Source organism: Trueperaceae bacterium (assembly GCA_036381595.1).
In the GTDB taxonomy this organism is placed as follows: Bacteria; Deinococcota; Deinococci; order Deinococcales; family Trueperaceae; genus DASVCN01.
Window position 1 is genome coordinate 1 of sequence record DASVCN010000023.1, and the last position, 230,686, is coordinate 230,686.

The window sequence follows — 230,686 nt, forward strand, 5'->3', positions numbered from 1 at the left end:
AGCAGAAGCTCTACGCTACCACTGGCAGGCTCCGGAGACTACCATTAGCAGGCTGCGCGGACGGCTGGCACAGGAAACGACGGAGATTGGGAGCATGTGGTGCCCGATCGACCGATAGGACCCTCATAGCCGCACGAAGACTAGGTCGAACCGGCGTATGGTCTCAATCTGTCGCTAGATCCAAGTGAGTACGCTGTTCGTGCGGCGGTCGGGACCGCTGCCGGGCAGATGGAGAGGAGCGATGGAGTGGAAGCGGGTGCGAGGAAGGTAGCGCTGGTAACCGGCGCCAGTCAGGGCCTGGGACGGGCTATCGCGGTCGAGCTGGCCCGAAGCGGCGTCGACGTCGCGGTGACCTCGAGGCGGCTCGAGGCGTGCGAGGAGGTCGCGGCCGAGATCAATGCGGGCGAGGAGAGCGCGGCCGAGACCGATGCGGGCGAGGTGGACGCTGCCGAGATCGATGCGGGCGAGGAGAGCGCGGGGGAGATCGATGCGGGCGAGATCGATGCGGCCAGGGGCAAGGCCAAGGCGTTCGCTTGCGACGTGGCCGATGGCGACGAGGTCCGAGGGCTGGTGAACGACGTCGTGGCTCACTTCGGCCGGCTCGACATCCTGGTGAACAACGCCGGGATGATCGAACCGATCGCGCGCCTGGGAGAGTGCGACCCGCTGGCGTGGGAGCGGAACGTGCGGGTCAACCTGTTGGGCCCGTTCCACGCGGTCCAGGCGGTGCTGCCTCACTTCGGGTCCGCAGGCGGTGGAGTGATCGTCAACATCAGCTCGGGCGCCGCGCACGGGCCCAAGGAGGGCTGGAGCGCCTACTGCTCCTCGAAAGCGGCTCTGGCGATGCTCACGGCCGCGATCGCCGAGGAGAACCCAGACAACGGCGTACTAGCCTTCGGCTTCCAACCGGGGGTGGTGGATACCGAGATGCAGGTGAAGATCCGCGCCTCGGGGGTGAACGAGGTCAGCCGGATCCCGCGAGAGCGGCTCGCCGCGCCCGAGAGGCCCGCCAGGCTGGTGGCGCTCCTCTGCACGCATCCGCTACCCGAACTGAACGGCCAGGACCTCTCGATCCGCGACGCCGAGGTCGTGGCGGCTATCGAGGCGGCCGGGCGGCGGAACGGCTAGCAGGCCCCTCAGCCTACCTATGGCCATGTGGTACAATTGACTTACCCAAATGGGAGGAGCGATGACAAAGGCGAGCCAGAGAGGTACGGGGTACAAGATCGCTCTCGACGCAGGGCCTAAACGACGTGCGCGCCTCGTCATGGACCGGATATTGGGAGTCGGAACCAGCGACTCACTGGCGGTCATAAGGGCGGTCGAAGGCGGAATCGACAGTGCGGCGGTCGGCCGAATGTCAGAACATCTCGAGGTGTCTGAGGGTCAGATTCTCGATGCGATCGACATCCCTCGCAGTACCTTCAGTCGACGGAAGAGAGAGGGTCGACTGACCAGCAGCGAAAGTGACCGTCTCTATCGAGCAACGAGGCTACTCGCGCGAGCGGTAGAGGTGTTCGGAGACGAGGCGGAGGCGCGGATCTGGATGCGCGCCTCCAAGCGCGCGCTGGGAGAGGTGAGCCCGTTGATAATGGCCAGGACTGACGCAGGCGCGCGAGAGGTGGAGGATCTGCTGGGTCGAATCGAGCGCGGCATACCCTCCTGATGTGGATCTGGCGGATTACTGGCGCTGACTACGTGGACTCCGCGTTCAGCGGCGCCGGTGCCGCCGACCACCCCGGCCGCTGGAATCACCGGGGGCGACTGGTGGGCTATGCCAGCGACAGTCCTGCTCTCGCCATGCTCGAGGTCTTGGCAAACGCCGAGACATTCGCTGCCCTGAAAGATCGCTTCATCGTTCGAACGATGATCTCTGACGAGCTGGTGTACGAGCTACCGGACCAAGATCTTCCGGCCGACTGGCGAGTGTACCCGATACCCAGTTCGACCCGTGATCTGGGTGAATCTTGGCTACTCGACGGAGTCTACCCGGCCCTCAGTGTTCCAAGTGCGGTGATGCCCCTCCAGCGCAACATCCTGCTCAACAGCGAACACGAGGAGTTGGGGGACATCGAGGTATCGGACGTCGTTCCACTCGATTTCGATATCCGGCTGACTGAGTTCGGTCGAGGGTGACCTGTTACCCTTCCTCCAGTAGCAGTTGTTCTCACCGGCTTCTTCAACGGCCCGCCCAACGACCTGCGGGGAGGGAGCGAAGATGAAAGCGATCGTCGTCGGCAGCCAGGCGGAGGGCGCTCCCCTCCGCTGGAGCGAGGCGCCATCCCCGAGTCTGGGTCCCGGCGAAGTCCTGGTGGACGTCCATGCCACCGCCCTCAACCGGGCCGACCTCCTCCAGCGCGCCGGCAAGTACCCGCCACCGCCCGGCGCCAGCGAGATCCTGGGTCTCGAGTGTTCCGGGACGGTCGTTCGGCTGGGCGAGGGCGTTAGCGGCTGGTCGATAGGTGATCGGGTGTGCGCGCTGCTGCCAGGCGGAGGCTACGCCGAGCAGGTGAGCGTCCCGGCCCGGATGCTCATCCCGGTACCCGCGGCGATGTCGCTGGTGGAGGCGGCCGCGCTCCCCGAGGTCTTCCTGACAGCGTTCTCTGCCCTCTTCGGCGAGGGGCGGCTGAAGGACGGCGAGACCGTGCTCATCCACGCGGGCGCGAGCGGCGTGGGCACGGCCGCCATCCAGCTGGCCCGCCGCGCCGGCTGCCGTGTGTTCGTCACAGCTGGCAGCGCCGAGAAGATCGCAGCGTGCGAGTCGCTGGGCGCCGAGTTGGGCGTCAACTACCGCGAGGAGGAGTTCGAGGAGCGCATCAGCGACCACCTCGGGGGCGGCGGCGTCGACGTCGTCATCGACATGGTGGGCAAGGAGTACTTCGAGAAGAACCTCCGGCTGATGAACACGCGAGGCAGGCTCGTCTTCGTGTCGGCGCAGAGCGGCAGCAGGGTAGAGCTGAACATCGGTCGACTGATGGCGAAGCGGCTCGAGCTCGTCGGCGCCACCCTTCGGGCACGGCCACTCGAGGAGAAGGTCGAGCTGAAGGACCGCTTCCTCGAGCGCTTTTGCCCCGACCTGGAAACCGGCAGGGTGAAACCGGTGATCGACCGGATCTTCCCGATCACGGAAGCCGAAGAAGCCCACCGTTACATGAGCGAGAACAGGAACATCGGCAAGATCGTGCTCGTCGTTCGGGAGGACTGGACGCTCTAGCTGGCCCCGCCGAGCAGCGAGACGCCGGGATTCTCTGCCCACTTGTGCGCGTTGAGGAGTGTGAGCCTCGACACAGGATTTATATTTGCCCAGATGCTCTGAAACCTGGTGGCTCCCAACGCGTGGCCGGGCCGTCACCTCCGCTTCCTCATCTGCGCGCACCCACGAGGTCCTATGCGTCCACTCGGCAAGATTCTCGATCTACTGACACCGCGCGAGCGCAGGCAGCTGTACCTCCTTCTGCCGGTCGTGATACTGGCGGGCCTCATGGAGGTCGCCGGGGTCGCCTCGATCGCCCCCTTCCTGAGCGTGCTCACGGCCCCCGAGTCGATCGAGTCGAATCCTCTGCTGGCCCGCCTGCACCAGGCAACCGGGGTGCAGAGCGAGCAAGCGTTCATCTTCGTCCTCGGCCTGCTGGTGCTGGTCCTGTTGCTGCTCAGCAACGCCGCGGCCGCCCTGAGCCAGTACGGCCTCTACCGCTTCGGCTTCCTCCGCAACCACACGATCTCCAGGCGCCTGCTCGTTCGCTACCTCCAGCAGCCCTTCTCCTACTTCCTGAGGCACAACAGCGCCGAGCTGGTGAACAACGTCCTCCTGGAAGTCCAGCAGGTCATCACCGGCATCGTCGTTCCCGGGCTGCAGCTGCTGGCGAAGGGGGTGGCGGCGAGCCTCATCGTGGCGCTGCTCATCCTGGTCGACCCGCTGCTCGCCCTGGTGATGACGGTTCTGCTGGGCGGAGCGTACGCGGGGATCTACTGGACGATCAGGAAGCGGCTCAACGGCTTCGGAGCCCAGCGTGCCGAAGCCAACCGGCTGCGGATGAAGGCCGCCAACGAGTCGATCGGCGGGATCAGGGAACTGAAGGTGCTGGGCCGGGAGGCGGAGCTGATCGCCCAGTACCACGAGCCTTCCCGGAGCTTCGCGCTAGCCAACGCAGGCGCCAACATCCTCGGCGCCCTGCCCAGGTACGCGCTCGAGGCGGTAGCGTTCGGCGGGATCATCGTGATCCTGCTCCTGCTCATCGCCCGCGGAGGTACCACCTCGTCGATCATCCCGGTCGTGGGACTCTACGCCTTCGGCGGGTACCGGCTCTTGCCGGCGCTCCAGACGGTCTTCCGGGCGATGACCCAGATCCGCTTCAGCGCGGCCGCCCTCGACTCGGTTCACGGCGTGCTCGCTCGGATCGAGGCCGCTCCTGCAGGCTCCCGCCGGTCACTCAGGTACCGGGAGGCGCTCGAGCCGCTGCCGTTCGAGAAGGAGCTGAGGCTGCAGGAGGTGACCTTCGCCTACCCCGGCACCGACACTCCGGTGCTCAGCGACATCGAGCTCTCGATCAGACCGAACAGCTGGGTGGCGTTCGTGGGCGAGACCGGCTCCGGGAAGTCCACCCTGGTGGATCTGATCCTGGGCCTGTTGGAACCCGAGTGGGGCCTCATCACCGTCGATGGGAAGCCGTTGAGTGCAGAGAACCTGGCGCGCTGGAGGCGCAGCATCGGCTACGTGCCGCAGAGCATCTACCTGACCGACGACACCGTCGCTCGCAACATCGCCTTCGGGGTGCCCGCCGGGGAGGTGGACATGGAGGCCGTGGTCGAAGCAGCCAGGGTCGCCCAGATCCATGAGTTCATCGAGGGCCTGCCGCAGGGCTACGACACCCTGGTGGGCGAGCGCGGAGTGCGGCTCTCGGGCGGACAGCGCCAGAGGCTGGGCATAGCCCGAGCTCTCTACCGCGACCCGAGCATCCTCATCCTCGACGAGGCCACCAGCGCTCTCGACAACGTCACCGAATCGAACCTGTTCGCGACGCTCGAGCGGATCGCAGAGGCGAAGACGGTGATCATGATCGCCCACCGGCTCAGCACCGTGCAGGAGTGCGACGTCATCCACCTGCTCTCCCGCGGGCGCATCGTCGCCAGTGGCCGCTACCTCGAGCTGATGACCCGGAGCAGCGAGTTCCGCGCTTTCGCCGAGATGAAGAGCGGGAAACCGGTGATGGCGGTGAAGTCGGCTTAGCTGTCGGTTGCGCGGGGCGTGGTCGGCGCGGATCGATAGCTTCGATCGGCCGTGTGGTCGAGCCTGCTCCTGGTCTTCGCTGGTGAGGGGTCACCCCGCCGGTGCTGCTGGCTGGCAGACTCGGCTTGTCTTTGTGCTTTCGCGTGAGATGGACGAGGCTAGATTTGTGGGTCGCAGGGAATTCTGAACTTACTGGCGCGAATGTGGAGGTTGGATTCTAAGCGCCGCGGCTTCTTGGCCATTCCGCGAAGGTGAGTATCAGTAGCGGGACGAGGCCGAACGGGGGAATGAGGGTGAGAAGTGACAGGGTGGTGGGCAGCCCTGCCTTTCTGAATGTCTGCCAGAAGAGGGCTGTCGGTATTACAGCGCTGCTCAGGAGGATGAGCAGTTCGTAGATGCCGAGAGGGCCGATTCGCATTCGCTTGCCATTGTAGTATGGTGCGTTGCCTCGTTGGTTACAGGTTCTTGTGTTCGTTCTTGCATTTGCGCTTGGTGGTACGGCGCTAGAGACCTGGTTGGAGCCGTCACCTCGGGTCGGGTTCCCCTTAGAGTTAGGGCTGCTGGCGGTGCTGTTATGGGTGCCAGAACGGCGGGGCCTCTTTCGACAATCTGAGCGGTAGCAGTGTCTGGTCCCCCGGGCCCTTCGAGTAGCCTGCGGGAGACGACCTTGCGGTACGCGACCTTGTCGGGCACTGCGCGACGGCGGGCGTACCAGCGTTACTTCGTCCAGTAGGCTAAGCCGCTCGGATGTCAGTGAAGTTGGTGCCCTGCTAGCATTGAACGTCCTTTAGTTGAGGAGGTTGAGTGCCTCGGGGAGCTGCTATCGTTGGCCTTGTGCAGGTGGATGAAGCTTTGGTTCGCGCTGCAGTCGAGACTGCAACTGCGCGGTATGTGGGTGATCCGGACGGTGACGGCTGGGCGGGAGCTGCCGCCATGTATGCCAGTAACGGTGAGATTCTAACCAGCGTTTACGTCGATGCGCCTAGCGAGTCTGCTGCACTCTGTTGCGAGACAGGGGCGATTGCCGAGGCCCATAAGAGGCGACTGCAGATCGCGGCGACTGTCTGCGTTTCACGGGAGCGACCCGACGGCTCGTTCGTGATTCTCACCCCGTGCGGCATCTGCCAGGAGCGCCTGGCTTACTGGGGTGGTGACGTAGAGGTGGGAGTTCCTCTCGCCGATGACCCTTGCGAGTGGCGGTCCGTCTCACTCCGCGAAGTTCAGCCCCATCACTGGTCGCGAGTGTTCGCCGACTTCTAGGTTAGGGGCTAAGTGTCACTTGTCAAATTTGGCGCGACGATCTAGGTTGTCTCGGATCGTTTGTTTTCCTGCAGGGGTTTCATCTCTCTTAGGAATAGGACTCCGTCGAAGACGCGAGCCCAGTTGAGGTGAAGCCACTTCGCAGGCTCGAGACCGCTTATCGAGAACGTCTGGGTCGGCTGTTCGCGGAGGTTGACGAAGGCTGCTTCGGCTTGTGAGTGCAGGAGTAGCGCCTCGAGGGTGTCCTGCGGGGCTGGTGGTAGGGGACGCGATGTCTGATAGTCCCCGCGGTAGGCGTTCGGCAACTCGCTTCCGTTACCGGCGATCAAGGTGAGGCTGTAGAGTTCATCTCCTATGGCGCCGGCTGCGACCTCTCCGAGGGGTATGTCAGGGTGCTTTTCGAGCGTTTCCTGGTACTCGGCGTCCGCATCCTTGATGGTGGAGCTGCACTTTGCTGCGTGCCAGTCGTGGGTCCAGACGATGATCTTGCTGTTCGGGTAGCGAACTCGGGTGAGCCAGAGTAGGTTGCTGGCCATGCCTTGGTCGCGGCCTTCGAAGCTCCAGGCGTTCCTCGCGAAGTAGGCGAGGTTGATCAGCTCCTGCTGCCAGAAGGACACACCATCTACCTGGGACAGTTTTCGTCTTAGCCGCCAGATGGTGTTCAGGAAGTATGCCCGGTCGAGTGCGTTGGCCATGTGCCGGTACTCGTGCTCTAGCACGCCTTCGAGTAGGTCGCGGAACCTTGCGAACGCTTCGGTGTCCAGCTCGTCCGGCAGGTGTTCCGAGAGAAGGGATTCGAGATCCGCGACCAGGTGCTCTCTGACATGAATGCCCGAGTGCCGGGGGTCGATGCCGGCTACGACGAGTGGCTGGCGGGCCTTGGCCCGTTCGTCGAGGAGTTCCCAGAGCGGTATCAACTCCTTGGCGTGCCTCCAGTGCCCGTAGAGCTGTCGGGCTACCTGGCAGGAGACCGGGTCGCGACCGGAGTGGTCCTCCACCACGTTATTGAGGGAGTAGAAGCAGGATTCGAAGGCGAGGACGTCGAACCCATGCTTGACATGCAGATGGCGGACGAGTTCGACCTTGGCCGAGAACGCCGTTCCGTCGCCATGGCTTTGCTCGCCGAGCAGAACAACGCGAACTCCGGTGAGGGCCTCGTCGAACTCCCCGCATTCGAAGGGTGATAGAGACACCGGGTGGGCGACGATCCCGGTTTCCAGCGAAGTACGCATGAGTTGATGGTATCGCGGCCGGTGGCGCCTACCTTAACGGGAGGCGTTTCAAGGTTCGCTGAGGACGGGAGACTAGTTCCGCCGGGATTTCCTCAATTAACGGGCGGTACATTGCTGGTTCGACGCAGCCTCGAGTTGCCTGCGCTGTCGCTTCTGCCCACACTGGTTAGGACATTGCCAACAGAGTTCTAGCCGCGCAGCGGCAGATCAATAAACTGAACCGATGGACGAGATTCTCGACAACCTGCGCCAGCTGGAGCGGAAGCTCGGTGGGACGCTAGGTCTCTACGCCACGCCTCTGCTCACAGTGCCGGGACGACCGGACGGGGACGTCCTTCGGTACAACGAGTCCGAGCGGTTCCCCGCCGCCAGCACCATCAAGGTCTTCGTCCTGCTCACCCTGCTCGAGCAGGTGGACAAGGACGAGGCATCGCTCGACGAGGAGGTGACCCTCACCGAGGCGGATCAGGTGACCGGGTCGGGGGTGCTCAAGTCGCTTTCGGCCGGCCGCGCTTACACTCTCCTCGACCTCGCCACGCTCATGATCATCGTGAGCGACAACACCGCCACGAACCTCGTGATCGATCGGGTTGGCGTGGGCGAGGTGAACGACACCTGCCGGCGACACGGTTGGAACGGGACCGAGCTAGCGGGCAAGCTGCAGACGGGGGCCGGCCACACGAGGAGTTCAATGACCTGCCCGCGCGACCTGGCCGACTACTTCGTTCGCCTCTGGCGTGGCGACCTGTTGCCCCCTCGGCTCACGGCGGTCGCCCAGGCGATCTTCCGCAAGCAGCAGCTCACCGACCAGTTGGGCCGGGAGCTCGACTTCGACTCGTACAGCACCGAGACCGGTGAGTCCCGGCTGACCATCGCCTCGAAGAGCGGGTCGCTGCGGGGCGTGCGCAACGACGCCGGAGTGATCGAGGCAGCCGATTCCGCCTACGTCGTGGCGATCATGACGAAGGGTTGCCCGGACGAGAGGTTCCACCCCGACAACCTGGGCAGCCGGATCGTCAGCTCGGTCTCGAGGCTCGTCTTCGACCGTTACGCTCGCAGCCTCTCGGCTGGGTAGTCGTTCGCCGCGATCTCTGCTCAGCCGCCATCCTCGCCCGCCGGCGACGCCCGCAGGTCGAGCGCCATCCGGTAGCGATCGCCTCGGTAGGCGCTGCGGACGTACTCGAACGCGACCCCGTCGCCGTCAAAGGTGGTCCGCTCCAGTGCCAGGACCGGAGTTCCGGGCTCCAACTCCAGGAGTCGCTGCTCGGTGGGCGTCGACAGCCGCGACGCGACCGTCTGCCTGGCCCGGTGCGGGCGGATGCCGAACTGCTCGTCGATCGTCCGGTAGAGGGAGCCGAGCGCCTCGAGGCGCTCGGTCGAGAGATCGGCGAGCCGAGGCGGGAGGTGGGCGACCTGCAGCGCCAGCGGCATCTCGTGGGCGGTGCGAACCCGGGTGATGCGCAGGACCGGTTCGCCGGCTTCGATCCCCAGGGAAATCGCCGCGGGCCCGTCGGCGGGAGTGGTCGTCACCTCGAGCGTCCGTCCGCCCGGCCGGAACCCCAGCTGGCTCGCCTCGTCGCTGAACCCGGCGAGCCGGTCGATCGTCTGCTCCACCGGTTGCGCGCGCACGTAGGTGCCGGAACCCTGCCGCTGCTCGAGCAGACCCGCCGCCACGAGCTCCTCGAACGCCCGGCGGACGGTCATGCGCGAAAGTTCAAGCTGCTCGGCGAGCTCCCGCTCCGAGGGCAAGGCCGTGCCCGGCGCCAGTTTGCCGCTCGCTATCGCCCGGCTCAGCTGGATCTGCAACTGGATGTAAGCGGGGCTGGGGAGGCGTTTGTCGACGGTGATGAATGAAGGCATGTTCCACCGCCTCCTCTCTGTCTGGCTATGATCGTGCTTACCGCATGTACCATTACCGTACCAGAGGGCCAGTTGCGTGTTGGTTGCGGAACGGTCGCGAGTCGGGCCGGGTGGACCACTTCACGTGGACTGAACGCCGAACGGAGACGGTATTAGCGTGATCGGACTGGGCATCGACGCAGGGGGAACCGGCATCAGATGGCTCCTCAGCGACGGAGGGGCTGAGGTCGCCCGCGGAGAGCTGCCGGCGGCCGGCGGGCACGTCATGGACGCCGCCGCTCTCGGGTCGGTGCGCGAGACGCTGGGCGCGCTGTCCGGAGAGGTCCTCGCGGTATCGAAGCCGGACGCTGTCGTGGCCGGCTTCACCGGCTTCCACCCCGGCGCCCCGGTGGCTGACGACCTGCGCCGCTGCATTGCCGCGGCGCTCGGCGTGGCGGAGGAGAAGGTGGGCCTCTGCAACGACATGCGCATCGCCTACGCCGCTGCCTTCCGGCCGGCAGAGGGCGTCCTCGTCTACGGTGGGACGGGGAGTATCGCCTATCACCTCACGGCTTCTGGCGAGGTGCTGCGAAGTGGCGGCCACGGCTATCTCATAGATGACGCCGGCGGAGGCTTCTGGATCGGCCGGCAGGGGCTCAAGAGAGTGCTCAGATGGCGCGACGAGGAGCCGCTGGGTCGCGTGGCCGATCGGCCACTGGCGGAGGAGATCTACCTGGACCTGCGCGGCGAAAGCTGGGAGGAGGTCGTCAGGGAGGTATACGGAGGCGGTCGCAGCCGAGTCGCAGCCCTAGCCCCCGCGGTCGCTCGGGCCGCCCAGCGGGGCGACGCCGCGGCCCGGGAGATCCTCGAGCTGGCGGGGGTCGAACTCGCTCGGCTGGCGGTGCTCGTGGCGCGGAGGCTCGACCGGCAGGTACCGGTCGCCTTCATGGGCGGCGTCGCCAGACTCAGCCCGATCGTCGCTGAGAGCTTGCGCCGGGAGTTGCCCGAGGGGATGGAGCTTAAGCGGGTGACGCGGGAGCCGGTCGAAGGCGCGGCTGTGCTGGCGCTCGAGTTGGCCAGCGGCGAACTCGAGAAGCTGGGGTAGCGGGCGTCGGCTAGCTCGCGACCGCGCGCGCGACGGCCTCGTGGAACCGGCGGCGCAGCCGGTGGATCCGCGCCCCGTCGTCCCTCTGCGGGTGGACCCGGTTGGTCAGGAGCACCGCGAACCAGCCCTGCACCGGGTCGCACCAGAGGCTGGTGCCGGTGAAGCCGGTGTGGCCGAAGGCGCCGCTGCTGGCGAGGGGACCCACGCTCGAGTTCTCTCCCGCGAGCTGCCAGCCCAAACCCCGCCGCACGCCGTTCTGCTCCAGCTGTTCGCTCACGGCTTCGTTCAGGAGGCGCTCGGGCCCGAGGCGCTCGTCCAACCGCAGCCAGGCGAGGGCGTACTTCGCCAGGTCCTCGGCCGTCCCGAAGAGACCGGCGTGCCCGCACACGCCGCCCAGCGCGAAGGCGTTCTCGTCGTGCACCTCGCCCTGCATCACCCGGCCGCGCCACGGACAGTTCTCGGTCGCGGCCACCTGCCGGCCCACAACCGGCCCGAAGCCGGTATCGACCATGCCGAGGGGCCGGAACACCCGCTCGGAGGCGAACTCTTCCAGGCCCTGCCCGCTCACCTCCTCGACCACCGCGCCCAGGGTGATGAAGCCGAGGTCGCTGTAGACGTACTTGCCGGGTTCGAGCTCGAGCGTGTCGCCGAGTATAAGGCTCAGGGCATTGGCAACCGTGCCGACCTCCCGGTAGAGGGGCAGCGACGCCGGCAGACCGGACGAGTGGCTCAGCAGGCTCCGCAGGCTAAGCCGGGCCGCAGCCCCCTGAGCGAACGGGAAGAAGTCGCCGGTCCGGTCCTCGAGCGAGATCCGCCCGTCACTCAGCAGCGCGAGGATCGAGGGGAGGGTAGCGACGACCTTGGTGAGCGAGGCCAGGTCGAAGAGGGTCTGGGCGTGCATCTCCTCTGGGACCTCGGCGCCAGGCGTGGGAGCCGGCTGCTGGGCGTGGAGCTCGGGGCGATGCATCTGTGCAGGCGACCGCACGCGGCGCACCTCCGCCTGCGCCCCAGCTCGCTGCACCTCCGCCTGCGCCACTTCTCGCTGCACCTCCGCCTGCGCCCCCGCTCGCTGCACCTCCGCCCGCCGCTTCTCTGACTTCGCGGAGGCCTCTCTGCCGGCACCGGCCAAACGCGCGAAGCCGTGGGCGCCGATGCTCGAGGTCCCCTCCCTGGTCCCGTAGACGGCAACCGCGCCCGGGACCTCCCTCGCTTCGACGGCGGCCGCCACGACGGCCTGAGGATCCTCCGCGACTCGCATGCCGCGAGGCTAGCAGGTGGGGAGCGCGGTTGCCAGGGTGGCCTACTAGTGGTACATTGCACTCCACGACACTTTCCCACAGGGAGGCAAGGATGAGGAACAGGTTCGTCGTATACCTGCTCGTGGCGGCAGCGGCCCTAACCGGGCTGCCGGCGGTCGCGCAACAGAACGCCGAGGAGATGACCCTCACATGGTGGATCAACCCTTGGCGGATCCGCCCACCGGGCTTCCCGGCAGGGGAGACGCCCACGGGCGAGGAGTTCGCCCGCTACATCAGCGAGGAGTTCGAGAAGCTCCACCCCAACGTCAACGTCGAGTACGAGATCGTCCCCAACCAGGGGTTCGGCGAGAAGGTCGCCACCGCGATCTTCGCCGGCAACGCTCCCGACGTCCTCAAGGACCTGCAGTGGGACCCCGACTGGGTGCGTCAGGGGCTGCTCGCGCCGATCGATGAGTACCTCACCGAAGAGGACCGCGAGGACTTCATCGACTACACCCTCGAAGAGGGGCTGATCGACGGCAAGCACTACATCTGGCCTTGGAACAACTCCAACAACGGCATGGGCTCCACCCTGCTCCTCAACCCCGAGATCTTCGAGGAGCGCGGCGTCGAGATGCCCGAGCTCCCCTACCGCGAGTGGACGATCGAGGAGTTCCTCGACAAGGCTCAGCAACTGACCTTCGACCGTGACGGCGACGGCACCACCGACGTCTACGCGATCACCCTCGCCGCCCAGGACACCGAGAACATGCTCGCCTGGCTGCACCGCTTCGGCGCGCGCCTCATCAACGAGGAGGGCACCGAGTTCGTGCTCAACTCGCCCGAGGGCGTAGAGGGCCTGCAGCTCATGGTCGACATGATCTACGAGTACGAGATCGCTCCTCGCGGGGCGGAGGGCTTGGGCGTCTACGACACCATCAACAACCTCCACCAGGGCCGGGCCGCGATGGGTTACGGCGGCATCTACGAGATCGGCCGGATCGCCCGCTACATCAACAGCGGCGAACTGGAGGAACCGATCAAGGTGGTCATCGCTCCCTACCCGCACGATCCCGAGGTGGGCCCGGTCGCCTACCGCACCTCCGGCGGCTTCCTGGTCTTCCAGCAGGACGATCCCGAGCGGCAGCGGATGGCGATGGAGCTGGCACGCTTCATCACCAACAAGGAGAACATCGCCCTCCTCGAGGACCTGCTCTACATCACCGCCCGCAAGTCGGTGAACGACCAGCTCAGCTTCGAGCGCACTCAGGCGTACACCGAGAACATCCAGCAGCAGGTCGAAGTGTACGAGAACGCCATCTCCTACGGGATCCCCTACTACGGCCCGTCCTCGATCGACGTCTCGCCGGCCCTCGACTTCCTGACGGCGGCCCTGCAGGCGGCCTTCACCCGCCAGCTCACTCCGCAGGAAGCGCTCGATCAGTTCGTCGAGCAAGCCAACCGCGTAGTCTTCGGAAACTAATCGTTGCAGAGCACGATCTCAACGACTAACCGGAGCCCCATCCAACGGAGGGTGGGGCTCTGGTTGCGGCAGAGCATGTGGGGCTACCTGTTCGTTCTGCCCCACACCGCCCTGTTCGCGATCTTCTTCCTGCTCCCGGTGGCGGGGGCTCTGCTGCTGGCGTTCCTCGAGTACCGGCCCAACGAAGTGACCTTCGTTGGCCTGGAGAACTTCCGCCGCGCCCTGACCGACCCGCTGATGGGTATCGCGCTGCGCAACACCGCGATGTTCACGGCCGCCGTCGTCGTGCTGTGGCTGGGCAAGGCTCTGCTGATCGCCTATCTGATCGACCCGCTCTCGCCTGGGATGCAGGTCTTCTACAAGTCGGCCTTCTATCTTCCTTCGGTCACCTCGAGCGTGATCATCTCGCTCATCTGGCTCTGGATATTCAATCCAACGTTCGGTCTGCTCAACGCCCTCGTGGTGGGCCTGGGCTTCGACCCGGTCTCCTGGCTGGGCAATACCCGCACGGCGTTGCCGGCGCTCATCGGCATGCAGGTGATCATGGGCGGAGGATCCAGCATCGTGCTGCTCTCTGCCGCGCTGGCCCGGATCCCCCGCGACTACTACGAGGTCGCGCTCATCGACGGCGCCTCCAGGGGTACGGTCTTCCGCCAGGTGGTCATCCCGCTGATCAGGCCGACTCTGCTCTATCTGGTCGTGACCGGCACCATCAACACCTTCCAGGTCTTCGACAGCATCTACATCATGACCCAGGGCGGACCGCGCTTCTCCACCATGACCGTCGTCTACCTGATCTACCAGACGGCGTTCCGTGAGTTCCAACTTGGCTTGGCATCTGCCCAGGCGATCGTCCTGTTCCTGATCACCTTCGTCCTCGCCGCACTGCAGTTCAAGTGGCTGGGGCAGAACGTGGAGTACTGATGCTTTCGTGGATGCGCTCCTCGATAGTCAATCCCGAGCACCCGTTGCGGCCCGGGCCCTGGGGAACCGTCCTGGTGCTGCTCATCCTGGGGGTCCTCGGCTTCCTGGCCCTGATCCCGCTCTACTGGATGTTCGTCACCTCACTGACTCCGTCGGTGCTCACGATGGAGTTCCCGCCCGACCTGTTCCCCAAGCAGCCGAGCCTCGACAACTTCAGGTCGATCCTCGAGCGCCCGAACTTCCGCTGGTGGGTCCTCAACTCGACCATCATGGCGGTGACCATCACGGCGATGACGCTGGTGCTCGCCTCCACCGCCGGCTACGCCTTCGGCAAACTCCGCTTCGCCGGTTCTCGTCCCCTCTTCTGGACCCACATCCTCGCCATGATGCTGCCGTTCGAGGCGATCCTCGTCCCGCTCTTCATCATCGTCGTGCGGATGGGCATGGTCGACACCTACTGGGGACTCATCGTCCCTCTGCTGGCCAACCCGTTCAGCGTGTTCCTGATGAAGCAGTTCATCCAGACCCTGCCCACCGAGCTGCTCGATTCGGCCCGCATCGACGGCGCCAGCGAGGTCCAGGTGTTCTGGCACGTGGTGCTCCCGCTGGTCCGGCCCGGCCTGGCGTTCCTGGGGATCATCACCTTCGTCGCCCAGTGGAACAGCTTCGTGTGGCCACTGGTGGTGACCAACTCGAGCGAGATGCGAACGCTCCAGGTGGGCCTGGTGCTGCTGCGCGAGGAGGTTCCGCTCTTCTACGGCATGCACATGGCCGGCGCCGTGCTCGCTGCGATTCCGGTGGTGCTGGTGTTCTTCGCCTTCCAGCGCTACTTCCTGAGGGGAGTGACGGTGGGGGCGTTGAAGGGTTGAGGCTTGTCGTGGCGCGCTTCGGAGGGGCGACCGTCAGTGGGCACTAGGTCCGCGGAACAGTCGCCTAGCTCGGCCCGTTCTGGAGAGGGCCAGAGGCAGACGATCAGCCTCGACCTCGACGGGGTCATAATCCAGAACCCGTTCTACAAGGGGGTGCTGCCGCGGATCCGGGCTCACTTGCGGGAGGCGCCCGGGCTGTCCGGGCTGGAGCCTGAGGAGGCTTTGCGGCGGATCAACGACGCGATCTCCGAGGAGTGGAAGGCGCGGATGGCCCGCGGCGAGTTCGTCTCGGCCTATGACTGGGATTCCATCTACGGTGCGGTCGCTCTTTCTCTGGGCGCCGCTCCGGTTCCCGACGTCGCCGGCATCGTAGAGGAGTGCTGCGGCCAGGAGGGGATGATCGCCCTCCTGCCCGGCGCGCGCGAAGGGCTGGAGGCGCTGCGGGACGCGGGCTTCCGGTTAGCCGCAGCCACCAACGGCTACCACCCCTATCAGTGGCCGGTACTGGAGGCCCTAGGCATCGCCGAGCTGTTCGATACGGTCCTTTCGCCGGACCGGGTCGGCTTCGCCAAACCAGACGCCCGGTTCTTCGCGGGCGTTCCCGGGCTGGTGGCGCATGTGGGTGACACGTTGGAGCACGACGTGCTTGGCGCGAGGCGGGCGGGAGTGGTTTCCGTGTGGCTGGCTGCCGAGCTGCCCGAGTCGTTGAGGGCGGTGCCGTTGGACGAGCGTGTGGGTCGGCCGGAGTTCGAGCCGTTCCTCGAGGAGTCGCTGGAGAAAGCGCTCTACCGGCATTTCCATGGCGACGCTCGAGCCGAGGAGTATCGGCCGGATTATGTGGTTTGGGGGGCGGGGGAGTTCGTACGCTTGGCGGAGGTGCTGTTAGCGAGGTGCGGCTGAGTAGTAAAGCAGTCCGACGGGCCATTCGGCACGTCGAAGACATCGCGAAAAGGTGTCAGCCGTTCGGAAACCGATATGTATCGTGCCGGCGACGGAGGATGACTCCCGTCGCCGGCACGCTGTCTTCTCAAGTCGACGTCGCCTATGAGAGTCCTACAATGCCGATCAGGGAGAAATGTACCTCCATTCGACATCGGCGGGAGGCCTATCGCTACTGAAGGTAAGGGCCTGGGTCGTCGAGCCGAGTCCGGTTTGACTGGATGTCGCGGCCTGCCACCCCGCGACGATCTAAAGCTCGTAGCTGAAGGCAAGGGCGTTCCCCGAGCCGTCGACACAATCTGCCGAACCGGACACCGTCCGTCTGCATAGGCGTACACGGCGACAACGTAAACGGAAGGATCGCTCAGAACGACATCGTCTCTACTGCAGGTGTATGCGCCGGGCTGATGTGTCAAGACCGTATTCGCCGGAGCCGGGTCAGTTGACGCCACATCGTCTACCTTGAGTCTGAACTCGCCGTCCGCCTCGATTTTGCCGAACGCGATCGACTTCATGGCAGAGGCTGGGTTCGAAATCGGGAACTCGGTAGATGTGGTGTCGTTGGTCCAGCTGCCCGTTGAACCGAAAATGCATGCCCGGAGCTAGAATACGAAAGTAACGTACGGGCTGCCTTAATGCCCGATTTCTTCACGGCCGAAGCCGTAAGCGGCCATCGCGCTGGTTCGAACCATGGGTCAGTAGGCCCCCTTGCGGCGCAGAACTACACCGATTGTGCGTATCAGGATGATTATGTCGAGCCAGACAGACCAGTTGCGTACGTAGAAACTGTCCAGCTCGACCCGCTGTCCGTACCCCGTATCACTGCGACCACTGACTTGCCAGTGCCCTGTCATGCCCGGCCTAACCATCTGATACAGGTCGAATGTCCGTTCGTACTTGATTGCCTCTGAGTCGACGATGGGTCGAGGGCCAACCAGGCTCATCTGTCCTAGGACGACGTTGATGAGCTGCGGTAGTTCATCGAGGCTGGTGCTCCGCAAGAAGACTCCGACTCGCGTTATCCGAGGGTCCCGGAGCAGTTTCTGGTTGGATTGCCACTCGCTTCGAAGCTCGGGGTGCTTGTCGAGCCAATCCGATAGCGCCGCGTCGGCGTTTGCGACCATGCTCCTGAACTTCCAGATCCGGAACGGTCTGCCGTTCCTACCGATTCGTCGCTGGTTGTAAAGAACTGGGCCAGGCGAATCGAGACGTATTGCCAGAGAAAGAGCCAGTAGAAGCGGGCTCAGCGCTGCAAGGAGAGCGATGGAGGCGACGATGTCTATCGAGCGCTTAACCACGCGATTGAGGGGAACGGCCAGTTCGTTCCGCACCTCCAGGGCTAACAGGTTGTCAAGGGAACCAGCCTGGACACCCAAGACAGGGAGGCCCTGCAGGTCGGGGATGAACTGGACTTTCTTGAACGATCGCCTGCCGTCTGCTGCTCCGATCTCTTTAATGTCGGGAGGAGTTCTGCCTAGCGCGGAGATCGCTCTGCTTACGCCATTGGCCGCACCCCAGGCAGCCGCCTTCGATATAGCCCCAAGCACAGGCACCCCGTCGATGGACGTGCCGACCTTGTCCGGATCGTCGTCGAAAACGGAAACAGGTTTGAGACCGTCCAGAGGGTATGCGTTGAGCGCCTTTACTACTCGACTACCGGTGGCGCCGCCTCCCAAGACGACTACCGGCTCACCCCACATGTCGCCCAGATGGAGGAGTCTCTTGCATGCGGCTCGACCTACGGGTAGAGCAACAATAACCAGCGCCCCCATGAGGTAGAGCTGAGGCCGTGGAAAAGCCAGTGCGTCGGGGAAGGTGTAGGCGCCAACCGCGAGTAGTATCCATGCCCAGAAGGCCACGCTGACTTGCTTCCGCAGTTCTTCTGGCGCTGTCGTTCCGTAACCGGGATAAAGACCCTCTCGCCAGGAAAGGATCGGCCAGAGAAGCAAGGCATAGAGTGAGATCGAAGGTAACCCGGTCCAGCTGGTGTTCAGATCGTGGGAGCCGAAGCCCGAGTTCATCCAGAAGGCAAGAAGTAGAGCAGCAAACGCCATGAGCAGATCGGTCGTGGCTAGACTGAGCCTTACGATTGCCTGTCTTGCGACTGCTTCTCGCTGGGCCGGAACTCCTCGCCTGGTTCCAGCTCGCCATCCCGCAACAGATGCAAGGGGGTAGAGGACACCGCCATAGAGAAGCGTGTAATCGAACATGTTTGCTACCAGCACGGCCGCAATTACTACTAGCAAGCCGAAATCGAGTCGTTTGACGGCGGCGGACAGCAGGGCCAGTACGTAGATCATCAGCCCTACAAGGCCAACGACTCCTCTTTCGAAGAGCGTCTGCAGCAGAAGGTTGTGCGTATGGACCGGCACGACCAGCAACTGGCTCTGGTCACGCCACACGTGCCTGAAATAGTCCTCGAAGCTGTATGTCCCCCATCCCAGGAGCGGCTTGTCGGCGATGCCCTCGGCGGCCGCCTGCCAGTAGGGGATTCGGGCTGTGCTCAGCCCCAGCCCTTGAGTCGCCGGACCCGGCATGTACGCGGTGGGCTCTACGCCCTCTTCCAGCTGAAATCCGGCGAACTGTGCGGGTTCTCCTAAGGCTTGCCTCTGATCGGGAGCCAAACCAGCCCACCAATAGAGAGTCTCGTCACCGGAGTACTCGAAGGAAATCCAGACCCGCCGCCATTCACCCCAGCTATCAGCGATACCTGACCCCAAGATGGCACCTGGCCCGGTAACACTTGTGACCCAGGAGCCGCCCGATAGTGCGCCCTCTACAATCAGAACGCCTGCTCCGCCGATGTCCTCGCCCCAACCGTGGAAACCGGGTCGGGCACCGCCTTTCGGTGCGCGAATCCAGCCGCTCAATGTGTATGGCGTGCGCGGTTCGATGGGAACTACCTGCTGCAGCCTGCGCCACCCTTCTGGCTCTGTCTTCCACACTTCGAAGACGCTGTACTCGATGCCGTCAATGGTTGCACTGCCTTCGCTTCTCTCTGCGCCCTGTTCGAACCACCAGGCTCCGCCCGGAATCTCTGTTCCTTGAAGCATGTTTCGATTCTCGCTGGCGGGGGTGATGTCGAGGAGGAAGCCGAAGTGACCCCAACCGAGTAGTGACCCCAACCCTGCTGTTACGACCAACATGAGCGCGAACACGATCCACTCGGCAACACGGCGCCTGATGTCGAAGGCTGGGGTAAGCAGAAGGAAGCCGAGCGTCATCACCACCCAGGCGATCGCCGCTTCGCGGCTGCCCGAGATAAGGATCGCGGTTGCGGAAAGCCCAAGGCTCACTAGCCTGAGGCGCCGCTCCGGCGTCAGGAGAGCAATTGCCCCTCCCAGCACCAGCACGGTATGGGCGTAAAGGGCAGGGGAACCGTCCCAAATCACTGTTTGCCAAAGGCGGCCGAGCCGGTTCAGGTCCACTATCTGAAGCGAACCGAGCAGAACGATAAGTGCGAGTCCTGCCAGCAGCCCCCTGGCCAGCAGATGACCATTAAGGCCGCGGTATTGGAGTTCGCCCAGTCGAGCGAACGCTCGATAGAGCAACCAGGCGGCAACTAGTTGGAGTAGGCTCAGCAGAGCGGCAGGCGCGCCACTGTGTAGCAACAGCGGCAGTGAGAAGAGGACCGCCCCCGACAGACCGATAATGTCCCTCCGCTCCGGCCTCCAACGGACTGAGAGGAAGAAGATTACCGCGATGAAGGGTGCTATCGCGGGGAGGAGTGAAAACCCCACACCAACGAGGAACGAAGCACCCCTTTGGATCGAAAGCGTCATACTGCCTACTGGCTTACCACCACAGCAACAGATTGTATAGCGGAAAATGCTCTAGTGGCCCATGCTCGCTGGCAGCGGAGATGTGTAATCGTCTCCCACGAATCAGTTGCCAGGAGTGATAGTATCCGAGCGTTAATGGCGCGCCTCCCCCCAAGGTCGCGGATCCTGAGGCGGCTAGACTTTTCCCTTACCCGTGAAGTTGTTTCTCCGCTCGTAGGCGCCGTTCTCCTACTGAGCATGCTGAGCCTCATAAACGGCGTCCTTCCGTCGATGAAGTGGCTCGACGATCCGCCCCTCCTGCGATTCGCTAGTTGGTTGGCCCTACAGCTGCCGCTGTATATCGTACAGGTGCTTCCGGTAAGTGTCTTTCTGGCTACCCTGTTCGTCTTGGGCCGGCTTGTCAGTTCGGGCGAACTGCGGGCGTGGCTCGCCGGCGGCGTCTCACCCGCCAGGCTCGCCGCTCCTTTCGTAGCGGTATCAGCCGTGGCGGCTCTCATTGCCTTGGGCATCAACCAATTTGTACTGCCTGTGAGCAGTCCACGCCAGGCGGCCCTCTGGTGGCAGATGACGGAGGGAAACAGCGGACTGTGGCGCTTGGAGGGGATGGAGCTTCCGGTAGGGAAGTATCGGCTTTCGTTCAGCGATTCGGATACCAGGACAGACCTGCTCTACGGCGTGCGCCTCACTTCCTGGCGAGATGGCGGTCTCGAGGTCTTCATCGCAGAGCGTGCCGTGTACGAGGGGCACGAGATGTCCCTCTTCCAGGTCGACCACGTGTCTTTAAGTCTTGAAAGCTTGGAGTCTGGTGAAGTGGAAGAATCGTCGGTCCTTCTGGACGAGCTCATTAGAGTAAGCGAGGCTTCCGATGTCGCGATGGTAAGACTGCCGCGAACGAAGTCGCAGCTGATTACTCAGTACAGCGGCGGTAGTTACGACAGCGGTAGATCGATTTTGAGGTTGGCTGAGTATGCCGGCAATCCCAATATTCCCCTTCTCGCACGATATGAGGCTAAAGTCCTGATGCACCGAAAGCTCGTCGAGGTAGTAGCGAATGTCGCGCTCTTGCTGCTGGCGCTGCCACTCACGATGACGTTCGTCAGTTCCCGGACGGTCGCCTTGGGCCTTGCACTGATTGCCACCCTTGCTTGGTACCTGCTCTTGAGCATCGGCATCTCTTTGGCGCTGAGCGGGGTTATCCCAGCTTGGCTAGGGGCTTGGGGCGGAATAATCGTGGTAATAGTGCTCGGCCTAGCGTTGAATATGAGGCTGAGGTTCCGCTGACCCCCGCATCAGGTTGAGGCCAAGGATGACCAGGAACAGTATCCACCAGGAGAAGAAGCTGTAGTCGAGGGTGTTCAGGATGAACACGGGAAGCAAGAAGGCGATTCCGTGCCAGCGGCCCCAGTTCCAACCCAGGATAAGCAGACCCCCGGTGAGCCAGAGCGAGGCCAGGAGTCCTGCTACGCCGAGTTCAGAAGCGTGGGTCAACCAAAGATTGTGCGCGTTCGGTATGGCATCCGGTAGGTTCCTTGGGTAGGCGCTGGCGAAGTAATCGCTGAACTCTTCTCCTCCGAAACCGACTCCGGTTAGCGGGTGCGCCAGAAAACCTTTCCATGCCGTCCGCCAGATTTGAACACGGGTCAGCCCGGGGCTTTCGAGAACGGACTCGACGAGTTGTGGCGCGAAAACGACTGCTCCAGCGAAGCCAAGTAGATAGAGCACGGGAATAGCGATAAGAAGGATGCGCTTCGGTGATGCGCCCTTCACTTTCAGAACGAGCAGCAGCGGCAAACCCACCAAGCCGGCGACCAGAGCTGTCGCACTTTGGGTCGACGCCACCCCGCCCATTGCGATGACTGCAATCAGTAGACCAAGCCGGATCGACGGTGTCAGTGAGACTAGAGTAAGCGCAACAAGAAGAAGGACATGCCCGGCTAGGTTCGGGTAGGAGAACCAGAGACTACGACGAGTAATCGACTGGACCGGTTCGATCGACGATCCGTCACCGGGAACCAGCTCGACGTTGCGCATCTGGAGCTCAACACCTTCCTGAAGCCCAAGACTCGCTCGGAGTCTGAGGGGACCATCGGCGGAATCCGGCAACTCAGGAACGTCGATCACATAGGCCCTCCAGTCCGTGGTCAAGGAGAGCGGTTGGCGGGCGCTCGTTGGCTCCCCTGCCCAACTGAGGGTAAGCGCAGCTCCGCTGCCTATCGGGGGGCCCAAGTCGAGCCACTCGCCTGACTCGGCAAGCACTTCCAGGTGGGCTTCAGAGATCTCGATCGTGCTCCCGTCGAAATTGTTGAGGATGAGCCTGATGAGAGTATCGGTAGCAGCAGCAGGCGCCGTCCAGGAATGTTGATAGGTTCTCCACTTGTTGCCTACCTCTACCCGAAGAGGCCCAGCAGATCCTCCCGGTCCCCATGCCTGTATCCATATTCCCCCACGTACAGGCTCATCTAGTGAACTCCTCATGGTCACTGTGGCCCGAAACGTTCTGCCTCCTACTCGATCGTCCAGAGGGTATGTTCTCATCAAGTAGGGATCGCCGCGAGACGGGAACGAGGCTCTGGTCACCTCGCCTGGGTGGGACAGATCGATTGCAGCGGTCGATCTGTCCCAATAGTTACTGGAGGGGGACGTAAGCCTGCGAGCATCGAACGAGAGGGATTCGGTGCCCGTAGCATTCTCGACTCGCCATGCGCGCTGGCCGCCCGGTGACTGCAATTTCCCCGTAGTCAACTGCTCTATCGTCTTGCTCAAACTGGAAAAGGTTGAAGGTTGCCATGTGTAGGCGCCCAGGTAGTGCTCCAATGCCAGCAAGGAGAGTAGCAGCACGAGCGCGACCAGAAGAGCGTTGAACGTGACTTTCCGGTTCGGCTGATATGCCCAGGTCGCCAAAATTGTGACCGGTAGTAGACCGGCTACGAAGGGGTAGACGGCCGAATGCGTACCGATCAGCGCGGCTAGGAGCAAAAGGCTGAAGTAGCCTCCCCAAGTTACGCCCCAGGACCTCGATGGTGCTTCGTTGCGGGAGATGATCGCACTTAGCGACGTCAGGACCAATCCCACGGATGCGAGCAGCGCGGTCGTCAATACTCCGGCAAACTGCCAGGTATCAGCTTCGCGGGGGCGTTTGTTCATGATGTCGCTCTTCGCTCAGCTCGCGGACGAAGCTTGCGGTTTGGAGTACGTGCCCGTCTGCCGCTGGACCCTCCAGCACTCATCCACAAATGCCTCGAACTCTTCGCGGAAGCGCTTCTCGCTGAATCGGAGCGCACTCTGCCGAATTCGAGACGGGCTGAAACTTGCTTCGTTCATCTCGAATTGCTCTACTGCCCGCTGCAAGGACGCGCTCGTTTGCTCTTCGAAGAAGACCCCGGTTGGGAGGGGCGAGTCCAGTCCTTGGACGGTTTCGAGCGCGCCTCCACGTGCAAATGCGATGACTGGAGTACCGCACGCTTGGGCCTCGACGGGAACGATCCCGAAGTCCTCTTCCGCCGCGAAGACGAAGGCTCGCGCCTTGCCCATTAGCTCGCGCAGCTGATCGAACTGCAGGTGGCCCAGAAGTTCCACGTTATCGTTGGCCATCTGAGCTAGCTTTTGATGCTCGGGGCCCTCCCCAACAATGATGAGCTTGCGGTCGGGCATTCCGGCGAAGGCTTCGATGATTAGGTCGATCCGCTTATACGTAACAAGCCTCGACGCCGTCAGGTAGAAGTCATCCTTATCGAGTTCCAGCGGGAATGAGTCCACGTTTACGGGCGGGTAAATGACCGCGGCGTCTCGCCGATACGTCTTTCGGATCCGTCGTCGAATGAACTCGGAGTTCGCGACGAAGTAGTCCACGCCGTTCGAACTCCGCACATCCCACATGCGCAGCCGGTGCAGCATGTAGCGTGTAAGCCAGCTCATAGGACCACTTTCAAGCCGTGCCTGGTTGAGGTACTGATGTTGAAGGTCCCAGACGTACCTCATAGGCGAGTGGACGTACGAGATGTGAAGTTGATCGGGGCCAGTGATAACTCCCTTAGCCACGGCATGCGAGCTGGAGATGACCAGGTCGTAGCCTGAAAGGTCGAGTTGCTCAATGGCCAAGGGCATCAGTGGAAGGTATCGACGGAACTGTTTGCGTGCCCGGGGAAGCCGCTGAATGAACGATGTAGTAACGGGCTTGTTAGCGATGAACTGCCTCTCGTCGGGCTCGAGAAAGTCGACAACGGCAAAAACGTCTGCCTCAGGATAGAGCGTGACGAGCTGCTCGAGAACCCGTTCCGATCCGGCGTAGTTGACGAGCCACTCGTGAATCAGTGCAACGCGCATTTCAGCGATTCCTCATAGTACTTGTATCTGCATACAGAGCGAGCGTATACCGGTCGACCTGTACCCCTAGGCGACGAGTCGGTCGAGTACTTCCATTGTCGCCGCAGCCGTATTCGTCCAGCTGAAGTCATTTGCCCGTTGCCTTCCTCTCTTGACCATCTCCGCCTTTAGCTGCGGGTCTTTCAAGAGGGTGAGAATGGCTCGCGCGATGTCGTCAGGGCTTCGAGGATCGAAGTAGGTAGCAGCGTCGCCGCAGACCTCAGGGAGCGAGGCCACGTTCGACACGATGGCCGGGGTGCAGCAAGCCATCGCTTCGAGTGGAGACAGGCCGAATCCCTCGTAAAGGGAGGGGTGAACCAGGGCATCGGCGTGCGTGAAGTACGCCTTGAGTTGCTCATCTGTCACGAAATCGGTGAAAAGGATTCGGTCGCCGAGCGCCCTCGCCGCTCCAGCCACAAACGAATCGGCGGTCAAGAAGCCCTCTCGCTTGCCAACCAGAACGAGGTCATGGGGGATCGAGCCTACGAGCGAGCGGAAGGCCGTAAGGAGGCTGATCAGGTTCTTGTGAGGTTTGACGTTACCTACATAGAGAAGGTACGGGCGCGCATGGGGTTTCAAGTTCGCGCCTTCAGCTCGAAGCCAGAGAGGATCCGCACCCAGGTAGATGACCTGGATCTTTTCCGGATGGACAGGCGTGAGCCTGAGCAGTTCTCGACGAGTGAAGTGGGAAACTGTGAGTATCGCTTGCGAACGGGACGCTAATGAACGGAACATCGCAGCCGCGTATGCACGGCGGTGGTAGCCTGGTACGAATTGGGGCATGGCCAAATGGAAGGCGTCGTGAACGGTTGTTAACAGCTTCGTTCCGACGCCCAATGGAACGTTGAAATGCGGTGCCCAGTAGAGGCGTGATCCTCGTGGTACTACAAGTGGAGCCAAAACCTGCTCTGAAATCGAGTAAACAGGGGCAGTGAATTCTCTGATCTCGACGTTGTCACTCCCTGCCCAGTTGAACGCTGACAGCTCACCAGGATCCCCAAGGAGGATGAAGCGGCGTTGCGGCCGCGCGGCGACTATCCTTGGCAGAAGCTGTTTGAGGTAGACGCCGATACCGGAGGCGTTCACCATTCGGGCGTCGATGACGATCATGTTGCTGCCACCCTGCGGTTCAGGTTAGCGCGGGCGACTGAATATGCCGCGGACAGTATCGCTATATGAATCCAGAAATACGGTCGGAGGACGTTTTGATTAAGTTGAAGTAGGACGAGTTGGAAGATGAAGGCAACAGTTAGACCGATGAGAATTAGCCGCTGCTCGCGATCAAATACAGAAGCAGCCAGTCGTAGCGGTGCGATAGCTAGCAGCAACATATATGCCAGGAAAGGCAGGAATCCGATAATCCCACTGGCAGCCAGAACCTCGGCGAATATCGACATTCCCTCGTGCCGCTGCACCTCTGAAAGGGTATCCGCCGAGTTCCCACGGTAACTTGCGATAGCCGGTGCTACTCCACCAAGGCTATAACCGAGGAGTGGGCTTTGAGCGAAGACGGAGAGCGTGTCCTCTAAGTCGTTCAGCCTGATTTCAGTCGAATGGCTCGTCGTTCCGGCAAAGCCCGTCCCTTCGAGGAACAGTTTCTCAGTACCGGTCGCAAAGATGAGTATCAGAAGAGCAGCCACTCCCGCGATGCCAACAGCAGAATATGCAATAGGTCTACTGTAAGCCCTACCGCGAACCGCACCCCAGAAAACTTTGACCGGGAAGTAGACGAAATAGACGCCCATCATTGCCAGTCCCATCCTGGAAGAGGACACGACCATGGCAATCGTGACGATAGTAAATAGCAAATATAGCTGCCATCGCCGTTGTATCAGGCGACTCTGGGTCTGAAGAAGGAAGGCCATGAGCACCCACCCAGGCAGGAGGTAGGTCGCGAAGTAGGACGGTTCGAAAGAGAAGCCGTTCGACCTGGGGAGTGAGTCGTTGATCCACCACTGCTGAACCAGAATTCCAGGCAGCCCTACGAGAGGTAGTAGGAACTGGACAATACCGAACAGTCCGACTAGCGCGAACGATAACAGATAGAATCTAACGAGCCTGGAAAGCTGATTAACTGATCGAATGACCTGAACAATTGCCGATAGTGCTGCTACGAAATATACCAGTAGGGCAGCGTACGCAATCCCGCGCAGGTGAAGGCCGGAGCGTGGGACGAACAGAATTACGAAAGCCGTCCAGGCTAGAAGCAGTCCGAGCCCCAATGGGATGACGACACGCCTGCGAGTGATCACGAGCGACAAGGCAATCAACACAGTTGGGACCAGGAGGATGTAAGTTGCTCTGATCGTCATCCCGACTTCGATAACAAGGAATATGTCGAACGAGGAACAAAGTATGGCCAGGTAGAGGAAAAGCTGCGCCAAGAGGTTCCGACTTGCGTGCGAATTCATTGCCCTTTGGATTCGAGTGTTCAGCGGGGAGTCGAAAGAAGGCCCGGGCGGCCCGAGCGCTGCCTGTTTCTGTTCCTCTCTTGCTGGGGGGCTCAAATTCTCAGCTCGTAGTTCGAGGAATTCTTTCCACGTGCTCAAGAAAGGAGCGGACCATTGAACCGATTGTACATCTCTGCAGCACGAACTCTCGGGCTCGCCCGGTTACTTCACTGGAGTCCGTTCGAAGGACGCGCAAGATCGAAAGCGCGAGCGCCCTGTAATCTGCAGGTGGAACGAGATGTCCTGTACGACCATTGGTGACTACGTCAGGGATACCATCCACGTTGGAGGCTATGACCGGTACGCGAAGGAACATCGCCTCGAGTAGTGCTCTGGGAAGAGGATCGACGAGCGATGGCTGTATGTAGACATCGCATGCAGCGATGACGTCCTTCGCATCCGCGCGAAATCCCAGCAGTCTGACGGAGTCTTCGATCCCAAGGTCTTTTGCGAGTTGAGTGAGTTCACGTTCTTGAGGCCCTTCACCAAGGAGGAGCAGGACAGGGTGCTGTTCACTGATTTCGCTACACACCTTCGCTATGGCGCGAAGGAGGTGTGTTTGCCCTTTGCGCGGCTCGAGAGTTGCGGCGCAGGCTATTAGTGGTCGATCCCGAGGCAGTTCCAATTCTGCTCGCGTTTTCTCGGCGGGCCTGATATTACTCAGTTCGGCAGGGTCGATAGAGTTGAGGATAATCTTCAAGCGTTCATCGTCTATTCCAAAGAACTGACGAACGTATGCCGCTCCGTAAGAGGAAGTTGCGATGACAAGATTCATCCTGGAGAGTGCGAATCTGCTGAATGGATAATAGAGAGCACGCCTGAAGGGGGCACGCGTCCAAGGAAGGTCCTTGCCGAGGAAGTTGTGGATAGTAGTCGCAAGCACCTGCCCGGAAGCGGCTAGCGCAGTAACTAGATCTGCCCTGTACTGATGAGAGTGTATGACCTCGATGTCCTCGTGAGCGAGGAGCGAACGGAGCAATCGAACCGCAACGATCAAATTGGAGCGCAGTGCGGGCAGTTCAATCACGTTGACGCCATGACGGGAGCTCGCCGCAAAATCAGGTGTGTAAGGACCCCCTGGATGCACCAGCCACACCTTGTGCCCTTGACGGGCTAATTCCTCGCTGAACAGCCGCGTATGCTTCTCCGCGCCTCCCCGGCTTGCGCGATCGATTAGTTCGAGGACTCTCATTGGCAGTTCACCGGACGCGGTCCCACAATCGCGCCCCCAGTAATCAAGTTAATGCTCTGGGCGCTCACCTGCCCGTCTTTCCCAGGCGGCTTTCGAGCCCATCCCTTACCGCCTGGGCGAGGATAGCGGTGTTCCTTAAAGGCGTTAGGTCGAGACGAAGGCCGCATGCGAGTAGTGCAAGTGAATACACGACAAGAAGCTTGACTGACGCGTTGAAGAGATAGCAAAAGCGGTTGGCGACCCTAAAATGCGACTCGAAGTGAACTCGGTTGCGGACTGAATAGTAGAGTCTCCGGCGCAAGTTTGGATCCGAAGACAGGAGAACCAGGGGAGAGATGAAGAACTCCTTCTCGCGCACCTCTTTTTTCTTTCCCATATTCCAGGAACTCTCCAGATCTTGCACCCTGCTGCTGGGCACGAGGAGCAGGGGGATCTGAAGCCGGCTAAGTCGATAAGTAAACTCGTGGTCGTCTCCGTACAGGTGATAGTCAGTGCGCGGGAGTCCGATGACGGGTATCAGTTCAGTTGGCAGGAATAGGCCGCCGTAAGGTCCGTACGGAATGGGAACAGTACACGTCGATCGGGCTGTGAATTGTTGCGGACTCCGCGGCACTTTGGTGAAGGTGCGTTGCCATGCGAAGCCAAGGAAGCTGTCGGGCCATTCGAAGGCGTCCACGGGGGATCTAGTGCTTGCGAAACGGCTGTACTCTTCGCGGTCGATTCGCAGTGAAAGGTAGGCGGCTGGCGAAGAAGACTTCTCTACCTGAGTCAGGATTGCCATGAGAGCATCCGGTTCCGGCAAATTGTCGTCATCCAGTAACCACGCGTGATTGCAGTTCGACTTCACGGCCGCTTCGAGCCCAGCTGTAAAGCCAGCAGCCGAACCGGCATTATAGCCAATGCTGATCACACTTACTCTGCCTGCGATTGCAAGCTCCCGTAGATAGTTACGCGTGGCATCAGCAGAGCCGTTGTCGACCACGATTATCTCATTCAATGGCGAGCCTGCAGACCGCATTGATTCAAGCCGTGCGATTACCGGCTGAACTTTTGCCAGCCGGTCCCCGTAGGTTACTGTTACGGCGCAGACACTAACATTCCTCTGTGCGCTCGATCTCTGTTGCGCTTGACCAAGATTTTTCCCTACCAACTCCGACTCCGTCTCGTCCATCAGGTGCAAGCCCTGTTGGACTTCCCAGCCCGGTGTTTTGGTCCGGCTTTTCCAAGTATCCCGTCAATCAGACCCTGGAAAGTAGCAAGTAGTTTGCACAAAACCAAATCCTCAAAGAGTACTATTTTGACCATTTGTTTCAGTGTTCCCAGCAAATCGTTCCATACCCATAGGGGATCGAAGGACACGTATCGCCGGTAGACGGTTATTCGGTTGCGTGTCATGTAATACCTTCGCAAGCAACTGTGATGGGTTACTGTGACTGTCCTGTCTAGGAACCACAAGCGGTGGGACGCGGTCTGGCCAAGATTGTGCACGAGTCTGACGTGAGGCGCTTCCAGGGCGTAGAATCCGGCCGCCCGACAACGTAGAAAATACTCGACGTCTATACAGTCGATGAAGAAATCATCCCGGAAAAAGCCAACCTTTCCGAATATGCTCGCTCGATAAAGCGTTCCCGATGTTCGACTCGCCTTAACGAAACAGTAGGTGTCGGCGTGGCATCTCGTCGCAAACGAGGTAACGGTTCCGCTGACTTCGTCCATGTAACGTGGAGAGATTGAGGCGACAAGTTCCGTGTTTGGGCAGGATTCGAATGCCCTCAGCAGCCCCTTGAAGTAATTTGGAGTGACAGCGCTATCCTGATCGAAGGTGGCTATCCACTCGAAACCTTGCTGTATTGCTGCCTTTATCCCCATATTCAACGCCGTGGCCAGGCCCTGATTCTCCGGAAGGCGTATAAGCTCAAGCTGGGGAATTGTTTGAGCCAGTTCAATGACGTCCATCGATTGTCCCGTTGAACCGTTGTCGATCAGTATGATTCGATTGGTCTCGGCACTCAATAGCCGCATGTTTAGAAACAGGGACTCTCGTGGATTGAAGGTGACCACCACCGAGCAACTCCTGCTCATGGCGTCCCCACTACTTTCGGCCAACTACAGGCCATAATCCTCCTAGGGCTCCTTTCGACCGCGTGAGCATTTCCCTAGCACACCAGCGGTCCCTCTGGCGGAGCGCGAGCTCACTGTCAGCCTCGTTCTTGCAGCTCTTTCGGCAGAAGGCCGCGAGTCGATCGTAGAAGAGTGCGTTGGGCGTTGTACGAATGCCGCTCGTCCATTGGGTTCTAGTGATGCCTTGCTGGTGGGACCGGTAGATGTGCATGTCCTCTTCGATCTTGGCTCCCGGCCGGCCGCAGGCTAGGAGGTGCAGGAGCAGGGCTCGATCGGCGGCGAACGGAGCAATAAAGGCGTCGGAGAGTCGCAACGCGGACTTGCGGACTACGATGGAACCGAGGTGCGCGGGAATTGGGCGGTCGAAGTCGACAGCGTCCTCGAATCGGATCACAGGATTGCCCCGCCGGTGATGCGACTGACGTTCTGCGTTCAGACTCGCACCATCTTCGTTAACCGCGACAGTCTCGGTCGCAGCGAACGACAGGTGAGGGTTTTCTATCAACAGTTGAAGTTGCCGCTCGATCTTGTGAACCGAGGTCCAGAGGTCATCCCCCTCAAGGATGGCCAGGAACTCACCGCGCGCCAAAGAGAAGACGCGAAGCAGGTTCAGGTGACCATGACCGATGAAGCCTCCTAGCCGGTTGTGGGAGGCCAAGATCCGAACATGCTTCGGATGCCGCTCCTGACACGCCAGTGCGATGGTTAGAGTTTCGTCGGTTGAGCCGTCATCGGAGACGAGAACTTCGGTTGGCACTGAGATTTGCTGCGTAAGAACGCTTTCCAGAGAGCTCTTCAAAAAGCGCCCATGATTGTGCGTTATCACACACAGGGAAACAAGAGGTTCTTCATTTAGTGCAGTTTGCCCGCCTAGTTCTCTCGTTTGCCTGGAAACCACCATCCGTGCCTGCTCAAGGTTGAAATGCCGATAACGACGTCGCATGAAGGGAACAATTGCTGTAGCCCCTATCCTACTGGCAGTTCGGGCCACGCCTAAGGAACTCGGCAAGGCAACCAAGTTTGGAGGTGGAGCGGCTCCTGGGTCAATTCGATGGTCCATCACTTCCTTACCGATTTTCGGAACTATATCGAAGTCTCAGAGCTGCGGCAGCTCGTTGCATCGTGAGGCGATAGCCCTCAGCACCGACTGCGGCGCAGCCGACGAGGTAAACCAACAGTCCGAGACTACCAGCGGAGAGCAGTTGGACTAGTGGACTCAAATCTGATGCAAGAAGGCGAGTAGAGTATGACGCTCCGCCAGCTAGCAGCGCTGCCGCCAGTGGTTTCGACGCTTCGGTAATCTGGACCGCGGGCCGATATTCAATCAACCGGTAAGTGTAGAGCATGTTGGGAACAAGCGAAAGAATCGACCCCAGAGCTTGCCCGGCAACTATCGCGGTTAGCCCGAACGGCATTGTTGCGAACAGTATCGCGAAACCCATGCCCTTCTTCAATAGACCGCTTTGAACGACCAGATCTGAACGTCCTTTTAGGTTTAGTACATTGACGTTCAAGGCGTGGAGCGGATGGAGCGCTCCGACTATTGCCAGCAACTGAACATATAGAACGGCTCCACCCCATCGGTCTCCGAATAGGAGGGAGAAAAGCGGGTCGGCGAGTACTGCCATCAGCGACATTACGGGGGCCATCGTAAATAGAGTCAGGTGGACGATTTGCCTGTATTTCTCTCGTAATGTCGAGTTGTCATCCTGGAGCGGCGCAAGCGCCGGGTATATAGCCTGCTCCACTGCTCGACTCAGTTGATGCGAGACCAGCTGGATAATCTTTCGGGCAAAGAAGTAGAGGCCGGTCAACTCGGCGCTGAAGAGCCGCCCGACTACAAAGATGTACGAATTCTGGTACACAACCTCGATGACACCCTCGAGGGCAAGTTGAGATCCGAATCCGAAAAGCCGATTGAACGACGCCGGATTGAAAATGAGGGACGGGCGCCAGTCACTGACTGTCCACAGTACCGCTGACGATGCGGCCGCGGCTAAAAGGAGTTGCGCTACTAAACTCCAGACCCCCGCCCCGAAGTACGCCAGGCATAGAGCACCGACGCCGGAAATGAGCGCGCCTGTGGACGTTGCAATCAGCTCCGGCTTGAAATTAAGCTCCCTGCGAAAGATCGCTGTCTGGACGACCTTGAACGCGTTCAAAAGTACTATTAGGCCAGCCACGCGTACGAGGGGCGTAAGTTCCGGCTCGCCATAAAAGGCAGCGATCTGCGGTGCGAGAAAGTATTGGGCACCATACGCGATGATGCTTAAACCGATGTTTGTTAGGAATACTGTGCTGAGGTCGGCGTGCGACACATTCCTACTTCGGATCAATGCGTGCCCGAGGCCGGACTGGATCAGTACGTCGGCAACTTCGAAGATTACGGCTGTCATGGCGATCAGTCCGAATGCTTCCGGCGCCAGGAGCCGAGCGAGGAAGAGGGTGAAGATGATAGAGGCACCTCTTCCCAGCATCAGAGTCGCCAGGTTCCAGAGAACCCCGAACGCGATCTTCCGATTCACGTGTTGTTGCTCCGGTACGCACCTTCCGCTGCAACGTCGGCTGAGCGATTTCCCATTGTGTGTTTTATGGCTTTCGGAAAGCGCATGAGGGCCGCCATGCGGTGGATTCGAAGGAGCCTGCCCATTCGGCCAGCAAAGGAGATGCTACCATCTCACATGAAGGTTTACGTGTTCGGCGCCGGGGGCCACGCAAAGCTCATAATTCAGACGCTCAACCTTTTGGGTTACGAGCTTGCCGGGGCGCTAGATGACGATCCCGAATCTGAAGGCAAAGTACTACTCAATACCAGAGTCATCGGACCGTTCGCACAGGCCGAAGGAATCGACGGAGGAGCGGCAATCCTCGCTTTCGGGGACAACAGCGCGAGGAAATCAGTTTCGGAACGATATCCGCATCTCGAATGGATAAGCCTCGTGCATCCGAGGGCTTTCGTCGACGACACCGCCAAGCTCGGGCAAGGAACTTTCGTTTCAGCCGGAGCAGTGATTGAGCCAGACACAGTAGTTGGTGCTCATTGCATCGTCAATTCCGGGGCAACGGTTGCACACGACGCGGAGATCGGCGACTTCTGCCATGTCGGTCCAGGGTGCAATCTTGCGGGCTGGGTTAGAGTGGGGGACGGTTGCTCGTTGGGAGTAGGTTCAGCCGTTCGGGATCGAATCGGAATAGGGCGATGGTCGGAGGTTGGGGCAGGCGCGGTCGTTGTCAGAGACGTTCCTGATTGTTCCACTGTCGTCGGAGTTCCGGCACGCGTCATAAGAAAGAGCAGCTTCTGTGAATGATACTGGCCAGCCACGCGCCGTCAGGTTGCGGACACCCGGTCAAGCACATCAACGACCACTGATACAACGTCAATCGGCATGCCAAAGTAAATGGGCAGGCAAAGGACACGACGAGAGACATCGGCGGAGTGAGTTGCGGCGAGGGACAGTGGGAGATATTCGACAGTGTCAAGGGATGGGTAAAAGTACCGCCTTGTCTCGATCCCTCTTGCCCTGAGTATCTCCTGAGCGGTTATCACATCAGACTCGTTCGGAAGGAGAAGGGGCACATAGGCGTAATTGCTGTTGCTGCTGGTGTCTCTTTGCTGCAACTGGTATCTGTCGCCGAGGGCCCGTACATACTCCTCCCAAATGATCCTTCGGCCATTGAGGTTGGTGTCGATTTCCTCGAGTACGCACAGGCCCATCGCCGCCTGGAATTCGTTCATCTTAGCGTTGATGCCCAGGCCCTCGATGCTCTCGGGGCCGGTAATGCCGAAATTGATAAGCTTCTTGGCCAAGACGAAGTCTTCCTTACGCCGAAAGACAATCGCTCCACCCTCGATTGTGTGGAATAGCTTGGTGGCATGAAAGCTAAGAATCGATGCATCACCGTAATCGAGTAGGCTTCGACCGTTGTGGTTGACGCCGAAAGCGTGAGCCGCGTCATAAACTACTTTCAGGCCAAGCCTACGTCCAATATCGTCGATTTTTTCGACGTCGCATGCGTTGCCGAAAACATGAACGGGGACAATAGCTCTCGTCCTTGATGTGACGGCGGCTTCAACGAGATTCGGGGCAAGGCACCAGGTGTAGGGGTCGATGTCAGTAAATACTGGTTCGATTCCCTCCCACTTCAGTGAGCTTGCGGTGGCGACAAACGTGAACGGGGTGGTAATTGCTTCTGGCGGCCCGGACCCTACGCTTTGGCTGAGGCCCAAAGCGCGGTAAGCGATCTGCAGGGCTAGAGTGCCATTACTTACGAGGAGGAGGTTCTCTACACCCAGGTACCCTTCCAAGCGCTTCGTGAGTTCCTGTACTAGCTCACCGTTATTGGTCAGCCACTGTCGCTCAAATATGCCGTCGATGCGGCGGTCCAGCCTTTCCCTTTCCGGCAGGTACGGTCTGGTCACAGGGATCACTCTGCGACCTCCGAAGGGCCGACTCCGTCATCTGTCGCTGGTGTACTATGCCGGTTCTTCGAAGCCACGGAAACCTGGAGCTTGTAGAGATGACCGATTCTCTGCCCGGCGCTAAGTATCGGGGAGATTAGGTGGGCAAGTTCTACTGTCTCAATTTCAGCATTCAATCAGATGTAATAGTAACCCGAGAGCGGACTGATGCTTCTAGTATCGGCGGGTAGCCGTCGGAAAGGCCCAAAGCATCTGCCGGCTCGTGGATTAGTATCTGGTCGGCAAAACCCCCCGCTCCTCCAACCCATTCACGATCCTATCCACACTCTGCTCCACGCTCTCCCGCGCAGGGTAGAGGTGCACTTCGGGCTTCACCGGCGGCTCGTACGGGCTGTCGATCCCCGTGAAGTCCCGGATCTCCCCACGCCGTGCCTTGGCGTAGAGGCCCTTCGGATCCCGGTCCTCGCACACGTCGAGCGGGGTGTCGACGAAGATCTCGAGGAACTCGTTCTCCTCGACGATGTCGCGCACCATCTGCCGGTCGCTGCGGAAGGGGCTGATGAACGCCGTCAGCACGATGATGCCGGCGTCGACGAAGAGCTTGGCGGCCTCGCCGATGCGGCGTATGTTCTCGGTGCGGTCCTCGGCACTGAATCCCAGGTCCTTGTTGAGGCCGTGGCGGATGTTGTCACCGTCGAGCAGATAGGTGTGGTAGCCCATCTCGGCCAGCTTGACCTCGACCGCGTTGGCGATGGTGCTCTTGCCGCTGCCGGAGAAGCCGGTGAACCAGAGGATGCACGGCTTCTGCCCCTTGCGGTGGGCACGCTCGGCCTTAGTGACGCCGTGCTCGTGCCAGGTGATGTTGGTGGCCTTCTCCTCGACCGTCTTCTCGATCGTGGTGGCCGAGGACTGTGCTTCGATCTCGTCGGCGATCTTGACGCTCACTTGCTCGCTCCTACCTTCTCTTCACGCTCCGCGGCCTGGCGGTACGCCTCGATGAGGATCTGGGCGACTTCCGGCCGGCTGAACTCCTCGGGCGGCATCTCACCGCGCGAAAGCATCTCACGCACCTTGGTCCCGGAGAGGAAGATCCGATCCTCGGGGCCGCTGACCGTGGTCTTGGTCGTGGCCATCTGCTTGCTCTTCTTGCAGTAGAAGGCGTGTTCGAACTTGAGGATCTGGATGTCCAGCTCGTCACGACTGAACTGGCTGATCAGTTGCTGGGCTTCGTAGGTGCCGTAGTAGTTGCCCACCCCGGCGTGGTCTCGTCCGATGATGAAGTGAGTGCAGCCGTAGTTGATGCGGCTGACGGCGTGCAGCACCGCTTCGCGAGGACCGGCATAGCGCATAGCCGCTGGGTAAGTGCCCAGCATGACGCGATCGGCGGGGTAGTAATGCTCCATCATGGCGAGGTAGCAGCGCACGCGCACCTCGGCCGGGACGTCGTCCCCCTTGGTCTGGCCCACGAGGGGGTTGATGAAGAGGCCGTCGACCATCTCGAGCGCCGTCTTGGTGAGGTACTCGTGCGCCCGGTGGATCGGGTTCCTGGTCTGGAATGCGACCACCGTTTGCCAGCCCCGCTCCGCGAACAGCTCGCGGGTCTGCGCCGGTGTGAGGCTCAGTTCGGGGAAGCGCTCCTCGGGCAGGTCGTCGATCACGGTGATCGGTCCGGCCAGGTAGACGTTGCCGGCCTCGCGCATCGCCTTCACGCCGGGGTGGGCCAACTCGGTCGTGCCGTAGACCCGTTCGGCTTCTCTCTGCTGGTCGGGCCGGTACACGTCGGTCACCTCGAGCAGGGCGATCACTCGGCCAGTCGAGTCTGCCAGGGCCACCTCGCTGCCGCGCGAAACATGCGCCGCCTGCTCCTCGTTCACCTGCAGAGTGATCGGTATCGACCATGCGAGGCCGTTCGGCAGGCGCATCGTTTCGACGACCGAATCGTACGTCTTCTCGTCCACGAAGCCTTCGAGAGGGCTGTAGATACCCGTGGCTAGGCAGCGGACGTCGGCGAGCGAGCGCGCCGAGAGGCGCAGTACGGGTAGGCGAGAGGCACGTTCGCGGAAGGAGTGGGTCTTGTCCTCGGGTGCGAATCGATCGATGAGAACGCCACCGTGGGGCGCGGTTGAAGGTGACTGCATCAAGAAAAACTCCTCGAGAAAGTTGCTCGGTAGTCGCTTACCTGGCGCCGGAGCCGGCTGCGGAAGCCTCGGAGGCCCAACGCGATGCGAGTATACCGCCGGGCACGGAAAATTCCGTTGCAGCCTTCACTCGCGGCCGCTTCCATTAAGGAGTGTGCGAAGTGGCACTACCGGGAGTTAGACCGGAGCAGCCCCAACCACCTCTCCGAATCCCCGTAACAGGCCAGGAACGGTTCGTTGACGAGGTTCGGCCGGTTGAAGCGCATCGGCCGGCCGTCGAAGGTGACGAGTTCTCCGCCCGCCTCCTCGACGACGCACTGAGCAGCGGCTACGTCCCACTCCATCGTCGGGCCCAAGCGGGGATAGATGTGGGCTTCGCCGGCAGCGACCAGGCACATCTTGAGTGCTGAGCCCTTGGAGACCGCTTCCACGTCGAACTGCCGCTCGAGCTCGCGGACGAACCTCTGCGTTGCCTCGTTCGCGTGGGAACGGCTCATCACCAGTCGCAATTCGCCCCCGGAGGGCCGAGAGACCGCCACGCGAGCCTCGCCGGAGCCGTCGGCACGCCGGGCGCCGTTCCCGCGCGACGCCCAGTACGAAACCTCGACCACGGGAGCGTGGACAACGCCCAGGACCGGCCGTCCGCCTTCAACCAGGGCGATGTTGACGGTGAACTCACCGTTCCGTTTGACGAACTCCCGTGTCCCGTCGAGCGGGTCGACGAGCCAGGAGCGCTGCCACGAGCGCCGTTCCTCGTACGGCAGTTCACCGGACTCCTCTGCGAGGATGGGGATGTCGGGGGTCAGCTCGCGGAGACCCGCGACGATGATCTTCTGCGACGCCAGGTCGGCCTCGGTCAACGGTGAGCGGTCCTCCTTCTCCTGAACATCGAACTCGGTCTCGTAGACCTCGAGGATCGCCTCGCCGGCCCGCCGGGCCAGCGCCACTACGTCGTTTGCGAGCTTGTCCAACTGTTCAGCGTCCAACGGGAACTCCTAACGGGTCAGAAACCCCAGACCATCGGGATGACGAGTAACGCGACGAGCCCGGTGACGATGTTGAGCGGGACGCCGATCTTGAAGTAGTCGCGGTAGTTGTAGCCGCCGGGACCGTAGACCATCAGGTTCGTCTGGTAGCCGATCGGCGTTGCGAAGGAGGCCGATGCGGCCATGGCGATAGCGATCGCGAACGGCATGAAGTCGACGCCCAGGGCGCGGGCGACGCCTAACGCGATCGGGAACATGAGCACGGCGGCGGCGTTGTTGGTGATCAGGTTGGTGAAGAACGCCGTAACGAAGTAGACGACGGCCAGAGCCGCCAGCGGATCGGTTCCGAACAGGTCCAGCAGACCGGTCGCGACCGATGCCGCCACCCCGGTCTTCTCCATCGCCACCCCCAGTCCGAAGGCAGAGGCGATCACCAGGAGCACCTGCCAGTCGATCGAACGCCGAGCCGAGGTCGTGGACGTGCAGCGGAAGGCGATCATCAGCACCGCGGCCAGCAGAGCCGCCTCGACCATCGGCAGGATCCCGAGAGTCACTACCGTCACCATGCCGGCGAGGATGACGAGCGCCGGTACGGCCCGCTCGAAGTTCAGCGGGGCAGAGTCCTCGATCGGGCTGACCAGGTAGAAGTCGCGTGAGTTGCGGTGCCGTTCGACGAAGTCGGGCCGAGCGGCAAGCAGGAGGGTGTCCCCCGGCCTCGGGATGATATCGCCGATCTTCGCCCGCAACCTCTCGCCGTTGCGCGCGACCGCGATGACGACCGCGCCGTAGAGGGCCCGGAAGCGGGTCTCGCGGATGCGCCGGCCCAGCATCGGGAAGGAGTTGGAGACGACCGCCTCGATGAGGATCCTCTGCGAGGGCCGGGCATCGAGCTTGAAGATCTGCTCTGTAGCCGGACTCAGGCCCTGGATCCGCTGGAGTTCGACCACCGAGTCGACGACGCCCACGAACACCAGCCGATCCCCCGCCTGCAGCGTCTCCTGCGGCGAGACGGCGGTGATCAACCGCCCCTCGCGTTCGATCTCGACGAGGAACACGTGGGGAAGGTGGCGCAGGCCCGCCTCCTCGATCGACTTGCCCACCAGCGGACCGTCCCCCAGCACGGTCATCTCGACGCTGTACTCGCGCGGGTCGCCGATGCGCGTCATCGCGCTTCTTCGGTCGGGCAGCAGGCTCCGCGCGACCAGGATGAAGAGGATGCCGACTATCGCCGTGGGCACCCCCACCCAGGCCAGGGTGAACATCCCCAGCCGCCCCTCGCCCGCGGCGAGGAGGAGACCGTTCACTACGAGGTTCGTCGAGGTGCCTATCAGAGTGATCGTGCCGCCCAGGATGGCCGCGTAGGAGAGCGGGATCATCAGCCGTGATGGGGCGAGGTCGTTCTGCCGCGCCCAGTCACGCACGGCCGGGATGAGCATGGCAACGATAGGAGTGTTGTTGAGGAAGGCGCTCAGACCGGCCACTGGCGTCATCAGCCTGAGCATGGCCGAGGTCTGCGACTTGGGCCGGCCCAGTACCTTCCGCGAGATCCAGTGGACTCCGCCGGTGTCGCGGAGGCCGGCCACCACGGCGTAGAGCGCGCCCACGGTGAGCACGCCCTCGTTCGCGAAGCCGGCGAACGCTTCGGCTGGCTCGAGGACGCCTGTCACCAGCAGTAGGACGAGGCCCCCGCCGAAGGCGAGGTCGGGGGCCATCCTGGTGAAGACCAGAGAGCCGATGATCGCCACGGCGGTCCCGATTGTGATGATCGCCGCGAGGCTCACAGGTACAAAGCTAACTCATCGGCTGGCGACCGGAGCAACCGCCCCGGCGCTCCGGTCACCCACCGACGCTGCTCCCTCGGTTACCTGGCTCAGCGGCCCATGCCCACGTACTCGAAGCCTTGCCTACGCACCTCTTCGGGGTTGAGGAGGTTACGCGCGTCGAGCACGAGGTTGCCGCGCATCCGCTTCTTCATCTCTTCGAGCGGCAGGTTGCGGTACTGGGGCCAGTCGGTCACCACCACGACCGCGTCACAGCCGATCGCCAGGCACGGTTCGTCCTCGCAGTACTCGACCTCCAGCTCTGGGTGGAGTTCGCGGCAGCGATCCATCGAGATCGGGTCGTGCACCCGCACCACCGCGCCACGCTCGTGCAGGCACTCGATCAGGGTCAGCGCCGGCGAGTCGCGCAGGTCGTCCGTGTTCCCCTTGAAAGAGAGGCCAAGCAGGCCGATGGTGGTGCCGCGGAGTACCTTCAGCTGGTCCTGCAGCCGCTCGATCACCCGGATGCGCTGACGCTGGTTCACGTCGATGGCGCTGCGGACGATGGTCATGTCGTAGTCGTAAGACTCGCCGGTGGCGATGATCGCCCGGGTGTCCTTACCGAAGCAGCTTCCGCCCCAGCCGATACCGGCGTGGAGGAAGCGCGGGCCTATGCGGTCGTCGAGGCCGATGGCTCGGGCGACCTGGGTGATGTCGGCGCCGACCTTTTCGGCGAGGCCCGCGAACTCGTTGATGAAGCTGATCTTGGTCGCCAGGAAGCTGTTGGCGGCGTACTTGGTGAGCTCGGCAGAGGTCGGCGTGGTGGTGATGAGCGAGGGCAGAGGATAACGCTCGGGCCGAGGTGTCTCCAGCGGCGCCTCGAACGTCTGCTCGAGCAGTGGGGCGTACAGCTCGCGGAGCATGCCCACCGCCTTCGGATTGTCGGCCCCGATGACGATCCGGTCTGGGTAGAGGGTGTCGTGCACGGCCTTGCCCTCGGCGAGGAACTCGGGGTTGGAGGCCGTCCACACCTCGGCCTTCACGCCGCGCGCCTCCAGGGCGCGGTGGATGATGCCGTCGACGTGCCGGGCGCTGCCGATGGGCACGGTCGACTTGTTGACGACCACGAGCTCTGCGCCGGGCTGGATCCGGTCGGCGACTTCGCGGGCGGCCGCGTCAACGTACTGCAGGTCGGCGTCCCCGTTCTGTTTGGTGGGGGTGCCGACGGCGATGATCACGATGCCGCCGTCGAGCTCAGGTAAGGAGGTGGTGAAGGTGGCGTGGGAGGAGCGCAGCAACTCCTCGAGCCCCGGTTCGTGGATGGTCGCCTGTCCGTTGCTGAGCTTCTCGACGATCGCCGGGTTCTTGTCGACGCAGGTGACGTCGTGTCCCAGGTAGCCGAGCGCGACCCCTGTCGTGAGCCCCACGTAGCCGGTGCCGATGATGGTGACGTTCATGTTCTCCTTCTCCTCGCTGCTTAGGTAGATGCTGTTCGTTCCCGTGTTTCGTCCGCGGCACGACTCCCCCGAGCCTGCCCGGCGGCATTCACGATGAGCGTGGGAATGCTAGCACGGTGCCGGCGAAGCAGGCAGTGACTTCTACGGCGTGGCGGCGCAGGGGCGCCGAGCGGCCTGGCGCTGCCAGGTGACTAGGTCTTCGGTTCGATGCGGCGTTCGCCGCCGGCCGCGGGCACCATCCCCTCCCGCGTCCGTACGGCAACCCCCCCTAGTGCGCCCGTACGGCAACCCCCTCGTGCGCCCGTGCGGCAATTCCGTCTCGCGTCCGTATGGCAACCCCCTCCCGCGCCCGTACGGCAACGTTTGCATACGGGCTTGCAAGGTGATATGCAATTTGGGCCGGCCGGCCGGACCCATCGAGAGGTACGGCGGTCGAGCTCGTCGGCAGAGAAGAAACCTAGTTTCGCCGTCCTGCACAGCTTCCGGCGCGCCGGCGCTCCGGGCCGAAGGGAGCCCGAGCAGAAAGCGCGGATCTTCTGAGATCGCTGCCTCGACCTCGAACGAGTCGGAGTAGAGGTGCCCGCCGTGGCCCGCCCACCGTCCGATTTCGAACAGGCGCGACTTTCGTGACGCCATCAACTGCGTATTGGACGGCATTTACGCGTTCTCGCCCGCTCGCGGACTCTCTGCAAACGTTACCGTAGGGAGTCGGGGGGCCCATAGGCCTCCCGGGGCGGGCTGGCGCCTAGGAGGGCACGGCAAAAGTCCGCCACCCGGGGCCGGTAAGCCAACCGCGAACCGCGGGAATGACGAAGCGCATACGATCGAGGGGTCGCGGTGAGTGCCGAACTCAGTCCACAACCGCTTCGTCGGCCAGGTCGAGCAGGTACTTGCCGTACGAGTTCTTCTGCATCGATTCGGCCAGGTTCCGCAGATGCCGCGGGCCGATCCACCCCTTGCGGTAGGCGATCTCCTCGGGCACGGCGATCTTGAGGCCCTGCCGCGCCTCGACCGTCTCCACGAAATTGCTGGCCTGCAGCAGGCTCTCATGTGTTCCGGTATCGAGCCACGCCATCCCTCTGCCCATCTTCTCGACGTTCAGGATGCCGCGCTCGAGGTAGCGCCGGTTCAGGTCCGTGATCTCGAGTTCTCCGCGTGGCGACGGTTTGAGTGCCCTGGCGAATTCGACGGCGCGGTTGTCGTAGAAGTAGAGGCCGGTTACCGCGTAGTGACTCTTCGCCTTCTTCGGCTTCTCCTCGATGCTGACTGCGCGGCCGCGCGGGTCGAACTCCACGACGCCGTATCGCTCGGGGTCCTTGACGTAGTAGCCGAAGACGGTGGCGCCCTTCTCGCGGGCGGCTGCCCGCTCGAGCATGCCGGTCATCCCGTAACCGAAGAAGATGTTGTCGCCCAGGATCAACGCCAACCGGTCACCTTGGAGGAACTCCTCGCCGATGATCAGGGCCTGCGCCAGTCCCTCGGGCCTCGGCTGCTCGGCGTACGAGAGCCTCAGCCCCCACTGGTCGCCGTCGCCGAGCAACTTCTCGAACATGGGGAGGTCGTGAGGCGTGCTGATGACGAGGATCTCGCGGATGCCGGCGAGCATCAGCACCGAGAGCGGGTAGTAGATCATCGGCTTGTCGTAGACGGGAAGCAGCTGCTTGCTCACTGCCACAGTGGCCGGGTAGAGGCGGGTGCCGCTCCCGCCGGCCAGGATGATGCCTTTCATGACGGATCCTCCGAAGCGAAAGCCTCCCCGACCGTTTCATTGACCAGATACCCCTTCTCTTGCAGATACTCCTCGAGCGCGTCCAGCCAGTGCGGCATCTCGCGCCCGATCAGACCCTTCAGCCGGGCCGATTCGAGGGTACTGTTGCTCGGCCGCCTGGCCGCCCGCGCGAACTCGCTGGACCCGACCGCGGTGATGTCGGCGTCGATGCCGGCGAGCTCGAGCGCGCGGCTGGCGAACTCGAACCAGCTGCAGCTGCCGCGGTTGCTCAGATGTACCAGGCCGGTCGCTCCGGTTGCGAGCAGGTCGGCGAGCGCCCGGGCGACGTGCATCGTGTACGAGGGCGACATGACCGTGTCGTCGACCACTCGCAGAGGCTGGTTGGCTCGCGCCCGCTCGAGGATCGTCTCGACGAAGTTCCCGCCCTTGCCCCGGGAGCCCGCCTTGCCGAAGACGCTCGAGATGCGAACTATGAGGCTGTCGGGCGCCGCGATCTGGGCGACTCGCTCGCCCACCAGTTTGCTGGCGCCGTAGATGTTGATGGGCCTGGGCTCGTCCGCCTCGTCGTACGGGCCCTCCTTTTCGCCGTCGAAAACGAAATCGGTGCTCACGAACACGTTCCTGCTCCCCGCCTCCCGGCAGGCGCGTGCGACCAGGTAGGCCCCGGTGGCGTTCACCTCCATCGCCTCGGCACCGTTCTCCTCGCACCAGTCGACGTTGGTGATCGCCGCTGTATCGATCACGGCTTCGAATCGGCCGGCAACTATCTCGCGCCCGACCGCCTGGGCGTCGGTGACGTCCAGCTGACCGCGGGAGAAGGCCACGACGTCGAACCGGACGTCTTGGCGCAGGACCTCGACCAGGTCTGTTCCGAGCTGACCGGAGCCGCCGAGGACGGCGATGATGGGGCGGGTCATACGGATAGGTACCTCGGGGCCAATCTAGCAGCACCGAGGTTGCGTTCAGGATCGAGGGCGAGCAATTTCATCGTGCGTCCAGTTCAGCGAAGTCCAGGCGGACCTGGGCGAGTCCCGGTAACGACTCGTCCTTGGCCGACAGGATGGCGGGCGAGAGGGGCCACTCGACGCCGATCTCCGGGTCGTTCCAGCGCACGCCCGCGTCGGCCTCCCGGGCGTATTCGCTGGTCGTCTTGTAGCAGACGTGGGCCGTCTCGCTCAGCGCCTGGAAGCCGTGTGCGAACCCCTCGGGTATCCAGAGGATCCGCCTGTTCTCCGCCGAGAGCCTTTCGCCCAGCCAACTGCCGAAGGTCTCGCTGCCCGGTCGCAGGTCGACCGCCACGTCGAAGATCTCGCCCTCGACTACCGACACCAGCTTGCCCTGAGCGTGTGGAGGGCGCTGGTAGTGGAGTCCTCGCACGACTCCACGCTTAGAGAGCGAGCGGTTGTCCTGCACGAAGCGGACGCCTAAGCCGCCCTCGCGGAAGGCGCTCTCCTTGTAGCTCTCCATGAAGTAGCCGCGCTCGTCGGGGAAGGCCCGCGGTTCGATGAGGACCACGTCGGGGATGGCCAGGGGCGTGAAGCGGAAGTTCATCGATCCGCGCGGGCCTCGCGGCGAAGCGTAGCGGGGGTCGCGCCGAACGTAGGGTTGGCGCTCCCCAGACTCTCCCCGAAGGGACTCTCCTCCACGTCGTTCCGCAGCATCATCGCTGCCACCCTCCGGTAGGCCTCGCGTTCGGGAGCCGTGCGTGCCACGCGGGCCAGTACGGAGGTCGAAGCGAAGACTCCCCAGCGATGCAGTGTGCGCAGGAGCGGGCCGTGGTAGCGACGGGTGACCAGGTAGCCGCCCCGCATCCCTTCGACGATCGGTTCGGCGGAAGAGGGCGTCGAACTGCCGCCGAGGTGAGTGATCCAGGTGTTCACCAGCGCGCACTTCTCACCCGCCGCGCGGAGCCGCAGGCACCACTCGAGGTCTTCGTTGTAGAAGCGCAGACTGGTGTCCATGCCGCCCACCCTCTCGACAGACTCCATGCGAACGTAGTGCAGGCAGCCGGAGAGCCAGGGTGCGTAATGCCAGCTCCCCGACCTGCGTGCTCGCCATTGGTGCCAACGGTAGGGGAGTCCGTTGCGCTGGATGCGGCCTTCGCCGTCCCGGGCGAGCGGCCCGGCTATCGCCGCGCCGCTCGCCTGCATCGCCCGTTCCAGCTCGTCGAAAGTCCATCGCTCGACGATGACGTCGGCGTTCAGCTGACAGAATCTGCTCGTGCGGCACCGGCGAAGCGCAGCGTTGACGGCCGCCGAGTAGGAGTGATTCCGCTCCCGCACGAGTTCGACCGCCGGGTGGGTGGCGGCCCACTCGTCGGGGAGAGGATGGCGATCGCTCGTGTCGATGACGAGGAGCCTGGCGGCCGGGGCGGCCGACGTGAGCGAGTCGAGGCAGCGGTCGAGCAGCTGCGGCGTCTCGTAGTGGATGACGGCGACGGTGAGGTCGGCGTGGTCGCGATCGGGAGCGGTGCCGGCAGATGCGGCCATCGCTCAGGGCCCGGTCGGACTCGGTCGGGCTGGTTCGGGCTCGTGAGCGCGCGGTTCGACCGGAGGCTCGGCGACCGCGGCGCGCAGGAACACGAAGAGGAGGGCGAGCATCCCGCCCACCAGCGCCGCGAGGACCGCCACCAGGGCGCGGCGGGGGCCCACCGGGTCGGTGGGGACCGAGGCGTGGCTCAGGATGCGGGCGTTGCTCGGGGCGAGCTGGTAGATGTACTCGATGATCGGCTCGAGCTCAGCCAGTTCGCTGTGGGCGGCCTGGGCGATCTCCAACTGCCGTTCGAGACGGTCGCGCTCGAGCACGAGTCCGGCCTGCCGCTCGCGCAACTCCTGCGCCTGCTCGCGCAGATTGTCGAGCTGGCGGTCCAGTTCGTCGCGCTTGGCGATGAGCCCCGCCTCCTCAGACGCCAGCCTCTGCAGCTCGACCTGCCGAACCAGCGTGACCAGGTCGGCGTCGGCGACGCCATTCGACCGCAACGCCGCGGTTATCTCGGCGACCGTCTCCGGCGCGAGCTCCTCCTCGAGCAAGGCCAGCGCCGCCTGAGCGTCGGCGCCCGCATCCGGAGCGTCGGCGCCATCCGAACCGGCGCCCGCATCCGAACCGGCGCCCGCACCGGAACCGGCGCCATCCGACCCGCCTTCACCCGCACCGGCGTCTGACAGCGACGCGAGGGCCTGGCGCTGGGCGCGGACGGTGGCTATCTGCCTTTCGGTCTCCTCGAGGATCGCTTCGTTGAGCGGGATGCGGCCGGCCAGCCCCAGGAGCCGCGATTCGATGAGGGCGCTCTCGTCCCGCGACTGGAAATCCTGCCACTGCTGCTCGATGCGGGTCAGCTCCTCTTCGAGGCTCTCCAGCTGGGCGGCAGTAGCGTCCCGGAGCGATTCGAGCCTCGCCAGAGTGCTGGCGCCGGCGGTGTCCACCGTCGCGGCCGCCCATGCGTCCGCAACGGCCGCTGCGACCTCGGGGTCGTGGTGGGTGAAGGCGTGGGAGATGGTGAGGGAGGCCGCCTGGCTGGCGTTCTGGGGTCCGGCCAGGAGGGTGAGCTCGCCGTTGCCGCGCAGGGTGTCGACGTCCACCCCTTCGAGGCCCAGCCTGCTGGTCGCATCCTCGAGCACAGCCCGGCTGAAGGCGATCGTCTGGTAGGTCTCCCAATTGATGTTGTTCCCCTCCGAGAGCGACAGTTTGCTCGTCTCGGTCCCCTGGACGCTCACCGGCGTGGGGCTTATCAGGACGGTCGTCTCGGCCTGGTAATCGTCCGTCTGCAGGGCCAGGTAGAGGAGCGCTCCGGCCGCGGAGAGTACCGCGACGAGCACGATCAGCGGGAGGCCGCGCTTGAGGATCAGGTAGAGGTCGCGCAGCGAGATTTCGTCGTAGTTCTCGCTCACGGTCGCTCCCGGGGGCTGGGGTCGAGGGTCCGGAACATACGAACTAGCAGGGTACCACGCAGGCGCTCTCCGGCCGTTCCCCTCAGCGCCGGGGGCGGATGAGCCCGTCGGCCTCGAGGCGCTCGAGCCACGGTTTGAGGGCCTGCAGGTCGAGGTCGAGGCGAGCGGCGGCGTCCTCGATGGTCAGACCTCGGCGGACCGCTTCCAGGACCCGGCGGCCGCTCTGCCCGTAATCGTCAGTGAAGCTCATCGACAGCTCGGTCATAGGGTTGAGGGCGTCCCGGCCCCTCAGCGTGAGGTCGTAGCGGCGGCTCTCCCAGCCGGGCGGGTCGTCGGGTAACTCCAGGTCGGGTACCGACTCGAGCGGCGTGAAACGGCCCGTGACGCCCTTCAGCGGAGCGCTCTGATGCAGGTAGGCGCGGCCGTCGCAGTAGTAGGTGAAGCCGCCCTCGCCGGCGGTGATGCCGGTGAACGAGTTCGGATCCCCGGCTGCGGCGCGCCGCTCGAGGGCGAGGCCCAGGAGGCTCCGCATCATCGCGTCGTCGGTGTGGTGGAGTTGCATCGCCGGTCTGCCGGCCTCGAGGCTGTAGCGGTAGATCGCCCGCAGAGCGTCGCTGTGCTCCCAGACGTGCCCGCCCTTCTCGAAGTAGGCGGCGCCGATGCGGCCGCGGTGGAAGAGCGCGATGCCGTGCTCCTTCTCGACTTCCACGGCGAGCGCTGCCGTGAGGCTGTCTTCGCGGGCCCTGTTCACGAGCGCCCTCAGGTCGACCAGTCCGGGCGGTAGCGGTTGGGCGGGTCCGAACATCGGGAGCGCCTTCATCACCGCCAGCACCGTGCCGGGGTAGGGGGTCGACAGCTGCGGCAGATCGGCGGCGCTGGGGGCCGGTTCGAAGTGGTACTCGACGCCCATCTCGCTCGGGTCGCCGGGAGCGCCAACCTCGAAGCTGTTCTTCAGCTTCCCTCCGTCGATGAGGAGCAGGCGGGTTCCGGCGGAGAAGCGGACGGCCAGTGTCCCGCTGCAGCCCAGCCCGCGCGCCAGCTCCAGCAACCCCTCCTGGCTGTAGCTCCCGCTGCCGACGAGACCGTTCATACCGGCGTTCCCGCGAAACGGTTGATCACGAGCCCACCCCCAGCACCTCGCGCAGGAGCCTGCGGTCCTCGGAGAAGGAGAGCCTCTCCAGCGCCTCGCTCGGTTCGACGAACTCCCCCTCGGGGAAGAGCGGCTCGCTCATCTGCGGCTCCCTGGCGTCGGTGCTGAGCTGGTACCAGGTGATCCGCCGGGACTCGCCGCGCGCGTTGACGTAGTTCGTGGTGTAGGTGGTGTGCGGATCGGGGCAGAGGCATTCGACTCCGGCCTCCTCGACGACCTCGCGCAGAGCCGCTTCCAGAGGGGTTTCGCCCGGGTCGACGTGACCCTTCGGGAACACCCAGGTGCCGTTGAAGTGGCGGATCAGCAGGACCTTCCCCTCGTCATTGACGACCACTCCTCCGGCGCCTTCCGTGACGTCCGCCGTGCCCGTGTTCCACTCTCGGGGAGCGGCTGCCATGCTGCGGTCATGCTAACACTACCGCGCGCCGTCACAGAGCGGAGATACCGTTGCAGGCGCGTGCATCAGCGGACGGCCATGGTGCCGCCGGTCTGGAGGAAGGCCAGGATGCCGTCGACCAGAGCGCGGGCGAGTTCCCGCTGATACGACTCGCTGGCCAGTTTGCGCCCCTCGATCGGGTTGCTGATGAAGCCGAGTTCGACGAGGATCGCGGGGGTGCGGGCGTTGCGGATGACGAAGAACGGACCCTGCTTGACGCCGCGGTCGGCGGCTCCGGTGGACTCCACGAGGCTCGACTGCACCGCGTGCGCCAGCCGGCGGCTGTAGTTGAGCTGCGTTTCGCTCAAGATCCAACCGGCCTGTTCGTTAGCCACCTCGATGGCTTCGTTCGTCAACGTCCTGCCCAGCGACCTGTCGCCGCCGCCGTTCTCGGCGATCGCCTGCTCGATGAGGCGATGGTCGAGGGGCTGGCCGAAGACGTAGGTCTCGATCCCGTGCGGTGAGCTCTGCTCGACCGAGTTGGTGTGGATCGAGACGAACAGGTTCCGCTCGGGCGTGGCGAACGCGGCTCGGGCAGAGAGATCCTCCCGGTAGTCGGTGGAGAGATGGGTGTCGGTGCTGCGGGTGAGTACCACCTCGACCCCGGCCTCCTCGAGGAGCTGCTTGGCGAAGAGGGTGACGTTGAGGACGATGTCCTCCTCGTGCCAGCTGCCGTTGTAAGACCCGGCGAACTTGCCGCCGTGGCCCGCGTCCAGCACGACGACCGGCCTGGCGGGGACCGGCGCGGGAGCCACCGCAACGGTCTGACCGGCCTGGGCGAGCGTCGTCGGCTTCACGGCTACGTCGGTGACCAGCTGGGCTACTGCCGAACCATCGAGGCCGGGACCGAAGTCGACGTATAGGGTGTTGGGGTCGGTGGTGCCCACCCGGAAGCCGCTGCCGTCGGCGGTCAACGGGTGGCGCGCGTGGATGACGAGAGCGGGCCGGCCCGCGACTTCGGTGAAGTAGGCCGAGCGGATGTTGTCGTCGCGCTGCTCCCAGGCTTCCCCGGAGGTGCCGTTCGCAGCGAAGGTGATGAGCATGACGTCGTCTCGGACGGCGATCTCGTACTGCTGGACGCTGCCCAGGTCGAGCGCTACCCGGGTGAAGCCGTCGTGGACTCCCACGCGGAAGCCCTCGAGTATCGCCCCGCTGGCCGCGGTTCCGCCGGCAGCGGTTCCGCCAGCCGCGGTTCCGCCAGCCGCGGTTCCGCCGGCGGCAGCGACGTTCGTGGCCGCCGGCTCGGGTGCGGCCGTGTCTTCGGCCTCGGCCGGCATGTCGACCGTGATGAGCCGGTACTGGCTGTGCCAGGCGTAGTCGCACCGGTACGCCTTGGCGATCGGCACGATCGGCACGTAGGAGACGCCGTCGACGATGATCGCCATGGGCGAGGGGATATCCTTGCCGTTGGCGCTCAGCACGCCCGAGCGCTTGACCAGTCCGGCGTCGACGTCCGAGGTGGCCTGCATCCTCGCCGTGATGCCGTTGCCGTTGAAGGTCAGCGTCTTGGTTTCGTTGCTGTAGCCGATCTCCAGGCCCATCGCGTCGGCCAGCAGGGTCGCTTTCGCGTAGGCGTCGGTCGAGTTGCCGTAGGCGATGAAGTAGTAGGGCCCGGCATCGTCCACCAGTTCCTGATCGACCGCCAGAGAGTTGTGCCGTTCCTGCGCCAGCGCTCCCGAGAGAATGTTGAAGGCGAGCAGGCACAGAACCGTGTAAACGAGGGCTGGAAGGCGACTTTTCACTCTGTACCCGAGTGTATCACGGGGTACTTTTCGGTATCCCTGAATATTCACTTCTTCTCAGGCCGGAGTGCTAATCTGGTCCCGGATGCAGCGGACGCCCCCACGCTAGCTATCTCTCACGTAGCTGACGACAGGGGCTCGAGTAGGAGCCCTCAACCTACCGTCATCCTTTCCGATACGAGACGGACGCCGACCGGGGGAATCGGTGTCGACGCAGGAGGGCGCGCACTCCCAGCGCGTGAGGAGGCAGCGGTGACGAAGAAGGTTCCGGCAGAGGCAGGCAAGTCGAGTCGGCGCAACGTTCCCGAGGGCGAAACCCGGAAGCAGCAGATCGCACGGCGGCTCAAGCTGAACGAACGCGTGCTCGAGCAGTACTTCCAGTCGAAACAGGCGGAGTTGGAAGAGGGGGCCGGGATCGGCTTCGTGCCCGCCAGCCACGAGAGGGTGCCCCGCGAGAAGCGGATCTAGCCTCGGCAGACACTAGTCGCTACGGCCGTCCATCCGGGCGGCCTTTTCGTCGGTTCTTCCGCCGGCCTGATCGCCGGCCTGATCCTCGGCCTGGTCATAGGCCCGGTCGCCGTCCCGGTCCTCGGCCGGGCCGTGGCCCCAGTCCTCGGCCGGCCCGTAGTCCTGGTCGTCGTCCTTGTCGCCGACCTGGTCGTCGGCCCGGTCGTCCCGGCCTTCATCGGAGCCGGATCCGGCGGACGTATCGGCCCTGCCCCACTCCGCCGGGTCGGCCTCCGTCGAACTGGTTACCCAACCCGCCGCTTGCTCCGGGTCTTCCCGCGGGGCCGTGGGACCGTTGCTCGGGCCGAGTACCGCTGCCCGGTTCCGCCTGCCGATGAACTCGAGTCTGACCGTCTCCGCTTCGACGTCACCGAGTTGCTTCCTGAGCGTTTCTTCGTCCACGAGACGGTAGGCACCCTGCTCGAGATGGTCGTAGACGGCCTTGTAGGAACGGGTGAGGTCGTTGACCAGCCCCGCCGTCTGGACGAAGTGATCGCTCACCTCCTGCCTGTAGCCGTCGAGTTCCCGCTGCAGCTCCTCTGCCCGGGCCGCATCGGCCCAGCGCCGCCGGGCGTACAGGTAGACGCCGGCTCCGCCCACGGCGATGCCCACGAGAAGCGCGATGACGACCCAGATCCACGTTTCCATCTCTGCCTACCTCCAAGCGGCTCAGCTAGATCGAACCACAACTTCTGCCCAGGGGTCGCCGGCTTCCAGCCCACCCACGGCTACCGGCTGGCCGCCTCGCCCAGCAGAGACTCGCGCCACCCCAGCACCTGCTCCAGTGTCACGTTCGCCCCGCACATCACCGGCGCGATGACGGCGCCGGCGACGTCCGGAACTTTTCCGTCGACGAGCGCCGCGAGGGTGCAGGAGGCGGCCGGTTCGACGAGCAGCTTCTCCTCGTCGAGCAACACCAGCAACTCCTCCAGGGCCCGTACGTCGGACACCACCTCGACCCGTTCCACCGCCTCCCGAACGATGCCGAAGGGCCGCTCCTGCGTGCGCTTGGTGCCCAGGCTGGTGGCGATCGAGCTGAACCGCTCCAGCTCGACGATCGTTCCGGCGGCCAGGCTCCGCGCCATGCAGTCGGCGCCCTCGGTCTCGACGCCGATGACCCTCACGTCCGGCCGCAGCGCCGCGAACGCCGACGCGACGCCCGAGATCAAGCCACCACCGCCAACGGCGCAGACTACGATCTCTACGTCCGGCGCCTGCTCGAGCAGCTCCAGCGCGATCGTTCCCTGCCCGGCCATGATCGCCGGGTCGTCGAACGGACTCACGTAGGTGAGACCCTCGGCCTCGGCGAGCTGGAGCGCCCTGGCGTTGGCGCCGTTCCAATCCTCGCCGTGCGCGATCACCGTTGCCCCGAGACGTTCGATCAGCTTCGCCCGTCGCGTGGGGGCGCTGGCGGGCAGCACCACGGTGGCCGGCAGGCCCAGCGTGGAGGCGGCGTAGGCGAGGCCCAGTCCGTGGTTGCCGGCGGAGGAGGCAATGACTCCCCGGCCCTTGGCGGCCTCGTCGAGGGAGAGGAGGGCGTTGAGCGCGCCGCGCACCTTGAAGGCGCCGGTGGGTTGGAAGAGCTCGAGCTTGAGCAGGACCGTAGCGTCCAGCCGGCCGCCGTAGCTGTCGGCCCGCTTGAGGGGAGTAGGCGCGAGGTAGGGCGCCAACCGCTCCCTGGCTGCGAGGATCTCGTCTAGGGGAATCAGCATAAGGTCCGCCCGACTCGGGCCGGAACGAGTCTACCGCGCGCGCATCGCCTCGTGAAAACCGGTGGTCACGAACGCGGTGGATGCAACACTTGACACCTTAATAACTAAGGCATACAATATAGCACATGAACGGATACGCCCCCAGCAGTGACCGTGCAGGAAGTTCGGAGAGGATCGAGCATGCTTAGCCCGCTGTTACTGGCCGCCGTGTCGTTCTTCACCGTCATAGTGGTGGGCAGCCTCCTCGTCGCGATCAACGACTGGCTCGAGCGCCGCGATGGCGATCCGCAACCGTCTGTCGGCGTAGTACCGCGCAGAGTGGCAGTTCCACTCTTCGTCCCCAGCAGGCGGAGCAGCCGCAGGCCGGCGCTGAGAGTGAACCGCCAGGAGCAGAGGACCCGCCCAGACCTCGTCGTCGACTGGTTCTGATCCGAACGCCGTCCGGCTTCCGCTGGAACGAGCACCAAGTCGTTGAGCTGAACGTCCCGTAACCTTGGCTCATGACGGTTCACGGGATCCACCACATCACCGCCATATCGGGCCCTGCTCAGGAGAACCTCGACTTCTACAGCGGGATCCTGGGCATGCGCCTCGTCAAGCGGAGCGTGAACCAGGACGACCCGGGTACGTACCACCTCTTCTACGCGGACGCGGAGGGTAGGCCCGGGACCGACCTGACCTTCTTCCCGTGGGCGCACCTTGCGCCACCCCGGAAGGGGGTGGGACTCACGGTCGAGGTTTCCCTCGCGATCCCGGCCGGCAGCCTCGGATACTGGCGGGAACGGCTCGAGTCGGCGGGCGTAGCGGTGGGCGACAGCGAGGTGCGCTTCGGCGAGCGGTCGCTGAGGCTGAGCGACCCGCATGGCCAGGAGCTCGCACTCGTCGAGCTGAACGAGGACAGGCCCTTCGCCCCCTGGCACGAAAGCCCGGTTCCGGCCGACAAGCAGATCCGGGGGCTGCACAGCGCCCGACTCTGGGAGCGGGAGCTTAGCCCCACCGCCCGTTTCCTCGAGGAGGTGCTCGGCTTCGAAGCTCTCGGGGAGGAGGCCGGTTGGCACCGCTTCGGCGTGTCCGGCGGCGGCTCGGGGGCTCTGCTCGACATCCGCGTTCTGCCCGACGCCCCGCGCGGTTCCTGGGGAGTCGGGTGCGTCCACCACATCGCATGGCGGACTACCGACGTAGAGGCGGAACTGGCCTTGCGCGAGAAGGTGGCCGCCGCCGGCCGGCGCCCGACCGAGCTGATCGACAGGTTCTGGTTCCGCTCCGTCTACTTCATGGAGCCGGGCGGCGTCCTCTTCGAACTGGCCACCGACGGGCCCGGTTTCGCGGTCGACGAGGATCCGCGGAGGCTCGGCGAGTCGCTGATCCTGCCACCCTGGCTCGAGCCTCAGCGGGCCCGGATAGAGTCCGTGCTACCGCCGCTCTCGCTTCCGCACGCCAAGACCTGACCCCGCAACATCCTCACCTTGGAGCGGAGCCGGCTACTGGGCGGCTTCCTTGCTCCTCGCAGCGTCGAGATCGGCGCGCAGTTGCAGTTGCGCCGCATGCAACTCCTCCGTGGCTTCGCCATCCGCCAGGAGTTCCCCGTCGAGCAACGAGGCAGCGCGCTCCACGTCGCCGAGCGAGAGGGCCGCTTGAGCGTAGGCGAGCTTCCCCTGCGCGATGAGCGCCGGCGGCAGCTCGAGGTCGAGCAACTCCTCGAACAGCTCGCGGTAACGCTGGTCTCCCTGCGAGGCCGCTAGGTCGGCGGCTGCCAGGTAGTGGGGGTAGGCCGCCTCGGGGGAGCCGCCCTCGCTGAAGTGGTAACCGACGAGTTCGGAGAGGGCCAGCGGAGCGTGTTGTTCGAGCCAGGTGGCGATCCGCAGGTGGAGCACCGGCCGGTCGCCGAAGGGGATCATCCGCAGCACCGCATGACGGAGCAGTTCGCTCTGGAAGCGGTACGCCACCTCGCCGGGGATGCCGGGCGAGGCGTCCGGCACCAGCAGATTCTCGGCGAGCAAGCGCCGTAACGGGTCGCTGCCCCCGCCCTCCGACAGCTCGAGCAGCATCCGCTCCCAGGTGCGCTCCCCGGAGAGCGCGGCCAGCGCGAGCACCTGTCGCTCGGGGCCCGACAGCAGGTCGAGTCGCGCCTGCAGGAGCGAGGCCAACGATCCGGAGAAGGTGCCGGAACGGGTGGTCGAGAGCGCCCGGCCCAGCTCGATGATGTAGGCAGGAACCCCGCCCACCTGGAGGATCAACGACTCCGTGGCCACACGCAGTTTCGGGCTCGCCAGCTGATCGAGCAACAGCTTGCTGGCTTCCGAGCTCAGTGGACCGAGCTGCAAGGCGTCGGTTCCCGCAGGGGGTTCCAGGCCACGGCTGGTCCTGATGAGCAGCAGCGGCGCCTCGGCAGAGGCGATCAGCTCGAGCAGCTGAGAGAGTTCCGGGTCGAGCGAACCGGTATCGAGCGCGAGCAGGAGGCCAGCTTCGGCCTCACGCGCTGCCCTGCCCAGCAGTTCGGCCCAGGCCGAGGCGGCAGACCTCCCGCGCCCGTTGGCGCCCCGACCGTTGCCGTTGGCCCATTCGAGCGAGGCGAGGATCCGCTCGTGCATGCGCGGTTCCCCCGGCAGGAGCGCCGACAGCTGCTGTTGCGCCTTCTGCTGACGGACCCGGGCTTCCTCGCCATCCTGCAGGCCGAGGAGCTGCCGGCCGAGCTGCTGCCAGGCGCTGCTCCCCTCGGAACTGCCCGAGATCCAGATGGCGCGCGCTCCCTGGGCGGTCGCGCCGCGGAAGAACTCCCGGAGGAGCCTCGTCTTGCCGCTCCCGGCTTCGCCCAGCAGCCACAGCTGATGCGCTCTGCCGCTGACCCGTACCTGCGAGAGTCGCTCCCGCAGCCGCTCGAGCTCGGCCTCCCGGCCGACGAACTGCAGGTGAGCGTACGGGTCGACGTCGTAATGCTCGAGGGTCGAGACCAGGCGGTAGGCGTGCCTGACGTTGGGGAAGCCGGCGAGCCGTACCGGCGGGCTCTCCTGGTAGACCAGCCGGTGGCGGGTGGACTCGAACGTCTCGGGTCCGACCCAGACCTCGCCCGGTATCGCGGCCGCTTCGAGGCGGGCGGCGAGGTTCACCGTCGAACCCATCACGGTGTAGTCGCGGACCCTGCCCGAGCCGACGGCGCCGGCGATCACGATCCCGGTGTTGACGCCGGCCCTGCCCTTGAGCGGGTACCCCTTGGCCGCTCCGATCGATTCGATGGCGCTGAGACCCGCTGCGGCGGCGAGCACCGCACGCTGAGGATCGTCGGGGTGGGAGCGCGGCGCGCCGAAGAGGGCGATGAGCCCGTCCCCCCGGAACGCATCGACGTAGCCGTCGTAATCCTCGATGACGCCGGCGACGACGGTGAGCACCTCGTCGGCGAGGTCGCGAAGCTCCTCCGGATCGAAGCCGAGGGTCAGGGTGGTGAAGGCCGTCAGGTCGATGAACACGACCGTCACCCGGCGCCGCTCGCGGCTGCCGGCGGGCCGCAGCTGCTCTCCGCACATGATGCAGAAACGCGCGTTCGGTGGGTTGGTCGTGCTGCAGGAGGCGCAGTTCATGGCGTCCCCCCGAGCTCGCTGCCTGCGGTCACTCCTTCATTGTAAGTGGCCCCAGGTTGCATGCGGATTAACCGCGAGGCGAAGCCGGCGACCTGGCAGCTCTGCGGTGGCGCCGGGTCCACGCTAACGTGCCGCGCCACCGCCGGCCCGACGCTAGCAGTGCCGCGCCACCGCCGGGTCCACGCTAGCAGTGCCGCGCCACCGCCGGGCCGAGGCTAGAAGCCCAGCGCTACCGCCGGGTCGACGCTAGCAGTGCCGCGCCACCGCCGGCCCGACGCTAGAAGCCCAGCGCTACCGCCGGGTCGACGAACGCGGAGCGGCCGTTCTCCGTCACCTGCACCCACAACTTGAGCACGTCGGGAGCCACCAGCGTGCTGCCCCCCAGGTTGCCAATCACCTCGCCCTTGGTGACGCGGTCGCCCACCTGTACGATCGGCGGCCGCAGGTTGGTGTAAACCGTCGAGAGCCTGTCGCTATGGGCGACCGAAACCATGTAGCCGTCGTTGGCGCTGAGGAACGCGACACCGCGCACGACTCCGTCTGCCACGGCCACCACGGCAGCGTTCGGAACCGGAGCTCGCAGCGCCATGTAAGAGTTGTTGTCCTCGCCGTACTCACTCAGTATCGAGTGGCCGGCCAGCGGGTAGACGTAGCCGGATGGCGCCGCGGTCAGCGGCATCTCCAGGTTCTCACGCCGCTGCCTGAGCTCATCGGCCTGCTCGAGCAGGCGAGACCGCTCGTCGAGGAACGCCTCGGCCGCTTCGCGCCGCAGCCTGGCTTCCTCGGCCCGCAACCGTTCGATCTCGTCGTCGAGTTGCTGGTCGAGGTTCGCCAGCGTCTCCTCGATCTCCTCCTGCGCTTCGATCAGCGACTGGCGCTGCGCCATCTGTCCCGCCCGAGTCGACTCCAGCTCGGCGATGATCGATGCCAGACGCGCCTCGGCCTCCTCCAGCCGCTCCTCGTTGGCCACGAGCTCGGCCTCGGCGGCCTCCTTCGTTGCTAGCTGATCGCGTAGCTGCTGCTGCGCCAGGGAGAGTTGGTCGAGGGTGGCGCCGAGATTCTCGACGACCTGGTTGTCGCGCTGACTGAGCAGGGAGAGGTAGACGTTCTTCACCTGCAGGTCGTGGAACGACTCGGCTTGCGAGAGTATCCCCGCGAAACGGCCCGCCCGCTGCTGGTAAAGGTTGACGAGCAGGGCCGAGATGCGCGCCTTGAGGATCTCCAGATCCTCCAGCAGGCCGTTGATCCGCTCCTGGGTGTTGGCCAGCTGCTCGTTCAGCAGGCGGATCTCCTCCCGCAGCGCCTCGTGCCTGCTGCGCAGACCGGCGAGCTGGCTGCTCACCTCGTCCCGCTCGGCGATCCGCGCCTGGAGGTTGCTGCTGGTCTGGGAGAGAGCCTCCTCGATAGCGGAGGCTTCGGCCTCACGAGCTTCGAGCAGCTCCTGGTAGTCGGCGATCTCGGCCTCGAGCGCTTCCCGACGGCTGGTGTCGAGCTCGAACTGGGCGGGCGCCGGGTTGAGCAGCAGCAGGCAGAGGAGGGCGATGACGATCGCGCGCGCTCTGCTTGCTCCTCGTCTCACGCTCAACTCCCTTCACGCAGGTGCTGGGAAACGCTGATGGCCGACCCCACCAGGCCCACGAGCAGCGCCAGCGCCGTGAGGAGCAGAGCGACCTGGGAGAGCAGCGCCGGGTCGCGGACAAGCGGTATGAACGGCAACTCCTGGGAGAGCCGGTCGACGATCAGCTCGTAGCCCGGTATCACCAGCGCGAGGGTGATGACCGCGCTGAAGAGGCCCAGCAGGAAGCCTTCGATGAGGAACGGCAAGCGGATGAAACCGCGGGTGGCGCCCACCAGCCGCATGACCTCGATCTCCTCGCTGCGGGCGGCGATGGCGGCCCGGATCGAGTTGACGATCGCGAAGAGCGCGCTGGAGAGCAGGATCACTATGAGGATCGAGCCGCCGATGCGCAGCGAGTCGTTGATGGCGAGGAAGATGTCGACCGCCTCGGAGCCGTCGATCACTCCCACGACGCCGGGCAGACGCTGGAGTCGCTGCGACACCTCCGGCGTCTGCGCCGGGTCGAGCAGACGCAGTTCGATTGTGTTCGGCAGAGGGTTCTCCACCAGCGCCGCGCCCTCCCGTAGCGACGGCAGATCGCTCACCAGGTCGAAAAGCGCCTGCTCCTTCGAGATGAAGAAGACCCGCTGCGCGTCGACCTCGGGCCACTGTTTGATCGCCTCCAGCAGCGCGGCATGGTTCGCGTCGTCACTGAGGAACGCCGAGATCTGCAGTTCGCTCTGCAGGTCGGAGAGGACCAGGTTGAGGTTGAGGCTGGTGAGGCTGAACGCCGCCAGGATGGTCAGAGACAGCGTCATGGTCGTGATGGTGGCCACGCTCGCCACCCAGTTGGAACGGATGGCGCGCATCGCCTGCTGGAGGGCGTACATTCAGGAACCTTCTCGGCAGGGTTCGGCGGTGGCGGGGGGCATGGCCAATTTCACGCTTCTGAAACGTTATACCAGGAAGCTGACAGCTCCCTTAGAGCCACCGTCAGTCCCGTAGGGCAGAGATGACGGCGTCGGCGACCTCTTCCGTCGTAGCCTTGCCGCCCAGATCGGGGGTGAGCGGACCGTCTTCCAGCACCGCGTCCACCGCCTGCTCGATCCGTTCGGCGGCCTGGACCTCTTCGAGGTGGAAGAGCATCATCGACGCGGTAAGGATGCAGGCGATGGGGTTGGCTATCCCCTTGCCCGCGATATCGGGCGCCGAGCCGTGAACGGGTTCGAAGACCGCGTAGTCGGTGCCGACGTTCGCGCTCGGAGCGATGCCCAGGCCGCCGACCAGCCCCGCCATGAGGTCGGAGAGGATGTCACCGAACAGATTCGTGGAGACCAGCACGTCGAACGAGGCCGGGTCGCGGACGAGCTTCATCGCCGCTGCATCGACGATCACGTCGTACGATTCGACTTCCGGATAGCCCTGAGCCACCTCTCGAGCGGCTTCGAGGAAGAGGCCGGAGGTGAGCGGGAGGACGTTCGCCTTGTGGATGATCGCCAGCTTCTTGCGGCGCTTCATCGCCTGCTCGAGGGCGACCTTCGCGATCCGCTCGCTGGCCTGCCGGGTGACGACCGCGTCGGCGATGGCCGTATCGCCGTAACGCCGCTCCTGCTCGACGTAGAGCCCTTGCGTGTTCTCCCGCACCATCAACATGTCGACGTTGGGGAAGCATCCGGGAATCGGGCGAGAGCGGGCCGGTCGCAGGTTGGCGAACAGCTCGAGCCTGCGCCGCATGTAGCGGATCGCCCCCTTGTGCCCTTCGACCTTCCGGCTGGGGCTGGTGAAGGCGCCGGCAAGAGTTGCGTGGCACTCCTGGATCCGCTCGATGGTCTCCTCGGGAACGCTGGTACCGCGCTTCTGGAAAACGTCCCAGCCGGCTTCCGCTTCGGTGAATTCGAACTCCAGTCCGGTCGCCTCGAGCACCCGCCGGGTGGCCGGCACCACCTCGTTGCCGATGCCGTCGCCCGGTATCAGACAGATCTTGTACATGGCCATTCCTCCGCTTGCATCGCTCGACCCGTCATATCGTGAGGGCCCACCATCGGCGCTGCTGCCGCTGTTCTCGTACTTCGCTGAGAGGCAGAACTCGCGCCCCGGCTCCTGGCTGCCGGAAGCCAAACGATTCAGGCTACCACGAGCCTTCGCGCTTCACCGCCCGGAATCATATGGTCCTCGCGCGTGACTTTGGGCGCCTGCCACGCGGGTCTCCCCGGTTCGCTCCTCGCGCCCCGGCAGGGGTGCGACGATACGACACCCGACGAACCCCGGCAGCGGCGCCGCGGCAGGGGTGCCCTCCATCCGACACCCTGCGAACCCGGCAGGGGTGCCGCCCATCCGAGACCCTACGAACCCCGGCAGGGGTACCCATCCGGGCACCCCTACGAACCCCGGGCAGGGGTACCGCCCATCCGACGCCCCTGCGAACCCCGGCAGGGGTACTCCGGCGCCCCTACGAACCCCGACAGGGGTACCCCCCATCCGACGCCCCTACGAACGCGCGTGCATAAGGTAGGCACCGGGCCTAGCAGTTCTGCACTCTTACCTACCGTCGAAGGGCCTTTGCCGGCCACCAGGGTTGGCCTCGCTGCTTCCGCCAGATCCCTGTGGGCTGGCGCCGGTTCCAACTCGGTCGTAGCCGAGGTAGCTTCAATTGCTGCCTACTCTGCCCTGGTCTTGGCCCAACTCTCACGCATCCACCGCCCTCCGATCCGAGCACTCATGCACGCGCGTTCGTACGGGTCCTGTAGGGGGGGTGTTCCCTGGACCGGGGACTCAGTTGATCAAGCTTCGGCGTGGCGCGTTCGTGCGGATCCGAGAGGGGGTGTTCCCTGGACCGGGGACTCAGTTGATCGAGCTTCGGCGTGGCGCATTCGTGCGGATCCAGGACCGGGTGCGCTCCTGGATCGGGGACCTAGGCGAGTTGGGTTCACGACACCGCGGGCGTTCGGACCCTCCTCTGAGGGCGTGCCTCAGCCTCGAGGTCGAGTCGAAGGGAGCCGCGTCCTTGTCTTCATGCGCCAGGCATCGGGTGCCGGCGCGCGAGTTCTATGACCTGCCGCCTCAACTCCTCCGGGTCCTCGCCCCTGATCCCCCTGTCGATCAGGTCGGCGACCCGATCCATGTCGCGAGGTGCGAAACCGCGGGTGGTGATCGCCGGCGTACCTATCCTTATCCCGGAGGTGACCCACGGCTTCTCGGGATCGTTCGGGATCATGCTCTTGCTCACCGAGATGTTGACCCTGTCGAGCCGCTTGCTGGCCTCGTTGCCGGTAAGCTCCTGCCGTCGCAGGTCGATAACGAACATGTGGTTGTCTGTGCCGCCGGAAACGATCCGATAGCCGCGCTCCTGAAGTGCCGATGCCAACGCCTGAGCGTTGTCGATGATCTGCTGGGCGTAATCTTTGAAGTCCGGCTGAAGCGCTTCGAAGAAGGCAACTGCCTTACCGGCTATCACATGCTCGAGCGGACCGCCCTGAGTGCCGGGGAAGATCATCCGGTCAACCTTCTTGCCCACTTCCAGGTCGTTGCCGAAGATGATGCCGCTGCGCGGGCCGCGGAGGGTCTTGTGGGTGGTGCTCGTCACGACGTGCGCGTGAGGAACCGGGCTGGGGTGGAGTCCGGCGGCGACGAGCCCGGCGATGTGGGCGATATCGGCCATGAGCAGGGCGCCCGCCTCGTCGGCGATCTCCCTGAACCGCTCGAAGTCGATGAACCTACTGTAGGCCGAGGCGCCCGAGATTATCAGCTTGGGCTTGTGTTCCAGGGCGAGGCTGCGCAGGGTGTCGTAGTCGATGACCTCGCTCTCCTCGTCGACGGGGTAGCCGACGACGCGGTAGTTGAGGCCCGAGAAGTTGACGGGCGAGCCGTGGGTGAGATGGCCGCCGTGGGCGAGGTCCATACCCAGCACCGTGTCCCCGGGCTCGAGCAGGGCATAGTAGACGGCCAGGTTCGCCGAGGATCCGGAGTGCGGCTGCACGTTGGCCCACTCGGCCCTGAAGAGCGTCTTGAGGCGCTCGATCGCCAACCTCTCGACCTGGTCGACCACCTCGCAGCCGCCGTAGTAGCGCTTGCCCGGGTAACCCTCGGCGTACTTGTTGGTGAGGACGCTGCCCACTGCCTCCATCACCGCCGGCGAGGTGAAGTTCTCGGAAGCTATCAGCTCGAGGCCGTCTCGCTGACGCTCGTACTCCTGGTCGATCAGCGAGAAGAGCTGCTCGTCGCGCGGCAGCGTGGCGGTGTCACTCCTGGTGCTCATGCCGGAGTATAGCAAGCGCTTGGGGCCGCTCCCGGAGCGGCCCCAAGCGACCCGAAGCGACGCAGGCGGTCGAGCACGAGCGACCCGAAGCGACGCAGGCGGTCGAGCACGAGCGATCCTGTACGAGCGGTCGAGTACGAGCGATCCTGAACGAGCGGTCGAGTACGAGCTATCCGTCGGCCTCGGGCTTCGGGGAGGACTTCTCAGTGGTGCCCGTGCCCCGCCCCACTCGCCACGATATTGACGATGATGGTCCGGTTCTCGTGCTCCGGCGCCCCGTCCAGGCTCGTCGCGACCCGCTCGAACAGCCTGTTGATCCGGTGGCTCCAGCCGCCCTCTGAATCGTCTGCGATGTCGCTGCGCCTCACCAGAAGTTCGATGTCGCCGGTCGCGACCATCGTAGAGATCTCCTCCTCGGTAAGTGAGGACAGCTCGCCGAGCCGCACCTTGTGAACCGACCGCTGGCGGCGCTGCGATTCGTTGCCGCGCAGTGAGCTGTCCGTCTTCTTCGGGTCGGGATGCACCGGCTACTCCCCGTGGGGCAGCGGAGTGCTCTGCCTGGCCGTGCCCCACTCGTCGCGGTGCTCTATGTCGATCCGGTAGCTGTCCCAGGCTTTGGCTCGGAACTTCGCTTCGGCCTGGGCGTCCATACCCGGAGGCGGTTCGAGCCCCGTGATGTCGGTGAGTTGCTCGATGCTCAGCGCGTCGAACTCCTCCTTGGTGTACTGATCCGGCACATCGGTCATGTCCGGTTCCCCCACCAGTTCGAAGCTGACCAGCGTCCTCGCGTGGCCGCCGTAGTCCTGGTACTGCCTCACCGAGGTGACCTGCACCAGTCGACGAACCTTCTCTCCGCCCTGATCGTCGTGGCCTGCCGTCTCGGCGTCCACGCAGCGACCTTCGAAGATCAGAGATCGCTCGTTCCGGGCTGCCTCCTCGAGCACCGTCAGGTCGATCCCGGGATCCTCGGGGAACCAGCTGCCCTGGGTGCTCACCGGTTCGTCTCCGCCCCCGAAGAGGATGGTGAGGACGCCGCGGCCCGGGATGCCGCCTAGCTTCGCGGGTGACGTCTCTGCTGGGGTCACGATGTTGTCATCCTTCTGCACCGAGATTCCCTCCCTCGCCGCTCGCGGTATGTGGGCGCCCGGATCGCCTCGCTCCGAGCCGTCCCGCTCCGCGACGGTGCGTGGCGCCTGGTCCCGCTCCGCGCCACGGCGATACGACGCGTCCGACCGCCCGTCCGTCGCCATCCGGGCGGTCGAGCCCCCGGCCACGTAGCCGCTGGTAGTCGTCTCGTCAACCTGCGCCGGCGGCACTCGCTCCGTCCGACGGTCCTCCTCGCCCTCCTCGACCCGCAGCAACAGGGCAGGGATCGAGAGGTGATCGAGGGCTCGTCTCGCGACACTGCCATGCAGCAGCCGGTCGAAGCCCTTGCGATGATGCGTAGCCATCGCCACCAGGTCGACCCCCTGTTCCTCTGCGAAACCGACTATCGCGTTGGCCGGCTCGCCGAAGTGAACCGCCGCGCTCACCTCGTAGCCGTGCGCCTCGAACAGTCTGACCTCGTCCTGAAGGTCGCTCTCCAGCATCTGCCGGAACTCCTCGAGGCGCTCCTCGTCGTAGAGCGGGTGGAGCGTCGCCCCGGGCATCTCGTAGCCGTACATATAGAGACGGTAGTCGGGCCCCACCGTCGCCGGATCGTAGGCAGCGGTCCCGGGATCGACCGGCACCCTCGCAACGTGGAGCAGCCTGATGGTCCAGGCGTCGGGAGAGAAGAGCTTGGTGATCTGAGGCTCTATCGTTCGGCTGAATTCTGTTCCGTCCATCGGGACCAGCAGCTGTAGCTTGGCCATGACGACACCCCCTGGTTCGTACTTCGGTCGTGGCGCATCTTAGGCAAGGAGGGCCGGTGCGACTAGGGGCCCGTCCACACAAACTGCCTTCCTGCGGCAATATCCTTTGCCCGGGAGGTGCTGGATGACTCACGAGCAGTTCATAGGACTGGTTCAGAACCGCGGCCATCTGGATTCTCGCGACGACGTGGAACGGGCTACCCGTGCGACCCTGGAAACGCTCGCCGAACGACTCGCGGGAGGGGAGGCGGACGATCTTGCAGCCCAATTGCCCCGCGAGATCGGCGAATACCTCCGTCATGAAGGGCAGAAGTTCGAACGGCTCGAGCTCGCTCAGTTCTACGAGCGGGTGAGCGAACGCGAGGGGAGCGAGCTGTCCGACGCGGTGCATCATGCCAAGTCGGTGGTGAGCGTGCTGCGAGAGGCGGTCAGTCCGGGGGAGTTCGCCGACATCGAACAGCAGTTGCCCGAGGAGTACAGGCCGTTGCTGGAGGCCTAGAGTCGTCCGGTCGAGTTCGCGGCGGACCCGCCGGTCGCGCTTCGCGCCGCGACGCTTCTGGCTAACGGTGCTCGAAGGCGAAGCGCGCCCTGCAATACGGTGCGGGATCACTCGTCCCAGCCGCCGAACATCAGCAGTTGGCGGACGCGCTCCAGCTTCGTCGTCGAGTTGGCGGTGAGCGGAACGACCCCGTCGACGGCGCCGGCGATCCGTTCGAGGGTGTCGATGCCGGTCGGCCCGTGGGCTTCGATCTCGACCTCGGTGAAGCCGACGGTGCGCTCCGCGTGCGGAGTGCGTGCGGTGACGCTGTCGAAGGCGAGCACAGCAGCCGGTCTGCCCGCTTCGAGCACCGCGTAGCGGACCCTTTCGGTCTCGATGATCGTGTGGGTCTGGACCATGCCCGGTGCGGTGATGGTCTCTATCCTGTCGAGGATCGGCCTGGGCCACTCGCGGCCCTCCATCGGCAGTTCGATCTCCTCGCGCTCGTGCAGCGCACCCTCTACCCGCCCGCGAGTCTTGAGCGTGGCCACGACCTCCCCATCGGTCATCCGGCGCCTCAGGGCGAGTCCGGCCCGCGAGAGGCTCAGCCTGGCGTCGTCGAAGTAGCGGTCCTTGTTGTACACACGGGCCGCCGGACCGAGGTCGAAGCCGGCGGCAGCGAGCGACCGCTCCAGCTCGGCCGCGTTGGGCTCACCTTCGAGCTGCGTCGAGAACTTCAGTTCCCGTTCGTTGACCACCGGTCGAGCATAGCAGCGGAGTGTCCGGTTCGGCGGCTTGCGCCGGGTGGGAGGACGCTCGTTCGGGGATGTCGGCCAACGAGCAGAAGGCCGGCCTCAACCCCTCTCGGGCCGCAGGTGGCCGGTTGGCCGCAGTCGACCGGTTTCGGGTCCGCTCAGAGAGCGGTCGGCCGGTAAGAGCGAGCGCTCGGCCGGTAAGAGGAAGCGGTCGGCGGGTGAAACGGAGCGATCGGCGGGTGAGACGGAGCGGCCAGCCGGTGAGACTGAGCGGTCCGCGGCTGAGACGGAGCGATCGGCGGGTGAGACTGAGCGGTCAGCCGGTGAGACTGAGCGAATGAGCCGCATGTAGCGCCGGACCGCGTGGCGCCTGTCGAACCTCCGCTGCTGCACTTCCCGTGCCCTCTGTCCCATGAGGGCGCATAGTCGAGGCGATTCGCTAAGCCGTTCGATCGCCGCCACCAGTCCCTCGACGTCCTGCTGCTCCACCACGACCCCGACGCCCTCGTTCTCCACCACCCGGGCAACCTCGGCAGCCTGGTTCATCACGGCTATCACCGGCTTACCCGCCGCCAGCAGCGGGTAGAACTTGCTCGGCACGCTCAAGCCCTCGGTGCCACGTTCGAGTGTCACCAGGGACACGCTCTGTGCGTTCAGCGAGAAGTTCAGTTCGCTGCGAGGCATGTAGGGGAGCAGCGTGACGTTGTTCAGACCTCGGCCGGCGATCTGTTCCTCGATCCAACGCTTCCTCGCCCCCTTGCCGATGATCAGGAAGTGGATCTCTTCCCGGTCTTTCAACGCCTCGGCCGCGTCGATGATCGTCTCGAAGTCGTGGAACAGGCCGAAGTTGCCGCTGTACTGGACCAGGAAGCGGCCCTCCAGCCCAGGGTGAGAGGCGAAGAAGCGGTTCTCATCGTCGGCGATGGGGAAGATCTCCTCGCCGTCCGCCCAGTTGGGGACCACCTCGATCGCGACCTCCTCGCCGGCAGTCTTGGCGCGGATGACGTTCCGCATGCACTCGCCAAGTACGACCACTCGGGTCGAGCGTTTCAACGCGAATCGGCAGACCGCGTCCCACGTCCTGTAGAGGAGGGAGCCGCGTTCGAGATGCCCGGTCACGGCCGCGATGTCGGGGTATACGTCCATGACGAGATAGATCAGCGGTACGCGGCGGATCGCAGCAACCAGGGCAGCGGCCGGAGCGAGGAACGGTGGACTGGAAGTGACCATGATGCGCTCGAGTCCGGGTCGGAGAAGCGCATTCAGGAAGATCGTCAGGGTGAGGCTCATCTCGTTGAGCAGCCTGCAGAGTACCCGTGAGCGCGGGAGGCGCAGGGAACGGACCCGGCAGATATCCACCCCCCGGTACGTTTCGCGGCGCGATTTGGACCTGCTGGCGCTGTGGACCGAGAACGAGGTCAATACCGAGACCTCCAGGCCCTGGGCGACGAGGTCCTCGGACAGTGCGGTCAGCAGCCGTCCACAGGTAGCTTCGGTCGGATAGAAGTGTTCCGAGAGCAGAAGCAGGCGGTTGCCCTCCCGCCCCCGGGCCGCCGATCCGGGAAGGGCAGCATCGAAGGGTTCCTGCACGTCGACCGCGCTCTTCATGTCGCCTCCGATCGAAGCGGCGCACGGGCACCCCATGGGTACTGCCCCACTCGGTCGTGCTCGTGATGGACGACGAGTCCGCCGACGCCAGCCGCAGGCTGGTACGACGGGTAGCGTTTTCGGCTCCTACCGTCCGAATGTAAGCGAAGTCACAACACCGCTCTTCTCATCCGTCACAAGAGTGCGCGACCAACACCCACCCCTCGAGCAGGAGCAGCAGCCCCGACGCTATCCAGGTGGCGTCGTAGAGCCACAGGTTCTCGGCCCCCATCCGGACCTGATGCAACTTCAGGAGTTTGTGGTCGACCGTTCCGTCGAAGAGCTGGAACCCTCCGGCGCCGGTGAGGATCCCGCCCCAGAAAGCTCGGCTGCCGGGTAGACCGGCGAGTTCGTCTCTATGTCGCCAGAGCATGAGAGCGGCCGCCAGCCAGAGCGAAGCGGTGAAGGCGTGGAACAGTCCGTCCGAGAAGATCCGCCAGTAGGCCGTGGTGGCCGCGAAGAAGTGGTGCCATTGCAGCAGTTGATGGAAGACGATCTCGTCCACCGCTCCCATCAGCGCCACGCCCAGCACTATCCCGATCCGGACCGCTCGCCCGTTCATGCCCCAATCTGAGCCGAACCGGGCCGAAGAGCAGCACCTCCCGCCCCGGCAGCGCCGCGGGCAGCCTGCTATACTTCCTGAACATTTCGAAGTAGCGCGAGCGTTGCCCCCAGGTTCCTCAGGAAACCGGCTCGATGTGTAGTCGGCCGTGGAAAGGACCAGGAGATGTCAGATACCCGGAACGTCGCGATCCTGTCCCACAGCGGGGCGGGGAAGACATCGCTGGTTGAGGCGATGCTCTACAGGGCGGGTGAAATCGAAACGCTCGGCTCGGTGGAGGAGGGCACGGCCAGCTCGGACTACACGCCCGAGGAGAAGCGCCGCAAGATCTCCATCTACAGCTCGGTCTTTCCGCTCAACTGGAAGGGACACCCCTTCAACCTGCTCGACACCCCGGGGTACGCCGACTTCGTCGGGGAGATTCGCGGAGCCCAGCTGGCCGCCGACGCCGCGATGATAGTGGTGTCGGCGGTTTCAGGTGTGGCGGTAGGGACCGAGCGGGTGTGGAACAGCTCCTTCGAGAGGGAACTCTCGACCCTCTTCGTCATCAACAAGATGGACCGGGAGAACGCCGACTTCTTCCGGACGATGGCCGATATCGAGTCGAGCCTCTCGGGCAACATCGCGGCGATCCAGATCCCGATAGGGCAGGCCGAGGAGTTCCAGGGCATCGTCGATCTCCTGAAGATGAAGGCCTACCTGTGGCCCGACGGCGAGCCGCTCGAATCGCCGATTCCCGACGAGGTCCTGGGTGTGGCTCAGGAGTACCGCGAGCGCCTGGTCGAGTCGGTCGTCGAGACCGACGACGAACTGATGATGCGCTACCTGGAGGACGCCGAGATAGGCAACGAGGCGCTCCTCGAGGCGTTCTACAGGGCGGTGAGGCGCAACGAGCTCACGCCGGTGCTGTTGACGTCGGCCACCAAGGTGATGGGCGTCTCGCTGCTGCTCGACTTCATGACCCAGGGCGTGCGGCCGGTGGAGGACCACAAGCCGCTGCCGACCCTCGAGGGCGAGCCGCCGAAGCTGGGCGTCGACGCGCCCTTCTGCGCACGGGTGTTCAAGACCACCATCGACCCGTATCTGGGCAAGGTCTCGCTCATCAGGGTATTGGGCGGCAAGCTGCGCGCCGGCGACGCGATCTACGACAACGAGCGGGCCGAGGAGGTCAAGGTCAGCCACCTCTACGTGCCCAAGGGGAAGGACCTGATCGAGGTGAGCGAGCTCGCGGCGGGCAGCATCGGAGCCCTCACCAAGATCGATGCCCTGCATACCGGCGACACCTTGACGATTCCTGGGTCGAGGGTTCGGCTCCAGCCGTTGCGCCTGCCTTCACCGGTGATGGCCCTCACCCTGCTGCCTCGCACCCGCGCCGATGAAGATCGGATGGGCGAAGCGCTGGGCAAGCTGCTGGAGGCCGACCAGACGCTCAAGCTCGAGCGCAACTCCGAGACCAACGAGACGGTCCTCTGGGGGATGGGCCACGTCCACCTCGAGGTCGCCATCAGGATGCTCGATGAGCGCTTCAACGCCGGGATGGATACCGCCCGGCCGCGTATCGCCTACCGGGAGACCGTGACCGGGCGGGCCGAGTCGCGCTACCGCCACAAGAAGCAGACGGGCGGCGCGGGCCAGTTCGCCGAGGTGGCGATGAGGGTCGAGCCGCTGCCCCGCGGCGCCGGCTTCGAGTTCGCGAACGAGGTGGTGGGCGGAACGATACCGTCGCAGTTCATCCCCTCCTGCGAGAAGGGGATCAGAGCCGCCCTGGAGGAGGGGCCGATGGGCGGCTACGGTGTCGTGGACGTCAAGGCGACCGTCTTCGACGGCAAGGACCACCCGGTGGACAGCAAGGACATCGCCTTCCAGATAGCCGCCTCGCACGCCTTCAAGGAGGCGATGATGAAGGCCAAGCCGGTGCTTCTCGAGCCGGTGGCGCTCTTGAAGGTGCGGGTGCCCGACCGTTACACCGGCGACGTGATCAGCGACCTTAACACCCGCCGCGGCCGCATCCAGGGGATGGACAGCGAGGGGTCGGTGAGCGTCGTGAGCGCCCACGTGCCGATGGCCGAGGTGCAGAGCTACTCACCCGACCTGCGATCGATGACCGGTGGCCGGGGCGCGTTCTCGCTCAAGCTCGACCACTACGATGTCGTGCCACAGGCGTTGGCCGAGAAGATCCTGGCGGAGAACCGGGCAGAAGCGAAGGCGAAAGCCGGCTGAGTCAGTCACCCGCGGCCAATGCCGCTGGCGCCCGATGGAAGTAGCGGAGAGCAAAGTACTCGGCCAGCTCGCTGGCGATCTCCGCCGGGCTCCGCTCCTCGTCGTTCGTGACCACGAGGACCTCCTGGTGACCGGCGGCCTCGAGTTCGGCGAGAAGAGTTCTGGTGTGGGTCAGCGCCGCGCGCTCCCAGGGAGCGACCTCGGGGCGCAGCAGGTCGCGCGCGTTCCCGCGCATCCGCCTCCGAGCCGCGATGGTCTCATCGCTCGCCTCCACGACGATCACCAGGTCGGGAGAGGGGAGGAGCGTGGAGAGGCGCCGGGCTATCCGCCTGATGTCCTTCTGCGCGGTCTTGGCCTGCAGCTCCATGATGAGCTGGAAGACGCCCTCGTCGAAGAGATGGACGCCCCGCCCCTGGTAGGGCGTGACGGAGCGAAGCCTCAGGCGCCGGTAGCGCTTGCGGAACGTCTTCAGGTCCCTTGCCGACAGCGGCCTCCAGGCGAGGGAGGAGTAGATGAACCGCGAGCGGTCTCCCAGGGTAGTCAGGTGACGGGACAGTTTGGCCCGCACTCCGGGCGCGAAGGTGGGCACGGCCAGTAGTTCCATAGCGCGCAACTCGGCGGCCAGGAGCCTGGCGAGGGTGGATTTGCCCACGCCGCGGGCGCCGAGCAGTTCGACGGTGAAGCCATCGGCCCCGCGCGCTGGACTCCTGCTCGACGTTTGCCTATGCGGCGAGCGGATCAGGCGTGACGAAGCCGTCACTATGAGGTCGTCCTTCGAGGGTCACGCGCAAGACTCGGCACAGCGCCGGTCAACGTACTTGCTTCGTGACGGCAACCACTTGGGGTAGCCTTACTGACAGGCTTCAGGCCCTCACGCGCTTGAGCTGCTCGAGCACATCCTGGGCGAGCTCGCGCCCCAACTCCTCGGCCTCCGACGCTTCCCCGCTGACCGTGCCCTGGAGGACCGGCCCCTCCTTCTGCGCCACCGCCCCGAGCAGGGTCAGCTCGCCGTCGGGAGCCACCGAGGCGAGCGCGCCAACGGACAACCCCTCCTCGCGCAGCGCCTGCTGGAAGGAGCGCTCTGCCGCGAAGCGATCGAAGCTGGGGCGGTGCTGGAGGGTGTAGGCGATCTCGAACGACATGTCATCGTCCTCCCGCACCAGTAGGCCCAGAGAGCCCTGGCCGACCGCCGGAACGAACGACTCCGGTTCGAGCAGAGCCGTGACACGGTCGCGACGCTCGAGCGCCATCATCGTCGAGCAGGGGAGGATGAGCGCGTCGAGGTCACCCGAAGCGAGCAGGCCCAGGTCGCGGTCGATCATGCCGGAGAGCAGTTCCACGTTGAAGTCGTGACCGGAGGCCCACAGGAAGGTCCTGTCTCGTTCGCTCAGGACGCCTACACGGGTGCCGGCCGGCAGGTCGACGAGGCCGGCCCTCCCCTTGGCCACCAGAGCGCTCCTCGGCTCGAGCCGTTTCGTCACCGCAGCCAGGGCGATGCCTTCGGGAAGAGCCTCGGGAAGTCGCTCGAGGCTCACGAGAGCGATATGAACGTTGCCCTTCTCGAGCGCGCCGAAGAGTGCCGGGAAGTCTCCGTCGGGTTGTGACGCGGGGATGGTCCGCTGGACCAGGTGCACGTCGGGCCACTCGGCGGCGAGTTCGCTCACGGCACTCCTTGCCTGAGCGAGGGCGAGGGCGCCATCGCGATTCCCCAGCACGATTCTTGCCATGGCAATGTTGTAACACACCGGCTGCGCAGCGATGCTCGTGCTGCTGCGGCCTTTCGGGTCCGTGGGTTTTCTCCTCAGGCCCTCGCCAGCGCCTCTTTCGCCAGCTCTTCGGCCCGGTCCGTTCTCTCCCAGGGGAAGCCTTCCCGGCCGAAGTGACCGTATGAGCTGGTGTCCTTGTAGATAGGTCGCTGCAGATCGAGCTGCTCGATGATCGAAGCCGGCCTCGCGTCGAACGACCTGGCGGCCAGCGCCGCGAGCCTCTCGTCGTCGAGCTTCCCGGTGCCGAAGGTGTCTATGTAGAGGCCCACCGGGTGAGCGACCCCGATCGCGTAGGCTAGCTGCACCTGGCAGCGGCGCGCGAGTTCAGCGGCGACGATGTTCTTGGCCATGTAGCGGGCGTAATAGGAGGCGCTGCGGTCGACCTTGGTAGGGTCCTTGCCGCTGAAGGCGCCGCCGCCGTGGGGCGCCGCTCCGCCGTAGGTGTCGACGATGATCTTCCTGCCAGTGAGGCCGGCATCGGCCTGCGGACCGCCGACGACGAACCGGCCCGTAGGGTTCATGAGCAGGCGGCTCTGGGCCAGCAACTCCTCGGGTATGACGGCGCGCACCACCTTCTCGGCGAGGTCGCTGCGCAACTGCTCGAGTTCCACGTCGGGATCGTGCTGCGCCGACAGGACTACGGTCGCCACTCCGACCGGGTGGTCGCCCTCGTAGCGGACCGTCACCTGCGCCTTGCCGTCGGGCCGCAGGTACTTCAGGGTGCCGTCCTGGCGCACCTGGGCCAGGCGTCTGGCGAGCTTGTGCGCGAGGGTTATCGGGAGCGGCATCAGTTCGTCGGTCTCGTCGCTGGCGTAGCCGAACATGAGCCCCTGGTCGCCCGCTCCGAGCAGGTCGTAGCGGTCGCCCGAATCGGCCTCCACGGCATGGTCGACCCCACGAGCGATATCCGGCGATTGTTCGTTGATCGCGATCAGGACGGCGGAGTGGTCGGCGTCGATGCCGTACGCACCGTCGGTATAGCCGACCTCCCGCACCGTGTCGCGGACGATCCGTTGCAGGTCGACGTAGCCGTCGGTGGTGATCTCGCCGGCGATCAGGGCGAGGCCGGTGGTGAGGATCGTCTCGGCCGCGACCCGGGCGTCGGGGTCGATCGCCAGTATCGAGTCGAGCACGCTGTCGCTGATGCGGTCGGCGAGCTTGTCAGGGTGCCCTTCGGTGACCGACTCGGCGGTGATCAGCTTCTGCAAGGGAGGCCTCCTTCAACGGACACAACCTTAGCAGCCGGGGCGCGCGGTCAGGGTCGCCGCGTATCCGAGGTCCGCTGCGAACTAGGCAGGCCCGTGGAATACTTGCCGGGTGTCGCCGGAACGGCTCAAGTTCTCGACCCGCAGGGCTACCCCCTCTGACGCCAGGGCGCTGCACGAGCTGCAGCGCCTCATCTACGACGAGGAGCGTTGGTTCGTGGGCGACGGACCGCCCAGCGAGAGCGTGCTGGCCGCCCGTATCCGCGCGCTCGACGCCAACATGTCGCTCTGGTTGGTGGCGTCGCAACGTCAGGCGCGCGACGAGTTGTGTGCCTGGCTCGAACTGCACCGCCTGCCTTCGACCCGTCTCCGTCACGTCGCCAACCTCACCCTGGCGGTATCGCCCCGCTGGCGGCGCCACGGCTTGGGCCGTGGCCTGCTGGCTTCCGGCTTCGACTGGGCGGCGACGGTGGGCGTCAGGAAGGTCAGCCTCAACGTCCGCGCCAACAACGAGGCGGCGATCGAGCTCTACCGCTCGGAAGGTTTCGTCCTCGAGGGCCGCGAGCGCCGGCAGATACGGACCGAGGAGGGGTTCGAGGACAATCTGATCATGGCCAGGTTCCTGGAAAGCGAGCTGAACTGAGCGGCCGGGCCGTGCGCCGGTTAGACTCGCTCATGACGTCGGAAAGCGCCGGCAGAGTCGTTGGTGAGTGGCCGGAGCAGCGGATCGGCCTGTTCGTGGACACGCAGAACCTCTACTACGGAGCGCGCGACAACTTCGACCGGCACGTCGACTACGAGGCGCTCCTGCAACTTGCCCTGCGCGGCCGCAGGCTCGCCCACGCCACTTCGTACGTGGTGGAACGCGACGGCGACGCCTCTGCCTACGGCTTCTTCACCAAGCTCTCGCTGCTGGGCTACCGGGTGCGGCGACGGAAGGTGCGGATCCACCGTCAGGACGAGAGCGGCAGGACGGTGATGGAGGGCGACTGGGACATGGGCATCGCGGCCGACATCGTTCGCGCCTGGGATCACCTCGATGTGGTCGCCCTGGCTTCAGGGGACGCCGACTTCGTTCCCATCCTCGAACTGGCGCAGGCCCGGGGCAAGCGCGTCGAGGTGCTGGCATTCAAGGAGAGCGTCGGCCAGAGTCTCGTGGACCTGGCCGACGCATTTGTCAATCTGAGTAGCGCCGAAGGGGTCTTCGTCGAGCAGTAGCGCCCGGCCCGTCAGTGCGCCAGTTCAGGTTGCCTCTGCTCCTGTCTCTCCCAGATCTTCCAGGGGGCCTCGCCGGAGGCCCACATCTCCTCCAGCATGTTCTTCTCCTTGAGGGTGTCCATGCACGACCAGAAGCCGCGGTGGCGGTACGCCATCATCTGCCCATCGCGCACGAGACGCTCCACCGGGTCCTTCTCCCAGACCGTGTCGTCACCGTCGATGTAGTCGATCGCTCTCTGCTCGAGCAGGAAGTAGCCGCCGTTGATCCAGGTCTCGCCGTCGCTCGGCTTCTCGTAGAAGTTCGTGACCTTGTCCCCTTCGAAAGCCAGGTTACCGAAGCGCGCCGGGGGCTTGACCGTGGTCACCGTCGCCAGCTTGCCATGCCCGTCGTGGAACGCCTTGAGCTTCCGCAGGTCCAGATCTGCGACGCCGTCACCGTAGGTGAAGAGGAAAGTGTCCTCCCCCTCGAGCCACGGCTTGAGCCGCCTGAGGCGGCCGCCGGTCATGGTGCTAAGGCCGGTGTCGACGAGATCGATCTTCCAGTCCGGCTGATTGCCGTCGTGGATGGTCGTGAGACCGTTGCCCAGGTCTATCGAGATGTCGTTGTTGATGGCGTAGAAGTTGAGAAAGTATTCCTTGATGAAATCGCCCTTGTAGCCCAGAGCGATGATGAACTCCTTGATGCCGTTCGCATCGAGCAACTTCATGATGTGCCAGAGGATCGGCTTGTTGCCGATCTCCACCATCGGTTTCGGTCGCAGTACCGTTTCCTCCTGCAGCCTGGTACCGAAGCCTCCCGCCAGGATTACTGCCTTCACATTTCCCCCCTTCGATTACGTCCGAATGATACGGACAGCTGCTTCGAACTGCCTGTGACGGCTAAACCTTTTGCCCGCCGATCTCGCTGGGCGTCTCGTCGAGCCACATCTCGTACGGGGTTGCGCGCAGCGCCGCCGCCAGTTCGTCGTAGTTCTCGATCAGATCGACCAGCCGCCTGTCGTTTATCCGCCTCAGGTCGGTGTGGACCGGAGCGCTCTCGACGCCCAAGAACGAGAAGACGCCGTCGAGCGTCCTCTGGTGGCTTCGCCCGTCCTGGAGGTCCCGTTCGTACGACAGGTAGTGGTAGGGCTTGCCGCTCAACGCCTCCTCTGCCAGGCACCAGAACTCCTCCCGGTCCCTCATGTGCCGGAGCAGCAAGTCGACGTCGATCGCATAGCGTCTGCTCACCACCCCATCGCTGGTCGCATGCGTGACGCCGGTGGCTCGCCTCAGGTACTGGGATAGCGAGTGACGCAGCAGGTTCTCCCGCTTCAGATAGATGATCCGGTAGCCGCGGTCGTGCATCCGATCGAGGAACTCCTTCGGGCGGCCCATCCGCTGATCCCTGACCAGATGGTGGACGAACACCTTGAAGCCGAAGTACTCGGCTCTCACTCTGCGGCGCTGGCTCTCCACGTAGAGTTCCGGCCACGGCACCCATCTGGCGAGCAGCTCCATCTCGCAGTCGACCCTCGGGTGCGAGTCGAGAAGGCGCGTGAGCAGGGTCGTTCCGCAGCGGCTCTGACTCCAGATGAGGAATCTCTCGTCCGTTGGCGGACTCTTCAGCAGATGCCGGTAGGCGGCGATACGCCGCAGGGTCTTGGACTTGTCCCGCTTGCCGTTGCCCATCCCGGCACAGTAGCAGCAGGGTGACGTCGGCCACTTTCGACCGTCACACTCGCCCGCCGCGGCGCGCCGCCAGCGCCGGTAGCGGAAGTTGTATTTCAGGAGCGGTTCGAGCGATCTAACTGCGGAGTAGCTTGAGTTCGGGTTTGAATAGGGCCACACGGAGGCCTATAGGATGTTCCCGTCAAACCGGTTCCAGGCCGGCACCACAGCCTCATCGACTTTCCTCGTCGAAGCCGTGGGACCGCGGGGCGTAGGGAAGTCGACGTTCGTCCGCTTCCTCCGCGACCGGTTGCAGGCGCTAGGGGTCGAGCACGACAGGCTCACCCCGGTCCGTGCGACCCAGCGCGCCGGCTTCCGGCTCTTCCGATCGGTGGGCTCGCTATACACGCGGCCGCTGTGGACCAGCTGGGCACCGCTCACGCGCGAGGACCTGCTCATCCACGAGAAGAGGTTCTGGCACTACCGCTACCAGACCTGGCGCATCGACCGCTCTCCCGGCCTGCACCTTCTCGATGAGGGCATCTTCCAACTCATCCTCACCCTCACCGTTCGGATGCCGTTGCAGGATCCCGCTCGGGTGGAGAAGCGGCTCCGGCGCCTGGTCCGCTTCCCCGACCTGGTGCTCTTCGTCCACGCGCCGGAGGAGGAGATACGGGCCCGGCGGAAGCTCAGGGGGAACTCCAGGGACCAGCTGCGTCTCAAGGTCTCGCCGGCCGGAACGGCCGCCACCCGAGCGGTGCGCGAGGCGCTCGAGCGGCTGCAGCCCGGCCGCGGCGAGGTGCTCTTCGTGGAGAGCAGCGATCTGGAGAGCCTGCGAAGGAGGGCCGAGGAGGTAGCGGACCTGATCGTCGAACGGGTGGGAGCGGTAGCGGCTGCGGCGCCCACGGCCGCAGGAACGGGTGGAAGCACGCGACCCTGACCGATCGGAAGTGACAGCTGGCGAACGACCTTCCCGACAGTCGGTGCATAGTCGAACCGGAATCATCAGTCGTCGACAGACCGGCCTGGTGGAAGGGGGACTTCCGATGTTCGTGCTCGCCAACGGTGCCTACAAGTCCGGATCGACCTGGCTGCTGACCATCCTCACCGAGCTCAAGAAGTTCGAAGAGATCCCGGCGCCCTACCGTAAGCAGGTCTTCCGTCAGGCCTGGGTCGACCCGGCTCGGCTCGAGGAGTTCCTCGAGAGCCGTTGCCACCACGACCACGACTACGTTTCGAAAGGGCATTACGGGGGCAAGAGGGTCAGGGAACTGCTCCTCTCGCACGAGGACGTGGTCGTGTTCGACATAACCAGGAACCTGCCAGACACGGTCGTGTCGCACTACTACCACTTCACGCGGATGTACCGGGTGGACTGGAGTTTCCGTAAGTACTACTGGCTGGTGGGCCGCTACAAGGCGTTCGAGGTCCGGCGCTACCACGAGACCTGGAAGGAACCGCACCCTAACGTCTACGTCTCCTCGTTCGAATCGCTCAAGCGCGACTTCGCAGGTGAGGTGCGGAGGATAGCGGCCGTGCTGAGCCTCGAGCCCGACGACGAGGAGATAGCTCGCATCAAGGAGGCCACTTCGCTCTCCTCGATGCGGGCGCGCCGCGGCAAGGCCGGCGCCGAACGATTCTTCCGGAAAGGGGAGATCGGTGACTGGCAGGCGCACTTCGACGAGCGGATGCTCGCCGACGTCCAACGCATCGAGAGGTACGGTTTGCCTCCCCTCGACCGCGCCGTCTACGCCCTGCTCTTCGACCTGCGCACCTCGGTCAGAGCGTGGGCGCGGAAGACGATGGCCGTCCGGAGCAAGTCCCGAACGGCGGCTGCCAAGGCAACGGAGATAGGCTGAAGCAGCAGCTCTGGAGGAAATGAACCGCGCCGCTCCTCGCGACGCGGTCATTCCGGGTGTGCGGTCATTCCCGGCGGCCGGTTCTTCCCGGTGTGCGGTTCTCCACGGGGCGCGGTTCTTCCCGACACGCGCTTCTTCCTGGGGCACTGGTTCTCGACGGTGCGTGGATCTGCCCGACGACCGTTTCTGCCGACGCGAGGTTCGTCCCTGAGCGCCCTACTCCACGGGTCGATCCGCCCCGTCCTGCCGTGCCGTAGCGAGACCACCGACCCGAAGCGGGTCCCGAGTCGGATAACCAACTGAACAGGCCGTACTCCTACGGCAACTTCTTCACAACCTGGTCGAACTCGAAACGTTACTTTTTCAGTCGGTACCCGAGAGGTACCGGAGAGGGAACGATCGTCCCCTCGGAGGCAGCGAAGTCCGTTTCCTATCTGGGCGCCTGAAACGGACGGAGCCAATGGCGCAACCGGCCGCGGAGGAACGTTCTCGTTTCCGTCTCCCCCTTCCTCCAGACAGACAGTCACGCCCTCGCTCGACCCGGTCGAGGTGGGCCAGAAGAGGAAGGTACAGATTTGATGGGTCGTGTTCCACGTTCTCCCGGCGCTAACTACGCAACGTCATGGTCACCCACCCACAGGAGCCTCATCCGGGGGCTGCTATGGTCAGCACAGATGGCACTGCTGATCGCACTGCTCGCCGCCTGCGCCACCGTCGCGGGCGACACGGCGAACCTGATGCCGGTCACCAAGCTCACCGTCGACGTCGGATCCGACGTCGTAACCGGCCTCGACCGTATCGCCGCTCTCGAGGGCACTATCGAAGGTCCGTCGTCCTCAGAGGTGACCCGGGTCGAATGGGTGGTCGTAGCCGGACCCGGCGAGGTCTCCTTCGAGCAGGTGGGGTCGGTCTCGACCTCAGCGACGTTCTCGGCGCCTGGCGTGTACGAGCTGCGGCTCACCGCCTGGGTGGACGACGAGTTCACCTACGACGCGCTCACCGTCACCGTTCCCGGCGGCGACAACACCGTCGTCCAGGGGACCATCTGGTACGTCTCGACCGAAGGGTCGGACAGCAACAGCGGGACTTCCCCCGACGACGCTTTCCGCACCCTCAACAAGGCGGGCACGATGGTCGAGCCTGGCGACGTCATCCAGCTGCGTGGCGGCGTCTACTACGAGTACAACGACGCCGATGACAGGTACGGGCTGCCCCAGACCTCATTCACGACGGACGGCACTGCAGAGAAGCCGATCGTCATCGAGAGCTTCCCCGGCGAGCTGGCGATCATAGACGGCAGCCGCCGGCCCGACGGCTCCCGGTTCGAGTTCGAAGACGGACCCGATCGGATGCAGCGCCCCTACCTGCTCCACCTGCCCGTCAACCACTACATCGTCCGCAACCTGGAGTTCAGGAACAGTGTGGGCAGCGGCCTCGCCGTGACCGCCAGCACCGACGAGGACACCGGCAACCACAACCTGCTGAGCCACCTGCACCTGCACCACAACCATGGCAACGGCCTGACCGCCTCGGGACTGATGCGCGACGACGGGGACATCTACGTCACCGGCAACGTAGCCGAGTACATCGTCTCGCACAACAACGGCAGCACCCGCAACGGCGGCAACAGCGCCGACGGCATCAAGATGTCGTACGCCAGAGATGGCGTTATCTCCCACTCCCTGCTCTACAAGAACTCCGACGACGGCATGGACTTCTACGGCAGCACCGACATGCTGGTCGACCGTTCCCTGGCCTGGCTCAACGGCTACTTCTTCCGAGACGGCGACAGCGATCCGTTCAGCGACGAGTTCGCCTACGAAGCACCCACCGGCAACGGCATGGGCTTCAAGATGGGCAGCAGTCCGTCGGGTCGCAACAGCGGCAACCGGATCAGCAACTCCATCGCCTGGGAGAACAAGCGCTTCGGGTTCACCTTCAACAGCGCCGGTGGTGTCACCTTCGTGAACAACACCTCCTGGAAGAACGGCTCCGGTGGGTTCGCCGCCAGGTGCTTCGGGACCACGGTCCTGCGTAACAACCTGAGCTTCGACGAATCGAACACCATCACCGCCGACGCCAGCGGTTGCTCGGACGGCTCCATGCCCGACCATCGCTTCAACAGCTGGAACCTGAACATCGGTGACCCCGAGTTCGTCTCCACCAACCCCGAGTCGAGCGGCTTCCTCAGCCTCGCGAACGGCAGCCCGGCTGTGGATGAAGGGGTCGACGTAGGCCTCGCCTTCGAGGGTTCGGCTCCCGACCTGGGTGCGCTCGAGGTAGGACAGCGGATCGCGGCCATGCTCACCTCCGCGTTCGCCGAGGTCCAGCAGTCCGGCGGGTTCAGCCTGGCAGGCGGCGTCCGCTAGCCGAACCGGAAAACGCAGCAGCGGTGCGTGCGGCCGACATCCGTCGGCTGCACGCACTTTTCTCGTTGTGGACACCCCGCTCGACTCCGTGACTGGCGTACGCGAAGCACGGGGTCGCCTACCTAGAATGGTGCCGGAGTGACAATGTCCGGCCGCACTACAACTCATCCGGCCTCTTCACGGCCCGGTTCCCGGCGGCGGCGCCGCGACGGACCGGTACCGGTCGTACGGCTGCCCCTGCGGCGCGCCGGCTAGGGACCGGAGCGATGAGCGAAGCAGAGCGCCGCTCGAGAGGCGTACCCGGCGCAGTGGAGCATCCTCTCGTCAGCATCGTCCTCCCAACTTTCGGACGACCCGATCTGCTGGGCAGGGCCATCGAGAGCGTGCTCCGACAGACCTTGGGGAGCTGGGAGCTTCTAGTCGTCGACGACAACGACGGCGGCACTCGCGAGGCGGCAGAGACCCGCCTCGTCGTAGAGGCGTACCGTGACGAGGAGCGGCTTCGCTACATTCCGCTCGGTGCGAACCGCGGCGGAAGTCGCGCCCGCAACGTGGGCATAGTGGCCGCCCAGGGGGAGCTGATCGCCTTCATCGACGACGACGACGAGTGGCTTCCCGAGAAGCTGGCCCGTCAGTGCAGCGAGCTAACGCGGCTCCCGCCGGAGTACGGCGCCATCTACTGCGGTTACTTCGTCGAGTCGAACGCCACCGTCACTCCCTCCGTCGTCGCAGGCAAACTACCCCGAGATCCTTTCCCCGCGATCCTGGTCGACAACTTCGTCGGCACCACCTCGACGCTCCTCTGCAGGAGGTCGATATTCCGCGAGATCGGGATGTTCGACGAGCGGATGCCTGCGGCTCAGGACCGCGAGCTGCTGATCCGGCTGTGCCGCCGCTACCGCATCGCCGCCATCGAGGGGCCGCTGGTGCGGTTCCACTGGCACGAAGGCTCGAGGGTGACGAAACGGCGGGAGAGCAAGCTCGAAGCCCAGGTCGAGATCAACTCCCGTTACGCCGACGAGCTGCAGCGGCACCGCTCGATCCGCTCGAGGTTCCTGCTCGACATGGGCAAGCTGCAGCTGGCCTGCGGGAGGGCGGAGGAGGCGGCGGTCACCTTCCTCAGGTCCTGGCTCTGCCAGCCGTTACGGTTCGCCGCCCTCGCCTACGCCGTTCTCGCATCGGTCGACGGCTCCTTCTACGAATGGGTCAGGCGCTCGACCTGGAGGCTCAGACACGGAGTCGGCCGGGCCTGGAGGGCACGTTGACCGAGGCCGCCGTCACCCGCCCGGCGTTGTTCGTGGACCGCAGAGCTGCCTTCGCGGCTCTGCTCCTCTTCGTCTTCTCGATACCGTGGGAACGCTCGCTGCCCGTCCCGGTCTTCGGGGCGATCGGCTCCCTCTTCGGCATCGTGGCGATGGCGATGACCGCCGCCGCCGTCTTCCAGGAGGGGAGGCTGAGGCTGCGGGCGCCGTCGCTCCTGGTGGTCGTCGGCGTCATCTTCTTCCTCTGGTCGCTCGCCAGCGCGTTCTGGAGCGAGTACCCGATCGTCGCGCTGTCGCGGTCGGCCTCCTACGCCCAGCTGATAGCGATGATGGCGATGATCTGGGAACTCACCCGCAGCCGGCGCCAGCACCTGCAGCTGATGCAGGCCTACGTGTTGGGCGGGTTCGTGTCGGCAGCGGCCATCCTCCTGGAGTTCGCCACCTCCTCGACCGCCCGCTCGTTCCGCGCCTCGGGCCTCGACGCCAATCCCAACTGGGCAGCGATCGCCCTCGGCCTGGCCATACCGATGGCCTGGTACCTGTTCATCCACAACTCCGAACTACCGCGCAAGTTCGCCTGGCTCAATGCGGCACTGGTGCCGCTGGCGATCTTCTGCATCGCCCTCACCGCTTCGCGCGGCGGGTTCCTCGTTGCGCTCGCCGGCGCCCTGGCCGTGCCCCTCTCGCTCATCAGGATGAGGGCGCTGCTGCGCTTCGCGATACTCCTCTTCCTGGCGCTCTCCCTCACCGGGCTCTACCTGTGGCTGCCGGAGGGGAACGTGGCCAGGCTGCAATCCACCAGCGAGGAGTTGTCGCAAGGCGACCTCTCGCGCCGGCGCCTGATCTGGGCCGCAGGTTGGGAGGTCTTCTGGGAGAACCCCTGGGCGGGGGTGGGGAGCGGCGGCTACCGGTTCGCGGTAGCCAGCAACTACGGCAACTCGGCCGCTTCCCACAACGCCTTCCTCTCGATCCTCGTCGACCTCGGGATCGTGGGACTGCTGCTCTTCACCGGCATGCTGGTGGTGGCGATGATCCCGCCACTCTTCTGGACTCCCCCCACCGAATCGACACTCTACGGGGCGTTGGGCCTCGCTCTGCTGGTGGGCCTGATGCCGGCCAACTTCGAGGTACACAAGGCCACCTGGTTCCTCCTGGCGCTGCTCACCACCCGGCAGGGGATCTCGCTCGCGAAGGCGAACCTGAATACGCCCAGGCTGAGGGCCCATGGCTGATTCGCCTGTCGGCGGCATCGCCATCTTCCTGGGCGAACTGAGCGGTGGTGGCGCCGAGAAGGTGATGGTCACCCTGGCCAACGGGATCGCCCGGCGGGGCCACCGGGTCGACCTGGTGCTGGCCGTGCGGCGCGGCCCCTTCCTCGCCGATGTAGCTCCCGGCGTCGACTGCGTAGACCTCGAGGCGGGCGGCACTCTGCGCGCCCTGCCCCGACTAGTCACTTACCTGAGGCGGCGCCGGCCCGAAGCCGTTCTAACCACCTTGCACCACACCTCACTCATCGCCCTCTGGGCGAAGTGGCTGGCAGGCTCGCAGGCCCGACTCTACATGCGGGAGGCCAACACGCCCAGCGCCGAGCAACCCGCTACCCCCCGCGGCCGGCTGCTGTCGCGAGCCGCGCGCTACGCCTACCCGGCGGCCGACGGGGTCATCGCTGTCTCCGAAGGTGTGGCCGAGGACCTCCGGCGGCTGGTTCCGCGCTGCGCTACTCGTCTCAACACCATCTACAACCCTGTCGTGGGACCCGAACTGTTCAGCAAGAGCCGCTGCCGGGCAGAGCACCGCTGGTTCGAGGAAGCCGGCATGAGGGTCATCCTGGCCGCGGGCCGTCTCACCGTTCAGAAGGATTTCGCCACGCTGATCCGCGCTTTCGCCACCCTTCAGGATCCCGACCTGAGGCTCCTGATCCTGGGCGAGGGAGAGGAGCGGGAACGGCTGCAGGAGCTCGTGGCGGCCTTGCGGCTCACGGAGCGGGTGGAGTTGCCAGGCTTCGTCTCCAACCCCTACGCCTACATGGCCCGTGCCTCCCTCTTCGTCCTGTCGTCACGGTGGGAGGGGATGCCCGGGGTGCTCATCCAGGCGATGGCGTGCGGCTGTCCGGTGGTGAGCACCGACTGTCCCAGCGGGCCCTCCGAGGTGCTGAACCGGGAGGAACTGGTGCCGGTAGGGGATCATGCAGCGCTCGCCCGGGCGATGGAACGCAGGCTTGCCGCCCCGGCTCAGAGGGCCAGTGTGGCGGAACGGGTCGCGCGCTTCTCGGAGGAGGAGAGCATCGACGCCTACCTGGCTCTGCTCCTCGGCAAGCGGACCGACAGCGCCCTGCTTCCCGCCCCGGCGCCCGAGCTGTGACTGCTGACCGGAACCGGATGTGTGCAGCCAGCACAATCGGATTGAGGGCGGACATCCAATCGGACCAGGACGGGTGATGCCCTATACCGTTCCTCTTCCTCACGTCACTCTCCTGGCCTTCCACAGGGGGCTCGATGCGATCTGCTTTGACTACAACCAGGAGGCCGGCCAGGAGTAGGCCGACCGTCGTGCTCTGGGGTCCGTTCCCCCACGAAGGCGGCGTCTTCGGTGGCGGTATCGGAGGCTACGCCCGCTGCAACTCGCAGATGCTGCGTTCACGGCTTTCGCGGGCGGTCACCTTGAGGCGGCTGCCGATGACGGTGCCCCGCTTCCACGGCCGCATCCTCGCGGCGCTCCACCTGGTTCCCAGGTTGCTGGCCGACTGCCTCGCGCTGCTGGTCACCCTACTGAGGGACAGGCCCGACGTCCTCCACATCACCGCGCTCTACTGGCGCAGCATCTACCGGGAGGCGTACGCGGTGGCGCTGTGCAGGCTGCTCGGGGTGCAGGTGATCTACGATCTGCGCGCCGGCACCTTCATCGACTACGCCGAGTCGCGAGGTCCGTTCGGCACCGCTCTGCTGCGGCTCATCATGTCGCTGTCCACCGAGGTGACGGTCGAGGGGAAGAAGTACGTCGAGTACGTCGAGCGGAAGTTCGGTAGAACCCCGACCTGGATACCCAACTTCGTCCTGGACGCCGACCTTTCGAGCTTCCCGCCCGCCGAACTTCGGCAGCCCGGCCCCGACGAACCGTTCAGGATCGCCTTCACCGGCTATCTGATCCCCGACAAGGGGGTCGACGTCCTCCTGCGCGCCGCGCATCACCTGAGTCGCCGCTTCCCCGTCGAGCTGACGCTGATCGGCGAGCAGTCTGACCGGATAGGGGAGGAACTCGAACGGTTCAGAACTCTCCAGTCCAACTCGTTCAGGCTCGTTACCCCTGGCCGTCTCGAGCTTCCCGAGGTGCTGAGCACCCTACGTGAGCAGCATGTGTTCGTCTTCCTCTCGCGGTTCCACGGCGAAGGGCACTCCAACGCGGTCAGCGAGGCGATGGCGATGGGCCTGCCGGTCGTCGCGAGCCGCCACGGTTTCCTGGCCGACGTTGTGACCGACGAGTGCGGAGTGGTGCTGAGCGATCCACGCGATGCGGTGGCCGTCACGGAGGTGCTGTGGGAGTTGCGCTCCGATTGGGACAGGCTACGGAGGCTGGGGCGCAGCGCCCGCGAGCGGATCCGGACCGAGTTCGGCGAGGGACCGGTCCTGGGCAAGACCGAGGCGCTCTATCAACGGTGCGCCAGGAGGGCAGCATGAGTCGACGTGCACTGATCACCGGTATCACGGGCCAGGACGGTTCCTATCTCACGGAACTGCTCCTCGCCGAAGGCTACGAGGTCCACGGCATTATCCGCCGCAGCAGCAGTTTCAATACCGACAGGATCGATCACCTCTACGTCGATCCGCACCGGTCGGGAGCGAGGATGCTGCTTCACTACGGCGACCTCTCGGACGGGCCGGGCCTGCGCCGGATCCTGGAGGAGGTGCAACCTCACGAGGTGTACAACCTGGGCGCCCAGTCGCACGTGGGCGTTAGCTTCAACCAGCCCGAGTACACCTGCGACATCGATGGCCTGGGTACACTCCGCCTGCTGGAGGCCGTCCGCGACTACGCGTTGAGGACCGGCTCCGAGGTCCGCTTCTACCAGGCCGGGACCAGCGAGATGTTCGGCGCCACGCCCCCGCCGCAGAGCGAAACGACGCCGTTCTACCCCCGTTCGCCCTACGCGGCGGCCAAGGTGATGTCGTACCACCTGGTGCGTAATTATCGTGAGGCGTATGGCCTCTTCGCCTGCAACGGCATCCTCTTCAACCACGAGTCCGAGCGGCGCGGCGAGACGTTCGTGACCAGGAAGATCACCAGGGCCGCGACCAGGATCAAGCTGGGTCTTCAGGACAAGCTCTACCTGGGGAACCTCGACGCGAGGCGCGACTGGGGGCACGCCTCCGACTACGTGGCGGCCATGCATCTGATGCTGCAGGCCGAGGAGCCGGACGACTACGTGGTGGCCACCGGATCGTCGCACAGCGTGCGCGAGTTCGTCGAACTGGTGTTCGACTCGCTCGATCTCGACTGGCAGGAGTACGTCGCCATAGACCCCCGTTACTACCGGCCCACCGAGGTCGACGCCCTCTGCGGCGACGCCTCCAAGGCGCGCGAGAAGCTGGGCTGGTGTCCTACCGTTTCCATCGAAGAGCTCGTCCGCAGGATGGTCAAGCACGATCTCGAGCTGGCGAAGCAGGAGCGGACCCTGCACGATGCCGGCCACGAGGTTCCTCTGCGAGGGGTGGCTAGTGTCTGAACTAGTTCCCGGACCCCGCATCTACGTCGCCGGTCACCGTGGCCTGGTGGGCAGCGCGATCGTGCGGAAGCTCCGGGAGAAGGGCCACACACGGCTCATCACCAGGAGTTCCGCCGAGTTGGACCTGCGGGACCGCCGTGCCGTGGACTCGTTCTTCGAACGGGAACGGCCCGAACTGGTGTTCCTCGCGGCCGCCAGGGTCGGCGGCATCGTAGCCAACCAGCGCAACCCCGCCGACTTCATCTACGACAACCTCGCCATCGCGACCAACGTCATCGACGCCTCGTTCCGTTACGGCGTGAGGAAGCTGTTGAACCTGGGTTCCTCGTGCATCTACCCGAAGCACGCCTCGCAGCCGATCGACGAAGACCAGCTGCTGAGCGGCGCGCTCGAGGCCACCAATCGCGCCTACGCCATCGCCAAAATCGCCGCGATCGAGATGTGCGACTCCTACCGTCGCCAGCACGGCTGCGACTTCGTGAGCGCTATGCCCACGAACCTGTACGGTCCCAACGACAACTTCGATCTGGAGACCTCCCACGTCCTGCCGGCACTCCTGCGCAAGATGCACGAGGCCAGGGAGCGGGGCTCCAGCTCGGTCGAGGTGTGGGGCAGCGGCGAACCACGCCGCGAGTTCCTGCACGTGGACGACCTCGCGGACGCCTGCCTCTTCCTCATGGCGAACGTCTCACGGGAGGGCCCGATCAACGTAGGTGTGGGCAAGGACATCAGCATCCGCGAACTCGCCGAGCTGATCCGCGAGATCGTCGGATTCGACGGCGAACTGGTCTTCGACCGCAGCAAACCCGACGGGACGCCTCGCAAGCTGCTCGACGTGTCGCTGCTCTCGTCACTCGGCTGGCGCGCGCAGATCGGGCTGCGGGAAGGCATCCGGGGCACCTACGACTGGTTCCTGGAGCACCGGCTCGATGCGGTTGCCTGACCGGTTCGCCAGGCGGATGGGAACCGCCGTCGAAGGCAGCGACTCGCGCTCCGGGGTGGGCCGCGGAACCGGTGGATCGGGGCCCGGCGCTGCAGTCCGTGGCCGGCGGACCGGCAAGGACCGCGGGCCTATGCGTCTGACGATCGTCACCGAGAACTTCTACCCGACCGAGTCGAGCGGCGGCCGGCTGCTCACCGACCTGGCGGTCGACCTGGCCGCGAGGGGCGTGGAGGTGACGGCTGTCGCCTCCAGAGCGAGCTACCGTGGCCGGCGAAGCGTCGCTTGCCGCGACAGCTACCGGGGCGTGGAGATCCGCAGAGTGCCTGCGGGAAGCCTGCCCAGGGAGAATCCGGCGGGCAGGTTGTTCAACGAGCTCGTCCTCACCCTCGGGATGTTCGTCACCCTCCTGGTTGGGCGGCGGGCAGACAGGATCCTGGTCACCTCGAGTCCTCCCTTCCTCGCCCCGGCGGTAGCGCTGGCAGCAGCCATCCGGCGGGTAGAGGTGATCTTCGTCGTCATGGACGTATTCCCCGAGATGGCCGCGGCCACCGGGCTCCTCCAACGCGGGTCGCTCCCCTATCGGTGCTGGGACGCGCTCAGCCGCTTCGCCTGCCGCCGAGCCACTCGTACCGTGGTGTTGGGCCGCTGCATGAAGGAGGTCGTTCGCTCCAAGCTGGCTCCCGGGCGACCGGAACCGGTGGTGCTGCCCAACTGGGCGGACGGCCGGGAGATACGCCCGCTCGGCGACGACGAACCCAACCGGTTCCTCGCGAAGTACCCACACCTGAAGGGCAAGTTCATCGTCCAGTACAGCGGCAACCTGGGTCGTTTCCACGACTTCGAGACGGTGCTGCAGGCGGCCGACCGATTGCGGGAACGAGAGGACATCAGGTTCGTGCTCATCGGCCAGGGGGCGAAGGGGGCGTGGCTGGAGGCAGAGATCTCCCGGCGGGGACTGGCCAACGTGGAGCTGCTCCCGTTCCAGCCCCAAGTCGAGCTGGTCCACTCGCTCGCCGCCCAGAGCGTCTCCCTCGTCACGCTCGAACGGGGCGCCGAGGGCCTCTGCGTGCCCAGCAAGTTCTATCCGATTCTCGCTGCCGGCAAGCCCGTGATCGCGGTAATGGACGGGAAGGCCGAGGTGGCCCGTGTCGTCGCGGAGGAGGGGATCGGCGAGGTCGTGGCGCAGGGTGACGGGACGGCTCTGGCCGCGGTCATCGACCGCCTGAGCCGCACGCCCGATCTGGTCCGCGGCATGGGCCTCCGCGCGCGCGAGTTGCAGCAGCGAACGTTCGACCGGACGGCGGCCGTCGAGCGGTACCACGAGCTCCTGCTCTCACTCGATGCGCCCGGGCGGGGGCAACCGGCTGACGCTCGGGGGCCCCACCGCCATCGAACCGAGGCCGACCCGGTAGTGGTCTCCGAGGCGAACCTGGACGACCAACCCCGGCTGGTCGAGATGCACCTCCGCTACCTTGGACCGCGCCTGAACCTGGCCAGTCTCCTGGGCCCCCCCTTCGTGCGAGCGGTCTATCACTGGTTCCTCACCGCCCCACACGCCTACGTCCTCAAGGCCACCGTGGGCGATGAGATCGTCGGGTTCACCACCCTCTCCGACGTCCCCTATACCCGGCCGATGCTGTCGGCGTGCCGAGGAGCGGCGCTGAGCTGTCTCCTCCGGCGTCCCTGGTTGCTGCTCAACCCTCGGTTGATCGAGCGCCTCTGCCACCGGCCACGAGGGATCGGTGCCTGCCACCTCGGCGGCATCGCCCAGGTGGGGTTCACGGCGGTGGTGCCCGGTTACCGCGGCAGGGGCGTGGGCTCTAGGCTCAAGGAGGCCTCGATCAGGGCATGCCGCAAGCGGGGCTGCAGGGGACTGCTCACCGGCATAGGCAGCGAGAACACCGCCAGCATCGCGCTCAACGAGCGCTTCGGGTTCCGCGCGGTGGAGGGAGCGGAAGGCAGGGGCTACCGCTACTACCTGTTACGGTTCCCGGGGCCTGAGGTGCCGGCCCAAGCGGGCGCAGGAGAGGAACGAGCGAGGCTAAGCCCCGCCCCCACGCCGGCGAAGAGGACTCACCTGCAAGGGATGGGACGATGACGGCCAGGAGGAGATTCCCGGGGCCCGGTCCGCAGATGTTGAGCGGACTCGGACTCAGGCTGCTGATCGCGACCCTCATTCCGGCCCTCTTGCTCGCCGCCTGCGCGCCAGCTACCAGGCCCCGGGACAACGTCGCGATCGAGCCGCGGCCGGCGTTCCGGCCGGTTACTGAAGCCGAAGCCGCCCGCGCTCTCGAGTTTGCCGAGCTCGAGTTCATGCTGGCCAAGGGAGGGGAGCGGGAAGCCGCCCTCTCGCCGCTGTCCGGCCTGATCTCGCCCGCCTACCGGCACGTCATCCCCGGAGCGGAGTTCCGCGCGTCGACCTCGGCTGTGAGCGCCGACGCCAGCTTCGGTCAGCTGTACCGCTGGAACCTGCGTCCCCTGCGGTTCGAGGAGTTGCGGCCCGGAGACCTCGTCTTCTACACCGACGGCTCGGGGATCGTGAGCGGCGCCGGCCTTTTCGCCGGCTGGAAGCAGCCGGGCAGGGAGTTCCGGGTGCTGGTAGCGCCCCGGGGCGAAGGCGAAGCGACCTACCTGGTGTGGGATCTGCGCGAGGGGGCAGAGGGCCAGCGGTTGGTCGCGGTGGGTCGCCTCATGGTCGGCGAGAATCCAGCAAGCCTCTGAGCCGCCGCATGAAATGGGGCGGCTCAGACGCCGCCCCGCCGTCGTACCCGTTGTCGCTCAGGAAACGGCTTCGGCCACCGCCCCGAACTTCCGGCGCTGCTCTTCGCGCAGACGGTCCACCAGTCTCCCGGCCGGCAGTTCCACATCGGCGTAGGTCAGGACCGAGTCCTTCGCAACGTCCCTCGTGACGCGGCAGCCCTCGGCGATCCCTATCGGCAGCAAGCCGGCACGCTCGGTGGCCTCGGCGCGCTCGGCCTGCCCGTAGGTCATGTAACCGCCCAGTCCGTCTATCGTCTCGCCGGACTTCAGGTCGCGCTTGGCGGTGGCCACTACCTCCACCAACGGCCCGCCCAACGGTTGCAGAACCGCGTCACCCGCCAGGACGGCCCGCGCGGCAGAGAGCGGCACCTCGAAGTGGCAGAGGTGGTAGGGGACGTAGAACGAGTAGAGCGGGCCCTCGCCCAGCTTGTAGAGGTTCAGGTAGTGCCGCTGCTTCGGGTCGTCGTGGGTGGCGTAGACGAACACTCCCGGTCCCGGCCTGGCGCCCACCACGTAGTCGACGATCCCACCGAGTTCCCGTAGCTCGTCCACGTCGTAGAGCTTCGTGGCCTCGTCGACGTGCCCGTCGAAGTCGTAGCCGTACATGCCGCGGCGGGCGACCGTCATTCCGGTGCCGTTGGCGACGATGGCCTGCTCGAACGAGATCTTGGTCCCGTCTGCGAACGAGGTGACCATGTGCGGCTTCTGGCCCCACTTCTCGGCGAACGCCTTCTGAGTGGTGGGCGTGCGGTACGGGTCCTGCAACCCCTTGATGTTGCCGCAGAGCAGCGGGGTCAACCCTATCGAGCGGACGAACCGGTAGAGGTTCGCCTGGACCCCCGGCTGGTCGCCGTCGCAGGCCGTGAGGATCACGCCCTTCGAGTCGGCGTACGTCCTGAGGATCGGCCCTACCGTGCCGTCGAGCTCGGCGTTCATCAGGACCACGTGCTTGCCGTTCTCGATGGCGTCCAGCACCACGTGGGCTCCGAACTCCACGGCGCCCGTCACCTCGATGAGGACGTCTATGCCGGCGGCGCGACAGAGCAGGAACGGATCGTCGGTGACGGCTGGCCTGCGCTGCCTGATCGCTTCCTCCAGCTCTGCGACCGAGGTCGGCCGGGAGAACTCCGCGACCCCCGCCTCGCGATAGGCGCGTTCGGCGCCCTCGGGGTTGCGGTTGAAGATCGCCACCAGATCCATGCCGGGGACGCTGTTTACGATCTGATTGGCGACCCCTCGGCCCATGAACCCGGCGCCGATCATGCCGACCCTCACCGGGCGGTCCTCCCGGGCTCGCTGCTCGAGTAGCCGGTCGACGATGATCACGAGGTCACCGCTTCGCTCTCGAACGCCGGCCAGGAGGCGTCCTTGTCGGAGATGACGGTTACCTCCATGGGCCACTCGATGTCGAAGGCAGGGTCGTCGTAGCGCAGTCCACGCTCCTGCCCCGGGGTATAGAACTCGCTGACCTGGTAGCTCACCTCGGCGCCATCGGTCAGCGCCTGATAGCCGTGCGCGAAGAGCGGGGGAACGTAGAGCGCGCGCCGGTTCTCGTCGTCGAGTCTTACCCCGAAGTGCCGCAGGTAGGTCGGCGACTCCGGCCTGAGGTCGATGATCACGTCGTAGATCGCGCCCTTGACGCAGCGGACGAGTTTCGCCTCGGCGGCCGGCGGGAGCTGATAGTGCATCCCCCGCAAGGTCCCGGCCCGATGGTTGAAGGAGAGGTTGCACTGGGCCGTGAACTTCTCGAGGCCGTGCTCCTCGAACTCGTTCATGCAGAAGGTCCGGGCGAAGAATCCGCGGTCGTCCTGCTTCAGGTCGAGGTCGATGAGCCAGGCGTCCTGGAGTGGGGTCCGGGTGAAGATCACGCCGCCACCTCCAGCCGTTCCGGCTCGGTCCAGTAGAAGTTCTCGTCTATCTGCCCGGTGCGGATGAGGTGCTGGAGCGCCTTGAGGCGGGTGAAGCCACGCCACTCGAAGGTTTCGGCGCTCATCGCGATCCTCTCGAACACGGCGCGGAGCTGCCTCGCGCCGCGCTCGGCGTCCCATTCGCAGGCGAAGCCGGGCAGCTGCGAATTGATCTTCTCGAAGTTCACTCGATAGGAGCGGTTGTCGCCGCCGTTGTCGCCGAAGCTGAGCTCGCAGCCGGGGAAGACGCGGGCGACGATCTCGGCTATCTCCCGGACCCGGTAGTTGTGGCGGCTGTCGCCGACGTTGAAGATTTCGCCGTGCACGGTCTCGCGCGGCGCCTCGAGCGCGCAGCGGATCGCCTTGGCGATGTCGAGCGCGTGCACCAGCGGCCTCCAGGGGGATCCGTCGGAGGACATCTTGATCTCCCGGGTAGTCCATGCCCAGCCTGCCAGGTTGTTCAGGACGATGTCGAAGCGCATCCGCGGTGAGGCGCCGTAGGCGGTGGCGTTGCGCAGGAATGTGGGTGAGAAGTCGTCGCCCGCCATGGGCATCACGTCACGCTCGACCAGCGTCTTGCAGATGCCGTAGGCCGTCTGCGGGTTGACGTCCGAGAGCTCGTCGACCTCGCCGCCTTCGGCCACGCCGTAGACGCTGCACGAGGACATGTAGACGAATCTCTCGACCCCCGCCCGCTTCGCCAGCTGGGCGATGTGGATCGAGCCCTTGTGGTTGATCTCGTAGGTGATGTCGGGAGCGAGCGCCCCGGCCGGATCGTTCGAGAGTTCCGCCATGTGCACGACGGCGTCGACTCCCTCGAAGTCCGACAGCTCGAGCCGCCGGAGGTCCTTGACCAGTGTCAGCGGCGTGCGGTCGACGCCGTTGAACAACCAGCCCTCCTTGTAGAAGCCGGTGTCGACGCCGATGACGTCGTGCCCCCTGTCCATCAGGATCGGCGCCAGCAGTGAACCAAGATAGCCTTCGGTACCGGTGATCAGGATCTTCATCGCGCTTTAGTTCGCCCCCCTCGGCTTGGTGGATGGAGATGCGGATGCTCGGGGATCTTCTGCCTGCCACGGAACTGCCCGAGGCGGTTGGTTCCCCCTTGCGATCGCTGATCCCAACAGTAGCGCCGGCGGCACTTCCCCCTTGTGACAGGAGCACGACCACGCTCGCCCGGGGTGAGGCCGTCGCGGAATAGTCTGTTCGCCTCCACCGGATGGTGCTCGAGGTGATCGGGACGCGATCGATCTTGAGCCCGCAGCCGCTGTGACCCCTGAGTCTTGTCCCCGGATCGGCGTGCCTACTCTGGGCTCACCATGGCCTCGTCCACACAGTCGCTATCACTGAGATCTGCCGTCCTGGGTCTACTCGACAGAGGAAGGCTCGAGGAGAAGATCTTCTTCGTCCACATACCCAAGTGCGGCGGGGTGTCGATAAGCAACGCCATCGCCCGTCAGTACGGGCTGGGAGCGAGGTTGGGCAGGAACGCTTTCAACGTCGATCCTGCGGCGAGCAGCCGGGCGGCGAGAGAGTTCGGGAGCGACACTCAGGAGTTCCGGCGCTACATCACGCGCTACGCGGCCTCACTCCAGGAGGTCCGCTACCTCTCGGGCCACGTCCAGTTCGGGGTGGACGCCCTGCCCGAGGAGTGGCACCTCGTCACCGTGCTGCGCGATCCCGTCGAGAAGTGGTTCTCCCAATACTTCTACAACCGCTACAAGGCGTCGCAGCACTCTAGGGTCGAGCAGGACCTGGAGGAGTTCGTCACTACGCCCGCGGCGAGGGAGTACGGCGAGGACTACCTGCGCTACCTCGGCTCGTGGAGGTGCCGGGAGGCACTGAGCGTCGAGCATGCCGCTGCCAATCTGAAGCGCTTCAGCGTCGTTGGCGTACTGGAGGAGCTGGATTCGTTCGCGGCGGCCTTCCGCCGCCGCTTCGGCGTCTCCCTGCGGATCCCCCGGAGAAACAGCAACCCGGTTCCTCGAAGGGTGCGCGAGGAGATGGTGGCTGAAGGAGTGCGCCGGAAGGTCGAGGAGTTATGCCGGCCGAACCGGGCCGTGTACGAGGAGGCGCGGCGCCTCGTTCGCCTGTGACCCTTGCAGGCCGGGACCGGTTCGACCCGCGGATAATCGAGACAGTAACCACAATGCTTCCGGCGGGGAGTCGAACGGGAGCCCAGTGGCGCATTCACGAATGTGAGGGTGAGCAATGCGTGCCGAATTCCTTCCCTACTCGCCCCCTACGATCCACCGCGAGGAGATCGACGAAGTGGTCGATACCCTCCGCTCCAACTGGATAACTACCGGACCCAAGACGAGGGCGTTCGAGGTTCAGTTCGGCGAGTACGTGCAGGCTCCGGGAGCTGCCTCGCTGATGCTCAACTCGTGCACCGCGGGCCTCCATCTGGCGCTGGTGACCCTTGGCATCGGGCCAGGCGACGAGGTCATCGTTCCGACCCTTACCTTCGCCGCCACTGCCAACGTGGTCGAGCACGTAGGCGCCACCCCGGTACTGGTCGACGTCCTCCCCGACACACTCTGCATCGACCCGATGGCGGCCAGGCAGGCGGTGACTCCCCGAACCCGTGCGATCATGCCGGTCCACTACGCCGGCCATCCGGCCGAGATGGACGAGATCGCCGCCATCGCCCACGAGTTCGGGCTGGCAATCGTCGAGGACGCCGCCCATGCGCTGCCAGCGAGCTACAAGGGGAAGACCATCGGCAGCGGGCACAACTTCGCCGCCTTCAGCTTCTACGCCACGAAGAACATGACGACCGGGGAGGGCGGAGCGCTCACCGGTCCCCCCGAACTGCTCGAGCGAGCCCGGGTGGCTGCGCTCCACGGAATGTCTGCCGACGGCTGGCGACGCTACGAGAAGAACGGCTCCTGGTGCTACGACATCGTCGCTCCGGGTTTCAAGTACAACATGACCGACATCCAGGCGGCGCTCGGCATCCACCAACTCCGTCGTCTCGCGAGCTTCCACGAACGACGCCGGCAGATCTCGAACCGCTACTGCCGCTCGTTCTCGGCAGATCCCGCCCTCGAGGTACCGATCGAACTGGGGCACGTGCGCAGCGCCTGGCACCTCTACGTCCTCAGGCTCAGGCCCGAGCGGCTGACGATCGATCGCGACAGCTTCATCCGGATCCTGGGCGAACTGAACATCGGCACCAGCGTCCACTTCATCCCGCTCCACACCATGAGCTTCTACCGGGAGAAGTACGGCTACTGCGCGGAACAGTTCCCGGTAGCCACGGCTGCCTTCGAGCGGATGCTGTCGATACCGCTCCATCCCGGGCTTGGCGAACGGGACGTCGACGACGTCGTCAACGCCGTGCTGGAGACCGTCGAGCGGCACCGGAGCTGATGTCCAAGCGCATCCTCGATCTGGCCATCGCGCTTCCGGCGCTGCTCCTGCTGGCCCCGCTCCTGCTGCTTGTCGCGCTGCTCGTGCGGCTCGACTCGCCCGGGCCGGCGCTCTTCCGTCAGGAGCGCGTTGGCAAGGGCGGCCGCACCTTCTCGATCCTGAAGTTCCGGACGATGCGGCACGAAACCGACGGCCGCTCGACGAGGCAGATCACGCCGGCCAGCGACCCGCGGATAACTCGGCTCGGGGCTCTCCTGCGCAAGTGGAAGCTCGACGAGTTGCCGCAGCTGATCAACGTGTTGCGCGGCGAGATGTCGCTCGTAGGCCCACGCCCCGAGGTGCCCCGCTACGTCGCGCTCTACGACGAGGAGCAGCGGAGGGTCCTCGAGGTGCGACCGGGGCTGACCGACCCGGCTTCGCTCGAGTTCCGCGACGAGAACGAACTGCTCGCCGCCAGCAACGACCCCGAAGCTCTCTACCTGGAGCGGCTGATGCCTCGCAAGCTCGAGCTCAACCGGCGCTACATCGAAGAGCGGTCGCTCCTGCTCGACCTGAGGATAATCGCGGCGACCGCCGCCAAGGTCCTCTTCCCGCGCAGCGACGTCACGCTGCTCCTCGGCCCCCGAGACTCGACCGGGCGTTCGCGGGAGAGCCTCGGACCGAACTGAGGCGACGAGCCCAGAAGCCGGCCGTGCAGCCGAGCCGCTGCTGATCCAGGCCTTCGCTGCCGCTGCGAGCATTCGATTTTTCACAACTGGGGCCTCTCTCACGAACGCCGGCCCCCGATCGAGTGGCCGATTCTCGTCCAGGTGCCGGCAAATCGCTGTTTGTTGGCTTTCTCACGCCAGAAATCCCTAATCGTTCTAAAGATCGCCAGTTCTAGATTCCTATGCATCGGAGGGGAACTGAAGGCCCCTTCCGTCGGAGGGGAACGAAACGATCCCTTCGGAGGCTATGAAGTCCGGCTCTCATTTGGGCGCCTGAGTCGGACCGAGCCAGTGGCGCAACCGGCCGAGGGAGTCGCTTCCACCCCGTCTCCTTGATCTCTCCCTCGAAATCGAACCGAGTTCTGCCCCGGGCATCGCTATGCCCTGGAGCGGAGAGATGAAGGAGCCCCCGAGTGTCGACGTCTGTTTGGCAAGACCCGGCGAACCAACGAGAGTCCGTCTCGAAGAAGAATCACCTGCGGCGCCTGAGCGCCACGCTGCTGGCTGGAGTCGTAGCCCTGCTGCTGGCCGCCTGCGGCAGCACGCCGATGGGCATCCAGCCCACCGAGGCCGGCAACTTCGTACTGCGTTACACCCCGGCCGACGCGCGAGTGGTCGTCACCGAAGAAGGCTTCGAGTCGTCCAGCATCAGCACTCTGAGCGTGACCGCCCAAGCGAACGAGGGAGTCAAGCGGTACCAGCTGGCCCCGGGCAGCTACCGCGTGACGGTCAGCAGGTCCGGCTACCTGACCTTCGAGGACCAGTTCGAGATCGCCGAGGGGGAAGCCGAAGGCCAGGGCGCCGAGCTCAACCTGCAGGTCGAGCTTGAGGTGGACCCCAACCCACCCAGCGACCCCGGTTCCGTGATCGCTCCCTCCAGCCTCTCGCTGCGTGGTGACCCCAACTTCTCGCCCAGCTCGCTCACCCCCGAACAGCGCCTCTGGTACGAGCGCCTCCGTGCGGCGATGAACAACCCCGACCAGACCATGGATCCGGTCGAGATGGCGGAGTCGGACGACGCCTACAACTACGGCCGTGGCCTCTTCACCCACAACCTCTCGCTCCTCCTGGGCCTCCGGGCGACCGGCGACCTGCGTTTCCTCGACGAAGTCGACCGGCTCATGCAGGAAGTGCGCGACAACCTCTACGACGGCTGGTGCGGCGGTGTGGACGACAGCATCTCCAAGGGCCGTTACGGCACGATGCGAGGCGAAGACGGCTTCCTGAACTTCCGCCGTCGCCACGACGAGGGCTCCGAGATCTACTGCCGTGACGTCGCCGACCTCGAAGAGGGCATGGTTCACAGCCACATCGCACTGGTGATGTACGCCTACCACATGAACCGCGACCTGGAGAGCCCCAGCGGCGTCGACTACGCCGAGCGCGCGGACTTCTGGCTCGACTACCTCCTCGACCACTTCGAGGCGAAGTGGCGCAAGCGCAGCGGCACCGAGTTCCCGGGCATGGACTTCATCGACGTCAAGTTCTGCCACACCTACAACGCCTTCCAGATGTACTACTACTTCGTCGGCAGAGTGCTGCAGGATCAGGGCGACTCCAGGGCCTCCGCCTACCTCGCCTACGGTCGTGAGATGACCGACCGGATGTTCGAGACCCCCTACATCCCCGACGAGCAGGGCAGCGGCTTCATGAACACCAGCACCCCCCTCGGTGAGGCAGTGGTCTGGTCGTTCGGCGCCCCCGGCGAGGACCTCGACCCGGGCGACGCCAGCCTCGAAGCCTGCCCGACCACCTACACCCGCTACATGGTCCCGTCGCTGATCCAACTGCACCTCGAAGGCGTCTACCGCTGGGACGACTCGATCCTCCGCAAGATCGCCACCGGCCTCGCCTACTTCGTCTTCGACACCGATGACATCTCCGATCGAGACGAGCCGTTCGCGGCCGGCGTGACCGGCGACGAGAAGGTCGAGGGCATCCTCCCCACCGAGTACCGCACCCGTTTCGACGAGAACGGTTACGCGATCAGCGCGCTCGCCAACATCATGCCGTGGAACGACACGGGCCGGATCGAAGACATCTCGATGCAGGTCTACGAGGGCGAGGAGGGCGATCTCGACAACCCTCACAGCGTCCACCTGCCTGCCAGCTTCCTGCTGAACAGCGTCATCGACAACTGAGTCCTCCTCGAGCATCGGAGAGCGCCGGGTCCGCGAGGGCCCGGCGCTCTCCGACTTTTTGAGGTCAGACGGCCGGCGTGCGAGACACGGCCGGCCGCCGACCGCTGTGACGGGGCAGAGAAGGGGCGGAGCCGGCCGGGTATATAAGGTGTCAACGACTGCCGGTGGCTCGAGGGCCGCCGATCGGACGGGGGATCCTAGTGTTCCAGTCGAAGGGGTGGGCGGCACTGAACCGCCTGGCGTTGTTCTCTCTCTGCCTGCTCGCGCTCGCATCGTGCGCGACGCCGAAGGAAGCCCCGCTCGTCGCCGGGGGAACGAGCGAGCAAGCGTTCCGGACCGCGAAGCTGGTCCCGCCGCCGGGATCGGACTACGCCCGGTTCGGGCACTCGGTAGCGACCGATGGCGAGACCGTCGTCGTAGGCGCCTGGGGCCATGAGGCGGAATCCGGGGCAGCCTACGTGTTCGAGGCGTCCCCCGAAGGGTGGCAGCGTACAGCGCTGCTGCGGCCCGATGACGCGGCCCAGGGGGCCAGGTTCGGTTACTCGCTGGATGTCGAAGGGAACACCATCGCCGTAGGGGCGATCTACGAAGCGAGTCGGGGGCACGACGCCGGCGCCGTCTACGTTTTCGAGCGCGCAGGCGGCCAGTGGCAGCGGACCGCCAAGCTGTTGCCGCCGGGGGAAGCGGAAGACGACCACTTCGGCAGATCGGTTTCGCTCGCCGGGGCACGCCTCGCGGTCGGAGCTCCCGGCGCCGGCAAGGTGCACACCTTCGTTCGAGCAGCCGACGGATGGCGAACGGAGGAGGTCATCGAGGGCGACTCGGAGACCCTCCGCTTCGGCACCTCACTGGCACTCGACGACACGACCCTGGCGATCGGCGCCTGGACGGAGGCCCCTGAGGCGAAGGGGCTGGTGGTCGTTCTCGAACGCACGGCCGACGGCTGGTCGGAGGTGCAGCGCCTGCGGGCCAGTGAAGGGGGCGACAGGTTCGGCTACTCGGTGGGCCTCGACGGCAACCTGCTCGCGGTGGGCGCGCCGGACGCGGAGGACGGCCCGATGGTCCGTCTCTTCGAGCGGGTCGACGGCGTCTGGCGCGAGAAGCAGGCCGCTTTGCCGCTAGCCCACTCGCCAGAGCTCGGTTACACCGTGGCGCTCTTCGAGAGTTCGTTGCTGGTCGGGGATCCCGGCTTCGCTGCCGCCGCGGATCACGCCGGACAGGTGGTCCTCGCCGGTGCCGGCGCCCCCGCTGCCCTCCTGCCCGGCCAGTTGCCGGAGGGCAGTTCCTTCGGAGTGTCGCTGGCGGCTGCTGGCCCGTTGATCGTGGTGGGAGCGACCGGCGACGGCTCGAGTGGCCAGGCGGCCGGGGCAGCCTACATCTTCTACTGACGCCGCAGGAGCCTAGCCGTCTCCCGACCCCGGGTCGTCCGATCCGGGGTCGCTCTCGTCTTCGGGCGCGGCCGGCTCGTCGAGCGGCTCCTCTGCCCCCGCCTCGGTCGGCTCGGCCGTTCCGGCGGCGGGAACTCCTGCCTCGGAAGGCTCCGCAGGCTGCGCCATCGCCTCCAACGTTGCCGCCAGGAGGAAGCTGGCGGGAAGATGAACGTTGTTGGGGTCGTCGGGATCCGGCTCGATCCGCTCGTAGACCTCGTGGCTGATCTTGGCGATCCGTCCGCTATCGTTCCACGGTCCGAGGTTCGCCAGGGCGCTGATCGCGTAGCTGTCTACATCGAACCTGTTGCGGTAATCGGTGCTGGGGATGCGCTCCACCGTCTCGTCACCGGTAACCCCGGCGGCGAAGGGGGCTGCCCGCGCCGAGATCTCCTCGGTATCGAAGACGAAGTGCGCCAACCCCCGAGCCAGCTTGCTCATGATCACGTCGTCCCAGCGGTAGAACCCCTCGAGCCGCAGCTGCACCAGTGCAGGCACCATGTAGCGGGCGTAGGTGGTGGGGCACGCTTCGAGGCTTGGATCGCCGGGATCGAGTTCGAGACCGGGTGCGGCGAAGGAGTAGACGACGGCTTCACCCAGCGGAGTTGAGGTGGGCATGAAACCGCCGCCGCGCCGCCGCGGGACGTAAGGGACCTCGAACATCTGGTTCGTCATCAGCCGGGCTTGGTCCAGGTACTCGTTGGCTCGGTCGCTCCCCTCGTCCTGGAGCCGCATGCCCATGTAGTAGTAGTAGAGGAGGAAGGTATTGAAAGTGTGGCAGAACTTCAGGTCGATGAAGTCCATCCGGGGGAACTCGCGGCCGCTCCGCTCACGCCACTTCGGTTCGAAGTGATTCAGCAGGTAGTCGAACCAGAAGTCTGCCCGCTCGCCGTAGTCGATCCCTTCCGGACTCTCCAGGTCCCGGTTCAGGTGGTAGGCGTACATCACCATGGCGATGTGGCCGTGGACGAGCGCCTCCTCGAGGTCGGTGATGTCACGGCAGTAGCCCTCGGCGTCGTCGTCGTGCCTGCGCCTGAAGTTCAGATAGCCATCCTCGCCGCGGAGGTCCGTGTAGGGGCCCTTCTCCCTGACCCGGTCGCGAACGTCTCCGCACCAGCCGTCCTCGAGCTGCTCCCTGACGATCTGCATGATCTCGTCGACCTCGTCCAGGAATTCGAGGTCGCCCGTGGCCCTCAGACCCAGGAGCAGCGAGTGGTTATGGGTGAACAGGGCGCGCCCGTAATGGTAGGCGTCGTCGCTCTTCGCCAGCTCCTCGATATCCATGATGCCGTCGTCGCTGTCGGCCGCGTCGTCCAGGCGTTCGTGCCAGATCCTCTGCTCCTCGGTCAGAACCTCTACGTCGAAGTCGGGATCGCCGCGCATGGGCAGCGTCCTCGGGTAACGGTAGACGAGGTTCTGGGGATCGTTCACGCGGGTCGTCGGGGTGACGTTCATGAGGTTGCCGGCGCTGACGGCTGGCAGTGGATCGCAGGCGGCCAGGGCGAGGGCCGCCAGCATGAAGAGGCAGTAGCGGAACCAGGAAACGCCGCGCCGGCGTCGAGCGCGGCGGGCGCGGGCGACTTCGATCGACTTTTCGTCCAGGTGCTCAGGCATCGGTGGGGATCAACCTCGCGGGGAGCTGTATGAGTAGCGTGGGTGTCTCGGTCTGGCGGTCTCACGAGGATGATAGGGCGGGTCGCCCATAATCCTGTGACCGTTGTGCCGCAGCGGAAATGACGCGTGCTACTGTTTTCCAGAGCGAAGTCTTCGTCGATCCTCGACCAACACGGGAGCCTCTCGGAATGTCACGAATCCTCCTCACAGGTGCGGCTGGTTTCATCGGCTATCACGTCACGGAAGAGCTGCTCAGGCGCGGCTACGACGTCGTAGGGGTCGACAACCTCAACCCGTACTACGACGTACGCCTCAAGGAGGCCAGGCTCGGCCGCCTGAAGGGGAGAGAGGGGTTCGAGTTCCGGCTGCTCGATCTGAGCGACCGGCCGGAGATGGAGCGGCTCTTCGAGACGGTGAGGCCCGAACGGGTGGTGCACCTGGCCGCTCAGGCCGGAGTCCGCTACTCGCTGACCGCTCCCCATGCCTACATCGACAGCAACCTCGTGGGCTTCCAGAACATCCTCGAGGGGTGCCGCAACACCTCCGTCGATCACCTCGTCTACGCCTCCTCGAGTTCGGTGTACGGCGCCAACGCCTCGCTTCCCTACTCGGTCTCCGACCGCGCCGACCACCCGGTGAGCCTCTACGCCGCCACGAAGCGAGCCAACGAGTTGATGGCTCACACCTACAGCCACCTCTTCCGACTGCCCACCACCGGTCTCAGGTTCTTCACCGTCTACGGACCGTGGGGGAGGCCCGACATGGCCCTCTTCCTGTTCACCAGCGCGATACTCGAGGGCCGGCCGATAGAGGTGTTCAACGAGGGGCGCATGAAACGCGACTTCACCTACATCGACGACGCGGTCGCGGGCGTCGTGAGCGCCCTCGAGCGGGTTGCCGCGCCCGACCCGAACTGGTCGGCAGCCGACCCGACGCCAGAGGCGAGCAACGCCCCCTACCGCCTCTACAACCTGGGGAGCGACCGGCCGGTCGAGCTGAGCGAGATGATCAGCCTGCTCGAGAGCGCTCTGGGCCGCGAGGCGAACAAGCACTACCGGCCGTTGCAGCCCGGGGACGTCGTGGCCACCTGGGCCGACATCGAAGACTCGAAGCGGGATCTGGACTACCGCCCGTCCACGCCGATGGCGGAGGGGATCCGCCGCTTCGTCGACTGGTACCAGGAGCATTACGCCGCGATCGCTACTGCCCGATGAGGGTCGCTTACATAACCATGCAGTTCCCGGTGCCGTCCGAGACGTTCGCCCGTAACGACGTCCGCCGGCTCACCGGCCGAGGCGTCGAGATCGCCGTCCACACCCTGCTGCCCGGCCGGCGGGACGCCTTAGAGCTGCTGGCCCAGAGCGGCCTCTCCTCGCTACCGATCTACGCCAACGGCCCAGGGCCCTCGCTCCGGGGTCTCGGCGCAGCGCTGCTCAGGCCGCGGCTGCTCTGGCGCACTCTCCGCTGGGTGTGGCGGGACAACCGGCCGTCTCACGCCCTGCTGACTACCGCCATCATCCCGCGCGCCTTCGGGATCCTGGCCTCGCTGGAGGAAGACCGGCCCGACGTCGTCCACATCTTCTGGGGCCACTACCCGGCCGTCGTGGGCTTCCTCGTCCGTGAACGCCTTCCCGGCGTGCCCGTGTCGATGGCCCTCAACGCTTACGACCTGACCATGAGGTACGGCGGCTCACCCGAGGTGGCGCGGCGAGCGTCGTTCCTGAGGACCCACGCCCGTGTGAACGTCGCCGACGTGGCGAGCTTCACGGGCGTACCCGAAGAACGCGTGAACGTCATCTACAACGGCGTCGATCTCGAGTGGCTCGACGGTATCGCCGCCGGCGTGGAGAAGGTCCCGGGAAGGCTGGCGGTGGCCGGGCGACTCATCGAGTCGAAGGGGATCGACGAGGTGATCCGGGTATTCGCCCGGGTACGGGAGGAACACGCCGATGCCTCGCTCGTCGTCATGGGGGAGGGCCCCGCGCGGCGCGAGCTCGTTCGGCTGGCGGAATCGCTCGGCGTCGACCATGCCGTCAGCTTCCTGGGCCACGTTCCCCACGCCTGGGTGGTGGAGGAGTTGGCCCGGGCGCAGGTCGTCCTCCTCCTGTCACGGAAGGACTCGGAGCGCCTCCCCAACGCGATCAAGGAGGGGATGGCCTGCCGCTCCGTCTGCGTGGCGACGGACACCCCGGGCATGGACGAACTGATCGACCACGGCCGCAGCGGCTATATCGTCCGAGCGGGCGAAACCGAGAAGACCGCTGAGATGGTCTCGAGCGTGCTGGCGGGCCGGGTCGACGTGAGCGCCATGGTCGAGGAGGCGCGGCGCCAGATCGAGAGGAACTTCGATCTGCGGGTCACCACCGAAAGCTACCTGCGCGCCTGGGGCTCTCTCGTGGGCACGGTCGAGGGCGCCTCGGAGCCGGTTGCCGCCGCCGGCGACTGACGCCTTCAGGGCGAACGACGTTCGGGCCAGGCGGACCTGGCGGGTTTCAGGCGGCAGCGCCGCGACGATCAACCGGCATCGGCCCGTCTGGAGCGCTTGTAGACGTAGCGCCATATCAGGAGCAGGAGCCCGAAATCGAGCAACGCCACCGGCAACGCCAGCGCCGGCAGGGTATTCACCACCCAGGCGACGGCCGCGAGTACCGCGGTGATGCCGAGGACGGTGAGGGTGACGAAGCGGTGGCTGAAGCCCAGCTGCACCGCGCGTTGATAGGCGTGCGACCGGTGCGCTTCGTACCAGCGTTCTCCTGCCAGCCACCGCTGGATCAGGGTTGCCGTGCTGTCGACCACGAAGACGCCGAGCAGCAGCAGCCAGACGAGCAGCGGTGGGCCGCCGCTGGCCTCCGAGTAGAGTGCTACGACCGCGAAGACGTAACCGAGGAACCCGCTGCCGGCGTCGCCCATGAAGATGCGGGCGGGCGGCAGGTTCCACTGCAGGAAGCCGGCGCAGCTGGCGGCGACCAGCGCCGCGAACCAGGCGAGTCCGACGTTGCCGCCGGCGCTCGCCAGCAGGGCTCCTACCGCGCCCACCAGCACCGCCTGGCCCGCCGCCAGGCCGTCGATACCGTCCATGAAGTTGTAGAGGTTTATGAGCCACACCACAAGCAACCAGGCGAGTGGGTAGCCGAAGGCGCCCAGGTCGAGCTCGATGGTCCCCAGTCGCACGCCCTCCAGACCGCCCAGCATCCAGACCGCCCAGGCTGCGACGAGCGAGTGGACCAGGAAGCGACGTGAGGCCGGTAGCGAGAAGCGGTCGTCGAGCCAGCCGGTGACCGCGATGGGCAGCGAACCGAGGAGCGCCAGCCACAGCGGCGAGTCGGCCGGGAAGAAGAACCACATCAAGGGCAGGCTGATCAGTATCGTCGTGACGAAGCCCAGGCCACCGCCTCGGGGGACGGCCGCCTGGTGGAGCGAACGGCCGTTGGGAACGTCGAGGATGCGGCGGCTGCGGGCGTACTCCTTCACCCGCGCGGTGATGGCCGAACTCATCAGAGCCGCTGCCGACATGACCAGGACCGGGATCACGCCTGTACCTCCCGCCGGTACCAGGCGGCTATCCGGTCCGCGGCCTCCACCAGGTCGTATCGGGGGGTGTAACCGGTGGCCCGCCGGAGTTCGTCGATCGAGTAGGTGACCGACCTCGAGAGAGAGGCGATCCGTTCCTCACCCAGGAGCGGGAGGCGGTTCCGCCGGTCCGCGAGCCTGGACTCGAGCGATGCCGCCGCCCCGACCAGCCCAGCGGGCAGGGGGAGCAGCAGGGGCCGCTTGCCCAGTGCTCGCGCGAACGCTAGCACGATCTCCCGCAGCGTGTAGGAGCGCTCGTCCCCCACGACGAAGGTCCGCCCGAAGCAGCTCGGATTCCCGGCGCAGAGCAGGACGGCCGCGGCAACGTTCTTCACGTAGCAGAAGGGGATCAGCGACCTGCCGCCGGCCGGGAGTGGAACGACCGGCAGAGAGACGAGCCGGCAGAGCGAGCGCGCCAGGCCACGCCCCTCCCCGAATACGGAAGTGGGCCTGAGCACCGTGACGTGCAACCGATCGCGGTACGAGGCTAGGAGCTGCTCGGCCCTCAGTTTGCTCCAGGCGTAAGCGGTGGCGGGGGGAGCCGAATCGGCCTCCGTGACATGCTCGCCGGTGCAGGGTCCCATCGCCGCGACGCTGCTCAGGTGAACGAGCTGGCGGGCGCCCTTTAGCGCGCATGCCTCGGCCAGAGCGACGACTCCCTCCACGTTCACTCGCTCGAGGAGCCGCCTACCGTCCACGGTCGCGTCGTTGGCGTTGGCGTAGCCCGCGCAGTTCACGACCACGTCTCCCGGGCAGATCAGTGCCCGCAGGGTCTCCGGGGCCGTCAGGTCTGCCGCACGCTCTCCGCTGCCCGGCTTACGGGCCGCTGACACCAGCTCGAACTCGGGATGCTCCGCTGCCTCCGAAGCCACCGACTTGCCGATGAAGCCGCCGGCTCCGATGACCACAAGCCGGGTCATGCCGATACTGGTCGCGGCGCCGCTTCCTGCAGGTTCGACTCGAGGCGGGGAACGGCGGGCGCCTTCGCCCGGAACGGGAAGCGGCCGCCGCTGACGACGTTGAGCAGGAAACCGCAACCGTAGCCGATGTGCATCGCAACGAACGCTCCTGGCAAACGCAGGAGAGCCGGCCCAGACAGCCTCTCGCGCACTGCCGCCGTCGCTGCCCCGAGCGCGCCCAGGTACAGGACAACGACGAGGCCGAAGCCCAGCGCGGCCACCGCCCAGAAGGGCGAGAGCAGCAGCGATCCGGCCAGGGCGGCGACGAACGCCGCCGGCAGCAACTGACGCCAGCGTGCCGACCAGCGGTGCCTGCGGATCGTCTCGACCCGCCACCAGCCGTACTCGAAGTACTGCTTCCAGAGTCCGGCGAAGCTACCCCTGGGCGTGTAGCAAGACCTGATCCGCGGATCGAGGTAGATCTTGCCGCCCGCGGCTCGGATCCGCACGTTCATCTCGTAGTCCTGGTTCCGCACCATGCTCTCGTCGAAGAGGCCGGCGCGCTCGAAGATCTCGCGGCGGAACGCCCCCATGTAGACCGTGTCCACATAACCGCTCTCGCCCTCGAGGTGGAAGCGGGCGTCGCCGACCCCGATCGGATGCTGCAGGGCAACCGCTACCGCCCGCCCGAACTCGGTCTCGCCACGCGGTCTCATCGGTCCACCCACGTTGTCGGCAGCCGACTCGCGCAGGGCCCGCACGCACGAAGAGACGTAATCGCGCTCCGGCACCGTGTGCCCGTCCATCCTCACGATCACCTCGCCGCGCGCGGCGGAGATGCCGATATTTAGGGCGACCGGCACTATCCTCCCGGGATTGTTCAACAGTCGCAGCCTGTCGCTCCCGACCTCGCGTTGGATCTCCCGCACAAGCGCTGGCGTGGCGTCGTCGGACTCCCCGTCGACGACTACGACCTCGTAACGCTCAGCCGGATAGTCCTGCTCGAGAAGGCGTGTCAGGCAGGCCCTGATGTGCCGCTCCTCGTTCCTTATCGGCAAGACGATCGAAACGAACGGCAGCCGCTCGACTGCCACCTCGACTCTCGTCTCGGCGTGATTCTGCCCATCGAACCCAGTACTGTTCACTAGCCCCCCAAGATCGATTTCGTGTAGTCGATGCCCCCGCTAAGCAAGCACTCTAAGCAGCGCCGTACTGCGCAGCCGCGAAAGGATCACAGTGGCACACGCATTTTCCGGTGTCGCCCCGGTCCCCAACAGCAGTTCGGCCGACCATCTCACTGCTGCCCTCGTCGCCGGCTCGCAGCCAGCTGCCTCGAGAAGTAGTCGATGTAGCCGGGGACCACAACTTGTCCAGAGAAGTCGCGGCTCCGAGCCACGAGGCACTGCTCGTCGATCGGCGAGTCGAGAGCGCGGACCATAGCTGCCGCCAGGAGGTCGGGCTCGCCCACCGGCACCAGTTCACCGTACCGGCCGCCTTCCAGCACCTCCGCAGGGCCGGAACGGCAGTCCGTCGAGACTACCGGGCAGCCGCAAGCGAGCGCCTGGATGAGTGCGCCAGGCAACCCTTCCCACTGCGACGAGAGGACGAAGAGGTCCGCCCGGGCGAGGTAGGCGAACGGGTTCTCGACGAATCCCGGCAGCTCCACTTCGGCCGCCAGGCCCAGCGAGCCGGCCAACCGCTCGAGCCGCTCCCGCTCCTCGCCCTCGCCGAGGATCAGCAGCCTCGCCTCGCGGGACTCGCGGACCCGCGCGAACGCCCGGATGAGGGTGGCGAAATCCTTCTGGACGTGCAGCCGTCCCATGCCCAGGATCACCGGCGGTTGGCCTGGCTCGAGCCAGGGGTGATCCGCTGGCCGGTTGGCGAGGGTGAGGATGTCCTCGGTCACCACCGGGTTGTGGAGCACTTCGAGCTTCTCCCGCGGGAGACGGAAATGCCTGGCCAGGTCATCGGCAACTCCCTGCGATACGGCGACGATGCCGTCGGCGAAGCGGTAGCCCAGCCTGGCGAGCTCGTCGCTAAGCAGGTCCTTGGGCCGGGCGAGGCTACGGATCCGCTTCGAAGGCGTGTTGGCTTCGCGGATGATCACCGGGATCCTCCTCCCCGACAGCCGTCGTGCGGCGAGCGCCACCAGGCTGGCATGGTGGAGGGTGGAGATGAGCAGGTCCGGTCGTTCGTTCCGGAGGTAGCCGGCCAGGTAGGGGAGGGCGCGCGACACACCTCCGGTAGGGCTCACCTCCCTGATATCGATCTCCTTCGAGACGCTCTCCAGGTAGGGGCCGGCCGCCTTCGCGAGGAGCAGGTCGACTCGGATGCCCTGGGCCGAGAGGCCGTTGGCGAGGTGGACCATCATCCGCTCGGCGCCCCCGCCGCTCAGATCCGCCATGAAGATAGCGATCCTGGTAGGCCGAGGAGTCGGCGGGCCGCTACCCTCACTCTCCATCCGACTCCGCTCCCTCGGCGATTGGCCTCGAACCTCCGTGCTCCTCCCGGTGACAGACGAAACCCACCACCGCCAGGAACAGCCAGGTGAGCCGGTCGGTGTACGAAACCCGGGCGAGGTCGAGCATCAGGAGCATGAGGACGAAGGCGAGTATCAGCCAGGAGCGTCCCGAGCCGCGCCTCCGAACGAGGCTGGCGGCCCGCCAGAACAGGTTGGCGTGGATGGAGTAGTAGAGGATCAGCCCGATCAGGCCGAGGTTCGCCAGCACCTCGGTGAAGTTGTTGTGCGAGTAGACCTGGAGCGGGTTCATCCAGCGGTACTGATCGACGCCGTGCCCCCAGACCGGCGAGGTGCTCCACGCGTCGAGTGCGTCGGTGAGCAGGTTCTCGCGCTTCTCCGCGCTGCTGTCCTGGCCCGCCAGCGCCTCGTCTATCCGTTTGTAGACGGTGAGGTTCTCGATCGGCTCCAGTACCGCCTCACGGTTCTCGATGAGGAGGAGGATCGAGGCCGGCAGGAGGAGCAAGACCGCCCCGGCGACGATCGTGGAGCGTTTGATGCCCACGGTCAGCCAGCGGGAGAGCAGGAGCAGGTAGGTGAACCAGACGAACACCATCTTGCGACTGCCGCTGGTGACCGTCGCGATCACCAGCAGCGTCAGGGCGAACGCCCCGGCGAGCCAGTGCCTCCCCCAGACCATCAACATCAGGAAAGCGGTCAGAGAAAGCTGGATTGCCAGCTCGTTGGCGTTCCCCACCAGGCCCTCCACCCGAACTCCACTGCCCGTCCAGAACTGGAAGAGGGCTATCGCGGCCTGGACGGCGGCTCCGGCTGCGGCACAACCGGCCAGCCACACCAGGGAGAGCCCGTTGAACAGCGCGATCCAGATGAGGGTCGCGCCCAGGACGTCCACGAGGATGGAGACCGAGCGGACCGTCGCCGGCATCGGATGAGCCGACCAGAGCACGCTGGCGAAGGTGAACAGGAAGAAGATCCAGAAGAGCCAGGGGAGCGGGTCGGCGTTGAGGGTGATCGATCCCTGCTTCGCCTTCCACAGGAGGGTGAGGAGCATTACCCCTTCGGAGAGGTGCACCACACGAGACAGGCCCGGCTGCGACTGGGCGAGCAGGACCGCCAGGACGTAGAGGCCGGCCGATCCCACGAGGATGAGGTCGGGCAGGCCCAGCCTGGCGCCGGCGCGCTCGGCGGAGCTTCCGACTAGCGCGCTAATGTGCTACCACCTCTGGCGCTTCCACCTTGGAGATGGTGAAGCGGTGCTTGCCGCTCACCGTGGTCTCGATCTCGTCGGTGAACTCCACCTCTACCCGGCAGCCCTCTCCCATCACCAGTCGAACCTGTTGACGCAGAGATCCGACCTCCTCCTCCAGCTCCGCGCCAGCCGGCGCCCGGGGTCCGGGCTTGATCCGGATGACCACCAGATCCAACTCCTCCTGGACGACCTGGAACATCTCGACCCAGTCACGTTCGTAGAAGAGGTGGGTGAAGAACTCACCGAAGACCTGAGTGCCGTCTCGAGTGAAGAACGTGTCGCTCACGCGCCCGCTGATCCGGGCCAGCGTGGGCCAGGCGATAGCCCCGGGATCGTCCCTGCGGGACCAGGAGCCCATGTCTCCGATGCGGTAGCGCAGCAGCGGCATCGCGAAGTTGGTGAGTGGGGTGACCACTATCTCGCCGGTCTCTCCCGGTTCGGCCACGGTGCCGTCGGGCCGGACGATCTCGACGTAGTGCGATGGCGCCGAGACGACCGGGCCGCTGCTGCCGGGCGTTTCGCAGGCGACCACGCCTACCTCGCGCGAGCCGTAGCGGTCGTATACCCTGGTTCCGAACACCTCTTCGATGGCGGCTCTCATGGGGGCGTGAAGGGTGCTGGCAGAGGTGAAGATCGTCTTCGGAGTGAAAAGCTCGAGCCCCTCCTGGCGCGCGAAGCGGGCGATCCTGAAGATGCTCTCGGCGTAGGCGACGATGAGGCTGGGCCGGAAGGCGTTGATCTCCTCGACGTACGCCCTCATCGTCGCGGGGGTCATCCGGAAGGTGTTCAGGAAGCGCTTGTTCCGCACGCGCTGACCGGCGCGGGACCAGAGGCTGCGCCGCGCGCCCATGATGTCCCTCTCGGAGCCCCACAGTTCTATGACCCGTTCTCCCAGGCGGTAGCCCGCCCGCTCCTCGAAGAAGAGCTTCACGGCGTTGTTCCAGTCCTGATAGTCGGCGTCCTGGATGAGCTTCACCGGCTCCCCGGTCGAGCCGCCCGACTGGTTGATCCTGGTGCGGCGACGATCGCAGTCGTCCGAGCACAGCTCGTCCCAGTTCGAGCGGATCGTGGGCTTGTCCAGTAGCGGCAGGTCCGTGAACCTCTCGACGTTCACCTTGCCCCCGACCACCGCCCCGTAGCGCTCCAGCAGCCTACGGTAGTAGGGCACGTGAGCATGAGCGAACGCGAGGAGTCGCTCGAGGCGTTCGCGTTGCAGCGACGCGACCTCGGTGGCATCGAGAGCGGCCCACCTGCGCATGAGCGCCAGATGCTCCAAGGCCGAACCAGCGGCTGCCAACCTGAGGCGCCACAGGTTGCCCAGCACCAGTTCCTGGGCGCTCATCACCGAAGACTCCTGTAGAGCTCCACCAGCCGGTCGTTGAGCTTCGCGCTGTCGTACTCTGCCACGACCTTGGCGCGGCCTGCGCGGCCCATCGACGGCCACAGCTCCGGCCTATCCACCAGCTCGCGCAGGCGCCGGTGGAGCTGTTCCGGACTGCGCTCCTCTACCAGGAAGCCGGACACGCCGTCCTCCACCAGCTCGGGTATGCCGCTGTGACGAGTGGAGAGCACCGGCAGGCCGCTCGCCATCGCCTCCTTGACGACGTTGGGTATCCCCTCCTGGTCGCCGTCGCTGGCCGTGACGCTGGGCGCGACGAGGAGGTGGGCCCGTGCGAGCTGGGCAACCACGCCGGCAGAGTTCTGCGCTCCCAGCCAGGTGACCTGCGGGGCGATACCCGCTTCCTCTGCCTGCCGCCTGGCCGACTCCTCGAGCTCGCCTTCGCCAACCACCGTAAGCCTGATCCTGCGGCCGCTCGCGATCGTCCTGGCGACCGCCTCTATGGCGTCGGTCAGGCCTTTCTTCTCGGTGAGCCTGCCTATGAAGAGCACCCGCGTCTCCTCCTCCGGCGCTCGCGAGCGGACGGCGAACGGGAACCGCTCGGTCTCGATGCCCGAGTGGAGCACGCAGGTCCTTTCCGCGGGGGCCCCCGCGGCGATGAGCTTCTGCCTGAAGTACTCGCTCACCGGCAGGAGCAGCTCGGCCGCGCCGAACAGTTCATCGTAGATCCGCGGGTTCTTCTCCAGCGCGCTGGAGAGGTCCGCCCCCCGGAACGAGACGACCAGCGGCGCCCTAAGCGCTCCCGACCTCTTGAGCGGCAGCAGTGCCGGACCCAGCTTGCCGAACTGGGCGTGCACCACGTCGTAGTCGGAATGCCGCAGGAACGAAAGCGTCGTGTAGAGCTGCGACAGGTTGAGCGCCTTCGACCCGTGCCGACGGAAGTCGAGGGCGTCGAGCACCGCGGGTCGCCAGGCGTACGGTCTCAGCAGCTGGCCGGCGGCGAGCGAGACGCGCCTGGCCCAGCTACCGGGGATGACGAAGTGCTTCAGTCGAGCCTCGAGGTCGTACCTGTACAGCTCGCCGTGATTCCTCTCGAACGGCTTGAGCGACCGGGCGAAGATGTCGAGCTGGTGGCCCCGGTCGAGGAGGCCGTTGATCTGATTGAGGATGAACGTGTTGGAGATGCGCGGAAAGACGTCCACGAAGAACGCGATCCGCAGCGCTGCGGTCGGCGGGGCTCGCCGCCGATCCGCTTCGGTTGGGCCCACGCCCGCCAGTCCCATTGAAGAAGTCGACCCCCCGCTTCGTCGAGATAGCGCCGCCATCCGTAGCGGCAACATCAGTGAACCAACGCTATCGCGGAGGGGTTCAGGAGGTTGTGACCCCCGCACCCGCCGGCCTGGACCCGCTCCGAGTGTGAGGCCTGCGAGGGGCGTTCCTACCGCCACGTATAAGTTGTAGGCGTGCAGCCCTACTTCTCCGTCGTCATCCCCACCTATCGCCGACCGGAACTCCTCCGCGAGGCTGTAGGGAGTGTTCTGCGGCAGGAGTTCAGCGACTTCGAGCTGCTCGTGGTCGATGACGACCCGGAGGGCTCCGGCCGGAACGCTCTGAGCGGCATCGGAGATGCCAGGCTCCGCTATCTGCGGAACGATCGCGGTCGTGGCGGCAGCGGCACTCGCAACGCGGGGATCTTCCGCGCCAACGGCAAGTGGACCGCGTTCCTCGATGACGACGACGTCTGGCGGCCGCACAAGCTGGCCGCCCAGCACCGGCTCATCGAGGGCGGAGGCGAGGACCTCGTGCTCGTCTACGCCGGCAGCGCGATCTTCGACTTCGATCGGCAGGAGATAGTCTCCCGGCGCGGGTGCGACAAGCGGGGGAGGATCGCGGCTGACCTCCTCTACCGGAACTACGTGGGTGGACTATCCACGGTCGCGATCAGAACGGACGTCCTGAAGGCGGCCGGCGGCTTCGATGAACGGTTCCCTGCGCTCCAGGACGCCGAGCTCTATGTCCGGATCGCCGAGCAGGGCGTCGTCGATTACGTCGACGACGTACTCGTGTGGATCCGCAAGACGAACGGCGACAGGATCACCCGCAACCCGGCCTCGAAGCTGCGGGGCAGCGAACTGTTCGAGGAGAAGTACCGCGACCGCATCGCCAAGGTGCCGCGACTCAGGCACAGGGCGGCCGCCCGGATCTTCGCCTTCGCTGCAGCCTCCGGGAAGTGGGGACCGATGCTCCGGGCGGCGCCCTGGACGGCCGCCGGCCTCGTCATCGACAGGAAGAGCCTCAGGAACATCGGTTACCGCATCGCCAAGTTCGCCTCCGGACGCGCCCGCGGCAAACGCGACCGCAGCGGCCTCCAGCGCTGAGGCCGGTCCCGATGACCGTCCTGGCTGCTGGTTGCGGCGAGGCAGAGGAGCTCCTCTCGCGACTCGGCTACCGCCTGCTCGACTGCAGGCCCCTCGAGTGGAAGCGGGTTCAGACGACGCCCCTGATGATCGTCGATACCGATCGCGGCACGTTCGTGCTCAAGCTCCGCACTCCGCCGGCGAACCTCCGGTCGCGGGTCGTGGCCGCGGTCGCCGACCTCGAGCTCTCGACGCAGGCGGCGGTCTACTCCTCGCTGTGCCGCCAGCAGTTCGACTACCTCCGCTTCCCCGCCCTCATCGACACCGACGGCCGCAACTACCTGCTGCTCGAGCATGTGGATACGCGCCCCCACGGCGAGCACGACCTGCCCGGCGGTCAGCTGCTCGAGAGCCTGCTGGAGTTCCAGCTCTCAGACATGCGACTGGACCGAAGCGGTCCGCATACGCTCCTAGCTCGAACTCGCGAGCCGTTCGCGCTGCTGATGAGGAGGCTCCTCACCGGGATCAGGAAACAGTTGGGCTGGCCCATCGCCCGATCGGCACTCGAGGTCGCCTTCGCCTGCCGCTCCGCGCAACCGCCGCTAGAGCGCACGGTCGTGTGTCACAACGACTTCCACCACAACAACCTGCTGCTCGACGTCCAGGGGCGCGTCTACTTCAGCGATTTCGAAGCGGTTACGCTCGAGGACCGCTGGGTGCTCGCCGACATCGTCCACTACGCCGTGGGCACCCAGACGTTCCGCATCGACTGCGACGTCATCGGGGATTATGCCGAGCTGTTTGCGGGGCGCACCGGGCTCGCCCTCGACCTCACGGCTCAGCTGCGCGTGGGTCTCCTCGCCCGGCTGAGCAAACTGGTGCTCTCCTCGGTACCGCCGGCGGAGGCGGTCGCGAGGTACCGCCGCTTCCTGACCGAGGTGCTGCTCGACGACGCCTCATTCGGCGAGTGGATGGGAGGCAACTTCGGGGCGCGGTAGAGGATCGGGGCGCCCGTCGCGACTCGAAATGTCGGGTGTCCAGGGGGAACCGCCGGCTGGGCTGGCCAGTTCGGCCCGAGCCTTAGTTACTGACGGTTCCCTTGGGTGATTGGCGTAACGACCGCAACATCCTGCCCACGTAGCTGCGGGCTTCGTTGCGGTTCCTCCGCAGGCTGTGGCTCACCGGTGAGTACGACCGCTCGAATCGATCGTAGATCGTGAGGTAGGTGCGCCAGCGGAGCACCGGGGAGTCGATCCCGCGGGCGATCCGGTAGCACTTCTGGCACAGGTAGGGGAGGCCGTTGCGGCGCAGCTCCTCGGCCCTGTCGGGCATCAGTTCACACAGCAGGCCGAGGAGGAAGAGCGAATCCTCGGTCCAGTCGAGCGCCGAGGCGCTCGAGCCTTTGTTCTCGCCGTGACGGCGGAAGCTCGCGAGCGGGGCCTCCACGTCGACGGTGCCGTAGCGAGCCGCCAGGTTGGCGAAGGCGACGACGTCCTGATAGAGCCCTTTGGGGCTGTCGAATCCGCCGTGCTGGCGCAGTCTCTCGGTGTTGAAGAGGGTGCTGCAGAGGTAGAGGGCGGTTCCCTTCGCGAACCAGGTGAGGAAGACATCGGCGGCCGTCATCCCCTGGCAGTTGTTCGGCTTGACGCTCTTCACCCCGCCCTCGTCGTCGATCACCCTGGTTCCGGTCCGGATCGCGCCTACTTCCGTCCTGTTCGCGACAGCTCGCATGCACGTTTCGACGAAGTCGGCGTCGATCCGGTCGTCGTCGTGGAGGAGGAGGAAGTACCGTCCCCGCGCCTGCTCGAGGCAGAAGTTGAAGTTCTCGTTGGCGCCGATGTTGCGAGCGTGGCGGAAGTAGCGGAGCCGGTCGCTGGCCCGGGCCCGGACGAGCTCGGGCGTGCGGTCGGTGGAGCAGTTGTCCGACACCACTATCTCGCAGTTCGGGTAGGTCTGGGCCAGGGCGCTGTCGAGCGCCTGCCGCAGGTACCCGCCAGCCCGGTTGTAGGTCGGCATGCCGATCGTCACCAGGGGTTGGTCGTTCATCGAGCCACCCTACGCGCGACTCTCGGTGTGCACTTCACTCGGCGATAGCCGGTCATTCGCTTGCCCCCTCCGGTCCCGTGCCCGCATCGCGGGTCGCGCCTGACAGAGTAACTATGCCGAACTGTTCTTCTTGTGACAGTGGCACTCAGCTTACGGCCGCGCTGCCCGTCTTCGGGGCGTCGTTCGTCCTCGACCATGTCTCGGTCGTCTCGTTCCAGCTCCTCACTACCCGTGCCGGCGCTCCTACCGCCAGTGAGCGCGGTGGCACGTCTCCTGACACGACGCTGTTCGCGCCGACCACCGCGTACTCACCGATCGTGACGCCAGGCAGGATGACGACGTTCTGGCCGATCCAGCTGCCCCGCCCGATCCTCACCGGCGCCACGTTCTCGATGCCCTGGTACTTGTACGGCACGTCGCCGCGAGAGGTTCCGTGCTGCCCGTCGCTGATGTAGATGTTGCCGGCGAACATGACGTCGTCCTCGATCTCTATCCGTTCGAAAGCTACGACCTGGAGCGCCCAAGTGGCGGTCACGCGGTCGCCGAAGACGATGCTGGGCTCGAACTCCTGGCTCACGTGGTCACCCGCAGGGTGGCTGAGCCAGCTGCCCGGGAAGCTCGTGGTCGCCTTGATCACGCTGTTCGGGCCGATCTTCACGTCCCTGCCGAAGCGGATCAGCTGCGGGTTGCCGATCTCCCGGGGAGTGCGGATGGTGAGGCCGGGAGCCGGTGCCGCGAAGCGCGGGAGCGTGGCTGCTCCTACCCCCGACTCCGCCTTCTGCAGACGCGCCCCCATGGCTATCGCCAGCCGGTTCATAACTCTGTCGAAAGTTCTCATCTGCCTGATCTCCTGCTCGCCTGAAGGAGCCTGTTCCGGTTCGTCCCGTCCGGTACTTCCGATCCGTTGCTGCGAGGTTAGCCGAGCTACTCTGCCTCCCCAGCACACCAGTCACAGTGGCTGAGGGGCTGCCAGCCTATAGTTTGCTGGCGGGGAGGAACCGATGCATCTTCAGCTAAAGCTTCACTTCAGCGAACCCATCTGCGAGGGGTTCACGAGGTGACAGGGGACGAACGACTGAACGCAGCAGCAAGACCCGGGATGGCGCGCGCCACCCGCCGTGAGAGGGCCAACGACTCCATCTGGGCCGCGGTCCGGAAGATGTGGGCGTTGCTCTCCCGCTCCGAGCGGAAGCACGTCTATCTGCTGCTGCCGATGATCACCGTCATGGCCCTGATGCAGGTGGTGGGGGTCGTGAGCGTGGGTCCTTTCCTCGCGCTCGTCGCCAACCCCGAGGTCGTGGAGACGAACTCGCTGCTCTCCTCCGTCTACGACATGCTCGGGTTCCAGTCGTACCGGTCGTTCCTCCTCTTCGCCGGCTTCGGTGCGCTGGGACTGCTGCTGCTGAGCAACGCCATCTCCTCCTTCACGGAGTGGTCGCTGCTCAGATTCTCCTGGCGGTTGAATCACGACCTCTCCAAACGGATCCTCGAGCGTTATTTGCACAAGCCGTACGTCTTCTTCCTGAGCAACAACACCTCCAGGTTGGGCAAGAACCTGCTCTCCGAAGTGAAGCAGCTCGTCAAAGGGTTCGTCGTCTCGGGCATGAAGCTCGTGGCTAACGGGGTCGTGGCGCTCTTCATCCTGGGACTGTTGATCGCCGTGAACCCGCTGCTCGCTGTGATGGCTTTCGCCACGTTGGGCGGAGCTTACGCGCTCATCTACGCTTTCGTGCGAAAACGTCTCGACACGATCGGCAAGCAACGCTCGCACTACGATCGTGAACGGTTCAAGACGGCAAACGAAGCCCTCGGCGGCGCCAAGGAGATCAAGCTGCTGGGCAAGGAACGCTCCTTCCTCCGCCTCTACAGCATCCCCTCCAAGCGCTACTCGCGCTACATGGCGAACCATCAGGCGATCAGCACCCTGCCTCGCTACGGCCTCGAGTCGGTCGCCTTCGGCGGGATGATCCTGATCGTCATCTACCTCCTGGGCACCGGGCAAGGGCTCACCCGAGTCCTCACCCTGTTGGGTCTCTACGCCGTTGCCAGCTACAGGCTCATGCCGGCGCTCCAACAGACCTTCAGCTCACTCACCGATCTACGCTTCAGCGCTCCTGCCGTAGATCTGATCTACGAGGACATCCAGGACGCCGACTTCAGGTTGCCGCCCGATCGGGACACGGTGAAGCCCCTGCCCATCGAGAGGAGCATCGAGCTGCGCAACGTCACCTACGCCTACCCGGCAAGCGCACCGGTTCTCCGCAACTTCGACCTCAGGGCGGAGGCCAACACGTCGGTGGCGCTCGTAGGGTCTACTGGATCGGGGAAGACGACGACCGTGGACATCATCCTGGGCCTGCTCGAGCCCCAGTCGGGTTCTCTCGTCGTCGACGGGATCGAGGTGACCCGGGAGAACCTGCCGAACTGGCAGGCCAACCTGGGCTACGTTCCCCAGGACATCTATCTGGCTGACGACACCATCGCTCACAACATCGCCTTCGGAGTACTGCCCGAGAAGGTGGACATGGCGGCGGTGGAGCGGGCGGCCAAGCTGGCCAACATCCACGACTTCATCGTCAACGAGCTGCCCGACGCTTACGAGACGATCACCGGGGAGAGAGGGGCAAGGCTGAGCGGCGGCCAGCGTCAGCGGCTGGGCATCGCACGCGCCCTCTATCACGACCCCAGCGTGCTGGTACTGGATGAGGCGACGAGCGCTCTCGACGGCGCGACCGAGGAGAGCATCTTCAGGGCGGTGTCCGAGATCGGCAAGTCGAAGACGGTGATAATGATCGCTCACCGGTTGGCTACCGTACGCGACTGCGACGTCATCTACGTCCTCGACAACGGCAAGGTTCTGAGCAAGGGCAGCTACGACGAACTGCTCGAATCGAACCCGGAGTTCCGCCGCCTGGCGAAGCTCAACGAGACCGTCGACGAGCGCGTCGTAACCGCCGGGTGACCTGCTGGTCGGGTCGGCGTGAGAGCGTGGAGCGCTCATCGAGGCGTGCAGCCGCTGCCCGCAAGGGCCGTTCCGCTGCGGATGTCGACATCCGACCGGTACTTAGGGTCGAACGGGATGTGACTGGGTCCGAATCTCGAAGTCGGGTACTTTGTATGGTTGAGCAACGGTGTCTGGGGAGATAGCAGCAACGGTAGGTAACGCGAACGCGCCGGTACGGACCAAAGAGTTCGTGCGTGTAGGAAACTACTACGTCAACTCGGCACTGAGCGTCGTCGATCTGGGCCGCTACCTCTGGCAGCAGATGGACCAGTTCCTGGGTAGCGAGGGGAAATCTAGGCTTCACCGCAACTGGGAGGGCGTGCTGCCGCGAACGACCGTCCGCGCCGCCAGGGTCGCCCGCCAGCTGGCGAGCTACCTTCGGGCGCGCGCCGGTAGCCACTCCGACGACCGGGTGTTACGGCTGCCCGTCGCGGGCGACCTGGCGATAGTTCGCCGGTCGGGCGCGGTGAAGGTTCTCGACGTTCGCAACCGGCGAGTCTTCACGGTCGTGACGAACGATCAGGAGCGATCGAAACTTCGGGAGCGGATCGAGCTCGGTAAGGTCGTCGCGCACCTGCCGTTCGCGCCCGACCTCGTCGACGTCGACCTCGAAGCCGGCTACTTCTCCGAAGAGTTCTTCAGCGGGAGGCACCCGCTCAACTTCGCGGGCTGCAAGGACGACTTCAGCAGGGTGTACCTCCCGCTCCTCGTTCAGTTCCTCACTGCCTTCGAGCCACGATGGGAGGAGATCTCGAGCTACGCCGAGTCGCTCAGGCAAGACATCGTGGGACCCGAAGGGCTCCTGCAGAGGATGGGGCGAGAGGAACGCAGAACCGTCACCCGGTTCGTGGAGCGCGTCTGCGCCGAGTTGACGGCCGAAACGGGCAAGGTGCCGTTGGTCCTCTCGCACGGCGACTACTTCTCGGGGAACATCGTCATAGACGAGAACGGCTACCGGGCCATCGACTGGGCGAACATGGGATTCCGCACCCCGCTACACGACCTCTACTACCTCTATCTCAACCACTGCTGCCGGGTGTTGGACTGGCCCTCGGTGAGTCGCAGGACGACTCGCGCCAGTGAGAATCTGAAGCAGTCGCTGGGCGAGATCGACCGTGGGCGTTTACAGGAGCTCGACGAGTATCTGACCCCGTCGGACGTCCTGCGAAAGCTCTTCTATCTGGAGTGCATCCAAGTTCCGCTCGTCCGCTGCACCGATCCGAACGACCGCTACCTGGCCTCGATGCTCGTGCGCATCGGCTGGTTCGAGGAGTACGAGCAGGCGATGCAGGAAGAACGCTCGCGGGAGCGTGCTCGGCCGCTGGCCGCCGACGTACGTGCGGCCGTGAGGCTCGACCGCGGGGCTTGACCTGCTCTCCCACGCCTAAATCCAAAACCCACCCGGTGTATGGGGCAGCTGCGCTGATGGCCTTCGCCCGGCGCCACTCGTGGTGCTGACCTGAATCACGACCCTCGAGGGCGCTGGCACGGGGCTCGAGACTGGCAATAGAACGAGGTGGTTACAGAGGAGCTGCGTCCCAGCTTCGCGGCCCCTTGCCTAGTGAATTGCTGTGACCTTCGTTTGCTGCCATGCGCTGACGCTTCGCAGCGGCCCATCGCCGGATCCTCGTACTGGCGCGCCTGCCCACTCCGCCGTGAACCCGCATGCGTTGAATTCGCCGGTTGGTCGCAATCGGGATCGGACGTCGGAACTCGAACATGAATCTATGACCGCTCAATAGGACTGGCGCCCGTGGGGTCACGGGCGCCAGGTAGGCACTGGGGTTGGAGTCGGACTTACTCGGTGGCGCCTCCGCCGGTGCCGTCGCCAGCACCACCGTCGCCAGTGCCGCCATCAGCTGCATCGTCTGCGAGCGTGATGTGGAGTACGGGCGCCGCGCCGCCGTCGAACGACTGCGCCGTGCGGTAGTTGGTGCTGTCGGCGCCGGTGATTATGAAGGCCATCGCGTTGCCCGCTGCCCAGCCTTCCATGTCGACGATCTCCTGAACGATGGCGCTCACGTCGGCAGACTGCACCTCAGCGCCCGCGGCCCAGGCTTCGTTGATCTGCCAGTCGACCTGAGCCGAGGTGGTGGCGCGGCCGGAGATGTCGCCGGAAGGTGCCCCGTCCGGGTCGTTCGCGAACGAAGAGGCGTTCGCGTCAGCCTCACCATGGATGGTTACGGTGACCGGGCTGTCGTTGCCTGGATCGTCAGCATCAGCAGTGAACACGATGAACGCACTTTCGACCGTCGCTCCCGCAGGGATGCTCACACCAGTGAAGCGCAGCCCCACGTCCTGGGTGGTCCCGTGCGAGGGATCGAAGACAAGGTCGAGGTCGCTGCTGTCGGTGTAGGTGAAGCCAGCGGGGAAGTCGGTGGCGTTGCCGCTCGACGGGTTGTCGAGTTCCTCGGCGTCGTTGTTGCTGGCGGCGATCACGAAGGTGTTGCCGTCGCCACCCACCGGGGCGCCGCTGAAGTTGGCAACTACGGTCGTGTCGTCGTTGACGGTCACCGTGCAGGTGGCTTCGACGCCTTCGCAGGCGCCGCCCCAGCCTTCGAACGTTTCGCCTTCGTCCGGAGTAGCGGTAAGGGTGACGGTGGTGCCGTCATCCACGGATGCCGCACACGTCTCGCCGCCAGCCGCGGTGCAGGCGAGGCCGCCAGCGTCGCCCGTAACGCTGCCGTTTCCGTTAACGGTGATGGCGAGCGTACTGGTTCCTGCTGGATCCGGATCGACGGGGCCGGGCGTCTGACCGCAAGCGGCCAGTATCAACACGGCGAGTGCTCCGGTCAACCAGAGCGTCAATTTCTTCGTCATCTGCTTATTCATCCTGTTGAGGGCTCCTTTCGAGACTTCTTGGTCCTGCTCAAGTCGGCGGGCCATGGTGAACGTTCGATGTAGTCAGATTGCGGAATTGATGGGTGCCCCCCCTTTCCTGAGATTCAAGAGAACTGCGGACTACATCCAGGCTCCACAGAGAGGCCCGCCCGCTTCGGGTCGAGCCTGCCCCTCTTGTACTCGTTCATTTGCACAACCCTCAGTGATAGCTGCACCACAATTCGGCCGGCCCCGAGATCGCCGTTCACGGTCCGTCCGTGAGCCACTCGAATCCGCAGATCGGCCGCGTCGCGGTAGAACTGCTGTTCCGACCGCTATCGAGACTCCTGTGACTTTTGGGCAGAAGGACAAAAGGGTCGGTGGGATAATCCGCTCTGCAAGGCGAGCGTGGTCTTCACGCCGTTCCAGACGGGCGTGACTCGCGCTCCAACGTCTACGAACCGACTTCCGTGGGGGCAATCGGTGAACATTTCTCACGAACAATCCGCCCCGAGGCTGCTCCGGTGGTGCTCGGTCCTGCTGCTCCTCGCTTTCTCTGCCTGCAGCGGCGGCGTGAGTCCGCAGATCGTCGAATTCACGGCCGAACCGACGAGCGTGGTCGCGGGTGAAACGGTACGTCTGCATTGGAAGGTGGAGGGCCTGGATGAGGGCCGGCTCCGCCTCGAGGCGCTCCCGGAGGGTGCGGTGGAACCGACCTCCCTGGGCGACGTGACGGCCCAATCCAGTACGGTCCTCGAAGTAGAGGCCACCACGACCTTCCGTCTCGTGGCCGTGGGCCCGAGGGGTACGGCCAGCAAGGAGACGACAGTGGAGGTAGTCCTGAATCCGCCTCCACCACCCGAGATCGGCTACTTCAGGAGCGCGGACAGCGACGAAGGAGCGGTACTCGAGTGGAAGGTGACCGGGGCGGAGGACATCACCATCGAGCCGCTCGGGATCGATGTGGAGGCGGAAGGCAGGCTGGTCGTCCACCCGTGCGGCAAGACGGACTACACGCTCGTTGCGTCGAACGCCGGTGGCAGCGTGAGCGAAAGCCTGACGATCGAAGTGGGCGAGTCCGATTGCCTGCTCTTCCTCGTCGCCGGTCAGTCGAACGCCTCCGGCTATGGCAAGGAGGTGGGCGGGCGCTTCCCGGTAGACGGACTCACCGAAGAGCCGCAGGAGGGCGTGATGATGTTCGACCCCGAGCAGGGCTGGGTGTTGGCCAGCGAGCCGACCCACGAGGGGGCCAGGCACTCCTTCCTGGTGCGCTTCGGCAAGGAGGTGCGTGAACGCACCGGCGGCAAGCGAGTCTTCCTGGTGCCGACTGCCGTGGGTGGTAGTCCTTTGGACGACTGGCAGCCCGGGGCGGAACTGTTCGAAGAGGCGATGGAGCTCACCCAGCGGGCGACCGACTCGCTGGGCGTCCCCGTAGAGGCGGTCCTCTGGTTCCAGGGCGAGTCGGACACTAGCAACGAGTCGGAACGGAGCAGGTTCGTAGACCGCACCGACGACACCCTCTCGGCCTTCCACGAGAGGCTGCCGGGGCGGCCGCCGGTCATCTTCGTGCAGTTATCCAAACGGCTCTGGTCGGAACAGCTCGACGAGCCCGGAGACAACATCCAGGGTCACAACCTCGCCTACCAGTACGTCCGGGAGCAGCAGAGGCTGATGGAGTCAGGGGCCAACCAAGCCGTCATAGGCCCAGCCGCCGAGTCGGGCATCGACCGCTCCTACTACTACATGGCGGTCTCTCACGACCTCCCGATGAGCGACGCGAAGCACATCAGCGCTCACGGGCAGAGGGTCCTCGGCACCAGGCTCGCCCGGCTCTACATGGCGTGCGTCGCCCAGGAGTGCGGCTCTCCACCCGGCCCCAGGCTGGAGGAGATCCGGCTCCAGACGACCGCCGCAGGGAGCGCCATCGTCATCGATCTGAGCGAACCGGTGACCCCCCCGTCCGATCCCCCGTACGACAACTACTTCGCGGTGTTCATCGACGGGGTCGAGCAGACCGGGTTCACCATCGAGCGAGGGTCCGTCGACCAGTCGCTCATCAGGCTCCAGTTCTCTACCTCTTTCGCAGGCGAGGCGCAGGTCGAGGTGCGCTACATGCCGCCCGAGAACATGCCGCCGGAGCAAGACCTGTACGTTGCCAGCGAGAACGTGGTGATGGACCTGGACGACGGCCTACCGCTGCCGGCCTTCGGCCTGCCGGTCGAGGACCTGCCGTGTGACGACCCATCGGACGAGTGCGATTCGATTCCCGGACTGAGGATGCAGTGACAGTCAGTTGCCCGGTCGGGAGGTTCGGGAAGCCAACACTCAGCGGTCACAGAACACGCGGTATGCCGCATGCAGAATGTCAGCACACAGACGGGCGACTGGTTCGCCGGTCCGTCAGGGGATCGAATCGGGGGGCAACATGAATCGCATTGCGAGCGAACGGAGCCGGGCCAGCTGGTCCGGAAAGAAAGAGGAGTGCCGGCAGGAAGCGACGGCCCACCTGGGCCTACGGGCTTCTACATGACGGCGCTCTCCGAACGCATCTCGGCACTCGTGCCGGCGATCCCGATGTTGCCCCGCCACTGGAAGGTGTGGGCCGACCTGGGGATCATCATCCTCGCGACGCCCCTGGCGTTCGCGGTCCGCTACGACATGCGCGCGCCTGATCACGGCCTGCTGCCGGTACTGATCGCCACCATCTTCCTGCTGGCGCTCAAGGGCGCTCTCTATCTGCGCCTGGGGCTCCACTCGCGCTCATGGAGCAGGGTGACCTTCCGCGACCTGGGCGACCTGACGTTCATGCTCCTGGTCGTCGCCGTCGTGGGCACCCTGGTCCTGCTGGCGTTCGGCAACGCCCTGGGCATACCCCGCTCCATCGCGCTTCTCGACGCGCTGATTTCCCTCGCCCTCATGGCGGGGGCCCGCGCCGTCGCCCGCTATCTCTACGAGAGTCGCCGCAGCGAGGAGGTCGAGCCGGCGAACCGGAGACGCGTCCTGATCGTAGGCGCCGGTGAAGCGGGCTCGATGATCGCCCGCGAACTGCTGCGGCATCCGGAGACCGGTCTCAAGCCGGTCGCCTTCCTCGACGACGACCCGCAGAAGATCGGCCAGCGCTTCGCCTCGGTACCGGTCGTAGGCAGGATCTCCGATGCGGCCGAGGCGATCTCGGAGCACGGCGTGGACGAGGTGCTGATCTCCATGCCTTCCGAGAACGGCCACACGGTCCGGAGGGTTATCGAGACGCTCCAGGACGTCAAGCCGAACCTCACCTACAAGATCGTTCCGGGGATGTACGAACTGCTGAGCGGGCGTGTCGCCATCAAGCGGATGCGGGACGTCGAGATAGACGACCTGCTGGGCCGCCCGCCGGTCCGTCTCGACATCGGGGCGATCGAGAACTACCTGCGCGGCAAGCGGGTGCTCATCACCGGCGCCGGCGGCTCGATCGGCTCCGAGCTGGTGCGGCAGATCTGCCGTTTCGGTCCCGAGGAGCTGATCCTCTTCGGCCACGGCGAGAACAGCATCTATGCGCTCGAGCGGGAGCTCGAGCGGAATTGGCCGGACATCCGCTACCGGAGCGTCATAGGCGCCATCCAGAACGGCTCGCGCCTCGAGTACATCTTCTCGACCCACCAGCCGCACGTCGTCTTCCACGCCGCCGCTCACAAGCACGTGCCGCTGATGGAGCTCAATCCCGAGGAGGCGGTGTTCAACAACATCGTCGGCAGCCGCAACCTGGTCAACCTCGCGCTCAAGTACCACATCACCCACTTCGTCAACATCTCCACGGACAAGGCGGTGAACCCGACGTCGGTGATGGGCGCTTCCAAGCGGATGGTGGAGTTCCTGGTCCAGGACGCCGCATCGAAGGCGGCTCCCGACCAGACGTTCGTGTCGGTGCGCTTCGGCAACGTGCTGGGCAGCCGCGGCAGCGTGATCCCGGTCTTCAAGAGTCAGATAAATGCCGGCGGCCCGGTCACCGTTACCCACCCCGACATGGTCCGCTACTTCATGACCATCCCCGAGGCGGCGCAGCTGGTACTGCAGGCGGCGGGGCAGGGCGACAACGGGGAGATCTACATCCTCAACATGGGGCAGCCCGTGAAGATCCTCGACCTCGCACGCGACCTGATCAAGCTCTCGGGCTTCGAGCCGGAAGTCGACATCCCGATCGTCTTCACCGGCACCAGGCCGGGGGAGAAGCTGTACGAGGAACTCATGACCAGCGAGGAGAAGAGCCGGGCAACGCCACACGAGAAGATTTTCGTAGCGCGGGCCGAGCAGTTCTCTCCGATGGAGCTGCACCACACCGTCGACCAGCTGCAGGAGGCGGCGCTCAACTCGGATCACAGGCGCATCAGGGAGGGGTTGCAGAGCTTCATCCGCGGCTGCGCCTTCGCTCCGGCTCCCGAGGGGGCGGAAGGGGAGGCGCAGGCCGCCGCCAGCAGGCCTACGACTGCCTCGAACTGAGGTCGCTCTGGATCGGCTGTGACGGGTCGGGAGGCCGTGGCCGGGGCCGCTGGTAGAGTCTAGCCCAGGGAAGTAATCGACCGTCTGACCAAGGGGTTCCCGTCGTCGCCATCAGGCGGCGGGAACGATAGTGGGGGTCACTTGAGCATGCAACAAGAAATTACCGTCGATATCGGGGCCCTGTTCCGCTTCATCGCCCGGGGGCTGATCCTTGCCCTCCTGGTCGGTGGCGCTCTGGCGTTCGTGGCTCTGCAGTTGAGCCGCAGGCAGCCGCCCGTCTATGAGGCGGAGGCAACGGTCCTGGCGGCGCAGACGAACCCCGAGTTCAGACAGTTCGGACTCTCGTTGGTCACCGCTCCTCCTCTGGACGTAAGCGCCTACCGCGCCGCGGGCACCAGCGACCCGGTACTGGCCGAAGCGCTCCGCCGGATGGGCGCCGAGAACCCGACCGATACCGACATCAGGAGGCTCCGGGGACGGATCTCGGTTCAGGCCGAGGAGACGGTGAGTTCCAGCCTCATCTACGTGAGTGGTCAGGGCTCGACGCCCGGAGCGGCAGCCAACCGCGCCAACGCCGTGGCCAACGCGATGGTCAGCTGGGACCGGGCCCGGGCGAGCGAGGACATGGAGCAGCTCGTCCAGTCGCTCGAGCTGCAGATCGCCAACCTGAGCGAACAGATCCGCTCACTCCAGACCCTGAACGACCCGTCGGTCGCCGACCAGATCGCCGGGCGCATAAACCTGCGCGCCGAGCGGCAGGAGCAGCTCTCCTACGCCCGCGCCCTCAGCGCCTCGGCGACGCCGTTGCTGAGCGTGCTTCAGCCGGCCAACCCGCCTGGGGCGCCGATCTCCCCCCGGCCGATGCTCAACGCCGCGGTGGCGTTCATCCTGGGGGTTCTCGCGACCTATGGGTTGCTCCTCCTGAGGCGCGCCCTCGACACTCGGCTCACCGGTGTCGCCGACCTCGCGCACGCCGCCGGGCTCCCGGTCCTGGCGGAGTTCCCGCGGTTCCACCGTCTCGACAAGAACACGCTGCGGGAGGCCTCCAGCTACCTGCGCACCAACCTGCTCTTCTCGACGGCCGATACCCATCCGAAGATATTCCTGATAAGCAGCGCCCAGGGGGGTGAGGGGAAGACAGTGACGGCGACGAGCCTGGCTGAAGGATTCGTCCGGAATGGCTACCGCACCCTCCTCGTCGACGCCGACCTGCGGTCGCCATCGCTCGCCAAGATGTACCGGATAAGCGGCGGCAACCGCTCCTCGCTCGCCGACTGGCTGCAGGAGCCGTACGGTCAGCACCAGCCGGTCGAGGTATCGGTGAGCCCGAAGCAGCATCTCTCCGTGATCCCGGTGTTCCAGCCCGTCAACCAGCCTTCCGAGCTGCTGAGCATCGGCTTCCGCTCCTGCCTCGAGAAGTGGCGCCAGGAGTACGACGTCATCCTGATCGACTCGGCGCCCATACTGGCGGTGGCAGATTCGCTCACCATCGCACCCTTCTGCACCGGCACGATCCTCGTCACGCACCTGCAGAAGACCGACAGGAACCAGATACGCACCGCGGTAGACCTGGTGCGGCGCATCGGCGCCCGAGTGCTGGGGGTGGTGGCGACGCACGTGCAGAACGAATCGGGCCGGGGACCGGTCTACGGTTACGGCTACTCCCCGCCTCAGGAGCCGGGCGCGCCCAGCGACCGGAGCAGCGGCGGGGGCATGAGGAGCTCCCTCCCGAAGGCGCCCAAACCGACGCTGCGTCGCGACCGGCCTGCCTGACCCTACGGTCGTTTACATGCTCGCCGCCCGGTAACCCGTGCGGCGAGCTTTTTGGTGCGCTCATGGACAGTGCGGTGCGCTGTCGGATCTCTGCTGGTTGGAGGAGCTCGCCCGTCGTCGCCGCCGGTCGTTACGGCTCTGCTTACCGCGCGCTGAGGCGCCCCGGCGTCGGCCGCCGGCCGCCGGGCTACTGTGGCCAGCCGGGGAAGGGCACGCCGTCGGGCACCACCATCGCCGTGAAGTGGACTTCCATAGGGTAGTAGAGCTCGGGATCGGGAGGCTCCTCGTTGCCGTTGCCGAGCAGGTAGCGACTGTCGATCGGCAGCCCGGAAGGATCCTTGATCACCAGAATCACGCTCTCCAGCCCGTTCTGCCAGTCGATCCCCTCGAAGCCGCTCATGCTGGCGAGCGGCTGCTGCGCCTCGTAAACCCCCTCCTCCTCGAACACGAGGAGGTTGCTGGAGGTGCAGGCGGGCTGGACCGATATCGAATCGTTCGGCACCAGGCAGAGCTGGTAGTGAACAGGCTCGTCGCTCGGTTTGGCGAGCACCTCGAGGCGCTGATAGAGCGTGCCCGAAGTGAACTGAGCCAGGTTCCGCTCGAGGTTCTGCCCGGCCAGGAACGAGAAGGCGCCCGAGCCGCCCTCCTCGGCGCTCACGTGAGTGATCACCTCGTCGGCCACGACGAGCACCGAGCTGGAGGTGGCGGGCAGGGCGGCTCCGGCTACCTGCTCGTCCCGGTTCGGGGGCAGAGGTGCTGCCTCGGCGACCGGAGCATCCTGGGTCGGGGGCAAAGGTGCGGCGAGAGCGCCGCCGGCGGGGTTAGGCCGGCCTTCGTTGGTCGCCTCTGCAGCCCCGCCTTCGGGGAGCGCCGCTTGCTCGCCGGCGGCCTGGTCTCGAGCCGCCTGCTCTGCCCCTTCCTCCTCGGCAGCGGCTGCCTGAGCTGCCGCCTGCTCTTCCGCGGCTCGTTCTGCCTCGGCCTGGGCTCTGGCCTCGGCCTCCGCTCGCGCCTGTGCCTCTGCCTCCGCCTGTGCCTGTGCCTCCGCCTGTGCCTGTGCCTCTGCCTCCGCTCGGGCCTGTGCCTCGGCCTCGGCCTGCGCCCTGGCTTCCGCTTCCGCCTGCGCTCGAGCTTCGGCCTGAGCTCTCGCTCGCTGCTCTGCCAGCGCTCGGGCCTGGCGTTGCTCGCGTAGCTGCTCCTCGGCCGCCGAGATGTAGAAGCGATAGCTGGAGTCTTGGGGAGCCAGCTGCGCGGCCCGCTGGAAGCGCTCCAACGCCTGCTCGAAATCTCCGCGAGAGAACTGGATCCTGCCCAACAGGGCGTGAGCTTCGGCTATCTCGGGGTTCCGTGCCAGCGCCTCCAGGAGCAGCTCCTCTGCCCGCACCGAGTCGCCCCGTTCGTACGCCGCGGTGCCCTCAGAGAAGGCGGCATACGCTTCCTCGCCGTAGCGGGACCTGTTTCGCGCCAGCGCCAGTGCGGCCCGCGCCTCGTCGTGGTCGGGTTCCAGTTCGACGAGTCGTTGCAGGTAGGCGACGGCGTCGTTGGGGCGTCCGACCTCGAGCGCGACCCGGCCCGCCCGCTCGAGCGCCTCGGCATAACGGGGGTTCAGTTCGGCGGCCCTGGCGAACTGCCTCAGCGCCTCCTCGGACTGCCCCTGAGCGTAGAGCGACTCGCCCCGGTCGAACGCGTCGACCGCCTCGACCCCGTACTCGAGGTAGGCATCTACCCTCGCAAGGAGGTTCCCGGCCTCTTCGTCGAGCGAGGCAAGCCTCTGGGCGTACTCTCTCGCCGCCTCGATCTCTCCGACGGCCAGATACGACTGCGTCAGCCTTCTGAGCGTCAGGCGGTCTTCCGGATTCAGTTCGTGAGCCTGTTGCAGGTAGGGGATCGCCCGCCGGTAATCCTGATTCGAATAGCTGTTGAAACCCAACCAGGTGGCGGCGCCCAGGAGCTGGTTCCGCGCCTGGGCATCCATCTCACCGCCCAGTTCGAGGTACGACTGCCAGGCGTCCCAGGCCCTGCTGTACCAGCCGGTGACGCTGTAGACCTGACCGAGGAACCGGTACGGTTGAATACTCTCCGGCGCCAGGCGTTGCGCCCTCTGGCCCAGTGAGATCGCTTCGTTCCAGAGAGGCTGATCCGGGAAGTGGTCCGGGTAGCTGACCATGGCGAGGGCAGCCGTCTGCTGGCCCTGACGCAGTACCTCGCGCGCTTCGTCGCTCAGTCCCTGCGCCTGCGCGGGTTGCAGTGAAAAGAGGAGCAGCCATGCGCAGAGAAGGCCGAGCGACCACCGGCCAACCGACTGCCATCTCCTCAACGCTGCGTTCACTTCGGAAGTGCCCCCGTAGGCGCGAGCCCATCGGATGCGCCGACGCACCCCGGCACTCGCGAATGCCACTCCTCATTGTAGCTCCGACAGCAAGCGGCCTTGTGACGGTGGCGGGCCCACGACCACAGTCACGGAGGGAAAGGGCGGCCGGCGCTAGCATGGAGCGGAGCAAACCGCCACCTGAGCGAGGAAAGCTCGTTCGCTCGAGGAGTCTCGATGGAACGGAAGAAACCTCTGACTCTCGCCCTGTTCATCCTTGCCCTGATCGGATTGGGCTGGGTTCAACCGGCCGGGGACTGGCGCAGCCAGGCGATCAGCAACCTCAGCGAGGAGGGGATCGATCCTGCGTTCCCCGACGGGTCGTTCCTGGGCGAGGGGACGCTCACGGGGTATCAGGCGGCGGTACTGATAAACCGGTTGCTCACCGAGGTCGATCAGAGGACGGGCTGTCCCGATCCGCTGGCGGGACTCCCGACACCTGACGCGACGTTCGAGGACGTGCCGGCCGATCACTGGGCGAGCGAAGCCGTCGACCGCGTCGCCGCGCTCGACGTCGCGGCAGCCTTCCCCGACGGTCGGTTCAACGGGGCGGAGTTCCTGACGGGGTACCAGACGGCCTTCCTCGTCTCCCGCGCCCTGGAGGTGGTCGAAGCGAAGGCTGCTTGCGGCGCGACCGCCGCGGACGAGCAGCGGACCCAGCTGGTGCAGCGGCTCGACGAGATAGAGGCGCAGATCCAGTCCGGTGCGCTGCAGGGACCACCGGGACCGGCCGGTCCGCCCGGACCCGCTGGCCCGCCCGGTCCTCAGGGACCGCAAGGCGAGGTGGGGCCGCCAGGACCGCCAGGGGAACCGGGAGAGGATGGTCTGGACGGAGAACGTGGCCCTGAGGGCCCGCCCGGACCGCAAGGGCCGCAGGGACCACCTGGAGAGCCCGGACCAGCCGGAGTCAGCTGCTGGGATCTGAACGCGAACCGGAACCCAGACCTCTCAGAGGACGTGAACGCCGACGGAGTCGTGGACGTACTCGATTGCCAGGGTCCGCCGGGACCGCCCGGACCACCAGGGCCCGAAGGACCCAGGGGACCGCGAGGACCCGAAGGGCCGACTGGCCCGGCAGGTCCGCAGGGGCCGGAGGGTCCGCCTGGACCACAGGGACCGCAGGGCCCCCAGGGACCTCCTGGAGACTAGGCAAGTGTTCGAAGCGGAGAACATCGATCGCCCGGCGTCCGAACAGGAACGACTGGAGAAGCTTCTTCGGGAGCTTCGCAATATCGGTAAGCAGCTGCGGCTGGGAGTCGACGCGGTGCGCTCGGGCAAGATCCCGGGGGAGGTCCTGGTGCAGGGGATGCGCGCTCAGGACCCTCTCCCGGCCGGGCCTGCCGTCGAACTGCAACCCCTTCCGACAGGCGGGTCGTTCGCCTGGTTGGGCCCGGAGAGGGCCACCACGGCCGTCCTCTACTGCCATGGCGGGGGCGGTGTCTCGGGCTCGGTTGGCGGACATCGGGAGCGGATGGAGAAGCTGGGTCGACTTTGCGGTTCGCGCATCTTCGGCCTCGAGTACCGTCTGGCTCCGGAGCATCCGTTCCCCAGCGACATCGACGACGCCGTAGCCGGCTACCGAGCGCTGCTGGCCCAGGGCATCCCGCCCGAAAGGATCGCCTTCGCCGGCGACTCGCACGGGGGCGGGATCGCTCTTGCCGCCCTGATCAGGGCCCGGGATCTGGGCGAGCCGTTGCCGGCGGCGGCCTTCCTCGCCTGCGGAGTCTTCGACCGAACCGTCGTCGTGCAGGAGGGCTTCCTCGAACGCGAGGTCACCTGGGAGCTGAACGACCCGGTACTAAGTTACGGGCCGTTCCTCCGTTGGCTGTGTGAGACCTACCTGGGTGGGGAGGACCCCGCGAATCCGCTGGCTTCCCCGCTACTTGCAGACCTGTCGGGACTACCGCCTCTCTTCATCCAGGCGGGGGAGAAGGAGGTCCTGCGCGGGCAGAGCGAGAAGTTGGCGCAGGCGGTGTGGCGAGCCGGGGGCGAAGCAACACTCGACATCGTCACCGACATGTTCCACAACTTCCATGCCTACCCGCTGGTGGCAGCGCGCGCGGCGGTGGAACGGGCCGCGGAGTTCTTGCAGGAGAGACTGGATCCTTGAGTCGACTCCGCTTCTCAATCGGTGGGCTCGAGGGGCTGCCGTGATCGTCGACGCCGCCGGGCTGATGAAGTTGATGGAGGCGGTCACGTCGATCGAGTTCGGATGCTTCATCGGAACCCTGGGCCGTGTGGCCGCAACAACGTAAGGTCTTGGCAGGCGCCTCACCGGTCGGTTGTGCTCACCCCGGGGACGAGGACCCTGTCCCGACTTCCATGCCGCCCGCGCCCTCGTCGCGGGCGGCCGTGAAGGTGATGCTGACGCTCCTGTTGGCCGTCATGTCGACCTCGCAGGCGTTGCTGTCGCCTGCCCCGCTGCAATCGCCTCCCCAGGCGAAGGTCGTAGTTGTGTCATCGGGCTGGGCGGTCAACGTCACGCGGTCTCCGTCGTCGTAGCTCTCCGTGCAACTGTCGGTGCAACTGCTGCCCGCGGGTGGCTGGTAAGCGAGAGTTCCTGGGCCCGACACATCGAGCGTCAGGTTGAACCTGGCCATGAGAGGACTGAATGTGGCGGTGATTTCCGCTGGTTCGTTCATCCGGAACGAGCACGGATTCTCAGTACCGCTGCAGTTGTCGCCTGTCCAGCCTGTGAAGGTCGATCCTTGGTCCTCGTTCGCTGTGAGGGTGATTGTTTGGCCTTCGTCGATCGGTACGGTGCAGTCGCTATTGCACGTCTCGTCGACGGGGTCGATGTGGATGCTGCCGCTGCCTTGTCCGGCGATGGTGAGGTCGAGGTTGTGTTGTGTGACTGGTACCGGTTCGAAGGTGGCGGTTTCGTTCGCTGGGCCGTTCATGACGAACGTGCATGTGTTGTTTTGTCCGTTACAGTTGTCGCCTGTCCAGCCTGTGAAGGTCGATCCTTGGTCCTCGTGCGCTGTGAGGGTGATTGTTTGGCCTTCGTCGATCGGCTCGGTGCAGTCGCTATTGCACGTCTCGTCGACGGGGTCGATGTGGACGCTGCCGCTGCCTTTTCCGGCAATGGTGAGGCCGAGATTATGCTCTACCACTTGCTTTTCGAAGGTCGCGGTCACTGACCTATCTTCTGTCAACGTAATTTTGCAGTTCACTACGTCGGCACAGGGGCTGCTCCAGCCCACGAACTCCCAGCCACTTGCCTCGTTTGGAGTAAGGGTCACAGGGGTACCCGCCGAGAAGGTCGCTTCGCAGGTTTCGTCAGGGCCGCAGTCGATCCCGCCGGGCGAGCTGGTTACCGTTCCCTGTCCCACCACGGTGGTGGCCAGAAGAAACCTCTGGCGGAAGACCGCAGTTACCTCCTGATCCTCGTTCATCTGCACCGTGCAGGTGGAGTTCGTGCCGCAGCTGCCGCCGTCCCAGCGTTCGAAATCCCAACCGGACGCAGGGTCGGCGGTGAGGGTCACCGATTCCCCCATGGTCACGTCGACTGAGCAGTCGTTCGGACATTCGATCCCCGGGCCGCTAACGCTGCCGCTGCCCGTCCTGTCCACCGACAGCGTGAACCGACGGAGGTTGACGGTGGCCGAAACATCCACCTGACCCTGAACCGTGACGATGCAGAAGTCGTCACGCTCGCTATCGGCGCATGCACCTCCGAATCCTGCTGCCACCGAGTCGTCGGCCGGGTTCACCAGCAGGCTCACCTGAACCGGCGTGTCGTACGCCCGTACGCAGTCGCCCGCGCAGTCCTCGCCCGGTTCGAGGCGCACGCTTGCCTGCCCGTCACCCTGCATGTCGAGTACGAGAACGTTGTCGGCGAATACCGCGGTGACCGTCTTGTCGCCGTCCATCGTCAGGCTGCACGATCCGGTGCCGCTGCAGTCGCCGTGCCATCCGGCGAAGCCCTGGACACCACTCGCCTGCGCCTGCAACTCTATGGTCACACCCTCACCAATGCGGGCGGTGCAGTCGTTCACGCACTGGAAGTCGAGTTCTTCGATCGTGACGATTCCCGTGCCCTCCACGATCACGTCGAGCGCGAAGGTACCTTCCGTCGCGCCCGGCTGGAGGCCATCGGAACCGGTCTGGGTGCACGCCGCCAGCAGGGCCGACAGCAGCAGCGCCACCAGGCCCAAGGTCGCAATGCGCAGTTTGCTCATCCCGTGAAATCCCCCTATCGGTCCGCAACGGGTCGGTAAAGGTTGCGGTACCAATGATAGGGCGGGGCAGAGGGCTCGCGCGTGACGGTTGTTCGGCCCTCGAGCGCGCCGTCGACCGTAAGGGGGCGACAGGGACGACTAGCTCGTTACTTCGAGTTTCTCGTTCAGCAACTGGCGGACCAACTCGGGTTTGGCCTTCCCGCGGCTCTCCTTCATCACTAACCCCAGTAGCGCGTTGACCGCCTTCGGGTTCTCACGAGCGCTCCGCACGATCGTTTCGTTGGCGCCGAGTACCCGCTCCACCAGACGCGCCACCTCGTCTTCGTCGGCGATCTGACCCAAGCCTCGCTCGGCCACCAGCCTGCCGGGCTCGGCTCCCGCCATCACCTCGGGCAACAGATCCTTCGCGGTCTTGCCCGAGATCTCACCGCTTTCCACGAGCCGCACCAGGGCAACCAGCAGTTCGGGCGTGAGCGAACTCTGGGCCAATCGCTCACCACGCCCACGCAGATAGCCGGTGACGTCGCCGTTGAGCCAGTTTGCGACGGCCTGCGGTTCTCCGCCCGCCTCGAGCGCGGCGTCGTAGAAGCGGGCGAGTTCGACATCGAAGGCGATCAGGTTCGCGTCGAACGAGCGGACGCCCAGCGCCAGGTACCGTTCCCTCTTCGAGTCGGGCAGTTCAGGTGTGGCTCCACGTACGCGCTCCAGCCACTCGCTGGTGATGCTCACCGGCGGCAGGTCCGGGTCGGGGAGGTAGCGGTAGTCGGCACTCTCCTCCTTCTCGCGCATCACGTAGGTCTTCTGGCCCCCTTCGTTCCAACCGCGCGTCTGCTGGCTCACCTCGCGGCCATCCTCGAGCAGTTGCGACTGGCGCCTGATCTCGAACGTCAGGGCAGCCTGAACGCTCTTGAACGAGTTGAGGTTCTTCACCTCGACCTTCGTTCCCAGCGGGTCGCCGGGCCGCCTCAGTGAAACGTTGACGTCGGCCCGCATCTTCCCCTCTTCGGGCGACGCGTCCGACACCCCGAGCGACTGCGCGATCGCCCGCACCCGATTCAGGAACTCGCGGGCTTCTTCGGGCGTCCGGAGGTCGGGTTCGGTGACCATTTCGATCAGCGGCGCGCCGGCCCGGTTCAGGTCGACGAGGCTGTAGTCGGCGTAGGCGGGGTGGACCGAACGGCCCGCGTCCTCCTCCAGATGACAGCGGGTGATGCCGATGCGGCGGCCGTCATCGAGATCGATGAAGCCGTGCTCCCCGATCGGCCGGTCGAACTGACTGATCTGATAATTCTTGGGCGCGTCGGGGTAGAAGTAGTTCTTGCGGTGGAACTGGGTGCGCTCCGGTACCAGGCAGTTCAAGGCGAGGGCGAACATTATCGCCTTCTCGATCGCCTCCCCGTTGGCGACCGGGAGCGAGCCGGGGAGGCCGATGCACACCGGGCAGGTGTGCGTATTCGGCGGGTCGCCGAAGGTATCGGCGGAGCAGCCACAGAACATCTTGCTCCCCGTTTTCACCGCGAGGTGGACCTCGAGGCCGATCACCGCTTCGAACTCGACACTCACGAGGGACACGCGGAGAGTCTACCAACGTCAGCCGAGAAGTACGGGCGCCTGCGAACCCGGCGGCGACGGCCGATTCTGGTGCTGGACAACTGGTTGGCCAAATGTGCTGCGCTAAGATGAGTCCATGGTCGAAGCCGTCCTCGAGGATATCGCCGTGGCCGGCGAGGGGAACCAGTTCCTGGTGCTTCTCCGGACGAAAGACGACGACGTGTTGCCGATAGTCATCGACGCGCTGCAGGCGATGTCGATCGCGGCGGGACGCTCGGAGGAGTCCGTTATCGGAAGGCCCCTCACCCACGACCTGATGCTCTCGGCCCTCAAGATGTTCGACGCTACCGTCGCACGCGTCGAGATCACCGACCTGGTCGAAGGCACCTACTACTCGATGCTGATCCTCGAGCGGCAGGGCGTGCACTTCGAGGTGGATGCGCGTCCCAGCGACGCTCTCGCGCTCGCCGTCAGGTCCAAGGCGCCCATTCTCATAGCCGAGCACGTGATCGAGCAGAACGCCCTCACCGATGACTATTCGGGTGGCGGGGGCTTCGAGGCCTGAACCGATCGAACTGAGAGCGATACCACCACGTCGCCCGCGACATGAGCGGGCAGGCGACGGTGAGTAGACTGACTCAGGAGACCACGATGGCCGACACATTCGACGATCCATTCGCTGTGGACGGTGAGTCCACCGCCATCGCCACGCTGAACGAGGCCCAGCTCACGCCCCTCGTCCGTGATTTCATCGTCGCCCTAGGCGAAGACCCGGAACGGGAGGGCCTCCTGGCCACGCCCGAACGGGTCGATCGTTCCTGGCGCTTCCTCACCAGCGGCTACCATGTCGACGTCGCCGAAGTAGTCAACGGCGCCCTGTTCGAGGCCGAGGGTTCGGAGATGGTCGTGGTGAAGGGGATAGAGTTCTACTCGGTCTGCGAGCACCACATGCTGCCCTTCTTCGGCAAAGCCCACGTAGGCTACATCCCCAACGAGCGACTCCTGGGACTCAGTAAGTTCGCGCGAGTGGTCGACGTCTTCGCCCGGCGGATGCAGGTCCAGGAGCGGATGACGTCGCAGATCGCCGACGCCCTCGACGAACTCCTCCAGCCGCAAGGCCTGGCGGTGGTCACCGAGGCGAGCCACCTCTGCATGATGATGCGAGGTGTCGAGAAGCAGGGTTCGAGCACCCGCACCAGCGCCATGCGCGGAGTCTTCAAGAGCGACGCTCGCACCCGGCAGGAGTTCCTTGACTCTCTGAGCTGAGCGGCGTCCTGGCGCCGGTCTACTGCTTGACCGAGCCGGTGCTGGCCTCGAGCGGCACCGCCGGCCCGCGACTGCTCACCCGTACCGTCTCACCAGCCTGGACACGGCACTCCGGCCCCGTCTGCACCGTGATGAGCTCGTCGTGCCCCTCGACTTCCGTGGCCGTGCGGCAGAGGTAGGTGAGATCGTGCCCCTTGAACTCGCGGCTCAGGACGTCTACGAAGATGCCGCCGTCACCGCCGAAGGTGAGGTCCTCGGGACGCAACGAGAGCAGCAAGCGGCCCTCGGCCCTGCGGGTCAGGGGCAGGGGGCCGAAGATCGTTTCGGCCACCTCGCCGCAGCCGGTACCACGCAGCAGGTTGGTACGCCCCAAGAACTTGGCGACGAAAGCGGTGCGGGGTCGTTTGTAGACCTCTTCGGGAGTTCCCAGCTGCTCGAGCCAGCCGCTCCTCATCACCGCCAGCCGATCGCCGAAGGTGAGCGCTTCCTCCTGGTCGTGAGTGACCATGATGGTCGTCGTCCGGGTCGTCTTGAGGATGCTGCGGACCTCTTCCCGGGTCGCCTCCCGGAGTGCCGCATCTAGGTTGCTGAACGGCTCGTCCAGCAAGATGACCTCGGGCCCCGGCGCCAACGCCCTCGCGAGTGCCACGCGTTGCTGCTGGCCACCCGACAGCTGGTGGGGGTATCGCTTGCTGAAGACCGTCAGCCCGACGAGACCGAGGACCTCTTCGGCGCGCTCCAGGCGTTCTCGCCTCGAGCGCGCCCGTACCCCGAACGCCACGTTCTGGAGCACGGTCAGGTGGGGGAAGAGGGCGTAGTCCTGGAACACGAACCCTATGGCACGGCGCTCGGGCGGCACCCAACTGTTCGGTCCGACGACCTCGCGACCACCCACGTGAACGGTACCGGAGTCGGGTACTTCGAAGCCGGCGATGAGCCGCAGGAGCGTGGTCTTGCCGCAGCCCGAAGGTCCCAGCAGGCAGAGGATCTCGCCCTCGTCGACGCTCAGGTCGAAGTCGGAGACGGCCGGTTGCTGCGGATCGGCGTAGCTCTTCACGAGCCCGTCGACGCGAACTATCTCGAGCAGGCACGGGGCCGCGCTCGAGCCTCGTGCTGAAAGGTAGGCGCGCTTGTCGGTGGTGGTCGTGTTCATCGCATCGGATGCCTTGGCAGAGGGGAGTTTCGGCTCCCTTGCCGGCAGGGTAACAGAATCCTTATCGATTTACTAGGTATTCCGACCGGCATCGGCGTATGCTTGTGTGCCGGTGCAGAGATCAGCATCCAGCGACGATAGGAGTTTCGGCAGAAGGAGGATCCGGCTGGGCGGCTGGAGCATAGCCGTCGTCGCGATCGCCCTCCTCGTCGCAGCGCCCATACTGGTTGTGCTGAGCAGCGTCTTCGCTCCGGCCGGCGACATCTGGAGGCACCTGGCCTCGACCCTGCTTCCGGAGTACGTGCGCAACTCGTTCCTGCTCATGCTGGGCGTGGGGACGGGCACGATGCTCATCGGCGTGAGCGGCGCCTGGCTCGTAACCATGTGCCGCTTCCCGGGCCGCGGACTCTTCGAGTGGGCTCTCCTGCTTCCGCTGGCCATCCCGGCCTACATCATGGCCTACGCCTATACCGATTTCCTACAGTACGCCGGTCCCCTGCAGAGCGGACTCAGGGCAGTTACCGGCTGGGGGATAGGCGACTACTGGTTTCCCGACATCCGCTCATTAGGCGGCGCCATCCTCCTCCTCACGCTCGCCCTCTACCCCTACGTCTACCTGCTGGCACGGGCAGCCTTCCTCGAGCAGGCGGTCTCGATCCTCGAGGCCGGGCGTAGTCTCGGGCGCAGCCCCTGGCGGGCTTTCTTCGTGGTCTCGCTGCCGCTGGTGAGACCGGCCGTGGCGGCCGGCGTTGCCCTCGCACTGATGGAGACCTTAAGCGACTTCGGCACCGTCGAGTACTTCGGGATCGTCACCTTCACGACAGGGATCTACCGCACCTGGTTCGGGCTTGGCGCCCCGATCGCGGCGGCGCAGCTGGCGGCCTTCCTGCTGCTCTTCATCCTGGCGCTGCTCGTGCTCGAGCGCAGCCTGGGCAGGCGGAGGAGGTCACAGGGCGGCGCCAGCCGCTACCGAGCGCTGGGAACCTTCCCGCTCTCGGGGGCGAGGCGTCTCCTCGCCTTCGGAGCCTGCCTGCTGCCCATCCTCCTCGGCTTCCTGGGCCCCGCTGCGATCCTTCTCGAGATGACGCTCAGCGACACTTCGCGTTCTCTGGGTCCCGACCTCCTCGAGTATTCCCGCCACACCTTCGTCCTGGCGGCCATAAGTGCTGTCCTGGCTGTACTGGTCGCGCTCCTGCTCGCCTACGGGAAGCGGGTGCGGCCCAACATTCTCACCCGCGCCGCCACTCGGATAGCCTCCATCGGCTACGCGGTACCCGGTTCGGTGATAGCCGTGGGCGTCCTCATGCACCTGGGCTGGATCGACAACCGGATCGACACCTGGACGAGGAGCAGCTTCGGGTTCTCCACTGGACTGCTGCTCAGTGGAACGATCGCCGGTCTGCTCTTCGCCTACCTGGTGCGGTTCCTCGCGATGTCGCTGGGTGCTGTCGAGTCGAGCCTGGCGAAGATCACGCCGAGCATGGATGAAGCCGCCCACAGTCTGGGTCACCGGTCGCTGTCGACGTTGCTGCGGGTGCACGTCCCGCTGATGCGCGGCAGCCTGCTCAGCGCCGCGCTCCTCGTGTTCGTGGAGGTGACCAAGGAATTGCCCGCGACGCTGATAGTGCGGCCGTTCAACTTCGACACTCTGGCCGTGCGGGCTTACCGGCTGGCTTCGGACGAGCGGCTCACCGAGGCCGCCGGCGGGGCGTTGATGATCGTCCTGGTGGGGATCGTTCCGGTCTTCCTGCTCAGCCGGGCCATCGCCCGATCCCGTGAACTGGGCGACGGCTGAGCAGTGAGATGCCGCCCGGCATCGGTCCCCTGCAACGTGTTCGGGCGCGCCCTGCGTGGGCGCGCCCGAACACGCGTCGGTAGACGACCGGTCAGCGCCAGCCGGCCCGGTCCATCAGCATCACAGCTTCCGGGTTATTCTCCCCCAGCAGCGCGATGTTCACGTCATCGGCCACGAACTCGCCGAAGCTCTCCGCCACCTCCGATGCCGGGACGCCGTCGACGACCGGGAACTCGTTGTTGCCCTGAGCGAAGATCTCCTGTGCCTCGGGCGAGGTGAGGTACTCGATGAAGCGGACCGCGTTCTCGGGGTGTGGCGCGGTAGCGACGACCCCGGCGCCGCTGATGTTGACGTGAGCGCCGCGCCCCTCCTGGTTGGGGAAGAATAGCCCGACCTTCTCGGCGACCTCGCGATCGGCGGGGTCGTCCGATGCGATCAGCCTGGCGAGGTAGTAGTGGTTGACCACGGCCACGTCGCACTCGCCCGCCGCCACCGCCAGTATCTGGTCGGTGTCGCCACCCTGGGGCCGGCGCGCCATGTTGTCGACCAACCCTTCGGCCCACTCCTCGGTAGCTTCGGCTCCGTTGGCGGCGATGAGGGAGGCGACCAGCGACTGGTTGTAGACGTTGCTGGACGAGCGGATGCAGATGCGGTCGTCCCAGCGTTCATCGGCGAGGTCCTCGTAGGTGGAGAGCTCGCTCGGGTCGACGGCTTCTTCGTTATAGACGATCACGCGGACGCGCTGAGTGAGACCGAACCACTTGCCTTCGGGGTGACGCAGGTTCTCCGGGATGCGCTCCTCGAGAACCTCTGAGTCTACCGAAGCCAAGATCCCGGCCTGCTCGGCCCGCCAGAGGCGTCCGGCGTCGACGGTGATGAACACGTCGGCCGGGCTGTTCCGTCCCTCACTCTCGATCCTGGCGATAAGCTCGTCGGCATCCGCCTCGATGACGTTCACCTCGATACCGGTCTCGTCGGTGAACTCCTCGTAGAGCTCCTCGTCGGTCGGGTAGTGGCGGGAGGAGTAGACGTTGACGACGTCGGCCGAGGGATCGGCGACCGCGGTGTCGTGGGCCCGCTCCTCTTCGTGTTCGCCGGGTCCACTGGCGAGCGCGGCTGGTGTGAATAGCAGGCAGAGCAGGGCTAGAAGGCAGAGTCGTCGGATGTGCATCGTTAGGTCCCCTTCCGTTCCGGTTGCGTGTTTTCGGCGAGAGCGCCGACCTGGAGTAAACCTGAGTGGTGGTGTCAGGATTCCCACGGCATAATGGCAGAGGCTAATCCCGAGTGTCAAGGTCGGATTTTGGAGATGTTGGCCTAGCCGCCCTGCTCCGCGGGAGCCTGGTCGAGCGTCCCCTCGGCCCTCTCCGCAACCATCCCGGCGGTCAGGTGCTGCTCGATCCAACGGGCGACACCGCCTTCCTCCGGCGAGGCGACCCGCTCGTCGGCGGCGGCCACCACGTCGGGATGAGCGTAGGAGCCTACTGCCACGCCGGTCCCGGCCCACCCCACCATCGTCACGTCGTTCAGCCCGTCGCCGAAGGCCACCGTCGCTTCGCGAGGCACCTCGAGAAGGTCGGCGATCAGTTCGAGCGCGCCGCCCTTGTCGGCGTTGGCGCCGGTCACCTCCAGGTAGCCGTCGCCCCACAGGTAGGTGACCAGGCCCGGCAGGCGCCGCCGGATCTCCTGCTCGATCGTCTTCGTGCGTTCGTCGGCGGCGAAGATCACCTTGTCGGCATCGAGCCTGGCGCTCGCGTCGAACCGCTTCACCAGACGGTTGCGGCTATGCGCCCACGACCAGCGGTCGTCGTCCGGATCGCGGACGTAGAGCATGTCGTCCACCACGCAGGAGAAGTCGAGGTCGGTGACCTCCAGGTAGGGGGCGAGCACCTGGGCGACGACGGCCGCCTCGAGGCGGGTATGCCGGATCAGCTCGCCGCCGAAGCCGTAGACCACCGCGCCATGGTTCACGCTGTGCGGCCCGTCGATCTCGAGTTGTTCCAGGTAGGGCAGTGCCGCCGCTCGTGGCCGGCCGGTGAGGACGGTGACCAGGTGGCCGCAACGGCGGGCCTCGCGGATCGCCTCTTCGATCCTCGCAGGGAGCCGGTAATCGTCTGTCAGCAGGGTTCTGTCGAGGTCGAAGGCGAGGAGCCGGGGCGAGTCCATATCCTCCAAGCTTAGCCCGCTCTCCCCCTGCTCTCACGTCGCCTGCGGCCCCCGCCCGGGTGCGCTGAGCCGGCGAACCCGTGCGCGGAGCCGGCGAACGACGACGACCGAGCGGCTGCCTGGAAGCTACTCCAGGTCGATCGTCACCACCTCACCGAAATCCTCAAGCGATCCGCCGAAGAGCTCCGGGTCGCCCACCACCATGATCACCGCCTCCTGCGGGTGCAGCTCCTCTCGGGCCACCCGCTGGATCTCCTCGGCGGTGATCTGCTGCAGGTTGTCCAGATAGCGCTCGTAGTAGTCGGGCTCGAGTCCCAACAGCGATACCCGGGCGCTGCGCTGCGCTATCGCGGCGGCCGAGTCGTAACGGAACAGAGACTGGTTGAGGATCGTTTCCTGGGCGAGGCTCAGCTCCGCCGGATCGACGGGCTGCGACTGCAGTCGCTCGATCTCCTCGAGGATGAGCGAGATCACCTGGTGGGTCGCCTGGGCAGGCGAGATGCTGTAGGCGACGAAGGTTCCAGGGTACTCGAAGCCCTGAGTGACGACCGAAGCAGTGGCGTATGCGAGCCCGCGACGGGTCCTGATCTCCTCGAAGAGGCGGCTGGTGAAGCCACCGCCTCCCAGGATGTGATTCGCGACGTCGAGATCGTTGTAGGCGGGCGAATAAGCCAGCACCGCCGGGTGCCCGATGACTACCACGCTCTGGCTCATCTGCTTGGGCGCCAGGTAGACCGTGCCGTCGGGCTCTTCGTCGAGCGGCGGGATCGGGGGCGGAGGGTTCACCTCGACGCGCCAGTCGCCCAAGAGCTGCTCGAGTCGTGCGAGCATCTCATCGCTGTCGAAATCACCCGCCACGGCGATGGCCGTGTTCGCAGGGCCGTAGTAGCTGCGATGGAATTCGACTATGTCCTCGCGGGTGATGGCGTTTATCGACTCCAAGGTCGGGTAGGCCCCAGTGGGATGGCCCTCCGCTACGCGGTAGAAGAACTCCCGCAGGGCGAGTTGAACGGGGTCGTCCACGACCCTGCGGATCGCCTCCAGCTGACGCTGGCGGCGAACCTCGAGCCGGTCCGGATCGAAGCGTGGCTGCACCAGTACGTCACGCCAGAGCGGCATGACCTCGTCGAGCGTGGAACTGAGCGTGTCGAAACCTACCGACGCGAGGTAGGTATCGGCCGACGCCTCCACCGAGGCAGCCAACTGCTCCAGCCGGATGTCCAGTTCGGCGGGGGAGAGCTCGCCCGCGCCGCCCTCGCGAAGCATCGCTGCCGTCAAGGCGGCCAGCCCGACCTTCCCCTCCGGGTCGTAGAGGGCGGGCGCTTCGACGTAAGCGACCCCCTGGACCAGGGGCAGCGTCCTGTCCTCGAGCAGGAAGACCGTTATGCCGTTGCTCAGCCGCTCCTGCCTCGCTTCGGGCGGTTCGTAATCGATCGGCGGTGGCTGAAGCTCGAGCGGGTGGGGCCACTCGTCCGGGGCTGGCTGCGCCAGGGCCTGGCCAGCGACCAGCAGTAGTGCGAGCAGCAGGAGTGACGGCCGACCCAGCCGTCTACGGCGTATCGCCTCGTAGCGGCTTCGCTTCGTTCCAGGTACGCTTACCTCGGTGGCCCTCATCGGCGCACCTCCGCCGCTTGGCCTGGCGAGGGAAGGAGGACGCCCACCGTCCGGTTCTCCGGCCTGAACACCTTCCGTGCCACCGTTCGTATCTCCTCGGCAGTAACCGACTGGTAGATCTCGAGGTCCAGCATCAGGCGCTCCCACCCGCCGGCGAACAGTTCGTTGAAGGCGAGTGCCGCGGCCAGGCCGCTGTTCGACGAGAGGGCGCGGACCGTGGATGCGACGACCCGATTCTTGACCTTGTCCAGTTCCTCGTCACCTACGGGCTCGCTCCTCAAGCGCTCGAGCTCTTCGTAGAGAGCCGCCTCCAGCTGCGCGGGCCCGTTGGGCGATCGCGGCTGCCCGTAGAAGATGAACAGGTTCGGCTCGCGCACCCCGGGGAAGGCGGAGCTGGTGGTGACATTCAGTGCGAGACCGTCCTCTACGACCATCCGGCGGTAGAGGCGTGAGGTCCGGCCGTCGCTGAGAAGAGCGCTGATCAGGTCCAGGACGAACGCTTCGCGCTCCGGATAGGTGGGTTTGTGCCAGCCGATCACTATCTGGGGCTGCGCGTCGTAGTCGACCGTCACCCGTCGCTCCTCCTTCTGCGGAGGTTCCGAGGGGAGCCGCACCCGGGGCGGAGTTCCCGCCGGGATGGTGCCGAAGTACCGCTCCAGGAGCGGCAGGTCGGTCTCCGGCTGGACGTCCCCGACGAGCACCAGCACGGCCTGGCCGGGGTGGTAGAAAGCTTCGAAGAACGCCTTGGCCTCCGTCGCCCGATACGATTCGATCGTCTCCGCATCGCCGATGAGCGAGCGCCCGTACGGATGGCGAACGTATGCGGCGTCCTGGAACGCCTCGAAGAGGAAGCCCTGCGGATCGTCCTCGCTCCTCTGCCGCCGCTCCTGGCGAACGACGTCACGCTCCGCATAGAAGTAGCGGAAGACGGTGTCGCGAAGCACGTCGGCGTAGACGCGGGCGTAGAGCTCGAGCTGGTTGGCGGGAAGCTCCACTACGTAGGCGGTCCGGTCGTAACCGGTGGAAGCGTTGAGGCCCACGGCTCCGGCGCTGGAGAGAAGACTGTCGAGGGCCGACGGGAGCGCCAGCGACTGGGCTCGTTGTTGGGCCGCCGCGAACGCCTCCTCTGCCGCAGCTACCTCCTCGGGGGATCCGCCGTCGCGGACGTGCGCCAGGGCGAGAGCCCGCACCTCGACGGCAGCCAGCGCCTGCTGTTCGAGGAGCGGCTGGTCGGTCCCGATCGTGGTCGTCCCCTTGAACGCCATGTGTTCGACCATGTGGGCGATCCCGCCCAGGCCCGCCGGCTCGTCGAGGCCGCCTACGCCGAACATCAGATTGAAGGCGATCACCGGGGCGCTATGGTCCTCGACCAGCAGTACCCGCAAACCGTTGTCCAGCGTCGCTTCGGTTACCCGCTCGACCAGCGCTCGGGCTGGGTCGGCCGTCTGGCTCTTGGCCGGCTGGACCGCGCCGAACGCCAGGAGTCCGGCGACGAGAGCTAACACCCTCGATGTGATCCGCATGGCTCCCCTTCCCGCCGGTCCACGGGCCACCGTGGCCGGCACCACCTCGAAATCGCAAGTGAGTCATCCTAGCGCAGATCGGAAGCGGGTTCTGCTTTGTTCCCGTGATATCGTCGCCCTGATGAGAGTGCAGCCGTGCCGTCTGCAGCGCCGTGGGGAAGCGTTCGTCAGGCGGTCGGCACATGTCGGGAGCGGGGCCGAGCCGCCTGCTCTGAACGCCGCGCCCCGATACCCGCTGCGACCGGCAGGGAGAGCGAGCGGGTGAGGAGGTTCCTGGATGTACCGAGGTAGAGAGGGTCAATGGGCCTTCATCCTGCACCGGCTATCGGGCGTGGCGCTGGCGCTCTATCTGCTGCTCCACGTGGTCGACATAAGCCTGGTGATGTACGGTCCCGAAGGTCCGTTCAACGCCTTCCTGGCGTTCTATCACCAGTGGCCGTTCCGCGTCGGGCTGCTGCTGGTTATCGCCGGAGTCGTGTACCACGCTTTCAACGGGTTGCGCATAATCCTCATGGACTTCACCGAGTGGGGCGTCAAGTTGCAGCGACCGATGTGGTACGGCGTCCTCGCCATCTGCGTGGTGATCGGGGTGCCGGTGGCGCTGAAGATCCTACCCGAGATAGTGGCGGGTCTCTGAGGTGGCGGCGAGACCGAGGACGCTGGGCGAGGCTCGTGCCGCGTACAGCAGCAACGGCGAGCTGGCCTGGTGGGTCTTCATGCGCATCTCCGGCCTGGTGCTGGTGTTCCTTGTGCTCGGCCATGTCTACTTCAACAACATCGTCATCGACGTAGCCGAGGTCGACTACAACTACGTCGCGGAGCGACTAAGCAAGAGCTGGGTGCGGATCTACGACACCTTCCTGCTGGGCTTCGCGATGCTGCACGGGGTCAACGGTCTTCGTTACAGCGTCGAGGACTACGTGCAGCGTCCCGGACGCCGATTCGCCTGGAAGGTCGTCCTCTTCACGGTCTCGGGGATAATCTTCGTCCTCGGCGCGATGACGCTCTGGGCTTTCACCTTCGAGGAGATGGGCGACGCGATCCGCGCCCTGAATTCGCACTGATGGGGTGGCTGACAGGGATGGCAAGAACTTGAAACGACCGCACAGGTACGACGTCATCGTTGTGGGGGCGGGCGGCGCCGGGTTGATGGCGGCGCGCTACGCTTCGCAGAACCCGAACGTTTCGGTGGCGGTCATCAGCAAGCTGTACCCCACCCGCTCACACACCGGAGCCGCGCAGGGCGGAGTGGGCGCGGCCCTGGGCAACGTGAGCGAGGATCACCCCGAATGGCACGCCTTCGACACCATCAAGGGGGGCGATTACCTCACCGACCAGGATGTGGCGCAGGCGTTCGCCCAGGAGGTGATCGAGGCGGTCTACGAGCTCGAGCACATGGGGCTACCCTTCAGCCGCACACCGGACGGTCGCATCGCCCAGCGCAAGTTCGGCGGGCACACCCGCGAATTCGGCAAGGCTGCGGTCGAGCGGGCCTGCTACGCGGCCGACCGGACGGGTCACATGATCCTCCAGACGCTCTACCAGCAGTCGATCAAGAACAACGTCACTTTCTTCAACGAGTTCCACGTCCTCGACCTGATCCTCGAGGAGGGCGAGTGTCGCGGAGTGGTGGCCTACGAGCTGGCGACCGGTGAACTCCACGTGTTCCATGCCAAGGCGGTAGTGCTGGCGACCGGCGGCAATGGACGGATGTTCCAGGTCACCTCCAACGCGCACGCGCTCACCGGCGATCTGATGAGCATCGTCTGGCGCAGGGGCCTTCCGATCGAGGATCCCGAGTTCTACCAGTTCCACCCCACCGGGCTCTACAAGATAGGCGTGCTGCTCACCGAGGGAGCCCGCGGTGAGGGCGCGATCCTCCGCAACTCGGAGGGCGAGCGCTTCATGGAGCGCTATGCGCCCACCATCAAGGATCTGGCGCCACGAGACATGGTCAGTCGGGCGATGTACCTGGAGATCCGCGAAGGCCGCGGCGTGGGACCCGAGAAGGATTACATCCTCCTCGACCTGACTCACATCGACGCCCACATCATCGAGTCGCGGCTGCCGGACATCACCGAGTTCGCCCGCATCTACCTGGGAGTGGACCCGGTCTCGACACCGGTCCCGGTCCAGCCCACGGCTCATTACGCCATGGGCGGAGTGCCCACGACCATCGACACCAACGTCATAAGCGACGGGCAGAACACGATCGTTCCGGGCCTCTACGCGGCTGGTGAGGTGGCCTGCGCAAGCCTCCACGGAGCTAACCGGCTGGGCACCAACTCTCTGGGCGACCTGATCGTGTTCGGCCGCAGGGCCGGGGTGAACGCCGCGGCCTACGCAGCGGGCGCCGACTACGGCCCCCTGCCGGCCGAGCCGTGGGAACGTGCCAAGGAGCTCGTCTCGATCAGATCGCGCTCCTCGAGCGGTGGGGAGAAGGTGGCTCGGATCCGCAAGGACCTGCAGCGGACGATGATGGCCAACGCGTCGGTTTTCCGCACTTCCGAGACGCTGACCGAGCAGCTCGAAGTGCTCGCCCAGCTGAAGGCGCGTTACTGCAACGTGCGGGTGGAGGACAGCGGCAACCAGTTCAACACCGAACTCATCGAGGCGCTCGAACTGGGCTTCCTGCTCGACAACGCCGAGATGCTGGTGAACGCCGCCCTGAACCGGCAGGAGTCGCGTGGCGCCCACTCGCGCGAGGACTTCAAGGAGCGCGACGACGAGCAGTGGCTCAAGCACTCGATGGTCTACCGCGAAGGTGATGGCGTGCGGATCGACTACAAACCGGTGACGCTCGGCAAGTACGAACCCAAGCCGAGGGTCTATTGAGCGTCAGACGACGCCGAATGTAAGGAAGCGATATGCAGATCACCGTCAGGATCAAGCGTTACGACCCCGAGAAGGACAAGCGGCCGCACTGGGAGGAGTACCAGGTCGAGGCCAACCCCAGCGACCGGGTGCTCGACGTGCTCCACGAGATCAAGTGGGAGCAGGACGGCAGTCTGGCGTTCCGCCGCTCCTGCGCCCACGGCATCTGCGGCTCGGACGCGATGACCATCAACGGCAGCAACCGTCTCGCCTGCAAGGTGCTGGTCAAGGACCTGGGTGAGCGGATCACCATCGAACCGCTGCGCGCTTTCCCGGTACTGAAGGACATGATCGTCGATATGGAGCCGTTCTTCGACTCCTACAAAGAGGTCCTGCCCTACTTCATCAACGACGACCCGGAGCCGGCCCAGGAGAGGCTGCAGAGCCCCGAGGACCGGGAGATCTTCGACGCCACTACCAAGTGCATCCTCTGCGCCTGCTGCACCTCGTCGTGCCCGATCTTCTGGACCAACGGCCGCTACATCGGTCCGGCTGCGATCGTGAACGCCCACCGCTTCATCTTCGACTCCCGGGACCAGGGATACGCCCAGCGGCTCGAGGTGATGAACCGCATGAACGGGGTTTGGCGCTGCCGCACCGCCTACAACTGCACCGAGGCCTGTCCGCGCGACATCCCTATCACTCAGGCGATCGAGCAGGTGAAGAGGGAGATCGCTCGCAGCCGGGCGTGAACGAGAAGAGCTGCTCGCGATGTTGATCAATCGCCTCTTCCCTGGAAGCGACTGAGCAACGCCCACTCAAGGCCTAAGCACTCCGGTAGTTATCCCGTACTGGAAAGCGGGTTCGTCCTGCGCCACGTAGATGTTCACGGTCCGACTGAAGCTCGGGTTCATGGTGTCGCCGATGATCGCTTCGACCTCCTGGTGCCCGCCCTTCTCGTCGTCGAGACTAAGGGTCACTTCGGCACCGCAGCCGTAGGCAGAGAGGAGCTCGCGGCTGACCGCGATGTGCCTCCACGGTTCCAACACGATCCCGCAGGCGCCCGCACCGCCGGTCACGAAGGAGAAGCCGATCCGCTCGAGGCGCACCGGCCCCGGGGGAACCGGCTCGGGATCGGCCACCCGGGCCTGCTGCTCCTGCGGCTGAGGTTCCGGATCGGGCCGACTCTCGGCCTCTTCTGCGCTGGCACTCGGTCCTTCGATCTCTTCCGGGGAGATGGGGTCGATGGGGATCGGGGAGATGCCGGCGCGGCTCTGGGAGTCGTCGCTCTCCCGTGTCGGAGGGTCCCGGTCGACCGGCCGCGCCTCGTCCCGATTGAGGGTTAGGAGCGTCCAGGTGATCCCGAACGCCACGATGATGAGGGTGACGATGAGGGCGATGTCGATGATCTTCTCCCTCATCTAGCGGTCCTCCCTGCGCCTGGCGCCCCCCGAGTCATCAGGCACCGACCAGAGCCACTGCTTCTACTTCGATGGCCACGTCTCGCGGGAGGCGCGCCACCTGTACAGCGCTGCGGGCGGGCGGCTCGGTGCCGAAGAACTCGCCGTAGACCTCGTTGAAGGCCGAGAAGTCGTTCATGTCGGCGAGGAAGCAGGTACACTTCACCACCTGCTCGAGGCTCGAGCCTCCGGCTTCGAGGACGGCCCGAAGGTTCTCCATCACCTGGCGCGTCTGTTCGCGGACGTCTCCGGCGACGAGCGTGCCGTCCGGTCGCAGGGGTATCTGCCCCGAGGTGAACAGCAGTCCACCCGTCCTGATCGCCTGACTGTAAGGACCGATCGCCGAGGGCGCGTTGGGGGTGCTGATCATCGATCTGGCCATGGCCTACTCTACCGTGGCCCAGACTACCGCTCGGGCGCGGCAGCGGCCGAGGAGGCTAGCGGGCGAGCGAGAAGATCACTATCAGAAGCAGCAGGTAGAGAGAGCCGAGCAGCCAGACCCGGTACGGGTACCACTTCTGCTTGCGAAGCCTGCTGAAGATGTCCTGGGTGGCGTAGGTCTCCTCGATCTTGCGAACTCCGCTCATCGTCTCGCCCAGGTTGACCGTCTCGGGGGCAGACGCCTCGGGCGGCAAGGCGTAGCGCTTGGGCCGCGGTTCGAGTTCGAGCACCTCCAGGACTACAGCGGTCACGTTGTCGGGGCTGCCTCGCTCGTCGGCCTCGGCGAGGATCTTGGCCGTGACCTCGTCCGGCGTTCCGGTGCGGGCTACGGCGTGTAGTTGGTCGTCCGGGAGCAACATGCTGACACCGTCGCTGCACAGGAGGATGCGGTCGCCGCTCTCGACCCCGAAGTGCAGGACGTCGAGACGTATCTCCGGCCCTGCTCCCAGTGCGTTGGTGACGATGTTGCGGTAGCGGTGGCGGCGCGCCTCCCCTTCGGTGAGGAGCCCCTGACGGACCCGGTCCGCGACCCATGAGTGGTCGATGGTGAGCGGTCTTATCTCATCTCCGCGGATCAGGTAGGCGCGGGAGTCGCCCACGTGGGCGACGAGTCCCACCTGATCGTCGAGCAGCACGGCCGTGAGAGTGGTGCCCATCCCGAAGTTCTCGGTGTGCTCGGCGGCGTAATCGAGGATGCCGAGGTTCGCCGTTCTCACCGCCCGGGCGAGCGCGGCCGGCGCCTGTGCGCGACTCTTCTCGAACTCCTCGACGATGATCTCGATCGCCTTGCGGCTGGCGACCTCGCCGGCCTGGTGCCCGCCCATGCCGTCGGCGACCAGGGCCAGGTAACCACGGCCTTCGATCTCGCCGACGAAGAAGCTGTCCTGGTTGACCGCCCGCACTCGACCGGCTTCGCTAGCTCCAGCAAAGCGCACCCGCGTTTGGGAGCCGGCCTCTGCTGGACCCAGCACACCCATAATGGCCCGATTATATGTCGTCCGGCACTTTTCCGCTTCGATGAAAACTTACAGCACCCGGGCCGTGGACCACCCTCCCGCAGGCCGCGGGGGGCTGCCGGAGGACTCCCGACCCTCTGGTATGCTCCGCGGCGTGGGCGAAGAGGCCGGACACGCAGGCATGACCGCGCAGGAGATCGCTCAGGCGGTGCGTTCGGGCAGGTTGAGCGCTGGCGAAGTGGTCGAAGCGGCGTTGGCCAGGGCTCGAGCCGCGGAGGACCTCAACTTCCTGATAACCCTGGACGAGGCGGGAGCTCGGGCCGCCGCCGGGCGGCTCGACGCCCTGCTTCGGTCGGGAGGAGATCCCGGGCCGCTGGCGGGCGTACCCGTCGTCGTCAAGGACAACATCCTCACAGAGGGGCTCCTCACTACCGCGGCCTCGCGGTCCCTGGCGAGCTTCGTCCCTCCGCTGGACGCGACGGTGGTCGCGCGGCTCCGGCGGGCGGGAGCGGTGATCATCGGCAAGAGCAACATGGACGAGTTCGGGATGGGCTCATCGAACGAGAACTCCGCCTTCGGTGCGGCGCGCAACCCGTGGGACCGCTCCAGGGTTCCGGGAGGCTCCTCGGGCGGCTCGGCAGTGGCCGTAGCGGCGGGAGTCGTGCCGCTGGCACTCGGGACCGATACCGGGGGATCGGTGAGGCAGCCTGCCGCATTCTGCGGCGTGGTCGGCTTCAAACCCACCTACGGAGTGCTGTCGCGCTTCGGTGTGATCGCCTTCGCCTCCTCCCTCGATCAGGTCGGGGTTCTGGGCAGGAGCGGGAGCGACGTCGAGCTCGCGATGATGGCGCTGGCGGGACCCGATCCGCGCGACGCGACCTCGCTCCCCGACAACGCATTCGGGACTCGCCAGGCGAACGGGCTGGAGGGAGTGCGCATCGGCGTGGTCACTGAACTCTCGGGGGAGGGGAACGATCCGGAAGTGCTGGAGGCTCTCGGCGGAACCGTTGCAGCACTCGAGGGGCTCGGGGCAGAGGTCGAGGAGGCGGAGTTGCCCGCGTCGCGCTACGGCATACCCACCTACTACCTGGTTGCGACCGCCGAGGCTTCGTCCAACCTCTCCCGTTACGACGGCATCACCTACAGCCGGCGGATCGGCGAGAACGCCCGGGGCCAGGCGGCCGTGACGATGATGAGTCGCGGCCTCACCCTGGGCAGCGAAGTGCGCAGGCGCATCCTGATGGGCACCTACGCCCTCTCTGCCGGTTACTACGACGCCTACTACGGCAAGGCCCTGCGGGTCAGGAGGCTCATCTCGGACGATTTCGAGCGCGCCTTCGAGTCGTTCGACCTGCTGCTCACTCCCACCACCCCGGGGCCGGCCTTCCCGATCGGCGAACGGAGCGAAGACCCGTTATCGATGTACCTCACCGATATCGACACCTGCCTACCCAGCCTCGCAGGCCTGCCGGCGATCAGCGTGCCTGCCGGGTTCACCGACCAGGGATTGCCGTGCGGTGTACAGCTGATCGCCCCTCCTCTAGGCGATTCGCGGTTGCTGAGGGTGGCCAAGGCGCTCGAGGAGAAGGCGGGAGCCGGGTTCGCACCGCTGGCAGGCTGAGAGCCAGGGGCTGCCTCGGCGGCTCGCGACCGCTCGCCTGGATCGAGCTGCTGTGGTATTGTTCTAAGGCTCGACTGCCGGCACCCCGGCGGTCTTCGAGACCACCGACGCAGCGCCCCCGATGACACCGCTTCGAACGAGCGGCGCAGCGCGATTGAACCGACCCGCAATCGGAGGGAGAGGACCTTGAAACGCACTTACCAGCCAAACCGCCGCAAGCGCGCGAAAACGCACGGCTTCCGCGCCCGCATGAAGAGCCCGGGCGGCCGCAACGTGATCAAGCGGCGCCGCGCCAAGGGTCGCAAGCGGCTCAGCGTCTCCGACCCGGCCTGAGCCAGGGCCCGGGTTCCACCGGCACCCGGCTGAGCCGTTGCGGACCGATGGCCGTCATAGCTTCGCTGAAAGGCGACCGGGCGTTCCAACGGCTGCGCCGCGGGCGTCCCGGAGGCGCGCGGCTGCTGAGCGTCCGCTGGCGGCCGAACCGCAGCGGCACGGTTGGAGTGGGCATAGTGGTGAGCAAGAAGGTCGGCAAGGCGGTTGTTCGCAATCGGGTGAGGCGAAGGCTCAGGGAAGCCCTCCGAGCGCTCCTCGCTCGCGGCGTCAGCCCCGCGGCCCAGCACCGCGGTCAGCCCTCCTTCGACCTCGTGATCATCGCCAGACCCGAAGCAGCCGAAGCCAGCTACCAGCAGTTGGCTGCCGCCTTGCAGCGCGCCCTCGAGAGGGGCAAGGTAGTGTGATGGCCGCCCGCTCGACGGTGCCTCGGCGTCTCGTGGCCGCGCCGATACTCTTCTACCGGCGCTTCATCTCGCCGCTGAAGGCTTCCCCCAGCTGTCGCTTCCATCCGACATGCAGCGCCTACGCCCTGGAAGCGATCACGGTTCATGGAGTCCTCAGGGGGAGCTGGCTGGCCCTACGCAGGATCCTCAAGTGCCACCCGTTCCATCCAGGCGGACTCGATCCGGTCCCGCCGCCGGCATCTCAGGAGAGAACCACCGAGAGTTCCTCATCGGAGGCAAGTTGAAGACCCCCAGGTACCTGTTCTTCGCGCTGATCGCGCTGCTGCTCATCCAGTTCGGCTGGGCTCGAGTCGAGTTCGGCCTAGGCGACTTCCCGGCGAGCCAGTTCCGGAACGCTGCCGAGATCGAGGAGGCGTGCGGCGCACCGGCGTCCTCCTCGTTCTGGTGCGGCGATCTCGACCAGACTCTGACGCGGATACCCACCAAGGGCGCTGACTACTTCTTCAACGATGCCGGTGAACTGGTGGCCGTCTTCGCCAAGCAGCAGAAGGGGCAGGAGCTGGGCAGCTACAGCCTGGACAACGGCCAGAACCTGGTGCCCATGTCGGCCTCCTTCCCTGGGCTCGCCCTCCTCCTGGGCGGTGAATATCTCGAACCGGAGGGAGCACAGGCCAACTGGCAGCAGGTGAGCGACACCGAGATCGAAGGAACCTTCACCTTCGAACTCGACGGCGTGCAGGTCGAGAAGGTCGTCCAGATCAGCAATATCACTCACACCCTCGAGGTCGGTGTGACCGCCCGGCGAACCGGATCGGCCCAAGAGGCACAGCCGATCCAACTCGCTTTCCCCGGGATCGCCCGGGACGACGATCCGATCATCAAGATCGGCCAGGGAGAGGCCTTCAGCCTCAACCCGGTGTCTCAGCCTGTGGCGGACGCCAGTTACATCTCGCTGCAGTCGAGCAATTCCCGAGGCAACGCCGTCGTCATGCGGCCGGCCGGGAGTGCCGCGGAGAACGCTCTGAGCCTCGAAGAAGCTACCGAGGGCGCGCAGCTCGATGGCGCGGCAACGGAACTGACGGCGCTGGCTCTGCCTGGTAACGCGATCGCGATGCAACGGCCGTTGGCCGCCGAGGCCGGTAGCGTGACGATGCTCGCGGTCGACACCTACACCGGACCGAACGAACTGGTGCGCTACACCCAGGAGGGTTACGCCGACCTACCGGGGCTCTTCGACGCCAACATCCTCGGGCGGATGTCCCTCGGCATCATCTGGGTTCTACGCTATATCCACGATTACGTCGGCTCCTGGGGCCTCTCGATAATCGTCCTGACCCTGCTCTTCCGCGCTCTCATCTGGCCGCTCATCAGCACTCAGACCAAGTCGATGTTCGGCATGCAGCAGCTTCAGCCCAAGATCCAGGCGCTGCAGAAGAAGTACAAGGACGACCGGGAGAAGCTCACGCAGGAGACGATGAAACTCTACCGTGAGGCGGGCGTCAACCCGGCCGGCGGTTGCCTGCCCATCCTCTTGCAGATGCCACTCTTCATCATCCTCTGGCGGGTCTTCATCAACTTCGAGTTCAACGAGGGCTTCCTCTGGTTGCCCGACCTGGGGCAGGCCGACCCGTACTACATCCTGCCGGCGCTCTACGTGGGCGTGATGCTCGCGATGTCGTACTTCTCGACACGCGGCAACAAGCAGCAGTTCCGCCAGCAGATTTTCATCAACGTCGTCTTCGTCTTCATCATGTTTCGCTTTCCCGCCGGGGTACTCTTATACTTCGTGGTATCGATGCTGGTGCAGGTCGTCCAGTACTGGCTGCTCAGCCGCAACAGGCCGCAGCCGGCCACTGTGAAGCCGAGCAAGAGCTGAACACGTATCGGCGGGAACGCCGCATCGCTAGCGTCGGGTGGGCCAGGTAGAGGGTGAGGATGGCTGACAACGATCTGGACAAGTACCTCGAAGACATAGGCATAAGTGTCGACGAGGACGAGAACGAGACGCAGATCCCCGAGTCCGCTGCACCGGAGGAGTCGTACGCTCCACCGGTGAGCGGTCTGCCCGAGGGTGACCCGAGCGAACGGACCGAGACTTTCCTCGTCAACCTGCTCCTCAACTTCGACCCGTCGTATGCCGTCGAGATCACCTCCCAGAGCGACGAGGAGGTCAACGTCGAGATCTACGGCGGAGACCCCGGTAAGATCATCGGCCGCAACGGTCGCACCCTGGCCGCACTCGAGTACCTCACCAACGCCGTGATCAACCGGCAGGAGGGTGAGAACGTGAGGGTGAGCATCGACGTGGGCGGCTACAAACGGCGTCGAGACGAGCGACTGCGCGAGACAGCCTTCAGAGCCGCCGACAAGGTCCGCAAGACCGGCGAGGCGGTCGAACTCGAGCCGATGAGCGCGGCCGAGCGGCGGGTCATCCACGTCGCTCTGGCCGACGAGCCGGACATCCAGACCGAATCGAGCGGTGAAGGACGTGCTCGCCGGGTGGTAGTGCTGCCGGCGTAGTCCGGTGGGGTGCCCCGTTCCGCTCGGTTCCAGTATCGCTCGGCGGGGTCGGTCGGGGTGCCCCGTTCCGCTCCCAACTGCTCTCGGTTGGGCATCAGCATGGGTTACAGTCCCTCCCTGCGCTGCCATGCGACGTTGTGGCGGAGGGAGGCATAGATGATCACCAGAGAGGATCTGGTTTCACTCAGCGGGCCCAAAGAAGGGCTCGCGGTGTCGTTCTACTTACCCACCCAACGGGCCGGCAAGCCCACACGAGAGAACCACATCCGCATGAAGAACCGGATCAAGGAGGTCCGCGACCAGCTCGACGAGCGCGGTTGGGACGACCGGGACATCGACGGCCTGCTGGCGCCAGCGTTGGATCTCCTCGATGATTACGAGTTCTGGCAGCATCAGCTGGATGGCCTGGCCATGTTCATGGCCGAAGGGGGCGAGGAACACAGGCTCAAGGTCGAACGGGAACTCCCCGACCTGAGCGTCATCGGTCACCGGTACCACCTGAAGCCGTTGATCCCCCTCCTCAACCAGCAGGAGAGCTTCTACGTGCTCGCCGCCAGTCTGGGGAAGACCCGGTTGTTCGAGGTGAACCGCGAAGAGGCCCGCGAGGTGGACCTTCCCGAGGACACTCCGCGCAGCCTGGCCCAGTCGCTGCGCTTCACGGACGACGATCCCGATCCTACGGTGCGCCACCAGCTCAGGAGCCGCGGCACCAGCCGCGAGGACGAAGCCTCCTACCACGGCTCGGGGCCCGAACAGCCCGACCGCAAGGAGGAGATCCTCGAGTTCTTCCGGATGCTGGACAACGGGGTGAAGGAGGTCGTCGCCGGCACCGAGAAGCCTCTCCTCTTCATGGGCGTCGACTACCTCCGGCCGATCTACCAGGAGGCCAACCACTACCCTCACCTGTTGCAGGAGGAGTGGGTGAAGGGCAATCCCGACCAGTGGAGCCCCGACGAGGTGAAGGAGCACGCCTGGCAGGCGGTGGCGGAGCGCTTCGAGCGGCCCCGGAAGGAAGCCGAAGCGAAGTTCCACGAGCTAGCAGGCACAGGCAGCACAGGCGACGAACTCGAGGAGATCATCACCGCAGGTATCGACGGGCGAGTCGATACACTCTTCGTCGCCTTGGACCGCGCGCGCTGGGGAACCTTCGATGCCGAGGCCCGCAAACTGATGGAGAGCGATCCGAACTCCGACGACGTCGAGGAACTGCTCGACCGGGCGGCGGTCGAAGCGCTTCGTACCGGAGCGGCCGTGTTCCCACTGCCATACGAGGAGATGCCGAGCGAGAGTGAGGTGGCGGCGATCTACCGCTACTGAGGGGTCGGTGGGGCGCCCCGTCCAGTGCGTTGTGTCGCGCTGCGCGCCGGATTTCCAGGTCGGTCGGGGCGCCCCGTTCCGCTCGCTGCATCGCGCTTCGCGCCAGACTCGCTCCACGGGGCACCGCGGCCTCCGCTCGGACGCGAACCTCGACGCGGGTTCAAGCTCATCAGATCGGCGCGATTCGCCGTCCATGTTCAGCTGCGGAGCCGCCTGACGGGGTACGCAGTTCCACCCTAGGCAGGGTTGGAGGCCCGCTCCCCGATCACGGTGGTCCAGCGCCTCACCTGCCAGCTCCTGACCAGACCGTTGACGACATACGGGTCGGACTTGGCGAAGCGCTCGGCAGGCTCAGGGGAATCGGCCTCGAATAGCAGTACCGCCTGGTCTGCCGGATCGGCCAGAGCGCCGGCGAGGACGATCTCGCCCCGCTCGCTGGCCCGCTTAGCCAGCTCCAGATGCTCCGGCCGGAACGCCGACCTGCGCTCCAGGTAGTCGTCGGCCAACTCGTAGATCAACAGGTAGTGCACGCGTCGCCTCCATCCGTGGTCGGTCCTGTTACGAAGTTCCCGCTGGTGACACGGTCGTGAGCGCAGGACCGAGCGATGTCCTACATGATCCTCCCAGCTTAGCCAACAGGCGCAGGAGGTGAGGGGTGTGTCTCGGCCTCCAGCCTGGAACCGTCCCGGTCCACCGCCCTCCGGGTGGCGGCTGCGGGCGCAGTGGACTAGAATCGGCAGGCAGATGTCGGGAATCGAACCGGGGTTCCGCCCGACGGGTCCGTTGAGTGCGGGGAAGCGGCGGGCATCCGCAGAAGGCCGAACGGGGGCTCACGATGCAGCATTGCGAGACGTGCGGCAACAGTTACGACCATCCGCTCGAGATAAGGATCGATGGGGAGACCCACTACTTCGACTGCTTCGAGTGCGCGATCCACGCGCTCGCACCCGTCTGCCGTCATTGCGGGGTACGGGTGATCGGCCATGGGGTACAGGTAGGGGCCGCAGTGTACTGCTGCGCCAACTGTGCCGACATGGAAGAGGCAGCGCCCGGGGTGCGCGATAGGGTCTGAAGACCGGAACGAGATCACCCGGCTGCTCCAGCGCGTGCGGGAGGCGTGTGCCTGGGTCGCGGGCGAGGCCCGGCAGGTGAGCATCACCCAGGACCCCACCCGATACGCTGAGCGACTTCTCGGCGAAGCGGGGCCGGCGCCCCAGGAGGCATGGGACGAGCGAACCCATTTCCGCGGAGCCGACGACGAAACCATCGCCTACGTGATCACGCTGGATGCCATCAACTTCGGATCCGGATACTTCCCTCACCTCGAGAAGCGCCCGGGCCACTCGGGTTACTTCACCATCGCACTCTCACTGAAGGAACGCTTCGAAGAGAAGGGGCCGTTGGGCGCGCGCGAGCTGATGACAATCGACCGGGACGCGGCCGCCGAACTCTTCGGTCAGCCGCCTGGCGAGCCCGTCCGCGACGAGCTGATGGGGCAGTTCGCGGCCGCTCTCGCCCAACTCGGGTCGTTCGTGGAGCGCAACTTCTCGGGTTCTTTCACCAGGCTGGTCGAGGTGGCTGATGCTTCGGCCGAGGGCCTCGCGGCAATCCTCGCCGGCATGTCCTTCTTCCGGGACGTCTCCCACTACCGAGGCCGTTCGGTGCCGTTCTTGAAACGGGCTCAGATCACGGCTTCGGACCTGGCCCTGGCACTGGATGGCAGGCCTCCGGCAAACTTCACCGACCTCGACCGACTCACCATCTTCGCTGACAATCTCGTCCCCCACGTGCTGCGCCTCGACGGCATCCTCGAGTACGCGCCCGAGCTCGTCGAGCGCCTCGAACGGGGGGAGCCGCTCGAAGCCGGGTCCGAGGAGGAGGTGGAGATCCGCGCCTGCGCGGTTCACGCCGTCGAACAGATGGTGGCCGGCCTGCAGCGCTCGGGGAGGCAGGTGAGCGCCCGTGAACTCGACCTGATCATCTGGAACCGCGGCCAGGCGAGCCGATATCGCGGAGGCAGCAAGCACCGGACCCGAACCGTCTACTACTGAGCCAGGTCAGTTCTTGGCCAACGGTTGCGTCGCGAGCTGGGCGGCGAAGCTGGGCAGCACGACGGTGAAGCAAGTGCCCTCGGCGCCGGTCTCTACCCGCAGGTCGCCCCCGTGCTGCTCCACGATCCGGCTCACGACGGTGAGGCCGACACCGGCTCCTCTGCTGCCGCTGAAGTAGCGCTCGAAGATCCGTTCCAGGCGCTCCGGAGCGATACCGGGGCCTTCGTCCCTGACCCTCAGCTCGACCTGATCGGCTCGCTCCTCCAGCTCGATGCTCACCCCTTCGGGTCCGCCTGTGGCCTGGATGGCGTTGCGCACGAGGTTGCGTACCGCTTGCATGAGCATGTGGCTGTCGCCCACGACGCGCACGCCCTTCTGGGTCTCGATGCGGATCCCAGGGTAGGCCAGGTGGGTCCGTTCGAGCAGCTCGTCGAGCCGCACGACCTCGTTGTGCATCTGCCGCTCGAGTTCACCTCGCGCCAGGGTCAGGAGGTCCTGCGAGGTGAGGAGCAGCTCCTGGGCCGCGTCGTTTGCCGCGCGCAGGTGGGACTTCTCGTGCCCGTTGCTGCCAGCGTTCGATCCGACGTGCCGTTCGTAGGCGTCGAGGTGGCCCTTCACCAGGGTGAGCGGTGCGGCGAGTTCGTGCGCCACTTCGGCCATGAACGCACGCTCCTCCTCGCGGCGCTGACGGATGTTCCCCAGAGCGGCGTTGAGGGCCGACGCTACCTCCGCAACCTCGTCCTTGGGACCCCGGTACTCGACCTGCCCCGGGTCGCTGGGATCTATACCCCGGGCCTGCCTCGCCAGAGAGGCGAGTGGCGCGAGGGCTCCCTGGGCTACCAGGCCGCCGATGAGGGCTGCGATCAGTGAGATCAGGGCGCCCAGCCAGGTCAGCTGGCGGGCCAGATCGGTACGGGCGTTGACCTCGTCGGTAACGTCGAGTCCGATACGGAGCGTCGAACCGCCGTTCAGCGTCCGTCGAGCGGACAGGTAGGTGCGGCCGGCGAACTGCACCAGCGTTATCTCTTCCTCGGCCGGCAACGTCTCGCCGGCGTTCCGGGGCAGGACCACGCGCCCGTCGGGAGTCACCAGCTGCATGACGGTGCCCAGTCGTTCAGGCGCGTCGAGCGGAACGCCCACGACGGGGTTCGAGAGCACCCCCTCCATCCGGTTCAGCTCGCGCAACAGAAGGCCCTCCAGCTGCGACCACTGGTTACGTTGGTAGACGACGAAGGTCAGGGTTCCGTAGAGAAGGGCGGTGATCAGCGCGAGGATCCCGAACGCCAGGATCATGCGGAGACGAAGCGTCATCGCCGCATCGACCCTGCACCAGCCCGCGCTGCGAATATCGGTTCGCGTCCCTTCCCGGCGCTCGAATCAGGGCACGACATAGCCTGCACCCCGGACCGTCTGCACCAGCGAAGGTTCACCGGCATCCCGCAACTTGGTTCGCAATTTCGAAACGAACACCTCGATCGTGTTCGAACCCGGCGTTTCGCCCCGGTAGAGGCGGCGCTCGAGTTCGTCTCGCGAGAAGATACGGCCGCGATGCTCGAGCAGCAGAGTGAGGAGCTCGAACTCCCTGGCCGTGAGCGAGACCGGTACTCCGCATACGGTGCACGCCGCACCGGCTGGGTCCACGACTACCGAGCCCGCCTCGAGCAGCTGAGGCGTCTCCCGCTCCCTCATCCGCACGTGCACGCGCGCCAGCAACTCCTGGATACTGAACGGCTTCGCGAGGTAGTCGCTTGCCCCGGCATAGAGTCCCTTCACCCGGCTGTCGACGTCGGCCCGAGCGGTGAGCATCAGGATGCTCGCCTTCGACCTGCCGCCCACACGCCTCGAGACTTCGATACCGTCGAAATCGGGCAGGTTCAGGTCGAGGAGGATCAGGTCGAACTCCTGCTCCTCGACCTTGAGTAGCGCGTCGGAACCGGTCCCGACCACTTCCGCCTTGTAGCCCTCGTGGCTCAGTTCCTGCTCGAGCAACAGCGCCAGTTTCGGGTCGTCTTCGACGATGAGTATGCTGCCGCCCTTCAAGTACGTACCTCCATGCTCAAGCGGATTCTATGTCGCGGCCCGCAGGGCGTTCCAGCGGTTTTCCACAGCCGAGCCGGCCGCCTTAACCCGGCTTCAGCTCCGGTAAGGGGCCGTTCAGGCCGAAGGGTTAGCATTCTCGCGAGGTGAGCATGAGTCGGATCATGATGATGACATCGACCACGGCTGCGCTGCTGGTCTCGGCCTGCGCCCTGGCGTGGGGCTGGCAGGCAGGTACCCGGCTCACCCTCGTGACGAGTGACGGGGCGAGGATCATAGGGGTGGGGGGCGTGCACGAGGGTGAGGTCGAGATCACCATCGAGCGTAACTTCAAGGGTTACGCCGTGCTGATGATCGAGAGCCCGGATGGCGCGCTGGAAACATTCGACGTGGTAGTGGAGCCCGACGGGAACATCGTCGTAGGGGCAGGCGGGAACTACTCGAACCTGAGCGACTCCACCGAACGGGCCGGGCTGGGTTATCGACTCAGTCTCGACGACGGGGCCCAGGCGCAGTCGCCTGCCTCCTCGGTCGAGCCGAGCTCCCTGATCGCCAGCCAGAGCGCACTGGACGCGCTCGGCCTGAAGTACGAAGAGCCGCCCGGACTCGAAGTCGCGGAAAGGGCGCGTTCGCTCGGCAAGGGGGGAGCCGACGAGCAGTAGGCAGTAGATGGGCCGGGAGTCGCGGCGCAAGCAGCGACCAGCGGGCAGCGGGGTGCGGAGAGCGAGCGGAGGACGAAGGTCCTCCGCCCTGCTACTTTGGTGCGCATGCCCCAACCGCATTCGGTCCACGAGGCCTACACCGAGGCCGTCCGACGGCTGTCGCTAGCGGGGGTGGCCAGCCCGGAAGCGGAAGCGTGGCAACTGGTCGAGGCGGCAACCGGCCTCGAGCGGAGCCGGCTCATCACCGACAGCGGAGCGTTGGGACGCGACGAGCAGCGCCGCCTGGGAGAGTGGTTGGCCAGGCGTGAATTGCGCGAACCGCTCCAACTGATCCTCGGCAGGGCCCCCTTCTACGGCCTCGAGATCCCGATCGCGCCCGGAGTGCTCGTGCCTAGGCCCGAAACGGAGCGACTCGTAGAGATGACCCTGGAGCGGGTGCGCGGCTTCGCCGCACCCCGCATCCTGGACGTGGGCACCGGATCCGGTGCGGTGGCTCTGGCCATCAAGAGCGAGCGTCCCGACGCCATCGTGGAGGCGAGCGAGATCGACGAGTCGGTACTCCGCCGCGCCCGTGAGAATGCGGCGGCATTGGACCTGGAGGTCGTTTTCCGCCGGAGCGACCTTCTCGACTCGGCCGCGGTCAGGAGTTTCGCCGCCTCCTCTCACGTTGTCGTCTCCAACCCGCCCTATCTGCCTGCAGGCGACCGGGAGATGGCTTCGCCCGAGGTTCGCTGGGACCCGCCGGAGGCGCTCTACGCGGGGGAGGACGGCCTGGTGGTCTTCCGACGATTGATGGCACAGGCACACGAACTGATGAGCAGCGGCAGCCTGCTCATAGTCGAGCTCGACCCGCGCAACGTCGAACTGGCGAAGGAAGAGGCTTCCGCCTGGGCCGCTGCCGATATCCACGCCGACCTGGCGGGAAGGGCCAGATTCCTGGAGCTAAGGCGCTGACTCGCCGGCCCGGGTCGAGCCGGAGCCACCTGCCACCCTGAGGACGGCGGGACCGCGGGCGGCCATCAGGAGCGGTCGCGACCGTCCAGTCCGCGGAAGAACTCCGGTTCCGCAAGCGCACGGCGCTCCTCGGCTTCACGCCTGCTCTCGAGGAGGCTGCCCAGGAAGAGCAGGATCCCACCGATCACGACGAACGAATCGGCCAGATTGAAGACGGGGAAGTCGAAACTGCCGCTGCGGAAGTGGATGAAGTCGATCACGAAGCCTAGCAGCAGCCGGTCGATCATGTTCCCCAGCGCGCCGGCGAGGATGAGCGCGAGGGCGACGTGAGGCAACGGGGAGAGCGTCGCGCCGCGGCGCACCAGGTACCAGACGATGACCAGCGAAACGGCTGCCGAGAGCAGTCCCAGCAGAAGAGTCCCGTCCACGTTCACGCCGGCGACCTGCAGGTTGATGTCGCGCAACAGCCCGAACGCTGCACCGGTGTTCCGGATATAGGTGAGTCTGAAACCCCAACCGAGTTCGAGCGCTCCGCCCCCGGCAAAACTGCTGGTCGCCCACCATTTGCTCAGCTGGTCAGCTGCGATCAGCAGCGCCGCGAGAAGCAGATACATCGGGGCAGTATACGTTTCCGTGAGTCTGGAGGCGGTCTCCTGCTCACTTTCTGAGGGCGTCTCTCATCCTGCTGGCGAGAGCGGCGCGAACCTGTCAGGTCATACGGCGACTCTCCGGGGGATTCGTTATAGTGACGCGCATAACGCGAATAACGCGCCACACGGCCAGCTCCCCGGCTTGGCTGTGAATACGACGCGAAAGGCGATGATTGTATGCCTGCCACCCTGAAACAGGTGCGAAGCCGGATCGAGAAGGAAGGCGGCGATCCGCTCGTCGCGGCCTTCGCCGAGGTGCTCTTCGAGAAGTCCGACACTCGCTTCCTGGAGAGCTTCGATCCCGAGAGCCTCAGTGCGATGGCGACGGAGAGTTTCAGGTTCCTCGATGGACTGGGGAACGATGAGCTCCGAGTCGAGGTATTCAACCCGAGCGTCACTGCCGATGGTTGGGAGGCTCCCTTCACCATCCTGCGGCTCTGCCTTCAGGACCGTCCCTTCATCGTCGACTCGGTGAGGGCCGAGCTAAGACGCCGCCAATTCGGGCTCATGCACCTCCTTCACCCGATCTACAGCGTGCGGCGCGACGATTCCGGGTCGATAACGGAGATCGGAGCTCGCCGCGGGGTTGGCCGCCAGGAATCGTTCGAGATCTACTTCCTCGAACTGGAGGCGAGCGAAGAGCGGCGCAGCGAACTCGAAACCGCCGTGCGCGGCGTGCTCGAGGATGTGATCCTAGCCACCAACGACTACCAGTTGATGCGCGACCAGGCGGCCCGAGTTCGCGACTACATCCGCGAACTGCAGGATCATGGCGGTGAGATCGCCCTTTCGGAACGCGACGAGGAGCTCGAGGAGTACGCCCAGTTCATGGACTGGCTCGACGACGACAACTTCATCTTCCTCGGCTACCGGGAGTACGAGATATTCCGTAAGGGGCAGAAGAGCTTCCTGCAGGTCAAGTCAGATTCGGGTCTCGGCATCCTCTCCCGGGCGCAGGAGAGCGCCTACAGCGAGCCGGTGCCGCTCGAGCAGATCCCCGATGGGTTGCGGGAGCGGGTGATCGGCGGCCGGCTGTTCACAGTAACCAAGACGAACGCCGAGGCGACGGTGCACCGGGCAGCCCGGATGGATTACATCGGCGTCAAGAGGCTCGACGAGGAGGGAGCGGTCGAAGGGGAGCAGAGGTTCCTCGGCCTGTTCACGTCCAAGGCGCTCTCGGCTCCGGTCGAAGAGGTACCCATCCTGCGCCGACGACTTCGTCAGGTGCTCGAGCTGGACCACGCCGTACCCGACTCGCACGACTACAAGCAGATCGTCAGCATCTTCAACAATCTGCCGCGGGAGGAGCTGTTCTGGTCCGACGCTCAGCAGCTGCACCGCGACATTCGCACCATCATGGCGCTCGAGCAGGAGCGGGAGATAAGACTCACACTGCGCCCCGACCCTCTGGCTCGCGGTCTCGCGCTGATGGTGATCATGCCCCGCGAACGCTTCAACTCGGAGGTGCGGCGCCGGGTACAGCGCTTCCTGACCAGCGCTCTCGAGGCCACCCACGTCGACTACCAGCTGGCGATGGGCGAGGACGAGGACCAGGTCCGCTTCCACTTCTTCTTCACGACCCGCATGCCCGCCGAGCAGGTCGACGTTCGCGACCTCGAGCACGAGGTCGCCGAACTGGCCCGCACCTGGGGTGACGAACTGCGGGCGCGTCTGGTCGCCCGTCACGGCCAGGTGGAGGGCCGCAGGTTGGCGGAGCGTTACGAGCCGGCGTTCGACGAGCGCTACCGTGCCGACGTGTCACCGAGCGGCGCGCTGCTCGACATCGACAACATCGAGCTGCTGGGCGAGGCACCCTTCCGCGTCGACCTGGTCACCCCGCCCAGCGAGTCCCGACGGGAGCAGGCGAGCCTGCTGAGGATCTACCACCACAAGCGGACGCTGGTGCTCTCGGAGGTGCTGCCGATCCTCGAGAACACCGGCCTGCGGGTGCTGGAGCAGATCTCCTACTGGGCCGGACTCCCCGAAGGCGATCGCGGCATCGACGTGTTCAGGGTCCAGGACCTTTCCGGCCGGCCCCTCGATGTGCGCGCGCTGGGCAAGCGGCTCATCTTCGCCCTCGAGTCGCTGCTGGCCGGGGTCGCCGAGAACGACCGCCTCAACCGGCTGATCCTCGCTGCCGGACTCGACATCGACCAGGTGGCGCTGCTGCGCGCGTACCAGATGTATTACGGGCAGCTCTCGGCGGTGACTAGCCGGAGGTCGCTCTACGACACCCTGCTCAGCTACCCGGAGGCGGCATCGGCGCTCTTCGACTTCTTCCGCGCCCGTTTCGATCCGGGCATCGACTCCCAACGCCAGGAGAGGGTGGCGGCCGCCCGAGCGCGTTTCGAAGCGGCCCTCGAGGAGGTCTCATCGCTTCCCGAGGATCAGGCGCTGCGCGGTCTCTTCAACCTGATGGAGGCGACCGTGAGGAGCAACTTCTTCCTCGGCCGCGAGTACATCTCCTTCAAGATCGCTTCCCGCAGCGTCACGGTGATGCCCGAGCCGCGCCCGCTCTACGAGATCGCGGTCTCCTCGCCTCACGTGGAGGGGGTGCATCTGCGCGGAGGCAAGGTGGCCAGAGGCGGCATCCGCTGGTCCGACCGGCGGGACGACTTCCGCACGGAGGTACTGGGCCTGATGAAGACCCAGATGACGAAGAACGCGGTGATCGTGCCGGTGGGCTCCAAGGGGGGGTTCGTGCTGGTCGACCCGCCCGGCGACCGGGAGGCGCTGGGCAAGCACGTGCGCGAGCAGTACCAGACGTTCATGCGAGGCCTGCTCGACCTGACCGACAACATCGTGGATGGTGAGGTGGTGAGGCCCCAGGGCCTGGTCATCTACGACGACGACGACCCCTACCTCGTCGTGGCAGCCGACAAGGGCACCGCCACCTTCTCGGATCTGGCCAACGCTACCGCCGCCGAGTACGACTTCTGGCTGGGGGACGCCTTCGCCTCGGGCGGATCGCACGGTTACGACCACAAGGAGATCGGGATAACAGCCCGGGGGGCCTGGGAGACGGTCGCGCGCCACTTCCGCGAGATGGGCGTGAACATCCACCAGGACGAGTTCACGGCCGTCGGCATCGGCGACATGTCGGGTGACGTGTTCGGCAACGGGATGCTCTACACCGACAAGATCAAGCTCGTGGCCGCGTTCAACCACCTCCACATCTTCCTCGACCCCGACCCCGACCCGGCCAGGAGCTACCGGGAGCGCAAGCGACTCTTCGAGATGCCCCGCTCCAGCTGGCGCGACTACGACACGTCGAAGATCTCCAAGGGGGGCGGCGTGTTCGACCGCTCCGCCAAGTCGATCCGCCTGTCGCCCGAGATCCGCGAACTCCTGGACGTCGAGGAGGAGGTGCTGAGCGGTCAGGCGCTGGTGAGGGCCATCCTCCGCTGCGACGTGGACCTGCTCTGGAACGGCGGCATAGGCACCTACGTGAAGAGTTCGGCCGAGAGCGATCATGACGTTGGCGACGCGGCCAACGATCAGGTGCGGGTCGATGCCGCCGAGTTGCGCTGCAAGGTAGTGGGCGAAGGCGGGAACCTGGGCCTCACCCAACGTGCCCGCATCGAGTACGCACTGGCGGGCGGCCGGGTGAACACCGACGCCATCGACAACTCGGCCGGCGTGGACCTCTCGGACCACGAGGTCAACATCAAGGTGCTGCTGCGGCCGGCGCTCGCCTCCGGAGAGCTCACGATGGTGCAGCGGAACCGGCTGCTCGAGGAGATGACCGAAGAGGTGAGCGCTCTCGTGCTCGCCGACAACTACCGGCAGTCGCTGGCCCTCTCCCTGGCCGAGGGGCGTAGCCGCGAGGACCCGCTCCTGTTCGAATCGCTGCAGCTCTACCTGGCGGAACGCGGTGGGCTCGACGCCAAGGTCGAGGCGATGCCCACCGCCCGTCAGCTGACCGAGCGGCAGCGCGCCTCCGCCGGCTACACCCGGCCCGAACTGGCGGTGCTGCTCGCCTATACGAAGATGGGCCTCTACCGCCGTATCCTCGAAACCGACTTCCCCGAGGAGAAGCACTTCCGGCACTACCTCCACGACTACTTCCCTCAGGTGCTTCAGGAGCGGTTCGCCGACGAGGTCGAGAACCACGCCCTGCGCCGCGAGATAATCGCTACCCAGTTCACCAACACCGTCGTCGACATCCTTGGCATCACCTTCGTCCATCGCACCATCCGGGACACCGGCGCGACCCCGGTCGAGGTGATCCGCGCGGCCCTCGTCGCCCTCGAGATCCTCGACGTCCAGCACTACCTGAAGCAGGTCTTCGCGCTCGACAACCTGGTTCCGGCGGCCGCTCAGTACGCCGCCATCTCGGAGATGGTCGAGGCGGTGGAGGGGATCGTCAACTGGATCCTACTCGCCGACCTCACCCGCACCCCCATCTCCAGCTTCGTCGCCACCTACCGGGCGCCGCTCGCCGAACTACGCCGGCGGCTCAACGACTTCCTGCCACCCGCCGAGAAGCGCCTCTACGCCCGCCAGCAGAAGAGGATCGCCCAGGAGGGGTTCGACGAGGAGCTCGTCGCCGAGATAGCGGCGTTCGACTACCTGCCCACGAGTGTTGGCATCGTCGAAGTAGCCGAGCGGACCGGGGTGCCGCTCGACGAGGCGGCCATCCGCTTCTACGCTCTGGGGGAGAGGCTCTCGCTGGGTTGGTTGCGGGATGGGCTGAGCCGGCTCCAATCCTCCAGCAAGTGGGAGAAGATCGCCGTCGGCGGCCTCATCATGGAGTTGAGGCGGCTGCAGCGTGACCTGACCGAGGCCTACGTGAGGGCGCGGTTCGAGGAGCCCGAGCTCAAGGTCGATGCCTTCCTCGCCCGCTACCCCAACCTGCTTCGTCGTTACGACCAGGCCCTCGAGGAGATGAAGAAGGAGGAGGCACTGGGCTTAGCGAGCGGGGGCGTTCTCGGCAGATTGCTGTCGCAGGCCGAGCTTCCGACGCACGACTAGTCACGGCTGGCAGGGTGGCCGACCCGGTGTCACGCCGGGTCGGCCGTCCCCCGGGCGAAGAATTCGCGGAGGAGAGCGTCGAGCCTGATCAGCCCCGCGTCGGTCGCCTTCAGGCGATCGTCGGTCGTCTCCAGCAGTCCGAGCCGTATGAAGCGATCGAGCAGGCCGGCGAACCTCTGCCGCACATCGATCCCGCTTCGCTCGCGAACGTCGTTGATGTCCACGCCACGGAGGGTGCGCAGCCCTGTCATCAGCCTCTCGAGTACGTACTCCTCGGCCGAGAGCCGCTCGGTCACGGCCGTCTCTCCCGCCAGCCACCCCTTCATCGGTGGGTTGCTGACCCGAACGCCGGGGGAACCGGGGCAGGGCAGGAATCCGGCCGCAGCCGGGCCCAACCCCATGAAGTAGCGGCCGTGCCAGTAGACCTGGTTGTGTCGTGACTCGTGGCCGGGCCTCGCGTGAGAGGAAACCTCGTAGCGCTCCAGGCCGTACCGGGACAGCACCTGGGCGGCCCGCTCGTAATCGTCCGCCGCCCGCTCCTCGTCGACGCGGACGCCGCGAACGGCGAACGGGGTGAACGGCTCGATGGTGAGGGTGTAGACGCTCACGTGGGGCACGCCTGTGGCGGCGAGAGTGCGCAGGTCGCGCTCGGCGTCCTGCCCTTCGACGGCGGTGATGAGGTCGGCCGACACCTCGAAACCCGCCTCCAGCGCCCAGGTCACGGCCTCCAGGCCCTCGGCGCCGCCGTGACGCCTGCCCAGGCGCCGCAGGACCTGATCCTGGGTCGACTGAAGCCCGATCGAGAGGCGCGAGAAGCCGAGGTCGCGGAAGAAGCTCAGCCGCTCCGGATCGAACGTCAGCGGGTCGGCCTCGATCGTCGTCTCGAGCCGCGCGGGGAAGCCGAAGCTGTCGGCCAGCGCCCGGACCACCCGCTCGAGCTCGTCGTCCTCGAGGGCCGAGGGCGTACCTCCGCCCAGGTAGATCGTCTCCAGCGGGCCCGGGAAGCGTTCGCCGGCCTCGCGGACCTCCGCCTCCAGTCGGTCCAGGTAGCGAGCGACCAGTCCCTCGTGCCGCAGCATCTTGTGGAAGTCGCAGTAGGGGCATACCTGTGGGCAGAAGGGGACGTGGAGGTAGAGGGAGACGGGCCTGTCGTGCACGAGTTCAGCTTAACGGCGGCGCCGTTTCCCGGCGGACAGGCTGCCGACAGGCCTCGGCGTGAAGCTCCTGCGGTGGGGTAGCTTGAGCCATGGCAGGCGGTAGCAGAACACGGAAGGTCGGGAAGCGACCGCCTGGGCGGGCGAGTTCCTCTCGGGGCGGGACGGATCCGCCGGGGGCTGCGCGGCGAGGCGGCGCCGGAGGCGCTCCGCGATCGGGCGAGCGTTTCGAAGCCGAGGTCCTGCCCGGACTGGCCCCGTTGGCGGCGCAGGAGCTCAAGAGTTGCGCGGCGCGGGTCCTCGCTGCCGGCGACGACTCGGTCGTCTTCTCCTACGGAGGCGCCCCGGAGGACCTCCTCGAGCTGCGGATCGCCGTCGCCGTCTACCGGGTGATCCGCTTCGAGGTCCCCCGTCCCAAGGCGCTCCTCGGTCACGAGCACTTCGGGAGGCTGGTCGCCGCGGTGAAGGAGGCCGTCGGGGAGCGCGCTTTCGAGGGGTTCCGCTTCGGTGCGGCCGGCAGCGATTCGCCGGTTTTCGCCCGCCTCGCCGCGGCTCTCGAGGAGGCGACCGGTCTGGAGCGGAGCGAGGAGGGGGAACTGCTGCTCCGCTTCCGGCCCACGGGCGGGGGCTGGGAGGTCCTCGTGCGCCTCACTCCACGGCCACTCTCGGCGCGCTCGTGGCGGCGGTGCAACCTGCCCGGCGGACTGAACGCCACCGTCGCCGCCGCCGGCCTCCAACTGCTCGGCGCTTCGGGCGCCGAACGGCACCTCAACCTGATGTGCGGCTCCGGGACGCTGCTGGTGGAGCGAGGGCTAGGCGGCCGCTGGAAGCGGGGGGTGGGGCTGGACGTGGCTCCGGCTGCCCTCGAGTGCGCCCGGCGGAACCTGGAGGCGGCCGGCCTGGGCGAGCGGGCCGAGCTCATCGTCGGCGACGCCGCCACGCTCCCGTTCGCCGACGGCTCCTTCGACCGGCTGAGCGCGGATCTGCCGTGGGGCGACGCTATCGGCGGCCACGAGGAGAACTCTCGCCTCTACCCGGCGTTCCTCGCCGAGAGCGCCCGGGTAGCAGCGCGCCACGCCCGGATGCTGGCGATCACCCATGAACTCCGCCTCTTCGAGCGGGCCCTCTCGCAGCAGTCGGAGTGGCGCCTCGCCGGTGAACCTCTGCGCGTCTTCCACGGTGGGCACAGGCCCGGCCTCTACCTGCTCGAGCGCCTGCCGGCCCGGTAACAACTCCGCCGCTCTGGCGCCACGGTCCCGGTAACGTTTCGTTCGGCCGTTCTGGTCGCCGATGGTAGACTTCGAGCGAATGTCCCTGTTCGTCCCCGTCCTCCAGGAGAGCCTCTGATGCGGCGCTGGAACGGCCTCAAGCCGGGGTGGTACCTGCTCGCTGCAGTTGCCGTCTACGCCGCCGGGGTGACGGTGCTCTTCGTGGGCAGAGGTGAGCAGATCCGCGACATGCGGGCCCAGATCGCCGCTCCACGAACTCCCAACCAGGAACGGACCGAGCAGGAAGCGGTTGCTCAGGTGGGCCTCTGGTTCCCGATCCCCGGCGCGCGCCTCCCCCAGAACCCGGCGCATCTGCCGGGGTCCATCCGGGCGTATCGGCAGGGCGTCAACGAAGGGTTCGACTTCTACGACGGCGATTCGGGAGTACCGGTTCCGTACGGGGCGGCGGTCATCGCTTCGGCCTCCGGCGAGTTGGTGCGAGTCGACAACGTCTACCAGGAGCCGAGCGCCCAGGAGTGGCAGGCGCTCATGCAGTCGGTGGCCGACGGCGCCAGCGAGGACGAACTGGACAGGTTGCGCGGCCGTCAGGTGTGGCTCGAAACCGACGCCGGGCTGCTCCTGCGTTACGGCCACCTCTCCGGCATCGCCCCCGGCCTGATGGAAGGCCAGCGGGTCGAGCGCGGCGAGGTGCTGGGCTACGTCGGCAACTCCGGGACCGACGAGGGGGTCGCGGGTACCGAGTTGGGCGCGCGGCTACACTTCGAGGTGTGGGAGGGGGACACCTTCTTCGGGGAGAACCTGAACACCGAGGAGCTTCGCATCGCCGCCGTCTCGCTATTCACGGGACCGTGAGAGGAACAGCGTGAGTCTCGAACCCGCCCCACCCCGTCACGACGTAACCGCGATCGAGATCGTCTGGCGCAGCCCCTGGGTCAGAGCCCTCACCTACGTGGCCCTTACCGTCTTCGTTGTCTGGCTGCTCATCGTCCTGCGGCAAGGCTACGCCTTCGCGCTGCAGGTCGCGATCATCGGCTTCATCATCGCCTACATACTCAACCCGATCGTCAACGCCCTCAGCCGCGTTCGCATCGGGCGCGTCCGGGTAGCGCGCGGCCTCGCAGTCGTGCTTGTCTACCTCGTCCTCCTCCAGCTGTTCGTGCTCGGCTCGATTCTCGTGGGTCAGGTCGTCGCTCAGCTCGGCGAGTTCGTGCGGCGCATCCCGGTAGCGCTCGAGAACGTTGGTGACGCGCTAATCGGGTTCCAGCAGTGGCTCGCCAACCTCATCGCCAATCTCCCCGGGTTCCTCTCCGAACGGTTCGGTGTCCAGCCGAACGACGAGCTGGCCGTGCAGGTGGAGGAGCAGTTGGCAGGCGTACTCTCCAGCGCCGTCGAAGCCCTCACCAACCTGATGGAGACGATAGTCACCGGGGGTCCCTCGGTGCTGCTCACCGGCGCGACCAACATCATCTCCACTACGCTGCAGGTGTTCCTCATCCTGCTCGCCTCGGCCTACTTCCTCTACGACTTCCCGCGCTTCACCAACAACGTCTACCGGCTGGTGCCGCTGCGTTGGCGCCCCCTATACAGCGACCTCGTCGCCAAGGCCGACGGAGCCGTAGGGGGTTACATGCGCGGGCAGCTGACCATAACCATCGTGCTCGGCGTCCTCATCTGGGTGGGGTTGAGCCTGGTCGGAGTCCCGCTTGCCCTCGCGATAAGCTTCCTGGCGGCCATCTTCAACCTGGTCCCCTATCTGGGTCCGATAATCGGGGTGGTACCCGCGGTGCTGCTCGGCTTCACCGTCAGCCCGCTCACCGCGGCCCTGGCCGTGGTGGTATTCGTGGTGGCCAATCAGCTGGAGGGGAACGTCCTCTCCCCGCTGATCCTCTCACGGAGCACGAACTTGCACCCGCTCACGGTCCTGCTCGCGATCATCGCCGGCTTGGGCCTGCTTGGGCTGGTGGGAGCGCTGCTGGCGGTCCCGTTCGTCGCCCTACTGAAGATAGTCATCGAGGATTACCTGCTCACCAGACCCGCCTACCGCGAAGCGGCCCCCATCGAACTGAGCAGCATCGACGAGAGCGACGACCCGCACGCGCGGGCGGTCGAGAGCCGGTAAGGCAGGCGGGGCGGGCGCTCGTGCCATTGCGTTGCCCCTCGGGCTAGATCGCCTTGTGCTCGTACATCAGGTCGTCGGCCTTGCGCAACAGGGTCTCGGCGTCGGTGCCGTCTTCGGGGTAGGAGGCGATCCCGAACGACGCCGAGAGGCCGTAGTCGCCCATACGCACCCGCGAGATCGCGGCCACGTAGCGCTCGGCGACCATCCAGGCGTCTTCGCGGCTGATCTGCGGGAGGATCAGCGCGAACTCGTCGCCTCCCCAGCGGAACACGCTGTCCCCCTCGCGACGCTCCCGCTCTATCGCCTCGCCCACCTGAACCAGCACCCGGTCGCCCGCCTGATGCCCGACCTTGTCGTTGATCCGCTTGAAGCCGTCGAGGTCGATCATGACCAGGTTGAAGTTCTGCCCGTAGCGGCGCGCCCGGGCGAGCTCGACGTTCAGCTGACGGTTGAAGCCTTCCCGGTTCCCGAGTCCGGTGAGGGCGTCCGTCACCACCGCCTGCTCGAGCGCGTCCCGGTAGAGGGTCTGGCGGATGATCACGGCGATCTGCTGGGCGAACGACTCGGCCAGCAGCAGGGCGTGAGGCCCGAAAGGGTTGACCGGCGCGAAGCTGTCGATGTTGAGCATCGCCATCACCTTGCCGCCGTAACTTATCGGCACGGCGATGTTGGCCGTGAGTTCGGCCAGGCGGCCGGACTCGATGAGAGTCCGGCGCTGCTCCTCGGTATCGAGGCCAGCGAGACTCGCCCGCATCACCTCCTCGCCGGTGAGGAGGCGCGGCACCCCCTTCAGGAAGTCTTCGCGAGGGCCGGCGTACCAGCTGAGCTGGGTATCCTCGTCCACTCCGGTGATCTTCTTGAGCGCGTACGGGTCGTAGCCCACCGCGGCAGCGAACTTGAAGCCGTCGTTCTCGTAGAGCCCCAGGGTTCCCGCCTCGGCGCCCGGGATCAGATCGATCGCTGCTTTCACGGTGTCCTCGAAGAGCCGGGCCGGATCCTCCGACTGGGCGAGCTTGCGGATGATCTCGAGCATCTTCACGAGTTGCGAGTGGAGGCTCACCCGTTCGAGCGCCTCCTCGATCATGTTGCCGAAGGCGAGAAGGGTGCTGCGGAGTTCGGGACTGAAGGCGTCGAGCGAGGTGTGCTCGATGTTGAGGACGGCAGCCACCCGCTCCTCCATCAGCAGCGGGATCGCCAGTTCGGAGAGGGTGTTGGGAGTGTTTGGACCCTTGAAGTAGGACGCATGCCGGCGCACGTCGGGCGCGTAGACCACCTCGCGACTTCCCAGCGCTTCGCCGACGATGGAGCGGTGCGGAAGGGTGAACCCGGCCGGGACCTCGAGGCGATGGCTGGCCAGCATCACGATAGTGTCGTCGCGTGGAGCGAACACGTTGGCGTGACTGTAGTCGAGGACGTCGGCGAGCATCCGCAGGGCGGTGCGGAAGAGCGCCTCGCCGGTATCGACCTTCTGAAGCGCGGCAGCCGCCTCGGTGAGGAGGGCGGTGCGGCGGTTGCTCTCCCGAGCCCGCCTCTCCGCTGTCTTCGCTCGATCGTAGAGCAGCGTGCCGGCTATCAGCACGGCCGCCAGCCAGAGAAGCGGTATCTCGAGGAAGAGCGCCGCCAGCAACAGCACTAACCCGATTGCCGCCGTCGCCAGACTCAACCCCGGCACCGGGGGTTTTCGATCTCGATTCGAGGGCGCCACTTGCCGCCTTTCGTCCTCAACTCCGCTGGCTCTCCAGCATACCCCGAGCGGGCCACGAACGAGGCCGAGGAGGGCCGATCCGGGTGAGGCCAGGAGGCGGCTCAGGGATAAATCTTTTCGCCTCGAGAAGAGGGACCCCACGATAGACTTGAGGGCGTGGCTGGCAAGGGCAAGGGAAGGAAAGGCAGGACGAAAGGGCGACAGGCGGACCTCGAGGCGATCGGCCTGGTCCTCCTGGCGGTCGGGGTGTTCGTACTCGGGATCCTCGTACCGCAACTGCCCACGGGCGATTTCGGCGCCGATCTGCGCAACTGGCTCATCTCGCGAGTCGGTTGGGCGGTCTACGCGCTGCCCTGGCCGTTGCTCGGCCTGGGGGGTCTCTTCCTGCTGCGCCGCAATCCGCCTGCCTGGCCCAGGGTGCTGCTCGGTTACCTCACGCTCGTCGTGGGATCCTGGCTGGCTCTCGCCCTCCTGTCGCCACAACTGGCAGGGGTCTGGGGCGAACTCCTCCGCTCCCGCATCGCCGGCGTGGCCGGCACGGTAGCGGTGATCCCGGCTCTGCTGGTGGTCACACTCGGGTTGGAACTCATCCTCGATCTGCGCCCCACCACGATAGTCCGAGTCGCTGCGATCCGGACCGTCGAGGCGGTGCGAACGGCCTTCAAGAGCGCCATGGCGGCGCGCCGCCGGGCGAAAGCGCGGGCCGCGTTCTACGCCGATGTCGCTCTCGAGAGGGGCAAGCTGGCCGAACTCGACAAGGACCTGAAGGCCCTCTCCTCCCTCTATCCAGGATCGGCCGAACTCGAGAAGTGGCGCAAGGCGGTGCAGGCGTCGCGTTCGCGTCTCGCCGATGCCGACGCCGGCGTCCTCGAGGACGTGCGGCTCGACGTGAAGGCGTGGCAGGAGGCCGTCGCCGGCTTCGCCCGCGACCGGGCGGCGGAACTGGCAGCGACCCTGGAGGCCGAAGGGGTAGCCGGCTTCGAAGAGTGGGTGCGCGGCGTCAAGACGCAGTTCGATGACAGGCTGGTGGGCAGCAGCGCCAGTTCCGGCGCACTCGACGACATCCGCAAGGCGATGGCGCTCGACCTCACCGGGCTCAGTGAACGCCACCGGCGTCTGAGCAGGGAGCGCGACCTCACGGTGGGGGCGCTCCGGGAGGCGCGGCCGCGTGACCTCGAACGGATCGGCAACGAGCACGGCAAGCGACTCTCTGCCTTCGCGAGGGTCGAGGAGGACGCCCGTCGTCTCGCTCGGGAGGCCGAGATGCTCGAGGAGTGGCGCCCACTCGCCGAGGAGCTCGAGGGGTTGCTGGCGGAACTGGGTGACGCGGAGGAGCTCGTCGACTACGACAAGACCCTCGGGGGAGAGCTGCGCGAGAAGCGGCGCGAGCTGTTCCCCCAACTCGACGGCTGGAAGCGGGCCCTGGCCGCTGTCGAGGACCGGGCGCGTCGTGCGCTGGCGGAGGCGGCGGCAGGGGTGGCCGAGACCGAGGTGGAACCGGAACCGCAGCCGGTCGCGGTAGCTTCGGCAGCCGCCGGCGACACCGCGCGAACGGCCGTGGCCGAGTCCCCTCCCGACGTGCCGTGGGAGTTGAGCGAAGAGGAGCGAATCGCCCTCGTCTCGCAACACCCAGCCACTCCCGCCGCGCCGGAGCAGCCGGAAGTAGGTGGCATCCCCATCCAGGTACCCGGCTTCGACCTGCTCGACGCGGTCTCCAAAGGCGGGGCCGAGAAGGGGCACCGTGAAGACCCGGCAGCCCTCGCCAACGAGGTCAAGGAGCGGGTTCGCAAGATCGACGAGACGCTGGCCAACTTCAAGCTGGAGGGCAGGGTGGTCTCATCGGTACGAGGTCCCACCGTCACCCGTTTCGAGGTAGAACCGGCGCCGGGGGAGAAGATAAGCCGCTTCGCCAACCTCTCCGACGATCTGGCGCTGGCTATGGCGGTCGGCTCGGTCAGGATCGAGGCGCCCATCCCAGGCAAGAGCGTCATAGGTCTGGAAGTTCCGAACGCAAACCGAGACCTCATCCGGTTCCGCCAGGCGGCGGAGTCGCCTGCCTTCAGGCGCGCGAAGGCGAGACTCCCGCTGATCCTCGGTCAATCGATCGACGGCGAGATGGTGGTTGGCGACCTCGCCAAGATGCCACACCTTCTCATCGCGGGATCTACCGGTTCGGGCAAGTCGGTCGCGGTGAACACCCTCATCGGCAGCCTGCTCTACAAGTTCCTGCCCACAGAGCTGCGCTTCCTGATGGTCGACCCGAAGATGGTCGAGCTCACCCCGTTCGACGGCATCCCCCACCTCCTGCGGCCGGTGGTCACCAATCCGAACGACGCGGCCGGGGTACTGCTGGGCGCGGTAGCGCACATGGAGCGGCGCTACAAGATGATGAGCCGCATCGGGGCCAAGAACCTCGACCAGTACAACGAGAAGGCGAAGAACCTCGACATGCCGCAACTGCCGTTCGTCGTGATAATCATCGACGAGCTGGCCGACCTGATGATCACCTCCCCCAAGGAGGTCGAGAGCGCCATCATGAGGCTGGCGCAGATGGCCCGCGCCACCGGGATGCACCTTGTGCTCGCCACCCAGCGTCCCAGCGTCGACATCCTCACGAGCCTGATCAAGGTGAACGTGCCGGCCCGGGTCGCGTTCGCGGTCTCCAGCGGCCACGACTCGCGCACCATCCTCGACACGATGGGCGCCGAACGGCTCGTGGGCATGGGTGACATGCTCTTCTACCAGCCTGGCCTGGTGAAACCGGTCCGTCTCCAGGGGCCGTTCATCAGCGAGAACGAGACCGCCGCCCTGGCGGCGTTCCTGAGGCGCCAGTACTTCGACGACGAGTTCGTCGAGGCGTACGGCGACGACTTCGACCCGCCTTCACTCCACGAGTCCGACGCCGAAGGGATGATCGACTGGAACGACGACAAGCTCCGGGCGGCAGCGGAGCTGGTGATCCAGGAGGGGCAGGCCAGCGTCTCCCGTCTGCAACGCCGACTCCAGGTGGGGCACGCCCGGGCGGGCAAGCTCATGGATTCGCTGGAGGCGCTGGGGGTCGTGGGGGCCCACTCGGGCTCGAAGCCTCGGGACGTGCTGGTCGACATGCATGAGCTGCCGGATATCTTCGGGAAGTAGCGGGTGACGAGTTGAGACTGTTCATCTTCTATCTGCTGATCGTCTTGGGACAGGGCTTCCTGTCGGCGGTACTATCGCCCCTCCCGGCCCCCGACCTGTTCCTGCTGGCGATACTCACCCTCATGGGCAGGCTCGCCCCCTGGCAGCTGGTCGCCGCCGCCTACGGCATAGGCCTCTTCCAGGACCTGATCGGCAACGGCGTCCTGGGCCTCCACGCCTTCGCCCTCGCGGGCGCGGCGATGATGGCTACCTTCGTAACCGCGCAGCTGTCGCAGGTCGGCTTCTTCGAGAGGCTGGTACGCCTGGCATCGGCGGTGGTAGGCAAATGGCTGGCGCTCACGGCACTCGTCGTATGGCTCAGCGGAACCGGGCAGTCGATCGGCTCCATCGCTACCGTCGCGGTCTTCGATGCCGGTTTCACCATGATCGTGGGCCTCTGGCTGCTGCCCTGGGCCGACGCCCTCTTCGACCGCACCGCCGTCCTGCGGAAGGAGCTGCTGTGAGAAGTCGACTGGGCCCCCGTCAGGAGTCGTTCGACCGGGAGCTAACGTGATCCCGCGCCTCAGACTGCTGCTGGCCGTGCTGCTCACCTGCCTGGTGGTCTTCACCGGCCGGTTGATGTACCTCCAGTTGGCCATGGCCGAGCAGTACACCGCCCTCTCGGCCCAGAACTTCCTCGAAGAGCGCCGCATCTCGCCCCTCCGCGGGCGCATCCTGGCCAGGGACGGAACGGTCCTCGCCGACAGCCGCATAGCCTACGACCTCATGTTCACCGGGGGCGAGATAGAACATTGGCAGCGTCTGAAGTTCCTCCTCGGGCTCGAGGCGAAGGAGCCACGCCAGCCGGACATGTCGAAGCAGGAGGAGCGTCTCGAAGGAGCCGTTCTCGCCTGGAACATCCCCGACCGCCTGGTTCCCGGTGTCGAGGAGTTGGTGGCCGGTCAGCCCAACCTCTACCTGCGGGAGCGGATCGAGAGGAGCTACCCCACCAATCTCGCCGCCCATCTGGTCGGCTACACCACCCTTGCCGATCCGGTGCGCTTCCCCGGCTACGCCAGCGGTGAGCTCGTGGGCGTGATGGGCATCGAGGCGGGCCTGGAGAAACGGCTTTTCGGAGCGGCGGGCTCGGAACTGGTCGAGGTCAACAACCGCGGGGTGGTGTTGCGTGAGACCGAACTGGTGCCGGCGCAACCGGGCGACGACGTGGTGCTTACGATCGATACCGAGCTACAGCGCCTCGCCGAAGACGTCCTGCTCGGCTCGATCCAGTACATCAACGCCGAGCGGGCGAAGAACGACCTGCCGCTGGTCGAAACCGTTCGCGGGGCGCTGCTGGCAGCAGACCCGGACACCGGCGAAGTACTGGCGATGGCCAGCACCCCTTCGTTCGATCAGAACATCTTCACCCACCGGCCCACCGATCCCGAGGAAGTTTCGAGGGTGCTGAACGACGCGACCAACCATCCGTTGCTGAACCGGGCGGTCGAGGCTTATCACCCGGCCTCCACCTTCAAGATCGTCACCAGCTCGACTTTGCTGGAGGACGGATACATCGATCGGTACGATCGCTACGCCTGCAGCGCGTCGATGCGCTACGGCGGATTCATCTGGGAGAACTGGGCGCCCGGGTTCCGCGGCAACTACGACGTGACAGAAGCCATCGCCGACTCGTGCAACACCTACTTCTGGTACGCGGCGATGGACACGCCTGACTTCTCCAGCGGCTGGGGGCCTTTCATCAGCGACCTGGTCGACCGGGCCAGGGAGTTCGGTTTCGGACGCGAGGTCGGGGTGCCGCTGCCGGAGGAAGAAACCGGGCTGATCCCCGACGAGGAGTGGGTACTCGAGACCGAAGGGCACGCATGGTACCCGGGTTACACCCTCAACAGCGTGATCGGTCAGGGGAACGTGCGGGCGACGCCGCTTCAGACGCTGCAGTTCGTCATCACACTGGCCAACTCCGGACGGATGGTCGTGCCTCAGGTGGTGAAGTCGATCGACGGGGTAGAGAAGGAGCCGGAGGTCTATACGGTTCCAGGGGAACACTGGGACGTTCTCCGCGAGGGTATGCGGGAGATGATCACCGATCACGGCTCGAGCTGGTTCCTGGGTCCGGCGGTCGACTTCCCGATAACCGTCGCGGGCAAGACCGGAACCGCTCAGAACGGTCACGGGGTTGGCCTCGAGCATGTCTGGTTCATGGGCTACGCGCCCGTGGAGGAGCCGGAAATCGCCATCGTGGTATTCCTTGAGTACGGGGGCTCCAGTTCCGCCGTCGCGGTCCCGGTCGCCCGCGATTTCCTGCTGGGCTACCTGGCGTTAGAGGGAGAATGAGAACACGCGGAACCCGTGGGGGGATACTCCTCAGCATCGACGCCGATGACACCGTAGAGGGCCTCGAAGCGGTATTGGCCGGCAGCGGCGAGCTGCTGAGCGGCAAGGTGATCGTCGAGGTGAGCGGCCGGGTGCCGTGGACCCTGGCCCAGCTGCTCTCGGCCCGCATCGCGGAAGCCGGCGGCGAACTCGTCGAGCTTCGTCCGCCCACTGCCGTCGTTTCCAGCCGCGGTGAGACGCGGATCATCTCCCGGACCGTGCGGAGTGGGGCGAAGCTCGAGTCGAGCGGATCGATAGTGGTGCTCGGCGACGTCAACGCCGGGGCCGAACTGATCGCCAACGACGACATCATCGTGGTCGGGTCGCTGCGCGGGCTGGCTCACGCCGGCGCGGCGGGCAACGAGAACGCGGTCATCTGGGCACAGCAGATCCTGTCGCCACAGTTGCGGATAGGCAGCGCGCTGGCGCAGTCGGCCGAGGGGGCAGAGAGCGCCCGCGGCCCCGAGGTCGCCCACCTCCGCGAGGGAGCGATCGTGCTGAGGCCGTGGAACTGATGCACCGGGAGGCGGTCGTCGTCACAGCCGTTCGAACGCCGGTGGGTCGCGCTCACAAAGGCCTTCTCAAGGACACCCGACCCGATGACCTGGCGGCGATGGTCGTACGGGAAGCGCTTCACAGGACTCCGGGCCTCGAGGCGGAGCGGGTAGACGACTTGCTCCTGGGGAACGCTCACCCGGAGGGTGAGGCCGGATACAACTTCGCTCGCCTCGCCGTCCAGATAGCGGGCCTGCCCGATCGCACGGCCGCGGCCACAATAAACCGGTTCTGCGCGAGCGGGTTGCAGACCATCGTGCAGGGCAGTCACTCGGTCTCGGCCGGCATGGCGGACGTGGTCTTCGCGGGCGGAAGCGACTGCACCAGCCGGGTGCCCATGGGCGGGCACACGCTCTCGATCAACAAAGCGCTGGCCCGGGTCAAGCCGGGGGCCTATCACGCGATGGGGGAGACGGCCGAAGCGGTAGCTCGGAAGTTCGGGGTGACGCGCGAGCGCCAGGACCGTTTCGCGCTGGAGTCGCACCGCAAGGCCCTCGCCGCTCGAGAAGCGGGCCGCTTCGACGAGCAGGTCATGAAGGTGACGACCAGAGTCAAGGATCCCGAGGGTAACTGGCAAGAAGTGGTCCTGGAGCGCGACGAAGGGCCGCGGGAGAACACCAGCATGGAGGCGCTCGAGGCCCTCTCGCCGGTATTCGCGTTCGATGACGAGGCGACCGTCACCGCCGGCAACTCGAGTCCCCTCAACGACGGCGCGGCGATGACTGTGCTCATGACGGAAGAGGACGCCCGGGCGAGAGGACTCAGGCCGCTGGCTCGCCTCGTCCAGGCGACGGTGGTGGGGGTGCCCCCCGAGATCATGGGGATCGGCCCCGTACCAGCGATCAGGGAGCTCCTCGCCAGGACAGGCTTGAGCGGCGACGACGTCGACCTGTTCGAGATAAACGAGGCGTTCGCCTCGCAGGCGAGCTACTGCCAGGAGGAGCTGGCGATCCCCGACGAGAAGTTCAACGTCAACGGGGGAGCCATCGCCATCGGTCACCCGCTCGGTGCTACCGGCGCACGAATAGCAGCCGACCTCTTCGCCGAGATGGGACGGCGCGGTGCTCGCTTCGGCGTCATCTCGATGTGCGTAGGCGGCGGCCAGGGGATGGCGGCGCTCTTCGAGAGACCTTAGAACGTGCGCGACACGCTGATGAGCTGTCGCGGCCTGGTTAGGGTTATGAGGCACCGGCTGTCGGAGGTGGTTCCCGGCAGCTGACGAGAAGGAAGGGCGGCAGCGTTTTGAAGATCCTCAAGTATGTCCTTCATGCCGTGATCCTTATCGGACTGGTCCTCGCCGCGTTGCGCTACCTGAACAGCGAGGAGGTGCTCGAGGCTCTCTACTCGTTCGATCCCTTCTATGGAGTCCTCGTCCTCATGGTGCCGGCGGTGCAGCTGGCGCTCAAGAGCTGGCGCTTCGAGGTCTTCCTGCGACCTTTCGGGGTGAGGCACCCGAGCACGGTCATGCGCGCCTACGCTGCCGGCCAGCCCGCTACCCTCGTCCCCGGGGGCATAGCGGCGCGGATCGGCCTCCTGAGCCAGGCCCACGTACCGGTGTCCACGTCGGCGGCAGCGGTACTCTTCTCCAGCCTCTTCGATCAGGCCGTCTTCGTCATGGGCCTGTTCGTGACCGCCATCTGGTTCCCCGCAGCCCGGGTGGCGGCGTTGATCACCCTGGGCGCCGTCGCGCTCGTCGCCCTGCTGTTGGCCGTGCCACAGGTGCGTACTCGGTTGGGACGCCCTTTCATCTGGCTGGCGAAGCGAGTGGGGCTGGAAGAGGGCGTCGAGAAGTTCGGCGAGGCGGTGCGAACCGACTTGAGCAAACGAGTGGTGGCGGGCGCCCTGGCCCTGTCGGTAGCCGCCTTCGCAACCGACGTCCTGCTGCTCGAGTTCAGCCTGCGCGGTCTCGACCTGCAGGTCCCGCTGCCCGAGGTCTTCCTCGCCTATCTGCTGCCCACCATGCTCGGGCGCCTCAGCGCATTGCCGGCAGGAGGCATAGGCTTGGCCGAGGCGGGGATAGTGGGTTACCTCGCGGGCGTCTCGGGGGTGGATCCCTCGGTTGCGGTGGTGGCCGCGGCCGTGTTCCGGGTCTCGACGGTCTTCCTGCAGGCGCTCTACGGCGCCTTCGTCTACTGGTTCGCTTGGAAGGGCGATCGCGAGTCGGTCCTGGCCACTCCGGCCGAGGCTTGAACTGTCACCCGACTCTCGTCGCTACGATCGCAGCGGTATCGGGCTCGAGCACCAGCTCGCAACTCACCAGACGAGGGTCCCTCATCCACCGGTGCCAGCGCTCGTCGAACTCGCCTCGGAAGAGCGGGCCGGGAGTGAAGTCGTCGAGGAGGATGACGCCGCCAACGCTCATGCTCGAGATCACCCGGTCGCTGCCGGCATCCTTGGCTTCGCCTACGTCGACGCACGCCAGGTCGAAGGGGCCCCCTTCCAGCGCCCTCCTCCGATCGCCGTGCAACGCGACGACGTCATCGAGGCCTGCGAAGAGCGAGGCCACCGCTTCGTGTCTGTCCCGGTCCAACTCGATGGTCGTAAGCCGGGAACCTCCCCTCATCCCGCTCGCTAGCCAGGCGCTGCCTACGCCGCAACCGCTTCCCAGTTCGAGGATGCGGCCCGAGGTGGCGGCAGCGAGCGTGCTCAGGAGCGATCCCGTGCGCCGACCGCACGAGCTGGTGAAGCCGCCCAGCCGGGCCAGCTCCTCGGCCTTGGCCACGAGATGGGGGACGGGCGGGTAACCGGTGTCCATCCCCCTGTTCTACCCCGCACCCCGACTGAAGTGGGCGAGGGGGCCAGTAGTCGCCTGCGCAGCTACGGATGCGGGTTCTCGCCGGGCACCCAGCCTCCGCCTTGTCCGCCGGACCAGTAGTGGCCGGGCCCGGGGTACTCGACGAGCGCCGCTATCACCCGATCGAGCGGTATCCGGTAGGCGAAGCGGGTCTTCAGGTACCAGAGTTCCAGGACCCCGTGCAGCAGCTTAGGATCCCACTCACCCTCCATTGCCCCGAGCTTGTCCGCATAGGCCAGGGCCCGCGCCACCGCTGTGTCGAACAGTTCGGGCCTCGCCACCGTCAGAGGGTAAGGCGGAAGATCGGACGCTTGGGACCTCGCCGGGCGATCTCCCTGAAACCCGCTCGGCGGAAGAGCGAGACGGTGCCCATGTAGGCCGCAGGATCTGCGAGCCTGTCGGCTCCCGAGTCTGGAGGGTACGCCTCGATGACCGTTGCGCCGTTGCTGCGAGCGTAAGCGATCGCTCCGTCGAGGAGGCCGCCTGCCACTCCGCGACCGCGATGTTCACGGTGGACGAAGAAGCAGACGACCGCCCATACCGGCTGGTCGTCCACGGGCTTCAGCTTGGGCGAACGTTGCAGCCTTCCGTACTGCTCGCGGGGCGCCAGCGAGATCCAACCCACCGGCTCACCGTCGCGATAGCCGAGAAGACCCGGCACGATTCCCGACCCGGTGAGTCGCTCGAGCGCGGTCCGGTTGCCGGCGTTCCCGTTCGCGGCGAACTCGTTCGAGCTGACCCGCCAGTACATGCACCAGCAGCCCGAGTAGGCCCCGCTCTTGCCGAAGAGTTTCTCGAGGTCGGTCCAGCGGTCGGCGGTGGCGGGCAAGACCTCAAGCCGTTGCCCCTCGACCATCCTCCCGCCGTCGGTAGTCCGGCTCGTTTTGCCCTTGACGCCCTCACCCATAGCCTCAAGTTAGTACGAAGCGAGGAGCGAGATGAGCGAGCGACGTGACGACAAGGGAAGGCAGCGGCCGAGCAGCAAGTATCGCGGCGAAGGGAACCTGGGCGACGCGCGACCGGCTGGCGCGGGCGCGGAAGTCGGAGATGGGGAGGAGCGTGACCTGGAGGAGACGCTCGACCGCGAGCGTCACGGGAGCGGCGAGTACGACCCTGAGGAGCGCTACGGTCGGAACGACACGGAGGCCAACAGGGAGCGAGCCGGGCCCGGCGACGAGGAGGGAGCCGATACGGCCGAGGAGGAGCCCGAGCGGGGTCGTTCGCCTCGGAAGCAGGATCCGGCCTGAGCGACCCTAGTTGCCGTATCCTCGGCCGCGCGCCTCGTAGCCCGCCTGCTCGAGCGCCGCAGTGCCCCGGCGCAGGCCATCTTCGTCGTCGAAGGCGAGCCGCACCGCTCCCCCCGCCTCGCGTATACCCAGTACCTCGATGTCCTTGATGTTCACGCCGGCCTCGCCCAGCGAGCGAGTTATCTTGGCCAGCTCACCGGGCCTGTCGGGTACCGCGATGACCACCTCGAAACGAGCTGGCAGCAGGCTGCGGCGGACCACGGGCAGAGCGTCCCTCGTCCTCTTGGCCGCCTCCGCCTCCGCGAGGAGGGCCTCGGGGTCGTCGATGAGCTCCGCCAGTCGTTCCAGCTCGGCCGAGAGCGACCGGAGGCCCTCACTCACGGCGGCGCCGTTGCCTACGACCATGTCGCGGCTCATCTGGGGCGAACCGGAGGCGACCCGGGTCAGGTCGCGGAAGCCGCCGGCGGCAAGCAGGGTGAGGAGGTCGCGGTCCCGGTCGCGGGCGACCAACCGGGTGAGCGCCACGGCGGCCAGGTAGGGCACGTGGCTCACGGCCGCGACCAGCCTGTCGTGTTGCGCCGGTTCAACCAGGATCGGTTTGGCGCCGAGGTGCTCGACGAAAGACTCGACCCGTTCGAGCGCAGCGCTGCCGGTACCCGAGCCAGGCGTGAGGACCCAGACGGCGTTCTCGAGAAGAGCGGCGTCGGCATTCCGAACGCCCACTCTCTCTGATCCCGCCATCGGATGGCCGCCCACGAACGGCAGGTGAGCGAGCTCCGCCACGATCTCGGCCTTCACCGAACCGACGTCGGTCAGGACGGCTCGAGGCGAGAGGTAAGGCTCGAGCGACTTCGCAAGCCGTACCAGGCTCCTCACCGGTGTGGCCAGCACGACCAGGTCGGCCTGCCGCAGCCAGGGTCCCGCCTCCAGCTGGGCCTCGTCTATGACACCCATGCCTCGCGCAGCGTCGAGAGCCATCGGGTCGTGGTCGAGGCCCACCACACGGTTGGCCAGGAAGCGCTGGCGCACGCCCAGCCCGATCGATCCGCCGATCAGGCCTACCCCGGCTATGACGACGGTGTCGAACAGGGCGGCCGGACGCGTCACTCAGAGGGCCTTGCCGAGCGCGGTCGTCACCGGCCGGAGTTGCTGCATGAGCGACGCGAAGTCGGTTTCGTCGAGCTGCTGAGCGGCGTCGGAGCGCGCTTTCTCGGGACTGGGATGGACTTCGACGATCAGGCCGTCGGCGCCCGCGGCGGCCGCGGCCAGCGCCAGGGGAGCAACCAGCGAGCGGCGGCCGGCGGCGTGCGACGGATCCACCCAGACGGGCAGGTGCGAAAGTTCCTTCAGCACGGGAACGGCGCCGAGGTCGAGGGTGAAACGGGTGGCTGTCTCGAACGTCCTGATGCCTCGTTCGCAGAGGACCACGTTGGGGTTCCCCTGGGAGAGGATGTATTCGGCCGCCTGGAGGAATTCGTTCAGGCTCGTCGACATGCCCCGTTTGAAGAGCACCGGCTTGACCGACTTACCGACCTCTGCCAGGAGGGCGAAGTTCTGGGTGTTGCGAGCGCCGATCTGCAGCATGTCGGCAACCTCGGCTACTACCCCCACCAACTCGGGCGAGGTCACTTCGGTCACCACCGGGAGGCCGGTCTCCTCGCGCGCCTGCGCCAGTATCCGCAGGCCCTCCTCGCCCAGCCCCTGGAAGGAGTACGGGCTGGTGCGAGGCTTGAATGCGCCGCCCCGCAGTACCGATGCGCCATGTCGTTTGGCTATGCAGGCCGCCTGGCGCGTCTGTTCGAGTCCCTCGACGCCGCACGGCCCTGCCGCGACCACGAATCGACCGTTCCCCGTCTTCACCGGCACGCTCGATTCTCCGCCTATGACGACGAACGAATCTTCGTGCCGGAACTCCCGTGATGCGAGCTTGAACGGCTTGGTTATCGGAACTACGCTCTCCACCTGGCCGAGCGCCCGCAGATGTTCGATCACGTCATCGGTTGGAGCGGGGCCTATCGCTCCGATGACTACCCGGGACTCACCCTCGCTCACGTGGGGGGTGAATCCGAGTATCCTGATCTCTTCGAGAACGTTGCCGACGGCCTCCTTCGAGGCCTCCTTGCGCATCACGACGACCATGTTCTGCTCCTGGGGGACTTGGGCGTGCTCCTGGCACGCGAACTTGAAGGGATCCGCGAAGCAGCGGTCGCCGGTCGTTACGATCTAGATGAATATCCGGTTCAGGCGGTGGGCGCAGCTTCGAGGGCGGTTGACTGGAGATAGCCATAGCCATCGTCCATGGCATCACCTCCGGCTCGAACACCGCTCCTGAAGGGCAGCTGCGAAGACATGCCCGAGAGTTTACCAGAAGGCGGCCGGCCGTCAAGACCCGGGTTTCTCGGATCACGCCGGCAGAGGACAAAAAAAAATCGCGCTCCCGAAGAGCGCTGATATCCTCAAGATACCGCGGTATGCGAGATTCGTCAAGGCTTTGCAGGCGAGCTGAGTCGGTGGCCGGGAAAAGCGGCCATTCCGAGGTTGGAACGGTGCCACCGGGGCCTGAAACCGGGCCGCGTCCGCCCGGAAGGATGCCGGATCGGTCCCGAAAGGAATGACCACTTACTGCCATCGAGTTCGAAGAAATCTCCGGCGATGCCCACTACCCGGGCGCTCGGGGAGGGCTCGCCCTCGGGCCTGCGTCAGACGTTGGGCCGCAGGAGGTGGTCGAGGCAGGGCCGGTAGTCCACGCCCTGATCGAAATCGATCGCCAGATCTGCGACGGTGAACTCTGCCAGGACCGCCAGGACGGCGTCGCGCAACCGCTTCCAGATGCTGTTGCGCGCGTGGCATACCTCCTCTACGACGCACGGCTGATGCCACTTGAGGCTGATGCACGACAGGGGAGCAACCGGTCCGTCGATGGCGCGCATCACGTCCCGGAGGTTGATCTCTTGCGGCGCTCGCGAGAGGCGGTAGCCGCCGCCCACCCCCTTCTTCGACTCGACGATGCCGTTGGCCGTGAGCGCGGCGAGGATGCGAACGAGGTAGGGCCGGGCGACCCCGGTCGCCTGGCTCACATCCTCACTCGCCACCCACTTCTCGCTGGGCCCCGTCGCCAGGTAGCCGAGCGCCTGCAGAGCGTAGATATCGGTCGCCGAGAGTCGCATGTGGCATTCTACTTCCGCCCCGCGGCCCGTAGTTTTCCGCTTCGCCGGCGGCTTCGGCGCCGAGGACCTCGTTGTCCGCCGAGATTCAGCGGTCGCCGGCCCTAGGCCGCCTCGATTATCGCCGAAGCGACGCGCCAGCTCACCAGTGATCCCTCGAGGCGGCGCAACCTTCGCTCCACTTCGGCCAGCTCCTCCTTGGATAGGCGCTTGGCCAACCTGCCGGCGTAGGAGGATCCGCCGGGCTTCGCGGGGAACCAGCCGTCCACCATCTCCGGGGTCACGCGGCGTCCGACTTGGGCGCTGTGCAGGTGCGTCCGGACGACCCCGAAACCCGACTGCTCGAGGGCCGCGACGGCAGTCTCAGGTTGCCACTTGAAGCGTGTGTCTCTGGAGTCCCGGTAGATCTCCTCCTCCGCCTGGCGCCACCTCTCCACCACCTCCTCGTCGAGCCCTTCGTGACTCACGAGTTCGTAGAGTCGCTGTCCGTTCGCCGGGAACGGTTCTGCGGCGACGAGCCTTCCGCCCTCACGCGAGAGTAGCCTGAGTTCGTCGGCCACTGCGCGCGCGTCTTCGGCATCGCCCAGTAATCCTCGGCCGATGATCACGTCGAAGCGGACCGGTTCGGCTTCGCCGTTCTCCAGGCGTTCTCGCAGTGTGGCGAGGTCGCCGCTCAACACTACCGGGCGTTCCAGCTCAGGAAGTGCCAAGGCTTGCTGCTCGAGCGCCTCCGCTTCTTCGGGCGTGCCTACAAGGCTCCACACCTGACCTTCCGGAGCCCGCCGGACAGCCTCCCAGGTGAAGAGGCCGCTGCCGGCATCCAGGTCTAGCACGAGCTGGTGACGCTGTATCCGGGCGAGATCGAACACGCGCTCGCGGATCTCGGCGAGACGGGCGCCCGCCTGGCTCACCGTGCGCTGCAGCCAGCGATCCCGCGCCCTGTCGACCGGGCCGCCCGTCAGCACCTCGGGCGGTGCCGAGAATTCCTGCTCGAGCATCGCAGCCAGCTGCGCTTCCCGGCGCCTGGCGACCTCGTCCCGGATCCGCCGCTCGAAGCCCTGCTCACTGGGGCGGTAGAAGAGTTTGCCCTGCAGCGCTTCGGGCAGGTACTGCTGTGCCACCCAGTGGTCCCGGTAGGCGTGCGGGTAGAGGTACCCTTCGCCATGGCCGAACCCTTCGCTGTCCCTGTTCGCGTCGCGAAGGTGGTTCGGTACCTCCGCCTCCCGTTCCTGCTGAACCGCCGCAAGGGCATCGAAGAAGCCCATCGTCGAGTTGCTCTTGGGTGCGGTCGCCAGGTAGAGCGCAGCCTGGGAGAGATGGAAGCGCCCCTCGGGCATTCCCACGTAGTCGAACGCCTGCGCGGCCGCCATCGTCACGGCGAGGGCCTGCGGGTCGGCCAGGCCGACGTCCTCGGAAGCGAAGACGATCATGCGCCTGAACATGAAGCGTGGGTCCTCGCCGGCGTAGACCATCTTGCCCATCCAGTAGAGGGCCGCGTCGGGATCGGAACCCCGCAGGCTCTTGATGAAAGCGCTGATGGTATCGAAGTGGGCGTCGCCTTCCTTGTCGTAGAGGACCGCACGACGCTGGATCGATTCCTCGGCCACCTCCCGCGTGATGACGACGATCCCCTCGTCGTCCGGCACCGTCGTAGTGACGGCCAGTTCGAGGGCGTTGAGCAGTGCTCGGGCGTCGCCGTTGGCCACGTTCACCAGATGCTCGAGGGCGTCCTCGTCGATCTCGACCTGGAGCCGGCCGTAGCCGCGCTCCTCGTTGGAGAGCGCCTGGTAGGCGACCCGGCGAAGGTCCTCGGCGTCCAGAGGCTCGAGCTGGAAGATCCTGGAGCGGCTGACGAGCGCCTTGTTCACCTCGAAGTAGGGGTTCTCGGTGGTGGCTCCGATGAGGATGACGGTGCCGTTCTCGACCCAGGGCAATAGGGCGTCCTGCTGCGCCTTGTTGAAGCGGTGGACCTCATCGACGAAGAGGATGGTGCGGCGGCCCATCCGCTGGCGATCGCCGGCCTCCTTGACCGCCTCGCGGATGTCCTTCACCCCGGAGAGGACCGCGTTGAGAGCGGTGAAGTGCGCCCTGGTCGAGTTGGCGATGACGCGAGCGAGGGTAGTCTTGCCGGTGCCTGGCGGGCCGTAGAAGATGAGGCTGGAGAGCTGGTCGGCCTGGATCGCTCGCCGCAGGAGTCGGCCGGGGGCGAGGATATGACCCTGGCCGATGAACTCGTCGAGAGTCCGTGGCCGCATCCGCGCGGCCAGCGGCTGGTCGAGTTCGCTCTCGAAGAGGCTTCGTTCGCTCATGGTCAGGGTCCTGTGTTGCGCGCCGCGCCTCGCTCAGCCTTCGCTCTCGTCGCGTGACTCGAACAGCGACGGTTGGCTGCTCGAGCCAGGCACCCTGAAGTGCTCGCCGCTAAGCAGGAACGAGCGTTCGGAGAGGCCGTGACGCTTCCTGTTCACGTGGAACATCGTACGCACGCTCTGGGCGTACGGTCCCTCACCCCTCATCCGCTTGCCGAAGGCGGCTTCGTTCAGCTTGCCGCCGCGCGCCTGACGCAGCCTGCCGAGCACCTTCTCCTTCCGATCCGGGAAGTGCGCCTCGAGCCAGTCGAGGAATATCCCCTCCACCGCGCCGGGGAGCCGGATCAGGATGAAGTGAGCGCTCTTCGCTCCGGCATCTGCAACGGCGCTGAGGATGGCAGGGATCTCCTCGTCGTTGAGGGCCGGGATCACCGGCGCGATATTGACGCTGACCGGTATTCCGGCAGCGCTGAGCTCACGGACGGCATCCACCCTTCGGCGGCCGGTACTGGTCCTGGGCTCCATCTTCCTTCGCAGATCCTCGTTGAGGGTAGTGATGGACAAGGTCACGTGGGAGGCATCGTACTTGGCCAGCTCTGCCAGGATGTCGATGTCTCTAACCACAAGGTGGTTCTTGGTGATGACGCTCACCGGGTGGCGGAAGTCGCGAAGCACCTCGAGGCAGGAGCGCGTTAGCTTCAACTTCCGCTCAATAGGCTGATACGGGTCGGTGACGCCGGAGAGCAGCATCGTCTTGGGCTCCCAGCTCGGTTTGCGCAGTTCGCGTTCCAGGAGGGCCGGGGCGTCCTCCTTCACCATGATCATCCGCTCGAAGTCGAGGCCCGGGGATAAGCCCAGGTACTCATGGCTGGGGCGGGCGTAGCAGTTGTGGCTCACGACGCCGTTGGCTATGAAGTCACCGGTGCCGGTGGTGATGTCGAACATGGGGATCTCAACACCGAGGTCCTCGATCTTCGCGACCCTCAGGTCAACCGTGTTCTTGATCGCCTGGCCTTCGATCGACCTTTTACGAGCAATAGCCGGGCCGGTCATGTGGAAGAAGCGAAGGTGCGTTCGCAACCCGCCAGTGATTCGGATCGCTCTGAGATTCTTGCCGTTCGGGTTCATGCGGCTGTCGATCGTCCATGAGAAGCCAAGGCTGTCCAAAGCAGTGCAAACCGCCGAAATGATTCCATCGTCGGAGTTGTGAATCCGCAGGATCCCGTCCCTATAGCTACCCTCGGCGTCGAAGATCCCTGCAAGAAAACCTTTCTGCCAGTCCTGGAGGTCAGTGAGGGCTGGGCGGAACTGGTGGACTCGGCTATTTTGTCGTTTTGGTCTGACTTGAAAGAAGGTCTCGAGATGCCCGTCTCCACGAATCATGCCGCACAGATATCCCTGCCTGTACGCCTCATTCCGGTCCGGCGCCTGCGCGAACTGCCCTGTCCCGAGCATGTGGTCGTTGGTTGTCAGATGCCGACGGCGGCAGCTGCCGTGCTCACTCCCTGTCACGTGCTTCCAACCGCGCTCCGTGAGGAATCTATGCTCGCCGCTTGTGACCAGTTCGGTCCCGTCTGCCAGTGTGATCCGATAAGCGTGCCTGTACGAACTCCAATGGTCCAGCACGTCCGTTCGCACGAAGCGGCGGTATTTTCCTTTTCGGACAGTGCCGTAGATCCGGTCGCCTTTTCGTAGCGACTGAATTTCCCGGTAGCTCCCGTCCGCCATCAGAATCGCGGTGTCACCTTCTACACAGTAGGAGCACCCGTGACTGCACCCTCGATACGGGTTCAGCGAGATGTCGAACGGTATGTCGGGGCTGTCATTGCGGCTTACTACCGAGCGGCTCTTGTCGCTTAGGTAACGCGTCTCCTCGTCGAGCGCGTCATCTGGCTCGAACGCATCCGGATCCGGTTCGTACCGGAAGCGGTCGAAGCGAGAACCGGGGTTGCGCGACGCTCCGCGACCCCTGGGTGGAGTCAGAGGGATCCCGCTGCCTTCCCGCCTTTCTTCATCTTCCACCCGTTCAGGATATTGGGCAGAGGGGCTCACGGGGGACTTCCACCCTACATTTATTAAGGTACTGCTCGACTACGTAGAGCACCTCCCAGGCACCGGCTGCTTGCCTCGACGCCACGGTTCACACGGCGTTCACAGAGCATGCACGAGCCCTTCACCCGCCTCCGGATAGCCTCCTGACGCCGGCGTCTCGACGAGGTCGTCGGCGGAAGGAGCCTCTGATGACCAGCCTCTACAACCTCCTCCAATTCGTTCACGTAGCCGCAGCCATCGTCTGGCTGGGCGGTTCGGCGGCGCTCTTCGTTTTGAACGCGCGTCTCGCGGGCCGACTCGACGGCGCCGGCACGGCCGCCCTGGAAAGCCAGAGTGCCAGGCTGGGCGCACTGCTCTTCGGTCCCGCGGCGGTCACCACCCTGCTCGCCGGCTTCGGGATGGTTGCCGTCTCGGGCATGGGAGCCCAGCTGTGGGTGATCTGGGGTCTGGCGGTCGTAGTTGCTTCGCTGGTGCTTTCGGGCGGGTTCATCCGTCGTGTCGCGGCCCGGCTGGGCGAGCTCACGGCCTCGCCCGACACCGATGCTGCGCTCGTTGCCCGCCAGCGGACCCGCCTGGGCCTCCTCAACGCGCTCAATCTGCTGCTCCTGCTGTCGGCCGTGTGGGCGATGGTCGTGAAGCCGGTCTAGTCGAAACCGACGTTCACACGCCCTTCACGAAGCCCGCGCACCCCCTTCACGGGCCCACTCCTAGCCTCTAGTCATAGCCGGCGGATCAGGCGAGACCGGGCGCCGGCGGAAGGAGCAACTGATGGCATACGCATTCGGTTACGGACACGCGATGGGATTCGGCTTCGGATTCCTGAACTTCATCGGCACGATCCTGTTCATCGTGCTGATCGTCTGGACGATCAAGTTCCTCGTTAGGGGCGGACGCGGCAGCTGGCGAGCGCGCGGCTGGGAGCGACCCGGCGGCGGAGACCCGGCGCTCGCGGCTGCCCGTGAACGCTTCGCCAGGAGCGAGATCGGCAGCGAGGAGTACGAGGCTATCAGCAAGGGCCTCAGGCAGGACGAGGACAGACGCTCCGGGCCGTCGTTCGGGAACTGGTTCGACGGTCGCGACCGGGCGCTCGAACTGGCGCGGATGCGCTTCGCGAAGGGCGAGATCGGGCTCGAGGAGTTCGAGCGGATAAGGAAGGGCCTGGCGGGCTGATCCGCTCGCCGGCCCGCCGGTCAGATCGGGTCTATGCCCTATCGTGAAACCCGTGGAAGCCACCATCCTCATCGTCGAAGACGAAGCGAGGCTTGCGGAAATCCTCGAGGAGTACCTTCGCCTCGAGGGTTTCCGTACCGAACGCGCCAAGGACGGGGCGAGAGCGCTCGAACTGTGGCGCGCCGCGAAGCCGGATCTCATCCTGCTCGACCTGATGTTGCCCGAGGTCGACGGCCTCGAGGTTGCCCGTCGAGTCCGAGCCGAGTCCGACCTCCCGATAATCATGCTCACCGCCCGTGACGAAGAGGTCGACAAGCTGGTGGGGCTGGGCCTCGGCGCCGACGACTACGTGGTGAAGCCGTACAGCCCTCGCGAAGTCGTCGCGCGTATCAAGGCGGTTCTGCGTAGGACGTCCGGCGGGACCGTTCGGCCCCGTAGGTTCAGGTGCGGCCGCCTTGAAGTCGACCTCGATCGCTATCTCGTCAGTTGCGACGGCACGTCCGTCAATGCCACCAGCAGCGAGATCCGACTGCTGGCCGAACTCGCTCGCGAACCAGGCGTGGTGAAGCGGCGAGCCGAGCTGCTCGCCGAAGTCGGGGACCCGGAGCGCTGGGCCGACGAGCGTACGGTCGACGCCCACGTGAAGAACCTGAGGCGAAAGCTGGGGGAGTGCGGTGAGGCGCTGGAGACGGTGCGTGGAGTCGGCTACCGGTTGCGGGAGGGCTGAGTGCCGCATCCCGGACGACGGGGCGCAGGTCACCATGGCCGTGGCCGAACCTTTCACCCTGGCCGGCGCCCGTGGGGCCTGCGCCGTCGCCTCACCTTCGCGTTCGCGTTCGTCGCCCTGGCGGCGGTCGGACTCACCACCTGGCTCACCCTTGGTGCCGTCTTCGAGGCGCAGCACGCGCTCTTCGGCGGGGGACCGGGCGCCGAAGAGCGCGTGCAGGCGCCGCCATCGGCGGCTCAGCGGCCGGCAGGGGCCCAGCCGGAGGGGTGGGAAGAACATCGCTTCGGCCCGCCGTGGTGGCTGGGTGGAGACGCCGCGCCTCGCTGGTTCGACGACAGCGCCGAGGGCGTAGACGCTGGCGGCCCACCCTGGACCGACCCCGAGTTCGCCGTCGCCCGGGAGGCTTTCTTCGGCGTCAGCCGGACCGCCTTCCTGGCGGCCGTCATCTCATTCCTGCTGGCGGTGGTCGCGGCGGCCTTCGTCACCAGACGGATAACCCGGCCGCTTACCGCCCTCACTCGCGGCGCCGAACGCCTGGGAGCAGGGGAGCGCGGCATCCGCCTGGATCTCCCGCCGTCCCGGGATGAGCTCAGACGGCTCACCGAGGCGTTCAACGACCTCGTGGCGGGGCTGGAGCGCCAGGAGGCGTGGCGTCGCGACATGGTCGCCGACGTAGCTCACGACTTGCGCACGCCGCTCTCCGTCCTGCGCAGCGAGATCGAGGCGATGCAGGACGGCGTGACCCGGGTCGACGCTCACGGCCTGGACCGCCTGCACGGCGAAGTGATGATGATGGCTCGCCTGGTCGCCGACCTGCGAGACCTCTCGCTGGCAGAGAGCGGCGCGCTCGAGCTCGACCGCCAGGAGACCCAGCTGGCTCCTTTCCTGCACGACGTGGCAGCATCCTTCGCCCTGCGCGCCGGCCGGGCCGGCACCGAAGTGCGAGTCGTGGACACCCCCAACGACCTCTGCGCCGAGATCGACCGGTTGCGCCTCCGGCAGCTGCTCGCCAATCTCGTCGACAACGCCATCCGTCACGCCGGTTCCGGGCCGATCGAGCTGAGCGCGGCCGAGCGCGAGCGGGGAGTGACCATCCGGGTCCGTGATCATGGAGCGGGACTGTCCGACGAAGCGATAGGCCGCATATTCGAACGCTTCTACCGGCTCGATCCGTCACGAAGCCGGACGGGTTCAGATTCGACGGGCTCGGGGCTCGGGTTGGCCATAGCCAAGGCCCTCGCCGAGGCTCACGGGGGCCGCATCGAAGCCGGCAACCACCCGGAAGGCGGAGCCGTCTTCTCGGTCTGGTTGCCCGCACGCGAGGAGGTCGAACATGACTGAGAGAACCCGCAGGCCACTTCGTATACGGCTCTTCCTGCTTTTCGAAGCGCTCACCTTCCTGATCGCCGCGACCGTACACTTCGGTGCTTTCGGTCCCGCCTACCGGCACTACCCGGCCGGTACCGCCGAGACGGTGATAGGGGGCGTCCTGCTCCTCGGTCTGTTGCTCAGCCTGCTCAGGTCCGGCTGGACGCGACCGGTAGCCATCGGCGCCCAAGGATTCGCGCTGCTGGGCACGATAGTCGGCCTGGTTACGATCGCCATCGGAGTCGGTCCTCGCACCGTTCCCGATCTCGTCTACCACCTGCTCATCATCGCGGCGCTGGCGTGGGGCCTGGCCGTCGCCTGGAGAAGCTGAACCGCGAGCGAACCCCTGTGCGATACTGACCGGCGGCTAGGAGGTCGGATGCCAGGAGTCGCGGTTATCGGCGCGCAGTGGGGTGATGAGGGCAAGGGGAAGGTAGTCGACGCTCTGGCGGCAGAGGCCGACTTCGTCGTTCGCTACTCGGGAGGGGCCAACGCAGGCCACACGGTCGTCGTCGGCGACGACGTATTCAAGTTGCACCACCTGCCGTGCGGCACGCTCCACGACAAGCCGGTCTCGATCCTGGGCGGCGGGATGGTCATCGACCCATGGGCGTTCGTCGAGGAGTACGACGCCTTCACGAAGCGGCGCGACCCGGGTGAGGTATACATCTCGCGCGAGGCCCACCTCGTCCTCCCGCATCACAAGAAGAACGACGAGGGAGGCGGCTTCGTGGGCACCACCGGTCGCGGCATCGGACCCTGTTACAGCGACAAGGCCCGGCGCGTGGGGGTGAGGGCCGGCGATCTCCTCGATGACGAGGTGCTGCGCGAGCGGTTGCTCAGGCTGATCGAAGCGAAGCCGAACTCCACCGCCAGGGTGGGCTGGACCGGGGTCGACGCGGCCATGGAGGAGCTGGCAGGCGTGCGCGAACGCCTCATCCGCATGATCCGAGACACCGGGGCGATGGTGCGCGGAGCGCTCGCCGAGGGCAAACGGGTGATGTTCGAGGGGGGCCAGGGAACGATGCTCGATCTCGGTTACGGCACCTACCCCTACGTGACCAGCTCTCATCCCACGGTAGCCGGGATAGTGGCCGGAGCAGGAGTGTCCCACAAGGCCCTCGACCAGGTCTACGGCGTGGTCAAGGCGTTCACGACCAGGGTCGGGCATGGGCCGTTCCCCACCGAACTGGAAGGCGAGGAGGCGGCCAGGCTCCGCGGCAGCGGAAGCAACCAGTGGGACGAGTTCGGCACCACGACGGGACGAGCGCGTCGGGTCGGCTGGCTCGACCTGCCGCAGCTGCGCTACGCGAGCGAGATCAACGGCTTCGACGGGCTGGTAGTTACCAAGCTGGACGTGTTGAGCGGGCTGGAGAAGGTGAAGGTGTGCCACGACTACGTCGATGGGGTGCCCCAGTATCGTGAGCTGCCGGGCTGGGGCGACCTGAAGGGCCTTGGTAGCAGGGAGTCTCTGCCCAAGGAGGTCGTCGACTACCTGAAGCTCATCGAGGAAGCGACCGGCGTGGGCGTGGTCATGTTCTCCACCAGTCCCGACCGCCAGGACACCTACGGCCGTATCGCCTGGGGCCAGCCGTGACCGGCGAACGGCACCGGCCCGAGGCGGCCAGTTGAAGATGCTCCTCTGGTCGCTGCTCACGCTGGCGGTCGTGGTACTCGCCGGCGTCTTCGCGTTGGGTTGGGTGATGTCGAACCGTTATCTGGTTCCCCAGCCCTACTCGCTGATGGCCGAGTTCGAGATCGTCGGAGTGGACGACGACGGTACCGGCGAGGGCTACATCGTCACCCTGCCCCGGACCGCCGAGCCGAGCCAGTTCTCGGATGTGAGCAAGGAGGGGCTATACAACCTCCTCTGGGAAGGCGGCTACGGGTCCCTGGGACCGGTGCTGCGCGACGACGGAGAGCAGGTCGTGCGCCGCGTGGAGAACGTGACAGGCGAGCCGCCGCAACCGGGCGATCCCGCGAGACTCGATGTCACCATCTTCCGGCGAGACCCCCTGCTGGACCACGGGATCCCGTTCGAGGAGCTAGTGCTCGAAGGCGACGCCGGGAGCCTTCACGCCTGGTGGATCGATCAGGGCAGCAGCCGGGCCGTCCTGGCGCTGCACGGGCGGCGGCGTGCCGATCGTACCGAAACCCTCAGGATCGTGCCCACTCTGGTCGAAGAGGGCTGGTCGGTCATGGCGCTGGCGTACCGCAACCACGACCGGAGCGACCCCAGCCCGGACGGCCTCTACCACTATGGGGCGAGCGAGGCCGATGACGCACTGGTGGCAGTGCGGGCACTCGCCGAGAGAGGCGTGGAGCAGGTCGTCCTGTACGGATTCTCCATGGGTGGAGCGGTCGCCCTCGAGACCGTTGGGCGTTGGCCCCAGGACGCCCCGGAACTCGCTGGGATCGTTCTCGACTCACCCCTGCTCGACCCACGGGAGGTCATCCGCAAGGGCGCCCGGGATGCCGGCCTGCCTCTGCCCGAACTCGTCGCCGATATCTCGCTGGTTGTCGCCAGGGTGCGCACGGGAGTGAACTGGGGTTCGCTGGACCAGCGGAGATCGGCCCACCTCATCGAGGTTCCGGTGCTGCTCATCGCCGGCACCGGCGACGAGACGATCCCGATCGGACTGGTCGACGAGTTCGCGAGAGGGATCGGTGCGCCGCTCGAATACCTCCGCCTCGAGGGTGTGGAGCACGTCGAGGGATGGAACCGGGCGAGGGCGCGCTACGAAGAGGCAGTGACGCAGTTCCTGGCCGGAGCCGTGGAGCGCGACAGCGAGGTCCGGTCGAAGCAAACCGACTGACGCCGAGCGGACCTCCTACTACGCGGGCTGGGTGCCCGTTGGCGCTCTGTTGTGCGCCGGCAGCACGCTGGGCGAGATTTCCGAGGTGAGGGAGGCGCATCTCCCGGAACTGGTCGAACCGGCTCTGCTGGCGCTCGGAGAGTGACCCAAAGCCCCATCCGCGGATACCGCCCCGCGGCTCACGGTCGACGCCGTCGAGCAGAAATTACGGTGGCCGGCGTGTGCCCGGGACCGGGCGGAACCGCTTGCCCGACTGCCGGGCCCGACCAACGAAGGGGGTAGAACCGTGACGAGAACGAGGATACTGCTCGCACTGCTGCTCGTGCTGTGGGGCGCTCCGGCGCTCGCGCAGAACGGGGCGGAAGACATGAACGACCAGCCGGCCGGCGAGGTGAGCCTGCCGGGCCTGCCCACCGAAGAAGGCGTCGCCGACGACGACCTGATCGGCGAGGACGCGGCCGATGGTGACGCGGTGCCGGAGGATGTGGCCGCCGCAGGCGAGGATGTGGCCGACCTGGAGGATCCGGCCGAAGCCGGGAGTGACGGGGCCGATCCCTGGACTTTCGAAGCGATCGACGTGAACGGGGATAACGCGCTCACCGCCCAGGAGTTCGGTAGTGGCCTGTTCGAGATCGTCGCGGACGATGGCGAAGGGCTCAGCCAGGAGGGCTTCCTTCTGGTGGTGGACACCTTCACCCTCGATCCCGAGCGCTTCTCGTTCGCCTCGGTCGACCAGAACGACGACCGGTTGGTCACCGCGCAGGACGAGTTCGTGCCCGGAGTGGCGTCGGCCGTATTCGATGAGTTCGACCTCGACGACGACGCCCTGCTCACGCCCGACGAGTACGCGAGCAACATGTACGCGACGCTCGACATAGATGAGGACGACCTGGTGACATCCGAGGAGTTCGAACCGTACATCGGTTGGTTCGCAGAGGCGCAGGTCGAGGAGATCGCAGGTGGAGGCGCGCCAGCGAACTCCATCATCGACAAGGAGTTCTTCTTCGCTCGGGACGATACCGAGATAACCGAGCCCGGGTTCGACGAGAGCGAGATCGACGCCACCGAACAGAAGGACATCGGCGGGCCTGGAGACGAGACGGAAGGTGCGGCTGGCGGCGGGGCCGGCCAGGACGCCGGAGACGTCGACGAAGCGAAAGAGGGTGGTGCCGGGGAAGATGCCGGTGACGGCGCGGCCGGCCGACCCGAGGACGCGTCTCAGGACGGCGCCGACTACTAGTAACCGGCGCCGTACAGGAAGTCGGGGCGCCGCTCCCGCAGGAGCGGCGCCCCTCCTCTTCCGACCGTCCTCAGCGCTGCTCTATGGGGACGAAGGTCTTGCCGCGTGGCCCCTCGTAGACGAGCCTTGGCCGCATTATCTGATTGTCGGCGTACTGCTCGTAGAGGTGCGCCATCCACCCGGAGATGCGGGCGACGGCGAATATCGGGGTATACATGTCGATCGGGAAGCCCAGCATGCGATAGACGGAGGCCGAGTAGAAGTCGACGTTGGGCCGCACCTGCTTGCCCCGCTTCTCCATCTCCCTCTCCATCACCCGTTCCATCTCCAGGCCCATGTCGAACCACTTCGAGTCACCCGACTCCTCGGCAAGGTCGTGAGCGACCTCCTTCAGGATGCGAGCCCGCGGGTCGACGACCCGGTAGACGCGGTGACCGAAGCCCATCACCCGGCCGTGCGGCTGCGCCAGCGTGTCGAGGACGTACTGCTCGACGCCGTCGACGTTTCCGATCTGCTCCAGCGTCTTCATCACTCCGGCGTTGGCGCCGCCGTGCAGGGGTCCCTTGAGCGAGGCGACGGCGGCCGTTATCGCGCTGTAGACGTCGGTGAGGGTGGACGCGGTCGAGCGGGCCACGAACGTCGAGGCGTTGGAACCGTGCTCGGCGTGGAGCACCAGAGCCACGTCCATCACGCGAACGGCCGCGGCGCTGGGTGGCTCGCCCGTGAGCATGTAGAGGAAGTTGGCCGCTATCCCCAGGTCGGGATCCGGCGCTACCGGCTCGAGCCCCTGCCTGATCCGTTCGATGGCAGCGGTGACGGTGGGGAACTGGGCGACGAGGCGGGTGCCGATGCGACGGACGTTATCGAGGCTCACGTCGTCCGGGTTCCGGTCGAAGCCGGCGAGCGCCGAGACCGCGGTTCGCAGGGCGTGCATCGTGCCGGTGTCGCGAGGGAGGCAGCGGATCAGATCGAAGACTTCGGCGGGCACGGCGAAGCGAGGGGTGAGCTGCTCCCGGAACCTCTCCAACTGTGACCGGTTGGGAAGTTCCCCGTCCCAGAGAAGACAGATGACCTCTTCGAAGGTGGCCTTGTCGGCGAGTTCGCGGATATCGTAGCCGCGATAGATCAGCTCGCCCTTCATCCCGTCGATGGAGCAGATCTCGCTGGTGTCGATGTTCACGCCGTTGAGCCCGCGATAGATAGTGTCTTCCATCTGTCCTCCGTACTCTCGTCCGCTTGCCTGTCCGGCGGTGGCGGACCGTATGCTGGTTCGGTTCAGGAGCCGGTCTCCAGCACTATGGCCGGGAGCGGTCGTGTCGAGTCGACCCCCAGTCTACCGAACGCGAGCGGATTCCGCGCTGGCCGCGGGGTCGGATGACGACAAAGCTGCCCGTTCCGGCGTTCTCAGCCGCTGGGCAGGGGCACCAGGAACGCTACGGCGACGCCGGCGGCCGCGGCGACGAGCAGGGTGACCAGCACTCCACGGCCGAACGCTTTGGCGCCCAGTGTGAGTCCCAGGCCTGCCTTGAAGATCGAGTTCGCGGCTGCCGCCAGAGCGAGTCCGCGGGCTCCCACCACCGGGTCGAGGCCATCGCTCACCTGGGTCGCCAGGGAGAGCGTGATGGCGTCGAGCTGGGTGACCCCGGCGATGATGCTGGCCAGGTAGACGCCGGTCGCGCCCAGGTACTCCTGTGCGGCACGGGCGATGAGCAGCACGATGGCGAAGAGGAGCGCGAACTGCAGTGCCGTCCTCAGTTCGAAAGGGTTGGCGATCTTAGCGCTGCTGGCGTCGCTTCTGGCGCTGCTCCTCAGTGCCAGCAGCGTCCCTGCCGCCGAGACGATGAAGATAGCCGCCAGCGGCAGCAGCGCGGGCAGGATCAGCGCCGGTTGAACCAGTCCGAGGATGGCGACCAGCCGTGGCGCCATGACGGCCGACGCCGCCAGAGCCCCGACGACGTAGACGGGCGCAAGTTGCGGTCGCTGCTTGCTCTGCTCACTGAAGGAGAGCGTCACGGCGGTGCTCGAGGCGAGCCCACCGAGGAGGCCCGAGATGCCGATCCCTCTGCGCGCCCCGATCCACTTCGACAGGACGTAGCCTACGAACGACACGCCCGAGATGAAGACCACGAGCAACCAGATGGTGCGGGGGTTCCAGACTCCCCAGGGGCCGAATGTCTCATCCGGCACCAGTGGGAGGACGACCAGGCTGACGGCTGCGAACTGCACCACGGCGAAGAGGTCCTGCCTGGTGGCGGCGGCGGAGAGGTGGCGCAGCTCCTGCCTAAGCGACAGCACGCCGGTGGCGATGACCCCACCCGCCAACGCCGGCACGATCAGTTCGCTTCCGGCCATCACCCCGAGGCCGAAGGCGAGCAGTACCGCTACCTCGGTGGTACCGCCGATCTTCTCGCCCGCGGTTTCGCGCCAGTAGGCGAGCGCTACCAGCACCGCCAGCGCGAGGAACGCCGCTACCAGCAGCATCGGTCCGGCGTCGTCCATCAGCTGGCCGGTGACCGCGCCGTAGAGGGAGATGAGCGGGAAGGTCCTGATTCCGGCGAAGATCGAGCCCTGGGTCTCGCGTTTGCGCTCCCGTTCGAGTCCGATGAGGAAGCCGAGGAGTGTCGCCACCAGGAGTGACCAGATGATGGATGCGGGCTCTGACGGGAGGTCGAAATCCATGGCGTCCAATGTTACGACGGCTTCTCGTTCGTCGAGTCGACCCCCTCCCGCTCCGCTCCGTCGTCAACCGTGTTCGTGTCCGCATCGAACGTTGCGGTGTCCTCTGCTCTGGGCTCGTCCGGCGAGGGCGCGCCGCGACCGGCAGGGGCACCGGGTGGCGGCTCGCTCCGTTCGCTCACAGCCTCGCTCGGGGTCCCAGTCGCCTCCTCTTGCGGTCCGTCGCCCACCTCGACCCATTCGCTGCCCCGGGGGCGGCGCAGCAGGTAGATGCCGGCGATGATGAGCAGGAAGGGGAACCAGAGCGACTGCACGATGCCGGCCCGGAAGAGCCAGTAGACGAGGCCGAGGCCGATCAGTACGGCGGCCGGGTAGATGGGCCATCGGCTCTCTTTCGGCTCGACCCGGTCGATCACCAGGAAACCCAAACCGAGGCACATGAGGAACGCGCCCGGCCAGCCCCAGGCGCCCTCGAGAAGGATGCCGGCCGCGATACCCCCGAGGATGCTGCCCACGACCAGGAAAGCGTAGGTTCCCTGCTGGCGGTAGGCGGCGAGAAAACCGGCGGAAGCCAGGGCGACCCACAGCCAGCCGGTTCCCGGTCCCACCCTGGCGAGCAGGGCTATGGCGCCGGCGCCGATGAGCACCCAGGCGACGACCTGTCTGCCGCTCACGTCGACCCTTCGGACGAGATGGGTGAACTATGGTTCATGGCCAAGTGTAGCGGACGCGGCGGCCTTTTCGCTCACGAATCTCATACTCGGTTCGACTCTCGCCCCTGGCCGCTGCATGGTTCCCTGTGTAGCCGCATAATGGACTCCGTTACAGCCTTCCCTACGGCGCCGATGATAGGCTAGGGGCGAAGCCAAGAAGGACCGGCCGTTGGACCGAGCTCACGCCTTTACCCGGGGGAAGTTCGGAAGCGACCGGCAGGCAGCCCCTACGAGGATGCCCATCGTGAGTGCGGCGAGCGACGCAGGCGACACAGATATGGCCAAGCGACTACGACTAGCTATGATCGAGCCGATCCGTGGCATTGATGCTTCACGGGCTCCGTCGTACATCGCGACGGGGCCTTTCTTTTCGGTCGCGCGCTCAGATGGGTCAACTATTCGCCGGGAAGCCCGCTAGGAGGAGTGCCATGATCAAGGGCTCACCAAGCTTCCAGCCCTTTTCCGAGAAGCCTATCTCGCTCATCGGCGAGAACGGCGAGTGGACCGGGTCTTTCGACCTCACGCTCGATGACGGCGAGCTTGAGAGCTTCTACCGCGATCTGGTGGCGGCCCGGGTGCTCGACGAGCGGCTCGTCAGGCTGCAACGGATGGGCAAGATCAGCTTCGTCGCGCCGTCGTCGGGACACGAGGGACCGCAGGTGGCCGTCGCCCGATCGGTCAGGAAGGGGCGCGACTGGCTCTACCCCTACTACCGGGATACCGCCCTGGTAATGGCCTTGGGCGTGCCGGTCGCGGAGACCGTGGGCCAGATGATGGCGACTCGAGCCGACCCCAACAAGGGCCGTCAGATGCCCGCCCATGCCGGTTCGAAGGAGCTGAACGTCTTCGCGGTCGCTTCTCCGATCGCTTCGCACATCGCACCGGCCGTCGGCACCGCCATCAGCATGAAGCTGCAGGGCAAGGGGGACGTGGTGGTGACCACCTTCGGCGAAGGCGCCACCTCGGAGGGCGACTTCCACGCCGCTATCAACTTCGCCGGGGCTCAGGGCGCGCCGATCGTTTTCGTCTGCCAGAACAACCGCTACGCGATCTCGGTCGGCTACAACCGCCAGACGGCAGCCGAGAACATCGCGGCCAAGGCGCGTGCCTACGGGATGCCCGGCTACACGGTGGACGGCATGGATCCGCTGGCGTGCTACTACGTGATCCGGGAGGCCGTCGAGCGCGCCCGCGAGGGTGTGGGCCCCGCCCTCGTCGAGGCCAACGTCTACCGTTACGGGCCGCACTCGCCGGCTGACGACGACACCCGCTACCGTCCGGCGGAAGAGGTCGAGTCGTGGCGCAAGCGCGACCCCCTCATCCGGATGCGCCGGTTCCTGGAGAAGCGTGGCCTGTGGGACGACGACCAGGAGAAGAAGATGCGCGAGGAGATCGACGAGGAGCAGCGCAAGGCGGTCCAGCAGGCGGAAGCGAGCGGCAAGGTGCCGCGCGAGTGGATGTTCGACGACGTCTATTCCGAGGTGCCGGAGCACCTCGCAGAGCAGAGAGATAGCCTCGGCTGAGTGGCTGCCGGCGGGCCGGGCGGTCCGCCGGAGAGCTCGCCGACCGCGCGGAGGACGGTCATGACCATGCAAACCATCGTGCAGACCATCGCCCGCACGCTCGACCAGGAGATGAGCCAGGACGAGCGCGTGGTGGTTATGGGAGAGGACGTCGGCAAGCGGGGCGGGGTCTTCCTTGCAACCGAGAACCTCTTCGACAAGTACGGTCCCGATCGCGTGATCGACACACCCCTTTCCGAGGCGGCCATCATCGGTGCGGCCGTCGGCATGGCGGTCCACGGGATGCGCCCGGTTGCAGAGATACAGTTCGCCGACTACGTCTACCCGGGATTCGACCAGCTCGTCTCCCAGGCGGCCAAGCTGCGCTACCGCTCCGGTGGTCAGTTCTCGGCCCCGATGGTCGTCCGGATGCCCGCGGGCGGCGGGGTGGGAGGGGGGCACCACCACTCCCAGAACCCCGAGTCGCACTTCGTGCATACCGCCGGATTGAAGGTCGTCTACCCGTCCACCCCCATCGACACTCGGGGCCTGCTCCGCACCGCCATCCGTGACGAAGACCCGGTCGTGTTCATGGAACCCAAGCGGCTCTACCGGGCGGTGAAGGAGGAGATCCCGGAGGACGACGACACCCTCATCCCCCTAGGGCAAGCCCGCGTACGCCGGGAAGGCGATGACGTAGTGCTCGTCTCCTACGGGGGCAGCATGGGCGAGACCCTGAAGGCCGCCGATGAGCTGGAACGCCAGGACGTCTCTGCCCACGTCATCGACCTGCGCTCGCTCATGCCCTGGGACCGCTCTACGGTCCTCGAGGCGGTGGCCCGCGTAGGCAGGGTGGTGCTGGTGAGCGAAGCCCCGCGCAGCCTGGGGTTCATGTCCGAGGTTTCGGCGACGATCACGGAACAGGTCCTCGACTCCCTGCTGGCCCCTCCGATGAGGGTGACCGGTTTCGACATCCCCTACCCCTTCGCCTACGACCGCGAGTACCTGCCGGGTCCCAACCGCATTCTGGCGGCCGTCCAGCAGGTCCTCGACTATTGAGCGACCTCCAGGAGAGCCTATGCCCAGAGAATTCCTGCTGCCCGAGCTGGCCGAGTCGGTAGTCGAAGGCGAGATCGTCCGCTGGCTGGTGGAGGAAGGCGACACCGTCACCGAAGACCAGCCGATCGTAGAGGTGATGACCGACAAAGTCACCGTCGAACTGCCCAGCCCTTACACCGGCGTTCTGCAGAAGCAACTGGTGGCCGCCGGCGACGTGGTCGAGGTGCACAAACCGATCGCCCTCTTCGCAGATGACGCCGGCGGAGAGTCGCCGGCGAAGAGCGAGTCGGGGGAGATCGCCGAGCAGAAGCAGAGGGCCGCCGGTGGCGATGGTGCGACGTCCAAGCCGGCCGCCGCCGAAGGAGAGGACGACGGCGACCGGCTGAGCCTCTTCCGGCCCTCGAAGGAGGCGGAGGAGGGTCCGGCCCTGCAGGTACGCAAACGTTCCGCGCCCGGCGGCGACACCCGGCCTTCGAGTCGCCCGACCGGACCGTATGGCCGAGTGCTCGCCGTGCCCGCGGCGCGCAAGTTGGCCCGCGAACTGGGGGTGGACATCGAGAGGGTCGAAGGGAGCGGGCCGAACGGCCGGGTGCGGGTCGACGATGTTCGCGCCCACGCGCAGGAAGCCCCTTCCGGCGCAAGGCCGGCAGCACCGACGGCGCAGGAGCGTGGGGCGCTCGAGGAGCGGATCCCGGTGCGGGGACTCAGGCGCGCGATAAGCCAGCAGATGGTGACCTCGCACCTCCAGTCGGTCCGAACCCTGCACGTGGACGAGGCCGACGTCAGCGGACTCGTCTCTCTGCGCAAGCGCCTGAAGCCCTTGGCGGAGAAGCGAGGCGCGAAGCTCTCCTACCTGCCTTTCATCATGAAGGCGACCGTCGCCGCCCTGAAGGCGTACCCCATGCTCAACGCCTCGCTCGACGAGGACGCGGGCGAGATCGTTCGCAAGCACTACTACAACCTGGGCCTGGCCGTGGCCACCGACAGCGGCCTGGTCGTGCCGGTGGTCCACGACGTCGACAGCAAGAGCGTCGTCGAACTGGCCGTGGAGCTCCAGGCGAAGGCGCAGCGGGCTCGAGACGGCAAGCTCACCACGGAGGACGTGAAGGGCGGCACCTTCTCGATCACCAACATAGGTTCGCTGGGCGGACTCTTCTCGTTCCCGATAATCAACGTGCCCGAGGCCGCCATCCTGGGCGTCCACTCGATCAAGAAGCGGCCGGTGGTGCTGGAGGACGATAGCATCGTGGCCCGCGAGATGCTCTACCTGAGCCTCTCGTTCGACCACCGCCTGGTCGACGGCGCCGAGGCAGCGATGTTCACGAGTTACCTGATCGAGATCCTCGAGACGCCGGAGAGCCTGCTGCTCGACCTTTGACAGCGTCAGCACATCGAACGCGCCGGATCCCTTTTCCGAAGCGCTTGAACTATGCCAGAATGCTTGTCGTCAGCGACAACTTGCCGACGCTTCGTCATACTCGTAGGCTCACGGATCGTTCGCAGTGGTGGAGGCTCGGATGGCAGTCATCGGATCGGCGGAAAGCAGCTCGGTAGCCAAGGCGGGGAGCGCGGAGACGTGGGTCGTTCTGGGGGCCCTGACGCTCGGCTGGACCCTCGGATTCGTCGGTAACTTCCTGCCCGAGGGAGCCATGAAACTCGGCTTCTGGGTCCTCTCGAGCATCGGCCTGATGACAGGGGCTACGCTGCTCGCCATACGCCACGTCACCGCGAACGTCATGCTGTCGGCCGGGCTGATGCTGCTCGTTGTCGGCGAGACCGTGGTCCACTCGCAAGGGCCGGGGGGCGCCGACGCCTTCGCAGCGGCGACCTATGCCTACTTCCCGGGTCTGCTGCTGGTTGCGCTCTCTGGCTGGGGTCCGCTCTGGATGAGGCTCGCCGCCCTCGTTTCCGCCCTTGCCTTCGTTGCCCACGCCTCGTCCCATGTACTCGGTGGAGCACCTGCGCCCGACGGTCCGTTGGCCGGCACCGGCTACGCCTTTCTTACGCTCACGGTCATCGGCTGGACCTGGGTGGTGAGCAGGCAGTGGGGACGACCGCCTGTTCGCCGGCCAACCGAAGTCTGAGGGCCCAAGAGCGCGGCCGATGGCCCCGGCTGAGCGCGCCCCCTGGAAGACACGGAGTTGCACGCGGCTGACGGGGAGCCGGGCTACCGCTCGCTAGAATGGTGCCGTGAAGGACCGTTCCGCAGCTGACGGGAGGATGCGGTGAAGCGCGGCGACCTGCCCGTGCTGCCCACCACTCCCGGTTGCTACCTGTTCCAGAACTCCAACGGCGAGATCATCTACGTGGGCAAGGCGCTGAACCTGCGCAGTCGGGTGAGCTCCTACTTCGGCAGCTCGGCCGACCGGAAGGCGCAGCTCGTCGCGCACGAGGCCGTGAAGGTCGACTTCATCGTCACCCAGAGCGAAGTCGAAGCCCTCATCCTCGAAGCCAACCTCATCAAGCGCTACAAGCCGCACTTCAACGTCGTCCTCAAGGACGACAAGAGCTATCCCTTCCTCAAGCTCACCGACGAGCCGTACCCCACCCTGATCTTCACCAGACGAGTCGTGAAGGACGGGGGAACCTACTTCGGCCCCTACCCCAACCCGGGGGTCGTGCGGCGGGTACTCGACCTCGTCTACTCCAACTTCCCGCTCCGCAAGAACAGCGGGGTCCCCATGAAGGCCCGCAGCAAACCGTGTCTGCGCTATCACATGGGGCGTTGCCTCGCGCCCTGCATCGGGGCGGTAGATCGAGAGGAGTACGGCAAGGTCGTCGAGCAGGTGCGGGCGTTCCTCGAGGGGCGGGTGCACGACACGGCGAAGATGTTGGAAGAGGAGATGCGGGGCGCCGCCGGGCGGCAGGATTTCGAGCTGGCCGGCGTCTACCGTGACAGGCTGCAGGCACTCAAGCGCATGACCGGTTTCGAGAGCGACGTGAGCCGCAACTCCGAGGAAGACCTCGACTTCCTGGGACTGGCGCAGGCCGGCAACTTCGCCATGGTCCAGCTCTTCCAGATGCGCCGCGGACGGGTCGTGGGCCACGACAAGCGCTTCCTCGCCAACGCCCAGGATGCCAGCAGGGCAGAGATACTCGAGCGGTTCATGAGCGAGTACTACGGCCAGGCGATGAGGGTGCCGCCACTCGTCCTGCTGCCCCCAGCCGATCTGGAGATGGGGGTGTGGACCGAGTTCCTGAGCGAACGGGCCGGCCGCAGGGTCGAACTGCGGGTGCCGCGAAGGGGCGACAAGCTGGACCTGATGCGGATGGCAGAACGCAACGCCCGAACCGGCGTGGAGGCAGAGATCGCCCTGCTCGAGCGCCGCGGCGAAGCTCCCGGTGTCGGCGAGCTGCAGAGCCTCCTCGAGCTGGACGACCCGCCCTACCGGATCGAAGGGTTCGACGTGAGCAACCTCATGGGCACCCACACGGTCGCAAGCATCGTGGTCTTCGAAGGCGGACGTGCCCGCAAGAGCGAGTACCGGCGGGTGCGGATCCGCGACCTAGACAAGCCCGACGACTTCTTCAGCATGCATCAGGCCGTCTACCGCCGTTTCACCGGGACGCTGGCCGACAAGCTGCCGCAACCCGACCTTCTGCTCATTGACGGCGGCAAGGGGCAGCTCTCGGCAGCGCGGCGTGCCTTGCGGGAGGCCGGGCTGGACATCCCGCTGGTGGGCCTCGCCAAGCGCCAGGAGACGCTCGTTACCCCTGCCGGCGACGAGATCGTCGTTCCCCACTCCCACCCGGGTCTCAAGCTGTTGATCAACGTCCGCGACGAGGCCCACCGCACAGCCGTAGGCTACAACCGAAACCGGCGCGGCAAGGCGATGACGAGGTCGGTGCTGGACGGAGTGCCAGGCATCGGTCCCAAGCGCCGCGATGCCCTGCTCGCGCACTTCTCCAGCGTCGAGCAGTTGCGTCGCGCCGACGTGGAGGAGTTGGCGAAGGTGCCCGGGGTTGGAGCCGCGGCCGCGGGCGCCGTCAAGGCGTACTTCGGTAGCGACTCGGCCGAGCGCGGTGTGGAGCAGCCGCCCGGTGACTGAGCTGTGACCGGACGGTGACCACCGAGGCGAGGACGAGGCAGCGGCCTTCGGTCGGAAGGAGAGCGGCCGGGCGACCCTGGTACGGCGGCGCCAAGGGCCGACTGGTCCTCACCACCGGGGTGCTGCTCACTCTAGGCACGTTGCTGGCCCTGCTCTTCCCGGCTTCTGCGCGCTGGAGTTTCTCGGCCGCCACTCTGGTAGGCGTCTGGCCCCTGGCCGTGAAGGCCGCACGCGGAGCCGCTCGCGGATCTCCGTTCACGATAAACACCCTCATAACCCTTGCCGCGCTGGGCGCGGTCGCGATAGGGGAAGCTGCCGAGGGAGCGATCGTCGTCTTCCTCTTCGCCATCGGCGAGCTGCTCGAGAGCGTCGCTGCCGGACGTGCGAGGTCCAGCATCAGGGAGCTCGCCCGGTTGGCGCCCAGCAACGCTCTCCTGATCGAAGAGGGCGGAACGATCAGGGAGGTCGGCGCCGCGTCGCTCGAAGCGGGTCAGCTGGTCCAGGTGAGGCCGGGCGCGCGCATACCGGCAGACGGCAGGGTAGTCGAGGGGGACTCGGCGATCGACGAGTCGGCCGTGACCGGGGAGAGCATCGCCAGATCGAAGGGAGCGGGCGAGCAGGTGTTCGCGGGGAGCATCAGCACCGACGGCACGCTCATCGTACGGGTTGAGCAACCTCCCTCGCAGAGCGCCATAGCCCGGATCATCCAACTGGTGGAGGAAGCGGAGAGTCACAAGGCCCCGGTACGGCGATTCATCGACAGCTTCAGCCGCGTCTACACGCCGGTTGCGATGCTGCTGGCCGCTCTGGTCGCAACGATGCCGCCGCTGCTGGCAGGAGCCTCCCTCGAGGCGTGGGTCTACCGCGGGCTGGCGATACTGCTCATCGCCTGCCCCTGCGCCCTGGTGCTGTCGGTGCCGGCCGCGATCACATCGGCGATCAGCGCAGGGGCCCGGGCGGGCCTGCTGCTCAAGGGCGGCGCCGCGCTCGAAGCGATCGGTACGGTGGTGACCGTGGCGTTCGACAAGACCGGAACGATCACGAGTAACGCCCTGCAGGTCACCGATGTGATCCCGCTCCGGGGCGATGCGGAGGAGGTGGTCGCCCTGGCAGCGGCGGTGGAGAGCTTCTCCTCCCATCCGCTGGCGGCAGCGATCAGCCGCCGGGCGGCCGGTCTCGAGCTGCCTCTCGCCAGCGCTGGCCGGGCCATCGCCGGACAGGCGGCGAGTGCGATCGTCAACGGGCAGAACTACTCGGTCGGTTCTCCCCGCTACGCCTCGCATACTTCGCCCATGGGGACGCAGGTGGAACTGGCCATCGAACGACTCGAGGAGGAGGGCAAGACCGTCGTCGTCCTGCTGGAGGAGCACACTCCGCGGGGCATCCTGGCCGTTCGCGACGAGCCACGACCGGAGGCGAGCGAGGTGATCTCGCGGTTGCGCAAGATGGGCGTCGCCACGGTGATGCTCACGGGGGACAACTCCCGGACCGCCGCGTCGGTTGCCGACCGGTTGCGGTTGGAGGTGCGTGCCGAACTGCTTCCCGAGGAGAAACTCCGCGCCATCGAGGTGTTGGCCCGCCGCGGTCCCGTCGCGATGGTGGGGGACGGGATCAACGACGCTCCGGCGCTCGCCCGGGCGAACGTGGGCATAGCGATAGGCGCAGGCACCGACGTAGCCCTCGAAAGCGCCGACGCAGCACTCCTGCGCGAGGGGATCGGCGGCGTGCCCGACCTGTTCCGGCTTTCACGCGCGACCATGCGCAACATCCGGCAGAACATCGGCTTCGCCCTCGGGCTGAAGGCGCTGTTCCTGGTGACGACCCTGCTCGGCATCACCGGACTCTGGCCCGCCATCCTCGCAGACACGGGAGCTACCGTGCTGGTGACGAGCAACGCCCTGCGACTGCTCCGTTTCGACTTCGGGGACCGGACCTAGGGCAGAGGCCCTCAGGCCTCCTCCCTGCTCAGTCGCTGACTCCTGGCCACCCTTCCGGTAGCCCCGCTACCGCCAGGGTTCCGCGGCAGTTCCTGGCGCTTCGAGCGCCAGGCCCCCTTGTGCAGTTCCATCTGGACGTCCACCCTGCCGCCCGCGGCCGGCAGGCGCCTGACCTCCCCGAACCCGACCTTCTTGAAGGCGGCCTGCGCGCGCGGGTTGTCCTCGAACGTCGATAGCCGCACCAGGTCGAGTCCCAGCACGTCGAAGGCGTACTCCAGCAGAGCCTCGATCGCCTCGGGTCCGTAACCCCTGCCCCAGTGGCTCTTCTCGCCGATGATTATGCCGAGGGTCGCGCGCGAACCACGGATGTCGTAGAGCTCGATGGTGCCGATGTAGTCGTCGTTCTCGTCGAACACGCCGAAGGTGAGGCGGTCGGCGCGACGGGTGTCGGCCCGGAGGACCCGCTTGAGCAGCCATAGCGGCATCCGGTTGGGCGGGGTGCCGTTCAGGTAGGAGATCTCCGGGTCCTTGAAGTGGGAGTGGACGCGGCGCCAGTCGGCAGGGGCTAGGTCGTCGAGCGGGCGGAGTCGCACGCGTCCGAAGGATGGCCACATGGGCATAGTCTACTGCCGGCCCCTGCGGTCACCTGCCATCAGGCTTGCAGTCGAACGCCGCTCCGACGGCGCTATAGTGAGGTCCGACCGGCACGGAAGGGAACGATGGAGAGCACGTCCAGCGAGAACATCAGCGCCAACTTCAGCGAACGCTTCAGGGAGCTCAGGAACGCCATCAGCGGCGTGATACTGGGCCAGGAGCGGGTGGTGGATGACCTCCTGGTGGCTGTCCTGGCCCGCGGTCACGTCCTCATCGAGGGGGCACCGGGCCTCGGCAAGACCAGGTTGGTGCGGGCTTTCGCCGAGGCGACAGATCTCGACTTCGGCCGCATCCAGTTCACGCCCGACCTCATGCCCGCCGACGTCACCGGCACCACCGTGTTCGTCGAGGAGAGCGGCGACCGGCGTTTCGAGTTCCAGCGCGGACCCGTCTTCACCAACGTCCTGCTGGCCGACGAGATCAACCGCGCCACCCCCAAGACGCAGGCGGCGCTGCTCGAGGCGATGCAGGAGCGGGCCGTCACCGCCGCCGGCACCAGGCATGAACTTCCGGATCCGTTCGTGACCCTGGCTACCCAGAATCCCCTCGAGATGGAGGGCACCTACCCGCTGCCCGAGGCGCAGTTGGACCGTTTCCTCTTCAAGGTGCTCATCGATCGCCCCGACTCGGAGACGCTGAAGCGGATCCTGATAACCACGACCGGCAACGAGGAGACGGTCCTCAGCCCGATGTTCCGTCGCGGCGAGCTGCTCGAGCTTCAGCGGGTGGTGCGGGCCGTCCTCATGGCCAGCGCGGCCCTCGAGAAGGTCGTAGAGCTGGTGGAGGCCTCGCACCGTCATCCGCTCCTCCGGCTGGGCGCCAGCCCGCGGGGCGCCCAGGCGATAACTCTGGCGGCGAAGGGCTACGCGCTCGCTGCCGGCCGGCCCAACGTCGAGATCGAGGACGTCAGGCGCGCCGCGCACCCGGCCCTGCGCCACAGGCTGCTTCTCTCGTTCGAAGCCGAGGTGGACGGGGTTCGGCCCGATTCGATAATCGACGACCTCCTGGAGCAGGTGACCGGAGCACAACGACGGGGCAGGACCGTTCGCCAGTAGGGTGATCAGCGCCCGCAGCCGCAACCTGCTCGACCGCTACTCGCTCGCCGCCCGCTACCTCAGTCGGGAGTCGGGGGAGCGAACCGCCAAGGAGGCTGGGCAGAGCGTCGAGTTCCACGACTTCCGCCCCTACCAGTCGGGCGACGAGCTGCGCTACGTCGACTGGAAAGCCTATGCCCGCACCGGCCGCCTCTATACCCGGCTCCACCAGGCCGAGCGAACGATCCGCCTTCACATCCTCATCGACGTGAGCCGCTCGATGCGAGTGGGCGGCAAGGGGGCATATTCGGAGCGATTGGCGCAACTGCTCGCGTACGTGGGCCAACGTGACGCACGCAGCCAGGTCCACCTGACCGACGGCAGCCACGGCCGGCCGGTTCAGGGACTGCGGACGATCGGTGAGAGCTGGGAGCTGATCGAGTCGGCTTCGAGCCGCAAGGAGGGTCCCCTGCCGGCCCATGCGATCCGGGAGTTCGCTCTCGCGGGCCCGAGCGAGCCGGGAGCGGCCCTGGTGCTCGTCATCTCCGACCTCTTCGAGGAGGCGCCGCTCAAGCCGGCGCTCACTGCCCTGAAGGCGCGCGGCCTCGACGCATCCTTCCTGCAGGTCGTGGCCAGGGAGGATCTCGAACCCGAGGCGGGCAGGCTCGAGCTGATCGACTCCGAGACGGGCGAGAAGCTCGAGGTCACTCCTCTGGAGGCGAACGCATACCGGCGGGCGGTTCGCGAGTTCGTCGCCCGGCGGCGTAGCGAGATCATCGAGGCGGGCTTCCGCCACGTCCTCCTCCCGGTTCCCCCGGCCAGCGGCGACGAGTTGGAAAGGGAGGCGTTCGCCGCGTTGCTCCGCGCCGGCATCCTCGAGAAACGTTGAGGGAGACGCCTGTCCCACGGCTTCTCGAGTGGGAAGCCTTGCATCGCAGCCTTCCTCGGCTCGCTACGATGAGCGCGCGTGAGAGTGATAGGCCAACACTTCGGGGGTTACCAGGTGATCCGCGAGATCGGCCAGGGCGCCGTGTCGCGGGTCTTCCTGGCCAGCGACGGACGGCGTGTCAAGGCGGTCAAGCTGTTCCGTCCCGAGCACGTTGCGCGAGCCCGGCGCGAGCTGACCTACGGGCGGGATCTGGATCACCCGAACCTCAACCCGGTCGAGGACTGGCTCGAGTTGGCCGGCCGACCCGGCGTGGTGATGCCGTACGTTCCGGGCGTACTGCTCAGCAGGTGGCGCGACGCCGGCGACCGGCGGTCCTTCCTGGGAGCCATGAAGGGCGTCCTCCAGGCGCTAGCGCACCTCCACGACCTGGGCATCGTGCACCGTGACGTGAAACCAGAGAACATCCTCGTCGACCGTTCCGGCCAGTCGGTCCTGGTCGACTACGACCTCGCGACCGGAGTAGATGCCGTCGGGGAGTCGATCACCGCCGCAGGTACGGTGGCGTTCATCAGCCCTGAACAGGCGCGAGGGGAACCGGCGTTGCCGGGGAGCGACCTCTACTCGGTAGGCGTGATCCTCTACTGGGGGCTCACCGGGGAGGTCCCGTTCACCGGCTCGGTGGAGCAGGTGATGCGAGCTCACGCCCGCAAGAGCCCGCCGGCGGCACGTGGGATCGACCCAGACCTCGAGGCGTTCGAACCGCTTCTCGAGAAGCTGCTCGCCAAGGAGCCGGACAAGCGGTACCGTTACGCCCTCGAGGTGCTGGGGGAGCTCGAGTTGATCGAGAGTAGGACGTTCGGCGAGAAACAGGTCTGATCCCCTGGCCGAGACCCGGCCCTGCCCTCCGGGCCCACTACTCCTTTGGATAGAATGCCTGCGTGAACGAACGCGTCGCCGTCGCGCTCATGGGCATCGTGGGCGTTGCCGGCTTCCTGCTCGCACCGTGGGCGGCGCTCAACCGTGAGATCGGTGCGCGCAGCAGCGTGCTGCTTCTGCCCGACCGGGTCTACGATTTCACCGGCCGCACCGACCCGGTGGCGATCGCCGGCCTGGGAATCGTCTTCGCCCTGGGGCTCGTCGCCTTCGCTGCTCTCGTCGCCTCGGCCTGGGTGGGCGGACGAGCCCGCTTCATCATCTGGTTGGCGGCCGGCCTGACGCTGCTCGTGTCCACCGCCTGGGGGCTCGACCGTGTCGGAGAAGGCGTCGGCGACGCGCGCAGGAACGCCTTCCTCGACGAGGTAGAGCAGGCGATCGAGCGCCCCCGCGGGAACCGCGACATCGAAGCGCTCGTGCGGTTGCTGGCCCAGGAAGACGGGCAGTCGCTGGCGGAGTTGCGGAGCGAAGCCGAGGCGGCCGGGCTGAACGTACGGCGGTTGCCCTACTCCCGGACGGGAATGGGATTGTCCGCCTTCCTGGCGGTTGCCATCGGCCTCGCCACGATCGGCCTGGGCCTGAGGCTCGTGCCGAGGCTCTCCCGGGCTGTCGACCGGGTACTGGACGTCGCCGCCGTTCCGGCGGTATCGATACTGCTCGCGCTGCTGGCGACCGCGGTGGTGGTGCTGGTGCTCCAGCCGACGCCGGTGGGCGACGACCTCGTTGCGACAGGTCCGCTCATGTGGCTCGCAGGGCGTCTAGACACCGTCTGGTACGCCCTCCAGTCGTTGTTCGCCGACTCATTGGGCACCCTCTCGGGCTTCCTCGACTCCCTCAAGTTCACGACTCCGCTGATATTCACCGGCCTCGCGGTGGCCTTCGCCTTCCGCGCCGGACTGTTCAACATCGGTGCCCCCGGGCAGATGGTCCTCGGCGCTCTCGGAGCCGCCGGCGTCGCGATCTACATGCCCGGTCCCAAGGCGCTCGTCCTGCCGCTGGCGATCGTCGCCTCGGCACTGTTCGGTGGCCTGTGGGGCGCGCTGCCGGGCTGGCTCAAGGCTCGCTTCGGCGCCAACGAGGTCATCAACACCATCCTCCTCAACTACATAGCCGCGTCGATCCTTCTGTTCGTGCTGTCCGACAGGCCGACCTTCTCCGCCTCGGCCCTCAACGTCATCCGCATGCTCGGGGTCGCCGTCGTGGTGATCGGCATCCTGCTGCTCATCCCGCCCGTCAGGAGGCTACTGAGCCGGGCCCCGAGAGTTTCGTTCGCCGTGATCGGGGTGCTGGTGCTCGTTGCGATGGTCGCGGTCGCCGCGCCGGTAGCCAACGAGCCACCCGTCATCGTCGAACTGCCCTTCAAGGCGCCCGGCTACGAGCCGGAAACCTACCCGCTGCGGCCGCAGGGGCGGATACCGCAGATCGGCGCGCTGGTGAGCTCGACGGACGGCTTCGACCTGGCCGCCTGGCTGGCGCCCCTCATCGGCCTGACGGCACTGGCGCTCGCACCCCGCCTCGATGTGCGGCGGACCGGGCCGCGGGTCCTGTTCGGCGTGGCCGCCTGGGGCATCTCCTACCTCGTGTTAGCGCTGTTCGGCCTGCGCACCGTGGAGTTCGATGTACCGCCTACCAACCTCAACCTCTCGTTCCTCATCGCGCTGCTGGCAGCGGCATTCATGCAGGTGCTGCTCTGGCGTACCAAGTGGGGCTACGACCTTCGGGCGGTGGGCGTGTCTCCCAAGGCGGCCGAGTACGGAGGCGCCGACATCGGCGGGAATGTGATCTTCGCGATGGCCGTAGGCGGAGCCTTCGCTGGCTTGACCGCCACTCACTACGTTCTCGGCGGCGCATTGGACGAGTACGCCCTTCGTCAGTCGCTCCCCACGGGCGACGGCTTCGACGGCATAGCCGTGGCGCTGCTGGGCGGCAACACGCCGGTAGGCGTAGTACTCTCGGCGTTCCTATTCGGCGTCCTGAAGCACGGCGGCTCTGTTCTGAGCATCACCATGGCGAACCTCACCCGTGACGTCGTTAGCACCATCCTGGCGCTCATCGTCCTCTTCATCGCGGCCCGCGGCTTCCTGCCGGACCGGATCACCAACCCGCTGCGGCGCCAGTCGCAGGCGTACGAGGAGCAGGATCCCAGGCTCAAGGCTCCGATCGACGCGCCCGCCCGGCCACTGCGCAGCGAGGAGGGGTGACGTGGATCTGATCGTCCTGCTTACCCTGGTGGCGTCGGCCCTCAGGGCGACCACGCCGCTGCTGCTCACGGCCTTGGGTGGCCTCTTCAGCGAACGCTCGGGCGTCATCAACATCGCGCTGGAGGGGATAATGCTCTTCGGCGCGGTTGCCGCCGCGGTCGTGGCCCAGCTGATCGAGGCGCAGTTCCCCGGACGGCCTCTGCCCTGGGCTCCCTGGGTCGGGCTGCTGGCGGCGATGGCAATCGGCGCCGCGGTCGCCTGGATCCACGCTGTCGTCTCCATCCGCTACAAAGCCGACCAGATCATCAGCGGCACGGCGATCAACCTGATGGCGATAGGCATCCCCGCCCTGGTCCTGATGGGTCTCTACGACAACACCACCGCCAGCGCTCCCATCCGCAACCGGCTGCCGGAGTGGGGAGCGGGCGTTTTCGAACTCAGTCCGCTCGTCTACCTGGCGTTCCTCCTGGTGCCGGTCGTGTGGTTCGTCGTCTTCCGCACCCCCTTCGGCTTGCGCCTCAGATCGGTGGGCGAGCACCCGGAAGCCGCCGACAGCCTGGGCGTGAACGTGCACAGGGTGCGCTACATCGGCGTCGTGCTCTCCGGAGTCCTCGGCGGCCTCGGAGGGGCCTACCTGTCGATAGGCAACTTCAACCAGTTCGTCTCCGAGATGTCGGCTGGACGCGGTTTCATCGCCCTGGCGGCGCTCATCTTCGGCAAGTGGCACCCCCTGGGCGTGCTCGGCTCCACCCTCCTCTTCGGGGCGTTCGAAGCGGTCGCGACGGCGTTGGGCGGCGGGCAGATACTTCCCCCGACCCTGGTGCAGATGATCCCGTTCATCCTCACCATGCTGGTCCTGGCCGGCTTCATCGGCCGAGCTATCCCGGCCAAGGCGCTGGGCAAGCCGTACGAGGGGTAATCGTTGAGATTCAAGTCCTACTCGCGATATCCTCGTCCGACCTCCGGTACCATGCCTCCGGGCTTCCGGCTCGGGAGCTGCGGAGGTAGATTCGTATGGACATCGAGCGCAGTGCCGGCATCCTGCTGCACCCCACCTCGCTCCCCGGGCCTCATGGCGTAGGAGCGCTAGGGGACCAGGCTTTCCGTTGGGTCGACTTCCTCGAGGCGGCCGGGCAGCGTCTCTGGCAGGTGCTGCCGCTGGGCCCTACCGGCTACGGCGACAGCCCCTACCAGTCGTTCAGCGCTTTCGCCGGCAACCCCTACCTGATCGATCTCGATCGGCTTCGCGAGGAGGGCCTTCTCGCCGACGAAGATCTGGCCGAGGCGCCCGAGTTCCCCGATGCGCGGGTCGACTTCGGGGCGGTGATCCCGTTCAAGCTGGCGGCGCTGGAGCGGGCCTTCGTACGCTTCCAGGAAGCGGCCGAGCCGAGCCTGCGCGACGAGTTCACCGAGTTCGTGCGGGAGCAGGGCTACTGGCTGGACGATTTCGCCCTGTTCATGGCGCTCAAGGAGTCGCACGGGGGACGTTCCTGGAACGAGTGGGAGGAGGGAGTCCGGCGTCGGGACCGTGCGTCGCTGAGCCATGCCCGGAAACAGCTCGGGGAGGCGGTCCGTCGTCACGAGGTGTGGCAGTTCCTCTTCTACCGTCAGTGGCTCGAGGTGAAGCGCTACGCCAACGAACGGGGGATCGCGATCATCGGCGACATCCCGATCTTCGTCTCGTTCGACTCCGCCGACACCTGGGCCAATCCGCAACTGTTCCATCTGGACGAAGAGGGCAACGCCACGGTGATCGCCGGCGTGCCACCCGACTACTTCAGTGCCACCGGCCAGCGCTGGGGCAACCCCCTCTACCGCTGGCAGAGGATGGCTCAGCATGGTTTCCGCTGGTGGATCGACCGCTTCCGCTCCAGTCTCGAGTTCTTCGATCTGATCCGGGTCGACCACTTCCGGGGCTTCGAGGCCTACTGGGAGATCCCCGCGAGCGAGGCGACCGCGGTGAAGGGGCGTTGGGTGAGGGGTCCGGGTCAGGCCCTGTTCGACGCCCTAGCAGATGCGTTGGGGGATCTGCCGATCATCGCCGAGGACCTCGGTGTGATCACTCCCGAAGTCGAGCGCCTGCGCGACGAGAACGAACTGCCCGGGATGAAGGTGCTGCAATTCGCCTTCGCCGGTGACGCCAGCGACCCTTACCTGCCGCACAACTTCTCGCGACGCTCGGCGGTCTACACGGGGACCCACGACAACGACACGACCTTGGGCTGGTATCTGAGCGCACCGGAGTCGGAGCGGGACATGGTGCGGCGCTACCTGGCACATGGCGACGAGGGGATCGTCTGGGAACTGATCAGGTTGGCCACGGCGTCGGTCGCCGACATCGCCGTGGTGCCGCTCCAGGATGTGATGTCGCTGGGCGGCGAGGCACGGATGAACACGCCTGGGAAGGCATCCGGCAACTGGGGGTGGCGCTTCCGGCCGGAGCAGCTCGAGCCGTGGATGGCGCCGCAACTCAGGGAGATGGCGACCCTCTACGGGCGGCTGGGGGCCGGCGAAGCTGCCGATACGCCGTACCGTCAGTCGGTGACGGAGAGCCGCGTCGAGGAAGGCAGTTGAGCCGACGGGGCGCCGGTTGCACCCGCCGCTGATCGGCCGCTCACGGCGCTTTGGCCACAGCTACCGGTCGGTCCTCTCGCTACAGATCCTCTGACGTCGACTGCTGGCCGCTAAGCTCGGTCGCTCTGAATCACTCCCTCGCCCCTGGCGACCCTTATCATTCGCCTATGCCGCAACTCCCGGCAGAGCGTCGTGGCCGCTGAGGCGCAGACCCGGAAGCGTCGCCAGTTCTTCGCCAAGGTCTGGGGCGAAGCGCGTGAGCTCGTCTGGGCGCATCGGGGCAAGCTCGCTATCGGCCTCGTCCTGATGGTCGTCAATCGGCTCGCCGGCTTCGTGCTGCCGGGCAGTTCGAAGTTCCTGATCGACAACGTGATCGACAAGGGTCAGATCGATCTCCTGCTGCCGCTCGCCCTGGCTGTCGGAGGAGCGACTGTCGTCCAGGCAGGGACGACGTTCGCCCTCTCTCAGGTCGTCTCGGTCGCGGCTCAGGGCGCGATCATGGACATGCGCCGCCGGGTGCAGGAGCAGGTCACGCGCCTGCCCGTCCGCTTCTTCGACGGTACCCAGACCGGGGTGCTGATCTCGCGCATCATGAGCGACGCCGAGGGGATACGCAACCTGGTCGGGACCGGCATCATCCAGCTCGTGGGTGGAGTGTTCACGGCCGTCCTGGCGCTGGGAGTGCTGATCTACCTGAACTGGCAGCTCACGGTCGCGATCGTGCTCTTCCTCGCGCTCTTCGGCGTCGTGATGTCGTTCGCTTTCGCCCGACTGCGCCCGGTCTTCAGGGAACGCGGCGAGATCAACGCCCAAGTCACCGGCCGTCTCGCCGAGACGCTGGGTGGAATCCGTGTGGTGAAGGCGTACCGGATGGAGGAGCGCGAACAGCGCGTCTTCGGCGAGGGGGTCGCTCGGCTGTTCGCCAACATCCGCCGCTCGATCACGGGCATCTCGGCGATCACCGCCTTCTCGACTCTGATTGTCGGGCTCGTCGGCATGGTGATGATCCTGGTGGGCGGTCGTGCGATCTTCTCCGGCACGATGAGCCTTGGGGACCTGGTGATGTACGTGTTCTTCGTGGGTCTCCTCGCTCAACCGGTGATCCAGATCGCCAACATCGGCACCCAGATCAGCGAGGCGTTCGCCGGCCTCGACCGGATCAGGGAGTTGCTGCAGATGACCACCGAGGACGACGAGGACGACACGAAGTCGCCCGTCGGCCGGATCGACGGCGAGGTGGCGCTGACCGATGTGGAGTTCGCCTACGAGGCCGGTGCGCCGGTGCTCAAGAAAGTGTCGCTGAGGGCGCCGGCAGGCTCGACCACCGCTCTGGTAGGTTCCTCCGGCTCCGGGAAGAGCACCCTGGTCAGCCTGATCATGGCGTTCAACCGGCCCCAGCACGGCCTGGTCACCGTCGACGGACGGGATCTCGCCGAGCTGCGCCTGGGCGAGTACAGATCCCAACTCGGTGTCGTGCTGCAGGAGAACTTCCTCTTCGACGGGACGATCGCCGACAACATCCGCTTCGCGCGCCCGAACGCAAGTCGTGAAGAGGTAGAGGCAGCCGCCACCATCGCCAACGCCGACGGCTTCATCCGCTCCTTCCCCGACGGCTACGACAGCGTCGTAGGCGAGCGGGGGATCAAGCTCTCCGGTGGGCAGCGACAGCGGATCGCCATCGCCAGGGCGATCCTCGCCGATCCCAGGATCCTGATCCTCGACGAGGCGACCTCCAGCCTCGACAGCGAGAGCGAGGCCCTGATCCAGGAGGGCCTGAGGCGGCTGATGCAGGGGCGCACCACCTTCGTCATCGCCCACCGGCTCTCGACGATCAGGGACGCAGACCAGATCCTCGTGCTGGAGGATGGCGAGATCGTCGAGCGCGGCGAGCACGCCCAGCTGCTCGCCAAGGGCGGCCGATACCGGGAGTTGTACGACAAGCAGTACTCGTGGGAGAAGAACCTGTTCGTCAACCCCGGGGAGGAGCTGCAGGGCGAGCCGGGTGCCGGAGTTGCCGGCGAGCCGAGGATTACTTGACGGGAGAGACCTTCGGTAGCTCCCTCACTGTCGGGCCCCGCCATCATCGCCTGCAACGCGGCCAGCCTGATCGGCCCTGGCTTCCTCCTGGGCGTCCCCCTGAGCGGCACGGACTCCGGCTCACCACATCCTGGCGCAACGATCGTGGCGGCTGCCAGGCGCTTACGGTTTAGCAGGAGGCTGGTTTCGCGCTGGCAGCAGCAGCACCGATGCCGATCCAGCCAGTAGCGCCACGATCCCGCAGGCGATCACGCCGGCGTACCCGAAGAGCGGGAAGAGGAAACCGGGGAGGTACGCCCCCAAGCTGCCGCCCAGGTAGTAGAGGAGCAGGTAGAGGGCGTTAGCCCCGGCCCTGTCGCTTTCGGCCGAGGTGGCGACGTGCCCCACGGCCAGACCCTGGACCAGGAAGTTGCCGAAGCAGAGGACCAGCAGGCCGGCCAGCACCAGCGGAAGTCCGGGTGCCAACGTGAGGGCGTTGCCGGCGATGGTCAGGCCGAAGCCGATGGCCAGAGTGGCGCCGAGTCCGCTGACACGACTCAACGGCCCGGCGACGGTCGAGGAGAGGACGCCTGCGCTGTAGGTGATGTAGGTCAACCCGATGAGGCTGCTGGTGAACTCGAATGGCGGCCTGCTAAGACGGAACGGCAGGTAGGTGAAGGTTGCCTGGAAGGCGAAGAAGAGGAAGAAGCCGATGAGCAGGCCGGCGACTATCTGGCGATTGCGGAAGTGACCGAGGGTGCCTGCGAGGGCTCCACGCAAGCTGCTCTCGCCGGAACCGGGCCTGAGCGGCCGGAGCCGGGCCCAGAGGGGCACCAGTAGCAGGTAGAGGGCCGCGCTCAGCAGGAAACCGTAGCGCCAGCCAACCAGGTCGGCGAAAGTACCCGACACGACCCTGCCCATCATCCCGCCCGTGACCGTCGCCGCGATGTATAGGCCGGCGACCACGCGCATGGTGTGCACGGGCAGAGCGTCCGAGACGTAGGCGATGCCGACCGCCAGCAGCGAGGGGAGCAGGAGGCCCTGGGCAAGGCGGAAGCCGAGCAGCAGGGTGAAGGTAGGGGAGAGCGCCGCACCCAGGCTGACGGCCCCGAGGAGGAGGGAGCCGATCAGCAGGATGTTGCGCCTGCCGAAGCGGTCGGCCAGGACCCCCAGCAACGGGGAGGCGAGCGCGATCCCCAAGATCGTCACCGAGATGAGCAGAGCGGCTCTGCCGGCCTCGAGACCGAACTCGTCGGCAAGCAGAGGAAGGATCGGTTGCGGCAGGTAGAGGCCGGTGAAGGCCGCCAGGCCCGTGAGGTAGAGGGCGACCGCGCGGGCGCCGAACGGCGAGTGGTCCAGGCCCGTCACCCTGCCTGAGTGTCCCTGCCCACCGCCATGCTCAGCTCACCAGGCGCTTGTCGGGGTCGTAGTCGGGCGACTGGTGGCGGAAGTAGGTGTTGTAGAGCTCGGCGTAACTACCCCCCTGCTCCAGCAGCACCTCGTGCGTTCCCTCTTCGACTATCTTCCCCTTGCGTAGCACCACGATCCGGTCGGCGGTGCGGATGGTCGATAGCCGATGGGCGATGACGATGGCGGTCCTGTCCTTCAGCACGAACTCGAGTCCCTCCTGGATCTGCGCCTCGGTCAACGGGTCCACGCTGGCGGTAGCCTCGTCGAGGATCAGAATGCGCGGGTCCTGAAGCAGTACCCGGGCCAGGGCAACGAGCTGGCGCTGCCCCATCGAGATCCCTCTGCCCCCTTCGCCCACCTCGCTGTCGAGCCCCTGGGGGAGCGAGTCGAGCCACTCCCCTCCGCCGATGCTCCTCGCCGCTGCCACGACATCTTCGTCTCTGGCAGTGGGCGAACCGTAGCTGATGTTCTCCCGGACGGTGCCGGTGAACAGGAACGGCGTCTGCTGGACGATGCCGAGGTGGCGCCGATAGCTGGCCAGGTCGAAACTGCGGATGTCGTTGCCGTCGATGAGCAGTTCACCTGCCTGGAACTCGTAGAAGCGCGCCACCAACTTGCCCAGGCTCGACTTGCCGGCGCCGGTGTGACCCACGAGCGCCACCGTCTGGCGTGCGGGGATGACCATGTCGAACCCCTTCAGCACCTGCTCCTGCGCGGTGTAGCGGAAGTCCACACCGCGGAACTCGATCCGGCCCAGCAGGTCGTCCACCCTGCGGTCGTCGTCCTGCACCACCCGCGGCTCGGCGTCCACCAGCGCGAAAACCCGCTCGCTGGCCGACAGGCCGAGCTGGAACTGCGACCAGAACGACGCGATGCTGGTGAGCGGGAACCAGAAGTAGGCGACGCTCTCGACGAAGAGGAACCACTGGCCGGCGCTGGTGTCGCCCTGCAGCACGCTGTGGCCACCGAAGTAGACGACCAGCGCGGTGCCTATGCCGGCGATGGTGGCGAGCACCGGGAAGATCCCGCTGAACACCAGACCCTGGTTCAGGTTGAGCCGGTAGGAGCGGCTGTTGATGTCCTCGAACTCCCCGAACAGCGCTCGTTCCTGACGGAACGCCTTGGCGACCGAGATACCGGTTACCGACTCCTGGATGTTGGAGTTGACGTCGGCCAGGGCGCGCCTGGCGTTGCGGGTGGTGTGGCGGGCGATGTGGCGGAAGGCCAGCGCCGCCGCGACGATCAGCGGGGCGATGGCGAGGGCGATGAGCGCCAGTTCGACGTCGATCCAGAAGAGGAGACCGACGAGGATGGCGACCTGCAGAACCTGCCCGACCAGGTTCAGAGTCAGGGTCACTACCGTGGCGAAGTCTTGCGTGTCCGAGGTCACTCGACTCACGATCTTGCCGGTCGGGAACTCGTCGTAGAACGACATGTCCCGCGCCATCACCGCATCGAAGGCGTCCCTTCGGAGGTTCAGCACCACGTTCCCCACCGCCCTCGCCGAGTAGCGCTGGCGGAAGAAGTTGAACGTCCAGGCCAGGGCTCCGGCCGCGAGCACCGCCAGCACGTAGGGCAACGCCCGCTGCCACAGCAGGCTCCCGGTCGCGCCGCTTCCCACGATCCGGTCGATGCCTCCGGCGAGCAGCACCGGCAGGGCGGCTCCGGTGATGGACGCGCACAGGATCGTCAGGCCCACGAACAGCATCATCGGCAGGTAGGGTCCGAAGTAGCTGATGATGCGGACTACGAGCTGACGGTCGCTGTAGGTGCGGTCGTAGGCCTCTCCGCTGAGGCCGTCCATGAGAAAACCCATCCACTACTCCCTGTCCCGGTGCAGACCCGGGTTCACTAGTCGTACCTCGAGAAGATGCGGCGGTAGTGGTCGTTGCGTTCGAGCAGTTCGTAGTGGCCGCCCTGATCGACCAGCTCGCCACGCTCGAGCAGGAGGATCTTGTCGGCCTTGCGGATCTGGGAGAGGCGGTGGGTGATCATCAGCGTCGTCCTTCCCTCCAGTACCTTGTTGATCGCCTTCTGGATGGCGTCCTCGGTGGCGCTGTCGATGGCGCTTGTGCTGTCGTCGAGGATGAGTATGCGCGGATCGGTGAGTAGCGCCCGGGCGATGGCGAGCCGTTGCCTCTGCCCTCCCGAGAGGGTCACGCCTCGTTCGCCGATAACGGTGTCGTAACCGTCGCTGAAGCCCATGATGAACTCATGCGCCTGAGCCGCCTTCGCTGCGGCCACCACCTGCTCCCGGGTGGCGCCGGCCAGGCCGAAGGCGATGTTATCGGCGACGGTCCGGGAGAACAGGAAGATGTCCTGCTCGATCACCGATATCTGCTGCCGCAACGACTCCAGGTGCCAGTCTCGAACGTCGACGCCGTCGATCAGCACCCGGCCCTCGCTCGCGTCGTAGCCACGGTTCACGAGTTTCACGAGGGTACTCTTGCCGGAGCCCGTCTGACCGACGATAGCTATCGTCTCGCCTGGGCTGGCCGTGAACGACACGCCCTTCAGTGCCTCCCTGGCGTCGCTATCCTCGTAACGGAAGCTCACCTGGTCGAAGACGATCTCGCCCTGGACCTCCGCTCTGTGACCCGCCGGGTTCTCGTCCAGCTCGGTCTCCTCCTTCATCAGCTCGAGGATCCGCTCGGCCCCGGCCAGGCCCAGTTGCACGAGCGAGAACGAGAATATCGACAGGTCGGCGAGGCCACGCAGCGCGCTCACCAGGCCCACGTAAGCGACCAGCTCCCCGACGCTCAGAGCGCCGTGCGAGAGGAGCCAGAGTCCGTGAGCGAAGGCGCCGGCGAACATCACGCCGAAGAGCAGGAGCGGGAGGTAGCGAGCCTGTACCTCGCCCTGCCGCACGAAGTAGTCGCGGTAGGCGGCCGCGCTGGTGGTGAACTTCCCCTTCTCCCGCTCCTCCTGGGCCGCCGACTTGACCAGTTCGATCCCGGAGATGGTCTCGTTCAGACCGGCGTTCATCACCCCGAACTGGCGGCGCATGTTGCCGGCGACCGGGTTGAGCCTGGCCATGTAGTGGCGCAAGGCGAAGACGAAGGCGACTATGAACGCCAGAGGTGCGCTCAGCAGGCGCCAGTCGAGCAGCCCGATGTAGACGAGCGGAAGGAGCATGCCGAAGACGGTGTCGCCGATGAGGGCCACACCCGGGTTCATCATCCCGTTGAGCATGCGCACGTCGTTCGCCACGCGCGCCATCACGTCGCCGACCCGCTGCCGGTTGTGGAACGTCTGGCTCTTGCCCAGCAGGCTCACGAACAGCTCTTCGCGGGCGTCGCGCTCGAGTCGCTGCCCCATCGTCTCGATCGAGAAGAACGCCGTCAGATCGAACACGACCCGCACGGCCAGGATGCCCAGCAGCAGGAGCATGATCGTGAACAACTTGCCGCCTTCAGGTTCCGGTTGGAGCACCAGATCGAAGGCGACGCCGGTCAGCCGAGGGACCGCGGCGAAGAGCGCCTGAGTGACGATGATCCCCAGGAGGAATCCGGTCGCCAGGAGCTTGTAGCGGGCTACATGAGAGAGGATCCAGCGAACCGGGGAACGCCTGTCGTACCGGTGGGCATCCTCGATCGTGAACTCGGCGTTGCCGACAGGCAGCCGGAGCGAACCGACGGTCATGGGCCCACCCCCTCCATCTCTGACTTCGTTCTGCGTTCCAAGACGATCACTCCTGCTGTTGGCTCAGTCGTCCAAGGGTCGAACCGGGCGGATGTCTCCGGCACCTAACGCCGAGGTCGACCAAGCGTTCCGGATTCTCTGTTTCGAAGGGACTGTTGCGAAGGGACTGTTGCGAAGGGACCGGCGGCGCTCTACGGACCACACCTATGGGCTCGTGCGGATCGCCTGCGCACAGAGGGATCGATCGCAGCCGAGCCGGGGCCGATGCGGCCAGGTGGGATCAGGAGTCGAGTAGAAGCACGCCGAACATTCTAGTGAAGGCCGCCGGCGAAAATCAAGCTCGTTGGCCGATGAGCCAGGGTCCTTCTCCGAGATCGGAGCGGACCCGAGCTCCCCAACCTGGAGTGTGCCGGTAGCGGTGGTGACGGGGCCCCAGAAGGCTCACGCTTGCGGGCGGCGGGGCATGGCCCCGTCGGCGTGGAGTCTAGGCTAGGGGAAGGAGTGCGGTGATGTACGTTGTCAGGGACGTGTTCAACTGCAAGCCCGGGAAGGTCCGGCCCATGGTCGAGAAGTTCAAGGAACTCTCCAGACTGATGGCCGAGATGGGGCAGGAACCGATGCGGTTGCTCACCGATCTTTCGGGTGAGCCGTACTGGACCGTCATCGCCGAGTCACGGGTGGAACGCCTGGACGACTTCTTCTCCGCAAAACAGCAGATGGATGACGAGAGGGTGCGGGCCGCAATGGCGGGCTATCACGACCTGGTCGAGAGCGGGCGAAGGGAGATCCTGCGGATAGAGGAGTGACCGGTCGGCTCCCTAGCAGATGCTGGCCGTCGACCGGCCAGACGTTCGTCCGCGCGACGGTCTTCAGTTCGTGAACAGCGGCCCAGGGCCGTATCTGCCGGGCTGCTCGAGTTCAAGCAGTCGCCGCTTCCTGGCGAATCCACCGGCATAGCCGGTAAGCGAACCGTCCGTGCCCACGACACGGTGGCAGGGAACGACGATAGGCAGAGGGTTCTTGCCGTTGGCCGCACCCACCGCCCGCACCGCCGCGCCGTGGCCGAACGATTCGGCGATCTCCAGGTAGCTGCGGGTGTCTCCGTAGGGGATCGTGCTCACCGCCTGCCACACCTGCCTCTGGAACTCGGTTCCTCGAGGCGCGAGGGGCAGATCGAACGCTCTGAGCTCCCCTTCGAAGTACGCCCTCAGTTGATCGCCGGCCCCGGAATCGAGTTCGTCGACCGGAAGCCAGCCCTCTCGGGGCGGTTGCTCTTCGAAGAGGACGGCGACGAGGCCGGCGTCGTTCTCGGCGACACGGAGCGTGCCGATCGGGGAGTGAAGCTTCTGGTAACGGATCATCCCACCGCTCCTCTTCTGTTCGCCACCGGCCCGGAGTACGACGCCCATAGGAGCATCGCGGCGTAGCCGCGGTAGGGGCGCCACCGTTGCGAGATGGCGTAGAGCTCTCTCTCGCTGAGCGTACCGCCGCCAGCTGCCGCTGCCCGTCTGAGGATCAGGTCGCCCGCGGGGAACGCGTCCCCCAGCCCGAGTGCCCTCATCGCTAGGTAGTTGGCGGTCCAGGGCCCGACACCGGGAAGCGCCTGGAGTCGCTCGAGCGCCTCGTCGAGGTCGGTGAGCTCCGTGAACCGCAGTTCCCCGGTTGCCACCGCTCCGGCGAGTGCCCTTATCGACCCGATCTTCTGGTTCGAGAGTCCGAGGCCCGACAGATCGGCCTGCGCCAGCCGTTCTGGCGTGGGGAAGAGGTGAGTGAGGCCGCCTACCCAACCGGCCAGAGGCTCACCCTGTCTCGTCGCCAGCCTTCCGGTCAGTGTCGTCGCTGCCTTGACGCTCACCACCTGCCCGATGACGGCTCGGACGGCCGTCTCGAACGGGTCCCAAGCCCCCGGGACCCGGATCCCCGGGAACTGCTGTACGAGCCGCGCCAGCAGAGGGTCTTGCGCCAGAGATCGTTCGATGGCTTCGCTGTCGGCATCGAGATCGAAGAGCCGGCGGACGCGGCGCTCGATCCGGGAGAGGTCGCAGGCTGGGGAAGCCCGGACGAGCAACCAGGCCGCTTCGCTGTGGTGCGTAACGGTGACGGTGCCGCACGCCCCTGCCTGCTCGAAGGTCCGCCCGTACGCCCCCTTCGAAACGGACTCCACTCCTGGCGTTGCCCGGGCCGCCAGGAAGCCGACCAGCCGATCCCAGTCGAACGGTCGTCTGTACGGAAGCCGCCGCTCCGTACACGCCCTGCCGTCCCTCGGGTCAGATGTAGCGTGCGAGTTCGTCGTCGATGCGCTCCTCGCCGGCTCGAACGCCCATCATCCGCCGTCTGAGCGGGTTGGTGAAGTACGACAGGTGGACCAGCGTTCCGAAGCGGTCGTTTATCTCGAGCCCCGAGATGACGAAGCCTGCCTTGAGCTTGGGAACCAGGACGCTGTTGTTGGTAGCGTTGTGGCGACTGTAGATGATCTGGAATCCTTCGGCCGCGACCCTCTCCATGATCTTGGGCAGCAGAGCCGTGTAGATGCCCTTGCCTCGGTGCTCCTCCACGATCCCGGTGTTGGTCATGTAGAACTTCTCGGCGTCCTCCTGGTGCCCGACGTGCCAGCCCACCGGCTCCTCATCCAGGTAGACGCCGATCCGCAGCGAGAACGACTCCTTGCCCATCCTCTCGCCCAGCAGCTCCATCGCCTCCAGCTCATCCGTGGACAGAGCCTGGCGCGAACGGAAGGTGAAGTGTTCAGCGAAGACGAGAGGCCTCAGCCGCTCGAAGATCGGCCGGAACTCCTCATCGCTCAGTTCACGGTAACTGTAGGGGCCGGTCAGAGGGGGCATGGCGCATTGTGACACCGCTCGCGTGTTCGTTACCCTGCCAGCCGCTACTCGAGCTCATTGTTCCTCCTCGCGGCTCGCCTAGTGAGCGCGGCATAAGCAGGGCTGCGCTCGGGCGGTAGGACCTCCTTGCCCTCGCGCAGCTCCTCACCGACCGCCTCGGCAGGACCCGGCAGGAGGCGGCTAGCCAGGCCGGCCGCCTGCGCGAAGAGCCCCGGCGCGAGGGCGTGCGCGGCGATGGGGACGCGCAAGTAGGCGGGGAGTATCAGCGAGGCGTCGCCGCGCTTGCAGGCGGCCACGATCTTCCGGGCGACGTGCCTCGAGCCCATGCTGAGCCCTGGAAGCGAGCTCAGGAGAAGGAACCAGCGGAACTCCTGCTCGCGCCGGCCCCCGAACATGGCCCGGTAGGGGCTTCCCGTTCGCATCAGGCCGGGAGTGACGGTCGTAACGCGGATCCCGTTCGCCTCCAGCTCGGCATGGAGCGCCTCCGAGAAGCCCACGGCGGCGAACTTCGCGGCCGTGTAAGGAGTCAGGTGCGGGACCGGTATCCGGCCGCCGATCGAGGTGACGTTCACGATGCGCCCAACTCCCCGCTCCAGGTGCGGCAGGGCCGCGTAGACCGCATGCAGCGTGCCGAAGAAGTTGTTGGCCATCTCCTCGTGGAACGCTTCGACGCCCAGGTTCTCGATCGGACCAACGCGGATGGTGCTGGCCACGTTGACCAGCACGTCGAGGCGACCATGGCGCCGCACCAGCTCGCCGACCGCGCGGCGCACCTGTGCGAAGTCGGCCAGGTCGCAGGGAAGCAGGTCGAGTGGCACTCCCGCCAACTCGAGGCCCGCTCGCTCGAGCGCAGCCTCGTCCCGAGCCAGCAGGGCGATGTGCGCGCCTTCGTCGGCGAACTGGCGGCCCAGCTCCAGTCCCAGACCGCGTGACCCGCCGGTGATGAGCACGACCCGCCCGGTGAGGTCGAGGCGGCGGCGCCGGCGCAGCAGGGCCGCGCCGGCGAGCGCGGCAGCCGACCCGGCCACGAGGAGGCCCGCTCTGGCGCCCTTACTTCTCACGGCGACAGCACCACCTTTATGCAGCCGTCACGCTTGCGCCGGAACAGCTCGTACGCAGCCGGCGCCTCGTCCAACGTCATCCGATGGGTGAGGATGGTGTCGGGGCGCAGCTCCCCGTCACGGATCTTCTCCAGCAGGGGACGGAGGTAACGGTGAACGTGGGCCTGCCCCATCCGGAAGGTGAGGCCCTTGTTGAACGCGGCCCCGATCGGGATCGTGTCGATGAAGCCGCCGAAGACGCCGGCTATGGAGAGGACGCCTCCCTTCCTGCAGGCGTAGATCGCCTGCCGCAAAGCGTGCGGCCGGCCCGTCTCGAGCCTGACCGCCTGTTTCACGCGATCCAGCGGACCCAGCAGACCGCCGCCATGCGACTCCATCCCCACCGCCTCGATGCAGGCGTCCGGCCCGCGACCGCCGGTGAGCTCGCGCAGCCGCTCCACGACATCCTCCTCGCGGTGATGGACGGTCACGGCGCCCAGCTCGGCGGCCTTCGTGAGCCGCGCCGGTACGCTGTCTATCGCCACTACCTGCTCGGCCCCCTGGGCGTAGGCGCTCATCACCGCCAGCAGGCCCACCGGTCCGCAGCCCCACACGGCCACCGTCTCGCCACCTTCGAGCTCGCAGTTCTCGGCCGCCATCCAACCGGTGGGCAGGACGTCGCTAAGGAGCAGGACTCGCTCATCGTCGAGCCCGTCGGGCACCTTCAGCGGTCCCACATCGGCGTACGGCACCCGCACGTACTCGGCCTGCCCGCCGGCGTACCCACCCATCAGGTGGGAGTAGCCGAAGATCCCGGCAGGAGACTCGCCGAAGAAGAGTTCGGCCAGCGGCGCGTTCGGGTTGGAGTTGTCGCACAGCGCCCACTGATCGTTCCGGCAGTACCAGCAGTTTCCGCAGGCGATGGGGAAGGGGACCACCACGCGATCGCCCACCGCCAGGCCGCGCACCTCGGCACCGACCTCGACCACCTCTCCCATGAACTCGTGGCCCAGGATGTCGCCTCTTCGCATCGACGGGATGAAGCCGTCGTAGAGGTGGAGATCGGAACCGCAGATGGCGGTCGAGGTGACGCGGACGATGGCGTCACGGGGCAGCAGCAGCTCCGGGTCGGGCACCCGTTCGACCCTTACATCGTGAGCGCCGTGCCAGGTCAGGGCCCTCATCGCGACTCGCGCACTAGCGCAGGCCGGTCCGAACCACCGTCGCGCCGCCGGCCCGCTCCCGCGCTCTGACCCTCTACCGTGGCGATCTCACCCGCCTCGAGCAGCTGCCGCATCCGCCTCAGCTCCTGTTCGAGCAGTTGCGATGGGCTCAGGCCGGCGCGCTTCAACGGCACGGATCCTTCAGCCTTCGCCAGCACGTTGGACAGCACGGCGGGACCGGTCGGCACGAACCAGAGGTCGGCGTGGACTTCCGTGCCGTTGCCGGTCGCGGCGAAGCGGAGTTCGAGCGCGGCCGGGATGGCGTTCCCACCCACGCTGGCCCAGGCCAGGCGCAGGCCCGCTTCGCTGGCCGTCCGTCTGACCTCCAGCGAGTGGCGGCCGCCCAGAGGGGTCCTGAGCGCTACCCGCCAGCGCTCGTCAGCGAGCCTGTGCGCGCTCTCGAGGTAGTTGCTGAAGAGGGTGAAGCCGCCCGGGTCGCTGAGCCGGCGGTAGACATCGTCCGGCTCGAGCTGAACCGTGACCCGGCTGCAGATCGCTACCGTCCCGCCCACCTGCGAGCGGGAGATCCCCAGCCACCGGTAGAGGTGTG

At 65.9% G+C, this 230,686-nt stretch carries 195 protein-coding genes, 1 pseudogene and 2 riboswitches (1 of these 198 cut by a window edge); of the genes and pseudogenes, 99 read left to right on the forward strand and 97 right to left on the reverse strand.

What is annotated here, in order from left to right:
- Positions 1–228 precede the first annotated feature (228 nt).
- From VF168_06630 to VF168_06650, 5 genes are all read left to right on the forward strand, one after another.
- Complete coding sequence (locus VF168_06630; protein HEX7003842.1) at positions 229–1,128, forward strand: SDR family oxidoreductase; 900 nt, start codon at positions 229–231, stop codon at positions 1,126–1,128.
- A gap of 61 nt (positions 1,129–1,189) precedes the next feature.
- Positions 1,190–1,666: an antitoxin Xre/MbcA/ParS toxin-binding domain-containing protein gene (locus VF168_06635; protein HEX7003843.1), complete on the forward strand. Its 477-nt coding sequence runs from the start codon at positions 1,190–1,192 to the stop codon at positions 1,664–1,666.
- On the forward strand, positions 1,666–2,136 hold the full coding sequence (locus VF168_06640; GenBank protein HEX7003844.1) for an RES family NAD+ phosphorylase: 471 nt from the start codon (positions 1,666–1,668) through the stop codon (positions 2,134–2,136). Before VF168_06635 ends, VF168_06640 begins: the two co-directional genes overlap by 1 nt.
- An 82-nt stretch (positions 2,137–2,218) precedes the next feature.
- Positions 2,219–3,214, forward strand: a complete 996-nt coding sequence (locus VF168_06645; protein HEX7003845.1) for an NAD(P)H-quinone oxidoreductase — start codon at positions 2,219–2,221, stop codon at positions 3,212–3,214.
- A gap of 174 nt (positions 3,215–3,388) precedes the next feature.
- Entirely contained in the window at positions 3,389–5,227 is a 1,839-nt protein-coding gene (locus VF168_06650; protein ID HEX7003846.1) for an ABC transporter ATP-binding protein, read from the forward strand.
- 217 nt (positions 5,228–5,444) lie between these two features.
- On the opposite strand, the gene VF168_06655 is transcribed toward VF168_06650, so the two are convergent.
- Together VF168_06655 and VF168_06660 are read right to left on the reverse strand one after the other, a co-directional pair.
- The gene (locus tag VF168_06655; protein ID HEX7003847.1) at positions 5,445–5,645 is read right to left on the reverse strand and encodes a hypothetical protein; all 201 of its coding nucleotides are present in this window, start codon (positions 5,643–5,645) and stop codon (positions 5,445–5,447) included.
- An 883-nt stretch (positions 5,646–6,528) separates the two neighbouring features.
- On the reverse strand, positions 6,529–7,719 hold the full coding sequence (locus VF168_06660) for an erythromycin esterase family protein (protein HEX7003848.1): 1,191 nt from the start codon (positions 7,717–7,719) through the stop codon (positions 6,529–6,531).
- 223 nt (positions 7,720–7,942) lie between these two features.
- Between VF168_06660 and VF168_06665 the strand changes: the two genes are divergently transcribed.
- A complete protein-coding gene (locus tag VF168_06665) occupies positions 7,943–8,794 on the forward strand; it encodes a serine hydrolase (protein ID HEX7003849.1) in 852 nt (283 codons plus the stop codon).
- A 20-nt stretch (positions 8,795–8,814) separates the two neighbouring features.
- On the opposite strand, the gene VF168_06670 is transcribed toward VF168_06665, so the two are convergent.
- Positions 8,815–9,579, reverse strand: coding sequence for a GntR family transcriptional regulator (locus VF168_06670; protein ID HEX7003850.1), 765 nt, complete (start codon positions 9,577–9,579; stop codon positions 8,815–8,817).
- Positions 9,580–9,736: 157 nt separating this feature from the next.
- On the opposite strand from VF168_06670, the gene VF168_06675 reads away from it, so the two are divergent.
- Positions 9,737–10,663 (forward strand): BadF/BadG/BcrA/BcrD ATPase family protein, encoded by a 927-nt coding sequence (locus VF168_06675; protein HEX7003851.1) that lies wholly within the window; start codon positions 9,737–9,739, stop codon positions 10,661–10,663.
- 10 nt (positions 10,664–10,673) lie between these two features.
- Here the strand turns inward: VF168_06675 and VF168_06680 are convergent, their stop codons facing one another.
- Positions 10,674–11,921 carry a serine hydrolase gene (locus VF168_06680; protein ID HEX7003852.1) on the reverse strand — a complete coding sequence of 416 codons (1,248 nt, stop codon included), beginning with the start codon at positions 11,919–11,921 and terminating at the stop codon, positions 10,674–10,676.
- 92 nt (positions 11,922–12,013) lie between these two features.
- Between VF168_06680 and VF168_06685 the strand changes: the two genes are divergently transcribed.
- From VF168_06685 to VF168_06700, 4 genes are all read left to right on the forward strand, one after another.
- Positions 12,014–13,384, forward strand: coding sequence for a sugar ABC transporter substrate-binding protein (locus VF168_06685; protein ID HEX7003853.1), 1,371 nt, complete (start codon positions 12,014–12,016; stop codon positions 13,382–13,384).
- Positions 13,385–13,447: 63 nt separating this feature from the next.
- Complete coding sequence (locus VF168_06690; protein HEX7003854.1) at positions 13,448–14,308, forward strand: sugar ABC transporter permease; 861 nt, start codon at positions 13,448–13,450, stop codon at positions 14,306–14,308.
- Complete coding sequence (locus VF168_06695; protein HEX7003855.1) at positions 14,308–15,177, forward strand: carbohydrate ABC transporter permease; 870 nt, start codon at positions 14,308–14,310, stop codon at positions 15,175–15,177. Before VF168_06690 ends, VF168_06695 begins: the two co-directional genes overlap by 1 nt.
- 36 nt (positions 15,178–15,213) lie before the next feature.
- Complete coding sequence (locus tag VF168_06700) at positions 15,214–16,077, forward strand: HAD family hydrolase (protein HEX7003856.1); 864 nt, start codon at positions 15,214–15,216, stop codon at positions 16,075–16,077.
- A gap of 734 nt (positions 16,078–16,811) precedes the next feature.
- Here VF168_06700 and wbaP read toward each other — a convergent pair.
- On the reverse strand, positions 16,812–19,898 hold the full coding sequence (gene wbaP, locus VF168_06705) for an undecaprenyl-phosphate galactose phosphotransferase WbaP (GenBank protein ID HEX7003857.1): 3,087 nt from the start codon (positions 19,896–19,898) through the stop codon (positions 16,812–16,814).
- Positions 19,899–20,135: 237 nt separating this feature from the next.
- Between wbaP and VF168_06710 the strand changes: the two genes are divergently transcribed.
- Entirely contained in the window at positions 20,136–21,179 is a 1,044-nt protein-coding gene (locus tag VF168_06710) for an LptF/LptG family permease (GenBank protein ID HEX7003858.1), read from the forward strand.
- Here VF168_06710 and VF168_06715 read toward each other — a convergent pair.
- The 7 genes from VF168_06715 to VF168_06745 form a co-directional block, all read right to left on the reverse strand.
- On the reverse strand, positions 21,147–22,019 hold the full coding sequence (locus VF168_06715) for an O-antigen ligase family protein (GenBank protein ID HEX7003859.1): 873 nt from the start codon (positions 22,017–22,019) through the stop codon (positions 21,147–21,149). The genes VF168_06710 and VF168_06715 overlap by 33 nt on opposite strands.
- A 1,038-nt stretch (positions 22,020–23,057) precedes the next feature.
- Positions 23,058–24,221 carry a glycosyltransferase family 4 protein gene (locus VF168_06720; protein ID HEX7003860.1) on the reverse strand — a complete coding sequence of 388 codons (1,164 nt, stop codon included), beginning with the start codon at positions 24,219–24,221 and terminating at the stop codon, positions 23,058–23,060.
- A gap of 66 nt (positions 24,222–24,287) precedes the next feature.
- Positions 24,288–25,370: a glycosyltransferase family 1 protein gene (locus VF168_06725; protein ID HEX7003861.1), complete on the reverse strand. Its 1,083-nt coding sequence runs from the start codon at positions 25,368–25,370 to the stop codon at positions 24,288–24,290.
- A complete protein-coding gene (locus VF168_06730; GenBank protein ID HEX7003862.1) occupies positions 25,367–26,809 on the reverse strand; it encodes an O-antigen ligase family protein in 1,443 nt (480 codons plus the stop codon). Before VF168_06730 ends, VF168_06725 begins: the two co-directional genes overlap by 4 nt.
- Complete coding sequence (locus VF168_06735; GenBank protein HEX7003863.1) at positions 26,772–27,902, reverse strand: glycosyltransferase family 4 protein; 1,131 nt, start codon at positions 27,900–27,902, stop codon at positions 26,772–26,774. Before VF168_06735 ends, VF168_06730 begins: the two co-directional genes overlap by 38 nt.
- Before the next feature lie 64 nt (positions 27,903–27,966).
- Positions 27,967–29,073, reverse strand: coding sequence for a glycosyltransferase (locus VF168_06740; protein HEX7003864.1), 1,107 nt, complete (start codon positions 29,071–29,073; stop codon positions 27,967–27,969).
- Entirely contained in the window at positions 29,073–29,966 is an 894-nt protein-coding gene (locus tag VF168_06745) for a glycosyltransferase family 2 protein (GenBank protein HEX7003865.1), read from the reverse strand. The genes VF168_06740 and VF168_06745 overlap by 1 nt, the downstream gene beginning before the upstream one ends.
- A 310-nt stretch (positions 29,967–30,276) precedes the next feature.
- Between VF168_06745 and VF168_06750 the strand changes: the two genes are divergently transcribed.
- The gene (locus VF168_06750) at positions 30,277–30,663 is read left to right on the forward strand and encodes a hypothetical protein (GenBank protein HEX7003866.1); all 387 of its coding nucleotides are present in this window, start codon (positions 30,277–30,279) and stop codon (positions 30,661–30,663) included.
- Positions 30,664–31,090: 427 nt separating this feature from the next.
- Here the strand turns inward: VF168_06750 and VF168_06755 are convergent, their stop codons facing one another.
- Positions 31,091–32,548, reverse strand: a complete 1,458-nt coding sequence (locus tag VF168_06755) for a lipopolysaccharide biosynthesis protein (protein ID HEX7003867.1) — start codon at positions 32,546–32,548, stop codon at positions 31,091–31,093.
- Positions 32,549–32,704: 156 nt separating this feature from the next.
- Between VF168_06755 and VF168_06760 the strand changes: the two genes are divergently transcribed.
- Positions 32,705–33,331: an acetyltransferase gene (locus VF168_06760; protein ID HEX7003868.1), complete on the forward strand. Its 627-nt coding sequence runs from the start codon at positions 32,705–32,707 to the stop codon at positions 33,329–33,331.
- A 20-nt stretch (positions 33,332–33,351) separates the two neighbouring features.
- Here the strand turns inward: VF168_06760 and VF168_06765 are convergent, their stop codons facing one another.
- From VF168_06765 to VF168_06830, 14 genes are all read right to left on the reverse strand, one after another.
- Positions 33,352–34,452, reverse strand: coding sequence for a DegT/DnrJ/EryC1/StrS family aminotransferase (locus tag VF168_06765; protein ID HEX7003869.1), 1,101 nt, complete (start codon positions 34,450–34,452; stop codon positions 33,352–33,354).
- Between the two features lie 258 nt (positions 34,453–34,710).
- Positions 34,711–35,388 carry an adenylyl-sulfate kinase gene (gene cysC, locus VF168_06770; protein ID HEX7003870.1) on the reverse strand — a complete coding sequence of 226 codons (678 nt, stop codon included), beginning with the start codon at positions 35,386–35,388 and terminating at the stop codon, positions 34,711–34,713.
- Complete coding sequence (gene sat / locus VF168_06775; GenBank protein ID HEX7003871.1) at positions 35,385–36,581, reverse strand: sulfate adenylyltransferase; 1,197 nt, start codon at positions 36,579–36,581, stop codon at positions 35,385–35,387. The genes cysC and sat overlap by 4 nt, the downstream gene beginning before the upstream one ends.
- 167 nt (positions 36,582–36,748) lie before the next feature.
- Positions 36,749–37,552 carry a 3'(2'),5'-bisphosphate nucleotidase CysQ gene (cysQ, locus tag VF168_06780; GenBank protein ID HEX7003872.1) on the reverse strand — a complete coding sequence of 268 codons (804 nt, stop codon included), beginning with the start codon at positions 37,550–37,552 and terminating at the stop codon, positions 36,749–36,751.
- A 32-nt stretch (positions 37,553–37,584) separates the two neighbouring features.
- On the reverse strand, positions 37,585–39,348 hold the full coding sequence (locus VF168_06785) for an SLC13 family permease (GenBank protein HEX7003873.1): 1,764 nt from the start codon (positions 39,346–39,348) through the stop codon (positions 37,585–37,587).
- Positions 39,349–39,437: 89 nt separating this feature from the next.
- Positions 39,438–40,784 carry a UDP-glucose/GDP-mannose dehydrogenase family protein gene (locus VF168_06790; GenBank protein ID HEX7003874.1) on the reverse strand — a complete coding sequence of 449 codons (1,347 nt, stop codon included), beginning with the start codon at positions 40,782–40,784 and terminating at the stop codon, positions 39,438–39,440.
- Between the two features lie 850 nt (positions 40,785–41,634).
- Positions 41,635–42,513 carry a glucose-1-phosphate thymidylyltransferase RfbA gene (gene rfbA, locus VF168_06795; protein HEX7003875.1) on the reverse strand — a complete coding sequence of 293 codons (879 nt, stop codon included), beginning with the start codon at positions 42,511–42,513 and terminating at the stop codon, positions 41,635–41,637.
- Positions 42,510–43,430: a dTDP-4-dehydrorhamnose reductase gene (gene rfbD, locus VF168_06800; GenBank protein HEX7003876.1), complete on the reverse strand. Its 921-nt coding sequence runs from the start codon at positions 43,428–43,430 to the stop codon at positions 42,510–42,512. Before rfbD ends, rfbA begins: the two co-directional genes overlap by 4 nt.
- 67 nt (positions 43,431–43,497) lie before the next feature.
- Positions 43,498–44,064 carry a dTDP-4-dehydrorhamnose 3,5-epimerase gene (gene rfbC, locus VF168_06805; GenBank protein HEX7003877.1) on the reverse strand — a complete coding sequence of 189 codons (567 nt, stop codon included), beginning with the start codon at positions 44,062–44,064 and terminating at the stop codon, positions 43,498–43,500.
- On the reverse strand, positions 44,061–45,002 hold the full coding sequence (locus VF168_06810; GenBank protein HEX7003878.1) for a glycosyltransferase: 942 nt from the start codon (positions 45,000–45,002) through the stop codon (positions 44,061–44,063). The genes rfbC (VF168_06805) and VF168_06810 overlap by 4 nt, the downstream gene beginning before the upstream one ends.
- A 3-nt stretch (positions 45,003–45,005) precedes the next feature.
- Positions 45,006–46,400 carry a GNVR domain-containing protein gene (locus VF168_06815; GenBank protein ID HEX7003879.1) on the reverse strand — a complete coding sequence of 465 codons (1,395 nt, stop codon included), beginning with the start codon at positions 46,398–46,400 and terminating at the stop codon, positions 45,006–45,008.
- A gap of 82 nt (positions 46,401–46,482) precedes the next feature.
- Positions 46,483–47,490 carry a hypothetical protein gene (locus VF168_06820; GenBank protein ID HEX7003880.1) on the reverse strand — a complete coding sequence of 336 codons (1,008 nt, stop codon included), beginning with the start codon at positions 47,488–47,490 and terminating at the stop codon, positions 46,483–46,485.
- A gap of 25 nt (positions 47,491–47,515) precedes the next feature.
- Positions 47,516–47,947: an NUDIX domain-containing protein gene (locus tag VF168_06825; GenBank protein ID HEX7003881.1), complete on the reverse strand. Its 432-nt coding sequence runs from the start codon at positions 47,945–47,947 to the stop codon at positions 47,516–47,518.
- 65 nt (positions 47,948–48,012) lie between these two features.
- The gene (locus VF168_06830; protein ID HEX7003882.1) at positions 48,013–49,728 is read right to left on the reverse strand and encodes an N-acetylmuramoyl-L-alanine amidase; all 1,716 of its coding nucleotides are present in this window, start codon (positions 49,726–49,728) and stop codon (positions 48,013–48,015) included.
- A 252-nt stretch (positions 49,729–49,980) separates the two neighbouring features.
- Between VF168_06830 and VF168_06835 the strand changes: the two genes are divergently transcribed.
- Complete coding sequence (locus VF168_06835; protein HEX7003883.1) at positions 49,981–50,196, forward strand: hypothetical protein; 216 nt, start codon at positions 49,981–49,983, stop codon at positions 50,194–50,196.
- 12 nt (positions 50,197–50,208) lie between these two features.
- Here VF168_06835 and VF168_06840 read toward each other — a convergent pair whose 3' ends face one another.
- Both VF168_06840 and VF168_06845 read right to left on the reverse strand, forming a co-directional pair.
- A complete protein-coding gene (locus VF168_06840; GenBank protein ID HEX7003884.1) occupies positions 50,209–50,883 on the reverse strand; it encodes a DUF1043 family protein in 675 nt (224 codons plus the stop codon).
- A gap of 80 nt (positions 50,884–50,963) precedes the next feature.
- Positions 50,964–51,947: a threonine/serine dehydratase gene (locus VF168_06845; protein HEX7003885.1), complete on the reverse strand. Its 984-nt coding sequence runs from the start codon at positions 51,945–51,947 to the stop codon at positions 50,964–50,966.
- 180 nt (positions 51,948–52,127) lie between these two features.
- Between VF168_06845 and VF168_06850 the strand changes: the two genes are divergently transcribed.
- Together VF168_06850 and VF168_06855 are read left to right on the forward strand one after the other, a co-directional pair.
- Positions 52,128–52,376 carry a hypothetical protein gene (locus tag VF168_06850; GenBank protein HEX7003886.1) on the forward strand — a complete coding sequence of 83 codons (249 nt, stop codon included), beginning with the start codon at positions 52,128–52,130 and terminating at the stop codon, positions 52,374–52,376.
- A gap of 71 nt (positions 52,377–52,447) precedes the next feature.
- Entirely contained in the window at positions 52,448–53,395 is a 948-nt protein-coding gene (locus VF168_06855) for a ring-cleaving dioxygenase (GenBank protein ID HEX7003887.1), read from the forward strand.
- A gap of 33 nt (positions 53,396–53,428) precedes the next feature.
- Here the strand turns inward: VF168_06855 and VF168_06860 are convergent, their stop codons facing one another.
- From VF168_06860 to VF168_06890, 7 genes are all read right to left on the reverse strand, one after another.
- On the reverse strand, positions 53,429–55,522 hold the full coding sequence (locus VF168_06860; GenBank protein ID HEX7003888.1) for an adenylate/guanylate cyclase domain-containing protein: 2,094 nt from the start codon (positions 55,520–55,522) through the stop codon (positions 53,429–53,431).
- A 277-nt stretch (positions 55,523–55,799) separates the two neighbouring features.
- Positions 55,800–57,101 (reverse strand): peptidoglycan DD-metalloendopeptidase family protein, encoded by a 1,302-nt coding sequence (locus tag VF168_06865; GenBank protein HEX7003889.1) that lies wholly within the window; start codon positions 57,099–57,101, stop codon positions 55,800–55,802.
- 2 nt (positions 57,102–57,103) lie between these two features.
- On the reverse strand, positions 57,104–57,970 hold the full coding sequence (locus VF168_06870) for a permease-like cell division protein FtsX (protein HEX7003890.1): 867 nt from the start codon (positions 57,968–57,970) through the stop codon (positions 57,104–57,106).
- Positions 57,971–58,073: 103 nt separating this feature from the next.
- Entirely contained in the window at positions 58,074–59,069 is a 996-nt protein-coding gene (locus tag VF168_06875; protein ID HEX7003891.1) for an isocitrate/isopropylmalate dehydrogenase family protein, read from the reverse strand.
- Positions 59,070–60,090: 1,021 nt separating this feature from the next.
- Complete coding sequence (glyA, locus tag VF168_06880; protein ID HEX7003892.1) at positions 60,091–61,335, reverse strand: serine hydroxymethyltransferase; 1,245 nt, start codon at positions 61,333–61,335, stop codon at positions 60,091–60,093.
- 203 nt (positions 61,336–61,538) lie between these two features.
- The gene (locus VF168_06885) at positions 61,539–61,859 is read right to left on the reverse strand and encodes a hypothetical protein (protein HEX7003893.1); all 321 of its coding nucleotides are present in this window, start codon (positions 61,857–61,859) and stop codon (positions 61,539–61,541) included.
- Between the two features lie 3 nt (positions 61,860–61,862).
- Positions 61,863–63,188: a universal stress protein gene (locus tag VF168_06890; protein ID HEX7003894.1), complete on the reverse strand. Its 1,326-nt coding sequence runs from the start codon at positions 63,186–63,188 to the stop codon at positions 61,863–61,865.
- A gap of 124 nt (positions 63,189–63,312) precedes the next feature.
- On the opposite strand from VF168_06890, the gene VF168_06895 reads away from it, so the two are divergent.
- A complete protein-coding gene (locus VF168_06895) occupies positions 63,313–63,687 on the forward strand; it encodes a DUF2267 domain-containing protein (GenBank protein ID HEX7003895.1) in 375 nt (124 codons plus the stop codon).
- Positions 63,688–63,794: 107 nt separating this feature from the next.
- Here VF168_06895 and VF168_06900 read toward each other — a convergent pair whose 3' ends face one another.
- From VF168_06900 to VF168_06910, 3 genes are all read right to left on the reverse strand, one after another.
- Complete coding sequence (locus tag VF168_06900; protein HEX7003896.1) at positions 63,795–64,424, reverse strand: CYTH domain-containing protein; 630 nt, start codon at positions 64,422–64,424, stop codon at positions 63,795–63,797.
- A gap of 96 nt (positions 64,425–64,520) precedes the next feature.
- Positions 64,521–66,029, reverse strand: a complete 1,509-nt coding sequence (locus VF168_06905) for a glycosyltransferase family 4 protein (GenBank protein HEX7003897.1) — start codon at positions 66,027–66,029, stop codon at positions 64,521–64,523.
- A 166-nt stretch (positions 66,030–66,195) separates the two neighbouring features.
- Positions 66,196–66,630 (reverse strand): DUF2243 domain-containing protein, encoded by a 435-nt coding sequence (locus VF168_06910; protein HEX7003898.1) that lies wholly within the window; start codon positions 66,628–66,630, stop codon positions 66,196–66,198.
- 165 nt (positions 66,631–66,795) lie between these two features.
- Between VF168_06910 and fusA the strand changes: the two genes are divergently transcribed.
- Positions 66,796–68,850, forward strand: a complete 2,055-nt coding sequence (fusA, locus tag VF168_06915) for an elongation factor G (protein HEX7003899.1) — start codon at positions 66,796–66,798, stop codon at positions 68,848–68,850.
- A gap of 1 nt (position 68,851) precedes the next feature.
- Here the strand turns inward: fusA and VF168_06920 are convergent, their stop codons facing one another.
- The 3 genes from VF168_06920 to metK all read right to left on the reverse strand — a co-directional run bounded on the left by VF168_06920 (position 68,852) and on the right by metK (position 71,824).
- Complete coding sequence (locus tag VF168_06920; protein HEX7003900.1) at positions 68,852–69,610, reverse strand: hypothetical protein; 759 nt, start codon at positions 69,608–69,610, stop codon at positions 68,852–68,854.
- A 103-nt stretch (positions 69,611–69,713) separates the two neighbouring features.
- Positions 69,714–70,577: a hypothetical protein gene (locus VF168_06925; GenBank protein ID HEX7003901.1), complete on the reverse strand. Its 864-nt coding sequence runs from the start codon at positions 70,575–70,577 to the stop codon at positions 69,714–69,716.
- A gap of 74 nt (positions 70,578–70,651) precedes the next feature.
- The gene (gene metK, locus VF168_06930) at positions 70,652–71,824 is read right to left on the reverse strand and encodes a methionine adenosyltransferase (GenBank protein HEX7003902.1); all 1,173 of its coding nucleotides are present in this window, start codon (positions 71,822–71,824) and stop codon (positions 70,652–70,654) included.
- A gap of 109 nt (positions 71,825–71,933) precedes the next feature.
- On the opposite strand from metK, the gene VF168_06935 reads away from it, so the two are divergent.
- Together VF168_06935 and VF168_06940 are read left to right on the forward strand one after the other, a co-directional pair.
- Entirely contained in the window at positions 71,934–72,464 is a 531-nt protein-coding gene (locus tag VF168_06935) for a GNAT family N-acetyltransferase (protein HEX7003903.1), read from the forward strand.
- A gap of 32 nt (positions 72,465–72,496) precedes the next feature.
- Entirely contained in the window at positions 72,497–73,039 is a 543-nt protein-coding gene (locus VF168_06940; GenBank protein HEX7003904.1) for an NYN domain-containing protein, read from the forward strand.
- 11 nt (positions 73,040–73,050) lie between these two features.
- Here the strand turns inward: VF168_06940 and rfbF are convergent, their stop codons facing one another.
- Entirely contained in the window at positions 73,051–73,857 is an 807-nt protein-coding gene (rfbF, locus tag VF168_06945; GenBank protein HEX7003905.1) for a glucose-1-phosphate cytidylyltransferase, read from the reverse strand.
- A gap of 61 nt (positions 73,858–73,918) precedes the next feature.
- Positions 73,919–74,707, reverse strand: coding sequence for a hypothetical protein (locus tag VF168_06950; GenBank protein HEX7003906.1), 789 nt, complete (start codon positions 74,705–74,707; stop codon positions 73,919–73,921).
- A 172-nt stretch (positions 74,708–74,879) separates the two neighbouring features.
- Between VF168_06950 and VF168_06955 the strand changes: the two genes are divergently transcribed.
- The 11 genes from VF168_06955 (at position 74,880) to VF168_07005 (ending at position 88,560) form a co-directional block, all read left to right on the forward strand.
- Entirely contained in the window at positions 74,880–75,626 is a 747-nt protein-coding gene (locus tag VF168_06955) for a hypothetical protein (GenBank protein ID HEX7003907.1), read from the forward strand.
- A 106-nt stretch (positions 75,627–75,732) separates the two neighbouring features.
- Positions 75,733–76,545, forward strand: a complete 813-nt coding sequence (locus tag VF168_06960; GenBank protein ID HEX7003908.1) for a sulfotransferase domain-containing protein — start codon at positions 75,733–75,735, stop codon at positions 76,543–76,545.
- A 400-nt stretch (positions 76,546–76,945) separates the two neighbouring features.
- A riboswitch (cyclic di-GMP riboswitch) is annotated at positions 76,946–77,029 on the forward strand.
- A gap of 190 nt (positions 77,030–77,219) precedes the next feature.
- A complete protein-coding gene (locus VF168_06965) occupies positions 77,220–78,914 on the forward strand; it encodes a right-handed parallel beta-helix repeat-containing protein (protein ID HEX7003909.1) in 1,695 nt (564 codons plus the stop codon).
- 266 nt (positions 78,915–79,180) lie between these two features.
- The gene (locus VF168_06970; protein HEX7003910.1) at positions 79,181–80,179 is read left to right on the forward strand and encodes a glycosyltransferase family A protein; all 999 of its coding nucleotides are present in this window, start codon (positions 79,181–79,183) and stop codon (positions 80,177–80,179) included.
- Positions 80,176–81,408 carry an O-antigen ligase family protein gene (locus VF168_06975; GenBank protein HEX7003911.1) on the forward strand — a complete coding sequence of 411 codons (1,233 nt, stop codon included), beginning with the start codon at positions 80,176–80,178 and terminating at the stop codon, positions 81,406–81,408. The genes VF168_06970 and VF168_06975 overlap by 4 nt, the downstream gene beginning before the upstream one ends.
- Positions 81,401–82,537 (forward strand): glycosyltransferase, encoded by a 1,137-nt coding sequence (locus tag VF168_06980; protein ID HEX7003912.1) that lies wholly within the window; start codon positions 81,401–81,403, stop codon positions 82,535–82,537. Before VF168_06975 ends, VF168_06980 begins: the two co-directional genes overlap by 8 nt.
- 188 nt (positions 82,538–82,725) lie before the next feature.
- Positions 82,726–83,850 (forward strand): glycosyltransferase family 4 protein, encoded by a 1,125-nt coding sequence (locus VF168_06985; protein HEX7003913.1) that lies wholly within the window; start codon positions 82,726–82,728, stop codon positions 83,848–83,850.
- Complete coding sequence (gmd, locus tag VF168_06990; protein ID HEX7003914.1) at positions 83,847–84,896, forward strand: GDP-mannose 4,6-dehydratase; 1,050 nt, start codon at positions 83,847–83,849, stop codon at positions 84,894–84,896. Before VF168_06985 ends, gmd begins: the two co-directional genes overlap by 4 nt.
- Complete coding sequence (locus tag VF168_06995; protein HEX7003915.1) at positions 84,889–85,839, forward strand: GDP-L-fucose synthase; 951 nt, start codon at positions 84,889–84,891, stop codon at positions 85,837–85,839. The genes gmd and VF168_06995 overlap by 8 nt, the downstream gene beginning before the upstream one ends.
- A complete protein-coding gene (locus tag VF168_07000) occupies positions 85,826–87,937 on the forward strand; it encodes a GNAT family N-acetyltransferase (protein HEX7003916.1) in 2,112 nt (703 codons plus the stop codon). The genes VF168_06995 and VF168_07000 overlap by 14 nt, the downstream gene beginning before the upstream one ends.
- Positions 87,934–88,560: a hypothetical protein gene (locus VF168_07005; protein ID HEX7003917.1), complete on the forward strand. Its 627-nt coding sequence runs from the start codon at positions 87,934–87,936 to the stop codon at positions 88,558–88,560. Before VF168_07000 ends, VF168_07005 begins: the two co-directional genes overlap by 4 nt.
- A 57-nt stretch (positions 88,561–88,617) precedes the next feature.
- Here VF168_07005 and VF168_07010 read toward each other — a convergent pair whose 3' ends face one another.
- The 3 genes from VF168_07010 to VF168_07020 are packed head-to-tail and all read right to left on the reverse strand — an operon-like array spanning position 88,618 to position 91,513.
- Positions 88,618–89,925: a Gfo/Idh/MocA family oxidoreductase gene (locus VF168_07010; protein HEX7003918.1), complete on the reverse strand. Its 1,308-nt coding sequence runs from the start codon at positions 89,923–89,925 to the stop codon at positions 88,618–88,620.
- Positions 89,922–90,467, reverse strand: coding sequence for a dTDP-4-dehydrorhamnose 3,5-epimerase (gene rfbC, locus VF168_07015; GenBank protein HEX7003919.1), 546 nt, complete (start codon positions 90,465–90,467; stop codon positions 89,922–89,924). Before rfbC (VF168_07015) ends, VF168_07010 begins: the two co-directional genes overlap by 4 nt.
- Entirely contained in the window at positions 90,464–91,513 is a 1,050-nt protein-coding gene (locus VF168_07020) for an SDR family oxidoreductase (protein HEX7003920.1), read from the reverse strand. The genes rfbC (VF168_07015) and VF168_07020 overlap by 4 nt, the downstream gene beginning before the upstream one ends.
- A gap of 312 nt (positions 91,514–91,825) precedes the next feature.
- On the opposite strand from VF168_07020, the gene VF168_07025 reads away from it, so the two are divergent.
- The 5 genes from VF168_07025 to VF168_07045 all read left to right on the forward strand — a co-directional run bounded on the left by VF168_07025 (position 91,826) and on the right by VF168_07045 (position 98,117).
- A complete protein-coding gene (locus VF168_07025) occupies positions 91,826–92,602 on the forward strand; it encodes a hypothetical protein (GenBank protein ID HEX7003921.1) in 777 nt (258 codons plus the stop codon).
- 115 nt (positions 92,603–92,717) lie between these two features.
- Entirely contained in the window at positions 92,718–93,881 is a 1,164-nt protein-coding gene (locus VF168_07030; protein ID HEX7003922.1) for a DegT/DnrJ/EryC1/StrS aminotransferase family protein, read from the forward strand.
- Positions 93,881–94,549: a sugar transferase gene (locus VF168_07035; GenBank protein HEX7003923.1), complete on the forward strand. Its 669-nt coding sequence runs from the start codon at positions 93,881–93,883 to the stop codon at positions 94,547–94,549. The genes VF168_07030 and VF168_07035 overlap by 1 nt, the downstream gene beginning before the upstream one ends.
- A 270-nt stretch (positions 94,550–94,819) precedes the next feature.
- A riboswitch (cyclic di-GMP riboswitch) is annotated at positions 94,820–94,903 on the forward strand.
- A 98-nt stretch (positions 94,904–95,001) separates the two neighbouring features.
- On the forward strand, positions 95,002–96,729 hold the full coding sequence (locus tag VF168_07040; GenBank protein HEX7003924.1) for a carboxypeptidase-like regulatory domain-containing protein: 1,728 nt from the start codon (positions 95,002–95,004) through the stop codon (positions 96,727–96,729).
- Between the two features lie 200 nt (positions 96,730–96,929).
- Positions 96,930–98,117 (forward strand): hypothetical protein, encoded by a 1,188-nt coding sequence (locus tag VF168_07045; protein ID HEX7003925.1) that lies wholly within the window; start codon positions 96,930–96,932, stop codon positions 98,115–98,117.
- 12 nt (positions 98,118–98,129) lie between these two features.
- Here the strand turns inward: VF168_07045 and VF168_07050 are convergent, their stop codons facing one another.
- Complete coding sequence (locus VF168_07050) at positions 98,130–99,770, reverse strand: hypothetical protein (GenBank protein HEX7003926.1); 1,641 nt, start codon at positions 99,768–99,770, stop codon at positions 98,130–98,132.
- 188 nt (positions 99,771–99,958) lie between these two features.
- Between VF168_07050 and VF168_07055 the strand changes: the two genes are divergently transcribed.
- Positions 99,959–100,984, forward strand: a complete 1,026-nt coding sequence (locus VF168_07055) for an NAD-dependent epimerase (GenBank protein ID HEX7003927.1) — start codon at positions 99,959–99,961, stop codon at positions 100,982–100,984.
- A complete protein-coding gene (locus tag VF168_07060) occupies positions 100,981–102,216 on the forward strand; it encodes a glycosyltransferase (protein HEX7003928.1) in 1,236 nt (411 codons plus the stop codon). Before VF168_07055 ends, VF168_07060 begins: the two co-directional genes overlap by 4 nt.
- A gap of 68 nt (positions 102,217–102,284) precedes the next feature.
- On the opposite strand, the gene VF168_07065 is transcribed toward VF168_07060, so the two are convergent.
- From VF168_07065 to VF168_07095, 7 genes are all read right to left on the reverse strand, one after another.
- The gene (locus VF168_07065) at positions 102,285–103,301 is read right to left on the reverse strand and encodes a glycosyltransferase family 4 protein (GenBank protein HEX7003929.1); all 1,017 of its coding nucleotides are present in this window, start codon (positions 103,299–103,301) and stop codon (positions 102,285–102,287) included.
- A complete protein-coding gene (locus VF168_07070) occupies positions 103,298–104,260 on the reverse strand; it encodes an NAD-dependent epimerase/dehydratase family protein (protein ID HEX7003930.1) in 963 nt (320 codons plus the stop codon). Before VF168_07070 ends, VF168_07065 begins: the two co-directional genes overlap by 4 nt.
- Positions 104,257–105,384: a glycosyltransferase family 2 protein gene (locus tag VF168_07075; protein ID HEX7003931.1), complete on the reverse strand. Its 1,128-nt coding sequence runs from the start codon at positions 105,382–105,384 to the stop codon at positions 104,257–104,259. Before VF168_07075 ends, VF168_07070 begins: the two co-directional genes overlap by 4 nt.
- A 149-nt stretch (positions 105,385–105,533) precedes the next feature.
- Positions 105,534–106,700: a glycosyltransferase gene (locus tag VF168_07080; protein HEX7003932.1), complete on the reverse strand. Its 1,167-nt coding sequence runs from the start codon at positions 106,698–106,700 to the stop codon at positions 105,534–105,536.
- Positions 106,690–107,859 (reverse strand): O-antigen ligase family protein, encoded by a 1,170-nt coding sequence (locus tag VF168_07085; GenBank protein HEX7003933.1) that lies wholly within the window; start codon positions 107,857–107,859, stop codon positions 106,690–106,692. The genes VF168_07080 and VF168_07085 overlap by 11 nt, the downstream gene beginning before the upstream one ends.
- A gap of 64 nt (positions 107,860–107,923) precedes the next feature.
- Complete coding sequence (locus tag VF168_07090; GenBank protein ID HEX7003934.1) at positions 107,924–109,309, reverse strand: hypothetical protein; 1,386 nt, start codon at positions 109,307–109,309, stop codon at positions 107,924–107,926.
- Positions 109,309–110,589: a glycosyltransferase gene (locus VF168_07095; protein ID HEX7003935.1), complete on the reverse strand. Its 1,281-nt coding sequence runs from the start codon at positions 110,587–110,589 to the stop codon at positions 109,309–109,311. Before VF168_07095 ends, VF168_07090 begins: the two co-directional genes overlap by 1 nt.
- 180 nt (positions 110,590–110,769) lie before the next feature.
- Between VF168_07095 and VF168_07100 the strand changes: the two genes are divergently transcribed.
- Entirely contained in the window at positions 110,770–111,684 is a 915-nt protein-coding gene (locus VF168_07100; GenBank protein ID HEX7003936.1) for a glycosyltransferase family 2 protein, read from the forward strand.
- An 11-nt stretch (positions 111,685–111,695) separates the two neighbouring features.
- Positions 111,696–112,661: a phosphotransferase gene (locus VF168_07105; protein ID HEX7003937.1), complete on the forward strand. Its 966-nt coding sequence runs from the start codon at positions 111,696–111,698 to the stop codon at positions 112,659–112,661.
- A gap of 82 nt (positions 112,662–112,743) precedes the next feature.
- Here the strand turns inward: VF168_07105 and VF168_07110 are convergent, their stop codons facing one another.
- Positions 112,744–113,709 carry a glycosyltransferase gene (locus VF168_07110; protein ID HEX7003938.1) on the reverse strand — a complete coding sequence of 322 codons (966 nt, stop codon included), beginning with the start codon at positions 113,707–113,709 and terminating at the stop codon, positions 112,744–112,746.
- Between the two features lie 145 nt (positions 113,710–113,854).
- Complete coding sequence (locus VF168_07115) at positions 113,855–114,547, reverse strand: acyltransferase (GenBank protein HEX7003939.1); 693 nt, start codon at positions 114,545–114,547, stop codon at positions 113,855–113,857.
- Between the two features lie 219 nt (positions 114,548–114,766).
- Here VF168_07115 and VF168_07120 point away from each other — a divergent pair, with 219 nt between their 5' ends.
- Both VF168_07120 and VF168_07125 read left to right on the forward strand, forming a co-directional pair.
- The gene (locus VF168_07120; protein HEX7003940.1) at positions 114,767–116,671 is read left to right on the forward strand and encodes an ABC transporter ATP-binding protein; all 1,905 of its coding nucleotides are present in this window, start codon (positions 114,767–114,769) and stop codon (positions 116,669–116,671) included.
- Between the two features lie 169 nt (positions 116,672–116,840).
- On the forward strand, positions 116,841–118,082 hold the full coding sequence (locus VF168_07125; protein HEX7003941.1) for a phosphotransferase: 1,242 nt from the start codon (positions 116,841–116,843) through the stop codon (positions 118,080–118,082).
- Positions 118,083–118,510: 428 nt separating this feature from the next.
- On the opposite strand, the gene VF168_07130 is transcribed toward VF168_07125, so the two are convergent.
- Entirely contained in the window at positions 118,511–119,533 is a 1,023-nt protein-coding gene (locus VF168_07130) for a hypothetical protein (GenBank protein ID HEX7003942.1), read from the reverse strand.
- 483 nt (positions 119,534–120,016) lie between these two features.
- Here VF168_07130 and VF168_07135 point away from each other — a divergent pair, with 483 nt between their 5' ends.
- The 3 genes from VF168_07135 (at position 120,017) to VF168_07145 (ending at position 125,782) form a co-directional block, all read left to right on the forward strand.
- Positions 120,017–121,819 carry a sialate O-acetylesterase gene (locus VF168_07135; protein ID HEX7003943.1) on the forward strand — a complete coding sequence of 601 codons (1,803 nt, stop codon included), beginning with the start codon at positions 120,017–120,019 and terminating at the stop codon, positions 121,817–121,819.
- A gap of 195 nt (positions 121,820–122,014) precedes the next feature.
- Entirely contained in the window at positions 122,015–124,009 is a 1,995-nt protein-coding gene (locus VF168_07140; GenBank protein ID HEX7003944.1) for a nucleoside-diphosphate sugar epimerase/dehydratase, read from the forward strand.
- A 147-nt stretch (positions 124,010–124,156) separates the two neighbouring features.
- Positions 124,157–125,782, forward strand: a complete 1,626-nt coding sequence (locus VF168_07145; protein HEX7003945.1) for a polysaccharide biosynthesis tyrosine autokinase — start codon at positions 124,157–124,159, stop codon at positions 125,780–125,782.
- 187 nt (positions 125,783–125,969) lie between these two features.
- On the opposite strand, the gene VF168_07150 is transcribed toward VF168_07145, so the two are convergent.
- Positions 125,970–128,177, reverse strand: coding sequence for a tetratricopeptide repeat protein (locus VF168_07150; protein HEX7003946.1), 2,208 nt, complete (start codon positions 128,175–128,177; stop codon positions 125,970–125,972).
- Positions 128,178–128,324: 147 nt separating this feature from the next.
- On the opposite strand from VF168_07150, the gene VF168_07155 reads away from it, so the two are divergent.
- Entirely contained in the window at positions 128,325–129,296 is a 972-nt protein-coding gene (locus VF168_07155) for an S-layer homology domain-containing protein (protein HEX7003947.1), read from the forward strand.
- Between the two features lie 4 nt (positions 129,297–129,300).
- On the forward strand, positions 129,301–130,257 hold the full coding sequence (locus VF168_07160) for an alpha/beta hydrolase fold domain-containing protein (GenBank protein HEX7003948.1): 957 nt from the start codon (positions 129,301–129,303) through the stop codon (positions 130,255–130,257).
- A gap of 178 nt (positions 130,258–130,435) precedes the next feature.
- Here VF168_07160 and VF168_07165 read toward each other — a convergent pair whose 3' ends face one another.
- Positions 130,436–132,328, reverse strand: coding sequence for a hypothetical protein (locus VF168_07165; protein HEX7003949.1), 1,893 nt, complete (start codon positions 132,326–132,328; stop codon positions 130,436–130,438).
- 138 nt (positions 132,329–132,466) lie between these two features.
- Positions 132,467–133,900 carry an Asp-tRNA(Asn)/Glu-tRNA(Gln) amidotransferase subunit GatB gene (gatB, locus tag VF168_07170; GenBank protein HEX7003950.1) on the reverse strand — a complete coding sequence of 478 codons (1,434 nt, stop codon included), beginning with the start codon at positions 133,898–133,900 and terminating at the stop codon, positions 132,467–132,469.
- 115 nt (positions 133,901–134,015) lie between these two features.
- On the opposite strand from gatB, the gene VF168_07175 reads away from it, so the two are divergent.
- A complete protein-coding gene (locus tag VF168_07175) occupies positions 134,016–134,444 on the forward strand; it encodes a bifunctional nuclease family protein (GenBank protein HEX7003951.1) in 429 nt (142 codons plus the stop codon).
- A gap of 86 nt (positions 134,445–134,530) precedes the next feature.
- On the forward strand, positions 134,531–135,145 hold the full coding sequence (gene folE / locus VF168_07180) for a GTP cyclohydrolase I FolE (protein HEX7003952.1): 615 nt from the start codon (positions 134,531–134,533) through the stop codon (positions 135,143–135,145).
- 19 nt (positions 135,146–135,164) lie between these two features.
- Here folE and VF168_07185 read toward each other — a convergent pair whose 3' ends face one another.
- A complete protein-coding gene (locus VF168_07185; protein HEX7003953.1) occupies positions 135,165–136,298 on the reverse strand; it encodes an ABC transporter ATP-binding protein in 1,134 nt (377 codons plus the stop codon).
- Between the two features lie 112 nt (positions 136,299–136,410).
- On the opposite strand from VF168_07185, the gene VF168_07190 reads away from it, so the two are divergent.
- Positions 136,411–138,093: an iron ABC transporter permease gene (locus tag VF168_07190; GenBank protein ID HEX7003954.1), complete on the forward strand. Its 1,683-nt coding sequence runs from the start codon at positions 136,411–136,413 to the stop codon at positions 138,091–138,093.
- 91 nt (positions 138,094–138,184) lie between these two features.
- On the opposite strand, the gene VF168_07195 is transcribed toward VF168_07190, so the two are convergent.
- The 4 genes from VF168_07195 to VF168_07210 form a co-directional block, all read right to left on the reverse strand.
- Positions 138,185–139,264: a Fe(3+) ABC transporter substrate-binding protein gene (locus VF168_07195; GenBank protein ID HEX7003955.1), complete on the reverse strand. Its 1,080-nt coding sequence runs from the start codon at positions 139,262–139,264 to the stop codon at positions 138,185–138,187.
- 143 nt (positions 139,265–139,407) lie between these two features.
- Positions 139,408–140,256 (reverse strand): HAD family hydrolase, encoded by an 849-nt coding sequence (locus VF168_07200; protein ID HEX7003956.1) that lies wholly within the window; start codon positions 140,254–140,256, stop codon positions 139,408–139,410.
- 126 nt (positions 140,257–140,382) lie between these two features.
- Positions 140,383–141,870: a pitrilysin family protein gene (locus tag VF168_07205; GenBank protein ID HEX7003957.1), complete on the reverse strand. Its 1,488-nt coding sequence runs from the start codon at positions 141,868–141,870 to the stop codon at positions 140,383–140,385.
- On the reverse strand, positions 141,867–143,393 hold the full coding sequence (locus VF168_07210; GenBank protein HEX7003958.1) for a pitrilysin family protein: 1,527 nt from the start codon (positions 143,391–143,393) through the stop codon (positions 141,867–141,869). The genes VF168_07205 and VF168_07210 overlap by 4 nt, the downstream gene beginning before the upstream one ends.
- Before the next feature lie 277 nt (positions 143,394–143,670).
- On the opposite strand from VF168_07210, the gene sdhC reads away from it, so the two are divergent.
- The 4 genes from sdhC to VF168_07230 are packed head-to-tail and all read left to right on the forward strand — an operon-like array spanning position 143,671 to position 146,959.
- Complete coding sequence (gene sdhC, locus VF168_07215; GenBank protein ID HEX7003959.1) at positions 143,671–144,030, forward strand: succinate dehydrogenase, cytochrome b556 subunit; 360 nt, start codon at positions 143,671–143,673, stop codon at positions 144,028–144,030.
- Position 144,031: 1 nt separating this feature from the next.
- Positions 144,032–144,457 carry a succinate dehydrogenase, hydrophobic membrane anchor protein gene (gene sdhD, locus VF168_07220; GenBank protein ID HEX7003960.1) on the forward strand — a complete coding sequence of 142 codons (426 nt, stop codon included), beginning with the start codon at positions 144,032–144,034 and terminating at the stop codon, positions 144,455–144,457.
- 28 nt (positions 144,458–144,485) lie between these two features.
- The gene (gene sdhA / locus VF168_07225) at positions 144,486–146,228 is read left to right on the forward strand and encodes a succinate dehydrogenase flavoprotein subunit (protein ID HEX7003961.1); all 1,743 of its coding nucleotides are present in this window, start codon (positions 144,486–144,488) and stop codon (positions 146,226–146,228) included.
- 32 nt (positions 146,229–146,260) lie between these two features.
- Complete coding sequence (locus VF168_07230) at positions 146,261–146,959, forward strand: succinate dehydrogenase iron-sulfur subunit (protein HEX7003962.1); 699 nt, start codon at positions 146,261–146,263, stop codon at positions 146,957–146,959.
- 66 nt (positions 146,960–147,025) lie between these two features.
- Here the strand turns inward: VF168_07230 and VF168_07235 are convergent, their stop codons facing one another.
- The 3 genes from VF168_07235 to VF168_07245 are packed head-to-tail and all read right to left on the reverse strand — an operon-like array spanning position 147,026 to position 149,010.
- The gene (locus tag VF168_07235; protein ID HEX7003963.1) at positions 147,026–147,628 is read right to left on the reverse strand and encodes a hypothetical protein; all 603 of its coding nucleotides are present in this window, start codon (positions 147,626–147,628) and stop codon (positions 147,026–147,028) included.
- Positions 147,629–147,665: 37 nt separating this feature from the next.
- Positions 147,666–148,049: a RidA family protein gene (locus tag VF168_07240; GenBank protein HEX7003964.1), complete on the reverse strand. Its 384-nt coding sequence runs from the start codon at positions 148,047–148,049 to the stop codon at positions 147,666–147,668.
- Between the two features lie 55 nt (positions 148,050–148,104).
- A complete protein-coding gene (locus VF168_07245) occupies positions 148,105–149,010 on the reverse strand; it encodes a protein phosphatase 2C domain-containing protein (GenBank protein HEX7003965.1) in 906 nt (301 codons plus the stop codon).
- 208 nt (positions 149,011–149,218) lie between these two features.
- On the opposite strand from VF168_07245, the gene gatA reads away from it, so the two are divergent.
- The 7 genes from gatA (at position 149,219) to VF168_07280 (ending at position 155,259) form a co-directional block, all read left to right on the forward strand.
- Entirely contained in the window at positions 149,219–150,685 is a 1,467-nt protein-coding gene (gene gatA, locus VF168_07250; GenBank protein HEX7003966.1) for an Asp-tRNA(Asn)/Glu-tRNA(Gln) amidotransferase subunit GatA, read from the forward strand.
- A 186-nt stretch (positions 150,686–150,871) separates the two neighbouring features.
- Entirely contained in the window at positions 150,872–151,018 is a 147-nt protein-coding gene (gene rpmH, locus VF168_07255) for a 50S ribosomal protein L34 (protein ID HEX7003967.1), read from the forward strand.
- A 47-nt stretch (positions 151,019–151,065) separates the two neighbouring features.
- Positions 151,066–151,422 (forward strand): ribonuclease P protein component, encoded by a 357-nt coding sequence (gene rnpA / locus VF168_07260; GenBank protein ID HEX7003968.1) that lies wholly within the window; start codon positions 151,066–151,068, stop codon positions 151,420–151,422.
- The gene (gene yidD, locus VF168_07265; GenBank protein ID HEX7003969.1) at positions 151,422–151,706 is read left to right on the forward strand and encodes a membrane protein insertion efficiency factor YidD; all 285 of its coding nucleotides are present in this window, start codon (positions 151,422–151,424) and stop codon (positions 151,704–151,706) included. Before rnpA ends, yidD begins: the two co-directional genes overlap by 1 nt.
- On the forward strand, positions 151,703–153,298 hold the full coding sequence (locus VF168_07270) for a YidC/Oxa1 family membrane protein insertase (GenBank protein ID HEX7003970.1): 1,596 nt from the start codon (positions 151,703–151,705) through the stop codon (positions 153,296–153,298). Before yidD ends, VF168_07270 begins: the two co-directional genes overlap by 4 nt.
- A 59-nt stretch (positions 153,299–153,357) precedes the next feature.
- Positions 153,358–153,942, forward strand: a complete 585-nt coding sequence (jag, locus tag VF168_07275; protein ID HEX7003971.1) for an RNA-binding cell elongation regulator Jag/EloR — start codon at positions 153,358–153,360, stop codon at positions 153,940–153,942.
- A 156-nt stretch (positions 153,943–154,098) separates the two neighbouring features.
- Entirely contained in the window at positions 154,099–155,259 is a 1,161-nt protein-coding gene (locus tag VF168_07280) for a hypothetical protein (protein ID HEX7003972.1), read from the forward strand.
- 236 nt (positions 155,260–155,495) lie between these two features.
- On the opposite strand, the gene VF168_07285 is transcribed toward VF168_07280, so the two are convergent.
- A complete protein-coding gene (locus tag VF168_07285; GenBank protein ID HEX7003973.1) occupies positions 155,496–155,789 on the reverse strand; it encodes a YciI-like protein in 294 nt (97 codons plus the stop codon).
- 305 nt (positions 155,790–156,094) lie between these two features.
- Here VF168_07285 and VF168_07290 point away from each other — a divergent pair, with 305 nt between their 5' ends.
- Both VF168_07290 and VF168_07295 read left to right on the forward strand, forming a co-directional pair.
- Positions 156,095–156,331 (forward strand): hypothetical protein, encoded by a 237-nt coding sequence (locus tag VF168_07290; GenBank protein ID HEX7003974.1) that lies wholly within the window; start codon positions 156,095–156,097, stop codon positions 156,329–156,331.
- 76 nt (positions 156,332–156,407) lie between these two features.
- Complete coding sequence (locus VF168_07295; protein ID HEX7003975.1) at positions 156,408–157,310, forward strand: queuosine salvage family protein; 903 nt, start codon at positions 156,408–156,410, stop codon at positions 157,308–157,310.
- Positions 157,311–157,316: 6 nt separating this feature from the next.
- Here VF168_07295 and VF168_07300 read toward each other — a convergent pair whose 3' ends face one another.
- Together VF168_07300 and VF168_07305 are read right to left on the reverse strand one after the other, a co-directional pair.
- On the reverse strand, positions 157,317–158,621 hold the full coding sequence (locus VF168_07300) for a HAMP domain-containing sensor histidine kinase (protein HEX7003976.1): 1,305 nt from the start codon (positions 158,619–158,621) through the stop codon (positions 157,317–157,319).
- Between the two features lie 66 nt (positions 158,622–158,687).
- Positions 158,688–159,350 (reverse strand): response regulator transcription factor, encoded by a 663-nt coding sequence (locus VF168_07305; GenBank protein ID HEX7003977.1) that lies wholly within the window; start codon positions 159,348–159,350, stop codon positions 158,688–158,690.
- A 149-nt stretch (positions 159,351–159,499) separates the two neighbouring features.
- Between VF168_07305 and VF168_07310 the strand changes: the two genes are divergently transcribed.
- Both VF168_07310 and prmC read left to right on the forward strand, forming a co-directional pair.
- Positions 159,500–160,009: a hypothetical protein gene (locus tag VF168_07310; GenBank protein ID HEX7003978.1), complete on the forward strand. Its 510-nt coding sequence runs from the start codon at positions 159,500–159,502 to the stop codon at positions 160,007–160,009.
- A gap of 105 nt (positions 160,010–160,114) precedes the next feature.
- Positions 160,115–160,963 carry a peptide chain release factor N(5)-glutamine methyltransferase gene (gene prmC / locus VF168_07315; protein ID HEX7003979.1) on the forward strand — a complete coding sequence of 283 codons (849 nt, stop codon included), beginning with the start codon at positions 160,115–160,117 and terminating at the stop codon, positions 160,961–160,963.
- Positions 160,964–161,028: 65 nt separating this feature from the next.
- Here the strand turns inward: prmC and lspA are convergent, their stop codons facing one another.
- Positions 161,029–161,577, reverse strand: coding sequence for a signal peptidase II (gene lspA, locus VF168_07320; GenBank protein HEX7003980.1), 549 nt, complete (start codon positions 161,575–161,577; stop codon positions 161,029–161,031).
- A gap of 213 nt (positions 161,578–161,790) precedes the next feature.
- Between lspA and VF168_07325 the strand changes: the two genes are divergently transcribed.
- Positions 161,791–166,587, forward strand: a complete 4,797-nt coding sequence (locus VF168_07325) for an NAD-glutamate dehydrogenase (GenBank protein ID HEX7003981.1) — start codon at positions 161,791–161,793, stop codon at positions 166,585–166,587.
- Positions 166,588–166,616: 29 nt separating this feature from the next.
- Here VF168_07325 and hemW read toward each other — a convergent pair whose 3' ends face one another.
- Positions 166,617–167,744: a radical SAM family heme chaperone HemW gene (hemW, locus tag VF168_07330; GenBank protein ID HEX7003982.1), complete on the reverse strand. Its 1,128-nt coding sequence runs from the start codon at positions 167,742–167,744 to the stop codon at positions 166,617–166,619.
- A gap of 257 nt (positions 167,745–168,001) precedes the next feature.
- Between hemW and VF168_07335 the strand changes: the two genes are divergently transcribed.
- The 3 genes from VF168_07335 (at position 168,002) to VF168_07345 (ending at position 171,089) form a co-directional block, all read left to right on the forward strand.
- Positions 168,002–168,970 carry a methyltransferase domain-containing protein gene (locus VF168_07335; GenBank protein HEX7003983.1) on the forward strand — a complete coding sequence of 323 codons (969 nt, stop codon included), beginning with the start codon at positions 168,002–168,004 and terminating at the stop codon, positions 168,968–168,970.
- Between the two features lie 117 nt (positions 168,971–169,087).
- A complete protein-coding gene (locus VF168_07340; GenBank protein ID HEX7003984.1) occupies positions 169,088–169,822 on the forward strand; it encodes a M23 family metallopeptidase in 735 nt (244 codons plus the stop codon).
- A 10-nt stretch (positions 169,823–169,832) separates the two neighbouring features.
- Entirely contained in the window at positions 169,833–171,089 is a 1,257-nt protein-coding gene (locus tag VF168_07345) for an AI-2E family transporter (GenBank protein HEX7003985.1), read from the forward strand.
- A gap of 43 nt (positions 171,090–171,132) precedes the next feature.
- On the opposite strand, the gene VF168_07350 is transcribed toward VF168_07345, so the two are convergent.
- The gene (locus tag VF168_07350; protein ID HEX7003986.1) at positions 171,133–172,752 is read right to left on the reverse strand and encodes a diguanylate cyclase; all 1,620 of its coding nucleotides are present in this window, start codon (positions 172,750–172,752) and stop codon (positions 171,133–171,135) included.
- Positions 172,753–172,950: 198 nt separating this feature from the next.
- On the opposite strand from VF168_07350, the gene VF168_07355 reads away from it, so the two are divergent.
- The 6 genes from VF168_07355 (at position 172,951) to VF168_07380 (ending at position 181,050) form a co-directional block, all read left to right on the forward strand.
- The gene (locus VF168_07355; protein ID HEX7003987.1) at positions 172,951–175,932 is read left to right on the forward strand and encodes a DNA translocase FtsK; all 2,982 of its coding nucleotides are present in this window, start codon (positions 172,951–172,953) and stop codon (positions 175,930–175,932) included.
- An 11-nt stretch (positions 175,933–175,943) separates the two neighbouring features.
- Entirely contained in the window at positions 175,944–176,435 is a 492-nt protein-coding gene (locus VF168_07360) for a hypothetical protein (protein HEX7003988.1), read from the forward strand.
- A gap of 46 nt (positions 176,436–176,481) precedes the next feature.
- A complete protein-coding gene (locus VF168_07365) occupies positions 176,482–178,266 on the forward strand; it encodes a penicillin-binding transpeptidase domain-containing protein (GenBank protein HEX7003989.1) in 1,785 nt (594 codons plus the stop codon).
- The gene (locus VF168_07370) at positions 178,263–178,820 is read left to right on the forward strand and encodes a septum site-determining protein MinC (GenBank protein HEX7003990.1); all 558 of its coding nucleotides are present in this window, start codon (positions 178,263–178,265) and stop codon (positions 178,818–178,820) included. The genes VF168_07365 and VF168_07370 overlap by 4 nt, the downstream gene beginning before the upstream one ends.
- Positions 178,820–179,995, forward strand: a complete 1,176-nt coding sequence (locus VF168_07375) for a thiolase family protein (GenBank protein HEX7003991.1) — start codon at positions 178,820–178,822, stop codon at positions 179,993–179,995. Before VF168_07370 ends, VF168_07375 begins: the two co-directional genes overlap by 1 nt.
- A 107-nt stretch (positions 179,996–180,102) precedes the next feature.
- Entirely contained in the window at positions 180,103–181,050 is a 948-nt protein-coding gene (locus VF168_07380; protein ID HEX7003992.1) for a lysylphosphatidylglycerol synthase transmembrane domain-containing protein, read from the forward strand.
- Between the two features lie 4 nt (positions 181,051–181,054).
- Here the strand turns inward: VF168_07380 and VF168_07385 are convergent, their stop codons facing one another.
- From VF168_07385 to VF168_07395, 3 genes are all read right to left on the reverse strand, one after another.
- Entirely contained in the window at positions 181,055–181,615 is a 561-nt protein-coding gene (locus tag VF168_07385; GenBank protein ID HEX7003993.1) for a class I SAM-dependent methyltransferase, read from the reverse strand.
- Between the two features lie 62 nt (positions 181,616–181,677).
- Positions 181,678–181,935, reverse strand: coding sequence for a hypothetical protein (locus VF168_07390; GenBank protein HEX7003994.1), 258 nt, complete (start codon positions 181,933–181,935; stop codon positions 181,678–181,680).
- A 2-nt stretch (positions 181,936–181,937) separates the two neighbouring features.
- Positions 181,938–182,561, reverse strand: a complete 624-nt coding sequence (locus VF168_07395; protein ID HEX7003995.1) for a GNAT family N-acetyltransferase — start codon at positions 182,559–182,561, stop codon at positions 181,938–181,940.
- 31 nt (positions 182,562–182,592) lie between these two features.
- On the opposite strand from VF168_07395, the gene VF168_07400 reads away from it, so the two are divergent.
- The gene (locus VF168_07400; GenBank protein HEX7003996.1) at positions 182,593–182,901 is read left to right on the forward strand and encodes a hypothetical protein; all 309 of its coding nucleotides are present in this window, start codon (positions 182,593–182,595) and stop codon (positions 182,899–182,901) included.
- A 6-nt stretch (positions 182,902–182,907) separates the two neighbouring features.
- Here the strand turns inward: VF168_07400 and VF168_07405 are convergent, their stop codons facing one another.
- The 5 genes from VF168_07405 to VF168_07425 all read right to left on the reverse strand — a co-directional run bounded on the left by VF168_07405 (position 182,908) and on the right by VF168_07425 (position 190,423).
- Positions 182,908–184,008 (reverse strand): prephenate dehydrogenase/arogenate dehydrogenase family protein, encoded by a 1,101-nt coding sequence (locus VF168_07405; protein HEX7003997.1) that lies wholly within the window; start codon positions 184,006–184,008, stop codon positions 182,908–182,910.
- Positions 184,009–185,040 (reverse strand): 3-deoxy-7-phosphoheptulonate synthase, encoded by a 1,032-nt coding sequence (aroF, locus tag VF168_07410; GenBank protein ID HEX7003998.1) that lies wholly within the window; start codon positions 185,038–185,040, stop codon positions 184,009–184,011.
- Positions 185,041–185,600: 560 nt separating this feature from the next.
- The gene (locus VF168_07415) at positions 185,601–186,068 is read right to left on the reverse strand and encodes an RrF2 family transcriptional regulator (GenBank protein HEX7003999.1); all 468 of its coding nucleotides are present in this window, start codon (positions 186,066–186,068) and stop codon (positions 185,601–185,603) included.
- Positions 186,069–186,169: 101 nt separating this feature from the next.
- Positions 186,170–188,374, reverse strand: coding sequence for an AAA family ATPase (locus VF168_07420; GenBank protein ID HEX7004000.1), 2,205 nt, complete (start codon positions 188,372–188,374; stop codon positions 186,170–186,172).
- Positions 188,375–188,407: 33 nt separating this feature from the next.
- Positions 188,408–190,423 (reverse strand): PA0069 family radical SAM protein, encoded by a 2,016-nt coding sequence (locus VF168_07425; GenBank protein HEX7004001.1) that lies wholly within the window; start codon positions 190,421–190,423, stop codon positions 188,408–188,410.
- A gap of 188 nt (positions 190,424–190,611) precedes the next feature.
- On the opposite strand from VF168_07425, the gene VF168_07430 reads away from it, so the two are divergent.
- The 8 genes from VF168_07430 (at position 190,612) to VF168_07465 (ending at position 197,744) form a co-directional block, all read left to right on the forward strand.
- Positions 190,612–191,070 carry a hypothetical protein gene (locus VF168_07430; protein HEX7004002.1) on the forward strand — a complete coding sequence of 153 codons (459 nt, stop codon included), beginning with the start codon at positions 190,612–190,614 and terminating at the stop codon, positions 191,068–191,070.
- A 121-nt stretch (positions 191,071–191,191) separates the two neighbouring features.
- On the forward strand, positions 191,192–191,593 hold the full coding sequence (locus VF168_07435; GenBank protein HEX7004003.1) for an SHOCT domain-containing protein: 402 nt from the start codon (positions 191,192–191,194) through the stop codon (positions 191,591–191,593).
- A 52-nt stretch (positions 191,594–191,645) separates the two neighbouring features.
- On the forward strand, positions 191,646–192,320 hold the full coding sequence (locus VF168_07440) for a response regulator transcription factor (GenBank protein ID HEX7004004.1): 675 nt from the start codon (positions 191,646–191,648) through the stop codon (positions 192,318–192,320).
- Positions 192,321–193,661, forward strand: coding sequence for an ATP-binding protein (locus VF168_07445; GenBank protein HEX7004005.1), 1,341 nt, complete (start codon positions 192,321–192,323; stop codon positions 193,659–193,661).
- Positions 193,654–194,019 carry a hypothetical protein gene (locus tag VF168_07450; protein ID HEX7004006.1) on the forward strand — a complete coding sequence of 122 codons (366 nt, stop codon included), beginning with the start codon at positions 193,654–193,656 and terminating at the stop codon, positions 194,017–194,019. Before VF168_07445 ends, VF168_07450 begins: the two co-directional genes overlap by 8 nt.
- 48 nt (positions 194,020–194,067) lie before the next feature.
- Entirely contained in the window at positions 194,068–195,285 is a 1,218-nt protein-coding gene (locus VF168_07455) for an adenylosuccinate synthase (GenBank protein ID HEX7004007.1), read from the forward strand.
- A 37-nt stretch (positions 195,286–195,322) separates the two neighbouring features.
- Complete coding sequence (locus VF168_07460; GenBank protein ID HEX7004008.1) at positions 195,323–196,504, forward strand: alpha/beta fold hydrolase; 1,182 nt, start codon at positions 195,323–195,325, stop codon at positions 196,502–196,504.
- 286 nt (positions 196,505–196,790) lie between these two features.
- Positions 196,791–197,744, forward strand: coding sequence for a hypothetical protein (locus tag VF168_07465; protein HEX7004009.1), 954 nt, complete (start codon positions 196,791–196,793; stop codon positions 197,742–197,744).
- Between the two features lie 70 nt (positions 197,745–197,814).
- Here VF168_07465 and VF168_07470 read toward each other — a convergent pair whose 3' ends face one another.
- The 3 genes from VF168_07470 to VF168_07480 form a co-directional block, all read right to left on the reverse strand.
- The gene (locus VF168_07470; GenBank protein ID HEX7004010.1) at positions 197,815–198,957 is read right to left on the reverse strand and encodes a citrate/2-methylcitrate synthase; all 1,143 of its coding nucleotides are present in this window, start codon (positions 198,955–198,957) and stop codon (positions 197,815–197,817) included.
- Between the two features lie 191 nt (positions 198,958–199,148).
- Positions 199,149–200,423: a DUF4010 domain-containing protein gene (locus VF168_07475; GenBank protein HEX7004011.1), complete on the reverse strand. Its 1,275-nt coding sequence runs from the start codon at positions 200,421–200,423 to the stop codon at positions 199,149–199,151.
- 11 nt (positions 200,424–200,434) lie between these two features.
- Positions 200,435–201,094: a hypothetical protein gene (locus VF168_07480; GenBank protein HEX7004012.1), complete on the reverse strand. Its 660-nt coding sequence runs from the start codon at positions 201,092–201,094 to the stop codon at positions 200,435–200,437.
- Positions 201,095–201,561: 467 nt separating this feature from the next.
- Between VF168_07480 and VF168_07485 the strand changes: the two genes are divergently transcribed.
- The 6 genes from VF168_07485 to VF168_07510 all read left to right on the forward strand — a co-directional run bounded on the left by VF168_07485 (position 201,562) and on the right by VF168_07510 (position 209,680).
- The gene (locus VF168_07485; protein HEX7004013.1) at positions 201,562–202,656 is read left to right on the forward strand and encodes a thiamine pyrophosphate-dependent dehydrogenase E1 component subunit alpha; all 1,095 of its coding nucleotides are present in this window, start codon (positions 201,562–201,564) and stop codon (positions 202,654–202,656) included.
- 60 nt (positions 202,657–202,716) lie between these two features.
- A complete protein-coding gene (locus VF168_07490) occupies positions 202,717–203,694 on the forward strand; it encodes an alpha-ketoacid dehydrogenase subunit beta (protein HEX7004014.1) in 978 nt (325 codons plus the stop codon).
- 19 nt (positions 203,695–203,713) lie between these two features.
- Entirely contained in the window at positions 203,714–205,072 is a 1,359-nt protein-coding gene (locus VF168_07495; GenBank protein HEX7004015.1) for a dihydrolipoamide acetyltransferase family protein, read from the forward strand.
- Between the two features lie 139 nt (positions 205,073–205,211).
- A complete protein-coding gene (locus tag VF168_07500; protein HEX7004016.1) occupies positions 205,212–205,778 on the forward strand; it encodes a hypothetical protein in 567 nt (188 codons plus the stop codon).
- 141 nt (positions 205,779–205,919) lie between these two features.
- The gene (gene uvrC / locus VF168_07505) at positions 205,920–207,743 is read left to right on the forward strand and encodes an excinuclease ABC subunit UvrC (GenBank protein HEX7004017.1); all 1,824 of its coding nucleotides are present in this window, start codon (positions 205,920–205,922) and stop codon (positions 207,741–207,743) included.
- Positions 207,744–207,757: 14 nt separating this feature from the next.
- Positions 207,758–209,680 carry a heavy metal translocating P-type ATPase gene (locus VF168_07510; GenBank protein ID HEX7004018.1) on the forward strand — a complete coding sequence of 641 codons (1,923 nt, stop codon included), beginning with the start codon at positions 207,758–207,760 and terminating at the stop codon, positions 209,678–209,680.
- 11 nt (positions 209,681–209,691) lie between these two features.
- On the opposite strand, the gene VF168_07515 is transcribed toward VF168_07510, so the two are convergent.
- On the reverse strand, positions 209,692–210,294 hold the full coding sequence (locus tag VF168_07515) for a GNAT family N-acetyltransferase (GenBank protein HEX7004019.1): 603 nt from the start codon (positions 210,292–210,294) through the stop codon (positions 209,692–209,694).
- 105 nt (positions 210,295–210,399) lie between these two features.
- On the opposite strand from VF168_07515, the gene VF168_07520 reads away from it, so the two are divergent.
- From VF168_07520 to VF168_07550, 7 genes are all read left to right on the forward strand, one after another.
- Positions 210,400–211,389, forward strand: coding sequence for a MoxR family ATPase (locus VF168_07520; GenBank protein HEX7004020.1), 990 nt, complete (start codon positions 210,400–210,402; stop codon positions 211,387–211,389).
- A 1-nt stretch (position 211,390) separates the two neighbouring features.
- On the forward strand, positions 211,391–212,257 hold the full coding sequence (locus VF168_07525; protein ID HEX7004021.1) for a DUF58 domain-containing protein: 867 nt from the start codon (positions 211,391–211,393) through the stop codon (positions 212,255–212,257).
- Between the two features lie 78 nt (positions 212,258–212,335).
- Complete coding sequence (locus VF168_07530) at positions 212,336–213,133, forward strand: serine/threonine-protein kinase (GenBank protein HEX7004022.1); 798 nt, start codon at positions 212,336–212,338, stop codon at positions 213,131–213,133.
- Between the two features lie 62 nt (positions 213,134–213,195).
- Entirely contained in the window at positions 213,196–215,391 is a 2,196-nt protein-coding gene (locus tag VF168_07535; protein HEX7004023.1) for an ABC transporter permease, read from the forward strand.
- A 1-nt stretch (position 215,392) separates the two neighbouring features.
- Complete coding sequence (locus tag VF168_07540) at positions 215,393–216,310, forward strand: ABC transporter permease (protein ID HEX7004024.1); 918 nt, start codon at positions 215,393–215,395, stop codon at positions 216,308–216,310.
- 95 nt (positions 216,311–216,405) lie between these two features.
- Positions 216,406–217,965 (forward strand): 4-alpha-glucanotransferase, encoded by a 1,560-nt coding sequence (gene malQ / locus VF168_07545; GenBank protein HEX7004025.1) that lies wholly within the window; start codon positions 216,406–216,408, stop codon positions 217,963–217,965.
- Positions 217,966–218,157: 192 nt separating this feature from the next.
- Positions 218,158–220,002 carry an ABC transporter ATP-binding protein gene (locus VF168_07550; GenBank protein HEX7004026.1) on the forward strand — a complete coding sequence of 615 codons (1,845 nt, stop codon included), beginning with the start codon at positions 218,158–218,160 and terminating at the stop codon, positions 220,000–220,002.
- Positions 220,003–220,164: 162 nt separating this feature from the next.
- Here the strand turns inward: VF168_07550 and VF168_07555 are convergent, their stop codons facing one another.
- From VF168_07555 to VF168_07565, 3 genes are read right to left on the reverse strand one after another with little or no spacing between them, the layout of a single operon-like run.
- Complete coding sequence (locus VF168_07555) at positions 220,165–221,349, reverse strand: MFS transporter (protein HEX7004027.1); 1,185 nt, start codon at positions 221,347–221,349, stop codon at positions 220,165–220,167.
- A 31-nt stretch (positions 221,350–221,380) separates the two neighbouring features.
- On the reverse strand, positions 221,381–223,207 hold the full coding sequence (locus tag VF168_07560) for an ABC transporter ATP-binding protein (GenBank protein HEX7004028.1): 1,827 nt from the start codon (positions 223,205–223,207) through the stop codon (positions 221,381–221,383).
- Positions 223,208–223,242: 35 nt separating this feature from the next.
- Complete coding sequence (locus VF168_07565) at positions 223,243–225,033, reverse strand: ABC transporter ATP-binding protein (GenBank protein HEX7004029.1); 1,791 nt, start codon at positions 225,031–225,033, stop codon at positions 223,243–223,245.
- Between the two features lie 506 nt (positions 225,034–225,539).
- Here VF168_07565 and VF168_07570 point away from each other — a divergent pair.
- The gene (locus tag VF168_07570; GenBank protein ID HEX7004030.1) at positions 225,540–225,839 is read left to right on the forward strand and encodes a hypothetical protein; all 300 of its coding nucleotides are present in this window, start codon (positions 225,540–225,542) and stop codon (positions 225,837–225,839) included.
- A gap of 63 nt (positions 225,840–225,902) precedes the next feature.
- Here the strand turns inward: VF168_07570 and VF168_07575 are convergent, their stop codons facing one another.
- The 7 genes and pseudogenes from VF168_07575 to VF168_07605 all read right to left on the reverse strand — a co-directional run.
- A complete protein-coding gene (locus VF168_07575; protein HEX7004031.1) occupies positions 225,903–226,394 on the reverse strand; it encodes a methylated-DNA--[protein]-cysteine S-methyltransferase in 492 nt (163 codons plus the stop codon).
- Positions 226,391–226,951, reverse strand: a complete 561-nt coding sequence (locus VF168_07580) for a hypothetical protein (protein ID HEX7004032.1) — start codon at positions 226,949–226,951, stop codon at positions 226,391–226,393. The genes VF168_07575 and VF168_07580 overlap by 4 nt, the downstream gene beginning before the upstream one ends.
- A pseudogene (locus VF168_07585) lies at positions 226,940–227,257 on the reverse strand (AlkA N-terminal domain-containing protein). Before VF168_07585 ends, VF168_07580 begins: the two are co-directional and overlap by 12 nt.
- 43 nt (positions 227,258–227,300) lie before the next feature.
- Positions 227,301–227,873: a GNAT family N-acetyltransferase gene (locus VF168_07590; GenBank protein HEX7004033.1), complete on the reverse strand. Its 573-nt coding sequence runs from the start codon at positions 227,871–227,873 to the stop codon at positions 227,301–227,303.
- 44 nt (positions 227,874–227,917) lie between these two features.
- Entirely contained in the window at positions 227,918–228,934 is a 1,017-nt protein-coding gene (locus tag VF168_07595) for an SDR family oxidoreductase (protein ID HEX7004034.1), read from the reverse strand.
- Positions 228,931–230,097, reverse strand: a complete 1,167-nt coding sequence (locus tag VF168_07600; GenBank protein ID HEX7004035.1) for a zinc-dependent alcohol dehydrogenase — start codon at positions 230,095–230,097, stop codon at positions 228,931–228,933. Before VF168_07600 ends, VF168_07595 begins: the two co-directional genes overlap by 4 nt.
- On the reverse strand, positions 230,094–230,686 hold the 3' portion of the coding sequence (locus VF168_07605; GenBank protein HEX7004036.1) for a hypothetical protein. It continues 169 nt past the right edge of the window; the window shows 593 of its 762 coding nt (coding positions 170–762); the start codon falls outside the window, past its right edge — the gene reads right to left on this strand; the stop codon is at positions 230,094–230,096. Before VF168_07605 ends, VF168_07600 begins: the two co-directional genes overlap by 4 nt.

What these genes read in the sequence shown, in the direction of transcription:
- VF168_06630 (HEX7003842.1), top strand. Translation starts at nt 229, where the DNA reads ATGGAGAGGAGCGATGGAGTGGAAGCGGGTGCGAGGAAGGTAGCGCTG.
- VF168_06635 (HEX7003843.1), top strand. Translation starts at nt 1,190, where the DNA reads ATGACAAAGGCGAGCCAGAGAGGTACGGGGTACAAGATCGCTCTCGAC.
- VF168_06640 (HEX7003844.1), top strand. Translation starts at nt 1,666, where the DNA reads ATGTGGATCTGGCGGATTACTGGCGCTGACTACGTGGACTCCGCGTTC.
- VF168_06645 (HEX7003845.1), top strand. Translation starts at nt 2,219, where the DNA reads ATGAAAGCGATCGTCGTCGGCAGCCAGGCGGAGGGCGCTCCCCTCCGC.
- VF168_06650 (HEX7003846.1), top strand. Translation starts at nt 3,389, where the DNA reads ATGCGTCCACTCGGCAAGATTCTCGATCTACTGACACCGCGCGAGCGC.
- VF168_06655 (HEX7003847.1), bottom strand. Translation starts at nt 5,645, where the DNA reads ATGCGAATCGGCCCTCTCGGCATCTACGAACTGCTCATCCTCCTGAGC.
- VF168_06660 (HEX7003848.1), bottom strand. Translation starts at nt 7,719, where the DNA reads ATGCGTACTTCGCTGGAAACCGGGATCGTCGCCCACCCGGTGTCTCTA.
- VF168_06665 (HEX7003849.1), top strand. Translation starts at nt 7,943, where the DNA reads ATGGACGAGATTCTCGACAACCTGCGCCAGCTGGAGCGGAAGCTCGGT.
- VF168_06670 (HEX7003850.1), bottom strand. Translation starts at nt 9,579, where the DNA reads ATGCCTTCATTCATCACCGTCGACAAACGCCTCCCCAGCCCCGCTTAC.
- VF168_06680 (HEX7003852.1), bottom strand. Translation starts at nt 11,921, where the DNA reads ATGCGAGTCGCGGAGGATCCTCAGGCCGTCGTGGCGGCCGCCGTCGAA.
- VF168_06685 (HEX7003853.1), top strand. Translation starts at nt 12,014, where the DNA reads ATGAGGAACAGGTTCGTCGTATACCTGCTCGTGGCGGCAGCGGCCCTA.
- VF168_06695 (HEX7003855.1), top strand. Translation starts at nt 14,308, where the DNA reads ATGCTTTCGTGGATGCGCTCCTCGATAGTCAATCCCGAGCACCCGTTG.
- wbaP (HEX7003857.1), bottom strand. Translation starts at nt 19,898, where the DNA reads ATGACGCTTTCGATCCAAAGGGGTGCTTCGTTCCTCGTTGGTGTGGGG.
- VF168_06710 (HEX7003858.1), top strand. Translation starts at nt 20,136, where the DNA reads ATGCTGAGCCTCATAAACGGCGTCCTTCCGTCGATGAAGTGGCTCGAC.
- VF168_06720 (HEX7003860.1), bottom strand. Translation starts at nt 24,221, where the DNA reads ATGCGCGTTGCACTGATTCACGAGTGGCTCGTCAACTACGCCGGATCG.
- VF168_06725 (HEX7003861.1), bottom strand. Translation starts at nt 25,370, where the DNA reads ATGATCGTCATCGACGCCCGAATGGTGAACGCCTCCGGTATCGGCGTC.
- VF168_06735 (HEX7003863.1), bottom strand. Translation starts at nt 27,902, where the DNA reads ATGAGAGTCCTCGAACTAATCGATCGCGCAAGCCGGGGAGGCGCGGAG.
- VF168_06740 (HEX7003864.1), bottom strand. Translation starts at nt 29,073, where the DNA reads ATGGACGAGACGGAGTCGGAGTTGGTAGGGAAAAATCTTGGTCAAGCG.
- VF168_06760 (HEX7003868.1), top strand. Translation starts at nt 32,705, where the DNA reads ATGAAGGTTTACGTGTTCGGCGCCGGGGGCCACGCAAAGCTCATAATT.
- sat (HEX7003871.1), bottom strand. Translation starts at nt 36,581, where the DNA reads ATGCAGTCACCTTCAACCGCGCCCCACGGTGGCGTTCTCATCGATCGA.
- VF168_06790 (HEX7003874.1), bottom strand. Translation starts at nt 40,784, where the DNA reads ATGAACGTCACCATCATCGGCACCGGCTACGTGGGGCTCACGACAGGG.
- rfbA (HEX7003875.1), bottom strand. Translation starts at nt 42,513, where the DNA reads ATGAAAGGCATCATCCTGGCCGGCGGGAGCGGCACCCGCCTCTACCCG.
- rfbD (HEX7003876.1), bottom strand. Translation starts at nt 43,430, where the DNA reads ATGACCCGCCCCATCATCGCCGTCCTCGGCGGCTCCGGTCAGCTCGGA.
- rfbC (HEX7003877.1), bottom strand. Translation starts at nt 44,064, where the DNA reads ATGAACTTCCGCTTCACGCCCCTGGCCATCCCCGACGTGGTCCTCATC.
- VF168_06810 (HEX7003878.1), bottom strand. Translation starts at nt 45,002, where the DNA reads ATGGCCGCATCTGCCGGCACCGCTCCCGATCGCGACCACGCCGACCTC.
- VF168_06820 (HEX7003880.1), bottom strand. Translation starts at nt 47,490, where the DNA reads ATGAACGGTCTCGTCGGCAGCGGGAGCTACAGCCAGGAGGGGTTGCTG.
- VF168_06825 (HEX7003881.1), bottom strand. Translation starts at nt 47,947, where the DNA reads ATGGCAGCCGCTCCCCGAGAGTGGAACACGGGCACGGCGGACGTCACG.
- VF168_06840 (HEX7003884.1), bottom strand. Translation starts at nt 50,883, where the DNA reads ATGGAAACGTGGATCTGGGTCGTCATCGCGCTTCTCGTGGGCATCGCC.
- VF168_06845 (HEX7003885.1), bottom strand. Translation starts at nt 51,947, where the DNA reads ATGCTGATTCCCCTAGACGAGATCCTCGCAGCCAGGGAGCGGTTGGCG.
- VF168_06850 (HEX7003886.1), top strand. Translation starts at nt 52,128, where the DNA reads ATGCTTAGCCCGCTGTTACTGGCCGCCGTGTCGTTCTTCACCGTCATA.
- VF168_06855 (HEX7003887.1), top strand. Translation starts at nt 52,448, where the DNA reads ATGACGGTTCACGGGATCCACCACATCACCGCCATATCGGGCCCTGCT.
- VF168_06860 (HEX7003888.1), bottom strand. Translation starts at nt 55,522, where the DNA reads ATGAACTGCGCCTCCTGCAGCACGACCAACCCACCGAACGCGCGTTTC.
- VF168_06870 (HEX7003890.1), bottom strand. Translation starts at nt 57,970, where the DNA reads ATGTACGCCCTCCAGCAGGCGATGCGCGCCATCCGTTCCAACTGGGTG.
- VF168_06875 (HEX7003891.1), bottom strand. Translation starts at nt 59,069, where the DNA reads ATGTACAAGATCTGTCTGATACCGGGCGACGGCATCGGCAACGAGGTG.
- glyA (HEX7003892.1), bottom strand. Translation starts at nt 61,335, where the DNA reads ATGAGCACCAGGAGTGACACCGCCACGCTGCCGCGCGACGAGCAGCTC.
- VF168_06890 (HEX7003894.1), bottom strand. Translation starts at nt 63,188, where the DNA reads ATGGCCAAGCTACAGCTGCTGGTCCCGATGGACGGAACAGAATTCAGC.
- VF168_06895 (HEX7003895.1), top strand. Translation starts at nt 63,313, where the DNA reads ATGACTCACGAGCAGTTCATAGGACTGGTTCAGAACCGCGGCCATCTG.
- VF168_06905 (HEX7003897.1), bottom strand. Translation starts at nt 66,029, where the DNA reads ATGAAGAGCGCGGTCGACGTGCAGGAACCCTTCGATGCTGCCCTTCCC.
- VF168_06910 (HEX7003898.1), bottom strand. Translation starts at nt 66,630, where the DNA reads ATGAACGGGCGAGCGGTCCGGATCGGGATAGTGCTGGGCGTGGCGCTG.
- fusA (HEX7003899.1), top strand. Translation starts at nt 66,796, where the DNA reads ATGTCAGATACCCGGAACGTCGCGATCCTGTCCCACAGCGGGGCGGGG.
- VF168_06925 (HEX7003901.1), bottom strand. Translation starts at nt 70,577, where the DNA reads ATGGCAAGAATCGTGCTGGGGAATCGCGATGGCGCCCTCGCCCTCGCT.
- VF168_06940 (HEX7003904.1), top strand. Translation starts at nt 72,497, where the DNA reads ATGACGTCGGAAAGCGCCGGCAGAGTCGTTGGTGAGTGGCCGGAGCAG.
- VF168_06950 (HEX7003906.1), bottom strand. Translation starts at nt 74,707, where the DNA reads ATGGGCAACGGCAAGCGGGACAAGTCCAAGACCCTGCGGCGTATCGCC.
- VF168_06955 (HEX7003907.1), top strand. Translation starts at nt 74,880, where the DNA reads ATGTTCCCGTCAAACCGGTTCCAGGCCGGCACCACAGCCTCATCGACT.
- VF168_06960 (HEX7003908.1), top strand. Translation starts at nt 75,733, where the DNA reads ATGTTCGTGCTCGCCAACGGTGCCTACAAGTCCGGATCGACCTGGCTG.
- VF168_06965 (HEX7003909.1), top strand. Translation starts at nt 77,220, where the DNA reads ATGGCACTGCTGATCGCACTGCTCGCCGCCTGCGCCACCGTCGCGGGC.
- VF168_06970 (HEX7003910.1), top strand. Translation starts at nt 79,181, where the DNA reads ATGAGCGAAGCAGAGCGCCGCTCGAGAGGCGTACCCGGCGCAGTGGAG.
- VF168_06980 (HEX7003912.1), top strand. Translation starts at nt 81,401, where the DNA reads ATGGCTGATTCGCCTGTCGGCGGCATCGCCATCTTCCTGGGCGAACTG.
- gmd (HEX7003914.1), top strand. Translation starts at nt 83,847, where the DNA reads ATGAGTCGACGTGCACTGATCACCGGTATCACGGGCCAGGACGGTTCC.
- VF168_07000 (HEX7003916.1), top strand. Translation starts at nt 85,826, where the DNA reads ATGCGGTTGCCTGACCGGTTCGCCAGGCGGATGGGAACCGCCGTCGAA.
- VF168_07005 (HEX7003917.1), top strand. Translation starts at nt 87,934, where the DNA reads ATGACGGCCAGGAGGAGATTCCCGGGGCCCGGTCCGCAGATGTTGAGC.
- VF168_07020 (HEX7003920.1), bottom strand. Translation starts at nt 91,513, where the DNA reads ATGAAGATCCTGATCACCGGTACCGAAGGCTATCTTGGTTCACTGCTG.
- VF168_07025 (HEX7003921.1), top strand. Translation starts at nt 91,826, where the DNA reads ATGGCCTCGTCCACACAGTCGCTATCACTGAGATCTGCCGTCCTGGGT.
- VF168_07030 (HEX7003922.1), top strand. Translation starts at nt 92,718, where the DNA reads ATGCGTGCCGAATTCCTTCCCTACTCGCCCCCTACGATCCACCGCGAG.
- VF168_07035 (HEX7003923.1), top strand. Translation starts at nt 93,881, where the DNA reads ATGTCCAAGCGCATCCTCGATCTGGCCATCGCGCTTCCGGCGCTGCTC.
- VF168_07050 (HEX7003926.1), bottom strand. Translation starts at nt 99,770, where the DNA reads ATGCCTGAGCACCTGGACGAAAAGTCGATCGAAGTCGCCCGCGCCCGC.
- VF168_07055 (HEX7003927.1), top strand. Translation starts at nt 99,959, where the DNA reads ATGTCACGAATCCTCCTCACAGGTGCGGCTGGTTTCATCGGCTATCAC.
- VF168_07060 (HEX7003928.1), top strand. Translation starts at nt 100,981, where the DNA reads ATGAGGGTCGCTTACATAACCATGCAGTTCCCGGTGCCGTCCGAGACG.
- VF168_07070 (HEX7003930.1), bottom strand. Translation starts at nt 104,260, where the DNA reads ATGACCCGGCTTGTGGTCATCGGAGCCGGCGGCTTCATCGGCAAGTCG.
- VF168_07080 (HEX7003932.1), bottom strand. Translation starts at nt 106,700, where the DNA reads ATGGAGAGTGAGGGTAGCGGCCCGCCGACTCCTCGGCCTACCAGGATC.
- VF168_07090 (HEX7003934.1), bottom strand. Translation starts at nt 109,309, where the DNA reads ATGAGCGCCCAGGAACTGGTGCTGGGCAACCTGTGGCGCCTCAGGTTG.
- VF168_07095 (HEX7003935.1), bottom strand. Translation starts at nt 110,589, where the DNA reads ATGGGACTGGCGGGCGTGGGCCCAACCGAAGCGGATCGGCGGCGAGCC.
- VF168_07105 (HEX7003937.1), top strand. Translation starts at nt 111,696, where the DNA reads ATGACCGTCCTGGCTGCTGGTTGCGGCGAGGCAGAGGAGCTCCTCTCG.
- VF168_07110 (HEX7003938.1), bottom strand. Translation starts at nt 113,709, where the DNA reads ATGAACGACCAACCCCTGGTGACGATCGGCATGCCGACCTACAACCGG.
- VF168_07115 (HEX7003939.1), bottom strand. Translation starts at nt 114,547, where the DNA reads ATGAGAACTTTCGACAGAGTTATGAACCGGCTGGCGATAGCCATGGGG.
- VF168_07130 (HEX7003942.1), bottom strand. Translation starts at nt 119,533, where the DNA reads ATGACGAAGAAATTGACGCTCTGGTTGACCGGAGCACTCGCCGTGTTG.
- VF168_07145 (HEX7003945.1), top strand. Translation starts at nt 124,157, where the DNA reads ATGCAACAAGAAATTACCGTCGATATCGGGGCCCTGTTCCGCTTCATC.
- VF168_07155 (HEX7003947.1), top strand. Translation starts at nt 128,325, where the DNA reads ATGGAACGGAAGAAACCTCTGACTCTCGCCCTGTTCATCCTTGCCCTG.
- VF168_07165 (HEX7003949.1), bottom strand. Translation starts at nt 132,328, where the DNA reads ATGAGCAAACTGCGCATTGCGACCTTGGGCCTGGTGGCGCTGCTGCTG.
- VF168_07175 (HEX7003951.1), top strand. Translation starts at nt 134,016, where the DNA reads ATGGTCGAAGCCGTCCTCGAGGATATCGCCGTGGCCGGCGAGGGGAAC.
- folE (HEX7003952.1), top strand. Translation starts at nt 134,531, where the DNA reads ATGGCCGACACATTCGACGATCCATTCGCTGTGGACGGTGAGTCCACC.
- VF168_07185 (HEX7003953.1), bottom strand. Translation starts at nt 136,298, where the DNA reads ATGAACACGACCACCACCGACAAGCGCGCCTACCTTTCAGCACGAGGC.
- VF168_07195 (HEX7003955.1), bottom strand. Translation starts at nt 139,264, where the DNA reads ATGCACATCCGACGACTCTGCCTTCTAGCCCTGCTCTGCCTGCTATTC.
- VF168_07200 (HEX7003956.1), bottom strand. Translation starts at nt 140,256, where the DNA reads ATGGACTCGCCCCGGCTCCTCGCCTTCGACCTCGACAGAACCCTGCTG.
- VF168_07205 (HEX7003957.1), bottom strand. Translation starts at nt 141,870, where the DNA reads ATGAGGGCCACCGAGGTAAGCGTACCTGGAACGAAGCGAAGCCGCTAC.
- VF168_07210 (HEX7003958.1), bottom strand. Translation starts at nt 143,393, where the DNA reads ATGCGGATCACATCGAGGGTGTTAGCTCTCGTCGCCGGACTCCTGGCG.
- sdhC (HEX7003959.1), top strand. Translation starts at nt 143,671, where the DNA reads ATGTACCGAGGTAGAGAGGGTCAATGGGCCTTCATCCTGCACCGGCTA.
- VF168_07230 (HEX7003962.1), top strand. Translation starts at nt 146,261, where the DNA reads ATGCAGATCACCGTCAGGATCAAGCGTTACGACCCCGAGAAGGACAAG.
- VF168_07235 (HEX7003963.1), bottom strand. Translation starts at nt 147,628, where the DNA reads ATGAGGGAGAAGATCATCGACATCGCCCTCATCGTCACCCTCATCATC.
- VF168_07240 (HEX7003964.1), bottom strand. Translation starts at nt 148,049, where the DNA reads ATGGCCAGATCGATGATCAGCACCCCCAACGCGCCCTCGGCGATCGGT.
- rnpA (HEX7003968.1), top strand. Translation starts at nt 151,066, where the DNA reads ATGGCCGTCATAGCTTCGCTGAAAGGCGACCGGGCGTTCCAACGGCTG.
- yidD (HEX7003969.1), top strand. Translation starts at nt 151,422, where the DNA reads ATGGCCGCCCGCTCGACGGTGCCTCGGCGTCTCGTGGCCGCGCCGATA.
- jag (HEX7003971.1), top strand. Translation starts at nt 153,358, where the DNA reads ATGGCTGACAACGATCTGGACAAGTACCTCGAAGACATAGGCATAAGT.
- VF168_07280 (HEX7003972.1), top strand. Translation starts at nt 154,099, where the DNA reads ATGATCACCAGAGAGGATCTGGTTTCACTCAGCGGGCCCAAAGAAGGG.
- VF168_07290 (HEX7003974.1), top strand. Translation starts at nt 156,095, where the DNA reads ATGCAGCATTGCGAGACGTGCGGCAACAGTTACGACCATCCGCTCGAG.
- VF168_07300 (HEX7003976.1), bottom strand. Translation starts at nt 158,621, where the DNA reads ATGACGCTTCGTCTCCGCATGATCCTGGCGTTCGGGATCCTCGCGCTG.
- VF168_07310 (HEX7003978.1), top strand. Translation starts at nt 159,500, where the DNA reads ATGAGTCGGATCATGATGATGACATCGACCACGGCTGCGCTGCTGGTC.
- prmC (HEX7003979.1), top strand. Translation starts at nt 160,115, where the DNA reads ATGCCCCAACCGCATTCGGTCCACGAGGCCTACACCGAGGCCGTCCGA.
- lspA (HEX7003980.1), bottom strand. Translation starts at nt 161,577, where the DNA reads ATGTATCTGCTTCTCGCGGCGCTGCTGATCGCAGCTGACCAGCTGAGC.
- VF168_07325 (HEX7003981.1), top strand. Translation starts at nt 161,791, where the DNA reads ATGCCTGCCACCCTGAAACAGGTGCGAAGCCGGATCGAGAAGGAAGGC.
- VF168_07340 (HEX7003984.1), top strand. Translation starts at nt 169,088, where the DNA reads ATGCGGCGCTGGAACGGCCTCAAGCCGGGGTGGTACCTGCTCGCTGCA.
- VF168_07370 (HEX7003990.1), top strand. Translation starts at nt 178,263, where the DNA reads ATGAGAACACGCGGAACCCGTGGGGGGATACTCCTCAGCATCGACGCC.
- VF168_07375 (HEX7003991.1), top strand. Translation starts at nt 178,820, where the DNA reads ATGCACCGGGAGGCGGTCGTCGTCACAGCCGTTCGAACGCCGGTGGGT.
- VF168_07385 (HEX7003993.1), bottom strand. Translation starts at nt 181,615, where the DNA reads ATGGACACCGGTTACCCGCCCGTCCCCCATCTCGTGGCCAAGGCCGAG.
- VF168_07395 (HEX7003995.1), bottom strand. Translation starts at nt 182,561, where the DNA reads ATGGGTGAGGGCGTCAAGGGCAAAACGAGCCGGACTACCGACGGCGGG.
- VF168_07400 (HEX7003996.1), top strand. Translation starts at nt 182,593, where the DNA reads ATGAGCGAGCGACGTGACGACAAGGGAAGGCAGCGGCCGAGCAGCAAG.
- aroF (HEX7003998.1), bottom strand. Translation starts at nt 185,040, where the DNA reads ATGGTCGTCGTGATGCGCAAGGAGGCCTCGAAGGAGGCCGTCGGCAAC.
- VF168_07415 (HEX7003999.1), bottom strand. Translation starts at nt 186,068, where the DNA reads ATGCGACTCTCGGCGACCGATATCTACGCTCTGCAGGCGCTCGGCTAC.
- VF168_07420 (HEX7004000.1), bottom strand. Translation starts at nt 188,374, where the DNA reads ATGAGCGAACGAAGCCTCTTCGAGAGCGAACTCGACCAGCCGCTGGCC.
- VF168_07430 (HEX7004002.1), top strand. Translation starts at nt 190,612, where the DNA reads ATGACCAGCCTCTACAACCTCCTCCAATTCGTTCACGTAGCCGCAGCC.
- VF168_07435 (HEX7004003.1), top strand. Translation starts at nt 191,192, where the DNA reads ATGGCATACGCATTCGGTTACGGACACGCGATGGGATTCGGCTTCGGA.
- VF168_07450 (HEX7004006.1), top strand. Translation starts at nt 193,654, where the DNA reads ATGACTGAGAGAACCCGCAGGCCACTTCGTATACGGCTCTTCCTGCTT.
- VF168_07455 (HEX7004007.1), top strand. Translation starts at nt 194,068, where the DNA reads ATGCCAGGAGTCGCGGTTATCGGCGCGCAGTGGGGTGATGAGGGCAAG.
- VF168_07460 (HEX7004008.1), top strand. Translation starts at nt 195,323, where the DNA reads ATGCTCCTCTGGTCGCTGCTCACGCTGGCGGTCGTGGTACTCGCCGGC.
- VF168_07470 (HEX7004010.1), bottom strand. Translation starts at nt 198,957, where the DNA reads ATGGAAGACACTATCTATCGCGGGCTCAACGGCGTGAACATCGACACC.
- VF168_07475 (HEX7004011.1), bottom strand. Translation starts at nt 200,423, where the DNA reads ATGGATTTCGACCTCCCGTCAGAGCCCGCATCCATCATCTGGTCACTC.
- VF168_07485 (HEX7004013.1), top strand. Translation starts at nt 201,562, where the DNA reads ATGATCAAGGGCTCACCAAGCTTCCAGCCCTTTTCCGAGAAGCCTATC.
- VF168_07490 (HEX7004014.1), top strand. Translation starts at nt 202,717, where the DNA reads ATGACCATGCAAACCATCGTGCAGACCATCGCCCGCACGCTCGACCAG.
- VF168_07495 (HEX7004015.1), top strand. Translation starts at nt 203,714, where the DNA reads ATGCCCAGAGAATTCCTGCTGCCCGAGCTGGCCGAGTCGGTAGTCGAA.
- VF168_07500 (HEX7004016.1), top strand. Translation starts at nt 205,212, where the DNA reads ATGGCAGTCATCGGATCGGCGGAAAGCAGCTCGGTAGCCAAGGCGGGG.
- VF168_07515 (HEX7004019.1), bottom strand. Translation starts at nt 210,294, where the DNA reads ATGTGGCCATCCTTCGGACGCGTGCGACTCCGCCCGCTCGACGACCTA.
- VF168_07520 (HEX7004020.1), top strand. Translation starts at nt 210,400, where the DNA reads ATGGAGAGCACGTCCAGCGAGAACATCAGCGCCAACTTCAGCGAACGC.
- malQ (HEX7004025.1), top strand. Translation starts at nt 216,406, where the DNA reads ATGGACATCGAGCGCAGTGCCGGCATCCTGCTGCACCCCACCTCGCTC.
- VF168_07560 (HEX7004028.1), bottom strand. Translation starts at nt 223,207, where the DNA reads ATGGGTTTTCTCATGGACGGCCTCAGCGGAGAGGCCTACGACCGCACC.
- VF168_07565 (HEX7004029.1), bottom strand. Translation starts at nt 225,033, where the DNA reads ATGACCGTCGGTTCGCTCCGGCTGCCTGTCGGCAACGCCGAGTTCACG.
- VF168_07575 (HEX7004031.1), bottom strand. Translation starts at nt 226,394, where the DNA reads ATGATCCGTTACCAGAAGCTTCACTCCCCGATCGGCACGCTCCGTGTC.
- VF168_07590 (HEX7004033.1), bottom strand. Translation starts at nt 227,873, where the DNA reads ATGCCCCCTCTGACCGGCCCCTACAGTTACCGTGAACTGAGCGATGAG.
- VF168_07600 (HEX7004035.1), bottom strand. Translation starts at nt 230,097, where the DNA reads ATGAGGGCCCTGACCTGGCACGGCGCTCACGATGTAAGGGTCGAACGG.